Here is a 226363-nt window from a genome sequence, read left to right on the forward strand (position 1 = left end):
AGGAATCCGGAGAAGTCACCATCAACGATCTTGTGAAACACATTTATCACTTTTGTTCATTAGGTGGAGTAAGGCATATTGGATTAGGTTCAGATTTTGATGGTATATCTACCTTTGTCAAAAATTTAGAGGACGCATCGAAAACTCAAAATCTAATCAATGAATTATTACAGCACTTTAAAGAAGATGAAGTGAGAGGATTTGCCTATCAAAACTTCCTCGACCATCGACCAGGAGTGTTACGATGAAAGTCAGAGAAACTGGTTTAACAGTAGGGAAGCTGCCGACAGGAGCAAAAAATTGCATTACCGATGTATTGGGAGTAATGGTAGGGCATGTCACACTGGATTATCCACTTGATGAAGCAGGAATCGATTATGCCTGTACGGGAGTGACCGCGATATTACCTCATAAAGGGAATGTATTTAAACAAAAAGTAACGGCTGCAAGCTACGTTATTAACGGCTTTGGGAAAACAACTGGTCTTGTTCAAGTGAATGAATTAGGGCAGATTGAATCACCTATTATGTTGACGAATACTTTTGCTGTACCGGCTGTCGCTCAAGGTACCTTAGAATACATGCTTGAAGAAAATCCTGAAATTGGTGATACAACCGGTACGATTAATGTTGTAGTTGGGGAATGTAATGATAGTTATTTGAATTCGATTAGGAAATTCCCTGTAAAGCCGGAGCATGCAATTGAAGCGATTAAAAAAGCTTCAGTTCGCCAGGTTGAGGAAGGTGCTGTTGGCGCCGGAAAAGGAATGATTTGCTTTGGTTACAAAGGCGGGATTGGTACCTCTTCGCGTACCATCGGTGATTATACGATTGGCTGCCTGGTCCTTACGAACTTTGGAAAAAAGGAAGAACATCAAAGGTTTCGGTATTCGAATGTGGAGGGGCTGCAAGAAACTGCAGACGGCTCGATTATCATAGTGCTCGCAACAGATGCCCTGTTAAGTGACCGGCAGCTTTTACGTGTATCAAAACGCTGCGGAATCGGACTAGGGAGAACAGGGAGCCATTTTAGCCATGGCAGTGGTGATATCGTCATCGCCTTTTCAACAGCACATAAAATCGAACATTTTTCTGAAGAAACTACGGAACAGAGAATCCAGTTGCGTGAAGATCATCCTCTGATGAATCAGTTATTTACCGGGGCGGCAGAAGCAGCTGAGGAAGCCATTTTAAACTCACTTTCTCAGGCAAAGACAACAAAAGGAAGAGCGGGAAGAGTAGTAAATACTATCACCTTTACGGACGGGGAATGAAAAATATGTATCTAACCATTAAAGAAACAGCAGATTATTTATCAATGTCAGAGTCACGCATCGAAGCCCTAATCAAACAAAAGAAAATCCGTGCCATCCATGACGGCGAAACCTGGATCATCAACAAAGAACAATTCAACACCCACCTAAAACAAATCGAAAAATACAAACACCTAATCGAAGAAATCCTAAACGAACCCGTCCCCGAGGATCTCGATATAAAGGACGAAGACTAAATGATATGGTGCCTGTCACCAAGGTGACCTAAAAGGTGTTCACCGCCCGTGGACAGTGTCCACGTGGAATGGACACGTTCAAAAAAAATGGAGGGCAACAAATGAGTAATCTGTTCCTGAAAAGGATTTATGAACCGTATGATGAGTTGGATGGTTATCGGATTTTGGTTGATCGTCTCTGGCCACGGGGAATTTCGAAGGATGCAGCAAAGTTGACGGCTTGGCAAAAGGAAATCGCTCCTAGTCCTGAGCTTCGTAAGTGGTTTTGTCATAAGCCTGAGTTATTTGAGGAGTTTCGAACTAAATACATAGAAGAATTGCGTACAGATGAACAAAAGCAAAAGATTATTGACGAAATTAATACTATGACAACCAAGGGGCGGGTCACACTCCTTTATGGGGCAAAGGATCCCGTTTATAATCACGCAATCGTCTTACTAGAAGAACTCAGCAGAATAAAATAAAGACTAGTACGTATTGACAAACGGTACATGAGTGAGGGAGTCACTGGGAAAACTCCAATTAAGTAACCAGTAGGGGTTTTTTATGAAAAATTATTTCTTTTTATTCTGCATTATTTTCATTCTGTTTGGAACTTATACTAGTATCCAAGGTTCCTCGGCTAGGACAGAGGTGATTAATTTAGTAGCACTTGGTGATTCCATCACACATGGAACCGGGGACCCAGCAAAAAAGGGATATATTGAAGGAGTTAAAGTTAATTTGGAAAAGGTAATGAATACTCCTATCCAGGTGAGTAACTTTGCTGTTCCGAGGTATACAACCGAAAAAATTTTAGAACAGCAACTAGATAAAAAAATAAATAAACAATTAAAAAAAGCAGATTATATTATTCTTTATGTAGGAACGAATGATTTTAGAAAGAGCGCAGATTATCAATTTTCTCCGCTTAATCGTAATAAAATAAATAGAGGAAAAGTAAGCTTCACAACAAATCTCTATAAAATTCTAGAAAACGTGAGAAAAGAAAATTCAGCTGCTCCAATTTTTGTATTAGGTTTATATCAACCTTATGTAGAATATAAAAATCACCCAGAAGTTCAAAAGATAATTGAGGAGTGGAATGTGGAGATTGTCAAAGTAACTGGTGAATTTAGTCAGACTACCTTTGTTCCCACTCTAGACCTATTTCAAAACAAACCAAAAGAAATGTATTTTAGTGATTCCTTACATCCCAATCCTGCCGGTTATCAACTGATTGCCGATCGTTTATATGAAAAAGTATTAAAAGAAAGCAGTACTAAATAATTAGATAAATAGAAATCATAGTGAGGTCTCATAAAAAAAAGGAGAATGAATATGGCAACTCTTAATCAAATACCGGTTGTTAAAGCAGAAATGCTAATCCGCAGACCGGTGGAAGAAGTATTCGAAGCATTTATCGACCCATCAATAACGACAAAATTTTGGTTTACCAAAAGCAGCGGGAGATTAGAAGAGGGAAAGAAAATCAGATGGGATTGGGAGATGTACGGTGTGGGGGATGAATTATCTGTTAAGGAGATAGACCAAAACCGCCTTATTCGGATTGAATGGTCCGACGGCACCAAAGTTGAGTGGAACTTTACTTCCCGAAAAGATAATCAAACGTTTGTGTCCATTACGAACACTGGTTTTTCAGGAAGTGGGGATGAAATGACAGCTCAAGCTATTGATTCAATGGGAGGATATACAATGGTACTCTGCGGATTAAAGGCGCTCCTTGAGCATAACGTCATTTTGAATCTTGTATTCGACAAAGCTCCGGATGCGATTGTTCAAAAATAAAAGTTTAGTTTATTTCAGGGTACTACGATAAGAAGCCTCCATGGATTGGAGGCTTCTTATCGTAGTACCTTTTGTTTAACCATTATCTCGTTGTCTCTTTATATGTGATGTTAATGACTTTTTCAGTTTTATTGTTAAATTCAATATTTACAAAAACACCGAATTCCTTTTGGCTTCCTTTTAACCATAATTTGAATTTTTCCGTTGATGTAACGTTGCCGCTTACCTTTCCAATATGTAGATAATCCACTACTTGAGCATTCGGATACTTTTTTTGCGTTTCTTTGACTGCAAGCTGCCCCCACTTAGCATATGAAGGAATGGGCTTTTGCTGTGCATATGCGGTATTGAGTAAATTGCTTGTATATAAAGGACTTGAGAAGTAAGTAAATGTTGCGCATATAAAAATGAATAAGATTCTCATGGACTCAAACTCCTTTGTTTTTTTATTATTATGCTAATACAAGTAATTGCTTATGTAATTTAAAGTGAATCTCGGAAGGATTACTTGAAAGTTCATTTAGTTCTTTAAAGAAATAAAGTGGAAATAGGTATATTTTTCTAGTTAATTATGCAGTATAAAGATGTTGCAACAACAATACATAGCAGGAGGAAACAAATTGACAAACCGTAATAATAATCGTAACCAACCTCATACTGGTGGAAGCAAAGCAAGCGATACGGAATTTGGTGTAGAACAAGGACTAAGTAAAAAAGCTAGGAAACAAGCCGCAAGAGATAATAAAAAGAACTCATAATAAAATGAAAAATGCCTCTGTATTCACAGTAGGCATTTTTCATTTTATATAACAAATAAAAACACACATAAAAAGTGAGACAAGCTGCCGAGCATGATAAAAATGTGGAAAATCTCATGAAAGCCCATGTATTTGGATTGAAGGAATTTTGGCTTAGCTCCGTAAATGACACCGCCAATTGTATAAAAAACTCCCCCAAGTATTAATAAGAATAAGCCGATTGGGTCTAAACTACCTGCTAAAGGAGAAAATACAAACACAATCATCCAGCCCATAACAAGATACAATGCCGTTGAAATCCACCGTGGGCAATTAAACCAGACCATCTTGAAAACAACGCCGCTTAAAGCCACCGCGGCAATAATTGAAAATAGAATATTACCGGTTGTTCCATTCAAACTTATAAAGCAAAAAGGAGTGTAAGTGCCTGCGATTAATACAAATATCATCGAATGGTCTAGTCGTCTTAGAAACGCAATTACATGGTCTCGTGCTATTACCATATGATACGTGGCAGAGGCAGAATACAGGAGGATCATGCTGACACCAAAAATAATCACAGCAGCAATCGCCATTGTTGACGTGGTTGTGCTCGACACTTTAACCAACATCGCGAGAAGTCCCACGAACGATAGCAGCGCTCCTGTTAAGTGAGTGAGTCCATTTATTGGTTCCCGAATATAATTGCTCAAAATAAAACCCTCCTAATGCAACATGTAGTTTTAATAACTACTTATAATGATAATGGTAATTCAACATCTAGTCAATATATATTTATTGGGATATAATAGGAAGTAGATAATGCTAGGAACGGGGTTTTATGATGGAAAAAGTCCATGAGATTATTGAAGAACTTGGTCTAGAAGCAAACCTATTGTTAGATGAAATACCGAATATTGATTTATATATGGATCAGGTCATTCAGTTATTTGAAAATAAATTTAGAGATTCAAAGCGAAATGACGAGGAAAAAGTTCTAACGAAAACGATGATTAATAACTATGCGAAAGGGAAGCTTATTTTTCCGATAAAAAATAAGAAGTATTCCAAGGAGCATTTAATTTTGATGAGCTTAATTTATCAGCTCAAAGGAGCACTATCGATTAACGATATTCAAGTAACACTTGATGGTGTTAACAAAAAGATTATCAAAGAGGATATCGAGTTAGATTCTTTTTATACAAGCTATTTAACTCTCTCTCAAAAGAATGTGGTGGATTTCAATGAGGATATCGATGAGCGGGTTAAGAATGTAAAAGAAGAGCTTACCAAAAAGGGGGGTAAGCATTCTCCATACTTAGAGCAGGTGCTAATGATCTCTTCACTTGTCCATATGAGTAATTTATATCGAAAAGTCGCTGAAAAGCTGGTAGACGAAATTGTTGTGGAAAAAGAAGAAAAGCGTCATAGATAATTAAATTTTTGACGCTTTTTATAGTTCTTTTACCTTTTCAACGATTATATCTTGTACACCGGGACCTATATCAATTGCTTTTGCACCAGAATTACGAACCGCAACGTTGCTTATTTTGACAGAATCAGCAAGGTTTTTTCCTCCGTAAATTTTAATAGCTACACTAGCACTTTTAAAATCCTTGATGGAAATGTTATTTAAAAACACGTTCCTGGCACGATACTGAATCGCAATGACGGGGTTGCCATTATAGTTGTATTCCGGGTCACCAATTAATGTAAAGTAATTAATAACAACATTTTTATAAGCAGAAACAACCAAGCCGCGTGGAGTGGAATATTTATATAAATCTGTAAAAATTGGTGCAATCGCTGCGAGATTCATAGCCATAATATTGTAGGCAGATTTCGATTCGGTGTCCGTGCTTTTGTGGTGTCCGATATGGCGGAAATTGTAACAACGGTTATCATTTACAGAAATATGCCCAACAATTTGCACATTAGATGCTGCAGATGAATTTTGGTGAGCCTTAATTTCAACTCCTCCAAAACACCTTGCAGATGAATTATTAACTAATAGAATATTCCTGGAACCATCATCAATTTCAATCCCATTTGAATTTGAAGAACCTCTCTGGTGGGCGCGACCGCTTGGGTCACACATATGAGAGCGAGAAATAAAAATGTAATCGCTATGATGGGTGGTAATCCCGTCATCTCCAAAACCATATCCATTTAGATTGTCGAGCCAAACGTACTTACTACCTCCACATGCTCTATAGCCATCTCCAGCATAATTGTACAAGGTAGAGGAAATATCAAAACAATGGAGTCCTGGATTAATGCCTTCTACATCTTTTACCCAACCATAGGTGACATGTGCATAGGTTAAACAGCTTGAATAATTACCCCAGGTACTTGTCTTTGGTACAATTCCGAGCCTTTCGACATTCCAGTTTAAACTCATTCCCTGGACCGATAAATGATGATTTCCTTTCCAGTGATTCATATTGGTAATCAGCCTGGTTCCCTTTGCTGCATGGTCATGAAGCTTGATTGTTGTTTTCCCTTTTCCAGCACCAACGAGAATGGTCCAAGAAGGCAGGCGAATACCTTTTGTAATAAAAACACCCTCAGGAACGATTACTTTTACTCGTCCATTTCCAATCGCTCTTTTAAAAGCTTCCGTATTATCTGTTTTTCCATCACCTATACCGCCAACATCTAGAATGTTTACTTCTTTGTTAATGGCATTTAGCAAGTGAGCATACTCTTCATCCAGCTTTGTTTTCCACTCAGGGTACACATTACCGACAGAATCAACGAGAGTCTGGGTTGGTTCTAACAGGATAAAGGGTTTTGCAAAAAGGCGATACAACCACTCAAAGCTCTTCTTATAAAAAGGAACTGGCGTGAATTTATTGTTTATCTGTGGACGAGGCTCATGCTGACTACATTGCTGGAAAAGCTGTTCCGTTTCCTTGATGGCAGCTTCCATATCAAGTTGTTTTTTAGTAATTTTCAATAACAGTTCTCCATTTTTTCGAGGATCATGATATTTATCCAAATACAGCATACTATCTCACTCCAATTATTCAAGCTTGGTAGAACTATTATCACCTAAATAAGGTAAAAGCTCTAGTGATGAAGAGTTTTATGAAACAAAATGATTTCAACTCCGTCTATACCAATAAAGGGGGAATGAAGTTTGAGGATTAAACAAATATGTATCCTTTTCATTCTATTACTAGTACTTGCGGCTTGTACAAGTAAAGAAAAATCAAAAGAACACTTAGGTGAGATTTATAGTATCGCTTTGGATGCTATGATGGAAAAAGATCAGGCTTTAAATAGTGATATGGAATTTATCGCGATCAATATGAGCAACATGACGGAATTAAGTAGCCAGGATAAGGAAGAAATAATAGACTATTTCAAAGAAAAGTATAAGGTGGAGGTAATGGATGCTGACCTGGAAGAGCTTAAAGAGCAAGGTTTATACGATTCAGAGAAGATGGCGATAAGAGGTGTTCTGCTTAGTTTTGAAAAAGTGATTTATAAATATAATAATAGCGTAGTCTTTGAAGGTTCCAAATATCATTCCGCATTAGGCGCTATTGGAATAGAAATTACCGTTCATTTTAAGGATGGAAAATGGCAAATAAAAGAGGCAAATGAAACTTGGATAAGTTAATATAGGGGGGCGAAAACACTAATATAAAAAGGGAGCTGCTGGTAGTTGTTAAGGCAACCAATGCAGATCCCTTTTTCGTATCTTCAAATATAAAACCCTGCTGCCAACATCCCGATGGGAAGGATGCTAGCAATACAAAATCTTGACAAACTAATATTTCCATATAAAATAACAATTCCGATTTTATGATCCCAAGTAGACATTCCACTGCTCTTTAAGTCACGATAGGAAAAAAAGAAGCAGATAATGTTAAGAATAGGAATCCCAAAACCCATACCTAAAAAACTGACAAAAAAGCTTCTTTTTAAGGCAGTTATAAAGTTGAGCTTCTCGCCAGTTACACTTTTAATCTTTGTATTTAAGAAAGCCCTTCCAAAAGTATTGCCGAAAATAGCAAGGAAGACAGGTTCAATGAAAATCCATAGAAATAAACTGAGTATAAAAACATATAGATTGGAAGTTTCTGCAATGAAAGTTGGTGAAAAAATCGATACCAACGCGATCATAAAAATTGAAAATAAGGAAAGGTCGAAAAATCTGGCTAGGTAGCGTACATAGGGTCTTCCATTTGGATAAGTAGCTTCCTCATACTCTACTATTGTTTTGAATTTATCTGGGAGGAGAAGGATTCTATTCGATTCGAAGATACAATCAGAGAATAGATCAAGACTTTTGGCCATTTGCCAGCAGTCCATGGATTTATTCCAGACATAGGTATCACTGGATAGTACTCTTTGTTCGATTAACTTTTTTAATTCAAACAAGCAGACTGGTCCTTGTTGCTGAGAATCTTTAATAAAAAACCAAGCATTTCCCTCATTTGATTTCATTGTAATCGCCCCCAATTAGGTAAATTATACCACGATAGAGATTAGGCATTTTTTGTAGGTTTTGTGTATTTTTGAATATTTTTAAGCAGTTAACCTCAAAATACTAACATACGTTCGGAGGTGGATGGATGGAAGAGAAAAATTTTGAGAAAATTTATGAAGAATACAAGCAGCAAAGTGAGCAGCAGGCACAATTAGAGGCGACTCAAAGCAACCCAGGCGGTAAAGAAGAAATTGTTGCAGTTAGAAAAAATGATGATGGGGACATTATCGCTTTTAAAACAAGCTCAGGACGAGAGTTGGATTACATTACCGCTCTAACAGAGGCAAAATCAGGTCAGATTGCCCATATTGATGTTTTTCATAAATATGGAAGAGATATCATCCGCAGTGAACCAGATGGGATAAAAGAAAACAATCTTGATCAACTGCCGGAATTTTAATTTTGGCAAGGAGAGTGGCAAAAAAAAATGGTAACGTGTTCCGTTACCTATAGCAAACTTTAAAAATGTAAATAAAAATGAGTGCCAAATTGTAGTATTAATTTGACACTCATTTTTTGTTGATGTATAACGATTTGTGAGGAAATTACACTAAAATTATTATAGGAAAATGCATACCAAAATGTAAGGGTACACTGGTTGTTAATCACTCTTTGTTTCTATATGATAAATATTCTAAAAATTTCTTGGACGCAAGGGAAAGTGATTTTTGTTCTCTCATAGCAACACCAATATTTCTAAAAGCAGGAACTTCAAGCTCTTTCGCTATAATTTTGTGAGGAATACGCTTTAATATCAATTCGGGTAATATACTGATTCCTAGCCCATTTTCAACCATGGACATAATGGCATAGTCATCCCATGTTGTAAAATTAACATGTGGTGAAATATTGTGTCTCTCAAAAATTTCAGAGATTTCTGCTTTTGCCCCCTTTTCCAATAGCATAAACGGACTATTCAGTAAGCCGTTGATGGGAAACTTTTTGCAATTAGCAAGATAATGATTTTGTGGAATCACTACCACCAAACGGTCTTGTTCCAAAAAGATTGTTTCAAGTTCTGTTTTTGTCGGTAGCCGTAAAAATCCAAAGTCAACACGCCCATTTAGGATCCAGTTCTCAATTTCTGTATAATCACCAAGCAGAAATTCAAAATCTATCATTGGGTAATCCTTCTTAAAAATTTTAATAATGTTAGGGAGCCAATGAGATGCTACGCTGGAAAATGTTCCAATACGAATCATCCCAGATTCCAAATTATTTAAGTCTTCAATCTGCTTCATTAAGAATTCATACTCATTGCAAATTCGCTTTAATTGGGGCAGTAACTTTAAACCATCCGAGGTTAAATTGATACCGGCATGTCCTCTTTCAAAAAGGAAAATTCCCCATTCCTTTTCTAAATCGTTAATCATACGGCTAATCCCAGACTGTGAATAGTCCAATATTTCGGCAGCTTTTGTAAAACTACCCAATTCTACTGCTTTGACAAATGCCATATATTTTTGGATATTCATTTCTCTTTCCACATCCCATCTGATTTTATCATGCCTGTAATGATAAACATTCGTTTTTGTAATGTATGTGATTATGATATATTTTTACTATTAATTATTCAAGTTGGGAAAGGAAAGGGTTAAGAATCTGCGAAATATTAGTTGTTTCACAGATTCTTGGTAGTAGACTATGAAATCTAAAATTCAGTTTATATTATCAATGATGATTTTCGGTACGATTGGTTTAGTTGTTCGATATATTGATCTATCTTCGAGCGAAAGAGCTTTACTAAGTAGTTTCATAGGATGCTTATTTTTACTGTTAATATTCTTCATGATTAAGAAAAAAATATCATGGAACTTAGTTAAATCTAATGCTATATTTTTGATTCTTTCAGGTATTGCATTGGGAGGAAATTGGATTTTTCTTTTTCAATCGTTTGACCATACGACAATTGCCAATGCAACGCTAGGTTATTACTTTGCACCTGTATTTGTGATGATTCTTTCTCCCTTTGTACTTCGGGAACAATTATCCATCAAGAAAATGGTGTGTATTGGTGTAGCGATCATAGGGATGTTAATGATTTTAGGAGAAGGCGTGAGTGCCTCCGGATCAGAAGATCTACTTGGAATAACCTTTGGATTAATCGCAGCTGCATTTTACGCTACGTTATTGCTTTTAAATAAATTTATTAAAGATATGGGAAAGTTAGAGCTGACCATCATTCAGCTTGGAACAACCACTTTACTTCTAATGCCATATGTTTTCTTGACTTCTGGCTTTGGTATCATTGAAGTTTCAAGCTCTTCCATTCCTTTTATTTTAATTTTAGGGATTATAAATACAGGGATTGGGTTTTGGTTATTTTTCTCTGGTATGGAAGGATTAAGAGGACATAGTATAGCTATGCTAAGTTATGTTGATCCATTTGTTGCTATCTTGATTTCTGCAATTATCCTGCAAGAACATATGACAATTGTTCAAATACTTGGTGGTGTACTGTTATTAGGCTCTTCATTTGTTAGTGAAATTAGATCAGTCAACAGTTCAAATCAATTAATGAAAACTCCAGCTGAATAAATTTAAAACTGTTAAGGCAATAAAAGAAAGGGCTCAGTCTTGTGAAATGTTTTTATTTTATTACAAAAACCGTTAAAGAACACGGTACAAAATGGGTTACATTTTCGGCTGATTTTCAGGTTTTCCGATAGGAAACGGAACCCGTTAAAAAAATAGTCACTCCCTTTTCTTTTTAATAGAAAAAGTGTATTTGCCTAAAAAATGGAATATAATTAAAAAAGTACTTCTTAGGGGGATAAGCAGTGAGGTTTTTGAGGTTAATTGGGGCAGTTGTGTCGATTGGAAGCTTTCTATTTTGTAGTTTCATTTTACTCCAAAACCCATATACCCATTCGAGTGTGGAGCAAGATGTAATGATTTCCTTTGCTATAATGTACTTAGTGCCTGTTATGGCAGGACTTTACGCTAGTATTTCTGGAAAGCCAAAACTGCTATTGGTATGTTCTATCTGGGCATTGCCACTTAGTTTGTATTGTTTAGCCACACCCGGTGTATTTAAATTACTTGTTATCGCACCTATTCTTCAACTGATTGTAGGAATACGAATGTTTAAGAATACGAGGATTAAAGAATGAAAAGGTGGAATCTATGTTTTTTATCTTGCTCACAGGAATGCTTATTCTATTTGTAGTTGGAACTACATTGTTATTGAATGGTGAACCAGTTTTTGGTTCGATTGCAGCCGGCGCAGGTATTCTTTTGCTGCTGTTTGTATTGATTTATTATGGAAAGAAGAAGTATCGAAAAAAGAAATATGACTGTACGCCAGACTGTGATTGTGGGCCGGATTGTGATGGAGGACCAGATTGTGATTGTGGACCAAATTGTAATTAATATAAAGCGGATAACCGACATTGTTCCTTGTCATCGGATGAAGTCTAGGAGTCTAACGATTAAAGGATATACACTGCCATTATGTGCAAGATGCACAGGTATCTTAGCTGGCTATTTATTTTTCCCATTTTTTTTGATCCTGGATTTGAATTTTCCTTTGTGGCTGGGGATAGTATTAAACCTGCCAATGGTGATTGATGGCTGGACACAAAAAAGGAAATACAGAATGAGTAATAACTTATTAAGATTATCAACAGGAATCTTCAGCGGCTTGGGTCAAAGCATCATAATCGTTAGTATCAGCCAAATGATTATTTTTATTTTATTGTAACAAAAGTAAACAACTATCCGTTTCATGCTCGTCCTAGAAAGCATAGTATAACTAAGGACGAAGGAAAAAGTAAAAACGCTTTTTCCTATATGGAAGGAAGTATGTTCAATGTTGGATTCTTTGTTTGAGTTCTTGTCTCAGCTATTCACATTGATTTACCAATTTATTTTATATATTTTAGAAACAATTCAAAATATTTTATAAAGGTCGAGAGTGCCGGCCTTTTTTTTTGTTAAAGTGGAATTATTAGAATGTAAAGGTAGTGTACAAATGGAATGCCTAGTATGTAAGTTAGCTAATAAAATTCTTCCTGTTCATGTTGTTTTTGAAGATGAATATGTTAGTTGTTTTCTAGACCATGAGCCATATAATGAAGGGCATATTATGATATTGCCGAAAAAACATATTTATGATGTTGAAGAACTTGATGAAAATACTGCTGGTTCAATTATGAAGGCATCTATTCTCTTATCGAAAGCAATAAAAAAATTGTTTCATCCAGATGGGATCACCATCTGCCAAAATGGCGGGATTTTTAATGAATTAACCCATTATCATATGCATGTGGTGCCTAGGTATAAGAATCAATCATTTGCCGATTTTTATTCAGATGGTGAGATTAGGATAGAAGATGAAATGAAGTTACAAGAGACAACTAGAAAACTACTTAAGGCAATTGAGGAATTAATCAAATAAGGAGATAATGCTTATGATCACTCTATACATAACAAGGCACGGTGAAACAGAGTGGAATCGTGAAAAACGAATGCAAGGCTGGCTGGATTCAAATCTAACCGAAAACGGAATAAAAAATGCAGTATGTTTAGGTGAAAGATTGAAAGAAACAGAGTTAACAGCTATTTTCTCAAGTCCAAGCGGGAGGACGAAAGCCACTACCAGCTTGATACGGAGTGAAAGAGATATTCCTGTCATTTACGATGAGAATTTGAGGGAGATTAAACTGGGTCAATGGGAAGGTAAGACTCATTCATCCATTAAAGAAATGTATCAAACAGAGTTTGAGTCATTCTGGAATGCCCCACATCTATTTACGACTGTTGGAGGAGAAACCTTTGAAGAAACACGAGCAAGAGCGATTCAGGTTTTAAATCGAATAAAAAGAGAATATAAATCTGGAAATATATTAATTGTTACTCATTCTGTAGTAATCAAATGTTTGTATTCATTTTTTAAGAATTCACCAATAGAAGCCTTATGGGACCCGCCTTATATACATGATACGAGTCTTACCATTGTAGAAATGGATGAGAATGGTTTTAAACTTGTGCTAGAAGGAGATACAGCTCATCTAGAATCTGTGAATTTTATATAGAAGAGGGTGTGGAAGATTTGGAGGTTCGATTAGAAAAAGCAACCAATCTAGATGCAAAAGCGATATTTGATATTCAGGTTAAAGCCTTTATGCCCTTATTGGAAAAATATAAGGATTACCAGACAAATCCAGCAAATGAAACCATTGAACGTGTAATCACACGTATAAATAATCCAGACGGTGGATTTTATAAGATTATAGCCGATAACTTCCTTGTGGGTGCCATATGTGTTTTCTCGAAAGAAGAAAAACAATTTTGGATAAGCCCTATGTTTATTCTTCCTGCGTATCAAAGGAAAGGAATTGCCCAAAAAGCGATTACGTTAGTGGAGGAAATGTTTCCACAAGCCATCAGTTGGGAATTGGCAACTATTTTAGAGGAAGAACGCAACTGCTACTTATATGAAAAAATGGGATACATAAAAACAGGCGCTAAAAAGGATATAAATGATCATACAACACTTATTTATTATAAAAAAGAAATAGGCTGTGGGCAGAGTGAAAGAATGGAAGCTTACAAAGCTGCTGAATTATTTACCTTAAACCATTTTACAGAATGTCATGGAGCTTTATTAGCCGGAAGTGTTGTTCGAGGTGAGGCCACAGAAACATCTGACCTTGATATCGTTATATTTGATAAAAATCTTAAATCGGCATATAGAGAATCTGTCATTGAGTTTGGCTGGAATATAGAGGTTTTTGTACATAACTTAACTTCTTATAAGGATTTTTTTAAAAGTGATTGTGACAGAGCGAGACCTTCGTTGCCTAAAATGGTTTCAGAAGGAATCGTGTTAAAAGATAGTGGAATCATGGAGACCATTAAACAAGAGGCAATAGATTTATTAGAAAAGGGTCCCGAAGAATGGTCAGATGAAACTATAAGAATCAAGCGTTATTTTATAACAGATGCTTTAGATGATTTTATAGGTTGTACAAATAGGGCGGAGGAAATATTTATAGCGAATACACTTGCTGAATTAGTAAGCGAATTTGTTTTGAGAACAAATCGACAATGGATTGGTGCTTCTAAATGGATTGTACGTTCATTAAGAAACTACGATGAAAATTTAACAGATCGATTTATCGAGGCGTTTGATACTTTTTATAAAACTGGGGATAAAAATAAGGTTATTGGAATGGTTGACGATATCCTGCAGTCAAATGGTGGGCGGCTGTTTCAGGGATTTTCATTAGGAAAATACTAAAAAAGAGCTTAGACTAAGCTCTTTGCATTTCTTTATACTTCAATTTCTTTAATGATTCTTGCCGGATTCCCACCAACGACAACATTATTTGGTATATCTTTCGTTACGATCGCACCGGAAGCAATAACGACATTATTACCAATTTTTACTCCAGGATTTATAACTGCTCTCCCGCCAATCCAGACATTGTGACCAATATGAACCGGAATTCCATATTCGGCACCAGAAATTCTCTCAGTTGGATTTAGCGGATGGGTCGCTGTATAGATATGTACACCTGGAGCAATAAAGCAGTTATCACCAATATGAATTTCACAAACATCCAAAAATACACAATCAAAATTGGCATAGAAATTCTCGCCAATATGGATGTTGTATCCATAATCGCAGCGGAAGGTTGGTTCTATGTAAAGATTTTTTCCAGTTGACCCGAATAATTCTTTTAATAGTGTTGTTCTAGTTTCTTCATCGGTTTCGATGGTTTGATTGTATATTCTTGTTTGTCTTCGTGCGTTTAATCGGCCTTGCAATAATTCTGGATCTGCTGGATTATAAAGTTCACCAGCCAGCATTTTTTCTTTTTCAGTTCTCAATTATAAACACTCCTAATTCAATTAGCTGATAATATAATTGTATCATATAGTGCTAAATGTATTAAAAATGTTGAATACATATATTGGGTAATTTTACACATACTTTCCTCATTAAGACTTAATACAGAGGAGTAATGTAATGCATTGGTACGAGAAATTAAATCAGTATTTTCCAGTTGAAGAAATGAAATCGAGAGAGCATATGGAAACGTTGCTGAGAGAGCGTTCTGAAATTTATCATAAAGATGAGGGACAAAATCATGTGTTGATGTATGCTGAATCTGATGACTTTGTATTTATTGATTATCTTTTTGTTTCAAAAAATGCCCGCGGTCAGGGACTTGGACATAAGCTCTTGGAAAAAATGAAGCAAAAAGGAAAACCAATTATTCTCGAAGTTGAACCAGTAAACTATGAGGACAGTGATACTGAAAAAAGGCTTCATTTTTATAAGCGCGAAAGCTTTGAACACGCTACTTCAGTTGGGTATGAAAGAAAATCGCTAGCTACAAATGAGCTTAATAAAATGGAAATTCTCTATTGGGCACCAAATAATGAGTCGGAAGAGCTAATTTTTGAAGCTATGAGAAAAACGTATGATAAGATACATACCTATAAGGATCGACATTTTTATGGGGAATCCTACGAACATGTTGATGAGGTATTAACCTTTAATGAAGAACCACAAAGTCAAAATATATTAGACAACCTATGAGAAATGCTATACTCCTTAATGGAGTAGAGCATTTTTAAAATTTAATTAAATACTACCTTCCTAATAGAAACCGGGGTATCTTTGTATGCTTGTAAGACGCCGTTTGTCTCAATGTGTTCTTTACTTACGGCTCTATAGGGCAATTTCACCTCCATTTCACCCTTCAGAGGGGAGAAGGAAAGCGAAACAGTTTCTTGGTTTTCCCAATGAGCGACAATTGGCTTGTCCGTAACAAAAGCAAATAACTGTGGAAATCCATTGCGAAAAAAAGGGTGGATCCCTTTATTATCGCCAGGTTCATTGAGACTAATATACAGGGACAGATAATCACAAAATTTTAATAGATCTAAGTGGTACATGAGAGTTTCTTGTTTAGTCTCATTACCCTCTAATTGCAATTCCTTTGAAAGTTGTTCTTGTCTTTGCTTTTCTTCTTTCCAAAATTCCCTGACAGCCGGCACGCTTGAATCCTGAATAAACGAGGAATAGTGCAAACTGCATAATAATCCCGCGTACTTGCTCATTTTTTCTACTTCATCTAAGCCCTTTTTATAAAAAGTAATTTTGAGTGCAAGCGGATAATCGATAAAAGAGTATGGTTTCTCCGTTTTATCGTTCCATACGGGAGACGAATCCAACTCAATCCAACCTCGATCATGTTCTTGGATTGCCAGCAGTACTTCTTGTGTTCGGTTATCTTTAAAAAAATAATCCTCTGTGCAATTCCGGGCGATTACTCCTGCAATTTGGGCGTGGTCATTCTGAGTTACCATAAGATAGCTTTGTTCCCGTTCCAGTATAATCATTCTCGTAAATCCCTTTCCTTTGTAAAAACTGAACTTGTTCGGATTTCTCATGTTTCCTTTTATATTTCCTTTATCCAGTAGATTTAAACCAAATAACTTCCTGCAATCTAGATCACAAAAGAAGGAAAAAAACTATCTTATAAAGAATTAACTATTTCGGCTAAATAATTTTAAGGTTAGAGGATTTTTACATAAAAAGTTCGTGTGCGTGGTCCGTCAAACTCGCAAAAATAGATGCCCTGCCACGTACCTAACAGCAATTGTCCGTTTGTAATAATAACATGTTGTGAAGACCCGACATTACTTGCTTTCATATGGGCTGCGGTATTGCCCTCCATATGTCGATCCAGTTCATGGTGCCATGGATAAATTTCGTCAAAGCGCCGAATCATGTCTCGTTTCACATCGGGGTCTGCGTTCTCATTAATGGTAATGCCAGCAGTCGTGTGTGGACAATACACAATAGCAGATCCTTCCCGCAGGTTATTTTCTGTAATGAATTCCTGAACCTGATGTGTAACTTCTATCATTTGATCACGGGTGTTTGTTTTTAACGTAAATTTTTTTAGCATAGTATACTTCCTTTCGAATCTATTACAAATTATTATAGTCGATATTTTGAGTTTTTCATCCAAAGTATTATCAGTATTATGATAGGGAGGGCTAATCAATGAATCACATACATATCCGACAGTATCAAGAGAGTGATTTTAATAGAATTCAAGAGTTAAATCAGGAAGAGGGCTGGAATAACTTAGTAGAAAAGAATGAGGATACAAAAGAGGCATGGAAAAATTCAAATGTATCGTTGGTTGTTGAAGCAGAAGGCGACGGAATAGTGGGATATATAAGAGGTTTTACCGACAAGCGTATCACTCTATATATTTGTGAATTATTAATTGACCAAAAGTATCGTGGTGCAGGTATCGGGAGAGAGTTACTTCGGTACATCCATGCTAAATATCCAAGTACGAGAATGGAACTGCTTGCTTCAAGTACCTCTCATACTTTTTATGAAAGTCAGGGATATCGTCCATTTTACGGATTCAGAAAGACCTTTCAAGAATGGGAGTGGAAGTGAATGAAGAAAATTTATCTTATTAGGCATTGTGAAGCTGAAGGGCAGCCGGCTGAAGCATCACTAACAAACGATGGCTTTCAACAAGCTAACCAATTATCGAAATTCTTTAAAGATATTCCTGTGGACAGCATTATCTCTAGTCCTTATAAGCGTGCAGTTCAAACGGTAGAACCACTTGCAAAAAAAAGGAATCTTAAAATTGGAAAAAATGAGCTGTTAACAGAACGTGTATTAAGTAACCAAAATCTTCCCGATTGGCTTGAAAAACTAAAAGCCACCTTTGATGATCTAGAATTGAAATATGAAGGTGGAGAGTCTAGTAATGAAGCAATGAAACGAATCGTTGGGGTGGTTGAGGAAGTTCTAGACAGTTCGGTTCAAAATACCATCATTGTTACACATGGTAATTTATTGTCATTACTTTTAAAACATTATTTTCATCAATTTGGCTTCGAAGATTGGAGAAGTTTACAAAATCCTGATGTGTTTATTTTGAAAATAGAGAAAGAAACAGTAACATATGAAAGATTGTTAATAGAATCAGATCAACAACTATCCTTAATTAAGCCAACGGTGGAGTTGAAAGAAGAATACCTCTCATTCTATAAAGAATGGTTAGAAAGCAAAGAGAATATGGTACCTTGGGTTATTCAAAAAGACCCTTCAAACTTTGAGGCAATGGTCCAATTTTTAAAGGATAACGAGCAAGGAATTAATCTGCCAGAAGTGTGGGTGCCTGACTCAACATTTTGGTTAATAGACCAAGACAAAAGAATACTTGGTGCAGTGAATATTAGACATCAATTAACAACTTTTTTATTAAATAGTGGCGGACATATTGGTTATGGTATTCGTCCTTCAGAGAGAAGGAAAGGTTTTGCGACCAAATTATTGTCATTGTCACTTGTAAAAGCTAAAGAGTTAGGTATACGAAAAGCCCTTGTTGTTTGTGATGAACAAAATACAGGTTCCTTCAAGACGATTTTCAAAAATGGAGGCGTTCCAGATACCGATTTTATCGAAGAAGATGGAAACATTATTAAGAGATTCTGGATTGAGCTATAATATTTTTAATGGGTCAATTTGAATAAGAAAGGAGAAATCATGGAAGGAAACAAAACAATTAATTCAATCGATGAATACATAGTACAATTTCCAGGTGAAGTTCAAGAAACACTAAAGAAGATAAGGAATGTAATAAAGGAGTCGGCACCAGATTCAGTAGAAAAGATAAGTTATCAAATGCCTACTTTTTATTTACATGGAAATCTAGTTCATTTCGCGGCCAATAAAAATCACATTGGTTTTTATCCAGCTCCAAGTGGAATTGAGGCTTTTAAACATGAATTATCTGAATTTAAAAGTTCCAAAGGAGCAGTCCAGTTTCCGAAAGACAAGCCGATACCATATGGAGTAATTAGTGAAATTGTTAAATTTCGGGTTGCTGAAAATAAGAAGAAAGCAGAAGCAAAAATTTTAAAAAAGAAGAAGCCGTTGGAAAAATGATAACAGGGAAGTGGAGGAGCTAGTATGAAGCGAATGCCTTTTGAACGGCCAACTGACCATTATGATGAACGTATACTTTCAATTGATGAGCAAATCTGTGCATTACTGAAGGAGAGAAAGGATGTATCAAACAATAACCCAGGATTTCCTCCTCCAAATCAAATCGCGGAATGGGCAAAAAAGTATGATCAGTATGAGGATTTATTAAATTCGATATTTTCGACATTAAGAATGGAAGCGGAATTTAAACCTCGAGTTGAGCCTGAGAATTTTATTAAGCATTTATCGGTTCTAAAATCGGTTGAAAAAAATGATAGGTTGTACACGATAACATTTATTCGTCAATTCGAGAATGCCAGCGTAGTCCAATTAAATATTGATTGGGAAGACAAGACTGAAGGTATCGATGATCATCGCCACCTGCGGCACATGAGTCATCACCCATTCCTCGAGCTAAGTTTAGGAGAAAACTACGAATGTCGAACAGATAGTGGAAGCGGTTCTGATGGACACTTCCGACAAAATTATATAGTTTCTCCGCCCATTCCAGATGATCCTTCTGGACTTAATCTAATTTTTAAAGAATATCACGACTATTTCAAGGGCAAACCAACTGGTCTTGAAATAGTATTCGATTTGGATTAGGGTAGTGTGGAGTATAAAAATCTATGAAATATTATAAATTTTTGTCCTTCAATAGCGTTATGAAAACAAAAATAAAAGCGTGAATTCTATTGTGAATTCACGCTTAAAACTTATAGTGATTTACCTTTTTACACCCCATATCCGAATAGGTAAGGTGAACCCCTGTCCTTAACCTTCTATCTGTTGTTGATTTAGCTTTTCTTTCCTTGATATTTCATCTTATTTTCAGCTTCGCTCATATTTGGATTCTTCCTAGGTGTAGTTTTATTTAGTGCCTTCTTTAACTCCACACTTGCATCATCGTTCGTATTATATTTTCCGTCCATATAAATCCCTCCTTTTCGTAACTTATTATTTGTTCATACTTTATTATTATTAATAAGGAGTGCATTATTCTTTATGGATTGTGACTATTCTCCCCCGTCATCGCCTCCCCCGTCCCCGTCTATATCCCCATCCCCATCATTTGTCTCATCAGTATTATCCCCAAAAAACTCATTAACTTTTTCGATTAACGATTGTTTTGATTCCTGCATATCATCTTCAGAACTTGCCCCTAAAAAAGCAGATAATGAGTAAGTTTGAATAATTTGCTGCCTCTTATTTGTTAATATTAAGAAGAGTAATGTAACGGATAGAAGTACGAAAAAAACAAAAATAATTAATTTAAGCAAAAATATCACTCCTAATCTTGTCCCTTGTATAAAACTATGTTACGTGATTATTTTTATACCAACTTGATAGATGGGAGAATTAATTTAAAGGATGGGGATCTAGATGATTCAAGCAACTGTACTATTTATATTAGCAGGCATAGCAGAGATAGGCGGAGGATACCTAATCTGGCAATGGCTGCGGGAAGGGAAGCCATCCTACTGGGGATTAATTGGCGGAGTTGTGTTGGCCCTGTACGGCGTGATTGCTACCTTTCAGGCCTTTCCATCATTTGGACGAGTTTATGCAGCATATGGGGGAGTCTTCATCGTGCTTTCACTACTGTGGGGATGGGGCATCGATAAAAAAACTCCTGACTTATATGATTGGGTCGGCGGCGGAATATGTATAATAGGTGTTTTGGTGATGTTATTAGCACCAAGACAATAAAAAGTGAGCTTGGCTGTCCAAGCTTATTTTTAGAATGTCGTAAAAGGGTATTTGTCTCAGAGTTTACCTACAATTTTTCATTTTAATTTGTACATGCCATTTGAGGACAATCAGAAGAATTGGTTTAGTCAAGGGTCTTGTATTCTTCATCGAGCTGATGATGACCAAAACTATTAGGAAAAATCATAAAAATGGTCATCATAACATTGATGATAACCAAAACCATGGGAACTATCATAAAATAGGTCATCATAACATCGATGATGACCAAAATCCATGGGAAAAATCATGAAAATGGTCATCATTACTTCGCTAGGAAAAAAAAACATAAAAATGAGCTTGGACATCCAAGCTCATTCTCTTATTTATGTGCTAACTCATACTGTGAAATTTTATCTTCATAGTTCAAAGTAACACCAATTTCATCCCAGCCGTTAAGAAGCATTTCTTTAGGGTAAGGAGCAATATCAAACGTAAACTCTAACCCCTGATTGTCAGTAACAATTTGATTTTCCAGATTGACTGTAAGAGAGTACTCCTCAGATTCAGCTTTACGCATAATACTTTGAACCTGTTCTTCACTAGCTTGAATCGTAAGAATACCATTTTTCACGCAGTTATTTTTAAAAATATCTGCATAGCTTTGTGCAATAACCACTTTAAAGCCAAAGTCCTGAATCGCCCATGGTGCATGTTCACGGGAGGAGCCGCAGCCAAAGTTTTCACCAGCAACTAAAATAGATGCTCCCTGATATTTTGGATGATTCATTGAAAAATCCTTTCGAAGATTACCATCATCATCAAAGCGCCAGTGATAAAATAAAAATTGCCCAAAACCGCTTCGTTCAATTCTTTTAAGGAATTGTTTCGGAATAATTTGGTCTGTATCAACGTTGCTCCGATCTAACGGGCAAACGACTCCTGTATGAATGCGTAGTGGTTCCATTATAATACCTCCTGAGCAGTAAACTGACGAACATCAACGAAACGTCCTGAAACTGCAGCAGCAGCTGCCATTTCAGGGCTGACAAGGTGGGTACGTGAACCGTTTCCTTGACGGCCTTCAAAATTCCGGTTAGAAGTGGAAGCACAGCGTCCACCTGGAGGAACAATGTCATCATTCATTGCCAGGCACATACTACAGCCAGCTTCACGCCATTCAAAGCCTGCTTCTTTAAAAATTTGGTCAATGCCTTCTTTTTCCGCAGCCAGTTTAACACTAAACGAGCCTGGAACAACAATGGCCTTCACCTTAGGATTAACCTTGTGTCCGCGAACGACATCAGCTGCTTTACGTAAATCACTTAACCGTGAATTTGTGCAAGAACCGATAAACACATGATCAATCTCTACACTTGAAATCGGTTGACCGGCTTCAAGTCCCATATATTGAAGGGCCCTAGAAATTTCATCTTTTTTATTGGATTTTTCTTCATTGTCTGGATTTGGAACAGAAGCCGTAATTGGGATACACATACCTGGGTTAGTTCCCCAAGTGACTTGTGGTTCCACTTCAGAAGCTTCAATTTCAACCACCGCGTCATAGTCGGCACCTTCATCAGTAGCTAGGGAACGCCATTTTGCCACTGCTTCTTCGAAAGCCTCACCTTTAGGAACGTGACGGCGGCCTTTCATATATTCAAAAGTTGTTTCATCTGGAGATATCAAGCCTGCTCTTGCACCAGCCTCAATGGACATATTACAAACAGTCATACGCTCTTCCATTGAAAGGGAGCGAATTGCTTCACCTGTATATTCCATCACATATCCGGTTCCAAATTGAACACCGAATTTACCGATAATCGCTAAGATTAAGTCCTTTGCAGTTACGCCTGTTCCAAGCTTGCCATTAACCTTTACGTTCATTGTTTTTGGAGGTGCTTGCCAAATTGTTTGTGTTGCCAGGACATGTTCCACTTCACTTGTCCCTATTCCGAACGCTAGTGCACCAAACGCACCATGTGTAGAAGTATGACTATCGCCACAAACAATTGTCTTACCAGGTTGTGTCAGTCCAAGCTCAGGACCAATTACGTGAACAATCCCATTGTCTGGATGCTGCCGATCGGAAAGCTCCACACCAAATTCCTGACAATTTTCTTTTAATGTATCAATTTGTTTTTTTGAAACAGGATCGTTGATGACATTTCTATCACGTGTGGAAACATTGTGATCCATTGTTGCATAAGTCAGATCCGGGCGGCGTACTTTACGACCATTCATTCGTAAGCCTTCAAATGCTTGAGGAGAGGTCACTTCATGAACAAGGTGTAAATCAATATAGAGTAAATCTGGTTTTTCTTCTTCTTGATATACCACATGCTGCTCCCAAACTTTTTGTATGATATTTTTTGGTTTTTGCATAATGCCCTTCCTCACATTTATAGATTTAGTAAAAAAGAGGGAAGAGAAGCCGCCGGACCTATGTGCCCAGCGGCTTCTTAATCCGCCCCATTAAATTATACGTAACAGTTCATAATACATTTTGACGCATTTTGTGACTTAATATAATCCACGATTAAGCGAGTCATTTCAGCTGTACCAACTAGTCTTCCTTCAGAAATCTTAAGGTCTGCTGTATGGAAACCAGCGTCTAACACGGACTGAACTGCATCTTCAATCAATTTTGCTTCGTTATCTAATTGAAAAGAGTAACGCAGCATTAACGCCGCTGATAAAATCATGGCAGTCGGATTGGCAACACCTTTGCCTGCGATGTCTGGTGCAGACCCATGGACAGGTTCATATAAACCAACGCCATCTTCACTAAGGCTAGCTGAAGCAAGCATTCCCAGTGAACCTGTTAGAACAGAGGCTTCATCACTAAGAATGTCACCGAACATGTTCTCTGTAACAATAACATCGAACTTAGAAGGATTTGTAATCAATTTCATTGCAGCCGCATCAACCAATACATGCTCAACAACCACATCTGGATACTGAGCTTTTTTCTCTTCGACAATTTCGCGCCACATCTTACTTGATTCCAAGACATTTGCTTTATCGACAGAAGTTAGGTGTCCGCGCCGTCCTTGTGCCGCTTGAAAACCTTTATCCACAATTCTTTCAATCTCAGAGCGAGTATAGGCAAGTGTATCTACGACCACATTTCCGCCATCGCGCCTTTCACTAGGTGTTCCAAAGTAAATCCCACCTGTTAGCTCGCGGACTATCAATAAATCACTGCCTGCAACAACTTCCTCTTTAAGAGGTGAAGCATGCAGCAAATTTTTAAACCCTTTAATGGGTCTTAAATTTGCATATAAATCAAGTGCCTTCCGAATACCAAGTAATCCTCTTTCAGGGCGTAAATGGGAGGGGTTGTTATCCCATTTCGGGCCGCCAACCGCACCTAATAATACAGCATCTGCCTGCTTACAGGCGTCAATGGTTGTTTCTGGCAGCGGATTGCCGTATTGATCAATGGCTGCCCCTCCGATTTCATGGGTTTCGAAGGTAAAACTATGGTTAAACTCTTCAGCAATTGCATTCAAAACGTCTTTTGCAGAATTAATAACTTCCTTGCCAATCCCATCACCAGGTAGTAATACAATACGTTTTTTCATTCGAAGCAACCTCCTCATCATTTTTTACATCGCCTCGAGAAAGGACTTTTAAACTTGAGCTGGTTCTGGTTGAACCACAGCTTTTTGGTTAAAAAATACTCGATTTACAGTATTGAGGAACGCTTTAGCAGAAGCTTCTAATACATCCTGAGCTGATCCACGGCCACTTACCTGCACACCATCAACCGTCATTTTTACATGTACTTCAGCCAATGCGTCTCGCCCTTGACCAACTGAATTTAATTTATAATCTGTAAGATGAATTTCTTCTTTAATGAGAGCTTCCAATGTATTCATTAGAGCTTCAACGCTGCCTGAACCCGTACGGGCAGTTTCTGCTCGAACGCCTTCTGGCGTGTTGAGTGCAACTGTTGCAGTAGGGAGGTTGGCAGAACCATAATGAACTTGGAAAGCCAAAAGCTCATATTTCTTAACATCAGCAACTGCTGTTTGGATGTCTGTTAATATCGTAAATAAATCTTCGTCGGTGACTTCTTTTTTACGGTCGGTGAGCTGTTTAAAAGCTGTAAACGCTTCTTGAAGCTTTTCAGCTGATAATGTGAAGCCCATATTTTCAATTTTATCCTTAAAGGCATGACGTCCTGAATGTTTACCAAGGACCAAATCATTGGATTGAATACCAACCATTTCAGGAGTAATAATTTCATAGGTTAAGGCATTTTTTAACACACCATCTTGATGAATTCCCGACTCATGGGCGAAGGCATTTTTTCCAACAACTGCTTTATTTCCAGGAACCATCATTCCTGTAAAGCGGCTGACTAAGTCGCTTGTACGTTTGATTTCTTTTAATACTAGATTCGTAGTAAAAGGGTATTTATCTTTTCTTATATTAAAAGCAACGGCAATTTCCTCAAGTGAGGCATTTCCAGCACGTTCACCAATTCCGTTGATCGTACCTTCAACCTGGGTAACACCGTTTTCGATTGCCGCGAGGGAATTGGCTACAGCCATTCCTAGATCATCATGACAATGGCAGGATAGGGCAGCTTTATGGATATTTGGAACGTTTTCTCTGATATAACGGAACATGTAACCATATTCTGCTGGAGTTGCATAACCTACAGTGTCTGGAAGGTTAATGACAGTTGCTCCAGCATCGATGACCTTCGTAATGATTTTGACAAGAAAATCAAGATCAGAACGGGAAGCATCTTCTGCAGACCATTCGATATGAGGGAATCTTTGTTTTGCATAACTCACCATATCGACAGATGTTTGAATGACTTCCTCAGGTGTTTTAAACAATTTATATTTCATATGAATAGGGGAGGTTGCAAGAAAAACATGCAACCTTGGTTCTGCAGCATCTTTTAAAGCGTCCCACGCAATGTCAATGTCCGATTTGGTTGCTCTTGCCAGGCCTGTGACGGAACTGTTTTTAATCGTCCGGGCAATTGCTCTAACTGCTTCGAAATCCCCTTGGGAGGAAGCCGGGAAACCGGCCTCCATAATATCCACGCCAAACCTTTCTAGTTGTCTAGCGATTTCTAGTTTTTCGAGCTGGTTTAAATTCACACCTGGAGATTGTTCACCATCGCGCAGTGTCGTATCAAAGATGTTAACGTGAACCATTTACCACCACTTCTTTCTTATTATTCACAGGCTTTTTAATAAATGGCATTAAGGCACGAAGCTCACGACCAACTACCTCAATTTGATGGTTATTTTCAGTACGGTTAATTGCGTTAAATTGCGGACGGTTTGCTTGGTTTTCCAAGATCCAGCCTTTCGCAAATGCACCTGTCTGAATGTCTGTTAATACATCTTTCATGCGTGCTTTAGTATCTTCGTTAACAACACGTGGTCCAGAAACGAAATCTCCCCATTGAGCTGTATCAGAGATAGAATAACGCATGTTTTCTAATCCTCCTTCATATAGAAGGTCAACGATCAATTTTAATTCGTGTAAACACTCAAAGTAAGCAACTTCAGGCTGATAACCAGCTTCAACAAGAGTTTCGAAACCAGCTTTGATAAGGGCAGTAGTACCGCCGCAAAGAACTGCCTGTTCTCCGAATAAATCTGTTTCTGTTTCTTCTTGGAAAGTAGTTTCCAATACACCTGCACGAGCAGAACCGATCCCTTTAGCATAAGCTAGAGCTAGGTCACGTGCTTGACCAGTGTAGTCTTGGTAAACTGCGTATAATGCTGGAACACCAGCGCCTTCTGTATAGGTGCGTCGAACTAAATGTCCTGGTCCTTTAGGAGCAACTAGGAATACGTCTACCTCAGCAGGAGGAACGATTTGTGTAAAATGAACGTTGAAACCATGTGCGAATACTAGAGAGTTACCAGCTTCAAGGTTTGGTTTGATGCTTTCTTCGTATACTTTTGGCTGCATTTCATCTGGAAGTAAAACCATTACAACTTCTGCTTGACGAGTTGCTTCTGCAACTGAAGTTACTTCAACACCATCTTCAACTGCTTTATCCCAAGATTTTCCTTCTCTTAAACCTACAACAACGTCAAAACCGCTTTCCTTTAGGTTTAATGCATGAGCATGACCTTGTGAGCCGTATCCAATTACTGCGATCTTCTTTCCTTGTAAAACTGCCTCTTGAATATCTCCGTTATATAATACTTTAGCCATTATAATCATCCCTTCGAAAATGTTTATTTTATTTGAGAGTAGGTAGTTAACTCGTTAACCTGTGGTTGATGCCCGCGTAAGAAGGCGGTTAGTCCTGTTCTAGCAATTTCTTTAATTCCATATGGGCGAAGTAAGTCAATCAACGCGTCAATTTTGTCTGGCCGCCCAGTGATCTGAATCGTTAAACTGTCTTTACTAACGTCAATAATCAAGGCACGGAATGGGTCAATGATTCCGTTAATTTCACTGCGAAGCTGTGAGCTGCCAGCAACTTTAATTAAGGCAAGTTCACGTGCGACAATGGCCTTATCCGTAATATCGGAAACTTTTAATACATCAATTTGTTTGTTTAGTTGTTTTGTAACTTGCTCAAGTCGCTGCTCATCCTCGACTTCAACCACTAGGGTCATCTTTGAAATCCCTTCAGTTTCAGTGGGGCCAACAGAGATACTTGAAATATTAAACTGCCGTCTTTGTAAGAGACCAGTGACTCGGTTTAATACACCACTGCGGTCCTGAACGGTTAAGGATATAATCCGTTTCATGATGGTTTCACCCCAATCATTTCATGTATTCCTTTTCCAGGAGCGATCATCGGGAAGACTTTTTCCTCCTGGAGCACTCGGCAATCCATTAATACAGGACCATCATAAGCAAATACTTCAGGAAGCTTTGTAATCAATTCTTCTTGGCTTTCAATCTTTAATCCTCTGATATGATAAGCCTCAGCAAGTTTCACAAAATCTGGCTGCGTATTAAGGATAGATTCAGAAATACGGTTTCCATGTAACAATTCCTGCCATTGTCGAACCATACCTAGGGCACCGTTATTGACAATGATGATCTTGACTGGAAGGTTCTGTTCATAGATTACGGATAACTCTTGTAAGGTCATCTGGAAGCCAGCGTCACCGACAATTGCTACAACTGTGCTGCCTGGAGAAGCCATTTGTGCACCGATAGCAGCAGGGAAGCCGAAGCCCATCGTTCCAAGTCCACCGGAAGTAACCCAGCGATGTGGTTTTTCAAAATTGTAATACTGAGCTGCCCACATTTGGTGCTGACCAACGTCCGTCGTGACAATAGCATCTCCATTTGTTACTTTATGAATGGCTTCAATCAGCCACTGTGGAGACATTCCATTTTGATCATGCTTATACCATAATGGGAATTCTTCTTTTAACTTATTTAATGTTGCTAACCAATCTTCAGCCTCTGGAGACTCTGATGTCTGATTCATTAATTCAACTAAAGCTTCCTTTGAATCAGAAACAATTGGTATTTGAGTTGGAACATTTTTTCCAATTTCAGCAGGATCGATATCAATATGGGCAACCTTAGCGTTTGGAGCAAAATGCTTTAAACTCCCTGTGAGTCGGTCATCAAAGCGGGCACCGATATTAATAAGTAAATCTGATTCGTATATTGCCATGTTTGCTGTATACGTTCCATGCATGCCGCCCATTCCAAGAGAGAGAGGACTATTAGCTGGAAAAGTACCAAGACCAAGAAGAGTGGTTACAACTGGAATCTTGTGCTTTTCAGCAAAAGATGTTAACTCCTTAGAAGCTTTACCGTGCAGGATACCAGCCCCTGAAAGAATAACCGGTTTTACTGACTTTGTAATGGCGTCAGCAAGTTTTTTGATCTGCAGCGGATTAGGCTTAGTTGTCGGCTGGTAGCCAGGAAGGTGGATCGTTCCTTCTGCAGGTACTTCGGTTAATTCTCCAGCAGAGATATCTTTTGGAATATCGATTAAAACTGGACCTGGACGGCCTGTCGAAGCAATATGAAATGCTTCTTTTACAATCCTTGGTAAATCGGAAATGGCTTGCACCTGGTAATTATGTTTGGTAATGGGTGTCGTGATAGCCATTACGTCTGCTTCCTGGAATGCATCTGTTCCGATAACTCCGCGTGCTACCTGACCAGTGAAAATCACTAGAGGTAAAGAATCCATCATTGCATCTGTAATTCCAGTAACTAGGTTGGTTGCTCCAGGTCCTGAAGTTGCAATAACGACCCCGGGTTTCCCAGTTATGCGTGCATAACCTTCAGCAGCATGAATGCTTCCTTGCTCGTGACGGAAGAGGACGTGTTTAATGGTGCCTCTTGCACGATAAATCGCGTCATATATTGGCAGGACAGCACCGCCCGGATACCCGAAAAGCGTATCCACTCCTTCAGTTATTAATAAGTCAATGAGCAGGTCTGCACCAGTTTTGGGTGCCGCACTGGTTTGGAAGTCCGGCTTTTCTTCTACTTTCACCTCGTAATCCCTCCTTGTGGATATTCGAAACTTTAAAACAATTAAACTAAATATCTCCAAAAAATAGTAAAAAGACCCTATCCTCTCCGAATAAACTGCAATTACAAATAAAAGCAGAATAAATCGGGGAGAAAAGGCCTTCCAATTCTCGGTACCACCCGGTTTTACAGCATCCTCACGAATACTGCCTCTTGAAGCGATTAAAAAATCTCAAGCCGCTTCTTTTTGTAACAGGTGCCAAAGATGGACACCCGATTGAGCCTAATAAGTTAGGACTGTTCAGCTCAATACTCAGGGATGATGTCGGAATAAGGTGTATTACTGGGCTTCCAGCAACCCCAGCTCTCTGAAAATACATTTTCTTATTCCTTTATTCCCGTCATCGATTTTTTTTATAAATTTTTCTAGTCTATTGCAATGTCTTTAACCTCGGCAATTAAAAGGGAGCCTAAACCCTGAGTAGGTTAAAGTGACAGCAACTAAAACTAATAATTATATTTTCATAACTCCGCCAGTGTTGGCGGATGTAACTAACTTTGCGTATTTGGCTAGGTAGCCGGTTTTGATTTTTGGCTCTGGCTTTTTCCATAAACTGCGTCTTTCAGCCAATACCTCGTCATCAACAAGTAATTCAATGGTTCGTGCCTGAAGATCAATTAGTATCTTGTCACCATTTTCAACGAGTCCGATAGGACCACCTTCAGCAGCTTCTGGTGAAATATGCCCAATTGAGATTCCTCTGCTGGCGCCTGAGAAACGACCGTCAGTAATGAGTGCAACTTCTTTGTCTAACCCACGACCAGCAATTGCTGATGTTGGTGCAAGCATTTCTGGCATTCCTGGTCCGCCTTTAGGTCCTTCATAACGAATGACGACAACGTGACCGGACTTAACTGTTCCATTATTAATATTTTCTTGAGCTTCCTCTTGGGACTCAAAAACAATTGCTTCACCAAGAAAGGTTTTAATGGATGGATCCACAGCACCAACTTTGATAACACCACCATCTGGAGCAATGTTTCCATATAGGATGGATAGTCCACCAACAGGGCTATATGGATTATCTTTGGTCCGAATGACATTTTCATTTGTTATTGTTGCTTCCACCACATTCTCAGCAAGAGTTTTACCTGTAATACTTAAGCAATCTTGATGCAGCGCACCTTCTACTTTACATAGCTCATTAAGAATGGCACTAACTCCTCCAGCGCGATGTACATCATCCATAGAGTAATCAGATGCAGGCATAATCTTTGCTAAGTATGGAACTCTTTCAGCAATCTTATTAATTTCTCGTAAATCATAGTCAATACCAGCTTCATGAGCGATGGCGAGGGTATGTAGAACGGTGTTCGTCGATCCCCCCATAGCCATATCTAAAGCAAATGCATTGTCAATTGCTTCTCTTGTGATAATATCACGTGGTTTAATATCCTTTTTCACTAATTCAACTAAGTGTTTCGCTGCTTGTCGTATTAACTCATGTCTTTCATCAGAAGTTGCTACAATGGTTCCGTTACCCGGAACCGTCATTCCTAACACTTCCATCAGACAGTTCATCGAGTTTGCAGTAAACATTCCAGAACAAGATCCGCAAGTAGGGCAGGCTGCGGTTTCAATATCAAGAAGCTCCTGTTGAGTCATTTTACCACTATGGTAGGCTCCAACTCCCTCGAAAACAGAAGTGAGAGAAAGATTTTTTCCGGTAGAGGAAACACCGGCTTCCATTGGTCCGCCTGATACAAAAACAGAAGGGACGTTGGTTCTGACTGCTGCCATTAACATGCCTGGTGTGATTTTGTCACAGTTCGGAATGTAAAATACACCATCAAACCAATGAGCATTAATTACGGTTTCAGCACTATCAGCAATAATTTCACGGCTTGGAAGGGAGTATCGCATTCCAACATGCCCCATTGCAATTCCATCATCGACACCGATCGTGTTAAATTCAAATGGTATTCCACCAGCTTCTCGTATCGCTTCTTTAACAATCTCACCAAAACGATTAAGGTGTTTGTGTCCAGGAATAATTTCAATAAATGAGTTACAGACACCGATAAACGGTTTTTCTAAGTCCTTTACTGTAACCCCTGTTGCGTATAATAGGCTGCGGTGGGGAGCACGATCAATCCCCTTTTTAATCATATCGCTTCTCATTTGTTTATCTCCTAACTGACAACTGCGTGGTTTGTAGATTCAGGATAACAAGCCACTCCGTCCGTTGTTACGATTTTTCTGAATTCATCTAGTAGGTCATTTGTAACATTTCCAGGTTTTCCATCACTAATTTTGCGGCCATCGACACTTATCGCGGCAATAACTTCTACAGCTGTTCCAGTTAGGAACACCTCATCAGCAACATATACATCGTGCCGAGTGAAAGGAGATTCTCTAACCTCATAGCCCTTAGCTCTTGCCACATCAATGATGGCGTTTCGGGTAATACCTTCTAATGCTCCAAGGTAGACAGGTGGTGTATAGATGACTCCATTCTTTACGATAAAGATATTATCCGCGGAACCTTCTGTTACATAACCCTGATCATTGAGCATTAAAGCTTCTTGTACACCAGCTTGATTGGCTTCTAATTTAACTAGAATATTATTTAAATAATTCAGTGATTTAATTTGTGGACTTAGAACATCTGGGCGATTTCTTCTGCTAGGCACTGAGGCAATTTTAATTCCATTTTCATAAAATTCCTTAGGATACATGGTTAGTACCTCAGCGATAATAATAACGCTTGGCTTTGAGCAGGAGGAAGGGTCCAGTCCTAGGTTTCCTTTACCTCGTGAAATAACAACACGAATATAGGCGCTGTCCAGTTCATTTTTTCTAATCGTATCGACAATTAATTGTGTCAATTCTTCCTTTGTATAAGGAATATTGAGCATAATGGATTGTGCTGATTCGAACAGTCTTTTTAGATGGGCATCGAGTCTAAAGACATTTCCGCTATAAACGCGAATGCCTTCAAATACTCCATCTCCATATAAAAATCCATGGTCAAAAACTGAAACTACAGCATCCTCTTTCTTGACGAATTTTTCGTCAAGGAAAATCCATTGACTTCCCAACCTAACCACTCCTTTTAGTGATAAAACGCTTTAGATAGTTAAAATCCATTGTAAAAGAATATCCATGCCTAATCTCCTATGTAAGAGATGACCGATGGCATGTTTATTTGTAAGAATCTTTAATACAAATTATATTTTCAGTAATCTTACACCCAATCTAAATCTTGGTCAACATAAAAATCTGACAATTCAAATAAATCGGATTAACTGATAGCGTTTACATTGTTGATAAATTAAGGTTGGGGAGAAATTAAAATAGTAAAAAAATTTTTTTTGAGGTTTTCAAAGACAAGAGAATTGAAGTAATATTACGAGGTGATTCTACTATAATCAACTTATAAAACAGCTTGGTTTACTCAGTAAATAAATAATAAAGAAATGAACATTAGTTTTTTACTATACTTATTTTTCAATTTTGCTACTATCTAATTTTTGCAAGGTATTCATATACTTCACGTAAATTCTTATAACCCAGCGACTGAGCAAGTTCTAAATAATGGCCCCAAACATAGGCAGTCATTTTTGCATCCCCAAGGGCATGGTGCCGATTAATTATTTCTATTTTACATTCATGGCAAATGTCTTCGAGTGCCATAGATTTAATCATAGGATCTGATAATCGTAGTAAGAAGGAGGTATCAATAATCCGGTGTTCAAATCTAGTTTTTAACAAGTCCCATGTCAACTTTTGCAAAAAAGATTGTTCATGCTTTGCGTGATGAGCAACAAGGGCATCATTCTTTACAAATTTAAAGAATTCCATTAATACATCAGACGCCATTGGTGCGGATCGCAATTCATCTTCTGTAATCTTGGTCAGGGCGGAAATCTTTTCAGAAAGGGGGTGTGTGAAATTCACTAGGGAATAGAAGGTTTCTGTTTTGATAATTTGATTCCCTGTCATCTTGATTGCACCAATGGAGAGAACCTGATCTCCTTTTTCAGGATAGAAACCCGTTGTTTCAAAATCAAACACCACAACCTTTAATTCGTGAAGAGGTGTTTCAAGGCAGTTATTTTCTTTCATTTCTTTTTGAATTTGCCGAATAAATGAGATATTTTGCTTGTTGGTTTGCCCCTGTACACCTGCATAAATATTGGAACCTAACTTCCCGGACATCTGTCTAAAAAACTGAATCATGTCATTCATTCCCATTAGTTACCCTCCTTTTCTACTAAATTTCTTATATATCGATAAAGTGCAGCTCCGTTCTTGAGTATTTCTTTTACTTCTTCTTTTTGCCTTTTTGAAAGGGAAGCGATAGCCAGATAATGGCTATTCTCGTAATTGTCAGGTTTTGAAAGTGATAGACGCAAGTTTAGTAATTTTAAAAAATGGTTTTTGTATAATTCCTTCTTTATTAAAGGAAGTTCATTTTCCGGCAGCCGCTCTAGCCGGGAAAGAGTAGAGGTTTCGTGTATATTCCCTTTAATAGCCAATAGACGTACCGCATTCACATAAGGAAATAGAGCTTTTTCCTTTATATTTATCGAACCTGTATGTGGCCCATGTGTTTCAACTAGTAGTTGACCGAGGACCCCGATTGCCTTTTTTAGGTGGAGGGTATTATTGAGTACCTTTTTTAGAAGATTTTCATTATGGATTGTTTGATAAACTCCTTTTTTTAGATTTTCCAGATATCCTACTTCACCGTAAAGAGTTCGCCCATCGATAAATATCAATAACTGACGAATAGATTCCCAAGTGGAATCGATAGCCCAATGTACTAATTGCTTCTCCCATTCAGATTGTGATTTACACCATAAAGGATTGCTAGCCATTACTCCGCCATCACAATAATCATAACCGGCTAGCTGGAGGCCTTGTGAAATTTCTTTCCCAAGTACTAGAAAGTAAGTTTGTATTCTGGTTCCTTGTTGTTGAAAAATAATGCCATGATCCTGATCGCTCCAAACGGATTGTTCAAAGCGTCCCGCGCTGCCCATCATGAAAAAAGTAAAGGGACAGGGGAGGGGACCATATCTTTCTTCCATTTGTTTAACCGATACATGAATGACACGGGTGATGATTTCATCATGCAGCTGGTTTAACTGTAAATGATTACGAGAAACCCAAATAATCTGATCATCACGGAATCTTCTAATCTCTAAATAACTGTTCATTCATTAATTTCACCCCTTTAAAAAATATAATTCCATCCCCTTTACTTGAAAGGGGATGGAAAGTTGAAATTAAGCGTTTAGCTTTGGCTCTGAACTAATGACAGTTTTTTCCGTTTTCATCATTTCAGGGTAACCATAGCTTCCATGCTCGCTCATGTCAAGTCCAATAATTTCTTCTTCTTCTGTAACGCGTAAGCCATTCATGACTCTCTTCATAATGGTTAAAAGGATGAAGGATACAATAAAAGCAAACGCTCCACTGCTTACTACACCTAATGCTTGAACTCCAAGCTGATGGAGGCCGCCGCCATAGAATAATCCAGGCTGACCAACTGTTGCTAATTCAGGTGTTGCAAAAAATCCAGTTGATAAGGTTCCCCATATTCCAGCAGTTCCGTGTACAGACAATGCAGCGATTGGATCATCAATTCCTTTGCTTTCAAAGAAACGAATGCTATAAAATACAAGGAATCCTGAGATGAAGCCGATTAGAACTGCTGCCCATGTATCAACAAAGGCACAGGAAGCGGTAATAGCAACCAGACCAGCTAACGCACCGTTTAACATCGTCGGAACATCCGCTTTACCCATTACAATCCAAGAAATAATCATTGCAGCGATAACGCCGGCACCTGCTGCTAGGTTGGTATTAAGTGCTACGAAACCGAAGAATGCACCGTCAACCGAAACAGTACTGCCTGCGTTAAATCCAAACCAGCCAACCCATAAAATTAATACACTAAGTGCGGTAAATACTTGGTTATGTCCTGCTAAATTGTTTGCTGAACCATCTTTATTATATTTTCCAATCCGAGGCTTAAGGATTAGTGTAGCTGCTAATGCAGCCATCGCTCCTGTTAAGTGAACAACCGTTGAACCTGCAAAGTCTTGCTTACCGTGTTCTGCTAACCAGCCGCCGCCCCAAATCCAGTGGGCAATGGGAGGATAAACAATCAATGAGAATAATACCGCGAATACGAGGTATGCTCCAAGTTTTGCTCTTTCTGCAAAACCGCCAAATGCAATCGTTAATGATATACCAGCAAAGGCTAATTGGAATAAAAAGAATACGGAACCGGAAAGTGCTAAACCTTCCACGTCATATCCGGAGTAGAAGAAGTCTGAAAGACCGATTAGTGGATTTCCTTCACCGAAGATTAAACCATAACCTACTGCCCAAAATACGATAGAAGAGATACCAAACGTAAGTATCGTTTTCCCTGCGATATGGCCAGCATTTTTCATTCGAGTTGATCCAGTTTCAAGAAGGATAAATCCTCCAATCATTAGAATGACAAGTACTGCGCTAACCATTACCCATAAACTGTTCATCAAGAATAAAGTATCCATCATTTTTCCCCCTTTGAATTCATGTTAATTTTCTTAACATTCGGTGTATTTGTATTTTTACATGAATTTAGTATAGGAATCTACAATTGTGTGAGGTTTTCTAACGCGGTTTTTAAACGTTAGCAAAAAAAAACCATCCTCCTTATTTGGAAGATGGACCTTTTCGTAAACCAAATTGCGCATTTAATTGTCCCTGAATCATCTTTCTTCTTACATCATCTTGATTTTGCTTCTTCTGAGCGCGAAGCATTTCTTTTCTAATCTCATGTGTTTGCACGCCATCTTCAATCTTATTGGCAATCTCCACCAATAACTCAACATCCGAAAAGGAGTATTTCCGGCTTCCCCCTGAGGACCGTTCAGGGAAGATCAGTTTTCTTTCCTCATAATAGCGTATTTGTCTCTCGGAAAGACCGGTAAGATCCCTAACTACCCCAATCGTAATTACTTTTTTATCTTTATAGGAAAAGTCATTTGTCATTTTTAACTTTCACTCCTCCTTTTGTTTATTTTATTAAAATTTTGAATTATTACAATACTATATGTAAGATAATCTAACATTGTTTTAGTTTTAAGCCTTTTTATAAAGAAAGAACCGAGCGTTGGCCCGGTTCTTTGGCTTTCTTAATATTCACCATCAAATGGAGTGAATGGGAAGTTAAATCTTCTTTCGACTTGACGCAGGCGTTGGTTGACACGTTGTAGACGACGTTGAAGTTGGTTAACGTCACGTTGGAGCTGACTGATTTCTCTTTCCTGACGCTCATTTTGTCTTTCAAGTTGATTGACTCTACGCTCCAGTTGTTGTGGCTGTCTATCTGGATCATACGGGTCATATTGGTTTTGTTGTGCATACGGATCTAACTGATCATATTGATTGTAATCATTCTGCACTTGAGGGGCTTGATAATAACCATAAGGATACATTGAGCAACTCTCCCTTTTTGTTTTAATACCCTATAGATTATGTAGGTATGTGTGGAGAGTGTGGGCAAAAGCCTAGTAAGCTAGTAATTCTGTAAAAAAAGAGCCCCATCTCCGAAAATAGGACCGTTATTCAACGACCCTGTGAGTCACCTTCGTTATTTGTTCCATCTTTCAAGTTTATGGGTATTTCTTGTTAAGAATCCGGCCACAAACCTAGGCATTCCGAAATCAACAATTTTTTGTTTTACTCTATCTTTCATTTCATTCATGGTAAGATTTGGCTCCGTGAATTTTCCACGCTTGTAGCAATGGCTGCAAAATTTTAAGCTGATTGAACCATTTTTTTCAGTTCCGCCGCCTAGTTCATCTTTTGCTAATGGCATTCCACAGCTTTGGCAGTGTTTATAGGATTTCATGTTCCGTTGCTCCTTCTAATTAATTATTAAAATCAAATATGTCAACTATCTTATCTGCCTTCATACGGTTCTGGCAGAGTCTAAATAATTGGTCAAAGAATCCTTCCGCTTCTATAGTAGACAAAGGAATTTTGATTTGTAGGGTTGTCGAGCCGAACATTTGCTTGAAATAGGCTTTTCTTTGGTCGTTTTTTCCATCACGTTTCAACGGCTTGTACATCCAAACGATATGCGGAATTCCATCTATTTCTTCGATGACCCTGAGCTCTGCTGCTGTGGTTGATTTATTATGCAGGTAAATAACTAAATAATAGTTATCATTACGGTGCCAATCAATGAATAGAAAGTAATAGCTAGTATCGCTATCGACTCGCGTAACTTCAAAACCTGCCAAAGTTTGCTTACCGTTTGTCCATTGATGGAACCGTGGCAATGTTCCGTTAACTGTTTCCATTTTTTTAATCGCATAAGAGGCAGTTCTTGATATATCTATCAAATCTGCCAAATGAGTAGCTTCGTCTTTTTTCAACGTGAATTCTCCTTTTTACAGCTTGAATTCATTATACTTTCAATTCTGATAAAAGTAGAAGCGCTAAATGAAGCCTTTGTATTCAAATTGAAATATAATTGAAATGGGAATAAAAAATTCGAGTGGTAGAATCGATATAATTAGGACTAAAAATGCGTACATCGTTCGAATTGTATAGAGGAATAAATCTGCCTCTTTTCCATATGAATGCATAGAAGTGGTGGTACCAGGGGGGTAACAGACATGACGTTGGAAAGTCAATTAATAAAAAAGTCATATTATCAAATGTATATAAATGAACATGAAAATGAACAGCCCATACGTGTGTTAGGTGACGCGTACCAGGAAGAGCTTCAGAAAGATTTGCCCGATTTAACTTCTATCCGCTTTGCACAGGGTGAAATTTATTTTCACAATCGAGATTTTGAAGCAGCGATATTCAAATGGGAAAACATTGCAGGGGACCTTGAACTTTGGGCACGGAAAAATATAGCTGATGCCTACTATGAATCAGGTCTTCTTTCCAATGCCGAGGACCTATATCTCTCCATAGATACAAATAATCTTACATTAAAGACAGAAGTGGCACTCCAGCTGTTTTCGCTTTACATTGAACGAGGAAAGCTGGAAGCAGCAGTGGAGATTATAAAAAGAACAATTGATTCGAACCCAGATTACCCAAATGTGACTACGATTGCCCGTGCCTATTTTGAGGAACAACAGGACTGGGGAAATGCCATTGAGCTGGCGGTAAATGAAGCAAAACGAACAGATTCTCTTGAATGGTACGATACAGTTAATTCTTATGTCCAAAAAGGTGTAACAAAAAATTTACATCCAAACTATTTCTTGCAAGCACTATTTGAGTTATATAGTTTAGACAAGGAAATGTTTGAACAGTTGACAATGTCCCTTTGGAACAGCTACAAAAATGAAGATTCCTACTTTACGTGGTTAAAAGAGGTCAATCAGCTTCTATTCAATCTTGATATTAGCCGAAATAGCCATTTGCAATTGCTTTCAAATCTCCATCATGATACCTATTTTGGTTTAATAAATGGAAACTTCGTTATTAAAACACTAGAAGATTTGGTACCTGATTTATTAACAAATTGGCTGCGCTTAGCTGTCCCGAAGCATACGGTCTTAGTTTCAGCGGCTGTATTATCCTGGAATGAGTTATTTCCTACAAGCATTAATATGTCAATTGTCAATGAGGCAGAAAATCTTATTAGCGAAACAGAATGCCACATTAATGAATTAGAAGAGTGTTTAACTTTATTTGAGGCAATAACCAATTGGGCACAAATGCATGATATGGGTGAAAATAACCGCTTAAATTGGGTGGTACAGCATTTGAATGATTTTGATACCCATCACTTATTAATTACCGGATTTAGCGGCAGCGGTAAGTCTGCTTTTGTTAATAACATACTTGGAGAAGAGATTCAGGATAGTCCTACCACTTCGCTTGTGATGTTTAAGGATAACGAGGATCTAAATATAGTTGAAATTACAGATCAAGAAACGGTTTCACTCGAAGATTTTACTCAATTCCAAGAGCGAATGGATCGACGCCGAAATGCACTAGAATCAATTATTGAATTTCAACAGCCTTTTCCATTTTTATATGAGCAGAAACTGGCACTAATTGAAACACCGGGCTTAAATGGAAGCCATCAAGATCGTTATGAAGTGCTTCAGTATCTACAAATGGCAGATACATTATTATTTGCCTTAGATGCGAATACACCGTTTGCGGACAAAGAGAAAGCTGCTCTTTCACAAATTCAGGAACTTGCTCCCGATTTGCCTATCCATTTTCTTTTGAATAAGATGGATACGATTGTGAATGAACAGGAGGCAATTAGAATTTTTGATGAAACTACTTCAAAGATACAGTCTTATTTACCTGAGGCTCAAGTATTTGCCTTTTCCTCACAGTATGAAAGGGGACAGCAATTAGTTGATTTAAAAGGTTTTATTCAATCGATAAAAGATACTAGAAACCTAGCAGACAAACGTTTAGCGAAGTTGTTATTCTTCATCAGGACAACAATTTCCAGACTGCTGCAAAAGAGAATTGATGTTGAGAATCAATTGATTGAATCGGTCCGCTGGAATGAAGAAGTGGTAATGAAGTTAAATGGTGCACTTAATCAATTTAAGGATGTCCAGTCGCAAAATATAAAAGCCATTACAAGGTCCTATCGTGCCATTAAAGAATCTATTCAAAATGAAATTTCAATCTCTGTGCCGAAACTGCTTCAAGAATGTTCCGAGTTAATCAAGGAAGACAGCAATTTCAGTACGATTCATATCGAGCTTAATGATGTGATGAATAGTAGAATACAAGAGTACTTGGAACGGGAAGTAATGCCAAAATACTATGCATCACTTCAAGATTGGATTAACAATGGTAAAGAAGAATTTGAGCAGGGTCAGAAGTTTTTAAATGAGATAGCTGAAGGTTTGAATAGCTTGTATGGGGAAGAGAGAATTAAGATAGAATGTGACTTTAAAGTCCTAGATGATTGGCACCGCGATACTGATAGAATGACGAGCAGGTTCCAATTAGAAAAGGTAAATATCTTACTTCGCAACACTCCATCACAATTTTTATTTAAAAGTGCTGGGAAACTATTTGGAGCCTTATCTCAAAATAAGGCTATGCTTTATAACAAATACAAAGCGTTTGTAAAAAATGAAAGTTATTCTGAATCAACTGAGATTGTTATTGAACGCTTCTTCCAACAGTTTGAGCTTTTTGAAAAATCATTGGAACGCGACATAACTATGTTTTTCAAACAACCATTGAAAATTCTTAATGAAGCAATCGAAGAATCATTGGCCCAAATAACGACCAATCAAGATGTATTAAAGAAAATGAATACGAACCCAGAAATGTTCCGCGACCCGCTAACATTATTCGAAGTAAGACTTCGCCAATTTGAATGGACAACAGTTGCAGGCAAGGGTGTACAAACGATTTATTAATAAATAAAGGGTGCCTCATAATTTGAGGCACCCTTTTTCTATCATTTCTGCCAAGAGTACCCCTTCTTCAAAAACGGAAAGTTTTAAGGAGGGGGTGAATTGGTGCTTTTTTGCTTTTTATAATATTTGAATAATTTTAAAATTAAGGTGATGTTACGAGACATTTGAAGTAGTTTTTGGTAGAATATAACTACAAACACATGTTCAGGGGGTGGGAAATATGACAATGGAAAAGCACTATAAAACTTATCAAATTTGGATAAAAAATGAGCATCGTATGCATTCCTATTTTAAAACTTCATGTGAGCTTGCGAAGAATATTTACAACACGACAAATTTTTACTACAGACAAGTTTATACAGCTTTAACTCAAATCAAAGAACTTCAACCTCTTCAAAAAGAAGTGTTATCAACCATTCAAGATAATATTGGCAAAATGAATGATGTCCAATTGCATGCTTATCAAAAGAAAAGGGAAATAGAAAAGTTGAAACCGGTAGAAACAAGAAAAGATGTAAAGTGCAATCTGTTTAAGACACCTACGAAAGAAAATCCATATGTAGATTACAACTTTTTAGATGCTCTTTTTAAGGTGATTGTTCAAAATGATTACCGGTCACTCCCTGTTCAATCAAGCCAAGGTGTTATGAAATCAGTGTTTCAAAATTGGAAATCGTTTTTTGAAAGTTTAAAAGAGTATAAGATAAATCCGACTAAGTTCAATGGAAGACCAAGAATTCCTGGATACAGCCGGTCCCAAGAAAAAGAAGTGTTATTTACCAACCAAGATTGTGTTGTAAAAAACAATAAGTATTTGAAAATTCCAAAGACAAGGGAACAACTAAACATTGGTAAACTAGGCGTTGTGAATGGAAAACTAAAGCAGGTTCGAGTGATTCCTAAATATGGTCAATATGTTGTGGAATTAGTTGTTGATGTCCCTAAATCAATAGAAGAAATGATGTTAAACGAAAGATATATGTCGATTGATATTGGAATTGATAACCTTGCAACCATTGTTACCAACACTGGTCGAAGACCTATTTTGGTAAAGGGCAAAAACGTTAAATCCATTAATCAATACTACAACAAAATGAAAGCTCATTATCTTGGCATTTTACGTCAAGGTAAGAAAAGAAAGGAAGGACCTTTTACTTCCAATAGATTGGAGAAATTACATCAAAATAGAAGTTTGAAACTTAAAGACATATTCCATAAAGCTAGTTACCATATTGTAAAAACCGCGGTAGAAGAATATGTTTCTGTTATCATCATTGGACAAAATAAAGATTGGAAGCAAGAAGTGAACATTGGCAAGAAAAACAACCAATCGTTTGTTCATATTCCTCACAGTATGCTTATTAGCATGATCACATATAAAGCTAAGGAATACGGAATTAGAGTCATGGTGACAGAAGAATCCTACACATCAAAAGCTAGCTTCCTTGATGGAGATAACGTTCCTGTTTACGAAAAAGGAAAGAAGCACTCCTTTTCTGGAAAACGAATGAAACGCGGATTATATCGATCCAAGGAAGGCGTTCTTCTTAATGCAGATGTAAATGGAGCTTCGAACATAATGAAAAAGGCAATTTTGCAAATGCTTGAAAAGGAAATCACATTACATTCCGTTCAGTTGTTTCATCCACAAACATTGACCGTTTAATTAAAAAAGAAGTCTCAAAGGAAAGACCAATGGGATAGAGGGGTTGGGCGTAAATAGATCGCCGATGTGTCAACTCCGCTAGTGTTAATCGTTCCGTTTTTTTAGGTTCGATACATTAGAAACCCCCTCCTCAAAGCTTGCTGAGGTGGGGGAGTGTTCATTAGACGAAAGCTGCAATAATGATTCCCATGATGGTTAGGGCTACGATGTGATAGCCTGCACTGATGAAGAATAGAGTATAGTTTCGGCTTTCAAAAAAGGTAGGAGATAATTCTCTAAAAGCTGCAATTAGACCAATTAAAAACCCAAATAATGCTCCATCTAAAATGGTAACAGTATCTAGTAAATTTATGAACAAAGATAGAACAACTGCTGTGAAAATCCCGCCAAGTGTGGTTAATCCATAGCCCACGTATGCACCTTTCGGATCAATATCCTCCATTTTTTTTCCTAAGGCTTTTACCCAAATGTTAGAAAAAAGGAGAGGTGAGTACCAGAGGGCACCAATTACCATGTTTGCGACAACTGCTAAAATAATGGCGAAAATACTTATATTTGTGAAATCCATTCCATATACCCCTTTAAAATATTCTGTGTATTCGGTAAATTATAACATGAGAAGTACTCAAAACAAAGCGTTCATAGTAAATATTCGGTGAATAAAGGCAATTGTAATTTTGCACTTAAAGTAACGAGCAGTTAGAGTTAGAAGGAGCAGTAATAGGTGTTTAAGATAAACGAACCCCTAATCAATATTTTTTAAAAGTAAAATAATAAAGCTCTCCTAAATAGTAAGGAGAGCTTGTATTATTTCAGTAATCGCATCTTGATTATTTAGTTAAAGCGTTCCTATCCTGCATTTGAGGTGGTTCTTCAAGCCAACCATTTTTCGCCATAAGTTTTCCACCCTCCCGCCCATAAGTTAATATGTCTTTTGCTTCATTAACCATTTTTAATGGGAGGTCACTTCGTAAACTAAATGCTGTTCCTAATGCACTGCTTCCTAAACCAAAGCTACAAAACATACTGGTACAGTACATCATCAGTTTATCTGAAAAAGGAGCTACTTTTGAGTCTGTTGCATTTGCCCCCCATGTTGAAGGTGGTTGAATATCACTTTGAAGAAATAATTGCGTATTATCAGTCACAATTTTTTTAGCTAATTCTTTTCCTTTTATGAAGTATTTTTTTACTTCGGGTTCATTTGCCACTTGTGCGAACCCCGTTATCAACTGCATGCCAATAATATTTGATTCAATTGCGTGATATAAATGTGATACTTCAACTGTATTCAATGCACGTTTTTCAGAAAATAAGTTAAAACCACTCATATAATTCGTTCCCTCTACAAACTCCACAGACTTTGGCATAGTTACAGCAGGAGGACGAAGCAAAACATCGTTCTCTTGCAAATAGTCCACACATTCATCGTAACCACTTTGGGTAAACTCAGTTAATTCTTTATAAAGAAGAACGATATCTTTGCGATATGACATATTTAGATGAAGTGTATGTAACCCCATGCTTATTGCTTGAAGAAGACGAAGAAACATAATATCAAACATGTTGTCATACAGCTTGGGTACGCCAGTATTAACATCTTGCTCTGTGAATCCGACAGGAATAACAGCACCTTCATTTTTAAAGATAGTTTTTATATCTTCAATATAGTTAATAATTTTCATATGAGTATTTTGCATAATTTCTTTAGCTTGATTGTCATCTGCTTGTTCTATAAAATATTCAAGCATTCTTTGTATCATTGTTTTTTCTTGATAGGTCATCCACAATGTTCCTAATTCACTTGAACTTAAAGCCTGTTTTTGCTTCATCATATAATCCTCCATTTTTCATATTTACTACAAATAATAAGCATTTTCATTAAACTTTAAATCGCATTAACAGACACTTTATAAAATTCCCAACCAATAATCCTGGGATTAAAGACAAAATTGGAAGCCACACAGGTCCAATTAAAATTTGTCCTAATTTAAATGAATGAGAGTAAATAAGCCCAATTGTTACAAAATAGGCTCCAAATACAAAAGGAAGATATGAATAAGGGGGAGTTTCTCCTCCGGCATCTTTATAAGCATCCCACATAGCAAACATATATAGACAGGGGTAGAACATTAGCCATTGGTAATTTGTTGCTTCGATTGCTTCTCTAATATTTCCTTGAAAGCTATACAAAATCACAATATTAAAATGACTATTAATATTAACGAGGACCTCCAAAAAAATAAAAGTGATTCCTTTAATGATTTTCCCATTTAATAACTGAGCAAAGCCTGGGAGAGCTATACTCCATAGAATAGCTTCTAACTTATCAGTCATAATCATATTGTCCTTATTATTTGTAATAGTTTTAGTATTTCCCATGGAAGATAATACTATGTAGTAGAGGAAGTTATGTTTCTTTCCTTATTCAATTATCGAGGCCAGGTTAGGATAAGAAGAAATAGTGGTGAAATATTGATTCTTTTTTATTAAGATCTTCCGCAATCAGGCGCTATCCTGTAACAAGGATAGCGCTTATTTTTGGTTTAGACTTTCTTGTCTCAAAAAGTTGTAAAAGAGGGAGTTTAGACTTTCATGTCTTTGAACAGATATCCAATTAATAGAGGAACTTCTTACATTCCTTTTTCTTCAAGTAGCTTTAGTAATAAATCAGGTCGATTCGTTAAAATTCCATCCGCTCCCGCATCAATAAGCTGTTCCATTGTTCGTGGATCATCAATCGTCCAGTAATGGATTTCCATTCCGAGCCGATGGGCCCCATTGATTAATCTTTTGTCCGTTAAGTCAAAGCCGCTGTCTTCCACAGGTAATTGAAAAGCATCCACTTTCGGTACATAAAGATTTCGTAAAAAGAATTTATGAAAGACAACAAAGCTTTTAACCTCTTGTCTTCCAGCAGATATGGCAACACGACCTTTGGCATACTTTTCAAACGTTGTAAGGATATCTTGGTCAAAAGCAGCTATAAGTATTTTATCTTCCATTTGATATTTCTCAATCAGGTTCCATAAACTTGAGGAAATTTCGTCTATTCTTTCGGGAGGATTGTCGTCTTTGATTTCAATTTCAATTTTCATATTTCCGAATGCTTGAAACATCTCATCGACCGTTGGAATATAGACACCTTTACCACGATAACTGTATTTACCTTCTAAATCTTTAAAATGATAACCGGCATCAAGCTCTTGAATTTCTGCTAAGGTCAGGTCTGCCACCGCACCTTTTCCATTCGTTGTCCGGTCAACCGTTGGATCATGGATAGCAACTAAGTGACCATCTTTTGTTATATGGATATCCGTTTCGAGGACATCAACCCCCAATTTAGCGGCATTCTCAAATGCTGTCATTGTATTAGATGGTGCTAATAGCTCCCCACCTTGATGGGCAATGACTAATGGACGATTATGATTAAAAAAGGCCTTTTGTTTGATTTGTTTGACTGGGAATAAATTAATTACTAATAGGAAAATAAATATGGCGGCAACGATCATTTTTAAAGATAGTAACACTTTATTCTCTCTTTTCACCTTTTCAACTGTGACATGTTGCATAGTTGCTGCTCCTCTTCTAATAGCCCTTTGAAAAATCAACAAGATTAACAGAAGGCTGAACACCAGAAATATAGTCTTTTAAATTGGGTATTAAGATATTTTTAATAACTCTTTGATTATAATGCTCAGTTGAACCAGAGGTGTGAGGAGTGATGATTACATTTTCCATATCCCATAAAGGACTATCAACGCTAAGTGGTTCTCTTTCAAACACATCTAAACCGGCACCAGCAATAATTCCCTCTCGTAACGCGTGTATCAAAGCTTCCTCATTAACAATTTCGCCACGTCCGATATTAATAAAGAAAGCTGAAGATTTCATAAGGTCGAATTGTTTGGAGCCGAATAAACGATGGGTTTCTTTGGTGAGAGGCAGTGTGACTACAACATAATCGCAGCTAGGAAGAATTTCATTTAATTGATTAGTGGTATACATTTCATCGACGAATTGCTGTTGTTTACCAGAATGGCGAACGCCGAGCACCTTCATTCCAAATGCCTTTGAAATTTTTGCAACTTCTTTGCCGATAGTTCCAACACCTATTATACCAACTGTCTTTTCATGCATTTCCAGCTTCATTCCCGAATGGTGCCATTTTCTTGCTTGTTGGTTATTGACATATGTATGAATCTTCCTCGTTAAACCTAGCATAAAAGCAAATATAGTTTCAGATATAGGATACGCATGTACTCCATTAGCACTGGTTACAATAATATTTCTTGATTCTAAGGATTCTAGCGGCAAGTTATTGACACCTGCACTCCAGGTTTGCAGCCATTTAAGCTTTGAATTGGGAGAGAGAAGAACTTCCTCAATACCCTTTTTCCAGCCCGCTATGATTTCGGCATCATGTAAATGCTCTTGCCAAATATCCTCGTCTTTTCCTATTATGATATTCCAATCGGGAATGACTTCTTTTATTTGATTAATAAGATTTTGATCTAAATCATGAGTAATAACTATTTTTCTCTTATCCATAGGTTTCCTCCAAATTGATGACTTCTCCTAAATTCATGATACCTGAATTTACTAAAAAATGATAACGATTATCATAGAAAATTAGAAGTAAAGGAAGAAAGACAGAGAGTTAAAAAAGAAAGGTCAGGTCCTCTGACTAAGGAGGGCTATCCTTTCATCATTCAATTAAAACTCTTGTCTGCGTCTTTTTTGTACCTGTAAAGTAACAAATCCAGCTAAAAGAACGATTGAACCAATTGCAACAAAGTTGTAAGCAGGAGAGGCTGTATTTGGAATAGAATGTCCGGTTGCTTTTACTTGAGGTGCAGGTGTAGGTGTAGTATTTGTTACTGGTGTCGGCGTTGTAGTTGGTTTTTCAACTGGCGTTGGAACTGTTTCTTTTTTGATATTTTCGATAGTAATTGTTTGTACTACTTCTTGTTCGAATCCATCTAGTACATAAACGGTATATGTACCGTTTTCAGTAACATGGCTAATAATTTGATTTCCAATCGCAAAAAGACCTATGACTTTATTAACATAGAATAAAAAAGAATTAAATAATTCCTACAGTAATATTCTAAATTTTCTTTACATTTGGTACAATAGGTTGAGAATGTAAAGTCCGAAAGGTGATTACCATTGGAGGATCAAAAACGTTAAGCAACCGTTATTATGAAAGCGCTTTATTAAAAGTGGGAAGTGGGGCGTTAATCATGAAACATCCATATTTAACTGACGACCATGAAATATTTCGAAAGTCTTTAAGGAAATTTTTAGAGAAAGAGGCTGTACCTTTTTATGATCAATGGGAAGAGGAGAGAATGATTCCCCGTTCCTTTTGGAGAAAAATGGGGGAGCAGGGCTTCCTATGTCCAGATTTAGTGGAAAAATATGGTGGCAGCGGGGTTGATTGGGGTTTTTCTGTTGTAATAAATGAAGAGTTAGAAAGAGTAGGTTCAGGTCTAGTGGGAATTGGACTGCATAATGATATTGTTGTCCCTTATATTAATACGTTTGGTTCAGAGGAGCAAAAGCAGCGCTGGCTGCCTCGTTGTGTGACCGGGGAATTGATTACGGCCATTGCGATGACGGAACCCGGTACAGGGTCAGACCTTGCCAATATCAAAACAACCGCCAAGCTTGATGGGGACCACTATGTACTAAATGGGCAAAAGACCTTTATTACAAATGGGATTCAATCTGATCTTATCCTTGTCGCCTGTAAAACAGACCCGAACGCAGTTCCAAAGCATAAAGGTGTCAGCTTGCTTTTAGTTGAACGAGATACTCCTGGTTTTTCACGAGGAAGAAAGCTGAACAAGGTTGGTCTTCATTGTCAGGATACTGCTGAGTTAATTTTTGAGGATTGCAAAGTTTCAAAGGAGAATCTACTTGGCGAAGAAGGTAAAGGCTTTTTCTATATGATGGATAAACTCCAGCAGGAACGGCTTGTTGTTGCAATCGCGGCTCAGACAGCAGCTGAGGTTATGCTTCGGGTGACGATTGAATATGTGAGAAGCCGTGAAGCCTTTGGAAAACCAGTCAGCCAATTCCAAAATACACAGTTTAAAATTGCCGAAATGGCCACAGAGGTTGAGATGGGGAGAGCCTTCTTAGACCAATTAATAGTAGAACATATGGATGGTCAAAATGTGGTGACTAAAGTTTCCATGGCGAAATGGAGGCTGACAGATACAGCTAAGAAAATTGCAGGTGAATGTCTCCAGCTTCATGGCGGCTATGGATACATGGAAGAATACGAGATTGCGAGAAGGTTCCGTGATATTCAAGTTTCTAGTATTTACGCGGGTACGAACGAAATCATGAAAACGATTATTGCAAAAAATCTAGGTTTATAAATAGGAGGAGATTTGGTTGACAACTACTATTGGACAAATTTTTGATTTAACAGTGAAAAGATTTCCGAATAAGGAAGCTATTTATGATGTTAGGAAAAATGTCCGTTATACGTATAAAGAATGGAGTGAGCAGGTCAACCGTTTGGCGAATGCGTTAGTGAAGGAAGGTGTAAAAAAGGGTGATCGAGTTTCTACCTTTATGTTTAATACGGAAGAATTAGGAACAGCCTTTTTTGCTTGTGCGAAACTTGGTGCCATTTTTAATCCAATTAATTTCCGGTTAATGCCTGAAGAAGTGGCCTTTATACTATCTGATGCAACGCCTAAGGTGGTTCTTTTTGAAAAAGCATTGGAACCAGTGATTTCAGCTATCGAAAATCGTTTTGAAGCTACTTCCTTCTGGTTTATCGATGAAGAAAAGCCAGCGTATGCTTCTAGCTATCAGGAAAAAATAGCAGCTGCTTCAAGCAAAGATATTCAGGCAGAAGTAAATGAAAATGACATTTATGCATTTATTTATACAAGCGGGACGACTGGAAGACCAAAAGGGGTTATGCATAGCCATCGCAATATGGTAGACCAAAGTGTACTCTGTATTGCAGCTCAAAAGCTAGAGGCGGAAGATGTAGGCCTTGTAACTGCTCCAATGTTCCACTGTGCAGAGCTTCATTGTGCTTTTTTGCCTAGAATTCATGTTGGTGGACGGAACGTGATACTTCATCAATTTAATCCTAAAGTAATTCTCCAATTGATTCAGCAAGAAAAAATTACGAAATTTTTTGCAGCGCCGACCATGTGGAATATGCTGCTGCAGGAAGATTTAAGCCAATATAATACAGAAAGTCTAAGACTTGGCTTGTATGGTGCAGCGCCGATGGCACCGTCACTCGTTCATGCTCTTCATGACCACTTTTTTATTGGGTTAGTTCAAGCCTATGGTATGACAGAAATGGGACCAGCAATTACCTTCCTATCACAGGATGACCAACTTAGAAAAGCAGGGTCAGCTGGGCAGGCTGCTTTGAATCACGATATTCGTGTGGTTCGAACACGAGAAGATGGACCATCAGATCCAGATGATGTCGTTCCAGTTGGAGAAACAGGTGAAATTATTGTCAAAGGTCCTTGCATGATGCTAGGATACTTTAATCGAGACGAGGCAACGGAAAAATCGATGTATAAAGGCTGGTATCATTCAGGAGATATTGGTTATTTAGATGCAGAGGGTTTTCTTTATGTCAATGACCGTGTAGACGATATGATTATCAGTGGCGGGGAGAATATTTATCCACGTGAAGTAGAGGATGTTTTGCATGCACATGACGGTGTCCTAGATGTAGCAATAGTGGGTCAGCCGGATGACCGCTGGGGTGAGACGGTTACAGCTTTTGTCGTGAAAAAAAATCCCCTGCTAACTGAACAGGAGTTGGATGAATACTGCAAAAACAGTGATAGTCTTGCCAATTATAAGCGTCCGCGTAAATATGTTTTCTGTGAGGCATTGCCTAGGAATGCAAGTGGAAAAATCCAAAAGTTTGTACTGCGGAAACAGTTAGAAGAGCTGTTTACACAGGGAAGATGAGTTAGGTGGCTGCCGGGGAGTTTTCCCGGCAGCTTTTCTAAATTAGTTGCGGATAGCCGGAAATACTGGCGGATAGCGGAAAATACTGGCGGATAGCGGAAAATACTGGCGGATAGCGGAAAATACTGGCGGATGGCGAGAAATACTGGCGGATAGCGGAAAATACTGGCGGATGGCAGAAAATACTGGCGGATGGCGAGAAATACTGGCGGATGGCGAGAAATACTAGCGGGTGGCAAGAAATATTCTCGGATGGCGGAAAATATTCTCGCATAACAAGAATTACTCTCGCATACCCAAAACCTACGATGAAAATTTCCTTCCAACGAATCCACATACCTAAAATCTAAGGTATAATGATAAAAGATTATTTACTAGAAGGGGGAGACGTATTTGTTGTTCGAGAAAGCTCAACAGTTATTAGAATCTCATTTTGGTTATTCATCCTTTCGAAATGGGCAGGAGCTTGCTATCCAATCCGTTTTAGCTGGAGAAAATACGATTTGTGTCATGCCGACTGGCGGCGGGAAATCTATTTGTTATCAAATTCCTGCACTTGTTCTACCAGGTACCACGATTGTCATATCCCCGTTAATCTCACTTATGAAGGATCAAGTCGATGCCCTCGTACAGGTAGGAATTCCTGCAACTTTTATTAACAGTTCATTAAATTTTAAGGAAGCTAATGAACGAATTTGGGAAGCAAAGCAGGGCGTGTACAAGCTCCTATACATAGCCCCCGAGCGATTAGAATCACGAGAATTTATTGAGGATTTGAAACAAATGGATATTCCATTAGTTGCGGTCGATGAAGCTCACTGTATCTCACAATGGGGACATGATTTTCGCCCAAGCTACCGCCATATCCAGAAAATGGTCTACAATCTTCCACAGAAACCCAATGTATTAGCACTTACTGCAACAGCAACACCAAGGGTTCGAGAAGATATCTGCGAAACACTAGATATTGACGAAGAGAATTCGATTATTACAGGCTTTGAACGAGAGAATCTTACTTTTTCTGTTATTAAAGGTCAAGACAGGCTTCTTTTTTTAAGAGATTATTTAAAAAAGAATGAAAAAGAGGCGGGCATAATCTATGCAGCCACAAGGAAGAATGTTGACCAGCTTTACGAAAGACTGAAGAAACAAAATATCAATGTAGCCAGGTATCATGCAGGGATGGGGGATGCCGAGCGCATACGTGAGCAGGATCGATTTTTAAAAGATGAAGCCTCCGTAATGGTTGCGACTTCCGCCTTTGGGATGGGAATTGATAAGTCCAACATCCGCTACGTTCTCCATTTTCAGCTTCCAAAAAATATGGAAAGCTATTATCAGGAGGCAGGTCGTGCAGGGCGAGACGGACTCGAGAGTGAATGTATTCTTCTTTATTCCTCCCAGGATGTGCAAGTTCAGCGTTTTTTAATTGATCAATCCAGCGACCGAACAAGAATGACTCAAGAACTCGAAAAGTTACAGCAGATGGTGGATTATTGTCATACAGAAAACTGTCTTCAAGAATTTATATTAAAATATTTTGGAGAAACAGAGACTGAGCAGTGCAGACATTGCGGTAATTGCCTTGATTCACGAACTAGCATCGATGTAACAAAAGAAGCACAAATGGTGATGTCTTGTATGATTCGGATGGGCCAGCGATTCGGTAAAACACTAACGGCTCAAGTCTTAACAGGTTCGAAAAATAAAAAAGTAACGGAACTGGGTTTTGACAAGCTTACTACTTATGGAATTCTGAAGGAGAAAGGGTTGAAAGAAGTCACCGGCTTTATTGAATTCTTAATCTCACAGGATTTAATCGCGATTGAACAAGGACAATTTCCAACCATGTATGTATCTCCAAAAGGAAAAGACGTTTTGCTTGGAAAGGAACAAGTGCAGCGAAGAGAAACAGTTAAAGTAAAAGAAATTTCAAAAGATGACCCGCTATTTGAAATTCTAAGAGAAGTAAGAAGAGCGATTGCAGAAACAGAGAATGTACCGCCATTTGTCATTTTTTCTGATGCAGCGCTAAAGGACATGTGTGCCAAATTGCCAAAGTCGAGTGAAGAATTTTTAAATGTGAGTGGTGTAGGGGAACTTAAGCTTAAGAAATATGGTCTTGATTTTATTCAAGCGATACGTCAGTTTTGCGAAGCTCATCCAGACCGCCAGCCAGAGCTAATCAAAGCAGCTGCTCCGAAAAAGGCAGCCAAAAAGGCTGTTGGAGACTCTCATTTGGAGACCTTTCAGTTACACCAGCAAAACTTAACCATAGAGGAGATTTCAGAAAAACGTGAGTTAGCCATAAGCACCGTTGAAAGTCATTTAATACAGTGTGCTCAACAAGGAATGGAAGTAGATTTCAACAGACTCATTCCTGAAGAATTTATCCGATTGATGGAAAAAGCAGTTGAAGAGGTTGGTAGAGATCGACTAAAGCCAATTAAAGAGCAGCTGCCAGAAGAAGTAAGCTATTTTATGATTAAGGGATATCTTTACTTTCTTAGCAAAAAAAATAAAGATAAATAAGAGTTATATTAATTTACACTTATTTTTGGAATATTCTTACTATGACTGTCGTCTGCCGACTTATTTCCCGGGAATTTGTCGATAAACAAGAGCCGTATCAGAAATACGGCTCTTGTTTATTCTTTATATTCGTCCAGAAACGGTTTGTTAACAAAGTAATACATCCACGCCATTAGTAGACTACCACCAAATAAATTGCCAATGGTAACAGGGATTAGATTATGAATAACTCCTGCCCACGAAATGGTTCCAGGATGATTTAATACTAAAGCAATAGCGAAGGTACACATGTTGGCGATACTGTGTTCATAGCCGGAAATGAAAAAGCAGAATACAAACAGAATCATTGAAAACATTTTCGGTCCGTCGCCTTGCAGTCCCAACGGAATAAAAAAAGCTAAGCAAACAAGCCAATTACAAAGAATCGCTCTAAAAAACAACTCTACCGTTGGAACCTGCATTTTCTTTTCTACGACACTCAATAAAAAACCATTTACGGATGATTCTTCGTATAGGCCAGTTGTATAAATAATAAAGGCAAAGAGAACGGCGCCTAAAATATTTCCTACATAGCTGCTAATCCATAACTTGGTTACTTCGCTCCAGGCCATCTTTCTACGCAGTGCTGTGTAGGTATAATAAAAGGTATTACCAGTAAACAAGTCCCCTCCAGCATAAGCAATTAATATTATGGCAGAACCAAAAGTTAGAGCAGCCATTGGATAAGCAAAAGGTGAATGTTCTAAATAAAAATAGTTCCCTGTCTTAAAAGCTACAATTACTCCAAAACCGATAAACATACTGGCAAGCATGGCTCTTAGAATGTATCGTAACAGGCTTTGCCTAAAGATTTTAACTTTCTTTAATGCTAATTTTTCCACTTCACTTAACGGCTGCATTTCCATTATGTATTCCCACCATTCACCATTAACATTTTCTTAGTGTTAATCGGGTTACATTAAAATATGCATGGAGAATAATAGATACATTCATTACATAAGATTTTTAAAAGCTTTAAAATAGCCATAAAAACTATATTTCAGCTATAATGAAGTGGTTTTTCTAATATTGATTTTAAGGAGTTTACTATGTCCGAATTTAAAAAAATAACCCCTGATTATGACCCGTGGGAAGCATATAATGATATACAGCAATACGGAAAGCCCCAACTAACTAATATTGAATTTACGACAACAACCTTATGTAATATGCGCTGTGAACATTGCGCAGTAGGATACACCCTTCAAACAAAAGATCCAGAGGCACTTCCGCTTGAATTGCTTTTGCATAGGTTAGATGAGATTCCTACCTTACGTTCCCTTAGTATTACTGGGGGAGAACCAATGCTGTCTCTTTCCTCTATCAGAAACTATGTGGTACCTATTTTACAATATGCTCATGAACGAGGTGTTCGGACGCAAATCAATTCGAATTTGACCCTTGATTTAGCACGTTATGAATTAATCATTCCTTATTTGGATATTTTACATATTTCACATAACTGGGGCACAGTCGATGATTTCGTCGAGGGCGGGTTTGCAAGGATGGCAAACAAACCGGATTACAAACAGCGGGAAAAATATTTTACCAGAATGATAGAAAATAGCAGGGAACTAGTGAAGGCAGGTGTGATGGTATCTGCGGAAACGATGCTTAACAAACGTACACTTCCTCATCTTGAAAAAATACATCGCCAAATTGTTGACGAGATGCTCTGTCAACGACATGAGGTTCACCCGATGTACCCAAGTGATTTTGCTAGTAATCTCGAATCATTATCACTTGATGAAATTAGGGAAGCCATTCATCATTTACTAGATATTCGTGATGAAAAAGTATGGATGCTTTTTGGTACGCTTCCTTTTTATGCTTGCAGTGATAATCCCGAGGATTTAAAACTTTTAACTAGACTCTATCAAAGTCAAAATGTAACCCTCAGAAATGATCCTGATGGTCGTTCCCGATTGAATGTCAATATTTTTAATGGAGACATTATCGTCACTGACTTTGGTGATACCCCAGCACTGGGAAATGTCGTTGATACCAAGCTAGTGGATGCATATGAAAACTGGCAATCCACCACAACCGCTAAGGAATTGAGTTGTCATTGTCCGGCTGTGTCTTGCCTTGGTCCAAATATTTTAGTCAAAAACAGTTATTATCAAAATATAGACTTTTCCAACCACCAAAATAAAATAAGCAAATAAAAAAGCAGGAGATACCTGCTTTTTTCTATGTTGTATGATGTTTGACGAGCTTTGGATGACGGTGCATCGAGATAAACAGAATGATTCCACTAACGATTAATAATGCACTTGTGCTAATAAATACAGCGGAGAATCCTAAATAACCTGAAATGAATCCGCCTAACAATGGACCAATAATATTTCCAAGGAACCGTAAACTAGTATTGTAGCCAAGAACTTCACCTTGCATTGCAATTGGAGCCTCTTGTCGAATATAAGCAATACGGACTGGAATAATCCCGCCAATAGCAATTCCAAGTGCAAAGCGAATAATAACCAACTGCCAGAAGTCCGTAACCGCAGCACCAGGAAGGTAAATGATGCCTGATACAAACAGGAGGATGACAAGAATTTTTATATAACCGTGCTTATCCGCAATCTTACCCCAACTTCTTGACATCAGCAGGTTACCTAATCCCGCAGCTGAAAAAGCAATCCCTGAATAAAAAGCAATGTTGGTAGATCCATGCAATTCGGTGACAAATAAAGATAAAATGGGTTGAATGCTAAAGTGGGCTATTTGTACAAGAGCTGAAATGAATAGAACAGTTAGTAGCACCGGATTCTTAAGTATATGTGCTAATACTTCTTTACTGGAATAATGTGATTTGGTTCCCTTTTTCGCTTCAATTACATATTCCTTTGTTGCAAAAACAAGCAGACCGGAAACAAAAATAGCAATGGAAGTCCACTTGAAGGTCAAGGAGTATCCTAGTGAATCCGCTAAAACCCCACCAAGCATCGGGCCAAGCAGTGAACCCGTTATACTGCCTGTTTGTAATGTCCCAAGTACACGTCCAGCTATTTCTTTTGGAGTTTGGGTGGAAATAAAGGCTTGTGACATTGGAATAAAGCCTGTGAAAAATCCCATCAAAAGCCGAAGCAGGAAAAGCTGCCAAACGGATTGGACATACCCCATTAGAAATATTGAAAATCCCATTCCAATCCCAGTAAAAATGAGAATTTTTTTTCTTCCATAACGATCGCCAATTTTCCCCCAAATGGGTGAAAAGATAAAAGCGGATACAAATGTTACCGCAAACGTTATGCCTGACCAATGCTGCACGTATTTTTCTGAAAAATCTCCAAAGGTCTTTATGTATAACGAAATAAATGGCAGAACCATCGTCATACTGCCGGCAACAAAGAAGTTAGAAAACCACATGATGACGATATTACGTTTAGCCATCTCCGATTTAGTCATGCCATTCCACTTCTTTCTGTAAGTATTTCGCTTTCCTAAATACTACAATAAGGTATAAATGTTTGAAAGTAATATTACCTGTTGATTAGCTTCTAGCAATTGAAAAGTAATTATGTGAATATTGCCAAAAAGTAACTTTAATTAAAATATTAGGATATGGGAAAGGCCCTATTTTTATTGATAAAAAAAGGGTTTTTGATTAAACTTAGGAAATCATAGGAAGAAAGAATAAATGTGGTGATAGTAAGATGGAAAATCAAAAGTCAGAAACATACGATATTATCGAGGTTTGCTTACTAGCTGGGAAAATCATGCTGCAAAGCGGCGGGGAGACCTATCGTGTTGAAGATACAATGATGAGGATTGCTGCAGCTTTTGGAATTGATAAAACACATAGCTATGTAACTCCAACGGGAATTATCTTTTCTGCAGAGGGTTCTGAACCGACTAAAACGAAGTTGATTCGAATATTATCACGGTCAACTGATTTAAAAAAGGTGGCCATGGTAAACAGCATTTCGCGAAAAATCACCTCAGGTGAGACCAACCTGGAAGAAGCATTAATTCTATTAAAGGAATTAGACGCTTTGGATGTAACTTTCCCATTCATGGTTCAGGTTGCAGCTGCTTCTATTGCCAGCGGCTGTTTTATGATCATGTTTAGGGGGGAGTGGAATGACTTTATCCCAGCCATGATAACGGGAGGTTTGGGATATCTGGGTTTTCTATACTTCCACCGTTTTGTCCCTATCAAGTTTTTCTCGGAGTTTTTAGCATCTTTCATTATTGGGTTACTCGCATTAATTTTTATTGAACTAGGAATTGGGCACCAGTTGGACAAAATTATCATTGGTTCGGTCATGACCTTGGTACCTGGACTATTAGTTACGAATGCAGTGAGGGATTTAATGGCTGGTCATTTAGTCTCGGGATTATCAAAGGGTGCGGAGGCCGTTCTAACGGCATTTGCCATCGGATCAGGAATTGCGGTTGTTTTATCATTTATATAAACGGAGGCAAAAAGTGGACATAATTGGACAACTACTCACAAGCTTTTTTGCAACAGCTGCCTTTGGAGTGATATTTAATGCACCGAAGAATACATTAGTTAAATGCGGCTTAGTTGGAATGGGTGGCTGGATTATTTACTATTTATCGGAAAGCTATACGGGAGAGGCGGTTTTCGCAACTTTCGGAGCGACGCTTTTTATTGGTATCGTTAGTCAACAGCTCGCTAAATTTTATAAAACGCCAGTTATTATTTTTAGTGTCGCTGGAATCATTCCCTTAGTTCCAGGTGGACTGGCTTATGACACGATGAGGAAATTTGTAGAGGACGATTATTTTACTGCGTTAACATTAGGTGCAAAAGTAATCATGCTGTCTGGCTCCATTGCATTTGGTCTCGTATTTTCAGAAGTAATTAACCAAGTAGTCCGTAAAATAAAAGGTGCTAGTAGGACGATGAGGGTGTAATCAACTCAAAAATTAGACGAAGGCAGAGGATTTAATTCCTCTGTCTTCTTTTGCTTTTGGTTCGAGTGGTGACTATCGTAACTTGAGAATGGTTTCTAACAACCTTTTGAGTCAGCTTCTTTCTCCTAAAACCTCTATTGACCCCTAAATTAGTTAAAAATGGATTATATTGAATATCCCTCCATATAAAGATACAAACTAACCTATCTTATTCCATAATAGGTGGGTTTTCTCTATGGCTTTTTTTCGAAAATATCGTAATAAAAAGAAGCAACAAACACCATTCCAAATACAGAACAATGACATCACTAAAAACCTCATAAGTCCACTGTTATTGGAGAATATGGCAGAAATACAGAAGATTTTTAGCGAGACTCCTGATTTGGTTGTGAAGAACTTTGTCATAAAACAAACAAAGTGCCCTGCAGCTCTTGTTTATTTAAGCGGTATTACAGATACAAAGACCATTCATAATCATGTTTTGAGCCCGCTCTTATTCGAAGCGAATAAGGAGGAGAAAGACTTTGAAGTACAGGTATCACTTGGTCATGTAAAAGAAAAAAATGCTTGGCAGGAAATTGAAAGTGCGATTTTACAAGGAAATAGTGTCTTATTTATTGATAAGCGGATTAAGGCATTCATCTTTGATACACAGGGATGGCCACAAAGAGGAATTGAGGATACTACCATTGAGTCTTCCTTAAGAGGTGAACATATAGGGTTCACAGAAACTGGAAGTAACAACATCGCTATGATTCGCCGCCATATTCCAAACCGCGAGTTGAAAATGAAGGAAATGACCGTTGGTGCAAGAGGGAATTTGAAGCTTACAATTATGTATTTAGCTGATGTTGCAAATCCAGAGGTATTGAAGGAGCTTGTAGACCGAATAAACAAACTCGAAGTTGATAGTATTATAAATGCCGCTTCCTTATCAGAATATATTGAGGATAATCCCTACTCTCCGTTTCCGCAACTATTTTTAACGGAGCGTCCTGATTTTGCTGCTGCAGAAATATTACAGGGGAGAATTGTGACAGTAGTGGATCGATCTCCAAATGTCCTAATTGGACCAGCAACGTTTGAAATTTTTTTCAAGAGTATGGATGATTATGGGGCACGGTGGATAGTGGCATCCTTTATTCGCCTCATGAGATATTTGGGATTTATTGTTGCCATATTTTTACCGGCAACCTATATTGCCGTGATTTCCTTTCACTTTGAAATCATTCCTTTAAAGTTGCTATTATCCGTCGCTGCATCCAGGGAGCGAGTTCCGTTTCCGCCATTTATAGAAGCAATCATAATGGAAATAACATTAGAAATGCTGCGTGAAGCAGGTATACGTCTTCCTGCAAAAATTGGTCAAACAGTTGGTATCGTCGGCGGTATTGTCATTGGCCAAGCGGCTGTAGCGGCAGGGATTGTAAGTAATATCATGGTGATTGTCGTAGCATTGACTGCAATCGCTTCGTTTATTATTCCGAATTACGATATGGGCGCAGCCATTCGGATGCTCCGATTTCCAATGATGATCGCAGCATCATTATTCGGATTTGTGGGACTCACAGTTGGATTAATGACATTAATTGCCCATTTTATTGCACTCGAATCATTAGGTACACCTTATGGCAGTCCAATCGCTCCATTACGCTTTCCAGATTGGAAGGATCTATTTATTCGGTTTCCAGAGTGGGCTATAATAAAGCGCCCTGAAAGTACAAGAGCTATTCAAAAGAAAAAAGCGAATTCAAATCGTCCAAAGGGTGACGAACAGTAATGAAATATACAAAAAATCAAATTACGTTCATGCAATATATATTTTTAATTCATGGTGTCCAGGTTGGGGTCGGTCTTTTAACATTGCCACGTGAATTAGCTGAAAAAGCTGGGACAGATGGCTGGATTTCGCTCATTATTGGCTGGGTATTTTCTACACTAGCTAGTTTAATCATTATACAGGTGATGAAGAATTACCCTAATGGAACGATTATTGATCTTTTAACTCATTATTTTGGAAAATGGTTAGGGAAAATCGCTGCATTTATTTTCGTTTTGTATTTCGCTTTTTTAGGCGCTATCGTTTTTATTCGGGAAGGACTGTTTATCCAATTTTGGATTTTGCCCCAAACAGACTTGTTTATCTTACTGTTTCTCTTATCCATTCCCAGCTACCTGATTGTTCGAAATAATATAACGATATTAGGCAGGTATGCTGAATTGGTGTTCTTTATGACGACATGGATGCTCTTCTTTTATTTCACTCCTTTAAAAGAAGCTCACTGGCTTCACCTGCTTCCCATTATTAAGGAAGGATGGAAACCAATACTTACAGCGGTAAGAACAACGATTTTTTCCTTTTTAGGATTTGAAATCGCCTTTTTCCTTTATCCTTTTTTGCAAAATAAACAAAAAGCGTCCATCGGAATATTCATTGCCAATACCCTTACGTTAGTCTTATTTTTAATTGTTACGATCGTTGCTTTTACTTTTTATAGTCCAGATGAAATTACCCAATATAAAGAGCCGACCATTAATCTGTTAAAAATAGTTGAATTTAAATTTTTGGAACGGTTGGAAATAGTCTTTCTTTCTTTGTATATATTTGTCATATCTACAACGGTCCTGCCTCTTTTTTTTGCGACTGTATTTTCTACCAGTCAATTATTTGGTAAACAAGATCACAGTAAATATGTAGGTTGGTTATTACTTCTTAACATTGTCTATGTTTTTTTCTTACCCCAAACTTTTGACCAAAATACACAGTTTCAAAAAGGAATCGAGCCTATTAGTCTAATACTTGTGTATGCTTTTCCTCTATGTTTATGGGTATATCTCGGGCTTTATTCTCGCCTTAAAAGGAGGGCCCTTAAATGAAACGTTGGTGTCATGCGACTCTATTCATTTTCCTTATCGTCATCCTTTCTAGCTGTGGCAGTAAAGCTCCTTTAGAGGATTTGACACTTGCCTTAGTCATTGGTATTGATCTAGATGATGAAAATAACCTTGTCTTTTATGAAATAAATCCAGTTTTTGGTGGTGGAGCAAAGAAAGGAATTCAAGCATATGAAGTAAAGGCGAAAACAATACGAGATTCAAGAAGACTTTTTGACGCTTTGACAACAGGAGAAGTAACGGCTGGAAAAATTCAAGTATTATTAGTGGGAAAACGTGTCCTCCAACATGAAGATTGGTTTCCGATATTGGATACTGTATATCGAAATCCTACATTTTCTATGAGTACAAGAGTAGTAACGGTTAATGGTCCTGTTACAGAAGTGATTTCTCATCAACCAAAAGAGATACCTCAATTATCGTTACATTTAAAAGCAGTGATTGATAAGAATTATGATCGAACGAGAGCAGTAAAAGGTACTCTTCAAGAACTGCACAGGGAGATGCGTGATAAGGCGATGACTCCTTTTATTTGGGAGGTGAAAAAAGGAAAAAAACTGGAGCTAACAGGAATATCTCTTCTTGATAAAAAAGGGAAATATGCTCAATTTCTAAATATGCGTGAATCATCGCTGTTATTGATGTTACAGAATAAAAAGAGGAAGGAAGTTACCTTTACAATTCCAGTCCTTCCAACCGGAGATGAGAAAAATATCTTCCATAAAAATATGATAAGTTTTTCTGAAAGTAGAGTAAAAACGAAGATAAAATCTGGATATAAGCAGAACAAATTTCATTTTGATATTAAAGTTAAAATGTCCATCAATATAGTAGAACGATTATTTCCAGAGGATAAGTTAGATAAAGAACAGCTAAAAAAGCAAATTGAAAAAGAGTTGAAAAAACAAATAATGGACCTCATTACAAAAATCCAAAAAAAAGAGATTGATCCTATCGGACTTGGACTTTATGCCCGTGCTTACCAATATGACCATTATAAAAAGGTAGAAAATAATTGGGGAAAGGAATTGGCTGAAGCTGATGTCAATGTATCTGTAAAAATAGACATTATCGCTAATGGGGCTGTCATCCAATAACGCTTTGAAAATATAAAAAAGCACTTCAAAATTGGACGAAGGCAGAGGATTATAATCCTCTGCCTTCTTTTGCTTTTGATCCAAATGGGATCACTATAGTAACTTGTGAATGGTTGTTTCGATGATTAGCCATCGCAAGGTAAAAATTTATATATAATAAATGGTATTAAAAGACCAATTTGCCGCGGTTACTGTTCCACCTGATGGTTTTAGACCTAAACGACGTAAGCCCTACCTCTCTTACATCCTTACGGCTCCGAAGCCGATCCAGTGTGAATAGTTTTACTTTTAAAACATAAGCAGAATGCCAGAATAAAATTCTTACATTGCGTTATCTCGTCTATTACAAGTTACATAAATGTTAAGCACAATTAATAATATTACTATAAATTTTTATCCATGTCAATCATTTGTTATGAGAGTCCTTTAAAGGAATAAAAGAATAATTAGTAGAAATATAATTAATGAACAGTTAGGAAGTGGAGGTGTAAGTAATGGAAGGTTTTATCTACCAAAACTATGATGGACTCGGCCTGGCAGAATTGATAAAAAAGAAAGAATTACAGCCAACAGAAGTGGTTGCAGAAGCAATCAAAGCAATCGAAATGCATAATCCCAAACTCAATGCAGTCATAAATAAATTATATGAAAAAGCCGAAACCATGACTGAAAACGTCGACTTTAACGGGAGTTTTGCTGGCGTACCTATGCTTTTAAAAGACTTAGCACAGGAAATGGAGGGTGAGAGAATTACCTTTGGGTCCAAAGTCTATCGAGACCACTATGCAAAAGTCGATTCTAACTATGTAAAACAGGTAAGAAAAACAGGAGCTGTTTTCTTAGGACAAACCAACATACCAGAGTTTGGATTAATGGGGGTCACAGAACCTGTAATCTATGGTCCAGCAAAAAATCCTTGGAATACGGAGCATACTCCAGGAGGCTCTAGTGGAGGGTCTGCGGCTGCAGTGGCAAGTGGGATGGTCCCGATTGCAGGAGCAAATGATGGCGGAGGGTCTATTAGAATTCCTGCAGCTTATTGTGGACTTTTTGGCCTGAAACCTACAAGAGGGAGAACTCCTGTTGGTCCTTTATTTGGAAGGAGCTGGCAAGGTGCAGCAGTGGATCTAATCTTATCTAGATCCGTTCGCGACAGCGCAGCCATGCTAGATGCGTTAAGTATTTATGAAAAAGGAGCTGCATTTCACACCCTGCCTTTTGATGGAAACTATCTTTCACAAGTTCAAACGACTTTCGATAAAAAGTTAAAGATTGCATTTACAGTTAAGTCACCGTTAGGAAATGAAATACATCCTGATTGTAAAGAAGCTGTTATGAAAGCAGCGAAATACTTGGAAACGCTAGGACATCATGTCATTGAAAAGGAAGCACCAGTAGATGGAAGGGAAATTGTCTATAGCTTTTTAACGATGTATTTTGGTGAAGTTGCAGCCCATCTGGCTTCCCTAGAGGAAATTCTTGGGCGTAAGGTGAAAATGAATGATGTGGAAACGACCACTTGGATTATAGGGTTAATTGGAAAGGCAACATCAGCGGAGGAGTTTGTATTAAGCTTAAGGGAATGGGATAAAGCTGCACTTGAGATGGAATTTTTCCATGAAACGTATGATTTTTATTTGACGCCAACAACCGCCATGCTCCCAGCTAAAATTGGCGAGCTCGACCCAACCCCTTATGAAAAACTTGCCATGCAGTTTAGCCGAGGATTGGGTTTAGGGAGAGTGTTGAAAAAGGCTGGTATTGTTGAACAAGTAGCTGAAAATAACCTAAAAAGAACCCCTTTTACACAGCTGGCAAACCTTACAGGACAGCCTGCAATGACCATTCCTCTCCATATCTCTCAAGAGGGACTGCCTGTTGGTGTTCAATTTATGTCTGCAAGAGGAAGGGAAGACCTATTGTATACATTAGCTGGGCAGTTAGAAAATTCCGACCTCTGGGTGCCAGTACAAAACAATCCATTTTTTAAAATTGAATAAGAAAGGAGGGGAAATCGTGCTTTTTTTTCCGTAAACTGTTCCTAACAGCCTCACGATACCGTTATCGAGATTCATAGAGCCGAGGGAAGATTTGTCTTCAAGAGGCTGGCTTGAGGCCAAATCTCAAAGAGCCAAAGGAAGATTTGTCTTTAAGGGGCTGGCTTGAGGACAAATCTCAAAGAACCGCGGGAAGATTTGTCTTCAAGAGGCTGGCTTGAGGACAAATCGCAAAGAGCCGAAGGAAGATTTGTCTTTAAGAGTGTGGCTTGAGGACAAATCTCAAAGAGCCGAAGGAAGATTTGTCTTCAAGAGGCTGGCTTGAGGACAAATCTCAAAGAGCCGCGGGAAGATTTGTCTTCAAGAGGCTGGCTTGAGGACAAATCTCAAAGAGCCGCGGGAAGATTTGTCTTCAAGAGGCTGGCTTAAGGACAAATCTCAAAGAGCCGAAGGAAGATTTGTCCTTAAGAGGCTGGCTTGAGGACAAATCTCAAAGAGCCGAAGGAAGATTTGTCTTTAAGGGGCTGACTTGAGGACAAATCTAAAATAGCCGAAGGAAGATTTGTCCTTCACAGCGTTAAATAGATAAAAACGCATCATATTCAGATGCGTTTTTCAATACGTTAAACAACCTGCAATAACAATCCCGATAGATACAGAAAGTAAAAGGAGAAAAAGACCAACTGCACGGTTATCTTCTTCAATGCTCTGGGATACGTTAAAACGACGGGGTGTGAGCCACTCAGTAAGATAAAAGACAATAATCTGTGCTGCGATTCCAACTGCTCCCCAAATGATCATATCTACTAGCGAGATGGAGTTAGCAAGTGCGGAATATAAAACAATGGCAAGTCCAAGAAGTCTTCCTCCAAGCACATAGCTAGCAGCTTTATTTCCTTGTGCCATTAAAGAAAATTCCTTTACCTTTGTGGTAATTTCCATTAAAAAGAGTCCAACGATTAATAATGCTATAGAAACACCTAAATATATCAAGAAATCTAACAATTAAATCCCTCCTTTTTTATTCCCACCGGTAAGAAATATGACTCATTCCCAGTGATTTTACCTCCTGCTCGAATTCCAATGCTGCTTGGTTTTCCTGCTATAAGGAACGAACCGAATACATATGACAGTTCTTCCATTCCTTTTTCCGTTTCAAGCGAAACGACAGGAAGAGGTACATAGGATTGATAAACTGGCAGCTCATTTTTGTAGGTTTGGAAGGGATTTTGGGCTGCTACATTTGTTTGTTGATCCCAAATGGTTATGGTATCACCTTCTCTGCCAAAAGATGGTTTTTGAACATAAGCGGTTCTACCTACAAATGTATCCGCTTCAAGATAAGTTGGCAGCATATATGTTTTTATCCATTCTTGCTCTTCCTGTGTATAAAATCCATCTTTTTCAGCTAATCCCCATATCAGGCATTGAATCGATTTGGGCTGCAAAAGAAAGGCAGAAACAGGGTTAATAATCGAAAGTTTTCCTTCTTTAGCAAGCTGTAGCATTTCTATTCCAACTAGGTCACCTGTACGGGGATCCCTATCTTCAAGTAGATGTTCGAGAGGGTAGGTTTGACGATATAAAACATCGATCGGTACTCCATCCGCATCTAAAAGTGCTTCATCGGTAATTCTTAGCTCTGACATTGGAAGTGTTTGATGTTTAACCTTACATAATTGGCTTAAATAAATCGTTGTATTCCAATCTTCAATATGGTCGCTATGGGCTGTGAACACAACGTTTGGAGAGACAAGACCTTTTACGGATTCAAGGACAGCCTTTGTGATGCCAGAGGATAGCAGGCGTTCTTGGTTTTCATTGGGATTAAGATAGCCGAATTTTGAGCAAACTTTACCGTTAATTTGGAAGCACTCAACAATAAACGTAGGAGTATCAGAATTAAACTCAAGCATTTTTATCCCATCAGTGGTCAAGGCAAAATCGAATCGAGAAATTACGGTTTCAGGAAAAAGGTTTTTCATTCGAAGAAAGGGAAGACTTGCAGCAGGCAAACCAAGTTCAAGCAGCTGTTCATCTTGTAGACTTCGAAGGAGACCGGCCGTTTTAAAAAATACTAATCCCATTCGTTCCGTGGCTTCTTTTATAAGGGTATATGTTTCTTCTGTTATCGAAAATACTTGATAAAGACTGTATTCACCACCATATAAATTCGCCCAAAAGGTTGGAAAGTTTGAATAAAATTGATTTCGGTCTTTTGAGTATGTGGACATGTAATTAACCTCCAAAACCACCCTTAGAGCCACTGCCGAATCCGCTCTTAAAACTAGAGGAGGATTTATAAGATTTATAAGCAGATGAATTTCTCAAAGCTGATCTGTTGCTAAAAAACAATCCACCATAAAAGAAGTGTCCATAGTAACTTGATCTAGTGTCATCACATTGCCAAACACCTTCATCGTCATCCCATTCCCAATCTCTACAGTTTGTGTCATCCGGTTCAGGGGGTAAATCCTGTGCCTGGGAACACCCACTTAAAGTGGTTCCAGCCATAAGAGTAGTAAGAACACCAGTAATTAACCATTGGGTTTTCTTCACCTTCTCACACTCCTTTTTAAAGTATAATTCCATTATAAAAGTAAATTTTAGGAAAACAATGATAAACTAAAAGTAAAAAGGAAAGAGGGATGGAAAATTGCGTTTGGAATATCGACTAGACGATGAGTTTGCACACTATCCTGCCTTATGGAACTACCAGAATATTACTCCCGTTGAAGCTGTTGCGAGGATGACCTGTGAATATTTTGTAAAAGATGGAGAGACCTATGCTGTGACGGCGACAGCGTTAGATCCAGATGGTACATCAGTATTGTATGTAAAAAAAGAAAGCTATTCAAATGATTCCTCAGAAAGAGCATATTCTCATATCGGTTTTGAAGTCAGGGAGCTCAGCGGAATGAGCTATACGCTCGTAGAAAATAGGGAAGTTTGGAGTCATGAGGAGATTCTGACAACACTGCATTCAGATTTTATTTACCTTCAAAGGGATGGTGAATTTTTGGAATTTGAACTTGATTCAAGAGAAATTGATGAAGATCGAAAATGCTATGTTTATTACGGAAAGTTTACTGGTAAAAATAGATAAGGTAAATAGGAAATGATAAATATGTGAATATATCAGCTAACCATCTTAACATGTGGTTAGTTTTTTTATGTACATTTGATAAGGTGGAGGAATTTTGTCGAATATCATCGAATTTACAAAAAAATATCAAAAATTTTATTGATATGATGGTAGAATAGGAGGAGGTAATAGGAATCAAATTTAGATAGGAATACAAAGGGAGTACCAAAATGAAAGAAACGAACCTAAGCCCAAGACTAATTTACGAAGAAAAAAAAGCATTAAAACTATTTTTGTGGTTATTTTACATTTTTTATATTTCATATGAATTGGCCTATTATTATATTTTTCCTTTTAGTAACAGTGGTGTTGTATTTACTATTAAACCTAGAGAAGGATTGGGCATTTGGATTTATTTGATTCTCTTTAGTTTGCTGCCTATATCTATTTATTTAAATAATAAAGGAAATATTTATATTATTAAATATTTGTATATTTATAGCTTTTTATTTTTAGATACAATTCATAATTTAATAATTTATTTAGGAACAAACAAACCATTTGGATCAGGACATATTGTTGAAGTGTTATTTATTCTTTTCTCACCTATTTTTGTGAACAAAAGGTATTTTTGGACAGTGTCTTTAGGGATGATTATAAAATATAGCATATTCTTCCTAGTATTAATGGATACCCGAGTGATTTTTCCAACTATCGTATATATCATTCTATGTGTGATAGCTTTCATCATCTTAATCCGTTTTGATTCATATATTAACTCATTAAACTCTGCCCATCTAGAGCTTCGCCAAAAAGAGAAGTTAGCAGTGATTGGACAAATGGCTGCTGGTATTGGTCATGAGATACGTAATCCACTTTCATCTTTAAAAGGGTTTACTCAGCTTCAAAAAGAGAGATTTCCAAATACAAATGATTTCTATCCAATTATGATTGCAGAAATAGACAGAATTAATACTATTGTTAATGATTTGATGTATCTTGGGAAGCCAAAAGATATTACATTTGTTAAAGCAAATATAGAAGAAATTATTGCTTATACATTGTCAATCACACAGCAGCAAACAGAAAAACAAGCTGTGACCATTACAACGTTCATGTTTGGCCCAATCCCACCATTAGATTGTGACCCACATCAGCTGAAGCAGGTATTTATTAATCTTATTAAAAATGCTATTGAATCAATGCCTGAAGGTGGAGAAATAAAGATAAGCGTAAAGGTTTTAGATGGTAAGAAGATGTATATTTCTATCCAGGATGAAGGGTGCGGAATTGAAGAGGATAGCCTTCCTAATCTGGGTGAACCTTTCTTTACGACCAAAATAGATGGGACAGGTCTTGGATTAATGGTCACAAATCAAATAATTAAAGATCATAAAGGCAAGATTAATATTGAAAGCAGCCCTTCAAAAGGAACAAAGGTTTATGTGACTTTGCCTGTATATCAAAATTGATGGTAAAAAATAATACTATAATTTTACATAATTCATCAATATAATATATTACAAGGGTATTATCTGTGTTATATAATGATGGGGAATGCTGATAGTATAAATATACTATTGTAAAATAATGGATATTCGATAAAGGAAAGTCGACAAGTGTTAAGACGCGGAGGGTTTTATGATACCAAGAGAAGAAAAACATACAGTAAAATGGTTTCTATTAATATCATATATTATTTTGATCGGATATGACTATTTTTACTATTATGTAGCTCCTGCCAATATAGTGGAAAGCGAAAGGGGTTTACCTAGCAGCTATTGGTGGTTAAACTACCTAGTATTAATTATTTTCATTCCAATTGCAATTTATTTAAGTAAAGTTAATAAACAAAATTTGATTAAATATGTATTTATTATTAGTTATTTTTGCGTCTCTTTCCCAGTGGCTATTTTTTCCTACCTAGGGAAAGGGGATGCATACACCAGTGGGAATGTAGTTGAGATATTTTTTATTTTCTCCTTACCTCTTTTCTTAAATAAAAGATATTTTTGGTTAGTAAGTCTAGGAATTTTAATAAAATATATACTTACTGCAATCATCTTAAAGACTACCTTTCTAATATTACCAATAATTCTAGTTGCAATTTTATCTGTTATGTCATTCTTTTTATTAGTCCGTTTTCAAGGATATGTTAAAGCGATTAGTAATTCCTATGATAACCAACTGCAGGGAATTGTTAAAGGCGTAATCGCCACACTAGAGTTGAAAGACCCATATACAAGGGGGCATAGTGAAAGAGTTGCGAGCTATGCTCTTATGTTGGTTAAAGAAATTGGTAACTTGTCAAAAGAGGAACAAAAATCTTTTTATTATGCTTGTTTACTCCATGATATTGGCAAAGTGAATATTCCTGATCAAATTCTTATGAAACCTGGTAAACTCACAAAAGAGGAATTTGAGGTTATTAAATCTCATCCTGTTGTCGGTGCTGAAGCAGTAAAGAATGTTGAGGGAATAAAGGACAGTATTTGTGTCATCAGTTCCCATCATGAACGCTGGGATGGAAAAGGATATCCAGACCAATTGAAAGGTGAACAAATTCCTTTACTTGCTAGAGTATCCGCAATAGCCGATGCTTTTGATGCAATGACATCTTCAAGGTCCTATCGAGAAGCTATGCCGGTAGAAGAAGCTTATCAACGTATTATCGAAGGACAGGGTTCCCAATTTGATCCTATATTAGTAGAAGAATTCAAAAAGGTCTACCCATCATGGGTCAAATTTCATGATAACTATTCCTGGTCAAAAAAGTTTGAATTTTAAGGGAGGTGGGAACATGAAAATCCGCAAGCTTAAAAAGATTAAAACAACTTGTTGGTGGTGCCCTTTTGTAGGAATAAAAGGATAAGAGTGTGGGATGCTAGCGTAAGCTATGCATCCTTCTTTTATATTAAATTTTAGTTAGGAACGGTGTTTAGATGAGTTTGACATTAAATTCGACTCTTTCGATGGTCCCTATTGAAATTCGCAAGGATAATAAACGATATATTATAGAAGATCAGACTTCTGGTGAGTTCTTTGAAATGCCTGAGGTTTGTATTGATGCGATTTCTATGATTTGCAAAGGTGAGCAACTAGGGGATATTGAACGAGTATTAAAGAGAAATTACCCTGATGAAGATGTTGACCTGCTTGATTTTGCTCAACAGCTGATAGAATTAGACTTGATTGATAAAATTGATGGTAATAAGGTTGAAATTCAGCATAAAGCGAAGGCGAAGTTAGGCTTCATATGGATTTCCCCAAGAATTGGTAAATTCTTTTTTAATCATTTTACATATCTATTATATGGTGCAGTATTTATTATAAATATTATCCTTTTCCTTCTCCATCCTTCTTTATTTCCTCGCCATGATGACATATTTGTATTTGACATTATGGTCATTAATTTAATATTTTGGATGGTGTTTACTTTCCTTTTTGTACTAATTCATGAGTTAGGTCATGTTTTGGCAATGAGGGCACACAATCTCCCTACGAAACTGGAGATTGGACATCGTATGTTTTTTGTCGTTCTCTTAACAGATATGTCATCTGTATGGAAACTAACTCCTAAAGACCGAAATGTTCTTTTTCTAGCAGGGCTTTGTTTTGATTCTGTACTTCTCTTTATTTCCCTTATTGTTCAGTTGATGTTTCCAAACGGCCATTGGTTTATCATTGGACTTATGAACTTAGCAGTTTTTGATGCTGTTCTAAGGGTAATTTATCAATGCTGTTTCTATATGAAGACTGATTTATATTTTGTCTTTGAAAATATAACAGGATGCTATAATCTCATGGAAATGGCTAAACAGACAATTAGTAAGAAGTTTTCCTTTTTTAAATCAAAATCATCAGAAGAGGTTGTCTTTTCAGAAGAGATTAAAACGGTGTTCCTTTATTCCATCTTCTATTTTCTTGGCGTTATCATAACCATTGTTTTATATATCATTTATTTTATTCCGGAAATAATATATGCTGGAAAACAGCTTCTGCCAGGATTTGCACAACCGCCAACCAGTCTGCAGTTTTGGGATGCACTCATTTTTTCATTACAGGTCAGCATATTTATTATCTTGCTTTTATATTCTTGGTGGAAAAAGTACCGTCTTAACAAAATGTGACAAAGATTTGTCTAAAATAAAGATTCTAAGGGTTTTTTCCCCCGTAGATGGGGGAGTTCCCCGATATTTATAACACTAACGAATTTCTTACAATTAGAGTAAGAAAAATCGTTAGTGTTATTTTTTTAGGAGGAAATCAAATGCAGACTAACACGTCAACAAATAAAAAGACTGAACGCTCTATCAATGATGCGTTTGCATCAAAATTTGCTAAATCAATGTTTTTAACCGTATCTGCTATCGTTATTCTATCTTTTATTGCAACGAGAATGTTCACTCATGTTGATCTAAATCTCTATGGATATATGGTCGGAACGGTTGTTTTTATCGGAGGATTTTTCTACCGCTTTATTGCATGGGGCGAAAGACCGCCAACAAAAATTTTAATTAAAAAAGGATTAAAGCTTCTGGCAAAAAAAAGTACTCCTAAAACGGCAGTTAATCATTTGGCTATTTATGATTTCATTAAAAACCGTGGATTGTACCGCTGGGTGCAGCATATTTTAATCGGATGGGGCTGTGTCCTTGCTTGTTTAGTCACATTTCCACTCGTGTTTGGCTGGATGTACTTCACAATGGATGACAACGGGCACTATACCATCGTCTTAATGGGAATGAATTTGATGGTGGTCAAAGCAGATGGACTCATTGCTTGGTTCTCTTATAATGCCTTAAATATTTCAGCGACTATGGTCATTGCAGGGGTATGTATGGCGTTATACCGCCGCTTAAAGAATATGCAGGCAAGAGCGGAGCAAAAGTTTATTTACGACTTCCTGCCACTTTATTTATTGTTATTTATATCAATTACAGGGCTTTTATTAACCTTTCAAAACGTATTTTTACACGGTTGGATGCAGCCGCAGATGTCATTGATTCACCAATTCTCCGTTATCTTAACATTAATCTATTTACCTTTTGGTAAGTTGGCTCATATTCCTTTCCGTCCGGTAAGCGTATTTGCGAGGAATTACCGCGAGCATTATGGTGAGCAGGCCATGAAAGAGTGTAAAGTATGTGGAGACCATTTTGTATCAGTTGAACAGTCGAGTGATGTTATTGAGGTATTGGGAGTAAATGCGATCGAATTTAATATGGAAGATGGCTTTAATCTTGCTGAATTGTGCCTGCCATGCCGTAGAAAATATCGGATTTCAAGATTTTCAGGATTCGCAACCCATCAAGTGAAGGTCAAGGAGGCAAATCAGAATGCAAGAGGTTAATTTTAAGAACGAAAGAGATAAGTATTTTAGAGAAATAGATAACTTAAACCATCCAAATGAAACATTAGTCAAGACACACTGCAGTTATTGTGCCATGCAATGTGGGATGAACTTAAGAGTAAATACCAAAACAAACAAAATTATCGGGGTTGAACCGCGTTATGATTGGCCAGTTACTCTTGGTAAGATGTGCCCTAAAGGTGTTACTGCTTACCAGCAGGTAAATCATAAAGATCGTTTATTAAAACCGTTAATTCGTGATGATAAATCATTAAAGGGTACGAATAAAGGCTTTCGTGAAGCTAGCTGGGATGAGGCATATGAACTCATTGTGAAAAAGTTTACTGAGCTTCAAGAAACATATGGAAAAGATTCACTTTCCGTGTATAGCGGCGTTTCAATGACGAATGAAAAATGTTATTTAACAGGTAAATTTGCTCGTGTAGGTCTGCAAACACGCTACATTGATTATAATGGACGATTCTGTATGGCGAGTGCAGCCGGTGGATTAAATCGTTCTCTGGGGATTGATAGAGGTTCAACTGTTCCTTGGACAGATGTACATGAAACAGATTGTATCTTTCTTGCAGGAAGCAATACAGCAGAATGTCATCCAACATCCATGTTTCGTATCTGGGCAGTTCAAGAAAGAGGCGGCTATGTGATTGTTGTAGACCCAAGGGAAACACCAGTTGCAAGAAGAGCAGATGTCCATTTAGATTTAAGACCTGGTACAGATCTTGCACTTGCAAATGGAATACTAAATTTACTTATCCAAAATGGCTATGCTGATGAGGAATTTGTTAAAAATCACACAAATGGATTTGAAGAAACAAAGCAGCTTGTAAAAGAATTCACACCAGAGTACACAAGTGCAATAACAGGTGTGGCACCAGAGAAAATTATCCGTGCGGCTGAACTATATGGAAAGGCACCAAATGCTATTGTTATGTTCGCAAGAGGTATTGAGCAGCAAATTAAAGGGGTAGATAACGTTTCTGCCTATACGAATATGGCACTTGTAACTGGGAAAATTGGTCGTCCAAAAGCAGGTGTTGCGACGATTACAGGACAAGGAAACGGTCAAGGCGGCCGTGAGCACGGACAAAAGGCAGATGCTCTTCCAGGCTATCGAAAAATAGCTTATCCGGAGCACGTGGAATATATATCTAAGGTTTGGGGCATCGAGCCTGAAGAAATGCCAAAAGAGGGTGTTTCTGCATTTGAAATGTTTGGATTAATGGAACAAAAGACGATTCGTGCCTTATACCTTTTATGTTCCAATCCTGCTGTTTCTGCACCAGATTTAAATTATGTGCGTGAACAGATGAAAAACTTGGACTTTATGGTATGCGTTGACTTTTACCTTTCAGAGTCTGCTGAATTTGCAGATGTAGTGCTCCCTACTACAACATGGGCGGAAGATGAAGGGACAACAACGAATGTAGAAGGCCGAATTATCAAGATAAATCGAGCACAAATGCCGCTAGGAGAATCTAAGCCAGACTGGCAGATTCAAGTGGAAATCGCAGAGCGCATGGGCCGTGGTAAATACTTTTCACACTTGAGAACCTCTAAAGATGTATTTAATGAACTTCGTGTAGCTTCAAAAGGTGGAATAGCTGATTATTATGGAGTAACTTGGGAAAAAATCGACAAGCAAGATGGGGTATTCTGGCCATGTAAAGACGAAAGTGATCCGGGCACACCTCATTTGTTCCTAGATAAAAAATTCTATCATCCAGATGGAAAAGCAAAAATCTTTGCATTACCATACAGACCATCAGCAGAAGAACCGGATCAAGAGTATCCACTTCGTTTAACAACCGGTCGAGTAGTGTATCACTATCTATCAGGTAATCAAACTAGAAGAATACAATTCTTGCGTGATATGAGTCCAGAGCCTTTTGTAGAAGTACATCCAGAAACAGCACAAAAATATGGTATTAACCACGAAGAAACAGTCCGCCTTTTCACAAGAAGGGGAGAGGCTTTTTATCAAGTAAAAATAACCGAGGCCATTCGTAAGGATACCGTGTTTGTTCCTTATCACTGGGGCCATGAAAAATCTATCAATCTTTTAACAATTGGCGCACTTGATCCTATTTCAAAAATGCCGGAATTTAAAGCATGTGCAGCACAGATTGAAAAACTAGAACTAAAGAAGGTGCAGTAAATGAAAAAGAGGCTATATCTAGAACTTGAAAATTGTATAGGTTGCCGTTCTTGTTTAGCTGCTTGTACGCAGTGTGGTGGCCATGAGGAGCGTAATCGTAACTATGTATACGATGTTAACCCGCTTGTTAACAGACAAACCATGCCTTTAATGTGCCTTCACTGTGTGAATCCAGCATGTGCTAGAAGCTGCCCGGCGCAAGCCATCCAAATCCATGAAACAGGAGCCGTTCTTTCGGCTCTTGTTGAGAAGTGCATTGGCTGCCAAAACTGTACGATTGCCTGTCCATATGGAATTCCAAAGTTCGATACCGAGCAAAATCTCATGTATAAGTGCGACCTTTGTATTGACCGTACAAAGGACGGAATTCCTCCAATGTGTGCAAGTGTATGTCCGTCAAATACCTTGCAGTGGCTAACAGATGAAGAAATTGAGGCGAAGCAAAAGCAATTTAATTTAGATAATGGTAAATGGGTTACAAGTATGCCCTACTTAGAAGGCGAAACAAATGTTAGAGTGAATCTCCCTGGAATCCTTCAGGGTGTCACAAAACTGTTTTAGGAGGGATTAACGAATGACAGCTAAAAATAATAAAATCCCGTACAATGAAGATAACTATACACATAACATAAACCGAAATAATGAACGCAAATTAGACCGTCGCGGATTTATGAAAACATTAGTTGGGGCAGCAGGAGTATTCGCAGTATCCTCACTTCCATGGGGAGTATTGGCTGCGAAAGAGCTCAACGGTCTGGGAGATAAAAAATATCCAAAACAGAAAATTACCGATGTAAAGTCTTTACCTATTGGCGATGCAGTAGATTTCCATTTTCCAGGAGAGCATGATAGCGCGATTTTAATCAGGTTATCCGAAGAGAAATATGTCGCCTATCAAAATGCATGCACCCATCTTCGCTGCCCTGTATTTTGGAAGAAAGATGAGGGAGAAATGCTTTGCCCTTGTCATCATGGGAAATTTGATGTTGAAACCGGCGCACCGACTGCAGGACCACCAAGACGTCCATTGCCAGAAATTTATGTGAAAGTTGAAAACGGCACAGTTTATGCCGTGGGGGTGAAACGATATGAAGCGTAGTTACCTTCCCGTTGCCCTCCTTCTTGCTGTGTTAATGCTGAATATTATTGTTACACAATATATGGTCCATCAATATTTTTATCAAAATTATGTAAATACCATTGTGGCTGGCATCATGAATCTCGTATTATTTCCACTTGCGTTTCTCATCTATAAAAAAGGTGTGAATGTTCATGACTAGTGAAACTTATCTGGATTTTTGTTTTATGCGAGGAAAATCAGGCGGATTTTCCATTGAAATTGAAGAAATATTAAAAGAGACATTTGGGAAGAAACGTTTAAATTGGTACCTAGAGGAAAAGACGATTGATGGTGCTGAAATGGTCATCGCTGAGGTAAAAGGGATGAGTAATTGGGGCTCAGAAGAAGAAACAATCCTGTTCCTTGAGGACCATGCAGACCCAAAGTTTTGGGAGTATCTGCAAGGGTACAAGATGTTCATCTATCCAGCAAAGAAGGGATGTAACAGCTGTGGAACCCATTAACATAGATGAATTGCAGAGATTCGTTGGAGCAACAGTGGAAATAGCGATAGAAGATAAAGAGGGTGGGGACCAAGCCCCTGTGGTTAAAAAAACAATAAAAAAAATACAATTCTGCCCTGATCATACGCATGTGCGCTTTTACTTTGATGCCATATATTTTTTAGCTGTGCCGCTTAGCAGTAATGTTATCGAAACAGATGCTATGTTTTCAGCAGCTGATCCAGAAAGAGGCTTAACCTATAAATTTAAAAATAATTAAAAAAGGGAAGGGGGGGAAGTATGGAGCAATCTTCCTCAAAGCACCAAATACGTTCTTATATTATTCAATCCCAAGAAGAGGAAATAAAACGGATTTCTTTGGAGCTGCATGAAGGTGTCGGCCAAAATCTTTACAGTATTTATACGGGATTGCAATTTGTTGAATCGGGCCTAAATCAGCCACATTTGAAAAACTATTTACATGAAATGACCCAGTTGATTGAAAAGACGATACAAGAGATACGATTGCTTTCAGTGGAGCTGCACCCCCCTGCTCTTACAACACTTGGATTACTGCCAGCGATTAAAAGTTATATAAAACTATATACCTCAACATTTGGGGTCCTCGTTGATTTAGAAGCTAGCGGAGAGGAAAAACCTATCCCAGAGCAAAGTAGTGTTGCTGTTTTTCGCGTTTGCCAGGAGGCCCTTACAAATATAGCTAAACATGCGGATACATCGAATGTAAAATTGAGCTTAATATGGAAAGAAAATGAATTGAAAATTTCAATCGTTGATTTCGGTGGAGGATTTGAATTAGATGAATTGGAGATGAACCCTGTTAGTCTAGGGGTAGCAGCCATGATGGAAAGAATGCTTCTTACTGGCGGGCATTGTGTGATTTCCTCTAAAATAGGAGAAGGTACGTCTGTTGAAATATCTCTTCCTTTATAGGGAGGGAAGGAGAGTTAAAGTTGATTAAAATCCTATTAGTCGATGACCATGCCGTTGTAAGAATGGGTCTTACGATGCTGTTAAATTCTAATCCCGAAATGCAGGTAGTTGGAGAAGCTTCAGAAGGAAATGAAGGTATAAAAAAAGCCATGAAGCTTAAACCTGATGTAGTGGTAATGGATTTAAGTATGCCACATGGTAAAGATGGATTATCTGCGACTTCTGAATTGAAAAAGCTAATGCCTGATGTCAATATCCTAATTTTAACTATGCACGATGATGAGGAATACCTTTTCAGAGCCATTCAAGCTGGGGCTTCAGGCTGTATTCTAAAAAGTGCTCCACATGATGAGCTAATGTCAGCGATTGAATCTGTCTCTTTAGGAAATGCGTATTTGCATCCAGCCGCTACGAAACGGTTAATGGAACAATATCTAGGAAGCATTAAGCATGACAGCCATGATACCTATCATCTTTTATCCGATCGTGAAAGAGAAGTTCTTACACTTGTTGCGAAAGGATATGCAAATAAGGAAATAGCTGAGCAGTTAACCATTAGTGTAAAGACGGTAGAAACCCATAAAGGGAACCTAATGGAAAAGCTGCAAATGAAGACAAGACCAGAATTGGTGGAATATGCTGTGAAAAAGGGGTTACTGGGCTATGGAATATAAGGAGAAAACCAGCGTATGACAGAAATAAGAGAATTACCTCGGGTTATGGAGGTTTGTGATGGATTGTTAAAGGAAGTAGGCTGCGAATTCGCGGCACTTGCTTTTCAGAATGAAGTAGGTCCCGATGTTCAATGGCATTATGCTTCAGGAAACTTAAATGAAAAATATAAAAGAATAACCGTCCGTTTTGGAAAAGGAATCGCTGGAAAAATCATTTCAAGTGGCAGTCCAATGATGGTGAGTGATTTTCCGAATGATATCTATGGAAAAGTAACTGACCATCCGATTATGCTTGCTGAAAAACTTATTTCCTGTTATGCGGTGCCTTTATTTTTTAATAGCTCTCCAAAAGGTGTTTTACTTGTTGGAAAAAGAAGTACATACACTTTTACTGAAATAGAGCAGCAAAAGGTGAAGGAATCTGCTGAAACACTAGAGGAGCAAATAAGAATTCATATCTCAGGTGAAGGAGTTTAGTATGGAAATGGATAGGGAGCAGCCGTTAAACGAACTCACCAGCCTTGAAGTGGAATTAAAAAAGTCGATTCAAGAATTGATGGATATTAAGTTTGCCCTCGATGAATCTTCCATCGTTGCGATTACCGATTCACGTGGGACAATTACATATATAAATGATCAATTTAGTCAAATTTCGAAGTATTCAAAAGAAGAACTTTTGGGGCAGGATCATCGAATATTGAATTCCGGGTATCATCCTGACAGCTTTTTTAAAGAAATGTGGAGAACTATAGGTTTTGGGGAGGTCTGGAAGGGTGAAATTCGGAACCGTGCAAAGGATGGGACCTATTATTGGGTGGATACCACCATTGTTCCATTTTTAAATGATAAAGGGAAACCCTATCAGTATTTAGCGATACGTTATGAAGTTACCGAACGAAAAAAGGTCGAACAGGAACTTCAAAAAATGATGACAACGATTATTGATGTTCAGGAGGAAGAACGTAAGCGATTTTCCCGTAATTTACATGATGGTATTGGTCAAAATTTATACAGTCATCTTATTACCATCAATCGTTTACTTTCAGAAATGGACCATCCCCTGTTACATCAAATGCAAAAAGAAGCCACTCAATTGATTGAAGAAATCCGTAATCTATCGTGGGAGCTGCGTCCATCTGTATTGGATGACCTTGGACTTGTTCCAGCCATCCGTTCCTTCCTTTTCCGTTATTCAGAGAACTATCATATTGATGTTTATTTTGAATGTATGTTAAATCAGCGTCTTGATATTAGTATCGAGTTAACCATTTATCGAATCATTCAGGAAGCATTAACAAATATTCGAAAGTATGCAGACGTATCGGATGCGATTGTTACCGTTAGAGAAGGCGATCAGACAGTAAGAGTGATGGTTGAAGATAAGGGGAAAGGCTTTGAAACAGGAACTGGGTCACGTGGTGTTGGTCTATTTAGTATGGACGAAAGAGCACGGACAGTTGGCGGGGAACTTACGATTAACTCCTCACCTGGTAAGGGAACAAGGGTAATACTAGAGGTCCCAACAATAGTGAAGGTAGAAAAATAGAACCAGGCGCCTGGTTCTATTTTTCTATATTTTAAATGAACTTTTTAAAGATACTACTCGGTTAAAGACAAGCTTATCCACTGTTGTATGCTTTGGATCGACGTTGAAATATCCGTGTCTAAAGAACTGGAATTTCTCGTGAGGCCTGCTTTCCCTCATGTTTGGCTCAACAAATCCCTGTAATATTACTAATGATTCTGGATTAACGTTGTCGAGGAAAGTCTTTTCTACTTCTTCATTTTCCTCTGCGGTTTTATCTAAGATTAGTGGTTCGTATAACCTAAATTCCGCTGGGACAGAGTTTGTTGCCTCCACCCAATGAATCGTTCCTTTTACCTTTCGACCAGTAAAGCCAGTGCCGCTCTTGGTTAATGGATCATAGGTACAGCGCAGTTCAACGACTTCTCCGTTGATATCCTTGATAACTTCTTCACACTTAATGAAATAAGCATGTTTAAGGCGGACTTCGTTACCAGGGAAGAGACGGAAATACTTACTTGGCGGATTTTCCATAAAATCATCTTTCTCAATGTAAATCTCTCGAGAAAACGGAATTTTCCTCATACCCATTTCTGGAACTTCAGGATTAATCTCAGCATCGAGTAATTCTATTTGTCCTTCAGGATAATTCGTAATGACCACTTTTAAAGGATTAAGTATCCCCATTGTACGGGGAGCCTTTAACTTTAAGTCTTCTCTAACAAAGTGTTCAAGCATTTGTTCATCAACTGCTCCTGATCCTTTCGAAACACCTGTCTCGCGAACAAAATTACGGATGGACTCAGGGGTAAATCCTTTACGTCTCATTCCTGAAAGTGTTGGCATCCTAGGATCATCCCAGCCATCAACAAAGCCTTCGTCAACCAACTGTTTCAATTTGCGCTTGCTCATTACCGTGTTGGTAACGTTTAGGCGCCCAAATTCAATTTGCTGCGGTTTACTTTTCATTTCAGTTTGTTCCACTACCCAATTATAAAGTGGGCGTTGGTCTTCAAACTCAACCGTACAAATCGAATGGGTGACATCTTCAATGGCGTCTTCAAGTGGGTGAGCAAAAGCATACATCGGATACATGCACCATTTATCACCCGTGTTGTGGTGTGTGGCATGAGAAATCCGATAAATAACAGGATCACGTAAATTGATATTTGGAGACTTCATATCAATTTTAGCACGAAGTACTTTTTGTCCATTTTCAAATTCACCATTGCGCATCCGTTCGAACAAATCAAGATTTTCTTCAATTGAACGGTCCCGAAATGGGCTTTCTTTTCCAGGAGATGTCAAAGTGCCGCGATATTCACGAATTTCATCTGCTGATAGGTCATCTACATAGGCAAGGCCTTTTTTTATTAAAAGAACTGCGCGTTTGTACATTTCCTCGAAATAATCAGACGCAAAGAATAAATTATCCCATTCAAATCCAAGCCATTTCACATCTTCTTTGATGGAATTTACATACTCGACATCTTCCTTCAACGGATTAGTGTCATCAAAGCGTAAATTGGTTTTTCCGTTAAATTCATCTGCTAATCCAAAGTTAATAATAATTGATTTAGCATGACCAATATGTAAATATCCATTTGGCTCTGGAGGAAAACGAGTGATAATTTTATCGTGCTTACCTGATTCCAAATCCTTTATCATAACATCTTTTATAAAATTAGAACCTAGATTGTCCACTCTATTCAACCTCTCCTTCATTCCTTCTTATATAAATACCATAAATAATGATTATTTTCCATTGTTCCCAACCATTCATTTGAAAAATAAGCCTAAGTATAATTTTATCAAATAACTAGTGATAATGTAAAATTGGTAATGGAAAATGAAGAAGGCTACAATAAAAGCTTGAAGAAATAATGGAAGGGGAATTTATTTGATAAATTTTGGAACAGTCGGTACAGGATGGATTACTTCCTCCTTTATAGAAGCAGCTAAATTCAGCGGCAAATTAAATTTAACCGCAGTCTATTCAAGAACAGAAGAAAAAGCAAAACAACTCGCACATACATATCAGGTCGATCAATATTTTACCGATATCGAAGAAATGGCAAAAAGCTCAGAAATTGAGGTCGTTTATATTGCTTCACCTAATTCCATCCATTTTGAACAGGCAGTTACATTTTTGAAAAATAAAAAACATGTTATCTGTGAAAAACCGATTTTTTCGAACACAGCCGAACTAGATAAAGCTTTTCAAATAGCAGAGGAAAATGGTGTCTACCTATTTGAAGCGATTCGAAATATCCATACTCCTAACTTTCGAATCTTAAAGGATAAAATTCAAATGGCGGGTAATCTACGAAGTGCGATGCTTCCATATATTCAGTATTCTTCTAGATACGATTTGTTTTTACAAGGTGAAGAACCAAATATCTTTTCTAGTACTTTTTCAGGTGGAGCTCTCGTTGATTTAGGTGTTTATCCTATCTTTTTAGCAATAGGGCTATTTGGTGAGCCTGCCAAGGTTACTTACCATCCGGTTATCCTGTCAAGCGGTGTCGATGGCAGTGGTACACTAGTGTTAGAGTATAAAGACTTTGTCTGTACCATTCTTTGTTCAAAGATATCCCATTCGGCTATTCCTTGTGAAATCCATGGAGAGAAGGGCACTTTTGTTCTAGAGGATGCAGCTCCAATATCTGAAATTAAATTCATTGACAGTCACACAAAAGAGAGTGAAATCTTGAGTGTTATTCAAGAAGAAAAGGACATGGTCTATGAATGCATGAATATTGCCGAAATCGTTGCAACAAATGATGATGACCAATATGAGAAATTAAAGAATTTGAGTAAAATAGTTCTAAGAGTGACAGAAGTAGCAAGGAAACAGAACAATATTGTATTTGGAGTAGAAAGATAAAGTAGTTCGTAGAAATATCGCATTAATTTTGTCTGTTTTACGGATAGGGTTGTGAAATCTTTATGAAAACGGCATTCACGATGACTTTTATCACATCCTCAGTTTTACTTCGTTCCTTATATTTAGGGTGAATAAGATTGGAGGAATCGTAATGAAGTCAATGAACTGGTATAAGAAACAGTTGAAAAGGAAGCCGGTTCAACTAACAAGATACGTCGTTCAAGCGTTATTTCTATTGTTTTTACTATATGTTGGTGTTCGTTTTTATCAATTTTATATGCATTTTGAGACGCTCGGAGAAACCCCTTTTGTAGAAAGACCTTCCGCTGTTGAAGGATTTCTGCCAATAAGTGCCTTAATGGCATTAAAGGTATGGCTGGCTACTAGCGATTTTGATCTTATTCATCCTGCCGGTCTTGTATTGTTAAGCTTTTTTGTTGGTGGAGCTATTCTTTTCCGGAGATCGTTTTGCAGCTGGATTTGTCCAATTGGAACAGTAAGTGAATGGATTGCTAGATTAGGAAAGAAACTGTTTAAAAAGAATTTTGAAGTACCAACTTGGCTCGTTTGGCTGCTAACCCCTATAAAATATTTATTATTACTTTTCTTTTTAGGGATGGTTATCGTTATGCCAACATATGCCGCGATTGCTTTCTTGAATGAACCCTATAACAAAATATCTGATGTGAAAATGCTGACTTTTTTCTTAGATATCAGCGGTTTTGGTTTAGGTTTTCTTATTGTGATGTTTGTACTTTCATTATTGTATAGAAATTTCTGGTGCCGTTTCCTTTGCCCATATGGTGCTTTCATCGGGCTCGGATCGATATTTAGAATTACAAAGGTTCGAAGAAATGAAGAGACATGTACCAACTGTGAAATGTGTACAAAGGTTTGCCCTTCCAGAGTAAAGGTACACAAGGTAGAAACAGTAAATAATTTAAATTGTACTGCATGTATGGCTTGCGTCGAAGCCTGCCCAGTGAAGGATACTTTGAATATGACGGTGGCGAATAAAAAGGTAAGTAAATGGTTTATACCTATATCGTTCTTTGTGGTATTTTTCTTAATTATTGGCCTTGCAAAGATTACCGGGCACTGGGATACCATAATCAGCTATGAGGAATGGAAGGTATTAATTCCAGAAGCTAAATTTATAGATTAAAAGAAAAAGTAATCTGTTATGCTGACAGATTACTTTTTATATTTTTATAGTTGGAGTGACCCAAATTCCAATCAGAGATAGGTTTGGTCAAAACTTTTCTGATTATTTTCAAAAATAGGGTTGAAAAACCAAAATTCGTCTAATATAATAAGCTTATACATTTCCAAATAAACAACATGATTTCCTATTTGGAAATACAAGGAGGTGGACATCATAAAAAAGACGAATATTCTTTTGGAAATTGAGAAATGCGGTGTCATCGCAGTTTTACGTTCAGATTCTAAGGAAGAAGCACTCAAAACGATAGACGCACTTTTAAATGGAGGGATGACAGGGATAGAAGTAACGTTCTCCATTCCACAAGCTGAAGAAGTGATTCGTGAAACCGTATCCAAATACAAAGATAACGCCTACATTGTTGTAGGAGCAGGAACGGTTCTTGATGCGATGACAGCTAGAATCGCCATTATGGCGGGTGCTGAATTTGTTGTAAGTCCGATGTTTGATTCAGAGATTGCTGAGATTTGTAATCTTTATCATGTGCCGTATTTGCCTGGTTGTATGACGATTACTGAAATTAAAACAGCTCTGCGTTCAGGGGTAGACATTATTAAACTATTCCCAGCAAGTACATACGAACCTAGTTTTGTAGATGCAGTAAAAGGACCACTTCCACAGGTAAATATCATGCCAACAGGTGGAATTAACCTACACAATATGGAGCAATGGCTTTCAAAAGGCTGTGTAGCGGTTGGTGTTGGTGGAAACCTATTAGCCCCAGCTAAAACAGGAGACTATGACCAAATAACCAAGCTGGCAAAACAATATATGGATAAATACAATGAAATAAAGATGGTGACTGCATGAGCAACATAGTTACTTTTGGTGAAATTATGTTAAGGCTTTCAACTTTGACTGGCACTCATTTTAGCAATGCAGGAAGCTTTCAGGCACATTATGGTGGAGCCGAAGCAAATGTTGCTGTTAATTTAGCGGTCTTTGATCATGATGTTGTTTTTGCTAGTAAAGTACCAGACAACGCTTTAGGACTTGCCGTTAAGAGACAGCTACAAAAATATGGTGTGAGCACCAAACAATTGCTGTTTGGTGGCAATCGTCTAGGAACCTATTATCTTGATAGTGGTGTAGGCGAACGTTCCTCGGCTGTCATTTACGACAGAGCCAATTCAAGCTTTGCTTCTGTGGAAGACATCGAATGGGACTTTGAACAGACTTTTGGAAACGCAGACATTCTACATATATCGGGAATAACACCTGCACTTTCGGGAAAATTAGCAGAAATTACTTTGAACTTGGTGAAAGAAGCAAAAAAGCGCGATATTAAAGTTAGCTTTGATATTAATTTCCGCTCAAAACTCTGGAATCATGAACAGGCATCTAAGGTCATTTCAACTATCCTTCCATATGTAGACTATTGTTCTGCAGGAAAAATGGATGCGCTTTATTTGCTGGGCATTCCAGAAAATCAGTCGAGCCAAGCCGATACAGACTATTATTATCAAAAAATGCATGAGAAATATAGTAATATTCAAGTCTTTTATTCTACGATTCGCGAGGTTCATTCAGCAACCTCTAATACATTACAAGGCACGCTTTGGAAAGACGGTAAAACCTATGTATCCAAAGTTCATAAGTTAGAACCAATCATCGATCGTGTTGGCGGCGGAGATGCGTTCTCAGCAGGAATTCTTCATGGGTTACTGACCAATGCAGACCTAAACTATACAGTCTCATTTGCAACCGCATACTCAAGCTTAAAACATACCGTATATGGTGATTGTAATCCTTTTACTGTAAAAGAAGTAGAAAATTTATTGGAAAATGGTTCAGCAAAAATTAATCGATAACAGGAGTGAATAAAATGGAAACTCGTTATACACATAGCCCAGAAGATATTCGTAACTATTCAACAGAACAATTACGCAAGGAATTTTTAGTAGAAAGTATTTTTGTACCTGGAGAAGTAAGATTAACATATACCCATAATGATCGAATGATCTTTGGCGGTGTTACACCAACAGATAAGCCTTTAACAATTGAGCTTTCTACAGAATTAGGTGTTACTTATTTCTTAGAACGCCGTGAACTTGGTGTGATTAATATTGGCGGACCAGGGTCAATCGTGATTGAGGGTACGGAAGAGCCAATGAAAAAGCAAGATGGCTATTACATTGGAAAAGAAACAAAGGATATCCAGTTTAAATCAGAAGATCCGGCTAATCCAGCTAAATTCTATACCGTTTCTGTACCTGCTCATCATAAATATCCAAATGTAAAAATCAGTATTGATAAAATTGAGCCAATGGTGACAGGTGATTCAGCAACTTTAAATCATCGTTCTATTTATCAATATATTCATCCAAACGTATGTGAAAGCTGTCAGCTTCAATTAGGATACACCATCCTAACTCCAGGAAGCGCTTGGAACACAATGCCAAGTCATACACACGAACGCCGTATGGAAACATATCTTTATTTCGATATGAAAGAAGATACACGTGTATTCCATTTCATGGGCAAACCGGATGAAACAAAACACTTAGTGATTGCCAATGAGCAAGCTGCCATTTCTCCAAGCTGGTCAATCCATACTGGAGTGGGAACAAGTGACTACACGTTCATTTGGGCTATGTGCGGCGAAAACATTACTTATAATGATATGGACATGGTTCCAATGAAGGACTTAAAATAATCCAACTTAGAAGGAGGTTTTAAGAAATGACAAATGACTTACAACAATTTTCATTAGATTATTTTAAATTAGATGGTAAAGTTGCGATTGTAACAGGCGGTAATACAGGGATTGGACAAGGATTTGCGGTTGCATTGGCAAAAGCAGGTGCAGACCTTTTTGTTGTCACACACGGGAATAATTGGGAAGAAACAAAAGAACTCATAGAAAAAGAGGGTCGTCGCGTAGAGTTTTTTCAAGGCGATTTAACAGATAAACAAGTTTCTAAAGATATTGTTTCTAAATGCTTAGAAACCTTTGGAAGAGTAGATATTTTAGTAAATAACGCAGGCACCATCCGTCGTTCACCGTTGTTAGAGTATAAAGAAGAAGACTGGGATGCCGTATTGGATATTAATTTAAACGCTGTTTATTTATTGAGCCAAGAAGCTGCAAAAGTAATGGTAGAACAAGGCAGCGGAAAAATCATTAATGTTGCTTCCATGCTTTCTTTCCAAGGTGGTAAATTTGTACCATCCTATACAGCCAGCAAACATGGTGTAGCTGGGTTAACAAAGGCTTTTGCCAATGAATTAGCGATAAATAACGTACAAATTAATGCGATTGCACCTGGTTATGTTGAAACCAAAAATACGGCACCAATTCGTGCAGATGAAGTGCGTCATGCTGAAATTACATCTCGTATTCCAGCTGGACGTTGGGCAACACCTGCTGACCTGCAAAGTGTAGTCGTCTTCCTTGCAAGCAAAGCATCTGATTATATGAATGGAGCCATTGTTCCAGTTGATGGCGGCTGGTTAGTTCGCTAATTCAAAGGCATATATATAGATTTATTATTCAGAATATAGCTATTCATATATAGCTATATTCTTTTTATTATCTGGAGGGATACATCAATGCAAGATTCTACAATAGCCACCAATATTCGAAGAAAAGAGATTATAAGATTAGCGGCTAATCAGGCTTTAGAACTTCCTATATTACCAAGTGGGTACTGGTTTCATCAAGATTTGCGCGATAATTTTTATTATGCGATTCATTTGTTTGCCTATTGTGTAGATAAGGAATTTGAGTGTAATTGGAAAGATGAGCAATGTGAAAAGGCTAAAGGGATTGCTCTTACTATGATTAATAACGTATTAGCGCTTCAGGACGTTAATCCTGATGATCCTATGTACGGGCATTGGCCATTGAATTTGCGCGACAATCCCCAGGAGGCAAAACCTAATCTCCTCCCGGTAGAATTGATGGGATGTTTACTCATTTTGTTCTACAATAAATATCAAAATGAGTTATCCCCAACGGTAAAAAATAACTGTTATCAAGCGATAACACATATTTACGAAAGTAATGTATACAGACACCCATTGAAAAATATGCATCATCATGAAGCCAAACATACATCACTAAAATTACTGCTTGGCGATTTCTTTAATAATGATGAGTTATTACAACAGGGGCTGCAACTGGCACAAAAACAATTGAACCATATAAGAACATTTGGCTTTAAAGAATACGGTGCACACCCTTGGTTTTGGCATTGGGTCCAATCTCTTACTTGTGTATGGGAGACAGTTGAGAATACAGATGTAAAGAGGACGATGAGTGACCTTCTTGATTATTTATGGAGGTTACGCGCAGATTACTATTTAGAGGGTACATGGGTTGGCCCGCATTCAAGGCAGTTACGACATGATAGCCCAAAGGATAGAAATACTCTTCTCGATTATATTCAATTTGGTGATTTTTCTGTCCCAAAAGAGATTGTAAGATTAGAAGGTACGGCACTGTTTACGTATGAAGTATCTGATGATATTGTACAAAGCGCTATTCATCGAAGTCAGCATGTTGAAGTGAAGAGGAAAATTCAATTCGCATACGCAGATGATATCGTGACAGAAGAGGCGCATACTTATGTATTCATTACTCCCGATTATGCTGTTGGAGGTATTTGGGAGCGGATAAGGGAATTTGATAATGAGCAAAAACGTTGGGATATTACCCTGCCGTTTACTCAAAGCGAAAGTGCAAATCAGGCCTTTTTCTTTCATCCGGGCGAAAAATACCTCCCAGGTGATGACCGTCATGCAAGTTCTTTTGGTGAAGTAATGTTCCACATGGATACTGTCATTCAAATATGGAATGTCCCTACTGGTGATAAAGAAGCTTTCCCAGCTATTATTGGCTGTCTGCCAAAAGGAGAGTGGAAGTTTGAGAAAGATAGTGGATACGGTAAAGTTGGGGACACCTTTATCACTTTTCAACTAATTAATGAATTTAATTGGGAAGAGCAAAAGGACAGAATTTCCATTAGTAGCCCGCTTGCATCCAATTGGAATGGTGTTATCATGGAAATTGTATCTTCCAAGGAAGCAGTTGATTTAGGTATAATTGATTTAGAATCATTTAGTATGGCTATGAAAGAAAAAAATCATTCTTGCTTTACTAGTGAAGGGTCTATTGAAAAAATGACCGCATCCTATGTGACTTGCAGAAATGAATCCGTACAATTTAGTTTAGACCACAAAGGGAACGTAAATCGACTGCTTAATGGTCACATACTTTCATTGGACGATTATCCAATTATCTAAAAGCATCAATATAGAACTAAGTTATGGGGGGAGGTAAAATATGGAGAATGCAAAACAGCCATATGGCACGGTTCTTATAAAAGCGTCAAGTATCCTTGATTTTTTATCAGCAAAGAAAGATCCGCAGCCATTAATTATAATTGCGCAGGAAACTGGCTTAACAAGTTCAACTGCTTCGAAGATATTAGATACACTTCAAATGATTGGTTATGTAAAAAAACATCCAGAAACGAAAAAATTTGAGCTCGGAAGCGCCTTAATAAAATACGCAAACAAGTATCTTGCCAATCTAGACATTTCAAAAATTTCTTATCCCTACTTAAAGGAATTGCAAAATAGTTTAGATGAAACCATTCACTTGGGTATTTTAGAAGGCGATGAAATTCTAACAGTTAACAAGCTGGAAACGAATAAGCCAATTGTTTGTTTGAATTCAAGAATTGGGTTATCTAAACCGCTTTATTGTTCTGCAATGGGGAAAGCGGTACTTGCAGAAATGTCGGAAGATGAAGTAGCCGCTTATTTGAACCGGGTAGAACTAAAGGCCATCACGAAAACTACCATTACCGATCATGATACATTATTAGAGCAGCTACAGGATGTAAAGAGAAATGGTTTTGCAGTCGACGACAGTGAAGGTGAAAATGATGTTTATTGTCTAGGTGTTTCACTGCGATTGAATAACCAAACATATGGTGCTTTTAGTGTGAGTGTCCCATCCTATCGAATAACACCGGCTGTAAAAGATGAAATCGTTCAGGCTATTTTAAAAACAAAACAAAATATCATGCGGGAATTACAACAGAATTATGTGTTTATTTAAATAATCGTTACTAGTCAGAATCTATTTTGGGAAACCAAAATAGATTCTTTTTTGTATACTTCAAAGAAGATAAGGTACATTGAGCCCATTTTTTCATATATTAATTAAAAAATAAAATAATGGGGTAGTACGGATGTCTAGAAGAAACTTCGAACAGGAAAACTGGATTACCTTGCTTCTTTCCTTATCTAGAATGGTTTCCCTTTACCCGGCGAAAGTGAAAGGTATTGGCGGAAGTAAGTGGGGATATATCAACGAGAAAGGAACTTATGTTCTTCCACCAAAATATGAAATGGCACGTGATTTTCAGGAAAATGGCTTAGCCATTGTTCAATTAAATAACCTTACAGGGATTATTAACAGTGACAGCTATTTTATTGTGAACCCAAAATATGATACGATCAGTCCGTTTTCGGAAGGACGGGCAACTGTTATCGACAGTGAGGGTTTCAAAATCATTGATGAAAGTGGAAAAGTGATTACTCCGAAGGCATATTCCATTATCAGCGATTATCAGGAAGGCAGAGCAGTAGCTGCCAATACAAATGAGCAGGGTGAGTATTTATATGGTTATTTGAATCGGAGGGGAAATGAAGTCATAGCATTATCCTATGAATCTGCTAATAACTTTATCAACGGAAAAGCGTTGGTAAAAATGAAAGCGGGCAGCTTTGCTCTAATTGACCTTACCGGAAAGGTATTGAAATCCTACCCTTACGAAATGGTCGACGATTACGGAGAAGGCATGCTGGCATTCCGTAAAAGTAATGAAGGAAAATGGGGTTACATGGACGAATCGGGAAAGGTAATGATTGAGCCAAAGTTTACAGGAACACAGTCGTTTATCGAAGGAAAGGCGATTGTAAATGTGGATAATAATTATGGCTTAATTGATACGCAGGGGAATTATATTATCAAACCAAATTATAATAGTTTGTTATATCTCGGAGAAAATCGTTTTGCACTCGGGAAATCACCTGATTCTGAAAATCCTTACCTTTTTCCCAAATATGCAATCGCCGATTCTAGCGGACAACTATATACTGGGTTTATTTATAATGGTGTTTCAAGTTATAAGGATGGAATTGCCTCTGCCTATAATGATGAAAATACATTTTTCATCGATAAGCATGGGCAGAGAATTGCTCATCTTCCAAACGTTAGCGGCAGTGGTTCACTCACATTTGATAAATCGTTAATTAAAGGTGATATCGATCTCCATATTCTCTATTTTGATAAAAATGGCAAATTAGTTTGGAAACAAAATACAGTCATTCCTTTGAACGACCAATATTCTGTTATTGAAAATAAATTCAAACCGAATAAAGACTATATGGTTTATTATCCACAAGTACAGGGTGTCAAAAATCAGGCGAATGTTAATCAGGCGTTAAAGGACCTTTCTGGAGTGAAGACAATTCCCGAGAACACACAATTGGAATCAAGCTATATCGGTGATTTCAATGTTCATTTTTATAAAAATAACCTACTTGTCCTTGAGCTAAACGGGTATGATTATCCTTTTGGTGCCGCGCATGGGATGCCGATTAGAAAATATGCTCATTTAAACCTCAAATCCGGTGAGTTTTTTAAATTGAAAGATTTGTTTCATCCGAAAGCAGATTATGTAAAAGTAATTAGTGACATCATAGGGGAAAAAATCAAAAACGATGATCAATACTCTTATGTTTTCCCTGATACCTATAAAGGAATAAAAGCGAACCAGCCATTTTTTATTAGCGAAGAGGGCTTGAATCTTTACTTTGAACCGTATGATATTGCCCCATATGCTGCCGGATTTCCAACCTTCACCATACCGTTTGAAGAAATAAACAGCATACTGAATAAGGATGGAGTCTTTTGGTGTTCCTTTCATTGATTGAGACTGTTTTCGTAATAAATGTTGTTAAAATCTTAAAGCCGATTTTAACGTGGCAATAGTTATTTTGCGCTTATAAAATTAGTTTGCAGGCTCTTTTCTTACTAAGTTTTGTTCCAAAAAGCAACAAAGTTAGTTTAAGAAATGAGCCTTAATTGACAACACTGAGACAGCAATATATTTTTAAGTTAAACGAAAGTGTCTTAGGGGTGGAATGAATGAAGATTATTGATATTTCAAGAAGACTTGAAAATGGTATGCCAGTTTGGCCAGGTGATACACCATTTCATTACGAGGTGTCATGGACTAAAGCTGAAAGTGGTTCAGCAAATGTAGGCAGTCTATCCATGAGTACGCATACAGGGACACATGTGGACGCTCCCTTTCATTTTGATGATAATGGAAAAAGAATTATTGAACTGGACCTCGACTTGTACATTGGTCCTGTTAGGGTTCTCGATATGACTGGGAAGGAAGCTATAGGAACTAAGGATTTAGAACATCTAGATTTAGAAGGCTTCAAAAGAGTGTTGTTTCGGACACTCTCATGGCAAAATTCTGCTGAATTTCCTGAGAAGATTCCTCATTTGGAAGCAGCTCTGGGGCCATTTTTAGCGGAGAAGGGGATCCGTCTCATTGGAGTGGATGTTCCATCCGTTGATCCTATCGACAGTAAAGACCTTGATGCCCATCATAGTTTAAATAATAATGGGATTCATATCCTTGAATCGGTCCAATTGGATGAAGTAGAACCGGGTGATTATGAACTAATTGCCCTGCCACTGCCATTGGCTGAAGGAGATGGCAGCCCAGTAAGAGCCATATTACGTTCATACCAAAAATAAAAACAGCGGGACACATTCCCGCTGTTTCATTATGAGATACTTAACATGAAAGCAATATAGCCAGTAAATATAAATAGTAAGCTCATGAGTAATGACAAAACTTTTGGAGCCTTTTTAATAAAAGTGAAAATAATTAATGCTAGAAAAAGGAAAGCAATTACAAAAAGACCTATTGAAACCATCCCTGGAGAAAAATTTAGCGGAAAGTTTACTTCACCAGGATGGAAAACGCTAAATAACTTTGAAGTGCCTTCTGCTAGTATCATCCTGCTAAGTTCATGCGGTGGTGAAACTTGTCCAAGCGCACCTGTAATGGAAAACACAACTAAAACAATGACACTTTCCAGCCTCGCCCATGGAAGCGGATTATAAGTAGGGTCATTTTGAAGTTTTTTCCGAATCAGAAAACTGTTAACAAAGGCAAAAACCAGTAATGGAATTATCGCCAAATGTTTAATTAGTAGGGATTGCCCATATGATATGGCTGTAACATTAACATATTGTGTTAATTCCATGTGAAAGGTCATTAATGAAATTCCTGTAATAGCAGTGATAATCAAACATAAAACTGCTAAAGGAGAAAACCATTTTAAGAAATTCAGCCAATTGTCATGGTTCTTAGCAAACCAACTCACCACCATCAGCACTCCAACCCAGGTAGTAATAGCCAAAAAATGTGCTGTGTGTGTTAGAAATCCTGCCATCTTGGATAAAGAGGCTGCATGGCTTGACCAACCAAGGGAAGCAATCAAGATTATTGTGAATGCTAGTCCTGTTAGTGCAAATAAAGGTTTTTTCTCAAGTTTAATGGGAATCAGATAAATGAATAATATCAGCGAAATAAGCACAGTACTGATCCATGTCTTTCCTACTTCGAAATTGGTTAACACCGACTTAAGTGTATAGGCTAAACCTAAATCCTTATATAAATAGAGAACAATTTTTAATACTGGTAAAAATGAAAATAGTGCAATCCCTAGTGTTGCACCTAAAAGTACACTTTTTGGAATCTTAATATCTGGTCGCGCTGTTTTAGGGATAAGACTCAAAATGAAACTTCCTAATAATATAGAAAAACAACTATAAAGCAATGCCTCACTTACGATTCCTGCAATAAACATCTAGACTTGTTTCCTCCTAAAAATCAACCAGTAACTTCCAAATCCCAAAATGATTATTAAGGCAATAGAGACTGGAAGAACATAATTCATGATTGTGGGTTCTTCAGTAGCTGCAACTTTTGAATCTGTAGCTTGTTCTTTTATTACGGTTTCTGAATCTGTTGCCGATTCTGTTTCAGTGCTCACAGCTTTATCTGCTTCTTCCGGTTCAACTGAATCAGGTGCTGCTGTATTTTCCGGAAGCTCGACGGTAAAAGGAATATCACCTTCAATCGGGTGACCATCCTCACCAATAATTTTCCAATGAATCGTATAGGAACTGTTTATAAGTTCATTTTCTACATCTGCAATTAATTGATTTCCATTAATTGATACCGCGGAAAGTGGTATAGAAGTATTTTTTTCATCAACTAAGGTAAAGGTGCTTGTTGGTTCTACATCCGTTTCAAAAGAAAGAGTGATTGTTTTGAGTGACTCAGTCACAATCTCTCCATTTTTTGGTGTAGAATCTTCCAAATGGGAGTGGGCAAAGACATTTGCACCAAATAGGAAGATGAATAACGAAGATAGTAGAGCAATTCTATTTAACATCATTTTCAACTCCGATATATTGTAATCTTGCTGTTCTTCATTCTACCATCTATCTGTAGGAGATATATCAATTTCAAGATAATGTTCACAATACGTTCAAAATTTATTTTTACCTATACTAACGGTATTTAACAACTAAACCTCTTAAAATTATAGATTTGTGTGATATATATCAATTATTAGTTATGTAAGGGGTGGTACGCTTGATGATAAATATAGTTAAGAGGTGATGAAATGATGAGCAGTTTTCAAATGGAAGGACAAAAAGCCGTCATAGATATTCGGGAAAGAGTCTTAAAGGGTGAACATCCACGACGCGAAATCATAAATTTTGTAAGAGAGGCGTCGGTAGGAACAATCTTTGAAATTCATTTGCCTCATCGAGGGGAGCCGTTAGTTGCTACGTTTCAATCTTTAGGTTTAAATGCAATTGTTAATGAAATTGAACCTGGACACTTTCGACTCATGGCAATAAAACTGAATGAAATCTAATGCAATTCTGATATCTCTTTTAGTTGGTCCAACTCTAGAATCTGTATTTGGCGCTGACCCTCCATATGAATTAATTTTTGAGACATAAATGCCAAAAGCTTCCTGCTGACAGATTCCGGAGTTGTTCCAATCAAGCTCGCTAAATCCTTTTTGGTAATTGGTAAAGTGAAGGCACCAGTTTTTGTTTTCATTTTATCGTGAAAAAGAACAAGCGCCCTCGCAAGCCGTTGCTCCACTTCTAATAAACTCATATTTCCGACTGATTCATCCGCTTCATATAAACGGTCATTCATTGCAAGTAAAAATCGGAAGGACAAGTCAGAGTTTTTTTCCATTGTATTTAGAAAATCCCTTTTTTCTATCAAACAAATAACTGTTTCTTGGACTGGCTCGGCATTCATATAGTGTTTTTCATCTCTTAATAAAGAATATAAACCGAAAAAATCCCCTGGAAACAGAAGCCGAACAATCTGTTCTTTCCCTTCTAAAGAAGTTTTCGTAAGCTTAATCAACCCTTCTTTAACGACAAAAAGGGTTTCAGAGCGATCACCTTCTCTAAAAATATATTCCCCTTTTTTGAACTTCCGGCTTTTAGTAACCTTTCGTAATGCCTGTATATCCTGATCCTTCATACCTTTAAAGACAGGAACTGTCATGAGGCAGGAGGATTCGTGAGAGCAAAGTTCACAACACATTCGCCTGTCACTTCCTTTAATAATAATCTCATATTTAAAGTTTATCCTTTATTAAATTTCCTTGAAGTGATTCAAATCAATTCCTTGATATATGTCAAGGTTAACCCGAGAATAATCCTATAAACTAAAAGAAAATAAGCATTCTAAAAATGGAAAGGGGTATTTTGAATGAGTACGATACAACTAGCATTAAACGAAGTAGCCTGCTCAGGTTGTATTGGCAGTATTAAAAGGAAAGTCAAAAGATACACGGGAGTAGAAAAAGTAAAGATTATTTCTGGAAGCGGAAGAATTGAAATTAGATTTGATGAAAGTATTATTGGATTTGAAGAAATAAACAGGAGTATTCACAAATTGACAATGCGAACATTTGATTAATATTTTGCTCCCCCCTGTTAGATAATAAACGAAAACAGGGGGGATTTATTTGGAACAAAATCAGGACAGTAAGTTTGAAGCATCATTTCTTAGTCGATATACGAATTAATTAATAACTTATTCCGGTGATAGGAATGGGCTATTTATGGACACAGTTACCTAAATAGGTTACTATCAGAGGCATGTTCGGATATAATATGAAGAAATGAGATAAAAAGGAGTAAAATATGTTAAATACCTTAAACCCTTTTTTACAGGAAGCATGGGAAAAGTCCGGGTTTCAACAGGCAACCTCCATTCAGGATGCCGCAATTCCAATGATCCTAGAAGGAAAAGATTTAATCGCAGAATCACCTACTGGTACGGGCAAGACACTTGCTTATTTGCTGCCATTATTAAATAAAATCGAACCTAATTCACAATCCTTGCAAGCTGTAGTTCTTGCCTCATCACAGGAATTGGTCATGCAGGTTTATCAGGAATTTCAAAAGTGGTCAGAAGGCAGTGAAATCAGGGGCACGTCCATTATTGGAGGAGCTAACGTAAAACGGCAGCTAGAAAAATTAAAAAAGCGTCCTCATGTTATTTTTGCAACACCTGGTCGTCTATTTGAATTAATTAAACAGAAAAAGGTAAAAATGCATGAGGTAAAGCTGGTTGTTTTGGATGAAGGTGATCAACTGCTGATACCGGAGCATATCAATACCGTTCAAAATATTGTTAAATCAACAATGTCTGACCGCCAAGTTGTTTTATTCTCAGCAACAATGAAAGCTGGAACAGAGAAATTGGCGAAGGAAATAACAAAAAACCCTGAAATACTCCGAATTGAAAAAGATGAGCTAGCTTCTTCTGGAGAAGTGGAGCATATTTATTTTCTTGCTGAACCAAGAGATAAAATTAAGCTGCTAGAAAAAATAGTCCGTTTAGATAATATCAAAGCGCTTGCATTTATCAATGATATTGGTGAAATTCAAGTTTTTAAAGAAAAGTTCAATTTTAAAGAGTTATCAACAGGCATTTTACATAGTGATATGAAGAAACTAGAACGGCAGGCAGAGCTAAAGGCTTTCCGTGATGGTAAAACGAAAATGCTCATAGCAACAGATGTAGCAGCAAGAGGACTCGATATCCAGGGAGTCACTCATGTTGTCCATGTAGACTTCCCGAGGGATATTGCTCAATATGTTCATCGAGCAGGGAGAACAGGAAGAATGGGTGCGAATGGTATCGTCATTTCATTAGTAACGGAACGAGAAGAAAGAGAATTAAAGAAATACTGCCAGGAATTAAAGGTAACTCCTCAAAGAAGAATATTTTATAAAGGGCAAATCGCTGAACCAGAACAAAAGGCGGGTCGTTAAAAAAGGCAGTGGGAGACCCCGCTGCCTTTTAGAATTGCTGGATATTCATAAAGTTTAAAGGATTGAAGGGGCTTATGCTTTTGAGCAATTAACGAAGTTCCTTGGGGAAGAATAACTTCATTTCATTTCACTCATACTATTTATGAATTTCTCTAAAGGAGATGATAGTGTGGGAAGAACGAAACTCGGTAATGCCAATGCCCAGCGAAATAATAATCGTAAAAAGGGAATGAAAACAGCCGAAGAGCTTGTTGAATTTGAAACTGGCGAGGACTTAAAACGGAACCGTCCGCATGGTAAATAGAGGAAATGCCCCCTGAATCAGGGGGCATTTTTAAATTCTAGGCTTAGTTGTAGCTACCTCTTTAAAATGTGTAGATATCTCTTTAACATGTGTAGATATCCAATTTAATTCATTGATCACCAACGTTTTTCAGTGGCTTTTTAGCCGGACCTTCAATTACATCGCCAGCATAGGAGAACCGAGAACCGTGACATGGGCAATCCCATGATTTTTCAGCATGGTTCCATTCGGTTTCACAGCCTAAATGCGTACAGGTGGTATCCAAAATGTATAGCTTGCCGTTTTCGTCCTTATAGGCACCTGCACGTTTCCCGTTATGCATGACGACAGAGCCTTCACCATTTTTCAAATCCCCAGGATCCTTAGGTACAAACTCAAGCTTGCCTTTAATTAAATGTTTCGCAACATCTGCATTGGTTGTTACGATAGATTTAATATCAGGATCCGCATCAAATCGCGATGGGGAATATAGTTCCTGATATGGATTATCACGTTTTAAAACGTAATCAGTGAGTAAATGGGCTGCGAGAATTCCTGTTGTCATCCCCCATTTTTTATAGCCTGTTGCCACTAAAATGTTCTCTTTATTTGCCGTAAGCGGACCAATATAAGGGACCTTATCTAAGGTAACCAAATCTTGTGCCGACCAACGATAATGATACTCTGATAAATCGAATACTTCTTTTGCAAACGATTCAAGTGCAAGATAATGACTTAGAGTATCCACTCCTTGACCAGTTTTGTGGTTTTCGCCGCCAAGAATAAGGAGGTTACCCCCATCAATTGGTGTGTAGCGAATAGACCGGCTTGGACTGTCAGCACTGATATACATTCCGCCTGGATACGGCTTGTCCGTTTTAATCCCAATTGCGTAGGACCTATCAGCGTACATTCTAGCAAAATAAAGACCTGGTTTATCGTAAAATGGAAAATGGGAGGCAATAATAACATGTTTACATGTAACCTTATGTCCACCCTTAATCTTAACCTTTGGCTGTGTGGATTCTACATCCTCGATTCCAGCTGCTACCGAATTTTCATAAACCGCGCAACCCGCTTTTACTGCTTCGTCTAATAGCCCCTTTAAAAATTTCAATGGATGATATTGGGCCTGATTTCTCATTAATAGTGCAGATTTAATTTGAATATTAAAGGGAATGTTTCCCACTAGGTTACCATCAATTCCCAATTTTTGATAAGCAGAAAATTCAGTCTCAAGTTTTCTATCATATTGATCTGTTGTTGCGTAAACAAAGGCATCCTGCTTGCTGAAATCACAATCTATCCCTTTTTCTTTAGAGGTATTTTCAACGAATTTAATGGCATTTGAGGCTGATTCGAAATATTGCTTAGCCTTTTCCTCACCGAAATGATTGATTAATTCATCGTAAATCAATTCATGCTGTGCAGTCAGCTTTGCAGTGGTATGACCTGTAGTCCCGTTTAATACTCCACCTGCTTCAATCAATGCAACCTTTACTCCATCTTTTGTAAGTAAGTATGCTGCAGTAATACCTGTAATTCCGGCACCAACTATTGCAACATCTACGGTGATATCTTGATTCAATTTATCAAAAGTTGGCAATTCTATTTCACGCCAATAGGTTCGTGGAAAATGATGAGTGTTTTCTGCTGAGCTCATAGGTATACCTCCAATATAGTATTAATAGGTTTATTTTTTCCTAACTTTTCAAAAAAATGTGTTGGGTTCCCTTTATAAAAATATTATTTGGAAATAGATTTAGATTGACGGAAGATTGTGGTATTGATATTTTTTAATATAATAACAATTTTTTTGATAAAAGAGGGTGCTGGTATGGGGAAGAGATTTGAGACAGAAATTTTACATGGTAATAAAAAAAATAATAGTAAAATCGCTAGTAAGGTAACGCCAATTTATCAGACCTCAGCATTTGCCTTTAAGGACCTTGATGAATTAGAAGGCTTTTATCATGGCAATGGTCAATATCTTTATTCACGGGTTGGCAATCCAAATACTGACGAGCTTGGAGAAGCAGTTGCAAGACTCGAAGGGGCTCCAGCAGGTGTTGCATCTTCCTCGGGATTGTCAGCGATTTTAGCGGGAGTTTTAGCTGTAGTGAAAAACGGAGAACATATCATTGCTGCCGATGATTTATATGGCGGCAGCTTCCATCTGTTAAAGGAAGAATTAAATCAATTTGGGATTGAAACAACTTTTGTCTCCTTCAAAAATCTAAATGATGTTGAAAAGGGGATTAAAGAAAATACAAAACTGCTCTACACTGAATCGATTACAAATCCGTTGTTAAGGGTAGAGGATATTAAAGGAGTAGTAGAATTAGCCCATAAGCACCAGCTAAATACATTAGTTGATAATACATTTGCTACTCCATACCATTGTCAGCCCTATACAGTGGGAGTGGATTTAGTCGTTCATAGTGCGACTAAATACATCGGAGGGCATAGCGATGTAACGATTGGTGTCCTCACAGGCAGAGAAGATTTAGTTGCTAGTGCACGCTCAAAAATCGTTAACCTCGGAACCAATGTCAGTCCATTTGAAGCATGGCTGACATGCCGTGGTTTAAAGACATTAGCATTGAGAATGAAAGCACAATCCAGCAATGCCAAGAAATTAGCAGAAGCATTGTCACATAATCCTTTTGTTGAAAAAGTATATTACCCATTTGAACAAGAGGAAGATGGTTTTGGTGCAATGGTAACAATCGAGCTTTCTAAAACGGTTGATATCAATCACTTTTTTCGCTCGCTAGGTTGGGTTAAAATTGCTCCAACTTTAGCAGGAGTTGAAACAACCGTTTCACATCCATTAACGACTTCACACCGGTCACTCCCTCCAGAGGCTTGTGAAGCATTAGGAATCACAAATGAGGTTGTTCGAATTTCAGTAGGAATCGAACATGCTGAGGATATAATTTCACAATTTGAACAGGCCATTGAAAAATCGCATTAAACATACAAAAGAACCCAAGATTATTAGGGTTCTTTTCGTTTTTTTATATTAAATTCACTACTTCGTGATTTTCTTTTTTACCATGACAATGACAACCAGGCGTCCTGTTTAGCATCCAAACCTAATCCAACCACCACTGAACTTCCGATTTCAAATAAAACGATTAAGACAAAAAGTTAAGCAGCCTCCTTTAATCGTTATACATTGAACTTAGCCTGATGACTGATTAGTTGTTTTGGAAGTAGATAGTTTTTTCCTAACTTTATCAACTACTACTAATAATAGCGGCAAAATAAAACATATGGTTAAGGAATACGGAGTGAGTGTTGTAGCATTAAAATTATTAATAGAAACAACATTTGGAAGCAAAAGGATAGAAAAGGGTAAGATTAAAAATGATAATGGGAAAGTAAGGATTTGATAATTTTTCAACCCCAATAATTGAGCTAATCCAAGAGTAAGCCCATAATAGCAAATCGTCACCTTAAAATAAATAGTAAACACCCAAATGATCGCAACAATCACTTCAACCCGTTCAAAAAAATTCCCAATGCTTATCTTTTTCCCTAATATATAAGTAGGATAGGCTTGTCTTGAGGTAAAGTCAGCTCCCAATACTAAAATACTGAATAGGACAATAATGGTTAAGATGAAGCCGCCCATGATAGTAGCTAAATAAAAGGATTTTTTCATTTCCGATTTTTCCGCAACAAAAGGTGTAACCATTAATAATATGATTAACTGTAAATAAGGCAGTCCCAATTGGTGAAGGGATCCACTTATAATGGGTTTTATACCTTCTCCGAAAATAGGTTGAATATTTTCTAATTTGATTTGTGGGATAAGAAATAAGAATAAGATTGATAGTAGTAAGATAATCCATGGGAAAAAGATTAATGCCGTACGGCAAATAACTTCTAAGCCTAATCGGACACCGAAGACGCTTGTCAATACAAACAAGATGATAATTACTTGAATAGGTGTATCAACCATTACTTGGGTTGTAAAAAAGTCGCCGATTGCTCTATACCCGCCAGAAGTAATAATGAGAACATAAGTCAGATATAGAACCGATGCTAGTTTGCCAAACCATTTTCCTAAAATTTTTTCATTCACTTCTACATAAGTCATGGATGGATAAAGGGAAATTAACTGGATATAGACAAATATAAATAGTAAGCTTGGAAAAATCGTTAAGGCAGAAGCAATCCAGGCATTCTGTTTGGCTATAGTTGCAAGTAAAGCGGGTAATGAAATGATGGCGGTTCCAACAGTAAAGGTAAATACGATAATACTAAATTCACCGGCATTCATTTTTCCTTTCTCAAGCATCATTGGTACTACACCTCTCTATGACATAATCCGTTCGAAGTAAGAAGTTATTGGATTAAAAATTTTCGTTATCCAGTCTAACGGAGCTGGAATGGAAACATCTTTGCTTAATAGAATAGCCAGGATCATACCTATTGAAAGCAATAGAAAATAAACAATCATTTCTCGCCACCATTTTTTTTTCACAAGGGACGGAATTTCAAAGAAAGAAATAATCGCCCCAATAAATAAAATTCCGACTATGGCCCACATCTATGATTACTCCTCAATTTCCTTTTGAAAGGATTCTGTAATCGCGCCTAATCGACGAATCTCTGCTTTTACGTTAACAGTTACTTCCAATTTTGCGAATTCTTGGTCCCAATTTTGTTGCAGATGTTTCCAAGCTTTCGGATCAGTCCGGTGAATCACTTCCCCGAAACCAAAGATATCGCTTTGATAATCCTCTTGGACCTTTTTAATTGCTGCTTCTATATTTTCTTTAATCGAATGTTGATATTTTTTATTTAATTCTTTGATTTTTTCAGGTTTAGATAAATCGAATTTGCACGCTACTTCACCGACATTTCCATCTGAAGTGACATTTATAGAAATTTTCGGTTTCCCTTTCTCGATTTTCCCTTTAACGTTAGTTTTTGAATGAGTGGTGGCAATCGTTATTTTTCCATCTTTACAAGGGAAAGTTACAGCTGTTGCTTTTATATTATCTGTAATATAATTAAAGCCTTTACTATCGCTTTCATTTAACCACCCGATAAGTTTATCACTCTTAAATACTCCAATTGTATCGATTTTCAAACCTGTTTTTGGTGAAACATTTTGTACATTTGTAAAAGCACTGCCAGACTCAGGGTTTCCATAAACGTGAACTCCCGTTAGAATAGGTTCTTTCCCTTTACTAACAATACTTGTTATTAATTCATCAATCGTAACGGGCCTTGTCGGTGCCCATACTTTTTCTGAAGTTTCCAAAGTATTGGCAGCATCCGTTGCTGGGTTTTTTTCGAGAGCCGTTTGGACATTAAGAATATCGTAAGCCTTCGCTCCCTTCGCTACAGTAAGAAAAAAATCAGAACGCATTTCATGATGCCGGGAGAGAACATCGAGGACCTTACCGATTCCCCCTTTAGCCAATTCCTCGCCAAAAACAACTTGACGTAGATGGGCTACATAAATTCTTCTTGGTACATCCGTTGATAATCTCCTCATTGCTTCAAAAATGGTGTCTCCGGTTTTCATAAATCTTATCACTTCCGTTCGGCCGGTAGCGTTTTTTCCGGCAATCTCTGATGGATTAACAATTTGTATGGAAACGAGGTATCCATCCTTTGCTTTATCAATCCCAATGGCTGTGACAATGGCAATCTCATTTAGCTCTTTTCTGCTCCAGCATGCGGTTAGAAGACTACTTATTAAGAGGAACATAAGGAATAAGCATATGATTTTTTTCATTTTACTACCTCTCTCATGCTTCCTATAATTAATTCGATGGTTTCGGAGAAGGTGTATCTTCTCTTTTTATGTTTTTCTGACTTATCAAGCGGGGTCGTGAAAATAATGACCAATGTGGCATACGAATGATACTGTCTTTTTGATCCTTTAAAATAAAAGGTGCAAAAGGAGCTAAATAGGGGACCCCAAATGACCGTAAGCTGTTGAGATGAAGAACCATCACGATTAGACCTAAGATAATTCCAAACAATCCAAATGACGCTGCAAGTAACATAAACAAAAAGCGAAGAATCCGAACGGAAATGGACATATTAAAATTCGGTGACACAAAGCTGCTTATGGCTGTTAAGGAAACAATAATGACCATAGAGGCAGAGATAATCCCTGCTTCCACGGCAGCTTGGCCAATAACTAATGCACCCACAATGGAAATGGACGAACCTACTGCCCTTGGTAATCTCACCCCTGCTTCACGTAAAATTTCAAACGTTAATTCCATCATTAACGCCTCGACAAGCGCCGGAAAAGGAACCCCCTCACGCTGTGACGCCAGACTAATAAGCAATTGTGTAGGCAGCATTTCTTGATGAAACGTTGTAACGGCGATAAAGAGTGATGGCGTAAGCAAAGCAAGGAAAAATGAAAAATACCGAAGTAATCGAATTAAAGTTGCAATATCCGCCCGTTGATAATAATCCTCACTTGCTTGAAGAAAATGTACAAAAAGTGCGGGTACAACAAGGACAAAGGGCGTTCCATCAACAAAAATTGCTATTCTTCCTTCTAATATTGCTCCAGCGACAGCATCAGGCCGTTCTGTATTATAAACAGTTGGAAAAGGGGAGTAGGTTTCATCTTGGATGAGCTCTTCAATATAGCCGCTTTCAAGAATCGCATCAATGCTGATTTGATTTAACCGGCTTTGTACCTCCGCAACCGTTTTATCATTGGCAACACCTTTTAAGTACATGATAGCAACGTCAGTTTGTGTCTTCGTCCCGATTTGTTGTGTATCAATCCAAAGATTGGGATCTTTTATTCTTCGTCGTACTAATGCAGTATTTTTTCGAAGCGTTTCAGTAAATCCATCCTTTGGACCTCTAACAACAGTCTGGGAAGAAGGCTCCTCCACACCGCGGTCAGCCCAATATCTTAAACTAATAGAAATTGCTTGCGAACAACCATCAATAAAAAGAATCGAATCCCCTGATAACAAGTTGAGAAATAGCTTCTGAAAATCATTGATATCACTTATCCCTGACACAGGAAGAGAATGAGTTTTTATCAAATTAAAGAGATTTGATCTATCAAAAACCATTGAATCTAGCTCAGCATTTCGTATTTCAAACATTAGGGTGTTAAGAACAAAATCTTGAAGCTCTGCTGAATTCGTTAATCCATCTGTGAAAATGACCGCAATTTTGATTTCGCCATTTTGACCAGCTTGAAATTCCCTTATGACAATGTCCGAACTATTTCCAACTGTTTTTTTTATATAGTCAATATTCTCTTTAAGGTTTAAAGAAATATTGATGCTTTTTTGGGCTTGTGAAGATTGGTTTTGATCCTGCGCCTGTTCTTGAATTTGATCTTGACTCTGTGGTCCACTTTGATTATTTTGTTGTTTTTTTAATTTTTCATCTTGTTTATCTTGTAGTAATTTTTTAATCGGAATAGGAATACGGGTTTTCATTTCTACCCTCCTCGAAGACCAGTGTGAATGTTTTTATACTTTCACTATAAATGGAAAATTATCCATTCCTGCTAAAAGGTGACAGGATTAAACAAAAAAAGACCATCAAGTTCCAAATTGATGGTCTCTTTCATATTAGGTTTTTGCGCGATTTTCTTATGTTAATCTATTTCCTTTTTGACCGGATCAATACGGGTGGCGTCTTCAGAGTGAAGCGTTCCTCTTAAAAAATAAACGAAAGTACCCCCAACAATACCAAGACAAATGATAAACCCAATGGTTGTAACCCACCATCCAGCCATTCAAATCCCCCCTTTTATAAAACATATGCGAGGGGGGAATGTTTTATTTTTCGATTACTCTTTCTTTTCCTTTTCAGCGTAATAATCTACTTTTTTTATATTTACTCCGACAAAGGTTTCGATAATAGATTGCCCGCCAGCAATCGAGAAGATTAAAATAATCACAAAGGTTACCCGAGGAAATAGTAAATAGCCGCCTCCAAGAATGATGGCACTCCAAACACCAGCACACCAGTAACATTTCAATAAATACCCAAACATGGATTTGGGTACTTCCTTCGTTACCATTCCATGATTGGTTTCTACTTGAACCTGCTTCATAAACGGTTTACGGATAAATTCAGTAATTTTATCAAAAACGATTAAATGAGTTAAACGATAACTTGCCAAAATTAACATGACATAGGTCATCCATGAAATGTCTCTCACATTTTCTCCTCCGGAATTTCAGTTAAAAATTTACCATCTGTATATTTTGAGCTTTAAATTAAAAATATATATCGGAGGAGGTGTAAAATGAAAAAATCTTTTTGGATTAGTTTACTGTTACTACTATCACTTATTAGTATCCCAAGTGTTTCATTTGCCCAGCAAATTTATACCGTTCAGCCTGGGGATACACTTTGGAAAATCGCAGTTCGTTACCAAGTGGGGATAACTGAAATCATCTCAGCGAATCCGCAATTTAAAAACCCAAACCTTATTTATCCAGGAAATAAGGTTACAATTCCTAGTTTTGATGCAACTAAAAGCATTGAAAGCCAAGTTATTCAATTAACGAATCAAGAAAGAGCAAAAAATGGCTTAAAAGCTTTGACGCAGGATTGGGAGCTTTCCAGAGTAGCCCGCTATAAATCAATGGACATGCGGGATAAAAACTATTTTAGCCATACAAGCCCGACATATGGAAGTCCTTTTACGATGATGAAGAACTTCGGAATTTCATACCGTTCAGCTGGCGAAAATATTGCAGCAGGACAAACCACTGCACAGGAAGTTGTTCAAGCTTGGATGAACAGCCCAGGTCACCGAGCAAATATATTGAGTGGGAATTATACGCATATCGGTGTTGGTTACGCGAAAGGCGGATCACAAAGACATTATTGGACGCAAATGTTTATTTCAAAATAAGCGAAAAGGGTCAGTTCCTCCAAGAGGGGACTGACCCTTTCTAAGTCTCAAGACCGATAAGAAAATAAAGCGCTGGGTCGTTATGGGGAAATTGTAATAAAGGTAAGATGAAATCAAGATAAAGAAAGGAGGAAACAAAATGAAAAAATTTGGTTTACTAGTAGCTGGTGGGATTGCAGCCATCATTTTACTTTCAACAATAGGTCCAATGATAGGGTTGCTGGTTGGAATTGCGATTCTGTACTTCATTTTTAAGCAGTTCTTAAAGACTGATTCGACTGGAGGCAAGATTCTACTGGGGATTATCGGATTTTTTGTACTAATGGCCTCCATCCATAATGCTCCTGCGATTATTGGTGTTCTAGCTGCCTATATACTATATCTTGTTTATAAAAACTGGAATAGTAGAAAAAAGACTGTTGTAAAAGAGGATTCTAATCCGTTTATAAATTTTGAAAAACAATGGAATGAAATAAACAAACATTAAGGAGAGAAGAAAAATGACAAACTTATTTACAAGAATTAAAGATACAATAATGGCTGATTTACATGAGGCTGTTGATCAAAAGGAAAAGAAAAATCCAATTGCCCTTCTTAACCAATACCTTCGTCAATGTGAGCAAGAAACAGAAAAGGTAAGAAAGCTTTTGGAACGTCAATACGTCCTGAAAGATGAATTCACTAGAGAATATTCCCAAGCAGTGGAATTAGCAGGGAAAAGGAAGTATCAAGCAGAAATCGCTTCTAAAGCAGGAGAAATGGAGCTTTATGGGTTTGCTTCAGCAGAACATCAGCAATACTCAAGTCGTGTTGAGCGCCTAGGTGCTTCTCTAGAGCAAGTGAAAAATCAGCTTTGTGAATTAGAGAGAAAATATGAGGAAATGAAGCACAAGTTAAAAGATATGCAGATTCGCCGATTAGAATTAATGGGACGTGAGAATGTTACACGAGCAAATCATCGAATGAATCAGGTTTTAGATTCAAATACTGATTCTAATCAAGCGTCCTCTCGTTTCCAAGAAATTGATAATTATTTAGATCGTTTAGAACATCAAGTAAATAGTTCTTATTACCGCGATACCATTGACGTAAGAATCGCCCAATTAGAAAAAGATATGAAATTAGAAGAAAGCAAGTCCATTTAATAACCAAAAGATGGTATTCTAAAGAGGTGCAGTAAGCTGCACCTTTTTGGCAATAATGTTAAAATTAATAAAGAAATCTAAAAAGGGAGGGTGGGCCGAATGTTAAAAAAAGCGAAAAATGATTATATGGGATGGCTGGTCGTAATCGGGATTGTCATTCTGCTGCTTGAAATTCTATTTTTCAACCATGGTCTTATTTTCTCCCTTTTCTTTTCTAGTGCAATGATCTATTATGGTCGAAAAAAGACAGGAAAAAAGAGCGGGAAATTTCTCTTTTTTGCCGGAATTATTTTCTTAGTCATTAGTGTGTTTAGTATGATGACCTTAAAATTTCTATTGCTGGCCATTTTACTTCACTTAATTATTCAATATTCTAATTCAAAAAAGAACCCTAATAAAATTGCTATCGATATTAAAGAATCAGAACAAGTACAACAAGAAGAGATGCTTATTAAGAGCCAACCGCTCTTTGAGAATATATTATTTGGACAGCAGAAAACGCCAAGTGGTGTTTATGAATGGAACGACATTAACATTCAATCTGGAATTGGTGACACCATCATTGACCTAAGTTATACGGTTTTACCAAAAGGCGAAACAATCATTTTTATTCGCAATGTTTTTGGTAATATACAAATTCAAGTACCTTATGAAATTGAGGTTAGCGTTCATCATTCATGTGTTGTTGGTGCTACTACTGTTTTTGATCATCATCAGTCTCAGGTTTTTAACCAAGCATTCCATCTTAAGACAGCCGGCTATGAGCATGCAGAGCAGAAGGTGAAAATCTTTACATCCTTGCTGGTGGGGAATTTAGAGGTGAGACGGATATGAGCACTGTCCAAAGGCAGATACTCTCGAATGTTGGCTTTTCGCTCATTCTTGCACTCGGAGTATCTGCGGCCTATATCTTCGTTTTTCCCGTTTCCGATTGGTCGGAATTATGGAATCGACAGTTTATGGATATTCCTTTTGTGATTTTTATTCCGGCATTCAGCATTGCTGTTGGAATATTATTGGGAATTATTTCTGGTTTCTTTTGGAGACGTCAGCTCCAGGATGTTGAACAATCATTGCATCATTTGGAGCAGGGAAGACTGACTGCCTCAGACGGAAAACCAGCCATCTCAGAAATGCAAGGTATTGCTGAGCAGATTGATCGGATAGGCAGGCAAATGGCTGAACAAGCCAAGCTTTCACAACGATTGGCTACAGAAAAAGTGGAGGATCAGGAATCTAGAATTCAAGAAATTATTGAACAAGAACGAAATCGCCTCGCCCGAGAATTACATGACTCCGTCAGTCAGCAATTATTTGCAGCTTCCATGATGATGTCCGCCATTAATACCACAAAACAAGGAACTAGTGAGGTTGATAGGGAAGCCAAGCAGTTAAAAATGGTCGAAGAAATGATTCATCAATCGCAACTTGAAATGCGTGCCCTACTTCTTCATTTGCGTCCAGTTGCGTTAAAAAATAAAACGCTTCAAGAAGGAATTGAAGAGTTATTAGTCGAATTATCACAGAAAGTAACAATGGAAATTAAATGGAAGATTGAAGAATTTCCACTTGATAAAGGAATCGAGGATCATCTTTTCCGTATCCTGCAAGAGTCTGTATCAAATACACTTCGACATTCGAAAGCAAGCAAATTAGAAGTTTTATTGATAAAGAGGGATGACCTTGTTATTTTAAGGATTGTGGATGATGGAATTGGCTTTGAAGCTGAAACAATGAAGGCAGGGTCTTATGGCATGCAGAATATGCATGAACGGGCGGTTGAAGTTGGAGGCACTTTAAAGGTGATTAGCGTGAAAAGTAAAGGTACGCGGCTGGAAGTAAAGGTACCGGTTATGACAAATGGAGATGGTGTAGATGATTAGAGTAGTATTTGTCGATGATCATGAGATGGTGAGAATTGGAGTTTCCGCTTATTTATCAGCACAGCCAGACATTGAAGTGGTTGGTGAGGCCGCAGATGGGATTAGGGGTGTGGAACTGGCACTTGAGCTGAGACCAGATATCATTTTAATGGATTTAGTGATGAAGGAAATGGACGGTATTGAAGCAACAAAGCAAATAATTGAAAACTGGCCTGAAGCAAAGGTAATCATCGTCACCAGCTTTTTAGACGATGAAAAAGTTTACCCTGCACTCGAAGCAGGCGCCACCAGTTATATGCTGAAAACTTCTAAAGCAGATGAAATTGCGAATGCTGTCCGTGCCACCTATCATGGTCAATCCGTTCTTGAGCCTGAAGTAACAGGAAAAATGATGCTTAAAATGCGCCAGAAACAACAGCACTTGCCACATGAAGAACTCACCAGCCGTGAAATGGAGATATTATTGTTGATGGCAGAAGGAAAAGCAAATCAAGAAATTGCAGATGAACTATTTATCGCCCTGAAAACAGTCAAAACACATGTCAGTAATATACTAAGTAAACTAAGCGTCCAAGATCGAACACAGGCTGTCATATATGCATTTAAACACTCGTTAACTAAATAATGCTGAATTGAAATAAAGGGCTGAGCAAGTCCTTTTTCTTTTGAAAAATCCCTACTAATCTTAGAACTTGTCTCATAGGTTAATAAAAGTGAGATTGTTTTGAAGGGGAGTTCGTAATGGCTATCTTTTACAAAGGGATTTTATTTTTGGCGCTTTCTGCTTTTTTAGGAGAAGGTGTGGAGTTCTTAGTTAATTTGATTCTTGCAAAAGAGTTGGGCAAGCATGGGTTAGGTTTATATATGTCCATTCTGCCATCCATTTATTTACTCGTTCTTTTGTCTAGCTTCGAACTGCCGGTTTCGATTTCTAAGTTTGTTGCGGAAAAAGAGGAAAAGTTTCATCGAAATATTCTTTATCATGCAATTACGATTACCATCATTTTCACGAGTATCCTATTAGTGTTGGCGGTAATACTCATGCCTTTTATTTCTGTTTTTGATGGTTTCCATCCTTATACCAGATGGTTAATTATCCTGTTAATTCCCGTCATTTCTTTTACCTCGGTCGCACGGGGATATTTTATGGGAAGGCACCAGATGGGGAAAATAGCGATTGCCAACTTCTTAAGAAAATCAATCCAGCTCGTGATGTTGTTTGTGTTGTTTCGCTTCTTTAAAATTGACGCAGAAACATCCGTACTCATTGCAATTGCATCATTTATTGGCAGTGAAATTGCTGTGTTCCTCTATTTATCCTACACGTTAATCATTCAATTTCAGCAGCTAAGACGTATGCCCTTTTCCAATTTAAATCGAAAGGCTGTCCGTAAAAATTTGGTAGCTGTCTCGGTGCCAACCACGGGGTTGCGGTTATTCTCCGCTTTGACAGGTGCGATCCAACCCTTTTTAATTAAGGCTGCATTGGTTAAATCTGGACTTTCTGATACAATCGCAACCGAGCATTTTGGCATGCTAATGGGGGTTGCTGTATCAATAGGATTTTTCCCTGCATTTATCGCTCATTCCTTAATGACTGTCTTAATACCAGCTGTTTCAAAGACATATTCACTGAGAGATTACTCCACACTGCAAAAAATGCTATCACAAGTAATGCTGCTTACCTTTCTTTATGGAGTTCCTGCGATGGTAGCTTTCTATGTATTTGCCCCGCAGCTTACATCGATATTCTTTGAATCTTCTACAGCTGCAGTTTATTTACAAATGCTATGGCCGTTTTTTCTCTTCCACTTTTTTGTCATGCCAATGCAGGCATTTTTAATTGGGTTAGGTCTTATCAAGGAAACGTTTATACATGGCATTTGGTCAACGATTGTTTCCTTTTCTATTATCATTATCCTTGCTCCACGTCCCGAATGGAGGATGGAAGGTGTGATTATCGCTATGAACACCGGATCTGTTCTATTGGCGTTACTGCATTATTTAACGATTTGTAAAAAAATTGGTGTTTCTATTCTCATGAAAGGCCTCATCCAGAAAAATAATTAAGAAAAATTAATAGATAGTGTAGGGATTAGACATGTTTATTCCGTCTATTTATGTAAGAAGTGTTATAGGGAAAGAAGGTTTCGAAAAAAATGCGGGATAGAATGCTAGATTCGTTTGAAGTAATCGTAAATGAACATGGAAAAACCATTTTTAATTATATTTTTTCTTTAGTAAAACATAAAGAACTTGCCGAGGACCTACACCAAGAAGTTTTAACATCCGCTTATTTGGCGTTTCACACGATTAAGGAACCAGCTAAAATAAAAAACTGGTTATTTACGATAGCAGGAAATAAATGTCGTGATTATTGGCGGAAGGAAAATAAAGCAAAGCAATTTTGGAAGGAAGAAGTGTATTCCTATGCCTCGATAGTTGAAGCCGCTCCTCTTCCGGAAGAAGAAGTTCTTCAAAAATATTCGGTTGAAAAAATGGAGGAAACAGTAATGTCTTTACCAGAAATATATAAGTCTGCTATATTTCTATATTATTTTGAAGACCTTACTCTAAATGAAATTTCTAATAGAAGCAATATCCCAATTTCAACTGTGAAAACAAGAATGAAAAGGGGAAAAGAGCACCTTCGACCAAAGCTCCAGTCTTTAGCATAATAAAAAGCCGGGAAAACAAATCCCGGCTTTTGTTGTTTAATCTTTACTTGAAAGTATACCAAAAATACGCAAAATACTTACAAACAGGTTAATAAAGTCTAAGTATAAGTTTAATGCCATTAACGGAACTTCCTCTGCACTTACACCGTAATGCTTCATCCGATTGAAATCAAATAGAACGTATCCGCTGAATACTACTACACCAATGAATGAGAAGGCCAACATGGCTGTAGAACTTAACGGCATGAAAATATTCCAAATGGAAATTACGACTAAAGCCAGTAGGGCAGCAAGTAGGAATCCGCCTAAAAATGAGAAATTACGTTTTGATTTAGTGGCATAAATAGCTACTCCTGTAAATACTACTGTGGTAGTCGCGAAAGCCATCATTACCACATTTGCTCCAGCAGTTAGTGCATAATAAGAAACAATTGGGTATAAGGTAATCCCTGAAATAAAGGTGAAAATATACAAGAAAGTATAGGAAATGGCTTTTTTACGTCTAAAGAAAAAGGCAATCATCAGCAGTACAAATTCAAGGATGGCTAATGGTAAAAATAATGCCGGCGGTACAAAGGTACCCGCCATAGTCCCGACGAAGGCGATGGCAAGTGAAAGTGCAAACGTCCTAATAACAGAAGGTAAAAATTCAGTAGATGTTTGTGCATACAATTTTCTTCACCTCAAAATATATTTATATCTAGAATATACGAACAAAAGGTCAAGATGTTTCATTTTTTCTAGAAAATTCTTGTTCTGCTTTTAATAAATCTCTTATTTCAGTAAGAAGTTCTTCTTGCTTGTCAATTTTAACCTCTACTTTGACCTCTTCTTCCTTCTTTTTAAAGCGATTGAGAAATTTAATAAATATAAATATTGAAAACGATATGATTACGAAATCGATAATTGATTGTATAAATACTCCATATTTTAATGGGCCATAAGCCAGATCTTTAACATCAACCGCTCCAACGAGTAATGTAATTATAGGCATGATAATATCTGCAACGAGAGAGGAAACAATCTTCCCAAATGCTCCGCCAATGATAACACCGACAGCGAGATCAATGACATTCCCTCTCATTGCAAATTTCTTAAATTCATTTAACATACAAAACCTCCAAATTTTAATAAATGCAGTAAAGAACAGCCGCCGTAACGGAAGCTGTTCCACCAATTATACCATTTAAAAAGCCCAATTGCCTTTTCTAAATACTGGCTCTGATTTTCCATTAGCAGTAATCCCGTCAATGTTCATTTCCTCGGAGCCAATCATGAAATCAACATGCGTAATACTTTCGTTTAGACCATTTTCCTTTAGTTCTTCAGGAGACATTTTCTTTCCTCCTTCGATACAGAAAGCATATGCACTGCCGATTGCTAAGTGGTTCGATGCATTTTCATCAAACAAAGTATTATAGAATAGGACATTAGATTGTGAGATTGGTGAATTATAAGGTACAAGTGCGACTTCACCAAGATAATGCGAACCTTCGTCCGTTTCCACAAGGCGCCTTAGAACTTCTTCTCCTTCTTCCGCTTTAAAATCAACAATTCTTCCATTTTCAAAGGTTATCGAGAAACGATCAATAATATTTCCACCGTAGCTTAATGGTTTTGTACTTGCAACGATTCCATTTACACCTTCCCGATAAGGAACAGTGAAGACTTCCTCCGTTGGCATATTAGCCATGAATTCAAAACCACTTTCATTAACACTGCCAGCACCAACCCAGATATGGTTTTTCGGAAGTTCAATAGTTAAATCCGTTCCAGGGGCTGTATAGTGAAGTTTTTGATAGCGTTTTTCATTTAAGTAACTAACCTTTTCATGCAAGGTTTCATCATGCTTTTTCCAAGCATCCACTGGATTATCAGTGTCTACTCGAACTGCTTTAAAGATGGCATTCCATAGTAATGAAACTTGTTGGTCGCTCGGTGCGTCTGGAAAAACCTTCGCAGCCCATGCAGGGGAAGGCGCGGCAATCACTGTCCAGCTAACCTTGTCTGATTGTACTGCTTGACGATACTTAGCCAATGCAGTACCAGCTGATTTTTGGAAGTTAGCAATCCGTTCTGGATTTACGCCTTTCAATAAGTCAGGGCTGGAGGAAACAATCGCCATAAACGCTGCACCTTGTTCAACCAAATCTTCTTGTTCTTTTGCACGCCAAACAGGGTATGTAGTAAAAGCTTCATCGGGAGCTAATTCGTATTTTGTTCTGGATACCACATCGTCATTCCAGTTAACTATCACGTTCGTTGCACCTGTTTCATAGGCGCTTTTTACAACTAGACGGACAAACTCTGCCGAATCTAATGTTGCATTGACAACCAATGTTTGGCCCTTCTGAATATTAACGCCAACTTTAACGGCAAGCTCTGCATATTTCTCAAGATTCTTTTGAAATTCGCTCATTTTTTAGTCTCCTTTTTTCAAAATCTTCCATCTATATTTTAGCTTTTTTACTGTGAAAAAGATACTGATAGCAGTCATGCTCAAAAAATAGGCAAAAAAATAAGTAGGGATGCTACTCTCTACTGTAATTTGCTGCCGTAAACTTTTATATTAAGATAAATCCCTGCTGAAAATAGTACTAAAAATGTAATAATACCTGACCATGATGTGGGAGACATAAATTGTGAAACTTCCACCAATATCACCACCCTTATAAGTAGGAAATGTTTACAACTTAATTATAATAGTAAAAGGGGCAATTGTGAACAATTTGTTACAATTTATGGGTGCTTTTGAATATAAAAAGGATCCCATTCAGGATCCAACAACTGTCTTTTTTTCATATGTATAAAACATAAGCCAATACAACCCGGCACTTAATAGAGCGAGCAGGCTAAGTACGAAAAATGTCCACTCATATCCTATCCAAACAGTCAAAGGGATAGATAGTGGAGCTATCGTCCTACTAATGGTGAATCTAAGACTCGCAGCAGCAAAATATTGTCCTCGCATATGCTCAGGGGCAAGCTTGGAAACAAAGCTTTGTTGAATTCCTGCGCCCATTAACTCCGCAAAGGTGAAGACAGCCATCGCAATAATAAATCCCCAAATCCAATGGGTTTGACTAAAGAGTACAATGGAAATGGCGTATATGACGGAGGAAAGAACAAAAACATTCCTCTCTTTAAATCCACTCATCCATTTTGTGATTATAACCGTTAATAAGGCAACAAGAAAGCCATTTTCCGCGAGCACAATTCCAAAGGCTTGCTCTCCTTTAATAGTAAATGACCAGTCTCCTATCGAAAAAAGAGTTTGAAGTTCGATTACATCTTTCATATAAACAGGGAATAATAAGTCTAATTGCATAAACGTCTGCCCAGCTAATACACCTGCAATAATAAAAATAAGAAAGGTTCTATCTTTTATAATCAACGTGTAATCCTTTAACTGATTTTGTAAAAAGTAGTACCATTTCCGATCAGCATCGACAGCTTCCACTTTTTGAATCGGTGCTGTTTCTCTAGTCCATTTTGCTAAAATGAATCCAAGTAAAATACAAACGATTCCAGCTACTAGTAAAAGTTCAAATCGGTAATTCACATAAAAAATGGCACCTAAAATAGGTCCAATGACGACCGCGATATTTATCGATGTGTAGAAAATAGCAAATACACTGCTTCGATCCTTCTCGTCAACCACATCAGCCACCATTGCTTGACTGGCTGGCCAATAAAACGATCCGAAAACGCCTGCAATCGCAAAGGCAACAAATCCGATCCAAGGGGACTCGAGCCAAGGTGAGCTTGCAAAGGCAAAAGCTAAAAAAGAAAGCCCTTGTCCAATGGCTGAGAGAACCATCATCCTTTTACGCCCAAAGCGATCGGCACAGTATCCACCCATAAGATTGGCGATAACGGAAAAAATCTGAGAAAATACCAACAGAAAGCCGGCTTTATTTTTACCGAATTCATCTGCGAAATAAATCGTCAAAAACGGGAAGAACATCCAAAACGTAATGTTCATCATAGCTTCGCTAAATAAGCGAACCTTTAAATTAGGATCCCAATCTCTAATCCTCATGTATTACCTCACTCCCAATATGTATAACAGCTAATCCATCATACTATTCTGAAATAGGAAAATACAAGAAAAAAGATGGTGATTCGTTTTTCTCCAATTCTGCAATTAAACTTATTATATGCTATATTTATCATTCAATGGTTTTACAGAAAGGGTGTTTATGAAGTGAAAAAAAGTGTTGTAATAGCTGAAAAACCATCTGTTGCACGAGACATTGCGCGCGTACTGAATTGTAATAAAAAAGGTAATGGTTTTTTAGAGGGAGATAAATATATTGTTACATGGGCATTAGGTCATTTAGTTACACTTGCTGACCCGGAAGTGTATGACGATAAATATAAAACGTGGAAATTAGAAGATTTACCAATGATGCCGAATGAGTTAAAGCTCGTAGTTATTAAGCAAACGAGTAAGCAGTTCCATGCAGTGAAGAGCCAGCTACAGCGTTCAGATGTAGGAGAGATTGTTATCGCAACGGATAGTGCTCGTGAGGGGGAACTCGTTGCACGGTGGATTCTGAATAAAGCAAAGGTAAATAAACCCACGAAGCGGTTATGGATTTCATCCGTTACGGATAAGGCGATTAAAGAAGGATTTCAGAAGTTAAGAAACGGTAAGGAGTATGAAAATCTATATCTTTCTGCAGTAGCGAGATCTGAAGCGGACTGGTATATCGGTCTTAATGCAACTCGGGCACTAACGACAAAGTTTAATGCGCAATTAAATTGCGGACGTGTGCAAACTCCGGTTGTAGCGATGGTTGCAGCACGCGAAGATGAGATTAAAAATTTCAAATCTCTAAACTACTATGGAATTGAAGCACAAACCGATGATAAGTTAAAACTAACCTGGCAGAATGCTAAAGGTGATGGTCGCAGCTTTGATAAGGAAAAAATCGATGAGATTGTCAAAAAACTTGGCAGGAAAAATGCTGTTGTAACGGAGATTGAGAAAAAGCCGAAGAAGTCATTCTCTCCGGGTCTTTATGATTTAACAGAATTACAGCGTGATGCCAACAAAATATTTGGTTATTCTGCTAAAGAGACGCTAAATATTATGCAAAAGCTGTATGAACAACATAAAGTGTTAACATATCCTCGTACAGATTCACGCTTTATCTCATCAGATATAGTTCCAACGCTTCCAGAACGTCTTAAAGCATGTTCAATAGGAGATTATCGTCCGATAGTAAACAAAGTGTTAAAGAAACCAATAAAGGCTTCTAAATCATTTGTAGATGATAGCAAAGTAAGTGATCACCACGCCATTATTCCAACGGAAGGGTATGTGAACTTCTCTGCTTTTACAGATAAAGAACGTAAAATATATGATTTGGTTATTAAACGCTTTCTAGCAGTATTATTCCCGGCATTTGAGTACGAACAATTAACGCTGCGTGCAAAAATAGGTGATGAGAATTTCGTTGCGCGTGGAAAAACTATTCTGAACCCCGGCTGGAAAGAAGTTTACGAAAACCGCTATGAAGAAGATGATGATGCAGACGATCTAAAAGAACAGATTTTACCCCGAATCGAAAAAGGTGATTCATTAAATGTTAACTTAATCGCTCAAACGTCGGGCCAAACCAAACCGCCTGCACGCTTTACAGAAGCGAGCATTTTATCAGCAATGGAAAATCCAGTGAAGTTTATGGAAAATCGGAATAAACAGCTTGCAGACACATTAAAATCGACCGGTGGTCTCGGTACTGTTGCAACACGTGCAGACATTATTGAGAAACTGTTTAATTCGTTCTTAATTGAAAAACGCGGAAAAGATATTCATATTACATCTAAAGGGCGTCAACTGCTGGATTTAGTTCCAGATGAACTAAAATCACCTGCAACAACTGCTGAGTGGGAACAAAAGTTGGAGTTAATTGCACAAGGTAAACTGAAAAAGGAAACATTCATCAATGAGATGAAGCAGCATACAAAAGAAATCGTTAGCGAAATTAAAGCAAGCAATAAAAAGTATAAGCACGACAATATTTCAACAAAATCATGTCCAGACTGCGGGAAACCAATGCTTGAAGTAAACGGCAAAAAAGGGAAAATGCTCGTATGCCAGGATCGTGAATGTGGTCATCGTAAAAACGTCTCACGTACTACAAATGCTCGCTGCCCACAATGCCGTAAAAAGCTTGAACTACGTGGTGAGGGTGAAGGGCAAATCTTTGCATGTCAATGTGGATATCGTGAAAAGCTATCTGCTTTTGAAGCACGACGCAAAAAGGAATCTCGTGGAAAAGTATCTAAAGGCGATGTGCAAAAGTATTTAAAACAGCAGCAAAAACAAGAAGAGCCAATCAATTCAGCTTTGGCTGATGCTTTAAAAAAGTTAAACCTAAAGTAGTCATATAAAAATATGCACATTAATAATCATGAAAGGTTATTGTATGTGCGTATTTTTTTTAATTTACATAGTACCTTTTCTTTGCTATTCTGCTAAAGTGTTATTGTACTAAAATTCTGACAATTACATTGACAATCAGGCTTTTTATCACATACAATAATTATTAAACCAATAGAATTTGTGAATGGGATGATTACCAATGAGGCATCAAAAAATGAACCAAATATTTATAAAAGAGGCTGGACTCCAAATCTAATCTGAATTGGAATCCAGCCTCTTTCTTTATTCTATTAAAGTGGTAGAGGTGAGAAATATGATTATGCTAACAGGTCAAAGTTTAAATTTGAAACAAATGAAGGATGTCTTATATCGAAAAGAACAGGTTTTTGCTTCTGAGCAAAGCATGGATTTTGTAAAAAAAAGCCGTGAAGCAGTTGAGAAAATTGTTACAGAACAAAGAGTAGTCTACGGAATCAATACAGGGTTTGGAAAGTTCAGTGATGTATTAATTGATAAAGAACACGTCAGGGATTTACAGCTAAATTTAATACGCTCCCATGCTTGCGGCATCGGAGAACCTTTTCCGGAGATTGTTTCAAAAGCAATGCTTCTTTTACGTGCAAATGCCCTATTAAAAGGATATTCAGGAGTTAGACCCATACTTGTTGAAAAACTAGTAGAGCTAGTTAATAAGGAAATCATACCGGTTATTCCACAGCAAGGTTCACTTGGTGCCAGCGGTGATTTGGCTCCTCTTTCTCATTTAGCTTTAGTGCTGATTGGAGAAGGAGAAGTTTTTTACAAAGGGAAGCGGATGGAATCCGTTCATGCCCTGCAAATGGAAGGGATTCTTCCACTTACATTAGAGGCAAAAGAGGGTCTAGCACTGATTAATGGTACACAAGCAATGACGGCAATGGGCGTTGTCGGCTATCTAGAAGCAGAGCAGCTTGCATTTGAAAGTGAGCTAATCGCAGCGATGACGATGGAAGGATTGAATGGTATTATTGATGCATTTGATGAAGCGGTTCATGTAGCTAGAGGCTACCAGCAGCAGATTGACACTGCCGCAAGAATTCGTCGATACCTAAGTGATAGTTTATTAACAACAGTACAAGGAGAATATCGTGTGCAGGATGCCTATTCATTAAGGTGTATTCCTCAAGTCCATGGTGCTTCCTGGCAGGCACTAGATTATGTAAAGGAAAAACTAGAAATTGAAATGAATGCAGCAACTGACAACCCGTTAATCTTTGACGATGGTGCAAAAGTTATCTCTGGAGGGAATTTTCATGGCCAGCCGATTGCGTTTGCGATGGATTTCATGAAGATTGCTGTAGCAGAGCTTGCGAATATTTCGGAAAGACGTATTGAAAGATTAGTAAATCCACAATTAAATGATTTACCCCCTTTCTTAAGTCCTGAACCAGGTTTGCAGTCAGGAGCGATGATTATGCAATATGCGGCGGCATCGCTAGTTTCAGAAAACAAAACGCTTGCCCACCCAGCAAGTGTCGATTCCATTCCCTCTTCTGCGAATCAGGAGGATCATGTAAGTATGGGAACCATTGCATCTAGGCATGCTTATCAAATTATCCAAAATGCAAGAAGAGTACTAGCTATTGAACTGATATGTGCCATGCAAGCAGTTGAAATTCGCGGGGTAGAAAAAATGGCCAGCCAAACCAAGAAGATGTATGAGAAGGGAAGAGAACTTGTTCCTTCCATAAAGAAGGATCGAATCTTTTCTAAAGATATTGAAAGGGCTGCAACAGGTCTAAAAGAAATGGACTTAAGGAAGCTCATTATAGAATTTGATAATGTTAAATAAGCAAAAAGGCGTGAATTTCACGCCTTTTATTCTACATCTTTCGTTTCAACTCTATTCTTAAATGCTTCTTGTACTACAATTAACTCTTCGTCCCCAATGGCATCCTTTGAATGTCTTTCAACTAAGTTATCCTTTGGTAAATCTCCAGGATGACCTTTCTTTTTATGATTAAAATGTTCTCCACGTGCCAAATCAAACACTCCTTTCGTCTACGAATGTATCATTCCCAAACCAAGGGAATTTATTATTCTTCGTTGATTTTATCTTCTGATTTTGATGGGCTGCACATTCGGTCAAGTAGAAAACCGAAGAACACCATAAAGGCAATCGGAATAACGTAATTCAACACGTGAATGGATGTCATATACGTCCACCTCCATTTTTGGAATATTATTAATATTTAGTATATTTTAATGTTGTTTATTGTATATGTCAATTGTCACAAAATAGACAAATTTTATTGATTTTTCATAGGTTTTTACTAAAGCTCACCAATGGTAAAATAATGCATTTTCGACCTAATACCCCTTTATTATCCAATAAACTTCCAGTTGTCAGTTTATAATGGAAGGTACTGGAAGGTTATTTGTAGAAATTTGGGATAATTTGTGTGAAAAAAAGGTTCAAAAGGTAATTTTAACTGACAAAATCCAACACGCTACTGAAAAAGTACTAGATATAATAAGGCGTAGGAAATATAAATTTAGGAATACAAAGAGTTGTCCATAAATATACTGAATAATCGATGATTTGTGAGTGGTTTGAAGCAGAAAAGGGCAAACCTATTGAAAAATAGGGACGCAAAGCCGAGGATCTAAGGTTTGACATACTTACTATGATGGCCGGGCTACCTGGAATACACTATGTATTTTAGGAGTGAATGAGTGTGGTAATAATTGATAGTATGATGAATGGTATGGACGCAGAATGGTTGGCACTAATTGTAGAGGCAAAAGAGCTAGGTCTTTCGAAGGAAACAATCCTTGATTTTCTTCATCAGAATGAAGTCACAGAGATACTAGTAAAGAACCGCTAAGATACATAAAAGAACAAAGCATACTACCCAAACAGCGGTGTATGCTTTGTTCTTTTATTCTTCGTTATTATTTTGATTGACCCGCCATTTATTGAATTCAAGAAAATCACGAAATTGTTCTTTCGAGACACCAGAATCCATGGCTTCTTTTACAATACCCATCCAATCACTATCTAATTCCTCTTTATTTATCTGTTCATTTATTAAATGTTCCACGGGGACGTTTAACACAGATGAAATTTTTTCAAGAAACTGAATAGAGGGATTTCTTTGCAGGTTTCTTTCAAGAGAACTTAAATAAGATTTAGCAACTCCTGCTTGCTCTGCAAGTTCTGATAATGACATTTTTTTCTCTAAACGTAGTTTTTTAACACGATCACCTATCATTGAGCTCACACACCTACTATTTATTATCACTACAATAATTTTATCAAAAAAGTTGGTAAAGTTCCATATTAAGAACGACCTATTTTACACAAAATATTTGTCAATTTCAAATATTTTTTGAAAAAAGGGTGATATAACGATAATATTAAAATGTGTTTCCAATTCTCTAAGAATACATAAAAATAATAATAAAGGGTGGGGAAGAGCCATGATTGTTCTTAAATCACAGCGGGAAATAGAAGCAATGAAAAAAGCAGGAGTAATCCTTGCATCTTGCCATAAAGAAATTGCAAAAATGATAAAACCGGGTATTACAACTTGGGAGATTGATGAGTTTGTGGACGAATACTTAAGTAAACACAAGGCAACACCTAAGCAAAAGGGCTATAAAGGCTATAAATATGCTACTTGTGCAAGTATCAATGACGAAGTGTGTCACGGTTTTCCAAGAAAGGAACCATTAAAGGAAGGCGATATTGTTACCATAGATATGGTTGTCGACTATAATGGAGGGTTGGCTGATTCAGCTTGGTCCTATGCAGTTGGAGACGTTTCTAAGGAAACAAAGCATTTATTAAACGTAACAAAAGAAGCACTTTATAAAGGTATTGATCAGGCTGTTCTAGGCAATAGAATCGGGGATATAGGTCATGCCATTCAAACGTATGTAGAAGGCGAAGGTTTTTCGGTTGTTCGTGATTTCATAGGTCACGGCATTGGCGCGGTTATTCATGAAAAACCAGATGTACCACATTACGGGCTGCCTGGAAAAGGTCCAAGAATTAAAGAAGGTATGGTTTTTACCATTGAGCCTATGGTTAATATTGGCAGGTACCAAACGAAGATGGATAACAATGGCTGGACAGCTCGGACTATTGATGGTAAGTATTCTGCTCAATATGAACATACCATTGCTGTCACCAAAGATGGCCCAATTATATTAACCAATCAAGAAAAATAAAAAAACAGATCCTTAGAGATCTGTTTTACTTATTTTTACGAAGATTTCCCAGCTCTTCTACCAAAGCCTGCATTTCATTAGGGCTAAAAGAAGGCTTTCTCATGACCATATCATAAATTTCTTTTAATTCCTCGTACATTTCTTCATCAAAGTGTGATGGTTTAATGGCTCCAAGATTTAATACCTTTAATTTCTCTTTTATTTGTTCAATCATATACTCTACATTTTCAGTGGTTTTCTCAGACAAATTCATCCCGTCACCCTTTCAAGATTGATAACTTTATCTTTTCATTTTCATTGGTAGATGTCAATCTAAACTTGCATTTACCAGCAAGCTTAAAGCAAAATATAAAGTAATGAATGTTGGTGTTTTTTTCATAGTAGTCAAATGAATGATAAAAATAAATTGAAAGGGGAGGTTAAAAAATGGTTAGAAATCTATTTTTAAAGGGTATAGTATATGGAGCAATTGCGGGTGGAGCGCTAAGCTTATTGGATAAACAAACTCGTCAGGCAATGAAGGTGAATGTGAAAAAAGCGTATTGTCAAGTTTCTTATGTCGTTCGTCATCCTGGAGAAATCACGGAAAATGTAAAAGAAACGGCAGATAAAATTAGAAACACGATTGAGCAGGTGAGTGAGGATATTTCCTATATTACTGGGAAAGTGGACGAACTTCGTGAGTTAACCCCTCAGGTAAAAGAAAGAGTCATGGAAACGAAAAGTGCTTTTTTTGATGATACAGAATCAGACCTTATGGATGATTTGTTGAAAGAGGTCAAAGTGGAAGAAGACTCAAGCAAGAAGTAAGAGGTTTAAAGGGAGAGGTGAGAAATGATGAAGTCAGTGAATGTTCGAAAATCGTTGTTTAGGCTTCTTTGGCACCGGATAGAAGAAGATGATATTCCAGGTTTATCCGCCCAACTAGCCTATTTTTTTCTTCTTTCACTATTTCCACTCCTTATTTTCATTTTTACATTACTGCCATATTTGCCGATTCCATACCCTGATATTCTCGGAAGTATTCGGGAGTTTGCCCCGCCTGACACAATGGACTTCATCGAGAAGAATGTGAATTATGTTATGAATAATCGAAGTGGAGGATTGCTTTCTATTGGGGTTATTGGCACCATGTGGTCTGCCTCTAATGGAATTCATTCCTTAGTTAGAGCCTTTAACAAAGCATATAATGTTAAAGAAAGTCGTTCATTTATCGTTTCGAGAGGTATGGCAATTCTGCTGACCTTTGGTATGATCTTAGTTTTTATTGTTGCTGTTTTACTCCCGATATTTGGAAGAGAAATCGGTGTATTTCTTTTTTCTTATTTAGGCCTTAAAGGGGAATTTCTCCGAATCTGGGATATGTTAAGATTGTTGGTAAGCGCCCTTATTTTATTTGTCGTTTTCACGGGTTTATATTGGATTGCTCCAAATGTTAAATTAAAATGCAGAAGTGCTTTTCCAGGTGCAGCATTTGCTACAATTGGCTGGATTGTTTCGTCGTATGCTTTATCCTACTACGTAGGGAATTTCAGCAACTTTTCATTAACATATGGAAGTATTGGAGCCATTATTGTTTTACTGATTTGGTTATACATATCTGGTTTTATTATCATAATTGGCGGGGAAATTAACGCATTCTATAGTGAAAAACACAAATCAAATTGTTAAAATCTTACTCAACTTTTCTTATGAAGTTTGCAAATAATATATGTGGGGAACAAAACAATTACTAGGGGGCTCATCATGACAAAACACACAAAAAAAGATGGTGGAACAAAACAAAAAGGTAAAGGCAGTAAAGGAAATAAAACATCAGGATCTGCAAACGGCAGCAATGGTTACCACTAAATAAAACCGGGCTAAAAGCCCGGTTCTTTACTTTTTAAGAAGTCTTAAACTGTTGAGAATGACAAGGATGGTACTGCCTTCATGCCCAATTACACCAAATGGTAAATCAAGTAATTGAAAAAAGTTAGATGAAATTAAAACCATAATCACCGTAATGGAGAAGATAACATTTTGTTTAATAATTGTATTCATTCGTTTAGAAAGTTCAATAGCTTCGGAAATCCTTACTAGGTCACTTTTCATTAACACTACATCCGCTGTTTCAAGGGCAACATCCGTGCCTTCCCCCATGGCAATTCCAACATTTGCGATAGCTAATGCAGGTGCATCGTTTATCCCATCCCCAACCATCGCGATGGTTCCGTATTTTTCTTTCAACTTTTTAAGCTGCTCCACTTTTTGTTCAGGCAGGCATTCAGCAAAGAACTGATCTACATGGCTTTCATCTGCTATGGCCTTAGCCGTTTTCTCACTATCACCAGTCAGCATGACCGTGTAAATACCTTGTTTCCTTAAATGGTCGATAGCGAGCTTTGTTTCTTGTCTAACAACATCTTTTAAAGCGATCATGGCTGCTATACAATCATTAATTTGCACAAAAACCAGTGTATCCCCTTGGCTGGCTAAATCTGCAGCTCTACCCCCAGCAAAGGACAAAGCAGCTTCTTTACCAACAAAATCCATTTTCCCGATTTTCCACTGTTCCCCATTTATTTCTGCTTTTACACCCCATCCAGAAACATCTTCAACATTTTCTGGATGAATAAGGACTCGGTTAAGATTTTCTTTTGTATATTTTACTATCGACTGTGCTAAAGGATGATTTGATTGATTCTCAATCGAAGCAACTTTCCATAAAAGCTCCTCTTTATTAAATTTTTCATCTACAATAATATCGGTAACTTCAGGTTTTCCTTTAGTAAGTGTCCCAGTTTTATCGAAGGCAATAGCCTGTAAATGACTGAGGTTCTCTAAATGGACACCTCCTTTAACTAAAATACCTCTTTTGGCTCCATTGGAAATGGCAGATAACGTTGCTGGCATGATGGAAGCAACAAGGGCACAAGGGGAAGCGACAACAAGCAAAATCATGGCACGATAAAATGACTCATTCCAGGTCCAATCAAGTAAGAAATATGGAAGGAACATCATCAGTAAAACGACAGCTAATACCGTTTTTACATAGGTTCCTTCAAAGCGTTCTATAAATTGCTGCGATGGAGATTTTTCGCTTTGAGCCGATTGAACTAATTCAATAATTTTATGAAAGAGTGTTTCATTGCTTGTTTTTGTTGCTTGCACGGTAATGGCTCCTGTTAAATTAACCGTTCCCGCAAACACTTCTCTATCCAACCCTTTCGACACGGGCATGGATTCTCCAGTAATTGCAGCTTCATCAATGTTTGTATGTCCCGTCTTGATTACTCCATCCGAAGGAATTCTTTCTCCCGGCTTTACAAGGATTTGATCTCCCACCTTTAATTCTGAAACAGGGACACGTCGTTCCACTCCATTATTAATAAGAAGGGCTTCTTCTGGCTGCAGCTTCATTAATGAAGAAATTTCTTTATGACTTTTGTTCATTGTATAGGTCTCTAAAGCACCACTTACAGCAAAAATAAAAATCAACATCGCGCCTTCCGTCCAATAGCCGATAATGGCAGAACCAATAGCAGCAAATATCATTAGCATTTCAACGTTTAGCTCTTTGTTCTCATAGGTAGCTTCAATACCTTCCTTGGCTTTAGCAAAACCGCCAATCACAAAAGCCAATAAATAAAAAATAATAGAAGCAACTTGATCTCCCATTTTGTCCGTTATCCATCCTGCTGCAATGAATACACCACTTAAACCAGCAGCAATAAGTTCTGCATGAAGTTTAACTTTTTCAATAAAACCTACTTTTGGAAGCACTTTGGATAATCTCTTAGCATCCGTACTCATTTCAGTTCCCTCCTCCTATTTATATCTAAATCTAATTGAGAAAAATAATCATCTTCACTACCCTTAAAAAACACGAAAGCTGTCATCAAGAGATGACAGCACAGATTGTAGAACAGTCATCGTAAAGATGACTGCAGACTTCAAAGGTTTATTTTATTAAATTAATTTTATCATACATTTTATGTTAATAATATAAATTTGCTCCTTTAAAGCCTAGGAATTATGTTGCTCTACCATTGGAAACGCCTTTTTACCAAAAGCGTAAATGACGATGGATAAGATTAGCAACATGGTACTGATAATATAAAAGAAACTGATCCCTTTGAAAAATTGAATAAATAGCCCGCCAATAATGGGACCGCTGAGACTTCCTAAACTATAAAAGATACCGCATAATAAATTTCCAGTTGCTAACAGGTTTCTTGGCACTAAATCCGTCATATAGCTGATTCCAAGTGAAAAGGTTGAGCCAACAACCATCCCAGATAATAGGAAGGAGACAAAAAGGCCGATAAAAGAATGTTCAAAAATACTTGCAGAAGTAAAGGTGAAAAATCCAAGTAAGAGAACAATAATTAATAAATTTCGCCGGCCAAACGAATCACTTAGAACCCCTAATGGCAACTGTGTGATGATACCACCAACGGCAAAGGCTGTTAACATGAGCGAAACACTTGCTATGTCAATATCCATTCGTAAAGCATAAATGGGAAAGCTGCCGTTTAAAGAAGATTCTAAAAAGCCGTAGCAGAAAGGGGGGAGGAAGCCTACCCAGCCGTATTTCATCGTTTTACTAAAACGCTTGATGGTGTTGAAGAATGAATTTATTCCAATTTCTTGCTCAGGAAACTCGTTCTTTATGGTAAATACAAACACCCAGCCGAATAAACATAGAATGGATGAAACAATGAAGGGAAGTGATTCATTTACATTTACAAGCGGTGTCATCAATGGCCCGCTCGCAAAACCAATACCAAAAAATAATCCATACAATGAAATATTCCGCCCTCTTTTTTCGGTTGGAGAGGAGGAGGTAATCCAGGTTTGGGTAGCGAAGTGCAAGGCATGGTCGCCGATACCGATCAGCGCACGCAAACAAAACCAAAACCAAAAGGATTTCCACAGTGGAAACATGGCAAGGGCAAGGACTACAAGCCCGCCTCCAAGAATAATAGTTGGTTTATATCCATATTTTCGAAGAGGGGTTTCCATAAAAGGAGAAACGAGCAGAATCCCAATATAGAGTGCGGTAGCGTTTAATCCGTTAAGGGACGATGAAACTCCACCTTTTTCAAATATAACGGCAATAAGCGGAAGGAGCATTCCTTGTGAAAAACCAGAAATGGCAACAATCGTCACTAAAATCCAGAGTCGAGAATTATTTTTATTCATGATAGTTTCCTCGTTATTTGTTGATGGGTAAAACCATAAAATGGCTACATGGAAGATGGTAACGAGAAAACAAAGCATTTGCAAGTAAAATATTCCTGCTCTCGTTTAACATTGGGAAAAATAGGGTAATCTCATGTTGAAGGAAATCTTATACAGTTTTGTACGTTTTACATTCTTTTTAGGAGGGGAAATAGTGGGTAAAGTATTTATGCTCCTTACTTTTATTGGTGTCCCACTTTCGGTAATCGGGACACTCATGCATTGGCCAACCATGATACTCTTTATCGTTTATTGTGTTTCAATTATAGCCCTTGCCAGTTATATGGGGAGAGCTACCGAAAGTCTGGCCATTGTTACAGGACCGCGGGTCGGTGGTCTGTTAAACGCTACATTTGGGAATGCAGTGGAATTAATCATTTCCATCTTTGCTCTAAGGGAGGGATTGGTAGGGGTTGTTCTAGCCTCTTTAACGGGGTCTGTACTAGGTAACCTCCTCCTTGTTGCAGGTTTATCCTTCTTTATCGGCGGCTTGAAATTTAAAAGGCAGAGATTTAACGTCCACGATGCCCGGCATAATTCTGGTTTGCTAATGTTTGCTGTAATCGTAGCATTTGTTATTCCAGAAGTTTTTTCGATGGAAATGAATGAATCGAAAACATTAACACTTAGTATTGGAATATCTGTTATTCTAATCATGCTTTATCTTGCTGCACTTTTCTTTAAGTTGGTAACCCACCGCGGTGTCTATCAAAGTGAAAATACTGAAAAACATCATGTGGAAGAACCAGAATGGGGAAAGGGTAAGGCTATTGGCGTTCTATTGGTTGCAACATTAGCTGTCGCCTACATATCTGAAAACCTCGTTCACACGTTTGAATATGTAGCTGAATCATTTGGCTGGACTGAATTGTTTATCGGGGTAATTATTGTAGCCATTGTTGGTAATGCTGCTGAGCATGCTTCAGCGGTTCTCATGGCTATGAAAAATAGAATGGATATTGCAGTCGAGATTGCGATTGGATCCACTCTCCAGGTTGCCATGTTTGTTGCGCCAGTACTGGTGTTAATTTCCCTTTTCTTTACAGAAACGATGCCGCTTGTATTTACGATGCCTGAATTAATTGCTATGGTAACCTCAGTCCTGCTTATGGTAGTTATCTCCAATGACGGTGAGTCGAACTGGTTTGAGGGACTGACCTTATTGGCTGCGTATTTCATAATGGGTATAGGGTTCTTCCTGCTATAATAAAAGACTCCGAGCCGATAAGCTCAGAGTCTTCTTTTTTAAAAATTTTCGATGTAAGGGTAAATCAATTAACTGTGCTATAATGTTCAAGCATTAATGCTTTATTCGGGTAAAACCAATCGCGTTTCTTGGGACCATCTATCACCAACCTTCATGTTTATTTATAAATGAAAAACACGAGTGTTGAATATCATATATGAGTGGAATCCCAACCTCCTTAATGGTAATGGTTCGTCGATTGATTACTGCCCTCCTTTTTTTAAAGGTTAAGTACAGTATAACTGATTATTAGAATTTTGTAAATGTTCAGATTACTATTTTTGAAATATTTCGTAAAAATGGATAAAAATTTTCAACTCCGAAAACACTAAAAGCAGACTTATTACTGCTATATTGTGAAAGGAGTTTTTCTTTTGAAAAAATTTATCCCTGTCGTCACCACGCTGCTATTAATGTTAGCTTTTCTGCCTACAGCTTCGGCTGAAAAAGCACCTGCTAAAAAGGAACCTGTAACCTATCAAGTTCCTCCTTCAGTTCGCAATATCACGAAGGAAAATACGTATCCTAATTCAACACAGGATTTACCAACCTTGCAGCCAAGTGAATTAACCAAAAAGCTTATTGACTCTTCAAAGGTTAAAATTGAAAATCCAGATTTAATTCGTATGCTTAATGAGTCAAGCGTCAATAGTACACCGTTTGCACTAGGTTATCGTGCCATCGTCTACCTAGGTCAGTGGCCATTAAATTATGAATCAACTGAAACATCGCCGAACTGGGAATATCAAAAAATAAATACAAATTATTACGATAACCGTGGTGGGAGAGTGCCTTACCAAATTCATTACGTTCAAGAGGCACAAAAAGTTATCCGCGGCGGATTAACAGCTAAAATCGCCAGCGCAGAAGATGTTAAAAAGATGATGCTGTTAAAGGCAATGGAAAAAACACAACTTCCTCTTGCCTTCGATACCATTATTGGTGGAGGAACGAAGAACGATCAGGTCTACAATATCCCTGTGAATCGATTAGGTTACTTATATGCCTACGCACCTGCAGTAAATGAAAAAGGGAAGGTTACTTATGGTGAAGTATATTTAATGCTAAAGGGTAACAAAAAAGTCATTGTAATCAAAAATGTAACGCAGCAAGGAATTGGGGCATGGATTCCGGTGCAGGATTATGTTTCATTTGGGTTTGCTGCCTCAGAAAGACCAAGATAATTATTTTGAATGAGTTGCAGAACTGGTACTCTTTCGATAGGATAATGTCATGGAAGGGAGAGATACAATTGGGTAGTCCAACTCATGATAAAAATTCACAAGTTAGTTTTTTAAAGCAGCGTTTAAACATGTTTCTAGATGTATTGGATGCTATTGATCCAGAGGATACGGATCTTGATGATATTGACAATTTAATTAAAATGATTGATGAATTAGAATCGAAATGTAAGGAATTCAATCATCGTGAAGCACCAGAGTCTGTGTAATTACAGGCTCTTTTTTTTTTGAATACCTTTACCTTTAAATCGGGGGTTTATAGGAGTATAATAATAATCGTCAAATAGTTGTAATTTTTAAATAGATTACGAATCGGACATGGGGAAAGGGGTACTTTTGGTGAATATCGAGAAATTTCAGGAGAGTATGTACAAGTTAGTAGTTGAAACATCTACAAAGCTTCCAAAGGATGTCCGCCGTGCAGTTAGTGCGGCAAAGGAGAAGGAAAACGCAGGAACAAGTGCAGCAATGAGCCTCGCTACCATAACAAATAATATTAAAATGGCAGACGACCAAGTTTCTCCTATTTGCCAGGATACGGGATTACCAACATTTAAGATCAAGACTCCTGTTGGTGTCAATCAATTGGAAATAAAACAAGCGATTAAAAATGCAATTGTAATCGCAACCAAAGAAGGTAAACTACGTCCTAACTCTGTAGATTCTCTTACAGGGGAGAACAGTGGAGATAATCTTGGAGCAGGATTACCGGTTTTTAAATTTGATCAATGGGAAAATGATTATATCGATGTTCGTTTGATTTTAAAAGGCGGCGGCTGCGAAAATAAAAACATCCAGTACAGCTTGCCATGTGAGTTAGAGGGACTTGGACGAGCAGGTCGTGACCTTGACGGCATTCGTAAATGCGTTATGCATTCCGTTTACCAGGCACAAGGGCAAGGCTGCAGCGCTGGTTTCATCGGCGTAGGTATTGGCGGTGACCGTTCATCTGGCTATGATTTAGCAAAAGAACAATTATTCCGTTCATTAGATGATGTGAATCCAAATGAAGATTTGCGCAAATTAGAAGAGTACGTTTTGGAAAATGCGAATAAATTGGGAATCGGCACGATGGGCTTTGGCGGAGAAGCTACTTTGTTAGGTTGTAAAGTTGGAGTAATGAATCGAATTCCAGCCAGCTTCTATGTATCGGTGGCTTATAATTGTTGGGCTTTCCGTCGCTTAGGCGTAAGTGTCGACCCTGTGTCAGGGGAAATTAATGAGTGGATGTACCAAGATGGTGAATTCATTGATTTTGCTGAAACGGAAGCGGAAAAAGAAATAGCTGCAGCACGTGCAAATGACGTTATTACCCTTCAAGCTCCAATTACCGAAGAACAAATTCGTGAGCTAAAGGTCGGCGATGTTGTTCAAATTAACGGTATGATGTATACCGGTCGTGACGCAATTCATAAATACTTGTCCGACAATGACTCACCTGTAGATTTGAATGGACAAGTTATTTACCACTGTGGTCCTGTAATGTTAAAAGATAAAGAGGGTATCTGGCATGTTAAAGCAGCCGGACCAACTACAAGTATTCGTGAGGAGCCTTACCAAGGCGATATTATGAAGAGATTTGGTATTCGTGCCGTAATTGGAAAAGGTGGAATGGGACCTCGTACATTGGCTGCTCTTAAGGAGCACGGCGGTGTGTATCTGAATGCCATCGGCGGTGCTGCACAATATTATGCTGATTGTATCAAGGGGGTTGAAGGTGTTGACCTTATGCAATTTGGTATCCCTGAAGCGATGTGGCACCTTCGAGTAGAGGGCTTCACAGCCGTTGTAACGATGGATTCACATGGAAACAGTTTGCATGCAGATGTAGACAAGTCTTCGTTGGAAAAATTGGCACAATTTAAGGATAAGGTGTTTAATTAAGGGTTTTTAAGCAGGCTCCGCTCATATGAGGAGTCTGCTTTTTTTGTGATTGGGGGGGATGTTTTGTAAAAGCTGTACGGTTAATTGTAAAAGCTGTATGGTTTTGTGGAAACTGTACGGTTTTTGTAAAAGCTGTATGGTTCACAGAAAACCGAACACCAAAGAAATCAGATAAAACTGTAAATTGTCACTAAAGATTCATAATAAAACAGAAATTTAGGAAGGTTATTGTAAAACAAAAAAGAAAAGTTACATCAAACCATTTAGGAGGGACTTTTTTGTTTGATAAAAATTTAACGAAACCCATTCCATTACTACAGGCAGAGGCTCTAGAAGAAAGGCTAAAAATAGATCATGAAAAAATGCAAGAAATTAAAAATAACATAAAAATATTAAAGTCAGGTTATAATGGCGAAAAAGAAATAAATTACCAATTAGGGCAAATTCCTCAGCATAAATACCACATTTTCCACGATCTCCGACTCCCTATAGGTGAAACGTTTTTTCAAATTGATGTGCTTCTCCTTTCACCAAATATTCTCGTTAATCTTGATGGGAAGAATCATTCAGGGAAAATAACCATCGAAAAAAATCAAATGATTCAAGAAGCCTTTGATACGAGAGAGATTTATGAGAATCCGGTTTCCCAGACTAATCGACATAAAATATTGTTGAGAAATTGGATGCAGGCCAATAATTTACCTCCGGTTTTTATGGATAATTTAGTTGTCTTCACTAGATCGTCAAGTGAAATTATTATAACTCCAGGTTACAAAGAAGCAGAAAATAAGGTTTGTAAGTCACATGATTTAATAAAAAAGATTGAGGAATTAGAAAGATATAATAAAAAACTCTGGATGAACGAACAAGATATTTTAAAATTAAGCGACCTCATTTTAAAGAAACACATACCTAAAAGGATAGACATTTTAAAATCCTTCAATATACCTGAATTCGACATTATTACTGGTGTTCAATGCCCCTTATGTTTATTTGTACCGATGATATATAACAGGCATAAATGGATATGTCCTACTTGTCAATGTATTTCAAAAGATGCACATAATAGAGCTATAGACGACTACTGCTTAATTTATAAAACGTGGTTTACGAATTCAGAAATACGAAATTTCCTCCACCTTCCATCCCCAAGAATTGTTTCCTATTTTTTATCTTTTTTAAATTTTACTCGTGTGGGTCACACAAGTGACAGTGTTTACCACCAACCAATCCTATTTCCTTAAACTGCTAATCATGTTTCCCTAAATCCAACAAACACTATAAAAAACAAAATAGGGGGAACATGGATGAAAAAATTAGTATGCATCCTTAGTTTGTTGCTGTTAATGGTGCCGCAGGTTACATATGGCTCTGCACCAAATACGCCAATCAATTGGGGATTCAAAAAGGCGGTTAATGAAGAGCAGCCTGATGCTGGAGAAGCATATGAAAAAGCACTTGAAAAATACGGTGCCTTTTATAAGGGAGATCCAGGATCAAAGACTTTATATCTTACCTTTGATAATGGTTATGAAGCTGGATATACAGGTAAAGTGTTGGATGTATTAAAAAAGGAGAAAGTGCCTGCAACATTTTTTGTAACAGGACATTATTTATTATCGCAACCTGAATTGTCGAAGCGAATGGTGGATGAAGGACATATCATCGGAAATCATTCTTGGCACCATCCCAATATGACACAAATCAGTGATGAGCGAATTCGTGAAGAACTTCAAAAAGTGAAGGATAAAACAAAAGAGATTACGGGTCAAAAGAAAATGACATTTTTACGTCCGCCAAGAGGCGTTTTTAGTGAGAGGACTATGCAGATTGCGAAGGAAGAAGGCTATACACATGTCTTCTGGTCACTGGCATTTGTCGACTGGAATACCAATGCACAAAGAGGCTGGCAATATTCTTACGATAATATCATGAGACAAATCCACCCTGGCTGTGTCATACTCCTGCATACTGTTTCGAAGGATAATGCCGACGCGCTTGAAAAAGTAATCAAAGATTTGAAAAAGAAGGGCTATAAATTTAAAAGCCTTGATGAATTCAAACCTGAAAAGAAAGGTATTTCAAAAATTATACCGAGTTTCTGGAGAAAATAATTTGCAAAAATGCTGGATTCGCGAAGAATTCAGCTTTTCTCTGTTAATAATGCTATAATACGGAGATATCAAACAGGAACCGGAGTTTGGAGTGAACAAAATGAAAACAGATCAATCAATAAAAATACAAGAAAAACAGACTTTTCCCTTAACCATCAAACGGCTTGGCATTAATGGGGAAGGGGTAGGATATTTTAAAAAGCAGGTGGTTTTTGTGCCTGGCGCACTACCAGGAGAAGAGGTAGTGGTTGAGGCAACAAAGATTAACCCCAAATTTGCCGAGGCAAAAATTAAAAAGATTCGCATTAAATCACCGCACCGTGTACAGCCCCCTTGCCCGGTTTATGAGCAATGCGGCGGCTGCCAGTTGCAGCATTTAAAATATAGCCAGCAATTAAAGGAAAAGCGGGATATTGTCATTCAATCGCTTGAACGTCATACCAGGCTTGCAGTCGACAGCCTCGATATCCGTGAAACGATTGGAATGGAAGACCCATGGGGCTACCGGAATAAGAGTAGTTTTCAACTAGCAGGAAGAGACGGGAAGGTTTTGGCAGGCTTGTATGGTCTAAACTCCCACCAGCTAATCGATATTGAACATTGTGCCGTTCAGCATTCACAAACGAATGAAGCGGTTAATGCTGTTAAAAATATTCTCGAAGAGCTAAAAATAACGATTTATAACGAAAAAACACGTAAAGGAATCGTTAGGACCATTGTTACCCGGGTAGGAGTGCAAAGTGGCGAGCTTCAGATTGTGCTGATTACAAATCAAAAAGAATTACCAAAGAAAGATCAGATTATAGAGAAAATCCAAAAACGCCTACCTAATGTGAAATCAATCGTTCAGAACATCAATGAACAAAAAACGTCGTTGATTTTTGGAGAGGAAACTGTGCCATTGGCTGGTGAAGAGTTTATCCAAGAAACATTGGGTGACCTGCAGTTTGAGCTTTCAGCTAGGACATTCTTCCAATTAAATCCTGTTCAAACGATTAAGCTTTATAATGAAGTAAAAACTGCTGCCGCTCTGACAGGTAAGGAAAAAATAGTCGATGCCTATTGTGGCGTTGGAACAATTGGCTTGTGGCTGGCAGATCAAGCGGCAGAAGTACGTGGTATGGACGTAATCCCAGAATCCATTGAGGACGCAAAGAAAAATGCCAAGCGCCATGGATTCACCAATACGAAATATGTACCTGGCAAAGCAGAAGAAGTCCTGCCTAAATGGGTAAAAAAGGGCTGGAAGCCAGATGTTATCATCGTCGATCCACCACGAACGGGTCTTGATGGACGGCTAATTGAAACTATTTTACAGACAGCATCAGAAAAACTAATCTATATTTCGTGTAACCCGTCAACATTGGCGAAAGATATTCAAATGTTAAGTACCAAATACGAAGTGAAATATATTCAGCCGGTTGATATGTTCCCGCAGACGGCACATGTGGAGACAGTATGTTCACTAGAGAGGAAATAGTCAGTTAAATCAAGGGTTTCAGGGGTTATGAAACAGACTGTTATGTGTGTTTTTAGTTTGTCGTCACAGAAACGCCCCAATTTAATATCTAATAATGGCTGAGTTTAACGGATAAATTGAACAATTAACAATAGATCATAAAATAGTATGAAAGCTGACTTGAACTTCTGAATCTGAGTCAGCTTTTTCATTTAGGATATACTTCTTCCAAAAGACACCTGCAGTTAACAAAAGATAGGTTATTGATTTAATAAATTTTCATAGCAAACTATTTTCTATGAGGTTTATGTCAACTATATGCCAGTTGAACCGACCGATGGTCACATCATGTTGTTTGCTTCTATTAATAAAAAGCTGCAAATTAAATGCAATACTGTCTTTTCATCTTCAAACGATAAGTCAAAAAGATCTCTTATGTAGTTTAAACGGTAGGATAAAGTATTGCGATGAATCGATAGTTGTGTAGCAGTAGTATTTCTATTACAAATACTCATTATATAGGTCCGAAGTGTATTATAGTATTCGGCATTATTCTCTAGATCATATTTACGAATTTGATCCAAAATAGGATGAATATAAATCTTAGGTATATCCTTGCCGGTAAATTGCAGAAACATTTGCATAGGGGCATAATCCATGAAGGTTCCCAATGATGTATCTTTCTTAGCAATGGCAATCTTTGCGGTCAGCAGTGCTTGGCGATATCTCAAATGAATTTCATCCAATTGACTAAAACAATCGCACCTTCCACTTATTAAATCATGCTTTTCAAGAATATTTATGATTTCAGTTGTTAAACTGCTATTTTGTAATTTCCCCTTGTTTACGTAAACCCCGCCTATTAGAGTAACCATGCAATCTTCATATAAAACTGAAACAACATTCCGGTACCTCTGAGCAAACTCTATAACTAAATAACTCGCAAACGCCTTATGCGAAGCCTTGTTTTCATTAGGTGTTGTAATAAGAATATAATTTCCAGCTATTTTATGCTGTAACCGTTCCCTAGCAATATGTTTTTCAGAAAAGGAAACGGAAGGATCAAGTAAATCTAATAGATAGGTTGAAAAGGAAGAAGACCAATTGCCGTATAAGCTTTGCCGCTTGGTAATTTCAATTCTTAGTGTATCAATAAATATTTGTGCAATTTCAAGATCATCATCTTCCAAGGGCTGATCCATCAGGAAAATGGCTATATGTCCTAGAATCTGCTTATGATTTGTGATCTCTCCAAAGATACGAGGACAATCTTCTACAATTCCCCAGTCTGCATAAAAGGGTTTATACATATCAACATGATCATTTAAGTACTTGACTTGGTATTCCCAAATTGTTTCTGCCGGAAGTATTTTATTCTCAAACATATGGTCCCATATCGCGTTTCCAATAGATGCTTTAGGAAATTGACAAATAAGATGATAATTGGCATCCGTCACGAGTACAGGTCTGTTAAAAACCTGATTGGCTGCCACAACTATCCTCTCAATCCCTCCTTCCATAAGAGCATTATAAAAAAGTCGATATGCCATATTTAAACGGCCAAAATTTTTCTGATTCTCCATCTTGTTTGCACTCTCCTTGGTCATTTTGCACAAATCCATGACTCAATTTGTGACAAACAGAACTATACAAATATAATGGCGAAGACTTAGAATGTGAATATATTAACAAACTTTTTAAGCGTTTTCTATAACTTCTGGGTAAAGTCATTATTTCGTCATTAATAACCGTAAGGAGGAAAAAAAGATGAATTTTGAAGCTACTTTTAAACCTATGTATGTTGGAAGTATGTTAGTGAAAAACAGACTTGTTGTCCCTGCAATGGATTCTCACATGCCTGATGAAAATGGGATGATTGGCGAAGATGCCCTCAATTATTATGGTGCCAGAGCTCGCGGCGGTTTTGGAATGATCATCGTAGAAATTGCTGCAGTACAAAAATCAGGGATTGGTATGCCCCATGAAATTAACATTTACGATGATACTAGTATTCCAGGTTTAACAGCCCTTGCAAGCAGAATCAAACACTATGGTTCTCGTGCCGTTATACAACTTCATCATGCGGGACGTGAAACGGTTGCGGCAATGGCAGGACAACAGCCTGTCGCTCCTTCAAGTGTTCCTTGTCCAACAAATCGTGAAACTCCTCATGAAATGACGACTCTAGAGGTTTATGAACTGATACAAGACTATATAGATGCAAGTGTACGTGCTCAAAAGGCAGGTTTTGATGCTGTTGAGATCCATGCGGCCCACGGGTATATGGGAGGGCAGTTCCTAAGTCCCCGATCCAATCGCCGTATTGATGAATTTGGCGGCAGTATTGAAGGACGAGCCTATTTCTTAAAATTAATTGTCGAGGGAATAAAGGCTGCCTGTGGTAAGGATTATCCAGTCATTGTTCGTATAAGTACAGATGAATCTAGAATTGGCGGTATTCAGCTAAACGAATCTATTATTCATGCACAATTGCTGGAAGCATATGGATATGACGCTATCCATTTATCCGCTGGTACATACGGTGCATGGGATACGATTGTTCCACCGCCTGATGCACAACAAGGATGGAACCTGTCTGCCACTAAAGTCATAAAATCTGCCGTTACCATTCCAGTCATTGCAGTTGGCCGTTATACGGATCCTTATTTCATTAATTTAGCGATTACACGCGGTGATACGGATTTTATTTCTTTAGGAAGACAATCCATTGCTGATCCTGATTTTCCAAATAAAATGTTTTCTGGCGAATTAATGGACATTGTGCCATGTTTAAGCTGTACTCAACGCTGTATGAGTTTTAACGACCCATCCACACTACAAGAAGGAGACTATGGCGTGTCCTGCTTGTTGAACCCAATGAGCAATGACCGTCCAGATGTCAGATTGAATACAGCCGCTCAACCCAAAAAGGTCATGGTAATCGGTGCTGGCCCGGCGGGACTGGAAGCTGCTTGGGTAGCTGCTAAAAGAGGGCACACCGTTACTTTATACGAAAAAGGTCCGAAATCTAGAGCAGGCGGCCAGTTCCTAATTGCGGCTTATCCTCCATTTAAACAGGATTTAACGCGAGCCATCCGTTATTATTTAAATATGTGTGAAAAATATGGTGTTGAAATGGTGTTTGAAAAAGAAGTCGATGCAGCTTTTATCGCTGAGAAGAAACCGGATGTAGTGATTGTTGCCACTGGTGCCACCCCATTAAAACCTGCTATTCCTGGCATTTCGGGTGAAAATGTAAAACAGGCAATAAATGTTCTTCTTGGTGAACCAGTAAAGGGAAATGTACTAGTCATAGGCGGTGGTCTTGTTGGTGTCGAAACGGCAGAGTATTGTACAGATTACTGTAATAAGGTTACTATTGTCGAAATGAAACCTGAGATTGCATCTGAACTGTATTTGACAGTTCGAGACAGTTTGCTTCGCCGTTTTAAACACGAGGAGATTGAAGTTCATACCAATACAAGGGTTATTGAAATTGCAGAAAATGGGATTGTTTGTGAAGAAAACGGAGTGCAAAAAGTATTAGATGGATATGACTCCATTATCCTAGCATTGGGAGCTAAAGCTTATAACCCATTTGAGCAATTGAACGACCTTGCTCCAGAGGTCTATACCATCGGAGATGCAAAACAAGCACGCTCGGCATTAGAAGCTATTTATGAAGGCTTCAGAATTGCACAAGCTATATAACATTTAACAAGTGTCTGGTCACTCCATCAAATTGTCATAAACATCGACAATTCTGGTGGTGCCAGCCACTTATTTGTCGTTTGGAGATGATTGGGATATGTTAGATACTTGGTAAATCTTCATAAAAGGGTTTGAATTTCATAGCCTTCAAAAACCTTCCTTGGATAGAAACCTGCTTCAATGCAGAGATTTTCTATTAAATCATGTAAAGCTGTTTGAGGTTTGAAATGGATAAATGGATCGTCAGCTACTTGAATCATCGACAAAATTCGAGTACTTTCATTATTTTTACAATTATGGCTAAAATTATTTGACATTATGTATCAAAATACACATCTGATATTCCAATATTGTGGTATCCTATCAATATATTAACTTTTGGAGGTTAAGAGCTATGCAACTCACTTTAGAAAACCCAAAAAATACCAAAAGTGACAGTCTACCATTCTCAAGAAATAATCCATTTCAGGCGAAGGTTCTAAAAAATATTAATTTAAATGGAACAGGCTCTAGTAAGGAAACAAGACATATTGAATTATCATTAAAAGGTTCTGGTCTTACTTATGCACCTGGTGATGCACTTGGCATTGTCCCTGCAAATGATCCGGAGCTTGTGGCAGCCCTTCTAGAGGAAATGGTATGGGATAAAGATACGGCTGTAATTATTAATAAGCAAGGTGAGACACTTCCACTTAAGGAAGCGTTATCAGCTTACTTTGAAATTACACTGCTGACGAAGAAAATTTTACAACAGGCAGTAGTATTCACAGATAACGAAGAGTTACACAAACTTGTGTTGGTTGAAAATGTAAACCAATTAAAGGAATATTGCTATGGGCGCGATTTGCTTGATATGTTACGAGATTTTGGACCATGGAAGGCTTCTGCCCAGGAAATCGTCTCTTTATTAAGAAAAATGACACCCCGTCTTTATTCTATTGCAAGCAGCATGACAGCTAATCCTGATGAGGTTCATCTAACTATTGGTGCTGTTCGTTACACCGCGTACGAACGAGGCCGAAAAGGTGTTTGTTCTGTCTTATGTGCAGAACGTGTTCAAGAAGGGGATACTCTTCCAATCTTTGTGCAGCCGAATAAACATTTCTATTTGCCGGAATCACAAGATAAAGATATTATTATGGTTGGTCCAGGAACAGGCATTGCACCATTCCGTTCATTTATCCAGGAACGTGCAGTAACTAAAGCAACTGGACGGTCATGGCTATTTTTTGGAGATCAGCATGCAGCGTCAGATTTCCTCTATCAAAATGAATTGGAAAAATATCAACAGGATGGGGTCTTGACAAGACTTGATTCTGCCTTCTCCCGTGATTCGGCTCAAAAAGTTTACGTTCAACATAAAATGCTTGAAAACAGCAAGGAATTATTTGAGTGGTTTGAAAATGGGGCTTATTTCTACGTTTGTGGGGATAAAGAACGGATGGCGAAAGACGTTAATGAAGCACTTATTAGCGTGATTGAAAAAGAAGGTTCTTTTGACCGCGTGGCAGCCGAGGCGTATCTAAAAGATATGCAGAAGCAAGGGCGTTATCAACGTGATGTGTATTAAGCAGTTATGTATAGAAATCTAAAGCCTTTTAGAAAGAAATCCTTCGTTCCGTGGTTGGTTCGGAGGGTTTCTTTTTTACATTTACATGAGGATGCAATATTACAACCTAATGCTTATTTTCCTTTTTACAAAGCCATGGGGATTTGTCGTCAATCAAGGCATTGAGGACAAAACGTGAGAGAGCGCCTGGAGGATTAGTCCTCAATCGGGGGTATTGAGGACAAAACTTACGAGAGCGCCTGTAGGATTAGTCCTCAATCAAGGGTATTGAGGACAAAACTTACGAGAGCGCCCGTAGGATTAGTCCTCAATCAAGGGTATTGAGGACAAAACTTACGAGAGCGCCCGTAGGATTAGTCCTCAATCAGGGGTATTGAGGACAAAACGTGAGAGAGCGCCTGGAGGATTAGTCCTCAATCGGGGGTATTGAGGACAAAACTTACGAGAGCGCCCGTAGGATTAGTCCTCAATCAAGGGTATTGAGGACAAAACTTACGAGACGCCCGTAGGATTAGTCCTCAATCAAGGGTATTGAGGACTAAACATACGAGAGTGCGCGTAGGATTAGTCCTCAATCAGGGGTATTGAGGACAAAACGTGAGAGAGCGCCTGGAGGATTAGTCCTCAATCGGGGGTATTGAGGACAAAACGTGAGAGAGCGCCTGGAGGATTAGTCCTCAATCGGGGGTATTGAAGACAAAACTTACGAGAGCGCCCAGAGGATTAGTCCTCAATCATGTTTATTGAGAAAAGTTTTAACTATTAATCAGATAATTCATACGTGAAAAGCAGGCTAATCAATTAACCTACGATACTTTTCGATGACGGCTTCTGTCAAAATTCCTTTTTTATAAAAATGACTTACATAAATGCTAACCATCATTTCATTTTCTTCCGTAATCTTCATTTTTGATAATACCCGATTGATAATGTCCTCTAGTTGTGTCGGATTAGCATACATTGTATTCCATGCACGCACTTGTAATTCTAACTCATCACTTAAGGCTGCTTCTTCGATATCTACAGTTGGGACAGGTTCGTTAAATTGCTCATACGGATCTTCGTATACATCTGTGTATATGAACTTAATTGGATTATTCTCTCCTAAATCATAGGTAAAACGTTCATTCCCTACTGTAATAACCATTTCATTTTGTCCAAATTCAATATTTCCGTTTTCTAGTGTCATAGTTTCCGATAATGACTTAATATCACACTTCACATCCGGTGTAATCAACCAATAGCATTAATCTGGATTTAACTGTGCAACGTATTCAGCAAGTGATGTCTCGTCAATCTTTCCTTCATCACTCAATGTCGCATATGCAACCGGACGATAATAATACTGGGCGTCCATATTTTTCATTGTAATTGTCCACTCAGCATCAGGACATTCAAACAACACACGGAACGCAAATCCAACATCCGTTTTCTGTAACTCGTAGTAAATGAACCATTGCCCAAACTGGATTGGTTCATCGGTTTCTTCAGTTGTAACATTTTGAAAAGTGAAATGAATAAGAGATTTTGATGAAAACCCACCATCTGTATTGATGTAAAGATGAAGCGAATCTCCTTCTCGTTCAATTCGCTCGATGGTTGAATCATGCAAACTTTCCGCAAAGACATCCTGAACCGTAGTTGGTAAATATGTAACGCTCTGCTGTGTCTGTTCATATGCAGCATCTAAAATTTGTTCGAATTCCTTGCATGCTTCTTGAGCCCATTGTAAGTAATCTTCGCGAACTGATATTGGTAATGTCGGTTGATTTAATGTTCCATTTTCCACGTAAAAAACAAATTGGTTTGGCAAGACTTCTAGCAATTCCTTTTTTACTTCTTCAAGCTCCTGTTTTAAACGCGCACTGAGATCTTCTCCTTCTTCCTTTGCTTCAATTAATGCATTTTCCCAGTCTTCATCTGATTCAGGAATGGGTAGAGTATTACATTTTAAAAATTTTTCTTTTACTTCTTTCGATAGATTCCACATCATATCACCTCAGGAGGAGTTGGTATCATAACTTTATTGATTGACCTTAACAAAACGTAATTATTGGTATCATAGCAGAGTTTTTGTAAATGTAGAAACAAGTATTTCAATATTCAATTTCCTAGAATAATAGAAGCGGTATAGTAGAAAGTTCAGTAATAAGAAAACTATTCTGTGAATTGGCACTTTTTGGGTTATTCATAAATCGACAATTCTTTACATTAAATTTACAATATTTTAATAGTGGAAATATATAATTCTATAGGGAAGTGTTTGTTGCGTATTTGGAAATAGAAATAGAAGAGTTCGGCATACATAATCGACACTGATGATGTTCAGTCCGATAAAAACATTACAAACGCAACAATTCAACACATGCACTTATTGCTACAAACTAAAAGGAGGAGGAGAAACATGAAAAGAAAACTTAATTTCATGAGTAAGAAAAAATGGCAAAAGCCTTTTAACGTATTATTATCGGCAAGCTTATTAACAAGCATAGTCGGTCCTACATTTGCATCTCCGGTAGAGGCTGCAACAAATAATACAACGGATCTGATTATTTCGGAGTATATTGAAGGAACAAGTTTTAACAAAGCTATTGAGCTATACAATGGAACAGGTCAAGAGATTGATCTAAGTAATTATACTCTAGAACACTATAATAATAGTGGAAGTGCAACTACTGGAGCTACCACGACGGAAAAGGTTTTAAAATTAGCAGGGAAACTTGCAGATGGTGATACATATGTGATATCACGCGAGGATGCTGATCCAGCTATTACAGCAGTAACAGATTTGGTGGATACAAGCAAAGATATAATAAATTTCAATGGTAATGATCAAATTGTCCTTAAGAAAAATGGAAATGTCGTTGATTCAATTGGACAAGTTGGATCAGTGGCAAATTCCCTTGCGGATGTATCTCTAGTTAGAAATAGTGATATCTTAATAGGCGATACAATTATTGACGATGCTTTTGATCCAACAAAAGAATGGACCAACTTAGGTAAAAATATTTTTACCAATATTGGTCAGCATACACTAGGAGATTCTAGCCCAGAAGTACCTGAAGCACCACTAGAAACTATAACAGTCGCAAAAGCTCGTGAAGCCGAAGTTGGTGCAACAGTAACCATTGAAGGTATTGCTACAACTAAAAATGGACTTTGGGGTTATGATACTTTCTATATGCAAGATGATACAGCTGGTATGCTCATTTACGGTAGCCCAAAAGATGTTCAACCTGGGGATAAAGTAAAAATCACTGGAAAGTTATTAACATATAAGAACGAATTAGAGCTTCAACCGACTAGCATGGAAATTATCTCCTCTGGTAACAATCTACCAGAAGCTCAAGTTACAGCTCCAACAGCAATTAACGATGCTACTCAAGGTGAATTAATTAAATTAGAGAATAGTACAATTACTGATCTCCAAAGTGACAGCTATGGAACTGCTACTTTCCAAGCAAAGACGGAAAATGGTGAAATGGTACGAGTAATTCATGATAATCGTACAGGTTCTGATTATAATGAACTCATTAAATTCTATAATGAAGGCGATAAAGTTCATTTAACAGGCATTGGATCGATTGATAATACTGGGTATCTTGTAAAAACTTTCGGTCTAGAAAGCTATGATTTAGTAAACAAACCTGCAGTTTATGTAGCCCAAGCACAAGGAACAGTACCAGCAGGTACAAAAATTGAATTGAAATCTGGTATTGAAGGTGCTGAGATTTATTACACAACTGATGGTTCAGTGCCAACAAAACAAAGTGCTAAATATGTTGAACCTATTGAATTAAAGTCTGGAGACACCACCATTAAAGCAATTGCTGTTAATGGTCAAAATACAAGTGAAGTGTTTAGCTTTATTTATACTATTCTAAATACTGATAATGTAACCATTCGTGATGTTCAAGGAAAAGGACATGTTTCAAAATATGACGGATCCTCAGTTACGGATATTACGGGTGTTATTACTCATGTTGTTAGTGGAACAACTTTTATCATTCAAGATGTTGATAACGCAGACGATGACAATACAACATCAGAAGCTATTCAAATATATAAGTCATCTCATGGTATGTCTGTAGGTGATAAAGTAACAGTTGATGGAATAGTGGAAGAAAATGGTGGCGGTGCTAACCTATCTAAAACACAGATAAAAGCAAGTGCAGTAACGAAAACAGGAACAGCTGAGTTACCAGCACCACTGGTAGTTGGTAAAGACATCATGCCTCCAAACAAGATCATTGATAATGATAAAATGACATCATTTGATCCAAACGAAGATGGTATTGATTTCTGGGAATCTGTAGAATTTATGCGAGTTTCATTCCCAAATGCGAAAGTAGTCGGACCTCCATACTCTGGCGATGTTCCGATTGTAGTAGAAAGCACAACAAATAATGTATTTAATGTTAACGGTGGTCTTAATATCGCAGCTGATGATTATAACCCTGAAAGAGTTTTCCTAGATAATGTTGGTAGCAAAAATTACCAATCAGGTGATCAATTTAAGGGCGATGTTATTGGTGTCATTTCTTATTCAAGTACTGGCTACCAACTATTAACAGACAAAGATAAATTACCTGAAGTGAACAAATTTGATTTAAAACCAGAAGTTTCTAATATTGAATTTGCAGAAGATAAATTAACAGTTGCTGCTTACAATATTGAAAACTTCTCAAATAACAAATCAAACACACCAGATGATAAAGTAGCTAGAATTGCTAAATCATTTGTAGAAAATATGAAATCTCCAGACATTATTACTCTTGTAGAAGTACAAGATAATGACGGGGAAACTGATTCAGGTAGTACAGATGCATCAGAAAGTTACAAACGTTTAATTGAAGCAATCAAAGTTGCTGGTGGTCCTACTTACAAATGGACAGATGTTGCTCCTGTAAACAATGACAACGGTGGAGCACCTGGTGGTAATATCCGTGTAGGTTATCTTTATAATCCTGAACGCGTTTCATTAGTTGAAGGAACAGAAGGTATGGGCACCCAAGCTAATGGATGGACTGAAAATGGTAATTTAACGCTTAACCCAGGAGTAATTAATCCTGCTAAATTCCCTGATACACGTAAACCAATCGCTGCAGAATTTGAGTTCCAAGGCGAGCGAGTAGTTGTGATTGGTACTCATTTAAATTCTAAAGGTGGAGACCAATCCTTATGGGGATCTAACCAGCCGCCTAAATTAAGTTCAGAAGCGGAACGTCTTGGTTTAGCACAAGCTATTAATGACTTTATTGACAAAGGACTTGCAAAAAATCCTAATTTAAATATTGTTGTTGCTGGAGACATGAACGATTTCGAATTCACACCAGCTCTTGAAACACTTAAAGGTAATGTTTTAACAAATATGGTTGAGCAAGTACCTGCTGAAGATCGTTTCTCTTACTTCTTCCAAGGAAACAACCAAACGTTAGACCATATTTTAGTTTCAAATAACTTATTAAATGCAACCACAGCTGACATGATTCATATCAATGCGAACTTTACTGAACAAGCATCTGACCATGATCCAGTATTGGTTCAAATTGATCTAGCAAATGCAGAGAAAAAATTAAGCATTATGCACACCAATGATACCCATGCTGCTTTAGACAAAATGGCTAAAACAGTAACGGCAGTGAAAGAAGTAAGAAAAGAAAACCCAGCTGCATTACTTTTAAATGCGGGAGATGTTTTCACAGGAACTTTGTATTTCAATGAATTCCAAGGACAAGCTGACTTGGCTCTAATGAATCTTATGGGCTATGATGCCATGACATTTGGTAACCATGAGTTTGATCTAGGTTCTTCAGCTGATGGACATCAAGGTTTAGTTGACTTTATTAAGGGAGCAGAATTCCCATTTGTGAGTGCAAACGTTGGTTTCTCACAAGATAATAAATTTACAGGAATATTCAATGATTCTATTACAGCTGAAGCATTGAATGGTCAAATTTATAATGGCATTATTAAAGAAATAAATGGTGAAAAAGTGGGTATCTTTGGTTTAACAACTGCGGAAACTAAAGATCTTTCCAGCCCAGGAGCCATAACTTTTGAAGATTATAAAGTAGAAGCAGAAAAAGCAGTCGCTGCTTTTAAAGCACAAGGTGTCAACAAGATTATTGCATTAACACATATCGGATTTGACGATAATGCAGCCATTGATAACGACTTATTATTAGCTGAACAAGTTGAAGGTATTGACGTTATTGTTGGTGCACATAGTCATACTCAATTAACTAAACCAGAAGTTGTTGCAAAAGATGCAACACCAACCGTAATTGTTCAAACTGGTAATGCAAACAGCCACCTAGGTGTGCTTGATGTTGAATTTGATGGAAATGGTGTTGTAGTTGGACAAGCTGGGAAATTAATCGCTATTGATAAACAAGCTGATGATCAAGAGGCAGCAGATTTATTAGCTCCATACAAAGCTAAAGTTAATGAAGTAGCGCAAAAAGAAATCGGAGTAACAACTAAGGTAGCATTAGAAAACCCACGTACAAATGGTGATAATACAGCACCAAGTGTACGTAAAAACGAAACCATTCTAGGTAACCTTATTACGGATGGTATGCTTACAAAAGCAAAAGAATTTACAGGTAAAAATGTCATTATGGCATTGCAAAACGGCGGTGGTATCCGCTCAGCAATTGATGCTGGCCCAATCACTGTTGGTGAAGTAATTACAGTTCTTCCATTTGCTAATACTCTAGCAACCATGGATGTAACTGGTGCTGAGTTAAAAGCAGCATTTGAAATCAGCGTTGGTAAATATCCACTAGAAAATGGCGGATTCTTACATGTAGCTGGAGGCAGGGTTAAATTTGATTCATCTAAACCGGCTGGCGAACGTGTTGTATCTTTATCTTATGAAGATGCTGAAGGAAAATATGTTCAAGTAGAAGATGGCGTAACATACACAATCGCAACAAACGCCTTTACTGCTAAAGGCGGAGACGGATTTGATGTCTTTGCGAAAGCTTATGCAGAAGGACGCGTAACGGACTTAGGTTTATCTGACTGGGAAAACTTCCGTGATAATCTAGTAAGCTTAGAAACTATGCCTACAGAAATTGAAGGCAGAATTGTTGATGTAAAAGATTACTCAGAAATAACTATCATGCATACAAATGATACCCATGCAGCTTTAGACAAAATGGCTAAAACTGTAACAGCAGTAAAAAATATTAGAGCAGAAAAGCCAGATTCCTTACTTTTAAATGCAGGGGATGTTTTCACCGGAACCTTGTATTTCAATGAATTCCAAGGACAAGCTGACTTGGCTCTAATGAATCTAATGGGCTATGATGCCATGACATTCGGTAACCATGAGTTCGATCTAGGTTCTTCAGCTGATGGACATAAAGGTTTAGTTGACTTTATTAAGGGAGCAGAATTCCCATTTGTGAGTGCAAACGTTGGTTTCTCACAAGATAATAAATTTACAGGAATATTCAATGATTCTATTACAGCTGAAGCAGTGAATGGTCAAATTTATAATGGCATTATTAAAGAAATAAATGGTGAAAAAGTGGGTATCTTTGGTTTAACAACTGCGGAAACTAAAGATCTTTCCAGCCCCGGAGCCATAACTTTTGAAGATTATAAAGTAGAAGCAGAAAAAGCAGTCGCTGCTTTTAAAGCACAAGGTGTCAACAAGATTATTGCATTAACACATATCGGATTTGACGATAATGCAGCCATTGATAACGACTTATTATTAGCTGAACAAGTTGAAGGTATTGACGTTATTGTTGGTGGACATAGTCATACTCAATTAACTAAACCAGAAGTTGTTGCAAAAGATGCAACACCAACCGTAATTGTTCAAACTGGTAATGCAAACAGCCACCTAGGTGTGCTTGATGTTGAATTTGATGGAAATGGTGTTGTAGTTGGACAAGCTGGGAAATTAATCGCTATTGATAAACAAGCTGATGATCAAGAGGCAGCAGATTTATTAGCTCCATACAAAGCTAAAGTTAATGAAGTAGCGCAAAAAGAAATCGGAGTAACAACTAAGGTAGCATTAGAAAACCCACGTACAAATGGTGATAATACAGCACCAAGTGTACGTAAAAACGAAACCATTCTAGGTAACCTTATTACGGATGGTATGCTTACAAAAGCAAAAGAATTTACAGGTAAAAATGTCATTATGGCATTGCAAAACGGCGGTGGTATTCGCTCAGCAATTGATGCTGGTCCAATCACTGTTGGTGAAGTAATTACAGTTCTTCCATTTGCTAATACTCTAGCAACCATGGATGTGACTGGTGCTGAGTTAAAAGCAGCATTTGAAATCAGCGTTGGTAAATATCCTCTAGAAAATGGCGGTTTCTTACACGTAGCCGGTGGGAAAGTGGAATTTGATTCTACAAAACCAGCAGGAGAACGTGTAGTATCTGTAAAGTATTTAGACCAAAATGGTAACTATATTGAAGTTCAAGACGGAGAAACTTACACAGTAGCAACTAATGCCTTCACAGCTAAAGGCGGAGATGGTTTTAATGTCTTTGCGAAAGCATATGAAGAAGGACGTGTAACAGACTTAGGTCTATCTGATTGGGAAAACTTCAGAGATCATCTAGTAAGCTTAGAAACTATACCAACAAAAGTTGAAGGTCGAGTTGTAGATGTAAATGATAAACCAGGTGAAGAACCAGGTGAAGAACCAGGTGAAGAACCAGGTGAAAACCCAGGCGAAGAACCAGGTAATAAACCGGGAGAAAACCCAGGTAATAAACCGGGAGAAAACCCAGGTAATAAACCAGGCGAAAACCCAGGTAATAAACCGGGAGAAAACCCAGGCAATAAACCGGGAGAAAACCCAGGTAATAAACCAGGCGAAAACCCAGGTAATAAACCAGGCGAAAACCCAGGTAATAAACCAGGTGAAAACCCAGGCAATAAACCAGATAAGACAAAAGAAATAAAAGCGTCAGTGGCTAAAAAAGATAACAAGTATACAATTAGTAAAGATGCACTTAAAAATCTTGAAAACGAAGCAATCGTTGTTGTTGATGTTGATAACAAATTGAATGCAACATTAACACTTACAAAAGAACAAATTAAAGCTTTAAAAGATGCTAGTGCAGCAATTCAAGTAAGCAATGGAAATGTAGATGTACAAATTCCTGCTTCTATCCTGCCATTAGCAGAAAATCTTGATATTAAAGTGAAGAAAATGAATGCCACTGGTTCACTAGGTGTTTATGACTTTACAATTGAAGCTGATGGCATAGTGTATCATAAGTTTAATGAAAAGGTTAAACTTACATTCAAAGTGGATCCAAAACAAATTAAAAATCCTAAAAATGTAAAAGTTTACTATTGGAATGAAGAAGCAAAAAAATGGGAATCAATCGGTGGAGAATACAAAAATGGTGAAGTTACAGCTTATACTGATCACTTCAGCACGTATGGTGTATTCGATGGCGAACCAGATACTAATAAGATTCCAACTCAAGCTGATCATGAACTTCCGAATACAGCTACTAACAACTTTAACATTTTACTAGCAGGATTAATGCTAGTTCTATCTGGTGGGATTTTATACTTCGTTAAAAGAAGAAAAACTATTTCAAAGCAATAGCTAATAATTATTAGTTGTTTATAAGTAAATGAAAAAAGGTGGGCGTGCTAATTTGATGCACGCCACGCCTTTTTCTTCGTCATTTTGAATGTTTTTCCATATTTTTCGCTATAATAGAGAAGGAATAGGATTAAGCAACTAGAAATTCATAGAATAACTTTTATTTAATAGGAGGAAATCATGGGAAGATTAGTTCATTTCGAAATTCATGTGGATGACATGGATCGGGCAAAGAAGTTTTATGGAGAGGTATTTGGATGGTCATTTCAGGATTGGAGTGAGTATGCAGGAATGCCATATTTCGGAGCAGTTACTGGCAATCAAGATGAACCTGGGATCGATGGTGCTTTAATGCAGCGACAAAGTCCTCCACCACAAGCAAACCAACCTTTAAATGGATTCGCTTGTACAATGGGCGTGGAAAATTACGATGCAACGGAAGCTAAAATTATGGAGCTTGGCGGAAAGGTCGCAATGCCTAAATATGCTTTGCCAGGTATGGCATGGCAAGGATACTATATTGATACTGAAGGCAATATTTTCGGAATTCATCAACCCGATAAGAATGCAAAATAGGTTGATAGTAATATGAAATTACAAGACACGGCAGGCATGCTGGATAATGTGCGCACTATCTGTCTTGCACTGCCTGAAGCTGTTGAAGTTATTGATGGTTTCGGGCACAATACCTTTAAAATCAATAGAAAGTCCTTCGTGATCTCAGGTGAAAGCGAGAAAGGATTCAGCTTGTCTTTTAAGTCAGATCGGGAAACTCAAGAATTATTGCTGCAAAAAGAGCATTTTTACAAAACCCCACACATAGGACATCACGGCTGGGTTTCTATCCAAAATCCAGATCAGGAGGTTTGGGAAGAATTAACGGATCTAATTCAAGAAGCCTATTTACGTGCGGCGCCAAAGCGATTGGTTAAGAAATGGAATCAAAAGCCATAATGTGGCCAACAATAAACCACCGTCCATATGATCAAAGGACGGTGGTTTAATGTTTTTAAGCTTGTAAGGTAAAAAATTGAGACCAAAACAGTAGATGATTCGTACATAAATAGTGAGCCTTTATTTGGTTTGGAGCAATGCCCGGTTTGGTATTGATTGATATCGGTATTCTTTACCTTATTTTAGGAGTTTAGCATTCTTATATTGTTAGCTAGAGGAGAGAAGGGTGATAAATTGAAGATTTTTTTAGATACATTGTTTTTTATTGTCATCGGTTACTACAGCTATAAGTTTATTTTAATCTTAATAAAGATGAATCAAAATGTGATCGTACCAATGAAAATTGAGGAGCTTGCATTATTAAGAAGACATCCACAGAAAACAGTAGATCTCCCACTATACTCTAAGCAAAAATTAGGAATCGTTATGTATGGTGCCATGCTGCTATTTGTCATCGTCATGTTCATCGTAGGTATTATCATCAATAATCTCGATTGGCAGTTCTATTTATTGTTGTTTCTACCTCTGACTTATTCACATGATCTTTTTAATTTGTTCGCTTTTTCTAAGGATGGTGTTCTAAGCGGCAGCCGATTTGTTCCTTGGAAAAGAGTAAAGTCATTTCAATTCATTCCTATTGATGTAAAACATAAACTCTATGGTTATTCAACTGAAGTTAACAATAGTTATGAATTAATCATTAAGACAAAAGGCTTTTCTGTTAGAGGCATTGTTACTACTAATGAAATGAAAGAGAAGTTGACCAATATACTTAACGAACATGTTTGAAGCGTGAAAAAATTTAACAAAACTAGAAATCGCAAGGCCAAAAAAACCTTGCGTTTCTAATGATAATTCCTTATATAACTTTTGATAAAACCACTGTTTGAGTAGGAGCTAAAAGCAGTGTGTTTTTTATACTAAGTTCATATTTTATTCCATCAATAAGTAGAATTGATATTCGATTACTGGTCACTTTATCAGTAACAGAGATGGTTTCTACCTTTTTTCCTTCTTTTTCAAGGTGTGAGATAACAGCATTATGAAACTTTTGAGGCTCTTTGTACCACTTGTACCAATCATCTAACTCAAATTCAATAACATTTCCACTTTCAAATAATGATTTTTTGAGCTTTTCAAGCATAGTTAAATCACCTTTCAGATTTTTTAAAACGACCTTCTTTAACTTTATCATATTTTGGTAAAAATAATATCAACCTAATTTACATGGAAAGTAACGTAAATAGAAAAAGAGGTAAGCATTTTTCAGTGCTTACCTCTCTAATACTTCACCCAGAGAAATGATCCTATGCTTTAACTCATTATTTGAATCTAAAAAACCGATAACAATTTGATTCGCTTCTGTTATTGTGGCATATCTTAAGTGATCGTCTTCATTTATGAGGAAAGCTGCTCCTTGTTTTACTTCCAATTTCGCAAAGACACACTCTGTGTACTCAAGTGGCAGAAAATCATCTAATCCCTCTGCCGGTTCTCCAACCCATCTGAACAGAAAATCTTTCAGTGAAAATTGTTCAATCATCGATAATTTTTTCTTGAATGTTAATTTATCTACTGTTACTGTATTCAGCTTAATCACTCCTTAGATAGTAAGTAAAGCTTATACTTTCAGATTTCTAACATCAACTGTATTACCGTGACAGAGTATTTACATTTTGATTACGAGTAAATGTATAAATGATACTAGAAGTATTTCTGTAGTAATGTGCGTCCTTAATGTATACAATGGGTATAAAAAATTGGCTGATGCAGACCTTAAAAAAGACTGCCATGCTATGATTTAATCAGCAGATAATAAAAGTATTAGTTAATAAGCAAACTAGTAGAAAGCCAAAAGCAGAAAAGAGGATACGATGACAAAGGATCTTAATGAAACAGGATGGAACTTTGATAATAGTTATTCCCGTTTACCAAAAACACTTTTTACGAGTCAGAAGCCAATCCCTGTTCATTCACCAAAGATAGTCATTTTTAACGAACCATTGGCAACCTTTCTAGGGCTGAACGGGGAGACTTTACAAAGTGAAGAGGGCGCGGCAATGTTTGCGGGAAACAAAATACCTGAAGGAGCATCACCACTTGCTCAGGCTTATGCGGGGCATCAATTTGGTCATTTTACGATGTTAGGCGATGGCCGGGCTGTATTACTAGGCGAGCAGATTACACCTCAAGGTGAGAGGTATGATATCCAGCTTAAGGGTTCAGGAAGGACACCGTATTCTCGAGGTGGTGATGGTCGAGCGGCGCTTGGACCGATGCTGCGTGAATATATCATTAGTGAAGCCATGTATGCACTTGGAATTCCTACCACCCGTAGTTTAGCAGTAGTGACTGCTGGAGAATCCATCATTCGTGAAACTGAACTGCCTGGGGCGATTCTGACTCGGGTGGCTGCCAGCCATTTGCGTGTAGGCACCTTTCAATATGCTGCAAGGTGGGGGACCGAAGAGGAACTTCGGGAGCTAGCGGACTATGCAATCAAACGCCATTATCCCGAAATTGGAGATAATGAAAACCGATATCTTTCACTGCTTGAGGAAGTGATTAAGCGTCAAGCGATGCTGATTGCCAAATGGCAGCTGGTAGGCTTTATTCACGGTGTTATGAATACAGATAATATGACGATTAGTGGAGAAACGATCGATTATGGTCCATGTGCATTTATGGATACTTATGATCCGGGTACGGTCTTCAGTTCCATTGACAGGCAAGGTCGATATGCTTATGGGAATCAGCCAAATATTGGCGTATGGAATCTCGCACGGTTAGCAGAATCACTGTTGCCGCTCCTCCATGAGGATCAGGATAAGGCTGTTACAATTGCACAAGATAAGCTTTCAGAATTTGCTGGTTTATTTAAATCAAACTTCCTTGAGGGAATGAGAGCCAAACTAGGATTATTTAACGAAGAGGAAGAGGATGTAACCCTTGTTGAAAACCTCCTCAGTATGATGCAGAAGCATGATGCCGACTATACCAATTCGTTTAGAGCATTAACGACTGATTCTATAGTAACAGTTCTTCATGGAACACCAGAATTCACTCAGTGGCATGAACAGTGGGAAGCGAGACGAGATAGACAGAAGGAATCGAAGGACTCCTCAACTCAGTTAATGCGGAACAGTAATCCTGCGGTAATCCCTCGAAACCATCGGGTAGAAGAAGCCTTAGAAGCTGCTGTAAACGGGGATTACAGCGTGATGGAGCGTTTGCTGAATGTTCTCTCAAATCCTTACACGTACTCTCCTGAACAGGCTGAATACTGCTCATTGCCAGCACCCTCTGCACATCCTTATCAGACCTTTTGTGGTACTTGATCCGGAAAAATAATAACGTACAACATAGACCTTTCAGTAGAGGGGTCTATTTTTGTGGGTAGAAACTAGAAATATATAACTGTATTTGTTGAAAAAATTTCCAATATTGTTATAGTAAAAGAAATGGAAAATAATAGAGTGACGGAGGTATATTGTGAAGAAAAAGATATGGATTTGGGTTTCAGTGATTGTTGGAATACTTATTATTGCCAGCACGGGGAGTTATTATTATTTATACGCAAAAACAGATGCAAAAACTGTAGGAAATGAAATCGTTGAAATGGGGATAACTGTTCAAAAGGTGAGTGAGCAGGAATTAGTAGAATCGATTCTTGTAACGGGTAAAATAGTACCGGAAAGTGAGCAAAAGGTTTTTTTAGAGATTGAAAAAGGGGAAATTAGTGAATTTAAGGTGGCAGAAAACCAAGCAGTCAAAACTGGTGATCCTCTATTAGTCTATGATTCTTCAAAAATAGATAATGAACTTAGTAAGGCAGTTCGACAAAAAGACTTGTTACAAAGTAGGGGTAAAACAGAACAAAGCCAAATTGCCGATTTAACGAAACGATTGGCTGAAGCGAAAAAGAAATTAGACACTCAGAGTGCTCCAACTGAAGGTGTCACTGAAGGACTTGTTACACAAGAAGACGTAAACCTACTATCGAATGAAAAGGTACAACTAGAGATGCAATATGAAGGTACTAAATCTGATATTGCTTCGGCTGATGACCTTATAAAAGAACTAAATTCACAGAAAAAAGAAATGACGATTGTCAGCAAAATGGATGGAATTATCGTTAAAATAAATCAGAACGTAGCTAAAACAGAAGCCGGAGCAGCTGAACCTGTCATCCATATTATTTCCAGTCAACCATATAAAGTAATTGGGACCATGAGTGAATTCGACACGGTGAAAATTCAACAGGGGCAGCAGGTAATTATCAGACCAAAAGTTTATAAAGATCGTGAATGGAATGGAACAGTTGAATCTATCTCACAATTCCCGAGCGAAGGTGGCGGTGGAGGTGAAGAATTCGGAGGCGGTGCAGGAGGTGGCAATGTAACCATGTATCCCTTTAAGGTTGCCATTACCGATGACACTTCTGAGTTACGACAAGGCTTCCATGTTTCATTAGAAATAAAAGCAGGTAGTTCTGACAAAAAAATTGCTATACCACATCCAGCATTAGTAGACGAATCAGGAATCAAATTTGTCTACGTATTAATAGATGGTAAGCTTGAAAGACGAGAAGTTCAAACTGGAGTTATGAACGATGAGTACATAGAAGTAACGGATGGGGTAAAGCCTGAGGAACTTGTTGTTATTACACCAACAGTAGAAATGCATGATGGAATGGAAGTGACTTCATTTGATGAAGTTGAGTAATATTACTAAGGTTTACGGGAAAGGCGCATTAGAAGTGCCTGTCCTTCATGGGATCGATTTAACGATAGAAGATGGAGAGTTTGTAGCCATAATGGGCCCATCCGGATCTGGAAAATCCACATTGATGAATATTATTGGTTTTTTAGATTACCCTACCTCGGGTACATTTGAATTAAACGGGCAACAAATTGACTCTGCAAAAGAGAGTGCCCTTGCCCGACTAAGAAATGAGCACATTGGCTTTGTTTTTCAACAATTCTTCATGTTTCCAAGAGACAATGCCATTAAAAATGTTGCCTCACCACTTGTTTATGCTGGTGTTTCCAAACGGGAAAGAACTGCAAGGGCCAAAGATATGTTGACAAAGGTCGGATTAGGAGACCGGATGAAGCATTTGCCTAATCAATTATCGGGAGGGCAGAAGCAGCGTGTGGCCATCGCTAGGGCAATGGTGAATAATCCAACCATTCTGTTAGCAGATGAACCAACGGGAGCCCTTGATTCACAAACAAGCGGGCAAATCATGAAACTATTTTCACAGCTCAATGAAGAAGGAAAAACCGTTATTATTATTACCCACGAAGAAGAAATTGCGGCATATGCTAAAAGGATCATAACTATTAAAGATGGCATGATAACGGATGATCGGAAGGTGACGAAATGAATATTTGGGAGAGTTTTAAAATCGCCCTTTCGTCCATCTGGAATCATAAGATAAGGTCGATTTTAACCATGCTAGGGATCATTATCGGTGTCGCAGCTGTCATCATTATTGTTGCGATTGGACAAGGTACGAAGAAACAAATGACCGATGAATTGTTTGCAACCGATAAGAATGCCATCCAAATTTTTTATGAATACATACCACCTGAAGGTGAGGAAGGAATGTTTTGGCAGGAGCCTGAATTAACCACAGATGATGTTCAAGTGCTAGCAGATGTTCCCGGTGTTAAAGCTGTGCTTGCAACGAATCAAGGTTGGGGAATGATGAGGCATGAAGAAGTACAAGGAGATATGCAAATTACAGGTGTGGGTGCGGAATTCTTTCCTGCAAGAGACATTCAAGTAGTAGAAGGAAGGGCATTATACGCCGCAGATAATGATGGTTTGAATCGGGTAGTCCTTATTGATACCATCGCCAGGGAAAAATTCTTTAAGGAAACCGAAAATCCAATTGGTGAGATTATTGATTTAAATGATAATCCTTACAAGATTGTGGGCGTGTACGAATCACCGCTCCCTGAACAATTCCGAAATAAGGAAACAGGTGAAATGCTGATGCCGCGTTCTGTTATTTCGATGATGTTTGGTAATCGAGAAATCGAACAATTATCGGTAATTGCTAGTGATTCTGAAAACATTTCTGAGACAGGAAGACTAGCTGCTGAAACATTGACGGAGACTAAAAAGCTAGAGGATGGGCAGTATAGAACCAACAGTTTTGAGGATTATGAAAAAGAATTAAATACGGTTATTTCTTTACTCACGTTACTCATCGGGAGTATTGCCGGTATTTCTCTCTTAGTCGGCGGGATTGGTGTTATGAATATTATGCTAGTTTCGGTTACGGAAAGAACAAGAGAAATTGGACTACGTAAAGCCATTGGTGCTACAAGGAGGAAAATTCTTTTGCAATTTCTGATTGAGTCCATTACCTTAACTTCAATAGGTGGTTTAATAGGAATGGGCTTAGCGACAATTGGAAGTATCATTGTTTCAGAATTCTCACCCATTACCGCGACAATTAGTCCATTAATTGTCCTAATTGGTGTTAGCTTTTCTGCGTTAATTGGTATTATATTTGGTTTACTTCCAGCAAACAAAGCCTCTAAACTTAGTCCAATTGATGCACTTAGATACGAATAGTAAAAGATGAATAGTTACTGTATCTTCATTCCCTCAGATAAAAAATCTGGGGGATTTTTAAATTTCAATCTAATAATTATTGTTTTATAGTTATAAAGACATTGTTACAGTGTATTATTATTAATAAAGTCTGTTTTCGTAAAGATTGTTGTTAAAATCCTAAAGCCGATTTTAACGTGGAAATTGTTATTTTGCACTTTAGAATTTAGTTTGCAGGCACTTTTCTTATTAAATTTATTCTATTTTTCTGCGAAAACTAAGCACAATCATTAAATTTTTTTGTAAATGCAACAAGGTTTAAGAAAAGAGCCTTAATAAATACATAAAAAGAGAAAATGAAGTAGAGGTAATGTATAAATGAGTGTGGAGTTATTAATAAACGCAGATAGATGTTATCAGATGGCTGAGGAAAGAGCTGCTAATTATTTTAAATCGCTTCAGGTCCAACTCATCGAAAAGACGTATGTCCATAACTTAACTAAAGATATTCAATCCTGGAAACACAATCATATTCATCATTCACTTTTCTCTTTTTTTTCACGTAGCAAAGGAAAATCTGATTTCCGTGGATATCACAATTATATTCAATATCTAGATTACACCGGGAAACTAGATAATTATCTTGATAGAAGCATTTCTTATATTTATATGCGTGACTTGGGGAAAGCACTGGATTCAAAAGAGACACAGTCAAGGATTCAGGATGTTGTGGATAGTTTAAAAAAGCAGCTGACTGATTCCAGCTCATCAGATACGGATATATTTAGCGTCGCAGGGATGTACAAGTGGGCCCAAAAAGAGGGCATTGAATCGACAATGATTTGGCTGATTAATAAACTAAAGACTGTATCTTCTTATATTCCCCAGGGGATGGACGCGGACCATGCACAACGAAAACTTATTAAAATTATTGCTGGGGTAGTGATGCAAGAAATTGAAGAAATGGGCAATGAGATTTCCTCTCAAGAACGTTCGACTAAACTTGCTAAAGCTATTAGGCTGGGCTATTGCTATGGTCTGACTTATCCATTCATTGACGATCTTCTCGACGCTAATGTCCTATCCGATTACGAGAAGAAACGCTATTCTGATTTGATTCGCACCACACTTATTACAGGGACTGTTCCGGCATTAGATGATTGGGCTGAAAATAACCTGGAATTGCTTACAAATATTCATTCGGAGCTCCGTGAAGCCTTTGAGTTTATAAGGGCCAATCAGCGGCCTGATACATTGAAATCATTTTTTGAGCAATCGTATGTATTTTTTCAATCTCAGGAAGTCGATCGTGCAAAGGAATTAACCAAAGACACATACACTAATGAAGATCTTTATATCCCGATTATCTTAAAATCCTCCTCTTCACGGTTAATTGTGCGAACCGTACTCAATGCTGCTGAGGATGAAGGCTTTAACAACCGCACCTTCTTTTATGGGATATATAACCAGCTTGCTGATGATTTTGCAGATATGTTTGAAGATTTGGAGAATGGGGCGGTTACACCCTATACCTACTACCTAAACTATCATCAAAAACGTGACGATCTTATAAACCCTTTTGAATTATATTGGAGTGTTATCAGTAATTTGATTCATAATGTTTATCATTCAGACCCCAAGGCATGTGAGGTAATTTTGGATCGTGCAATCAATGGTCTGAGACGATTTAAAGAAAGAATGGGAACGAAAAAATACAACGAAGTGATGAAATTATTTGCGTCTGGAAATCCCAAATTCAATTCTCTTATACAAAAAATGGTAGGTAAAGCAGATGATATAGATTTCTTTGATAAACTGCTTCGTGATCATATGATTACGAATCTGAAAAATGAACGGAAGGAACGGGATGAATTTTTAGATACAGTCGAAACGGTACGATCGGAGATCAACCACCTTTTACCTATTCCTAACAATGATCATGTTTCCTTTGAGAAAGAACCGATTGTTGAGGCGGCAAACTATAGTCTCGAGGGGGATGGTAAAAGGTTAAGGCCAATCATAACGTGGATGATGGGAATAAACGAATACGGATTAGCGAAGTCGGCCATTGTACCACTGCTACGTTCATTGGAATATATGCATACAGCTTCATTAATCTTCGATGACCTTCCTTCACAGGATAATGCCTCGATACGCAGGGGGCGATCTACCCTGCACATGGTGTACAACGATGCAATAGCTGAGTTAACTGGCCTGTTTCTTACCCAAAAAGCGTTTGAAGAACAAGCATCCATTGATCAGTTTGACTCGAAAACGGTGCTTAGCCTGATTCACTATTCTGCTAAAATGACAGGGGAAATGTGTAAGGGGCAGGCAATGGACTTGGATTCCAGAGGAAAACAACTAACACTGGAACAATTGAATCGATTGTGCTTTTATAAAACGGGAATTGCCTTCGAAGCTTCCCTTATAATGCCGGCCATTCTCGCAAATGCAAAAGAAATAGAAATGTTAGCTTTGAAAAAATACGCCTATCATGCCGGAATTGCCTTTCAAATCAAGGATGACCTGCTTGATGTGGAGGGCAGCTTGAACACATTGGGAAAAAACATTGGTAAAGACGCAGAAAACAATAATTCCACTTTTGTATCTATCTTAGGTTCTGATGGTGCCAAGAGAGCAATGTGGGATCATTATTGTCTAGCAATTGAAACACTAAAAGAGGTACCGCGGAATACCACTTTTCTTAAGTATTTATTGAATTACTTTGTGAATAGGGACCATTAAGCAGGATATATTAATAGAATATTAACGCAAAAATCAAAAGTATAATGGAAGGGTGATCGAATAAATTTCGTTCACCTTTTTTAATCCACTTGTACGATGAACAAAAAGAACATTTTAGATAGTCTTATGTAAATTTTAAAAATAATTAAAATTATCGTTGACATTAGACATAGGGGTAAGTAAAATAAAAATATACCAATTGATAACAATTATCATTATCATTTATAAAATTCTCAGAAGAGGCGGGTACATATCATGAATTTATCAAATTTATTTAAACCTTTATTGGCTAGTGCGATGCTTACGATTGGCTTAGCAGGTTGCGGAACAAATCAAACTGACACAGAAGGAGATAAAGCGGCATCCAAGCCTAAAACGACTGAAAACCAGGAAGTAAATATTTACACGGCAAGACATTATGAAGTTGATGATGAGATTTATAACAAATTTACAGAAGAAACCGGCATTAAAGTTAATGTTGTAAAAGGGGAAGCGGAAGAACTTATTGAGAGATTAAAGCGTGAAGGTAAAAGTACACAAGCAGATTTATTTGTTACAGTAGATGGTGGGGTCCTTACTAACGCTAAGCAAAATGATATCCTCCAGCCAGTTACTTCAGATATTATTGATAAAAATGTACCTGAAAACCTTCGTGATGTTGATAATAATTGGATTGGGCTGGCAACAAGAGCACGTATAATCGCCTATTCAAAAGACAGAGTTTCACCTGAAGAATTGTCTACTTATGAGGATTTAACAAGTGAAAAATGGAATGGAAAATTGTTAGTTCGTTCTTCAACAAGTTTATATAACCAATCATTACTTGCTTCCTTTATTGAATTAAACGGTGAAGAGCAAGCAGAAAAATGGGCGAAAGGAATTGTAAACAATTTTGCCCGCCAGCCAGATGGCGGTGACCGTGACCAAGCTAAAGCAATTGCAGCAGGCACTGGTGATGTTGCCATTATGAACACCTACTATGTTGGGTTGCTTGCAAATTCGGAAGACCCTGAAGAAGTAAAAGTTGCTGAAAGTATCGGAGTCTTTTTCCCTAATCAAGAAACAAATGGAACTCATGTGAATATCAGCGGAATTGGTTTGACGAAGCACAGCAAAAATCAAGAAAATGCGATTAAACTAATTGAGTATATGACTGATGTTGAAGCTCAAGAGATTTTATCAGCAAATAATTATGAATTTCCAGTAAACCCTAAGGCTTCAAAACCAGAATTGCTGGAAAGCTGGGGCGACTTTAAAATGCAAGAACTAAATTTTGATACTTTAGGAGAGCATAATAAAAAGGCAATCGAAATCTTTAATAAAACAGGCTGGAAGTAATATGAATGCAAAATTAATAAAGCGTAATCTCAAAAAGGAAATAAACGGTTGGTGGATAATTAGTTTAGTTGGGGCAGTAGTTATTCTACTGCCTATCCTTTTTATTTTCTCTTCTATATTTCTAGAACCTAATGAAAACTGGCTTCATATTCGTCAGTATTTGCTAACTAATTATGTTGCAAACACTATCATCCTTGTAGTCCTAACTGGCCTTTTTACGGCCTTTTTAGGCGTAACTTTGGCGTGGCTGATTGCAGCCTATGATTTTCCACTAAAACGGTTTTTTCGTTGGGGGTTAATTTTGCCACTGTCAATCCCCACTTTTATCGCGGCTTATACGTACAGAACGATGTTAGGCTATACCGGAGTGGTTCAAACAACGTTAAGGAATCATTTTGATTATCAGATGAATCCAGAATGGTTAACCGTTTCAGGAATACATGGAGCTGTTTTTATTTTTACCTTATTTCTATTTCCGTACGTGTACATGATAACCAGGGCATTTCTTGAAAGTCAAAGTACATCTTATATAGAGAGTGCAAGGTTGTTAGGAAGAAAACCATTAGCTGTATTTTATAAAGTAGTCCTTCCTCTTTCAAGACCTGCAATTGTTGGAGGTTCCGTTTTAGTCATCTATGAAGTGCTAGGTGACTATGGAGTTACCAGCTATTTAGGCATTCACACCATTTCAACCGCTATTTTTCAAACATGGTTCGGGATGTATGATGTGAATTCTGCTATGAAACTCGCTGCGTGGCTGATGGTGATTATCGTGGGCATCTTCTTTTTAGAAAGACTGCTTAGACAGCGGCGGCGTTATCACTTAAGTAATAAATCGAGACCGCTTGTACCTGTGAAACTAAAAGGAATGGCGGGAGTGGCCGCCTTTATGTATTGCGGAGTCGTATTTTTATTAGGATTTCTCATCCCATTCATACAGTTGATTGCTTGGGCTAAGATGACGTTCCATAAAGTTTGGGATTCTACCTTTTTTACCTTGTTGTATCAAACCGTCTATGTTGCCGTAATATCTACTTTGATTATTCTGATTCTTTCTGTTATTGTCGCAAACGTTTGCCGATCTCATTCTTCGTTTTCTTTTATCATATCTAAATGCGTAACCTCAGGTTATTCCATTCCAGGTCCAATTATTGCAATTGGTGTACTGGCTATTTTTATCTCACTTGATGAATGGCTCGCACCCATGTATTTTTCTATGGGACTTGGTGAAGCACCTCTCATCTTAAGTTTATCTTTAGTCATGTTAATCGTTGGCTATTTCATTCGTTTTATGGCTACTGGGTTTAATGCGACTGAAGTGGGATTTGAGAAAGTGGGAACGAAATATATGGAAGCTTCAAGAATGCTCGGAATGGGAGTGACAAAAACCTTCTTTAAAGTAGACCTCCCTTTAATAAAAGGATCTTTAATTAGTGGATTTATTTTAACGTTTGTTGAAATTTGCAAGGAATTACCATTGTCCTTGTTGCTAAGACCTTTTAATTTTGAAACGTTAGCAACAAAGACATATCAATATGCAAACGATGAACAAATCCATGAGGCTTCTATTTCATCGCTTCTAATCATTTTAATAAGTATTTTATCTGTAATCATTTTTCAGATATTAGGTAAGAGGGTGAAACAATGAGTATTGTTAAAATTAAAGGTCTCACTTTTTCATTTTCTCGAAAAGAGGAACCTGTTATTAACGATTTTTCGTTTTCAATGCAAAAAGGGGAAATCGTCGGTATTTTAGGACAAAGTGGAAGTGGAAAAAGTACATTACTTCGCTTGATATCAGGATTAGAAATGCCGATGAAAGGAACCATAATAATTGCCGGTACTACCGTTGTAAGTGAAAGTGTATTTATTCACCCAGAAGAAAGAGGGGTAGGAATGGTTTTTCAAGACTATGCTCTATTTCCTCATATGACGGTAAAGGATAACATTCTTTTTGGTTTAACACGTCTACCTAGAAAAGAGCGGAAATCGCGTGTAGATGAGATGTTGGAACTTGTTCAAATGGAGGAGTTCTACAAAAGGTATCCCCATGAATTAAGTGGTGGACAGCAGCAACGGATTGCTCTTGCTAGAGCGCTTGCCCCAAAGCCCAATGTGTTATTAATGGATGAACCATTTAGCAACTTAGACGCTGATTTAAAAGAGTCGATTCGAGACGACCTAGGGGTGATTTTGAAAAAAGCCAACATGACATGTATTATGGTCACACATGATCGACATGATGTTGAAGCAATTTGTGATTATAGTATCACTCTCGGTCAATCGAATGTCTCTAATGGCTTAAATAGAGTAAAACTTAAGACCATCAACTAGTAATATTCTAATCGCAAAATATAGATTGGAACAAAGCCTCAATTCCTTTATGGAGTTGAGGCATTTCTATTTTATAAAGAGAAATACTGTGTAAAAGAACGATGTGATAGCATTAAAATCAAGGAGAAAGATTTTAGATTTCGAAAAATAGGAACTTTTTTTAAAATAGTAATGAATATTTCCATGATTTGTAATAGAATGATATTTTGCGAGGGGGATAGATTATGAACTTATTAAATATTACATTGGCTCATTTTAAACCTTATTGGAGAAAACTAGTTCTTGCATTAGTTTTTTCATTACTAGGAGGAGCATTTACAATCCTGCCGCCATTACTGGCAGGGAAATTAGTTGATGAAGTAATAGGGGCAAGAGAGACAGACTTTTTGTTATGGCTTGTCGGCGGTGTACTTGTCGCTTTTTTAGGTAAGTCACTGTTTGAAACTCTACAAGAATATGTGCAGGTAAAAATCGGTCTGGATGTTATAACAGATATGCAGATTCGAGCTTTTAAAAAGCTGCACCGGACACCGATGTCCTTTTTTACAACGGCACCAAGAGGGGATATGTTATACCGGTTAACCCATGACGTGGAGTCTGTTCAAAACCTAAATAACACGGTCGTTCCACGTATATTACAGCAAGTAATTGGTGCGGTTGCCGCTTTTACAGCAGTATTTGCTTTATATTGGCCAGCGGCCATTGTGATGTTTGTCGTATTCGCTATTTATATATTTCCTTCATTTAAACTGGGTAAAACGATGCGTAAAATGAGCGCAGTCCAAAGAGATATGAGTGCAGACATGTATCAACATCTACAGGAAAGCATAGAAAGTACTAGGCTCGTTAGGACGTTTCAGACACAAGAGAAGGAAATTGAAACACAGATGAAAAAACAGACAGAATGGAAAAATTACTCGATTCGTGCAGCGCTAATTGGTAAAGTCAATTGGCGCCTGGGGAATTTATTTAATATTGCCACTCCTGGTGTTGTTATGTTGATTGGGGGCTTTTCTATCTGGCAAGGTACCATTACAGTTGGTACCTTGGTTGCTTGCCTTAGTTTTATTCCCATCATGTTTCTGCCTGTTCGATCACTGGCTGAAAATGCTCTAACCATTCAACAGGCCATTCCGGCTTTGCAGAGAATCTATGAATATTTTGATTTACCGGAAGAACACGAAGAAAATCTGCCTTCCTTCGGAGAGGTAAAGGGAAACATAGACTTAGAGAATATCTGGTTTACCTATCCTTCTAGCGATAAAAAAATACTAAAAGGTGTTTCCCTATCATTGGAACAAGGGAACCACATTGGCATTGTTGGTACCAGTGGAGGTGGGAAAAGTACACTTATCCAAATACTCCTAGGATTATATGAACCTGAGAAAGGCTCGGTCCTTATCGATGGTAAGAACCTTTTTTCCTACAATCGAAATAGTTTTAGACGGCAGGTCGGGGTTGTTTCACAGGAAACCTTTCTATTAAATAGTACACTTCGCAATAATCTATTATATGGAAAACCTAATGCTACTGATGAAGAGTTAGAACAAGCAGTGGAAGCAGCAGGTTTAAAAGAACTCATCGAATCACTCGAAGATAAATACGAAACCGTGGTCGGTGAACGAGGCTTAAAGCTCTCCGGTGGACAGAGACAACGTGTGGCACTAGCAAGGGCAATTTTACGCCAGCCGCCAGTTTTGATTTTTGATGAAGCGACTTCCTCTTTGGATGGAGAAACAGAAGAGAAAGTTCAGGAATCCCTGGAACAACTAATTCCAGGAAGAACAACTATCACGATTGCCCATCGTCTTATTACGGTTAGGAACGCGGATAAAATTCTCCTCTTAGACCAGGGGATGGTGGCGGAACAAGGAACACATGAAGAACTGCTTGCATTAAGAGGCCAGTATTATGAGCTATACAAGGCCCAATATAGCGAGTTGGAAAAGGAGATGATCGGATGAGTGTAAACACTGTCTCCCAGCAAAATAAGAATCGTGATGGCCGCAGGGTACTTGCTTTTTTAAGGCCGTATAAAAAATGGGTAATTGCTGATTCCATTGTCATTGCTATCAGCCAGGTCTTTTCTGCATTAATCCCAACATTAGCACTTAGCTGGCTTATTGATACGATTATTCCGAATGAAAATCACTCGTGGCTATGGGGGTTAATGTGGCTGTTGGTCTTTTCTGCAGTCTTTGATTTAGTCATGATGGTCATTGATGAATATTTTTGCCATCAAACAGCAAAGACCGTAACCAATTGGCAAAAGCTGCGCCTTTTTAGCCATTTGCAGGTGCTCCCCTTTTCCTTTTACCATAACAATTCATCTGGAGAACTATTAGCAAGAGTCTCGGATGACCCTGATACGTTACATAATTTCCTTGCATGGGAAGGGTCAACTTTTATGGCTAGTGTCCAGGGAGTTATTATTTATAGTTTGGTCCTTCTTTGGATTCATCCTTATTTGATGATTACGAGTGTTATTTTGGGCGTTATTTTTTATGGGACTTCCAATTATGTTGGAGCCAGGACTAGAGCTGCATCCGCGGATGCGAGGCAAGAGGCTTCACGCTATCTCGAAAGACTAAGAGAATCGGTGACGGGTATCCATTTGTCACGTGTTATGGGAGTTTCTGAAAATGAGGTGGAAAGTGTTATTGCCATCCGAAACTCCTTTGTAAAGCATTCAATTAAGGAACTAAAGGCAAGAATGCAGTCCGTTGTCGTCATTGCCAGCTATAATGGATTTGCCTTAGGGATCGTTTACTTGATTAGTACATTATTAATTTGGAACGATAGCCTGACAAGCGGACAAATGCTTACTGCAGGTGGTTTAGTTACAATTGCAGCCAATGAAATGCAAAGATTGCTGCGTAACTGGCTCTCTGTTAGAAGAACAGGACCGGCACTTGATCGTTCTGACATTCTTCTCGCACATCAGCCTTCTAATGCAGAAACACAAGAGGGTATTCGTGGCGGCAGAGCTAACGGTGAAATCAGACTAAAGGATGTTACGTTTGCTTATCCGGAAAAAGAAGAGAATGTGCTGTCAGGGGTTTCGTTTACGGTTAACGCTGGTGAGAAGGTGGCCTTAGTTGGACCGAGTGGTTCTGGTAAATCGACGATTGTGGATCTGTTGTTTAAACTTTATGATACGAAGAATGGCTTGATTGAAGTAGATGGAAGAGATATAACAGAATGGGATACAGGATGGCTACGGTCACAAATGGCAATCGTGACTCAGGATGTTCAAATGCGAAATGGTTCTCTAGCAGACAATTTAAGGATAGGAAAACCAGATGCCACGGTGGAAGAGCTGCTTAAGGCATTACATGACAGCGGGCTGGAAGAATTGGTGGAAAGCCTTCCCGAAGGTTTGGATACAAAGGTGGGAGAAAGAGGAAGCCTGCTTTCTGGAGGACAAAAGCAGCGATTGTCACTGGCAAGAGCTATTTTAAAAGACGCTCCGATCCTTATTCTTGATGAAGCGAGTTCTGCACTTGATCCAATCACGGAAACACAAATCAATGAAGCAGTTTTAAAAACAGGAAAAAAACAAACGATTTTAATTATATCCCACCGTCTTTCAACGGTTCTATCAGCAGATAAGATCATTGTTCTTGAAAATGGAAACATAGTAGAGGAAGGAAAACACACTAATCTGCTTGAAAATAACAATGGTGTCTATGCAAGATTATTTGGCAGAGAAGCAGAAATCGGCGGGGAAACCATCAGCTATTCAGGGGTTCAGGTGAGATAGTTAAAAGTAAGGCAGCTTTCCTTCAAATACGGAAGCTGCCTTTTTTATGATTGGTAATGATGTGATGGGAGCGGCAGGGAGCTCGACTGGGCACATCCTGGTTTTATTGTTACCGTAATTGACGGGAGACCAGGTTTACGGGCACAATTTGCTCATATTTTTCCAGTATTTGTAGATACTATCTTTGATATTAACAAGGGGGTGCTAAATAATGCCGAACGCAAAAGATTACGTAGATCAAAGTATGTCTTCCGTACAAAATACAGTTAACACCCTGCAGCAAGCCCTAAGCAATGCTGAAAAACAAGAGAACAAAAACAAAATCCAACAAGCCATTAATTCACTTAATTCCGCCCAAGACCAACTATCTGGATATCAGGATTAATTTTATAAAATGGCAAGAGAGCCTGACCGTCAAAGCCAGGCTTCTATTTTGGCTTCATTTGGGTAAATCAATATAACCATATTTCTGGAAATTGGACATTACTTTATTATTTCGTCTAGTTTAATATAATAGTATGAAAGGTGTTGATAAATATGGCGTGGAAGGACTATCCCCAAAATATTAAGGTTCGACTAATAACCTCGTTTTTTAATCGAGCGATTGCCAGCTCTGTAATGCCGTTTATGGCACTCTTTTTTGCACAGCACAAAGGTGCGATTTGGGCAGGTATTTTCTTAGCGATTACAGTCATCATAGGCTTTTTTATAAATTTTATTGGCGGCTATATTTCAGACCGCTTCCCTCGGAAAAAAATTATTTTTCTATCATCAGCGTCTAGTGCGCTAATGTTTGCGCTTATGACCGTAAGTTTATTGCCAGAGCAAACATGGATTGTATTATTTGCAATCAGTTATGTGATTTTCACGATAACAAGCAGTCTTGGTCGTCCTGCTATTCATGCTGTTATTATAGACTCAACCACACCGGAAAATCGCAAAAGTGTTTATGCACTAGAATATTGGCTAACTAATCTATCGATGGCAATCGGTGCCGCGTTGGGCGGTCTTTTATATGTGAATCACCAATTAGAGCTATTCATCACTTTAACGTTAGTTTCTATTAGCTTGCCGATTGCCTATGGGATATGGCTGCAAGATACACGCGTTAAGCTCTTGGAAAAAAAGCATGATAATATTTTTATGGATCTCTTTCATAACTACAAAGTCGCATTTCAGGATAAACCATTTGTCATGGCGGTTGCTGGGTCAATGTTTATTTTTGCGGCAGAATTTTCACTAAACAGTTATATTGGCGTACGATTAGCAGAGGAATTCAAATCTGTATTTGTCGGGAACTTTGAAGTCGCAGGGGTTAGGATGCTGAGTTTTCTAAATATCGAAAACATGCTGATGGTAGTGGCACTTACCTTTTTTATTACAAAAATAACAGATAAATATTCAAAACGGAAAATGCTCCTGCTAGGATTATTGTTATATAGTGCAGGATATACGATTGTCACTTCAGCGAATATCTGGTATGTTCTTATTTTATTCAATGCTTTGGCCACAATTGGTGAGCTTATTTACTCTCCAATTATGAATGCAGAAAAAGCAAATATGATGCCGGAGGACAAGCGTGGTTCTTACTCGGCTTTTTCTAACCTAAGCTTTAGCGGGGCAGATTTAATCGCACGTGCATCGATCATTTTGGGAGCTTTTTTAGTACCAACCATGATGTCTGTGTACGTAGGAATTATTTTAATGGCCGGGACCTTCCTGCTGTATAGTGGCCTTTTTGTGGTAAATAAAATTCGTGTTCAAAAAAATATGTCAACATAATTTAGGAGGCTTTTGGTGCGAAAAGTCGAAATTAGAAGACCTAGAATCGAAGACACAGAGGAATTGAAACAATTTTTTAGGATTGTCATTGAAGATACTTTTGCTAGAGAGGGTTTAGTAGAGTTGATTGATGATATCGAGGCTGAAATTGCTTGTAAGATAAAATATCTGCAAATGGATTTTGACAGCAATGGCGAGAAAAGGTATTTTTTAATAGCTTTAACGGACAACAAAATTATTGGATCAATAGAATTCGGTCCTGCTAGTAAAATGATTATTGACTGTACCAATGGAAACCTGGGGAACCTTGTTGAAGTAGGAACGGTTTTTGTACTTCCTGAGTATCAAAGACAGGGTATTGGGAATAGGCTGCTGGCTGTAATGCTGAAAAGCTTAAAGAATCAGGGAATCCGAGAATTTTGTCTCGATAGCGGCTATAGGAATGCCCAAACCATTTGGAAAAAGAAATTCGGAGAACCTGATTATCTTTTAAAGGAATATTGGGGTCATGGGCAAGATCATATGATATGGAAACTAACATCGCGGGGAGTCTATTAAATAGGCTCCTTTTATTATTATTATTCCTGCTATTGAATTTAATAATGTTATAGTGTTATAATGTGGTATCGTGATAATATGGTAACGTACTAAAGTGAATTTAAATTTAATTAAAGGTGGTATATAAAATGAAAAAACGATTAGCTATTATGATTCTTATTTTAACTTCTGTGTTTGCGATAGTAACTGGATGCTCAAAGTCATCTGGAAAAGAAGAAAACACCCTAGTTATCGGGATCGATGATAAATTTGCTCCAATGGGGTTCCGTGATGAAGATAATAATATTGTTGGATTTGATATTGATTATGCTAAAGCGGCTGCTAAAAAGATGGGAACTGAACCTAAATTTCAGCCAATTGACTGGAAAACAAAAGAAGCAGAGCTAAGCAGCGGACGAATTGATCTGATTTGGAACGGATACACAATCACGGATGAACGGAAAGAGAAAGTTCTTTTCACAAAACCATATCTCAAAAATGCACAGGTACTTGTTACCCTTGCTGATTCAAAAGTTACAAAACTAGATGATTTAGAAGGGAAAGTAGTTGGGCTTCAGTCACTTTCTTCAGCTTCTGATGCCCTGGATGCTTCTCCAGTAAAAGAAAAACTTAAGACCGTTACTGAATTTGCCGATAATGTACAAGCCTTAACAGACTTGAAGAGTGGCCGTTTGGATGCTGTAGTCATTGATGAAGTTGTTATCAATTATTATATGACAAAAGAAGATGGTACATTTAAGGTGCTTGATGAATCGCTAGCTCCAGAGGAATATGGAATTGGTGTTAAAAAAGGAAATAAAGAATTACTTGAAAAACTCCAAAAGGCACTTGATGAGATGAATGAGGACGGAACAGCTACTAGTATTTCTGAACAGTGGTTTGGAGAAGATAAAGTACTAAAGTAATATGAAATAAGGTAAAACAGGATTTCCTTGGGGAACCCTGTTTTGTTTTTGGAGGAGTTTTCAATGACATTAGATTATTTCAAGTCCATTCTGGTCCCAATGCTTGAAGGTGCCCAGATGACCGTTCTGTTGTTTGTTATTGCCATAATCGTCTCAATTCCACTTGGTTTCCTGCTAACTCTTGCTGTTAAAAGTAGTTTGAAGCCTTTATCATTACTTGCTCAGGGCTATATTTATATAATGAGAGGAACCCCTCTGTTACTGCAATTACTATTAATATGCTTCGGCCTTCCAATGCTGCCTGTAGTCGGAGAATATTTAGTTTTGGATAGATTTGTTGCTGCTTGTTTAGGGTTTATTTTAAATTACGCAGCTTACTTTGCTGAAATATTCCGCGGTGGTCTCCTGGCAATCGATAAGGGACAATATGAGGCCTCACAGGTTCTTGGTTTAAGTAAGTGGCAGACAACTACGAGGATCATTTTACCGCAAATGTTTCGGGTCACTCTTCCCGCTATTGCGAATGAATCTGTGACACTTGTTAAGGATACGGCCTTGCTCTATGCAGTTGCAGTACCGGAATTACTGCACTTCGCTCAAACAGCTGTAAACCGAGACTTTACGATTGTGCCGTTTTTCGTTGCTGGTTTGATTTATCTGATTATGACTCTCTTTTTAACATTTATTTTTAAAGGAATTGAAAGAAGATACAAATTTGAATAAAAAGGATTGGTAAATGTGGCTATCATTGAGGTTTCCAACCTGAAGAAATCGTTTGGCAAGCTAGAGGTACTAAAACAGATAACGCTTGATGTTAATAAAAATGATGTTATTGCCGTAATTGGTCCATCTGGATCGGGGAAAAGTACAATGCTTCGCAGTTTAGTCCACTTGGAGGAAATAAATGCGGGGAGCATTACGATTTCTGGTGAACCGTTTGTTAAGGAAGGAATCTATGCGAAACCTCAGGAAATCAAACAGATTACTTCAAAAATGGGTATGGTCTTCCAACATTTTAATCTATTCCCGCACCTGACGGTTAGAGAAAATCTAGAACTACCTCCTAGATTGGTAAAGAAAGAGCCGATTACCTCGATTCAGCAAAGAAGTACGGAACTATTGAGAAAAGTTGGTCTTACAGAGAAGTCGGATGCCTATCCTGCGAATTTATCAGGCGGTCAAAAACAACGGGTGGCTATCGCTAGAGCATTAATGATGAATCCTGAAATCCTTTTGTTTGATGAACCAACTTCTGCACTGGACCCTGAATTGACTGGGGAAGTTCTAGAGGTAATAAAGGCACTTGCAGAAGAACAAATGACGATGATGGTTGTGACCCATGAAATGGGCTTTGCAAGGGAAGTGGCAAACCGGGTTATTTTCATGGATAACGGAGAAATTATTGAATCCGGACACCCTTCAGAGTTGTTTACAAATCCACAGAACGAACGGACAAAAGCCTTTCTAAGCAGAAGCCTGAAATAATTTGAAAGCAGAAAGGATACAGTCTTTATTAGGCTGTATCCCTTTTATGTGTAAATTAATTGCCGTATTCTCCGCTATCATGGCTGATTTGCCAGTGGATTCCGAATTTATCCGTTACTTGTCCATAGAGCTTAGCCCAGAAGGTTTCTTGGAGCTCCATCGTAACATTTCCGCCTTCTTTTAATTGATCATACCAATATTGAATATCATCCAAATTTTTACTGACTAAGGCAAGTGTTACATTGTTGCCTTCTACAAATGGCGACCCAGGGAAGTTATCAGAAAACATTACATTGCTTCCATCGATGTTAAGGCGTGTATGCATTACTAAATCTTTTACTTCCTCTGGCATCTCGTAATCAGGGTGTTTCGGTCCTTCACCAAAGGTCATAATATTCGGTGCTTCTGTCTTAAAAACATTTGCATAAAATTCTACTGCTTCACGGGTGTTACCATTAAAAACAAGATAAACATTTACTGGCATTTTTCTCCACTCCTCTTAATATGACTATGTACAAATTCCATTCTAACCGATTCATTCGATATTAATCTAATTTTTTCTTTTTTTATATCAATGGATTTAAACTAAAATAGTCCAAAGCCTGATTGATATGGTAAAAATCATATATTTTTTTCTCAAGACAGAACTGGATGATTAAATCAAAGGTATCGCTGTCCGATAAAGAGTAACCAGCAGAACTCAATAATTTATCTGTTTCTTTTTTTGTGAGTTCAAGGGCTAGAGCCAGAGCGATAACGGTATTTTTCTTTGGTTTGTAATCGGGGTTCGAGCGTATTTTTGAAAAATGCCTGCGGTCGATTCCAGCCCGTTTGTAAATATCAGAGTCAGTGGTGCCTTTTTTATCAATAAAACGAAACAATGTCTGATTGAAGGTTGGCTGTCGTTTAATCTTAATGAAGTCTTCTATTTCAATATTTTGGAGCTCTTCTGATTTTTGAAAGCTTACTGATTCAAGAATCTGAAAGCTCAAATGATTTTCTATATATGTCTGTAATTCTAGCAATAGCTCCTGATCAAACATAATCTACCCCCGAAAGTGTCGCTTACAAGGCGACCAAAAAATGGATGAACTCACCTATTATTATAATATAAACAGATTGAAAGGATGATAGATATGAACAGTAGCCTAACAGAAATTATTTTTCTCCTCGACCGGAGCGGCTCAATGGGAGGGCTTGAAAGTGACACAATCGGCGGGTTTAATGCTTTTATTGATAAACAAAGGAAGTTAGAAGGTAAAACGTTGGTGACAACAGTACTATTTGATGATGATTATGAAGTCGTTTGGAATGGCGTCGGGGCAGAAAAAATTAAGCTAACCGAGAAAGAGTATTATGTGAGAGGATGTACAGCTCTGTTAGACGCGGTGGGAAAAACGATATTGGATGTAGGGTGTAGATTATCAAAAACATGCGAAGAGGACAGACCCGAAAAGGTTATTTTTGTGATCACAACAGACGGCTTTGAAAATTCCAGCCGCGAATTTACCTATGAAAAGGTAAAAGAGTTAATTAAGCATCAGCAGGAGAAATATAGCTGGGAGTTCATCTTTCTCGGAGCAAACATTGATGTAGAAAAAGAAGCGGACAGTCTTGGCATCGATAGTGTAAACGCCTTTAACTTTGAAGCATCTAAGGATGGTGTTGAATGTATGTATAATAGGATAAGTGAAGAAGTATCAGAAAGGAGAAAGTCTGGTAAAATTAAGAGAAAATGTTGAAAGACAAAACTAGTAAGATGTCGGAGGATTTGTCCTTCATAATGAATGGGTATAGTCCAAATAGAAAATTAGTTTCAAGACGGTATAAATCGGGAATATTAATGTTGCCGAGTTCAGATTATTTAGAAGGAAGGTATGTTTCTTGCCCTATCGAGTAAAAGATACAATGATTTCTGAAAATGAAATCAAAAGTAGAGTGAAGCAATTAGCGGAGGAAATTGAAAGAGATTTTAACAATGAGCCAATCATGTTAATTGTTGTGCTTAAAGGATCGTTTATTTTTGCGGCTGATTTGATTCGTGAGATGAAAGGCGACATAAACGTAGATTTCATTTCTGTTTCAAGCTATAGCGACCAAACGGAAACAACCGGAAAGGTTAAGCTGTTAAAGGATCTTGATGAGGATATTACGAATAAAAATGTTTTAGTAGTTGAAGATATCATAGACAGTGGACTCACATTGTATTTTTTGAGAGACCATTTGAATATGCATAAACCGAAAAAGATTAAAATTTGCACACTATTAGACAAGCCAGAAAGAAGAAGAGTTGAATTACCGGTGGATTATGTTGGTTTTGTCATCCCAGATGAATTCATTGTTGGCTATGGTATTGACTATGCTCAAAAGTATAGAAACTTACCATATATTGCAACAGTGGAGGAGTATTAGCACCTGATTTTAAAGGAGGCGATATGTTTTGACTACAAATATTTTTAAAGGAAAAAGTGAAGAAGAAAAAAATAATCTTGAAGAAATTCTCGAACATTCAATTGAAGTAGAAGAAGATTTAATGCGGACTTATTTAATAACAGCGGAGCGGATTCATGATGATGATGCACTTAAGGAACGACTTGAAAATTTTGCCGAAGGAAATGCGAAAAGAACAAAACAACTAATCGATGAATTAAATGAGCATAAAGAGAAATAAAAAAAAGCTGTGCGGATTCAATTAATCCAAGCAGCTTTTCATATTTGGAATATAAAGTGATACATACTATAGGAAAGGAGTGTGTGAGTAAAATGAAAAAAGGGTATATGGTCATTGGGATTATAGTTGCAGTGATTGTTTTACTTGGTGTTATGTTAATGTCCAGCTATAACAACTTTGTTAACCTAGAAGAAAATGTGGACCAATCCTATGCACAAATAGAAAATCAGCTTCAAAGAAGGCTCGATTTAATACCAAACCTAGTGAATACCGTTAAAGGTTATGCGTCTCATGAAAAAGAAGTGATTGCTTCAATATCTGACGCACGCGCAAGATTAGCAGGAGCGAATACGGTGGAAGAAGAAGCAACAGCTAATGCGGAATTAACGGGTGCATTAAGTCGGTTGCTCGTCGTAGTTGAAAACTATCCGAATTTAAAAGCGGATCAGCAGTTTACGCAATTAATGGATGAATTGTCTGGAACAGAAAATCGAATTTCAGTAGCGCGAAAAGATTACAATGACCAGGTTGCCGTTTATAACAAAAAAGTAAAACAATTCCCTGGTGCTATTATAGCGGGAGTAACCGGTTTTGATGAAAAGGAATATTTTACAGCGGATCCTAAAGCGGCTGAGGCCCCAGAGGTTGACTTTGGAGGCAATGGGGAATGAAACCGAAAGTGGTCTTCAGCCTTCTATTGTTATTTTTATTCCTTTTACAAGGTGTAGCATTTGCTGAGGATATCAAAATGCCGGCTCCGATTGGAGATATTTATGTACAAGATTTTGCAAAGGTATTAACACAAGAAGAAGTAGCGGAAATAAGGAGTTTAGGCAGAACAATTGAAGGTCAAACGACTGCGCAAATTTCTGTTTTAACAGTGGATACCATTGGAGAAAACACGATTGAGGAATATGCAAATGCAGCCTTTAGACAATATGGAATTGGAAATGAAAAAGAAAACAATGGAGTATTGCTGGTTATTGCCGTTACGGATCGTTTAATTAGAATAGAAGTGGGCTATGGGCTGGAGGGAAGAATCCCAGATGGAAAAGCAGGGCGGATTCTCGATGAATATGCTATTCCATTTCTTCAGAGTGAGCAGCCAAACAAAGCGATAATAGAAACATATAAGGTGCTTGCAAATGAAGTGTTAACCGAATATGGTCAAGAAGGTGGACTATCGGCCCCTGAAAAGCAAGTCCAACAGAATACTGGTAATGAAGGATTGGGAATTCCTCCATGGTTGCTTATTCTTATTGTCATTGTGGTGGTATTTCTTGATTTTAAATTTTTTGGAGGGACCCTCACGTATCTTCTTCTTTCTATAATTACACGTGGCAGAGGAGGCGGAGGAGGCGGCTCTAGAGGTGGAGGGGGAGGATCTTCGGGCGGTGGTGGAGCTGGTCGGGGATGGTAATAATCATCAAGTGATACAAATCAATGTAATAAGCTTTAGATATATGTTTAAATGGTCTAAAAGGATTCAACTTGGGGGTATTTATTAATGAATAAAGATGAGGCATCTTCTATTCAGAAGGCTTTAGTAGGTGAACAGAATACCTCTACCTTAATGGCTGATTTAAAAGCACTTTTTAAAGCTGGAGTTTTACTTGCAAATGTACTGCCTGTATTTACAGGATTCTGGTTAGCGCTTCATTTTACTGAGACATCCTTTAGAACACACTGGGGAGTTTTTTTGCTTACGATAGTAGGCAGTACAATGGTTATGGCCGGAGCACTTATCCTTAATAATTGGTATGATGTTGATATAGATGCAATAATGGAGAGAACCAAAAAACGACCAACCGTAACAGGAAATATTCCATTAAAAGTTGTTTTAACGATGGGGATTGTTTTTACGATAATTGGTTTTCTTCTTCTCATGTTTACCACCGTCGAAGCAGCCATTTATGGATTCATTGGTTGGTTTACCTATGTCTTTTTGTATACGATGTGGTCCAAAAGAAGATACACTTTTAATACGATTATCGGCAGTGTTTCAGGTGCGGTTACGCCGTTAATCGGGTGGACTGCAATTGAACCTGGTTTTCATAAAATCCCCATTATGTTATTTCTAATCTTGTTTATTTTTCAAATGCCGCATACCTTTGCGATTGCGATGAAGAAATATAAAGAATATACAGCCGCAGGTGTGGCAATGCTTCCAGTTGTCCGTGGATTTAAAATAACTAAACGACAAATTGTTGTATATGTAGCATGCCTGCTGCCATTACCATTTTTCTTATCACCGCTGGGTACACCGTTTATTGTCATTGCGACATTACTAAACATTGGATGGTTGGTTGCCAGTATATCTGGTTTTTTTACGAAAGACGATCTAAAATGGGCTAATGTGATTTTTCTTTACTCTGTGAATTATGTAACCATTTTGTTCGTCTTGATGATTATCGTAACATTGCCCATATAATTAAACTTAAAGTATAACTAAGTGAGCTGTTCCCGTGTAGTGGGGGCGGTTCTTTTTTTTGCAACAATTTAGACACTGTTTGCCATCGTTCATTAATTTGTCACTTTTTCTAATGTGAATAATTTCTATATTAGGATATAAATTATTGATTCTAAAAAGATTAGAAAAGTTGATATTATTGCATTTGTGTCTTTTTAGACACAAAACTGATATAAAAATTTCGGTTGATTATTTGGTTTTTTTGTTTTCGTTTATGTGATTCAGTTCACTTCAGTGAGAACCCTTCGCAATTATTATATAAGTAAGAACAAATTAAGGGGGTTGATTTTTCAATGGGAGCTACTAAAGCTAATCACAATAAAAAGCAAAGCAAAGTAACTGAAGCACCATTAAAGGGAACATGGGTTTCCGTAACAGTGGTTGGAGTCGTTATTGTTGCAACTTATGCAGTACTATATGGGCTATATATGGCCAGATTTTAAGGGGGGATAAATATGAAAATGCATCTTGATGAAAAAATATGGCTTACGATAAGTTTTGGAATCATCATGGGATTCATGCTCATTACAGGATATCAAGCGTTTGCCTTAGAAATGGGACCGCCAAGTAATATGGAAACGATTGACCCTCAGAAGGTAGATCAAACAGCACCATTTGATAACCCGGGGGTTAAAGAAATAGGCGATAACGAATATGAGGTTGTTATGACTTTGCAAGCGTTTGGCTTTACTCCAAACAACATTGAAATACCTGCTGGAGCAAAGGTTACTTTCATTTTAACATCAAAGGATGTTGTTCACGGATTTGAGGTCGCTGGAACAAATATCAATGCAATGGTTATGCCAGGGCATATACAGAAAATTACACAAACATTTGATAAGGCGGGTAATTATTTAGTTATCTGTAATGAATATTGTGGTGCGGGTCACCAAGTTATGAGTACAACGATTACGGTTAAATAAGGGGGGATATTAGATGAAAATGGAAGCAGATTTAAAAGTAGGTTTTAAAGATAAAGCAAATAAAATGCTGGGATATTACCCAGCGGATGCAAAATTATCGAAATCATATATAGCTGTAGCATTTATCGCATTACTAGTTGGTGGATTTTTAGGATTATTACAAGGATTAAATAGAGCAGGATTGTTAGAATTACCAACTTGGTTTAATTATTACCAAGTACTAACTGCACATGGATTAATATTAATCCTCGTGTTAACAGCCTTCTTTACCATTGGATACTTTTATGCAACACTTTCACATAATTTAGGAGGGCTTCTTCCAAAAGTAAGAAAGCTCGCTTGGGTTGGTTTCTTCGTTAAGCTTGTAGGATTTGTATTAGCCGTCATTCCAATCTTAATGAATGAAGCATCGGTGATGTACACATTCTATCCTCCGATGGCTGCACATCCTATATTTTATATTGGTTTAGCTTTAATCGTAGTTGGTGTTTGGATGTGCTGTATTGGAGCATTTATCCAAGTAGCGAATTGGAGAAAAAATCATAAAGGACAACATGTTCCAATCCTATCTTACTTTGCAACGGGTGTATTCGTTCTCCTATTTTTCGCTCTAATGTTCGTAGCAGTAGAAGTATTATTTATGATTCTTCCATGGGTTTTTGGCTGGGTCGATACGATCAATGTAATGGTCGCTCGTACACTGTTCTGGGCTTTTGGACACACATTGGTTAATATCTGGTATTTAACAGCTGTTTCTGCCTGGTATGTAGTGGTACCAAAAATTATCGGTGGAAAGCGCTGGAGTGATTTATTAACACGTGTAGTTATTATCGCTTTAGTCATCATGAACATCACTGGTGGATTCCATCACCAAATTATTGACCCTGGTATTAATGAGTTAGTTAAATTTATGCACGTATTTATGAGTTTGGCGATTGGATTCCCATCTCTAATGACAGCATTTGCACTATTTGCAGTATTTGAGCGTACATCAAGAAGAAAAGGTGGAAAAGGCTTAATCGGCTGGTGGAAGAAAATGCCTTGGGGCGATGTTCGTTTCCTAGCACCATTTATTGCAATGCTTGCTTTTATTCCTGCTGGAGCAGGTGGTATTGTTCAAAGTACCAATCAACTAAACCAAGTTGTTCATAATACGATGTGGGTTGTTGGACATTTCCACTTAACATTAGGTATGTCAGTCGTTATGACATTCTTTGGAATTAGTTATTGGTTGGTTCCTTATATCTCAAATCGGGTATTAACACCGCAAATCAATCGATTAGGTGTTATCCAAACATGGATTTGGACAGTTGGTATGATCTGTATGTCTGGTGCTATGCACTATGTTGGGTTACTTGGTTCACCAAGAAGAACTTCTTACACAACCTATGGCGATCATGCAACAGCATTAGGCTGGGATCCATATTTGTTGCTCTTGGCAGTTGGCGGTACGTTACTAATTATCGGTGTAATTCTTCAAGTGTACGCCGTGTTCAATATGATGTTCTTTGCACCAAAAGGTGAAACAGAATTCCCAATTGCTGAGGAAGAAGACAACGCAACAAAAACGCCTTATTGGACAGAGCGCTGGGGCCTATGGATTGTTATCATGTTAATCGTAGTAGCAATGGCATATGTAATCCCGTTAACAGAATTTATCGTAAATGCACCTCCAGGATCACCACCTTTTAAAACATGGTAATTTGAAAGATGAAGAGAGATAGCTCCAAGCTTGGGCTGTCTCTTTCTTCTTAAAAAAAGAAAACAGAGTTGGAAGTGATCACTATGATCAATAATAAGTATACAAAAATCTCATTTTATCTTGTTATTTTATTTGGCCTTGGATTGTTTTATTTCGGTACCGATGGATTCACTGCATTTACTGCAGAAACTGCCAGAGTGCAGCAGCTAAAAGATGATAAACCGAAATTCCCGGATGTTACGCTTGAGGACAGTATGGGACGAAAATATTCAATATCCGAATTTGAAGATAAATATGTATTTATTACATTTCTCTATACATCATGTACCACTGTTTGTCCTGAATTAGAATATAACATGAAGCAAGTTTACGATAAACTGCCGGTTGGCGTTAAAGGAGAAGAAATAGTCTTTTTGAGCATTAGCTTCGATCCCGAAAGAGATACTCCGGCTGTTTTAAACAAATACAAAGACTATTTTAAAAGTGACGGGGAAACCTGGCGGATGGCAAGAATCCCGGACCAGGCTGAGTTAGATTCTTTATTAAAGGCATTTGGTGTCATTGTGATTCCAGATGATAATGGGAATTTTGCTCATAATTCTGCATTTTATTTAGTGGATAAAAAAGGCAGTCTGATTGATGTATTGGACTATAAAAAAATCGACGATGCTGCTCAAAAGGTTGTTACCATCCTAGAAAACAGAGGGGAGGAGTAAGCTGTGAATCAGTCATTTTATGGCATGCTTTTATTTATCTTCTTAGCCGCTCCTCCTGTTGCAAATTTTATGGAATCTCTCATGGTTATTCATATGCATATGCAAATGCCGATGCTGGTAATTTCGGGAATGTTAATGGCACGTTTTTTGCAAAAACGATTTCCGCATCTTTTCGAAAAGTGGAACAGCAATGGGGTTCCGGGAATTACGTTATTTGTTCTAATCATGGTATACTGGATGTTGCCGCGGTCAATGGATGAAACATTAACTTCTCCTATTATAGAAGGATTTAAATTTATCAGTTTACCTTTTTTAGCCGGAATTTCATTAAGAGACAGCTGGAAAAAACTCAATCCTTTCGGAAAAAATTCGATTATTATTAGTTTTACCATTCTATTTATAGGCTTGGGATGGTTATATATTTGGTCACCTGTACAATTATGTAATAACTATCTAGTTATAGAACAAGTTACACTTGGATGGGCATTTTTACTGACTGCAATCGGTATGATAATCTATTTGGGATATAACTTTTTTATTGACCCTTCGGCATATGAATGAGAGGGCAGGCAGGAGCTTATAAATGAAAGAACTTAATTACGATGAATTGTTGAACATAAAAACTGGTGGAGACCATAGGGGATACAATAAGTCTTTCCATTATCACAGGTATGAAGCTACTCCTTATAGTGCCCTTGAGCTACTATTTGCTCATTATCAATTGACTAGGACCGACCAAATTGTTGATTTTGGCTGTGGAAAGGGAAGATTAAACTTCTTTATTCATCACTTATTCCAAGCATCTGTTGTTGGAATAGAAATGAACGAGACTCTCTATCAAGCTGCGATTGAAAATCAGACTAGTTATTTAAAGAAAAATAAAAATGGCAAAGACAAAATTCAATTCCACTGCTGCTTAGCAGAAAAATATGAAATTACTCCCTTAGATAATCGTTTTTATTTTTTCAACCCATTTACAATACCGATCTTTTGGAAAATCATTAATCATATTTTAGTTTCGGTAGAAAATTATAAACGGGAAATAGACGTGATATTATATTATCCATCTGAAGATTACATTTACTACTTAGAAAACCACACCTCATTTGAATTATTGACAGAAGTCCAGCTTCCTGGTTTATTCGAACATAATCCCAACGAGCGATTTTTAATTTATCGGTTAGCCTATTAGTAATAAAAGCCCTCGATGTCTATTGTGACAATTGAGGGCTTTTACGATTAAGTAATTTAATAAGTGCTTTTTCAAGGTTGGCATTCGTCTTTTTCTGAAGCCCTTTATCTGAAATCGTAAAATAGCTGCAATGACTGCCTTTTAAGTAACTATAGATAATTTGTGCTTCATCGATTTCATCTTTGCTCACTTCAAGTGTTAGAGAGATAATATCTTGCTTAAAATAATTCTTAATTCGAGTAGCAAGTTCTTCGACTGCTATACTATTAGTGATAAATTTTTCACTATAAAGGATTTGGTTTCTTTTTATGAGAAAAAGCTTGTACGTTTTCTCAGTCAGATTTTCAAGAACAACGATGTTCTTATTCTCGACAGTAAAAGTAATGACTTTTCCTTTCTTAATCAAAAAGGAAATGGCCTCAATCCTATCTCGATACTTTGCAGCAGCTTCGAAATCAAAATTTTCAGAAGCCACTTCCATTCTCCGCTTCATTTCTTCAAGAATACCCATATCCGTGCCTGACAGTAATGCGATGATGTTATCTAGTATTTTATTGTACTCCTGAAGAGCAGAACCCCCGCGACACATGCCTATACACAAACCCAAAGTATAGTTTAAGCATGGCGTATTGCTCTTATTGGTGCTGCTGCATAGGATTTTAAAGGATTCTTTAATTCCAATAATAGCTTGTTCTACTCTATTCTTACTTGGATAAGGCCCAAAATAAAGCCTACTGTCCTGTTCATTTCTGTTGTTTGTTATTTCAATCGAACGAAACTCTTTATCCCTATCAATAACAATGTAGGAATAGGATTGTGGGCTTTTCATCATTTTATTAAATAGAGGTTTTATCTCCCTTATTAACTTACATTCCAACATAAATGCTTCAAATTCTGTATCTGTCAAAATGAAATCAAAATCCTTAATATTACTAACAAGCTTTACGATCTTTTGAGGATGAGCTTTTGAATGTTGAAAGTAGGATTGAACTCGTCGTTTCAGATTTTTTGCTTTTCCCACGTAAATAATCATACCTTGGGAATCTTTCATTAAATAAACTCCAGGGGTAGAGGGAAGATTTTTTACCTTCTCTTTTAGAAAAATAATAATCTCTCCCTTCCTACTCTTTTTTTCTATTTTATCATAAAAAAATGACCAGATTGACAAAACAATCTGGTAAAAAGCTGCTATGATGATGATTTTGAATATAAAACAAATAAAAGAACTAACATGACAATATCTAATCTGGCCTTGAAGGCAAAAAGTAATATTCCACTGTTAAGCATAGGGAGCTTTGTTAGCAGAATGGCCGCAAACATGATTCCAATTAAGGGGATAACCGCCTTTTTTACACTGCGGTTTATTAAAATGAGGATGCCGCAAATAATTTCCAGAAGGGCGGTAACATACAACAGTATATCTGGAAAAGGCAGCCCTAAGCCGATAAACACTTCTGCTAGTTCTGTACTAAATAATTTCATCACGCCTGATGTAATAAAGACATATGCCACCGCAAATCGGATTAAACTAGCTGTTGTCAACGAATGATTCATGTCCATTCCCCCTTTTAAAGGCTGATCATTCTTTACAAAAACAGCCTATATAAAAATGTATTCAAAAGGTGGGACATACCATGAGTAAAATAGTAAAATTTCTAAAATTAGGGTTAATAATGACAAGAAAAGCAGAAAATAAAATTGCCCAAAAGGGGAGGAGAGGCTCAAATGTGAGCTTCTCCTCTCTTCGCGTAATAGGGGAATATGACATTTATCATGTATTGGCATATGACAGATATGGACTAAAATGAAAGAAGGGAATGAAGAAATGATGGAACAGAACAAAAAGAATTTACGGAAGCAAGTCGCAGTCTATGAGAAATCAAGTTTACCTGCTAGTATTTGGCAGCTGCTAAATACCCTGATACCTTTCTTTGGATTATGGGTGCTTGCCTATAATAGTCTTTCGATTTCTTACATACTTACCATAGGGATATCAGTAATTGCTGCGGGATTCTTGGTGAGGACATTTATTATTTTCCACGACTGCTGCCATCACTCCTTTTTTAGGAATCGGAAAGCGAATGCTATTCTCGGGACCATCACCGGAATTTTGACGGTTTTCCCCTACAACCAATGGCAGCATGATCATTCTGTTCATCACGCAACGAGTAGTAATTTGGATAAACGGGGAACAGGCGATATCTGGGTACTCACGGTGGATGAATACTTAGCGTCAACACCATGGGAAAGATTAAAATACCGAATGTATCGAAATCCACTTGTTATGTTTGGATTAGGTCCGATTTACGTTTTCCTGCTTAAAAATCGCTTTAATCGAAACGGTGCACGTTTAAATGAACGTATTAACACGTATGTAACAAATGTTGGGATATTGACTATTTCGGCTGTTTTTTGTTTGACATTAGGGTGGAAGCAATTCCTATTGGTGCAAGGTCCAATCTTTTTAATTTCAGGGTCATTGGGAATTTGGCTCTTTTATGTGCAGCATACTTTTGAGGATTCGTATTTTGAGGAAGATAAGCATTGGGAATACGTAAAAGCAGCTGTTGAAGGCAGTTCCTTCTATAAGCTTCCAAAGATTTTTCAGTGGCTGACTGGGAATATTGGCTACCATCATGTTCACCATTTAAGTCCCAGGGTACCAAATTATAAGCTGGAACAGGCACATAATAATACACTTCCGTTACAAAATGTTCCAACGATCACTTTGGCAACAAGTTTAAGCTCACTTAAATTCCGGCTTTGGGATGAGCAGAATAAGAAGTTTGTTGGATTTAAGGAAATAAAGGTCCTTGTAAAAAAACAAAAAGATTATCTAAGACCAGAGAAAGCCTAAAACGACAAGTCCCTTTAATAGGGGCTTGTCGTTATTTCTGTTCTAAATTAAGGTATTAATCGAATACATACTATAAATGAAGTTAAAGGTTAATTGTGGTAAAATTAATATGATTAACTATTTTAAGCTGAAAATGAGGTTCTTTTATGTTCAAAGAGTATATGACATTCCAGAAAAATAGTGGTATATCACCTTATATTTGGACAATACTTGGCATATTACCATTCTATTTTATTTTCCAAACATCCTCGCCTATTAAAATTGTCGTTGGAATTATCCTTACGATTCTCTTTTTTATCTTCTATCGAATTGCATTTTTTGCAAAAGGTTGGCCAGTATACCTCTGGACTTTCATCTTAATCGGTATTTCTATCACATCAACCAGTCTTTTCAGCTATGTTTATTTTGCCTTTTTCCTCTCTTATTTTATCGGTAATATTAAGGAACGGAAAACGTTCTTAACCCTATATTTTATTCATTTGATTAGTACTTCTGCCTCTATAAACTTCAGCATAGTACAAATGGATGAACTTTTTCTTAAGCAATTGCCCTTTGTTATCATCATTTGGATAAGTGTCATTTTGCTTCCATTTAATATTCATAACAAAAAAGAAATGGGTCAGCTTGAGGAGAAACTTGAGGATGCTAATAAGCGGATTTCTGAACTGGGAAAGTTAGAAGAGCGGCAGCGAATTGCCCGTGACCTTCATGACACATTAGGTCAAAAGCTTTCTCTCATTGGTTTAAAAAGTGATTTAGCAAGGCGATTAATTACAAAAGATCCGGATCAGGCGCGTAATGAATTAAAGGATGTACAGCAAACAGCAAGGACCGCGTTAAGTGAGGTAAGAAAAATGGTGTCTTCCATGCGTGGGATTCGTTTAAAGGATGAGATTGTCCGGGTGAAACAAATATTGAAGGCCGCAGAAATCACCTTTGAGGGAAACCAAGATATTTCAATAAAAAATGTTCCCTTATTGACAGAGAACATTCTTAGCATGTGCTTGAAAGAGGCCGTAAACAATGTGGTTAAACATAGTGGTGCCAGCTCCTGTTCGATTTCCATTGAGCAATCGTGGAAGGAAATGGTCATGACTATCCATGATAATGGTGTATTTAAAAGTGAAGGGGATAAAGAAACGAGAGGGAGCGGTCTTTTAGGAATGAAAGAACGCCTTGAGTTTATTAATGGCAGCTTAGAGATTCTAACAAAAGAAGGTACAACCTTAGTCATCAGAGTGCCCAATGACGTAAAGCCATCAAATAAAGAGGAGGCGTAAAAAATGATTAAAATTGTAATAGCAGAAGACCAGCAAATGCTGTTGGGCGCCTTCGGTTCTCTTCTAAATTTGGAAGATGACATGGAGGTAGTAGGGAAGGCTTCTAATGGGGAAGAAGCAGTTTCATTGGTCCGGAAGCATCAGCCGGATATTTGTATCATGGACATTGAAATGCCAGGAAAGACAGGCCTTGAAGCGGCAGAAGAGTTAAAAGGGTTAAATTGCAAAGTAATTATATTAACAACATTTGCCCGAACTGGTTATTTTCAGCGTGCCCTAAAAGCAGGAGTACGAGGCTATTTGTTAAAGGACAGTCCAAGTGAAGAGCTGGCAAGCTCCATCCGTCGTGTAATGGAAGGAAAACGCATTTACGCACCTGAACTTATGGACGATGTCTACAGCGAAGAAAATCCACTTACAGACCGCGAAAAAGAAGTACTTGAACTAGTTGCAGATGGCAAAAACACACAAGAAATCGCAGAACAACTCAGCATCAAAACAGGAACCGTCCGTAACTACATCTCAACCATACTAGATAAACTCGACGTAAAAAATCGAATCGAAGCCATCAAACAATCCAAAGAAAAGGGATGGTTCAAATAATTGCGGTGCCTGTCACCGCTCGTGGACACTATCCACCCCATGTGGACAGTTTAGACTGAATATTAAGATTGATTTATTGAGGCATCACCTTCGTGTAATTAAACACTTGGGGATGTCTTTTATTTGTATAAAATTAGGCAAACTAGTTATTGACCTTAACGTTACGAAAAGGTGTATTGTTTACTTATGAGGAGGTGAACGCATGGAATATACCATACAAAAACTAGCTAGTCTCGCAGGTGTTAGTACCCGAACACTCAGATACTATGATGAAATTGGAATTCTTAAGCCGGCAAGAATCAATTCATCTGGATATCGGATTTATGGTCAGGAGGAAGTCAATCTCCTGCAGCAAATCCTATTCTATAGAGAGTTAGGGGTAGGCTTAGACATCATCAAGGACATCGTAAGTGCGCCATCCTTTGATGGTGCAAAAGCACTGCTGGAGCATCGTGAAAAACTCCTCGAAAAAAGAGAACAACTGAATTTATTAATCGCCAATGTCGATAAAACAATAGCAGTAACAGAAGGGAGAATGACCATGTCAAATAAGGAAAAATTTGAAGGCTTTAAGAAAAAGCTGGTTGAGGATAACGAGAAAAAGTATGGCAAAGAAATCCGTGAAAAATATGGTAAGGATACAGTTGAAGCGTCTAATGCCAAAGTGATGAACATGACGCAAGAACAATATGAAGAGGTTACAGCGTTAGCAGACCAATTGCACGTTACCCTTGCGGAAGCCTTTAATACAGGAGACCCCGCTGGTGAATTAGCCCAAAAGGCTGCTGATTTACACAAGCAATGGTTAACTTATTATTGGAAAGAATACAGCAAGGAAGCCCATGCAGGTCTAGCACAAATGTATGTAGATGATGAAAGGTTTACAGCTTATTATGACAAAGAACAACCAGGTACAGCAGAATTTTTAAGAGAAGCCATTCATATTTACACTGGGCAAAAAAAATAAGTGTAAAAACTCACCCTTAGTATGGTTAGGGTGAGTTTTTTCTTTGCTCTACAAAAGTGTAGAAGAAGTCAGCATTTTATGGACAGATAAACGGGAGATACAGTGTACAATATGTTGAAAGGCGATATATAAATGGAGGAAATATCCAATTTAGGAATTAAAGGAAGAAATAACTATTAAATTTATAAAGAAAAAGAAACCGGCTAATGATTAAATCAGCCGGTTTTACTTTTTGAATAAGTTAACTAGATAATATTTGGTGATTGCGAGATATTCCCGGCCATATGATTTTGGAATGGCTATAGTTGGCGTTTTAGCGGGAAGACCTTCTAAATTCAGTCCTTGATCTCGGGCAATAGACTTTGCTCGATAAAGGTGATAATCATTTGAAACGAGTAATCCAGTTTGCAGATTATCAGGAATTAGTTTTTTGGAAAATCTGATATTCTCCACTGTGTCTGTTGATCTATCCTCTAATAAAATTCTGGCACTATTAATTCCGTGCGAAAGTAATCCTCTTTTTATCGCTTCCGCCTCGGTAATATCTTCTCCTGGTCCTTGGCCCCCAGATGCTATTGCAATCGTTTCTTTATTTTTCTTCATATAGTTAGCAGCAGCGTCAATCCGATATTGAAGAGCTAACGAAGGTACTTCACCTTTTACCCGGGCCCCAAGAATAATGATATAGTCAGCATGATAAGGTACTTCTAGATTCGTATGTTCCCTAATCTTGATATGTAAGGAAGCAAAGTATAAAAGTATAATAAGAACAAACATGCTAATACCGATAAAAAAAGTCTTCCGTGAATTCATAGCTTTCAATCCAATCCTCTATGATTAATCTAAACTTCTATTTATCTTACCATAGTTTTCCAAATGAATAGTCAAAAAAATTTATGCATACCTAAATTATTTACATGAATTAACGCGATAAAGCTGGATACAGGGATTTCAACTGATATTGTTGTTTAATGAACTAATGTGGTATGCAGAATAATGCATGATATTTGTACTTTCATGCATGATTTTATGTAAGCGTTTCCGAAAATAATGGTAAAAAAAATCTATGAAAAACTGAAAATTGAGCTATTTTCTTATTGAATAATTATTACATCGTATGTATAATGATTCATTATAAAGGAAACGCAGGAGATGAATTAAATGAAAGCAGCAATAATTGGAGGAACTGGTTACGGAGCAATCGAATTGATTCGTTTGATTCAAAATCATCCACATTTAGAGATTGGTACAGTTGTTTCTAACTCGCAATCAGGTACAAATTTTAGTGATAGTTATCCACATCTTTCAAACATTGTTAATATATCTCTTGAAAAATTTGATGCTGAAGAAATAAGTAAGCAAAACGATATTGTATTTCTTGCAACTCCCTCTGGCGTAAGCAGCAAATTGGTGCCAGAGCTTATTGATAAAGGAATAAAGGTTATCGACCTTTCAGGTGATTTCCGACTAAGGTCACAAAATGAATATGAAACTTGGTATAAGCATACTGCTCCAGCAGAGGAATATTTGAGTAAAGCAGTTTATGGATTGAGTGAGATTTACCCAGAAAAAATTAAAGAGGCAGACCTAATTGCCAATCCGGGATGTTACCCGACTGCTACTACCCTAGGTCTATTGCCAATCTTGAAAGCAAATTTAGCAGACAAAAAAAGCATTATTATTGATGCAAAGTCAGGAGTATCCGGTGCAGGTAGAGGTCTTTCCTTAACATCCCATTTCGCGGAGATTAATGAAAATATCAAGGCATATAAACTAGGCGCACACCAGCATATACCGGAAATTGAGCAAGTACTTAAAGATGAGACTGGAAGTTTGATTACCGTCTCATTTTCAACTCACTTAGTTCCGATGAACAGAGGAATTATGATTACAGCCTACGTAAATTTAACGGGGAATATTTCAACGAGTGAGGTAAATGAGTTATATAGAGAATTTTACGAAAATCAACCTTTTGTACGGGTTAGGCCGATTGGGATTTATCCCGCAACAAAAGAAGTACAAGGAAGCAACTACTGTGATATTGGTTTACATGTTGATCCTCGGACCAATCGTCTTACAATCGTATCGGTAATCGACAATTTAGTCAAAGGTGCTGCAGGGCAAGCAATACAGAATGTAAACATAATGAACAATTGGGATGTCACGACGGGACTTGATAGTATCCCAATGTATCCATAATGATAAATTTCTAGATAACAAGATTAGTAACTAGGGGGAAATTAAATTGATGCCAGCTATTTCAAATAAAGAGATTGTTAAATTAGAAGAAGGAAGTGTCACTTTGCCGCAGGGGTTTGTAGCTGGTGGCATGCATTGCGGAATTAAAAAGAAGCGTCTTGATTTAGGGTATATAGTGTCCGAGGTTCCGGCAACAGTTGCTGGCGTATATACAACAAACATTTTTCAAGCAGCACCCCTTTTAGTTACCCAAGAGAGCATTGCGAAAGAAAATAAAATTCAGGCTGTCATTGTCAATTCTGGTAATGCCAATGCCTGTACAGGGGAACAGGGATTGTTAGACGCATTTGAAATGCAAAAAGAATTTGCTAACGAGCTAGGTATCCAGGAGCACCTCGTTGCCGTTACATCAACTGGTGTTATCGGTGAACTAATGCCAATGGATAAAGTAACAACTGGGATTAAACAAATCCTCAACGCAGAATATGAAAACGAACAAAACTTCAAACAAGCGATCTTAACAACTGACACTTGCATCAAGCAAGTTGCGGTTCAAATGAAAATAGATGGAAAGACAGTAAGCATTGGCGGTGCGGCTAAAGGATCTGGGATGATTCATCCGAACATGGCAACCATGCTTGGATTTGTCACTACAGACGCCAATATTGCGTATGAAGACTTGCATACTGCCCTAAAAGATATTACAAATCAAACCTTTAATATGATTACAGTTGATGGAGATACAAGTACAAATGATATGGTCTTAGTTTTAGCAAACGGTTTAGCAGGTAATGATCAGTTAACAAAAGACCATCCTGATTGGGAACTTTTTAAATCAGGCTTAAAACTAGTGAGTGAAGAGCTTGCGAAAAAAATTGCCAGAGATGGTGAAGGAGCTACCAAGCTCGTTGAAGTTCAAGTTAATGGAGCTTACAGTCATGAAGCAGCAAGAGCAGTTGGAAAATCCATTATTTCCTCAAATCTTGTGAAAACAGCAATCTATGGAACTGACCCGAACTGGGGAAGAATCGTTACAGCAATAGGTTATTCAGGAATACCAGTTGAGCCTAATGCATTAGTAGTAGCGATTGGTCCTTACAAAGTATTCGAAAATGGCTTGCCATGTTCGTTTGTGGAAGAAGAAGTAAAAGAGTACCTAGAAATGGAAACAGTTAAAATTCTTGTTGAACTCAACCAAGGGGAAGAAAGTGCAACGGCATGGGGCTGCGATTTAACCTATGATTACGTGAAAATCAACGCTTCCTACCGCACATAAGGAGTGGGACTAAAATGAAATATATAGTCATTAAGTGTGGCGGAAGTGTGTTAGAAAATCTGCCAAAGACTTTCTATGAAGATGTGATATCCCTCCATCAAAAAGGAGAATGGACACCGATTATTGTCCATGGCGGCGGTCCACTTATTAATAAATTGTTAAAAAACTTAAATGTAGAAACTACCTTTGTAAACGGGTTAAGAGTAACCAATCACGAGGTATTAAATATAGTGGAAATGGTTTTGAGCGGGTCAGTGAATAAACAGGTTGTCCGTAATATTATTGAGGCTGAAGGCAGTGCTCTTGGGGTTAGTGGTGTTGATGGAAGTTTGTTAAAAGCCATTCCGACTTCAGATGAAAGTTTAGGTTTTGTTGGAGAAGTCGTTGAAGTGAATACCGCTGTCATTGAAAGTATTGTATCCCAAGGACATATACCTGTCATTTCACCTATAGGGATTGGTACAGATGGTCAGCGCTACAATATAAACGGAGATGTTGCAGCAAGTGCTGTTGCCAAGGCATTAGGAGCAAACCTTTGTTTTATCAGTGATATACCTGGAATCTTAGTAGAAACTGATGGCCAAAAATCTAAATTAGATAAGGTTAGCAAAGCAAAAGTGGAAGAACTAATTGAAAATAAAACCATCTATGGCGGAATGATTCCAAAGGTCAAAGCAGCAATTGACGGATTAGTTCATAAAATACCGATGGTTGGTATCATTGACGGATTTGAAAAAAATAGCTTGATAGATTACGTGAACGGTGAAAATATCGGTACAAAAATTGTTTTAAAAGAGGAGATAGCATAATGACCATTAATACTTCCGTCTCCCCAATTTCGCCAGTAATGGCTACGTATAGCCGCTTTCCTGTTACATTGGTTAAGGGGAAAGGAAGCTATGTATGGGATGATAAGGGGAATAAATTCTTAGATTTTACTTCAGGTATTGCAACCTGTAACCTGGGCCATGTCCCAGATGTCGTAAAAGAAAAAGTAGAGGAACAATTGCAGAATTTATGGCATTGTTCAAACCTATATAACATTCCAAATCAGCAGGAACTAGCGGCTCTTCTTACCGCTAATAGCTGTGGGGATCAAGTATTCTTCTGCAATAGCGGAGCGGAAGCAAATGAGGCAGCCATTAAGCTGGCAAGAAGATACGCACAGAAAGTGAAAGGAACAGATTCCTTCGAAGTTATAACCTTTCAGCAATCCTTCCATGGCAGAACATTGGCAACATTATCTGCAACAGGGCAGGAAAAAATCCAACAGGGGTTTGCTCCATTGGTCCAAGGATTTAGTTATCTGCCATTTAATGATATCAAAGCACTTGATCAACTAAAAACACTCCAGCCTGCAGCTATTTTACTGGAACTCGTCCAGGGCGAAGGTGGAGTCATCCCTGCAAATCCGGACTGGGTAAAGAAAATTGCCGAAATCTGCGAAGAGAAAGACATCCTTTTAATGGTAGACGAAATTCAAACAGGAATCGGCCGGACCGGTACACTGTTTGCATACGAACAATACGGTATTGAGCCAGATGTTATTAGTGTAGCAAAAGGTCTTGGTTCAGGGTTCCCAATTGGTGCCATCATTGCAAAAGAAAAGGCAGCTAAAGCATTCGAGCCTGGTTCACATGGAAGTACCTTTGGCGGCAATCCATTAGCAACTGCAGCTGGAGTCGCAACTATATCCCATATCATTGAAAGTAAACTATTGCAACATGTTAATGAAATTTCAGTGTACTTTGATGAACTGTTAACTAAATTAAAAGAAAAGTACACTTTTATAGAAGATATTAGAGGAAAAGGTCTCCTAAAAGGGATCGTTGTCGGAAATAATGCTCCTCAAATTGTTCAAAAAGCAATTGAAAATCAACTGTTGATTTTAACTGCGGGGCCAAATGTTGTTCGACTGCTTCCGCCATTAACGGCATCTAAAGAAGAAATGAACGAATTCACCAATGCATTGGAAAAAACATTCCAAAGTATAGAGAAAGGCGAGTGAGTGTTTTGGAACTAGGATATCTTACTTTGGAGACCGGAGAAGTTTTTGAAGGAGTACTAATAGGTGCAAACAAGGATTCAATCGGAGAAGTTGTATTTAATACAAGCATGACTGGCTATCAGGAGATCATTACAGATCCTTCTTATGCAGGGCAACTCATTACTTTCTGCTATCCGATTATTGGAAACTATGGAATCAATGCGATGGATGATGAATGCATTTCCCCCTCCTTAGCTGGGGTGGTTATTGGAGATTTATGTGAAACTCCAAGTCATTTTCAATCCATTAATAAATTCTCTGAAAAGCTAATGCAGGCAGGTGTTCCAGGGATTGCAGGTGTAGACACAAGATTACTTGTAAAAACAATCCGCAGCCGAGGAACAGTAAAGGGTTATTTAAGTAAGGCTAAGCAAGAGACTTTTGATGAAAACAAAACAATTCCATTTTGGGTAGAAAAAGTTTCTACTAAAAAAATGCAATATTTTAATAATGAGGGACCACATGTTGTCCTTATCGATTTTGGATTTAAAAAGTCAATACTAAACGCATTGCTAGATCAAAATTGTTCGGTTACCATCGTCCCATTTAATACACCTTTTGAAAAGATCAAAGCCCTAAAGCCAGATGGTGTGTTATTAAGCAACGGCCCTGGGGACCCAATGGCGCTAAAACAATGGTTTCCAGAAATCAAAAAAATTACCCAGAACTTTCCTACTTTAGGTATTTGTCTAGGTCATCAGTTAATTGCCCTTGCATATGGAGCGAAAACGGAAAAACTTGCCTACGGACACCGTGGCGGCAATCATCCCGTTAAAGAATTAGCAACAGGTAAAGTAAAAATTACTGCTCAAAACCATGGATATGTTGTGGTCGATGAAAGTATTGATACCCAGGTTTTTCAAATCACGTACAGAAACGTTAATGATAAATCCATTGAAGGGTTAAAGCACCGCCGCTTTCCGATACAGACCGTGCAATTTCACCCGGAAGCACACCCAGGACCAAGTGACACCCAATACATTCTTGAAAATTTTGTATATCAGATAAATTCCGTGGGAGATAAACGTTATGCCATTAAATAAAAACCTTAAAAAAGTATTAGTAATTGGATCAGGCCCCATCGTAATCGGGCAGGCAGCTGAATTTGATTATGCGGGAACACAAGCCTGTATCGCTCTTAAAGAAGAGGGAATACAGGTGGTTTTAATCAATAGCAACCCAGCAACGATTATGACGGACGAAAGTGTTGCCGATAAAGTATATATCGAACCATTAAACGTTGAAACCATTGAAAAAATTATCCAAAAAGAACAGCCTGATGGAGTTATTGGTACTTTAGGTGGTCAAACTGGTTTAAATCTAACAGTTGAACTCTATGAAAAAGGTATTCTTCAAAAATACAATGTAGAGCTGTTAGGAACCTCTGTAGAATCGATAAAAAATGGCGAGGACCGTGATCGGTTCCGCAGTTTAATGATAGAAATTGATGAACCAATCCCGGAATCAGCGATTATTCATACCTATGAAGAAGGTGTATCGTTCGTAAACGAAATAGGTTTTCCCGTTATCATCCGACCTGCCTATACACTAGGCGGCCATGGCGGAGGCTTTGCACATACAGCTGAAGAACTTGAAAATGTTCTGAAGAAGGGTTTAGCAGCAAGCCCGATACATCAGGTCCTGGTTGAGAGAAGCATTAAAGGCTGGAAGGAAATTGAATATGAAGTTATAAGGGACGCCAATGATACGTGTATCATTGTTTGCAATATGGAAAATATGGACCCTGTTGGCGTTCATACAGGTGATTCCATTGTTGTCGCTCCATCGCAAACATTGACAGATGTTCAATACCAAATGCTGCGAAATTCTTCTTTAAAAGTCATTAGAGAATTAGAGATTATTGGCGGTTGTAACATCCAGTTTGCTCTTAATCCAGAATCCAACCAATATTGCATTATTGAAGTAAATCCAAGGGTAAGTCGTTCATCCGCATTAGCGTCAAAGGCTACCGGTTATCCGATTGCTAGAACGGCAGCTAAATGTGCGGTTGGTTATCATTTAGATGAGATTGTGAACCCAATAACAGGTAACACCTTTGCATCCTTTGAACCAGCGATTGATTATATAGTGGTTAAGCTTCCACGCTTTCCATTTGACAAATTTCCTGAAGCAGACCGTACATTAGGAACACAAATGAAAGCAACCGGGGAAGTAATGGCGATAGACCGGACCTTTGAAGGGGCACTAAATAAGGCAATCCGTTCGATGGAATCAAATACATTTGGACTTTGTCTGGAATCAAATAAAAATGTAGATAATGAGGTCTTATTTGAAAAACTTGAAAGACCAAATGACCAAAGACTATTTATGATTGCAGAAGCATTTAGAAGAGGCATTTCTCTTGAAAAAATTAAGCAATTGACGGAAATTGATTCATGGTTTTTATACAAGATTAGCTCCATCGTTTCTTTAGAAGTAGAATTGGCTTCTTATGGATGGACTGATGTACCACTTTCTTTGTTAAAGACAGCAAAGCGCCACAATATTTCCGATAAACTGCTATCGCAAATTTTTAGAAAAAATGAAAAGCAAATAAGAAGTAAATGGAAAGAACTCAACTGGAAACCAGGCTATAAGATGGTCGATACCTGTTCTGCAGAATTTGACGCGGTTACCCCTTATTACTATTCAACTTGGCTTGGAGCTGATGAGGTGGAGGTAACAAACACGAAGAAGATTCTAGTGCTAGGGTCAGGACCCATCCGTATTGGTCAAGGAATTGAATTCGATTACTGCTCTGTACACGCTGCAAAGGCGATTAAGAAAATGGGCTATGAAGCAGTAGTAATCAATAATAATCCAGAAACAGTTAGCACGGATTATTCTGTGGCTGACCGCCTTTATTTTGAACCGTTAACAGCTGAAGACGTTCTTACCGTTATTGAAAAAGAGAATATTGAAGGTGTGTTAATTCAGTTTGGTGGTCAAACAGCGATTAATTTAGCACATGATTTAGAAGAAGAGGGAGTAAAGATTCTAGGCACAACAGTTGAAAATGTTGACCGATTCGAGGATCGGGAAGAATTTTATCAGTTGCTAGAAGACTTAAACATCCCGCATATCGTTGGCAAAATCGTGCACCATAAGGATGAATTACTAGAAGCAGCAGCAAATCTAGGCTATCCAGTGTTAGTTCGTCCATCCTACGTTATTGGCGGTCAATCGATGTTTACTATTTTTTCTGTGGAAGAACTGGACTATTACATTAAGCAGCTCGAGGAAAACAACTCACAGGAAAAAATGTGGCCTTTATTAGTGGATCGCTATATGCCAGGACTTGAATGTGAAGTCGATGTGATTAGTGATGGAACAAATGTAGTTGTCCCAGGTATCTTTGAACATATCGAAAGAGCAGGAGTCCATTCTGGAGACAGTATAAGCATTTTTCCACCTATTTCAATAGCAAAAGAGATAAAAGAAACATTAATTGATTATGCTGAAAAAATTGCTAAAACTGCACCAATTGTAGGCATTATGAACATCCAATTTGTTATTTATCAGGACGAGGTTCTTGTTTTAGAAGTAAATCCACGTTCTTCTAGAACAGTTCCAATCATGAGTAAGGTTACAGGAATTCCGATGATTGAGTGGGCCGTAATGGTTCAGTTGGGAGTATCCTTGGATTCACTATCAAGTGTAAATGGTTTATTAGCGGAGCCGAATTATTATTCCGTAAAAGCACCTGTATTTTCAAGAAGCAAGTTAAAGGGAGTCGACCACGTACTAGGGCCGGAAATGAAATCAACAGGTGAAGTGTTAGGTTTAGGAGCAACCTTCCATGAAGCACTCGAAAAGGCTTCCCCTACAACAAGTGGTGACACAGAGAACTATTTATTCTGTTCGATATCCGATCGGGAAAAAACAGCCAGCCTTCCAATTCTGCAACAATTTGTGAATGAGAATTACAAGCTATCTGCAACAGAAGGGACAGCAAAATTCCTTCAAGAAAAAGGCTTTACAATTGAAAAGGTTATTAAGGATAATGAAGATGTAAATGAACTTTTCAAAAATAATACCATTCAAGCGGTCATTAATATACCGAACCAAGGAAGAAATAAAATTAAATTTGGTTTTTACATTCGTGAACAAGCAACCCGCTACAATGTACCGGTATTTACTCATCTAGATACAGTTGAAGCGATGATTAATCTCCAAACTCAATCGATTACTCATACAGAGGTACGCACAGTAACGGAATATTACAATATCAAAGAGAGCGGTGTGGAGCATGTCAAATGTGATTAAATGGGACACAAAGGGTGTGTCAAAGCAGCCACAATTAAAAGGCAAGGATTTCTTATCCTTGTCCGATTTTCATCCTGACGAGATTCTTTACCTTTTAGAGGAAGCAAAGGAACTGAAAAGCCTTCAAAAACAGGGGAAACCACATCCTTATTTGAGCGGAAAGGTTCTAGGGATGATATTTGAGAAATCTTCAACTCGTACTAGGGTTTCCTTTGAGGTAGGGATGCTCCAACTAGGGGGGCATGCGTTATTCTTAAGTTCGAGGGATATCCAGATTGGCAGAGGAGAAAGTATTTCGGATACTGCCAAGGTTCTATCAAGATATATTGATTGTATGATGATTAGAACATTTTCACACGAAACTGTGGAAGAACTTGCAGAGCATGCAACCGTTCCTGTAATCAACGGCCTAACTGATCTGCATCATCCGACTCAAGTAATGGCGGACTTATTAACCATTCAAGAGCATAAAGGCAAATTGGCAGGACTAAAAATGTGTTATTTAGGAGACGGAAACAACAATATGGCCCATTCATTAATGGAAGGGGCAGCAAAAGTTGGAATGCATATCAGCATTGCAGGCCCAACTGGATATTTACCTGACGGGAAGATAACCGAAAAGGCAATTGAATTTGGCGAATTAACAGGAAGCAAAATTACAATTACAAATAATCCGGTAGAGGCGATCAAAGATGCGGATGTTGTTGTGACAGATGTTTGGACCAGTATGGGTCAAGAAGCAGAAACGGAAAAAAGACTAAAAGATTTAGGAGCATACCAGGTTAATGCTGAATTATGTCAGCACGCTAAAAAAGATTATATCTTTTTACATTGCTTACCAGCGCACCGTGGAGAAGAAGTAACCGCTGAAATCATTGATGGACCGCATTCTGTGGTGTTTGATGAAGCAGAAAACCGACTCCATGCTCAAAAAGCAATTTTAAAACTTTTACTAGAATAGTAGATTTTATTTGGATTGTTATGTATAATAATTCTATTGATTGAATATTAATTCATATAGATACGAGGAGATAACAAAATGGCAAAGGAAAAAATCGTTTTAGCTTATTCAGGTGGATTAGATACTTCAGTTTCTGTTAAATGGATTCAAGAGAAATATGGCTATGATGTCATTGCACTAGGTCTTGATGTAGGTGAAGGTAAAGATCTAGAAGCAATTAAACAAAAGGCATTGGATGTAGGAGCTATTAAAGCTTATATGATTGATGCAAAAGAATTGTTAGCACAAGAATATATTTTGCCAGCTTTAAAGGCAAATTGTTTATATGAAGGAAAATATCCATTATCTTCTGCACTATCTCGACCGCTAATTTCAAAATTATTGGTAGAAGTGGCTGAAAAAGAAGGGGCAAAAGCTGTTGCTCATGGCTGTACAGGAAAAGGGAATGACCAAGTTCGTTTTGAAGTTTCAATTCAGGCGTTAAATCCAAGTTTAAAGGTTGTTGCACCAGTTCGTGAATGGGGCATGACGCGTGATGAAGAAATTGAATATGCACAGGAAAATGGAATTCCAATACCTGTTAATTTAGACAATCCTTTCTCAATTGATGCGAATATCTGGGGACGTGCCTGTGAAGCAGGTGTCCTAGAAGATCCATGGGCAGAGGCACCTGAAGCTGCTTTTGACTGGACAGCACCAATTGAATTAACTCCAGACCAAGCTGAATATCTTGAAATTGAATTTGAGCAAGGTGTTCCTGTTGCATTAAATGGTGAGAAACTGCCATTGGTGAAATTAATTGAAACCTTAAACGAACTTGGCGGCAAGCATGGCGTTGGTCGTATCGATCATATTGAAAATCGACTAGTCGGAATTAAATCTAGAGAAGTTTATGAAAATCCTGCAGCGTTAATTTTAATTAATGCTCACAAGGAATTAGAATTCTTAACACTAACGCGTGAAGTAACACAATTCAAAACCCAAGTAGAACAGCAAATGGCAAAAATCATCTACGAAGGACTTTGGTATTCACCAATAAAACCAGCTCTCGATGCCTTTATTAATGAAACGCAAAAGGTAGTTACTGGTACTATACGAGTGAAACTCCATAAAGGAAACCATACAGTTGTCGGTCGTAAGTCACCAAACAGTCTTTATAATGAGGAATTAGCAACTTACTCCAAAGGTGATGCCTTTGATCACAATGCTGCTGTTGGATTCATCAAAATTTGGGGACTGCCTACAAAGGTTTATTCTGAGGTAAATAATAAAGGAACGATAATGAAATAATAATCGGGTGCCCTCGAAACCTTTTCGAGGGCAAACTTGTTAGTTTTTAAGGAGGAGCAAGAATGTCCAAATTATGGGGCGGACGCTTTACAAAAGAAACGAATAAGCTTGTTGAGGAATTTACAGCTTCCATTTCCTTTGACCAAAAGCTTGCAAAAGAGGATATTGCCGGCAGTATGGCACATGTTCAAATGCTGGGTGAATGCGGCATTATTCCGACTGAGGATGCTGAAAAAATAAAAGCAGGACTGCTTGAAATTAAAAAGATGGTTGACCAAAATGAGGTTGAGTTTTTAGTAGAAGATGAAGATATTCATATGAATATTGAAAAGTTATTGATTGAAAAAATTGGACCCGTTGGCGGAAAGCTACATACAGGTCGCAGTCGAAATGACCAGGTTGCAACCGATATGCACCTTTACCTGAGAACAAAGACAACTGAAATCATTAAATTACTTGAGGACGTTCAAGCTTCTCTGCTTGTACAGGCAAAAGAGAATGTTAATACATTAATCCCAGGTTATACTCATTTGCAGCGTGCCCAACCAGTGTCGTTCGCCCACCATGTAATGGCCTATTTCTGGATGTTTGAACGTGATAAAGAGAGACTGATTGATAGCTTAAAGCGTGTTAATTGGCTTCCACTTGGTGCCGGTGCGTTAGCTGGGACAACTTTCCCTATCAACCGTGAACGTGTTGCTGAGATACTTGGTTTTGAAACCATTTATCCAAATAGTATGGACGCGGTTAGCGACCGGGATTTTATTTTAGAATTCCTCTCAATTGGTTCCATCATTATGACCCATATTTCGAGATTATCTGAGGAGCTTGTGATATGGTCAAGCCAAGAGTTTCAATTTGTCGAGCTTGATGATTCTTTCTGCACCGGGTCTAGCATTATGCCGCAAAAGAAGAACCCTGATGTCCCTGAACTTTTAAGAGGAAAGACTGGTCGTACTTATGGGAACTTAATTGGCTTACTGACTGTTCTTAAGGGCTTACCGCTTGCTTACAATAAGGATCTCCAAGAGGACAAAGAGGGAATGTTCGATACAGTGGAAACACTTGAGGGATCGCTTATGCTATTAGCACCGATGATTGAAACGATGACGGTTAATAAAGATATTATGAGAAAAGCGATTAACAATGACTTCTCAAATGCAACGGATATTGCTGACTATTTGGTAAGAAAAGGTCTGCCATTTAGGGATGCACACGAAGTTATTGGGAAAATTGTTTTATATGCTATTCAGCATGGAAAATTCCTACTTGATTTAAGCTTTGAAGAATACCAAGAGTTCAGTTCGTTGTTTCAAGAGGATATTTATAAGGTTCTAGCACCAGAGCACGTTGTTGCCGTTCGAAACAGCTTCGGAGGAACATCACCGGAACAAGTGATAAAACAAATCGAGCTTGGCGAAGGAAAACTAGGGAAATAATCGAAAACCACCTTAAGGGTGGTTTTTATTTGTATTAATATCAAAAATATTAGATAATTTCCTCATTAGATTAAATCTAGGAGGAAACCAATGAAACTACGTGTCTCAGTTGTACAGTACCACTTACATACGATTCATTCCTTTGAAGAATTTGCCGCTCAATGCGAGCATTATATAAAAACGGCAGAGGAATTTGGAGCAGAGTTTGTCCTTTTCCCTGAGTTCTTCACTACACAGCTACTATCGATTGGAAATGGGCAGGGGCAAAGTCTGACAATCAATGACTTACCAAATTTCACCGAACAATACCAAGATTTGTTCTCGAATTTTGCCAAACAAACCAACATGCACATCATTGCTGGTACACATGTAATTGAAAAGGGCGGTAAGCTTTATAATACGGCTCATTTATTTTATCCAGATGGAAGGATAGGCGAGCAGGCAAAGCTGCATATAACTCCTACAGAAGTGAACGAGTGGAACATGGCTAAAGGTGACAGCTTTCAAATTTTTGAAACGGACAAAGGAAAAATTGCCTTGCTCACTTGCTATGACATTGAGTTTCCAGAAATTGTCCGCATGGCAAAAGCAAAGGGTGCTGATGTCATATTCTGCCCTTCCTGTACCGATGACCGCCATGGCTTCCATCGTGTCCGCTACACAAGCCATGCACGTGCAGTTGAAAATCAGGTTTATGTTGTTTTAACTGGTACCGTTGGTTCACTTCCAACAGTTGATTTTATGCGAGCTAACTTTGGTCAGGCCGTTATTATTACTCCAAATGATATTCCATTTCCGCCAAAAGGAATCCTTGTGGAAGGGGAATTGAATAATGATATGATTGTTACAGCCGACCTAGATTTAGACCTATTATACGAAGTAAGAGAACGAGGATCTGTCACAACCTGGCGTGACCGTAGAACAGATTTATATCCAGATTGGAAATAAGGGTGATCTGCCATGTATCATAGTCAATTTTACGTTTTTGACGGAGATAAGCCAATTCCGGTGACCATTCGCAATTACACGCAAGAAGATTTTGATCAGCTGATTCAAATTCAATCAGAATGTTTCCCACCACCATTTCCATCAGAGCTATGGTGGAATAAGGAGCAATTATCCAATCATGTCACGTTTTTTCCAGAAGGGGCTCTATGTATTGAGGTAGATGGTGCATTAGCTGGTTCCCTTACAGGTCTGTGTGTGAATTTTGATCCAAACCATATGGAACATACATGGGAGGAAATAACCGACCAAGGGTACATTAAAAATCATAATCCAAATGGGGACACACTCTATATTGTGGATATCAGTGTACGACCAAAGTATCGAAAACTGGGCTTAGGAAAACTGTTGATGCAGGCAATGTATCATGTCGTGATTCAGAAAAAACTAGTACGGCTGCTTGGCGGAGGCAGAATGCCTGGTTACAAAAAGAAAGCGGATACGATGAAACCGGATCAATATTTACAAGAAGTGATGGCAGGGAATTTGAAGGACCCTGTGATTACCTTTTTACTCCGCTGTGGAAGACGGCCAATTGGAATCGTAAAAGATTACCTGGAAGATGAAGAATCTTGCAATTATGCAGCTTTAATGGAATGGAAAAACCCATTTTTTATAAAATAAAGGAGGCTTATAAAATGGAATATAAACGCATTACAAGTATTACGGATCCGAATTTTAAAAAACTACATGATTTAATGAAAGAAATTTTCCCTCCTGAAGAAGTTCTAGAGTATGAGTTGTGGAAGGAGCCTTTAGAGGATCCGGGTATCCGTGTTTTTGTTGCAATTAATGGTGACGAAGTTGTAGGTGCAACAGAGTACAGATATTATCCAGATTGGAATATTGCGATGACTGATTTCACAATTATTAGTAAACCAGGTCTTAGCCTAGGAAGATTTTTAGCACAGAACCGCTTAAAGGACTTGCAAAAGCTGGCTAATAATAATGGAAAAGAACTTTTTGGTATGTTTGCAGAAATTTATGATCCTTATCGAGTAGGTCATGAATTTGGCGGTGTGAGGGTAATGGATCCTTATGTTAGGCGAGAAGTCCTTTCACATTTAGGTTATAAACGTATTGATCTAGACTATGTACACCCGTCTTGGGAGAATAATGGTGAAGCCGTTAAGGGACTGGATTTCTGCTTCATGCCAATGAACGATGAGCTAGAATCAATTCCAGCATCCCTTGTTGCTGATTTTCTAACCACTTATTACTCGATTCTTTCAAACAAGCCGAAGGAATGGATTGATATGATTGAACAATTGAGGAGTAAAGAGATCATTTCCTTATTACCACTATAAATATCAAAAAGAAGCAGGAATCCTGCTTCTTTTTTGCAGCTATTCAAACTGCTTTTTAAAAAGGGTTATTTTCTTTTTTTGTTTGTAACGCGCTGGTTGGCTGCATTTGCTCGTGCCATTGCCTCTAAATCTGCATGATCAGCAAATTCAGCAGAATACTCCACATCTTGTCCATCCGATTTCATGTTCTTCGGTACCTGCGGGAGTGATGCTTTGTTTTTATCACGAGAATTACTTCCACGAGAACGGCCCATTACAAAAACCCCTTTCAATGTCAGCTAAAAGGAACTGTAAAGGTTCCCTTTACTAGCTTTTACAAATAATAAGAGTTCATGAATGGAAAAAACTCCAACTTATAAACGAGTCTTTTTGTCGTGAAAGCCGCCTGCACGATCTGCCATTTTAAACTCACGCTGATAGGATACTTCCTGCATACTTGTTAGTGAATATTTACCTCTATCCTTATCTTTTTTCTTTTTTTCTGCCATATTGCTCATTCCTTTCAACATTTTTTTGTTAATCGTTAAAAAGCTTATGGTAAAAATTAAGCACATTTTCCATTTTTGCCTTTTCGATCAGGAATGATACTAACTGTTTTGAAAAAATATGTTAAAGTAAGGGTGAGGTGAATTCGATGGCTGTAATTACAAAAATCACCACTCAGCAGAAAAATCAGGATCGTTATAATATTTTTATGGATTATGGTAAAGGTGAAGAATATGCCTTTAGTGTCGATAGTAATGTGTTCATTAGATTTCAATTAAAAAAGGGTATGGAGATAGATGATTTTTCCATAGTTGAAATTCAATTTCAAGATGATATTCGCAAAGCCTATAATTTGGCCGTCAATTACTTAGCAAGAAGAATGAGATCTGAAAAAGAAATCAAAGAGTATCTTTTAAAAAAGGAAGTAGAGGAACCTATTGTAAATGAGGTTCTTCATAAATTGGCTACTCAAAAATATATAAATGATGAGGAATTTGCCATTGCTTTTGTACGAACGCAAAAAAATACGACTGATAAAGGCCCTGATTTAATTCGGTTAGAATTAAAAGAAAAAGGTATTAACGAGAGAACGATTAAACTTGCTATAGCAGAATATCCTATAGAGGAGCAAGTTGAAAAGGCAATTAAGATTTCTGAAAAGTTAATGAGAAAGAGTTCAAAGGAATCCCAGCGACTCGTTAAGGAAAAGGCAGAGCAATTGTTAGTAAGAAAAGGCTATACTTTTGATATCATTCAGCTTTCTTTAAAAGAAGCGGAAATGGATAAAGAAGATGATGAAGAATTGGAAGCTATTAAGTATCAGGGTGATAAAGCTCATCGGAAGTATAGTAAATACAGTAGTTTTGAATACCGGCAAAAAATGAAACAAGCATTGTTTCGAAAGGGATTTTCAATGGACCTTATTGAAAAATATCTAAAAGAAATCGAAGAAAATCATGACGCATAGTGTCATGATTTTTTACTTTCGATAATAATCGAATCGTGTTCGATTTGCTCCATTATTATTTCGGCCACTTCTTTAGGTGAACGGAAGCGGGAAGAATCTGCTACATGACTGCTGCCTTCCCAAAATGGAGTATCCATACCGCCCATATAAACGGCTTTAATTTTAATTGAGCTGTTTGCGTACTCTTTTTGCAGGCTTTCTGTAAAACCTCTAACAGCAAATTTACTTGCCGCATAAACAGCTTCATTTACTTTCCCTCTTAATCCTGCTGTTGATATGATATTCATTAACAGACCTTCACCTTGTTTTTCTAGCAATGGCAATACAGTCTTTGTCATTAAAATGGTTCCAAGCACATTTGTATGAAGCATTTCAATGATTTCCTTTTCAGTTATATGAACAAAAGGTCCGAAATGACCGACACCTGCATTGTTAACTACGCCAACGATTGTGTGCGTTTTGTTTATTTCTTCAATTTTTTTTACAATATCTGATTCCTTTTGAACATCCAGTTGGACAAAATCAGCCATCCCGCCAGTATCTTCAATTTCCCTTTTTACGGTTAAAAGTTTGTCAATGGATCTCCCAGTCAATAAAACATGATAACGCTGCTGTGAGAATAATAAAGCTAGTTCCTTCCCCAAACCAGAACCTGCTCCTGTAATAATGATAGTTTTCACTGAAATCTCCCCTTCAACCTTTATTAATTTCATAAAAATAACTATACTAAAATTAAAGGAAAAACGAAACTGGGAGTGGAAAGAATGCAGCAGGAGAAACGCTATAGTACGATGACAGAACATGAATTAAAGCAGGAAATTGCTCAGCTGTTGGAGAAGGCTAGAAAAGCAGAACAAATGGGAATGGTTAGTGAATATGCGGTGCTGGAGAGAAAGGCGGCGATGGCGAAAGCATATTTATTAGATCCTTCTGCTTTTAAACCAGGTGAGATTTATGAGCTTGAAGGAGATCCTGGTGAGTATTTCAAAATTGACTATATGAATGGTGTTTTTGCTTGGGGTTATCGCTTGAAAGGTGATGGGAAAGAAGAAGCACTGCCGATATCCATGCTGAAATGATTAAAGTAAAATAAAAGACAAACCAGATAGGACTCTGGTTTGTCACTGTTCAAGGCTAGAAATACTCAGGTGTATCCTTATCACGCTGACCAGAAGCACGCATCCGCTCTTGGGGGTGTGTATTGATCGTCCCATCGGCTCTTTTTGAAGCATATTCTGCTTTTGCTCGCGGCTCTCCCTCAAGCTTGTTGTTATTTTGGTTCGGGAAATTAGTTGCATTATTTCTCACCATGTTGGTACCTCCATCAAAAGGGAATGAGAAACCGTGAAAAGCAAAGTGTCGTCACACCAGTGCTTACCACGTGGTTATAGTATTGGATATTTAGGTTGATGTTATGTTATAAGAAATTGGCAATCGAGGTGAATGTATGAACGACTATCATGAAAGATTAGCAAGGTTATTATTAGAAAAAAATGAACAACTCTCGTACAATCAGGCACGAACCTGGGTGGAGTTAATGTGGGAGGATTTTGAAACCAACGCTGCGAAGGCAGGAAGGGATTATCTTGGTAGTGAAATGACGGAAAGAATTGTTAGACAATGGATTGAAAATTACGGTAATAGACTCCATGAGTTTGTAGCCAGAAATCCAAAATATAAACACTTCCTAAATCCAGATGACAAAACGATAAATTAAAAGCGATGACAAAAGTCATCGCTAATTTTATTCAACTGGTAAGATATTTAGCTTTTTACGCAATTTCTTTTCACTAAATACCCAACCGGTATAAGAGCTAAGTGGATTTAACTCAAGGTCTAACTGTACGACCGCCACAAATGGATAATGCCCGTTGCTGCGATACCTCAAATCGATAAATCGAACTTCGTAATAGTCATTGTACTCATCTAATTCCCAACGATAAACAGGAGAAAAAGATAGAAAAGCAGCTAAGTTTTTATCCTCTTTTGCCGCTTCAAGAACGGGTGTTTTTGGTACTGGTACTCGTTTGAAACGATCTAATATATCGACATGGGTTCCTAAAGCCTTGCCGACAAAAAATTCACTTTCGTTCATGGCGGCTATTCTCCATTGATGAAACTTCATGGTCGAAGCAATAATAATATCTGTTGCATCAGGAATTATTTTTATAACTTCAGCCCTTACTTTTCGCTGGGCATGAAAGCGAAGGAAATAATATCCGATTAAAACTACAAACATTGATAAAAAGGTATAGCCAGGATCTGCGCCGAAGACCCAAATTAGAATCGCTACAATGTGTATTCCAAAGATAATGGGGTCAAAGGTATTGATTATCCCTAATGCAACCCATTTTGATGTAAATGGTCTAAGTGCTTGTGTACCATATGCGTTAAAAATGTCCACAAATACATGGATGAAAACCGCCGCAAACGTCCATCCCCACAAGTGGAGAAGATTCGCTTCAGGAAAAAAGGGATAAATCACCGCTAAAAGAATAAGTGGCCATAAAAGTATTGCTGGAATGGAGTGGGTAACACCCCGATGATTTCGAATATAGATGGCATTATTTCGTAACTTTAAAACAGTGTCAATATCAGGTATTTGTGACCCAACTATCGTAGCAATCAACACACTAGTTGCTGTTACAGAGCTGCCAGCCACCACCGGGTCAAGAGTTGCAAGACCGCCAAGCGCAATTCCCATTACAACGTGAGTTCCAGTATCCAAAAGGAAAAATCCTCCTTCAATAATATGTCTAGCTTAGCACCTGTCTAAGGCGTTTCCGCTGTTCTTTTTTCTTGTCAAAATGGACAAAGTGGCTTATCGTTAAAAAATGCTTATTATTATATTCCCTTATTTCGTTTAGTTTAACAGGCTGGAGGCACTTTTTAAATGGTAAATGAGTTGAAAAATATAGAAAAAATCTCAATAAGTAAATTTCAAGATGATTTAATCTCCTGGTTTAAAGCAGAACAACGCGAGTTACCCTGGAGAAAAGACCAGGACCCATATAAAGTTTGGGTTTCAGAAATTATGCTGCAACAAACAAGAGTAGATACGGTTATACCTTATTTTAATCGTTTTATTGAATGGTTTCCAACGATAAATCACCTTGCGAACGCAAATGATGATAAAGTACTTAAAGCGTGGGAAGGACTAGGTTATTATTCTCGAGTAAGAAATTTACATTCAGCAGTAAAGGAAGTAAATGAAAAATACAATGGTCAGGTACCAAATACACCAAAAGAGATTTCAAGCCTTAAGGGTGTTGGTCCTTACACGGCCGGTGCCATTTTGAGTATTGCCTATGGCATTCCTGAACCGGCAGTGGATGGCAACGTGATGAGAGTTTTATCAAGAATTCTTTCGATTTGGGAGGATATTGCAAAGCCATCTACTAGGAAGGTGTTTGAAAACGCTGTTAGGCAGCTTATCTCCCATGATGAGCCTTCAGAATTTAATCAGGCATTAATGGAACTAGGTGCGTTAATCTGTACACCAACATCTCCTTCTTGTTTACTCTGTCCAGTCAGAGACCATTGCCAAGGCTTTCATGAGGGAGTAGAGACTGAACTTCCGATTAAATCAAAAAAGAATTCCCAAAGAACAGTCGAACTTGTTGCAGCTATTATAAAGGATGACCATGGAAAAATTTTAATTCACAAACGATCTGAAAATGGTCTTCTAGCAAATTTATGGGAATTTCCAAATGTTGAGATTCATCAACCTACTGTGTTGGAACGTGCCCAAATTTCTGACCTTTTCCGTGAATCTTTTGAAATGAATATAAAGCTAGAAAAAGGTATTGGTCAAATAGAACACATTTTTTCCCATCTAATTTGGAATATTCGTGTATACACTGGATTAATCAGTTCAACTTTTCAGGAGAGTAACGAATGGAAATGGGTTTCATTTGATGACATGGAGGACTATGCCTTCCCTGTTTCCCATCATAAAATAGTAAAGCTTTATAATGATAACAAAAAAAAGTGAACGCCATACTTTGGCGTTCGTTTTGCATCAGTCATATTCAATATGTGTGCCATGTGTATAATCAGCTTCTTGACGCTTCAATCCGCCTCTATTTTCAATCTCTTCAATTATTTCTCGATGTATAGTAACTCCTTCACTATTTAAATAAGGTGCTATTTGTTGTAAGGAATGATGGAAAAATGCCAGTTCGCTGTTGTCCCAATCTGATTTAGCAACCATTGATAGTTCTGTCATATCACGTCCTACGTACATTTGCTTCTTCCTCTCTGTTTTAATAGCTATAGGTTTTGTAATCAATTGTCTTCTATTCATGAAAAGGCTAAAATGATAAAAGTACATATTTGAGAAGGAGATACAATCTATGACACAAAAGGTAGCATTAATCACAGGAAGCAGCAGGGGAATAGGAAAGGCAACAGCCTTAAGGCTTGCCCAATCTGGGTATGATATTGTAATCAATTATGCAAGAAGTAAAAAATCAGCTCTTCAAGTAGCAGAAGAAATAGAAGCTTTGGGAAGAAAAGTGTTAGTGGTGAAGGCGAATGTAGGAGATGTAAGTAAAATAAAGGATATGTTCAGTCAGATTGAGCAAGAATTCGGAAGGTTAGACATTTTTGTTAATAATGCAGCCTCTGGAGTTCAGCGCCCTATTATGGAATTAGAAGAAAACCATTGGGATTGGACATTAAATATTAATAGTAAGGCTTTGTTATTCTGTGCACAAGAGGCAGCGAAGTTAATGGAGAAAAATGGCGGCGGGAAGATTGTCAGCATTAGTTCTTTAGGATCTATTCGTTATTTAGAAAATTACACAGTCGTGGGAGTTTCAAAAGCGGCACTTGAGGCGTTAACAAGGTATTTAGCAGTAGAATTAGCATCAAAAAATATTGTCGTCAATGCGGTCTCTGGAGGAGCTGTTGATACAGAGGCGTTAACTCATTTTCCAAACCGTGAAGAGCTTCTTCAAGAAGCAAAAGAGAAGACTCCAGCAGGACGAATGGTTGAAATTGACGACATTGTAAATTGTGTTATGTTCCTTTTATCAGAAGAATCGAGCATGATCAGAGGACAAACAATTATTGTTGATGGTGGTATTTCATTGCTGGTGTAAGCGATTTTTATAAAATTTTTTGGATAGTCTCCACATCACCTGGGTATCTTAATTTTTGTGGAGGTGATTACAATGGCAAACTTCAATCAACAACCAAACAAAACTCAAGCTGGAACTAACATCCAAGAAGTTAGACAGCAAAATGCTCAATCTCAAGGCGGTGCAGGTGCAGCTGGCCAATTCGGAACTGAATTTGCAAGCGAAACAAACGCTGCTGAAGTGAAAAAGCAAAATCAACAATCCCAAGCTAACAAGGGCCAAGGTGCTTCTGGGCAATTTGGAACTGAATTTGCAAGCGAAACAAACGCTGCAGAAGTTAGAAGTCAAAACCAACAATCCCAAGCTAATAAAGGCCAAGGCAATTCTGGTCAATATGGTCAAAGCTAAGAAAAATTCGTAAGCAGAAGGTACTCTCATTCGTAGAGTGCCTTCTTTATGTTGCCTAGCCCAAGTATCCTAGGGTTTCGGTGTTCGACAAAACTTCTCTTTAGTCTACATAACTAGTCAAAGGAAAAATCTCTTTGTTAAAGAATACATATTTAGAAAGAAAAAATAAGGCGGTGTGGTAAATGGATCATTTTAACCGTTTAGTATCTGAGCAGATGATGACAATGGAAAAGTTACTATACCTTCAAGGAGAGCTTGAACGTTGTCAAGAAATCGAAGAAGAACTACAGACCTTGCAAAATGAAACTGAGTTAGAAAGTGTCCAATTTGATATCAATCAAATGAAAAAAGAGTTAAAAGAGATTCAGGAAATTTTTGAAAAACAAACGGAAGAGGTCATTCAATCTTATCGTGAAACCGACTTAGAGCCTTCTATTTAGGCCAAAAATCGAAAAATGATTGAAAAATAAGCAATTTTTTTCAAAGAGTCATTGAAATCAATGGCTCTTTTGTTTTAAATTCTGTATTCAACCGTTATAATAATAAGAAATAGTAAATGAACTTTGTTTCCTTTTGTCGTTTAATTGTAGGAGGAACGGTTACAAAGCGTTTAGGAAGGAAGAAGGGGAGAATCATGGGCGTACCCATCGAAGGTGAACCAATACAAATACATAGCTATAAACACAATGGGCACATCCATCGCGTCTGGGAGGAAACGACCGTATTAAAGGGATCTCAAAATTTAGTGATTGGTGGGAATGATCGCACCATTGTAACGGAATCAGATGGAAGAACATGGATTACAAGGGAACCTGCGATTTGTTATTTTCATTCACAATATTGGTTCAATATTATTGGAATGATTCGGGAAGATGGGATTTATTACTATTGTAATCTAAGCTCTCCATTTATTTTTGATGGAGAAGCAGTTAAATATATTGACTATGACCTTGATATCAAGGTATTCCCTGATATGACGTTTAATTTGTTAGATGAAGATGAGTATGAACGCCACCGTCGTGAGATGAATTATCCCGAAGTGATTGATCAAATTCTGAAAAGAAACGTGGATAAACTCATTCATTGGATACGTCAGCGCAAAGGACCTTTTGCGCCAGATTTTATTGATATTTGGTATGAGCGGTATTTAACTTACAGACGGTAATGGAAAATTGTTATAGCGCCTAGGAAAGATGATGAAGGCATCTACTACCGCGATAGTGGTTGCCTTCATCATCTTTCCCTGTTAATGGACTCAGGCAGGTTTTCAATTTATTAAGAAGTAAAACTAGGAAGGGGGGCTAATTTGAGCAGTATACGCAGGTATCTTGAATTCGTTAAACCATATCGAATTCAAATAATAGGAACAATTATTATCGGTGTAATAAAATTTGCTATACCACTTATGATACCAATGCTCATTAAGTATGTTGTGGATGATATTATTGGGAAAAGCGGCTTAACGAGTGATGAGAAAATAAATAAATTACTCATCATTATGGGAATCATGATTGTTGTTTTTGTAGTAGTAAGACCGCCGGTTGAGTATTATCGTCAATATTTTGCGCAATGGACTTCAAGCAAAATTCTGTATGACATACGGGACCGTATGTATACACATATCCAGAAACTCAGCTTTAAATATTATGCCAATACTCGAAGTGGAGAAATCATTTCTCGTGTCATTAATGATGTTGAACAAACGAAAACATTCGTTATAACCGGTTTAATGAACCTTTGGCTTGATATGGCAACGATTGTTATTGCGATTATCATTATGTTTTACATGAATGTTAGTCTTACTTTGGTTTCCGTCTTGTTATTTCCACTCTATGCTATTTCGATAAAGTACTTCTTTGGTAATCTTCGAAAACTCACTCGGTCACGTTCACAAGCACTTTCTGAGGTTCAAAGCTATTTACACGAACGTGTGCAAGGAATGCCGGTGATTAAAAGCTTTGCTATTGAAGAGTTTGAACAAACCCAGTTTGACAAACAGAATAAAAATTTTTTAGAAAAGGCTTTAGAGCACACGAGCTGGAATGCTAAAGCATTTGCTGCAGTTAATACCATTACTGATATTGCACCGCTGCTTGTTATAGGCTACTCGGCTTACCTAGTTATTCAAGGAAGTTTAACGCTAGGAACGATGATTGCGTTTTTTGCTTATATTGATAAATTGTACAATCCATTAAGAAGACTAGTGAATTCCTCCACAACTCTCACTCAATCATTTGCTTCAATGGATCGGGTGTTTGAATTCTTGGATGAAAAATATGATATTGTCGATTCCCCAAATGCAATAGAATGCAAGGATGTGAAAGGGGACATTATCTTTGACAATGTTCAATTTACATACAATGAATCAGAAGAAATGATTTTGAAGAATATCAACCTTAATGTGAAAAAAGGAGAAACGATTGCCCTTGTAGGGATGAGCGGAGGCGGCAAGTCAACTCTCACTAGTCTGATACCGCGTTTTTACGATGTCACAGAAGGGAAAATATTATTAGATGGAGTAGATATTCGCGATTTTAATGTACAATCCTTGAGAGACAAAATAGGTGTGGTTTTTCAGGACAATATCTTATTTAGTGAATCTGTGAAGAACAACATTTTATTAGGAAAACCAGGAGCATCTGATGAAGAAGTTTATCAGGCTGCAAAAGCAGCAAATGCTCATGATTTTATTATCAATCTTGCAAATGGCTATGATACAAGGGTTGGTGAAAGAGGGGTAAAGCTTTCAGGAGGTCAGAAGCAAAGAGTTGCAATCGCTCGAGTATTTTTACGAAACCCTCCTATTTTAATACTAGATGAAGCTACTTCAGCCCTGGATTTAGAAAGTGAACACCTTATTCAGGAAGCACTTGATACGTTAGCAAGGGACCGGACAACGTTTATTGTAGCCCATCGCTTATCAACTATCACCCATGCTGATCGGATTATCTTAATTGAACATGGACAAATTGTTGAAGTAGGCACACATGATGAATTAATGGCTAAACAAGGCAATTATTTTAAATTATTTCAAGTGCAGCAGCTGGAGCATCATAAAGATGAGATTGTAGCAAAAGCATAGGAAAAAGCAGCAAGAAATGACGTATGAAATTGGCATACGTCATTTTTTTTTTGGAGCATGTATATGGAATCGAAATACAAATTAAATTCAACTTCCAGGAGGTAACTTCCTTTAGTATAATTCAGTGATTAAAACATAGCTGATGTTGGAGTAACGTGAGAATTAATCAAAAAAGGATTAACACTCTTTATATAAACTTATCCCAACTATTGAGAGTTACTTTAAGTTATTGTTAACAATGATATTTATGTATGTTAACATTTATATAGGAAAATTTTTACTGTTAGGAGGTTTTTAAAATAAAGAGTAAAACTCGAACTTTAATTACACTTGTATGTAGTTTACTTATTTTTGCTGTTGGTATGTTTAGAATACTAACTGAAGCACTTTACTCAACACCATTGTTTGTAGCATATATATTCGCCATTACAGGATTAATTGGAGTTGTTGCAAACGGTGTAAGACTAAGAAGGTTACAAGCTAAATAAACTAACGAGTTTGGAATCAATTTTCCAGTTCAACCACTATGAAAATAAAAAAAAACTTACCAAGCCGGTAAGTTTTTTTTATTCTATTTCCTTTTGTTCAATGGATACTTCATTATGATGAAAGGAGTGAAAGCTGGTTATAAGTGTATCAAGATGTTCAACCTGTTCCCCATAATCAATAATGGAAGAAATAATTTGCATGGTATGATATAAATGTGGATCGTCTTGATCGATGTAGAGATTCTGATGGGCCAAGAATAACTCGAATAATTCTTTTTTATTAATACAAGTATTTGCTTCACTTTCCAAGGGTGTTGGAACCTTGCCGATAAACCGAAGCATTAATTGCTCATGATGGTATATGACACGATCAAGCTGTTCTTGGATTGACAGTTGAAACCTATCAGATAAGTGCAGCATTTCATTTTCAAACCTATGAAGTTTTTTTAATGTATCAAGTGCTCGCTTTGCAGTTGATGTCATTTGTCTAAAGATTACGAGTTTTCTCGACTTTTCTAGGCTAATTTTTTTAAAATAACTTCTTTCTTCCTTATACATTAAGTAAAACTGCCCGATTTTGATTAAGTTATCTTTTAATTTTTCAATATCTGCTTTGAGGAGATTATGATCGAAGTCATGGCGAGTACTTAACCGTATCCAGCGAATAATCTCTTCAGTGGTTCCAGATATTTTAAAATAAAGCTTCTTTTCATATTTTGGCGGTAGGAAGACGAGGTTGACGACAAAGGCCGAAAATACCCCAATCATAATCGTTGAGAACCGAATTCCTGCAAACGGAATAAAATCAGTGCCAGGGGTTTCCATAATGGAAAGCAGCGTAACAAGTGAAAGACCGATCGTATTTTCAATTTTTAACTTTAGGTTGATTGTAATGACGATAATAGCTGCCAATCCAATGATGATAATATGATTTCCGATTAGAAGGACAAAAATGACTGCAAGTATTGCACCAATTAAATTCCCTTGAATTTGTTCGACAATCGTTAAATAAGAACGATAAATCGTTGGCTGGATGGCAAAAATGGCAGCAATGCCTGCCAATACAGGAGAGGGCGAGTGCAGCAGCTGTGCTAAGTAAAGGGACAAGACAATGGCAATTCCCGTTTTAAAGATGCGGGCACCTAACTTCATTGCAAAATGTTTCCTTTCAAATTTAAGTGATGTTGTACTTAGTTTACTCTATATCAAACAATTAGGTACTATACAGTGATTAAACCATTTTATCAAGAGATATTATATTTCAGTTATATTTATAGATATTTTTTTTAACAAATTAAAAGAACGTCCGTAAAAAATTTACGGACGTTCTTTTTAATCACTCAGTTGATACAGCTGGGTCAGCTTGTTCTTTGACTGGAACAATTTGAATAAAGTGATCTTCTGGGTTAGAGAGAAGTGCTCGAAGTTGATTGGCTTCTTCTGTCTGACCGTCACTTGCTAGTAAATCTGTATATTTACCGAGCAGCTCTTTGACATCATTTTTGCCATTTTCGGTCAAACTCATAACCGAAACTTTAGCACCTTTAGCAATCCTTCTCATAATGGCTTCTGCTGTTAAACCGACTTCAGGCTGCTGGCGAACATAAACGACTCCACCAGTCATTCCGGCGCAAATCCATGGACCTGGGTCACCTAAGACTAATCCACGACCGTTGGTCATATATTCAAAAGCAAATCCTTTAATGTTTGCATTGGCTCCAATATTTCCAGCCTCTTTTTCAGAAATTGGCTTCTTCACAAAACCGCCGATGATGATATCAGCACCAGATAAGCGGATCCCTGCACGGGCATCGGCATTACCCTGAGCTACTAAAAGCCCTTTTTGTGCTCCATAGCCGAATCCTTTTCCAACGGAACCATTATAATAGTTACCATCTTTTCCTTTAGACTTAAGGATATAGATATTTCCACCAAATGAAGTTTTACCAACTCCATCTTGACCGCCGCCGTTAACCGTGATTTCAATTCCTCCACTATTATAGGCACCTAAGCCATTACCAGGAATTGAACCATTCTTATACTTAAGCTGTACAGGAGGGAGCTGTAGGTAAGACCCATCAAGGCGTCCACGAACACGGTGACAAGAAACCCTGCTTCCTAACACGCGCTGTTCAGAGGTGACACTTTCAAACTCACGAGAAGAATGTAATTGGTCCACGCTGGCATCTAAATATTCAGCACCTACAGCAACTTGCATTTGGACCTCTTGCAAAGCTTTTGATTCCTCTGTTTTAGTGAATTGGCTAATTTCTAGCGGCTTTAATAAATATGATAGGCTAAGCTGATTTTTTCCTTTAACCTGCTCTAATAAATCAGAACGTCCAACTGCATCTTGCAAATTTGTAATACCAACAGAAGCAGCCAATGCCTTTAATTCACTTCCAAAGGAAGAAAAAAGATTCATGATTCCATTAACCGCTAAATCAAGCTGACGTGGTACAAAGCGGCGGAGTCCATGTTCCTTAGCTTGAACTTCTGACTCTATTTGGGTAGCAATTCCAACGTGACATGTGTCTAAATGACATCCACGACAAGTAGTACAGCCAATTGCCAGCATGGATAGTGTTCCAAATCCCACACGGTTGGCACCTAGGAGCATGACTTTCATAACATCCATAGCACTCTTCATGCCGCCATCTGCCCAAATTTCTACTTTATTACGCAGTCCGCTTTCGAGTAGTGCGTTATGTGCTGCTTTTACGCCAATTTCTACTGGGAGTCCAACGTGCTGAAGGGCATGAATTCTAGCAGCACCCGTACCGCCATCAAATCCGCTTAATGTAATAATATCTGCGCCAGCTTTAGCAATACCAACAGCAATGGTTCCGATATTAGGTACGACAGGTACTTTTACTGCAATTTTCGCTTGGTCATTACCCGTTTTTAATTCTAGGATCATTTGCGCTAAATCTTCTATTGAATAAATATCATGGTTGTTGGATGGCGAAATTAAATCCGAACCCAGTGTTGCATTACGTGCAGCCGCAACCTTGGCTGTAACCTTCGAACCAGGTAAGTGTCCACCTTCACCAGGCTTTGCGCCTTGACCGATTTTTATTTCTAATAGATTAGAAGAGTTTAAAAGCTCAGCGTTTACTCCAAAACGGCCAGAGGCAATTTGTTGTCCTCTCGTTTTTGGATATTTTCCGAGCATATCCTTGATTTCGCCGCCTTCGCCATTTAGACTAATCATGTTTAGGCGGTGAGCACCTTCAGCGTAAGCTCTAAATGCGGTCTCATTTTGTGACCCAAACGACATGGAAGAAATAATAAATGGTAAATCATGCTCACCAACAGTAATATCAACGTTTGCTGGAGAAATTGACTGACTGCTCTTCCTTAATTGAACTAAATGTCGAATGGTCGTAGGATTCTGCTCTTCTTGTTCACTGATTTTATCCCGATAGGCACTGTAGTCACCAGTTGCCGCAACTTCACCAATAGCCTTCCAAATACGAGGGAAGAGGTGGAAGGTTTTTCCGACTCTTTCTTTTTCATTATGGTAATCCTCAGCCCTTTGGAATGCATCATTCTTCATTGCTTCATAGTTATTCTCGATATCAGCAGAGCCAAAAAAGTTAACAATATTTAATACTTTTGCAATATCTTCGTGTAGACCAATGCTTGAGAACAGTCTGCCATAACCGCGTAATTCATGAATACCAATGGTTGAAATTACTTTTTCAAGCCCTTTAGTTAGAGCACTATATAGGTTAATTAGTGGTTTATTAGATTCATCGAGAACGGTCATGAACATGTAATAGGGGCTAATTAAATCTGCTCCTAGTCCAAATACAGTCACGATATCATGCAAAGAACGAATCGCTGCAGAGCGTAATAGTAATGAACACTCTCTTCGTAATCCGGCCTTGACTAATGCCTGGTCAATGGCAGATGTAACTATATGTGGATCAATCCAATATAAATCTTCCTGATGTGCATTCGCGTCATCTAGGACGATTAGGCTTTTTCCAGAAAGGACTGCTTGAACGGCTTCATTAGAAATTCTTGTTAGGGCAGTATCAATGTTCTCATCTTTACTAAAGGTTGCAGAAATAAACGCGACAAGTCGTTCTTTTTGGAAATGCTGAACAACTTGATCGAAGCTAGGCTGACCTAGCGTTTCTGAACAGTTATAACCTGCTTTGCCTTCTAACAGCAGGGGCGTCGTTAGCTCAAGAACCGTTTCAGTTTTTTCATTCGTGAATAGGGTAGGTCGCTTCCCAATGATAACCCGCGTAGAAAAATGCTCTGTTTCACGGTCTCGGTCAATAGCAGGATTCGTAACAACTGCTACGCTTTCTTTAAAATAATCCGCAATGTTTTTCCGTTCAGGATTTAAGGCAGCAAGTGGAGCGTCATGTCCAAGGGAACGAATAGGTTCAACACCCTTTTCAGCCATTTGTTCCATTAATTGGATGTGATCTCTTTCCCATCCAAAAGCTTTGTATTGTCCATTATGAATTTTATCAGGATAATTCATAGTAATGGTTTTTTCTAAAGCTGGTCCTTGTAAACAGACTCTCGAATCTTGAAGGTTTAAACGGTTTGAGAAACGGTTAAAAACCTCTTGTTGGAAGCGGCTTTGCTCGTAAACTTCTAATTTACCATCGCTCCATTTAAAGCCGACTTTTTCTCCAGGTGCTAATGGCTTAGGATCGTTTACATACTCACTGGAAGGTATGATCCCTGGTTCAGATGAGAATAGAAATGAAGTCTCTGTTTCAAGCATCCAGAGTGGTCGCAATCCTAAAGCATCGACACTAAAAACTGCTTCGTCACCAAATCTGGAAATGATGCCAGCTGGACCTTGTGCAAAATGGCCCCATGCCTCGCGAATATAAGTATATAAGTCTTGTAGATTTTCAGAGTAGGATTTTATTTCATTGATAATTGGTGGGAATAACAGGTCAATCGCTTCGAATAAAGTATAACCTTCACGGCAAATTAATGTTTCCATTGTCCGGCTTAAATCTTGTGAATCACTGCCATCCTTTACTAGTGGAACACCAATCATTCTTGCTTCATCACGAAGCTTTGCAATTGTATTTATTTCTCCGTTATGTCCAAGTACACTAAAAGGCTGGACTCGGAAAAAACTTGAAAGTGTATTTGTAGAATATCGATTATGGCCGAGCGTTACAGAGGAGGCAACGACTGGGTTGGCTAAATCTTTGTAGAAACGTGGGAGGATATCCCCTGCACCCATGACTTTATATACAGCATGATATTGGCTTAGAGACGCTACGTGAACATGTTCATTCACTTCTAAATCAATGATCACCTCAAATAAAACCTTAGTTAATTCTTGCCCCTCTTTGTCAGACAGACAGGCGAATTGCCAGAAAACGGGGTTCTCTTGAATCGCAATTGGACCAAGCGCACTTGAATCGGTAACTTGATTCGTTTCAAAAATGATTTCTAAATCATAGTTTTTTAGTTTCTGAAGTAATTCTCTTTTAGTAGAATTCCAGTTAGCTTTTTTGCTAACAAATACATGACCAACAGTAAAGCTCTTTTTGTCTACATGAGATGGATCAATACCAGCATTTTGTAATTTTCCCTTCCATAAATCAGTGGGAATATCTACATGAACACCAACTCCATCCCCCTCGCCGTTTATAAAACCTGCACGATGATTCATCGTTACAAGAGCGTCTATACAATCAAAAATGTTCTTTCTAGTAGGCTGCTTATTTTTTTCAAGACAAGCTACAATTCCGCAGGCATCGTGTTCGTGTTTATGGAAATCTTTAAAAAGGGAAGGGTTCCATCTTTCTGTCATATAAATTGGCTTTTAGCGGAATATCCTCTAAAGCCGCTTCACCTCCTATTAGCTTATTAAAGTGAGATTTGTTGCCACAAAAACAGAGGACAAATGAAATAAGGGTAAAAGACTAATTTTATAGTATCATATGAATATTCAGAAATCAAATAAATATACAGTAAAGTGGATAGTAAATCAGAGAAATTTTAGGTTAGGAAGTTGTGAAAAGATTGTAATGTAAACGTTTTCAAATAGAGTAAACAAAGAACAGAGAGTGTTAACCACCCTCTGTAACTGCATAAAAAATGTATATTTATTCGCCCTTAAGAAGAGAAAATGCATTATTAACCGCATGAAGTGTTGCTTCAATGTCCTCTTCTGTATGCGCAATGGTTAAGAACCATGCTTCGTATTTAGAAGGTGCCAGGTTTATTCCTTGTTGCAGCATAAGCTTGAAGAATCTCCCAAACATCTCTCCATCGGTATTTTCTGCCTGCTCATAGTTTTCAATTTTTTCATTTGTAAAATAAACGGTAAAGGCTCCCTTTAAACGATTTATGGTAATTTGAATATCGTGTTCTTTCGCTGCTTTTAATATCCCTTCTTCAAGCAGTGCGCCTAAGCGGTCTAAATAATCATAAATACCTTCCTGCTTTAAAACTTCCAAACAGGCAATTCCGGATAGCATAGATGCTGGATTTCCCGCCATTGTTCCTGCCTGGTAGGCAGGTCCTAGTGGGGCAACTTTTTCCATAATTTCTTTACGTCCGCCATAGGCACCTATTGGCAGACCACCGCCAATAATTTTCCCCAGAGCTGTTAAATCTGGCTGGATCCCTAATAAATCTTGTGCTCCCCCATACATAAAACGAAAAGCTGTTATGACTTCATCATAGATGACAAGTGCTCCTGCCTCATGGGTAAGGTCATTTACCTGCTGTAAGAAACCAGGTTTTGGTTCAACAATTCCAAAGTTCCCTACAATTGGTTCCACTAGGACAGCAGCTATTTGGTCACCCCATTTTTCTAATGCTTCTTTAAAAGGCTCAATATCATTAAATGGAACGGTAATGACTTCTTGGGCAATACTCTTTGGAACTCCAGCAGAATCAGGTGTTCCGAGCGTAGATGGTCCTGACCCGGCAGCAACAAGAACAAGGTCAGAGTGTCCGTGGTAGCATCCGGCAAACTTAATAATTTTGTCTCTTCCAGTATAGGCGCGGGCAACCCGAATGGTCGTCATGACTGCTTCCGTTCCTGAGTTTACAAAACGAACTTTTTCTAAAAAAGGCATAGCTTCCTTTAGCATTTTCGCAAACTTTACCTCATGTGGTGTTGGAGTTCCAAAAAGAACCCCACTTTCAGCTGCCTTTTTAATAGCCTCAGTGATATGAGGGTGAGCATGACCTGTGATAATCGGACCATATGCAGCAAGATAGTCGATGTATTGATTTCCATCGACATCGTAAAAATAGGCACCTTGTGCGCGTTCCATTACTACTGGGGCACCGCCGCCTACGGCTTTATAAGACCGTGATGGGCTGTTTACCCCGCCGACAATATGCTCTAAAGCTTCATTATGTATTCGTTCTGAATTGGTAAATTGCATTATTTTTCCTCCTCGCAATAACTTCTTTCCCATTTTATCACTTTTCTTATCGACTTCTATTTGTTTAACTTTTTAAAAATTTTCACTCTCTACATATTATATCGTCCAAGCCTGCATAGAATGAGAATAACTGACTCAATTGAGGTGGCTGCTAGTGTTCTATTTCTTACTTCCAATCGTTATTTTCTGTGTTTTTATGAGTATAAGAACTTTGTTTATTCCAAACACCGTAAAAGGAAAGTTTGTTTCAATTGAAAATGCTCTGTTTTTAGGGTCTATCTACCTGACAGTTATTCTTGGATTTGGACTTATCTATTTGTTGTTTGAATTGAAGGGAATATCATTACTTGTAGAAACAAATGATGAAAACAACTATAACATGTTTGAAACTAGTTTTTATTTCAGTGCCATGACATTGTTTTCTGTTGGTAATGGCGATGTAATTCCTCATGGTGTTGGGCGAATGGTGGCTGTTATCGAAGCGTTAATTGGCTATACACTCCCTGCAGCTTTCGTTGCACGTGCATTAATGGATCGAGAGAAGTAAGATTGCTGGCAACTAAATAGTTGTGTTGAAGGTAAAGATTGGTTAGGCTATGGATGAGAAATATTTTCCATGGAGGGATTTATATCATGACAGTTGAGTTAGGGAAGCAAGCTCCTGATTTTGAATTGCTGGCTAATAATGGTGAAACGGTAAGGTTATCAAGCTTGAGAGGTTCAAATGTCGTATTATACTTTTATCCTAAGGACATGACCCCTGGTTGTACGACTGAAGCTTGTGATTTTCGGGATCAAAGTGCACTCTTTAAAGAGTTAAATGCAGTCATTCTAGGGATTAGTCCTGATCCTGTTGAACGTCATCAGAAATTTGTAGAGAAATACGGATTGCCATTCCTGCTGCTTGCTGATACTGAACATCGTGTGGCAGAAGAATTTGATGTATGGAAATTAAAGAAAAACTTCGGTAAAGAATATATGGGAATTGAAAGGTCAACTTTTATCATTGATAAAAATGGATCTTTAGTAAAGGAATGGAGAAAGGTTCAAGTAAAAGGGCATGTGGAGAATGCATTAGCATACATAAAAGAAAACCTAAACTAACCGAATTTCTAGCCTATTTTCTTTAGAAAAGGCTTTTGTCCAATGCAAATGAGTCCGGTTTGAATATCATTTTATTAGGGCATACCTCCTCAGATAAACTTGTTGGGTCGATTATCGACCCTTTTTTTATGTTTATCACTATATCTCCTATTTTAATGCTAGTCCATTAGATGATATGATGAAGAAAATACAATCAATTATAGATACATATATTATTGAAAATAATGTTTCAATGGGGGATTGAATATGAAGATTTATACGAAAACAGGTGACAAAGGAACAACATCTTTAATTTATGGGCAAAGGGTTGCCAAAAACGACCTGCGTGTTGAGGCATATGGAACCTGTGATGAAACAAATTCGGTGATTGGACTTGCATTGAGTTATTTACAGGGTGAATCTTTTCAAAAGAAAGAATTAATCGAGAATATGTATCATAAAATACAAACAAATCTTTTTCATGTTGGTGCAGAACTGGCTACTCCAAAAGGTAAGGAAGTAAAGTGGTCTCTTAAAGCCAGTGATATTGAGGAAATGGAAAAGCAAATAGATGAGCTGAACGAATCACTTCCGGAACTAACAAATTTTATTTTGCCTGGAGGACATTCTGCTGGTGCTGCATTCCATGTCGCTCGTACGACAACTAGGAGAGCAGAAAGGTGTGCAGTTTCTTTAGGAGATGAAGTAAATCCTCTAGTATTGGCTTATTTAAATAGACTTTCTGATCTTTTATTTGTAACAGCTCGATATGTTAATCATGCAGTGGGGATGAAAGAACGGACATTACACCAAGAAAAATAATAACAATTACCTAATAATGATATTACAATATTGACAAAAGTATTAATTCCTTAGTAAACTATTTATAACAATTATAATTTAAGAATCTTTTTGGAAAAGAGGTGCATGGCGATGAACCAATTGAAAGAAGCGTTGGAAACCTTAAAGGATACGGGAGTAAGGATCACTCCGCAACGTCATGCGATACTTGAATATTTAATAAACTCAATGTCACATCCTACTGCAGATGAAATTTATAAAGCCTTAGAGGGGAAATTCCCTAATATGAGTGTGGCAACAGTTTACAATAATTTACGAGTATTTCGTGAAGTAGGCTTAGTTAAAGAATTAACCTATGGTGATGCTTCAGCTCGATTTGATTTTGTAACAACACACCATTATCATGTTATTTGTGAGAGTTGCGGAAAAATAGTTGATTTTCATTACCCGGGATTAGATGAAGTCGAACATCTTGCTTCCCATGTTACAGGCTTTAAAGTAAATAATCACCGTTTGGAAATTTATGGAACGTGTCCTGAATGTACAAGTAATGAGGTACATTAACATTAATGAAGTGAAAATAAAAAGCCGATAAAATTTCGGCTTTTTATTTTTGGCGTTTTTTATTATATGATTCATCAAATTCTTTGCCTACGAGGTTTGGATCAAGTGTCAAAGGTTCTCGACAATACATACACATATCCACTTTTCCAAGCATTTTCGTGTGTTTTCCACAGTTAGGGCATTTTACTTGTATCGTTTTAGTTGAAAGCATCCCAATCCAAAAATAAACCACTGTGCTGGCAATAATAAATAAAAGTCCAATTAGCATGAAAATGGTCATAATAAGTGGAGAGTTACGAAAATATATTCCACCATACATAACAATAAAGCCGATAAATATTAAGGATAATGCAAAACTACGGATTTTATTTATTTTACTTGAATATTTAGCCATAAATTCTCCTCCTAGACAAACTATACCATATTTACATCTCGTGAAAAAATGTTATGTTAAAGAATGTCGAAATTTGTCTTCTGGATAAGAAGGAGATTTTTTATTACTGTCGAACATATATGTTATCGAAAATAATGGAGGAATGATAATGAAAGACATTCTTCGGCCCATTTATCAGGAACGGGCTAGTCAATCTAATACTCTAGGAGTATTAATGGTAGAAAAAAGACATAAATCAAGTCATACTACAGATACTTTTGATGTAATTCTTTTAATTATTGTAAAAGACGGAGAGCAGCCTTTGTTAATTAAGCATTATACTTATAATGATAACAAGGCAGCTATGCATATTATTACTGAGGGCCTATTAAAAGAATGGCTTCTATTAGGAACGAATCGAAAAATTTTCGAATGGCTTTATCATGCAAAGATATTATTCGATCGAAATGAATATATTGCAAATTTGAAAACAGAACTCCGTGAATTTCCCTTTAATGGAAGGAAAATTAAAATGGGGCTAGAATTTGCGAAGTTGATACGAAGATATGTTGATGGCAAGGCGCTCTTTGAGAATAAACAATTCCTAGATGCTTATAATTATGTTGTTCATTCGTTGCACCACTTAGCGAGATTAGCGGTAATCGAAAATGGCCTTCATCCAGAATTAACTGTTTGGCAGCAGGTAAAACAGATAGAACCTGAGATTGTAAAATTATATGAAGAACTTGTTAATAGTGAAGAGCCTATTGAGAAGAGATTAGAATTATTATTTTTAGCCAGTGAATTTATGATTCATTCTAGAACGAAGGTGGGATGTGCTCATCTTTTAGATGTTCTGGGTACAAAAGAATACTGGACTTTCAATGAGATTCAGAATGAAGAAGAATTAATCCCTTATTCTGTTGATCTGGCTGTACTAATTGAGTATCTGAATGAAAAAGGTTTAATAGATGTTGTTAGTCTTGATACAAAGGGGCATGGTATATTTCATCGGTGTTATCAGGTGAGTAAAAAATTATCGTAAAAAAATAATAAAACCTATTGACCTTTCGTAAAATACTTGATATATTAATAACCGTCGCTGCGAACGAAATATTTAAAGCTTTTCGCAGGTGACGGTTTTCTTATTAAAAAGTATTGACATAACAAATTGCGTTGTGTTATATTAATAAAGTCGCTTATGGGCGATAAATAAGATTGCTGAGTAGCTTTGTTCTTTGAAAACTAAACAAACAAGAACGTCAACAAACAATTTTTTAGCTTTTTTAAAAAAGCTAAGCCAACGTAACAAATTGAGCTATATCAACTTTCTTGGAGAGTTTGATCCTGGCTCAGGACGAACGCTGGCGGCGTGCCTAATACATGCAAGTCGAGCGAATCTTGAGGTGCTTGCACC

The 226363-nt window shown here is 37.7% G+C and carries 231 protein-coding genes, 1 rRNA gene, 2 pseudogenes and 1 riboswitch (1 of these 235 only partly in view); of the genes and pseudogenes, 156 read left to right on the plus strand and 78 right to left on the minus strand.

Annotated features, from left to right (window positions below):
- The 6 genes from J2Y03_RS10090 to J2Y03_RS10115 form a co-directional block, all read left to right on the plus strand.
- On the plus strand, positions 1 to 248 hold the 3' end of the coding sequence (locus J2Y03_RS10090; RefSeq protein WP_310193506.1) for a dipeptidase. Its footprint begins 688 nt before the window's first position; 248 of the gene's 936 nt are visible here — the last part of the coding sequence; the start codon falls outside the window, past its left edge; it ends in the stop codon at positions 246 to 248.
- Positions 245 to 1273 carry a DmpA family aminopeptidase gene (locus J2Y03_RS10095; RefSeq protein ID WP_310193507.1) on the plus strand — a complete coding sequence of 343 codons (1029 nt, stop codon included), beginning with the start codon at positions 245 to 247 and terminating at the stop codon, positions 1271 to 1273. The genes J2Y03_RS10090 and J2Y03_RS10095 overlap by 4 nt, the downstream gene beginning before the upstream one ends.
- 5 nt (positions 1274 to 1278) lie before the next feature.
- Positions 1279 to 1509, plus strand: a complete 231-nt coding sequence (locus J2Y03_RS10100; protein ID WP_310193995.1) for an excisionase family DNA-binding protein — start codon at positions 1279 to 1281, stop codon at positions 1507 to 1509.
- 101 nt (positions 1510 to 1610) lie between these two features.
- The gene (locus J2Y03_RS10105; RefSeq protein WP_310193508.1) at positions 1611 to 1973 is read left to right on the plus strand and encodes a DUF488 domain-containing protein; all 363 of its coding nucleotides are present in this window, start codon (positions 1611 to 1613) and stop codon (positions 1971 to 1973) included.
- Between the two features lie 82 nt (positions 1974 to 2055).
- The gene (locus J2Y03_RS10110) at positions 2056 to 2778 is read left to right on the plus strand and encodes a GDSL-type esterase/lipase family protein (RefSeq protein WP_310193509.1); all 723 of its coding nucleotides are present in this window, start codon (positions 2056 to 2058) and stop codon (positions 2776 to 2778) included.
- 51 nt (positions 2779 to 2829) lie between these two features.
- A complete protein-coding gene (locus tag J2Y03_RS10115) occupies positions 2830 to 3297 on the plus strand; it encodes an SRPBCC family protein (protein WP_132095944.1) in 468 nt (155 codons plus the stop codon).
- 82 nt (positions 3298 to 3379) lie between these two features.
- Here J2Y03_RS10115 and J2Y03_RS10120 read toward each other — a convergent pair whose 3' ends face one another.
- Complete coding sequence (locus J2Y03_RS10120; RefSeq protein WP_310193511.1) at positions 3380 to 3721, minus strand: YqzG/YhdC family protein; 342 nt, start codon at positions 3719 to 3721, stop codon at positions 3380 to 3382.
- 196 nt (positions 3722 to 3917) lie between these two features.
- Between J2Y03_RS10120 and J2Y03_RS10125 the strand changes: the two genes are divergently transcribed.
- Positions 3918 to 4055 carry a hypothetical protein gene (locus J2Y03_RS10125; protein ID WP_310193514.1) on the plus strand — a complete coding sequence of 46 codons (138 nt, stop codon included), beginning with the start codon at positions 3918 to 3920 and terminating at the stop codon, positions 4053 to 4055.
- 44 nt (positions 4056 to 4099) lie between these two features.
- Here the strand turns inward: J2Y03_RS10125 and trhA are convergent, their stop codons facing one another.
- Entirely contained in the window at positions 4100 to 4747 is a 648-nt protein-coding gene (trhA, locus tag J2Y03_RS10130; RefSeq protein ID WP_132095949.1) for a PAQR family membrane homeostasis protein TrhA, read from the minus strand.
- Positions 4748 to 4878: 131 nt separating this feature from the next.
- Here trhA and J2Y03_RS10135 point away from each other — a divergent pair, with 131 nt between their 5' ends.
- On the plus strand, positions 4879 to 5469 hold the full coding sequence (locus J2Y03_RS10135) for a DUF1836 domain-containing protein (RefSeq protein ID WP_310193522.1): 591 nt from the start codon (positions 4879 to 4881) through the stop codon (positions 5467 to 5469).
- Positions 5470 to 5487: 18 nt separating this feature from the next.
- Here the strand turns inward: J2Y03_RS10135 and J2Y03_RS10140 are convergent, their stop codons facing one another.
- Positions 5488 to 7044, minus strand: a complete 1557-nt coding sequence (locus tag J2Y03_RS10140) for a glycosyl hydrolase family 28-related protein (RefSeq protein WP_310193525.1) — start codon at positions 7042 to 7044, stop codon at positions 5488 to 5490.
- A gap of 132 nt (positions 7045 to 7176) precedes the next feature.
- Here J2Y03_RS10140 and J2Y03_RS10145 point away from each other — a divergent pair, with 132 nt between their 5' ends.
- Entirely contained in the window at positions 7177 to 7662 is a 486-nt protein-coding gene (locus tag J2Y03_RS10145) for a peptide ABC transporter substrate-binding protein (RefSeq protein ID WP_310193527.1), read from the plus strand.
- Positions 7663 to 7745: 83 nt separating this feature from the next.
- Here the strand turns inward: J2Y03_RS10145 and J2Y03_RS10150 are convergent, their stop codons facing one another.
- Positions 7746 to 8492, minus strand: coding sequence for an RDD family protein (locus J2Y03_RS10150; protein ID WP_310193530.1), 747 nt, complete (start codon positions 8490 to 8492; stop codon positions 7746 to 7748).
- Positions 8493 to 8620: 128 nt separating this feature from the next.
- Between J2Y03_RS10150 and J2Y03_RS10155 the strand changes: the two genes are divergently transcribed.
- The gene (locus tag J2Y03_RS10155; protein ID WP_310193533.1) at positions 8621 to 8935 is read left to right on the plus strand and encodes a DUF3892 domain-containing protein; all 315 of its coding nucleotides are present in this window, start codon (positions 8621 to 8623) and stop codon (positions 8933 to 8935) included.
- A 205-nt stretch (positions 8936 to 9140) separates the two neighbouring features.
- On the opposite strand, the gene J2Y03_RS10160 is transcribed toward J2Y03_RS10155, so the two are convergent.
- On the minus strand, positions 9141 to 10010 hold the full coding sequence (locus J2Y03_RS10160) for a LysR family transcriptional regulator (RefSeq protein WP_310193536.1): 870 nt from the start codon (positions 10008 to 10010) through the stop codon (positions 9141 to 9143).
- A gap of 169 nt (positions 10011 to 10179) precedes the next feature.
- On the opposite strand from J2Y03_RS10160, the gene J2Y03_RS10165 reads away from it, so the two are divergent.
- The 8 genes and pseudogenes from J2Y03_RS10165 to J2Y03_RS10200 all read left to right on the plus strand — a co-directional run bounded on the left by J2Y03_RS10165 (position 10180) and on the right by J2Y03_RS10200 (position 14779).
- Positions 10180 to 11073, plus strand: coding sequence for a DMT family transporter (locus J2Y03_RS10165; protein ID WP_310193539.1), 894 nt, complete (start codon positions 10180 to 10182; stop codon positions 11071 to 11073).
- Between the two features lie 242 nt (positions 11074 to 11315).
- Positions 11316 to 11648 carry a hypothetical protein gene (locus J2Y03_RS10170; RefSeq protein WP_310193541.1) on the plus strand — a complete coding sequence of 111 codons (333 nt, stop codon included), beginning with the start codon at positions 11316 to 11318 and terminating at the stop codon, positions 11646 to 11648.
- Between the two features lie 37 nt (positions 11649 to 11685).
- Complete coding sequence (locus tag J2Y03_RS10175) at positions 11686 to 11907, plus strand: hypothetical protein (RefSeq protein WP_310193545.1); 222 nt, start codon at positions 11686 to 11688, stop codon at positions 11905 to 11907.
- On the plus strand, positions 11882 to 12238 hold the full coding sequence (locus tag J2Y03_RS10180) for a DUF2085 domain-containing protein (RefSeq protein WP_310193547.1): 357 nt from the start codon (positions 11882 to 11884) through the stop codon (positions 12236 to 12238). Before J2Y03_RS10175 ends, J2Y03_RS10180 begins: the two co-directional genes overlap by 26 nt.
- Positions 12239 to 12508: 270 nt before the next feature.
- Complete coding sequence (locus J2Y03_RS10185) at positions 12509 to 12934, plus strand: HIT family protein (protein ID WP_310193548.1); 426 nt, start codon at positions 12509 to 12511, stop codon at positions 12932 to 12934.
- Positions 12935 to 12947: 13 nt separating this feature from the next.
- Positions 12948 to 13571 carry a histidine phosphatase family protein gene (locus tag J2Y03_RS10190; protein ID WP_310193551.1) on the plus strand — a complete coding sequence of 208 codons (624 nt, stop codon included), beginning with the start codon at positions 12948 to 12950 and terminating at the stop codon, positions 13569 to 13571.
- A gap of 17 nt (positions 13572 to 13588) precedes the next feature.
- Positions 13589 to 14050: pseudogene (locus J2Y03_RS10195) on the plus strand (GNAT family N-acetyltransferase); the annotation flags it as partial.
- Positions 14051 to 14077: 27 nt separating this feature from the next.
- Positions 14078 to 14779 (plus strand): nucleotidyltransferase domain-containing protein, encoded by a 702-nt coding sequence (locus J2Y03_RS10200; protein WP_310193997.1) that lies wholly within the window; start codon positions 14078 to 14080, stop codon positions 14777 to 14779.
- A gap of 32 nt (positions 14780 to 14811) precedes the next feature.
- Here J2Y03_RS10200 and J2Y03_RS10205 read toward each other — a convergent pair whose 3' ends face one another.
- On the minus strand, positions 14812 to 15372 hold the full coding sequence (locus tag J2Y03_RS10205) for a maltose acetyltransferase domain-containing protein (protein WP_310193552.1): 561 nt from the start codon (positions 15370 to 15372) through the stop codon (positions 14812 to 14814).
- Between the two features lie 139 nt (positions 15373 to 15511).
- Between J2Y03_RS10205 and J2Y03_RS10210 the strand changes: the two genes are divergently transcribed.
- Positions 15512 to 16087 carry a GNAT family N-acetyltransferase gene (locus tag J2Y03_RS10210; RefSeq protein ID WP_310193554.1) on the plus strand — a complete coding sequence of 192 codons (576 nt, stop codon included), beginning with the start codon at positions 15512 to 15514 and terminating at the stop codon, positions 16085 to 16087.
- A gap of 41 nt (positions 16088 to 16128) precedes the next feature.
- Here J2Y03_RS10210 and J2Y03_RS10215 read toward each other — a convergent pair whose 3' ends face one another.
- Together J2Y03_RS10215 and J2Y03_RS10220 are read right to left on the minus strand one after the other, a co-directional pair.
- Positions 16129 to 16893: a DUF3891 family protein gene (locus tag J2Y03_RS10215; protein WP_310193556.1), complete on the minus strand. Its 765-nt coding sequence runs from the start codon at positions 16891 to 16893 to the stop codon at positions 16129 to 16131.
- Between the two features lie 176 nt (positions 16894 to 17069).
- A complete protein-coding gene (locus tag J2Y03_RS10220; RefSeq protein WP_310193558.1) occupies positions 17070 to 17465 on the minus strand; it encodes a secondary thiamine-phosphate synthase enzyme YjbQ in 396 nt (131 codons plus the stop codon).
- Positions 17466 to 17563: 98 nt separating this feature from the next.
- On the opposite strand from J2Y03_RS10220, the gene J2Y03_RS10225 reads away from it, so the two are divergent.
- The 5 genes and pseudogenes from J2Y03_RS10225 to J2Y03_RS10245 all read left to right on the plus strand — a co-directional run bounded on the left by J2Y03_RS10225 (position 17564) and on the right by J2Y03_RS10245 (position 20125).
- On the plus strand, positions 17564 to 17974 hold the full coding sequence (locus J2Y03_RS10225; protein ID WP_132097118.1) for a GNAT family N-acetyltransferase: 411 nt from the start codon (positions 17564 to 17566) through the stop codon (positions 17972 to 17974).
- Positions 17975 to 18490, plus strand: a pseudogene (locus tag J2Y03_RS10230) (histidine phosphatase family protein); the annotation flags it as partial.
- Positions 18491 to 18508: 18 nt separating this feature from the next.
- Positions 18509 to 19039, plus strand: coding sequence for a GNAT family N-acetyltransferase (locus J2Y03_RS10235; protein WP_310194000.1), 531 nt, complete (start codon positions 18509 to 18511; stop codon positions 19037 to 19039).
- A gap of 39 nt (positions 19040 to 19078) precedes the next feature.
- Positions 19079 to 19480, plus strand: a complete 402-nt coding sequence (locus tag J2Y03_RS10240) for an iron chaperone (protein ID WP_310193561.1) — start codon at positions 19079 to 19081, stop codon at positions 19478 to 19480.
- A gap of 24 nt (positions 19481 to 19504) precedes the next feature.
- Positions 19505 to 20125, plus strand: a complete 621-nt coding sequence (locus tag J2Y03_RS10245) for a hypothetical protein (RefSeq protein WP_310193563.1) — start codon at positions 19505 to 19507, stop codon at positions 20123 to 20125.
- Positions 20126 to 20316: 191 nt separating this feature from the next.
- Here the strand turns inward: J2Y03_RS10245 and J2Y03_RS10250 are convergent, their stop codons facing one another.
- Positions 20317 to 20451, minus strand: coding sequence for a hypothetical protein (locus tag J2Y03_RS10250; RefSeq protein ID WP_310193566.1), 135 nt, complete (start codon positions 20449 to 20451; stop codon positions 20317 to 20319).
- Between the two features lie 84 nt (positions 20452 to 20535).
- Entirely contained in the window at positions 20536 to 20799 is a 264-nt protein-coding gene (locus J2Y03_RS10255; RefSeq protein ID WP_310193569.1) for a hypothetical protein, read from the minus strand.
- 103 nt (positions 20800 to 20902) lie between these two features.
- On the opposite strand from J2Y03_RS10255, the gene J2Y03_RS10260 reads away from it, so the two are divergent.
- Both J2Y03_RS10260 and J2Y03_RS10265 read left to right on the plus strand, forming a co-directional pair.
- Positions 20903 to 21229 carry a YnfA family protein gene (locus J2Y03_RS10260; RefSeq protein ID WP_310193572.1) on the plus strand — a complete coding sequence of 109 codons (327 nt, stop codon included), beginning with the start codon at positions 20903 to 20905 and terminating at the stop codon, positions 21227 to 21229.
- A gap of 160 nt (positions 21230 to 21389) precedes the next feature.
- Entirely contained in the window at positions 21390 to 21521 is a 132-nt protein-coding gene (locus J2Y03_RS10265) for a hypothetical protein (RefSeq protein ID WP_310193574.1), read from the plus strand.
- Between the two features lie 69 nt (positions 21522 to 21590).
- Here J2Y03_RS10265 and leuD read toward each other — a convergent pair whose 3' ends face one another.
- The 16 genes from leuD to J2Y03_RS10345 all read right to left on the minus strand — a co-directional run bounded on the left by leuD (position 21591) and on the right by J2Y03_RS10345 (position 38104).
- Positions 21591 to 22175: a 3-isopropylmalate dehydratase small subunit gene (gene leuD / locus J2Y03_RS10270; RefSeq protein WP_310193576.1), complete on the minus strand. Its 585-nt coding sequence runs from the start codon at positions 22173 to 22175 to the stop codon at positions 21591 to 21593.
- Positions 22175 to 23593 carry a 3-isopropylmalate dehydratase large subunit gene (gene leuC, locus J2Y03_RS10275; RefSeq protein ID WP_310193577.1) on the minus strand — a complete coding sequence of 473 codons (1419 nt, stop codon included), beginning with the start codon at positions 23591 to 23593 and terminating at the stop codon, positions 22175 to 22177. The genes leuD and leuC overlap by 1 nt, the downstream gene beginning before the upstream one ends.
- A gap of 95 nt (positions 23594 to 23688) precedes the next feature.
- The gene (gene leuB, locus J2Y03_RS10280) at positions 23689 to 24795 is read right to left on the minus strand and encodes a 3-isopropylmalate dehydrogenase (protein ID WP_310193578.1); all 1107 of its coding nucleotides are present in this window, start codon (positions 24793 to 24795) and stop codon (positions 23689 to 23691) included.
- Positions 24796 to 24843: 48 nt separating this feature from the next.
- The gene (locus tag J2Y03_RS10285) at positions 24844 to 26391 is read right to left on the minus strand and encodes a 2-isopropylmalate synthase (protein ID WP_310193581.1); all 1548 of its coding nucleotides are present in this window, start codon (positions 26389 to 26391) and stop codon (positions 24844 to 24846) included.
- Positions 26378 to 27409 carry a ketol-acid reductoisomerase gene (ilvC, locus tag J2Y03_RS10290; protein ID WP_132097127.1) on the minus strand — a complete coding sequence of 344 codons (1032 nt, stop codon included), beginning with the start codon at positions 27407 to 27409 and terminating at the stop codon, positions 26378 to 26380. Before ilvC ends, J2Y03_RS10285 begins: the two co-directional genes overlap by 14 nt.
- Before the next feature lie 23 nt (positions 27410 to 27432).
- Positions 27433 to 27954, minus strand: a complete 522-nt coding sequence (gene ilvN / locus J2Y03_RS10295; protein WP_034677413.1) for an acetolactate synthase small subunit — start codon at positions 27952 to 27954, stop codon at positions 27433 to 27435.
- Positions 27951 to 29678, minus strand: a complete 1728-nt coding sequence (ilvB, locus tag J2Y03_RS10300; RefSeq protein WP_310193584.1) for an acetolactate synthase large subunit — start codon at positions 29676 to 29678, stop codon at positions 27951 to 27953. Before ilvB ends, ilvN begins: the two co-directional genes overlap by 4 nt.
- 492 nt (positions 29679 to 30170) lie before the next feature.
- Positions 30171 to 31838 (minus strand): dihydroxy-acid dehydratase, encoded by a 1668-nt coding sequence (gene ilvD, locus J2Y03_RS10305; protein WP_310193587.1) that lies wholly within the window; start codon positions 31836 to 31838, stop codon positions 30171 to 30173.
- An 11-nt stretch (positions 31839 to 31849) separates the two neighbouring features.
- Positions 31850 to 32758 (minus strand): branched-chain-amino-acid transaminase, encoded by a 909-nt coding sequence (ilvE, locus tag J2Y03_RS10310; protein WP_132097130.1) that lies wholly within the window; start codon positions 32756 to 32758, stop codon positions 31850 to 31852.
- Positions 32759 to 33179: 421 nt separating this feature from the next.
- On the minus strand, positions 33180 to 33914 hold the full coding sequence (locus J2Y03_RS10315) for an exonuclease domain-containing protein (RefSeq protein ID WP_310193589.1): 735 nt from the start codon (positions 33912 to 33914) through the stop codon (positions 33180 to 33182).
- Positions 33914 to 34882, minus strand: a complete 969-nt coding sequence (locus tag J2Y03_RS10320; RefSeq protein WP_310193592.1) for a DUF294 nucleotidyltransferase-like domain-containing protein — start codon at positions 34880 to 34882, stop codon at positions 33914 to 33916. The genes J2Y03_RS10315 and J2Y03_RS10320 overlap by 1 nt, the downstream gene beginning before the upstream one ends.
- 69 nt (positions 34883 to 34951) lie before the next feature.
- Positions 34952 to 36232: an ammonium transporter gene (locus tag J2Y03_RS10325; protein WP_310193594.1), complete on the minus strand. Its 1281-nt coding sequence runs from the start codon at positions 36230 to 36232 to the stop codon at positions 34952 to 34954.
- 142 nt (positions 36233 to 36374) lie between these two features.
- Positions 36375 to 36713, minus strand: a complete 339-nt coding sequence (locus tag J2Y03_RS10330; protein ID WP_132097134.1) for a MerR family transcriptional regulator — start codon at positions 36711 to 36713, stop codon at positions 36375 to 36377.
- Between the two features lie 143 nt (positions 36714 to 36856).
- A complete protein-coding gene (locus tag J2Y03_RS10335; protein WP_132097135.1) occupies positions 36857 to 37159 on the minus strand; it encodes a hypothetical protein in 303 nt (100 codons plus the stop codon).
- A gap of 155 nt (positions 37160 to 37314) precedes the next feature.
- On the minus strand, positions 37315 to 37575 hold the full coding sequence (locus tag J2Y03_RS10340) for a zinc ribbon domain-containing protein (RefSeq protein ID WP_310193597.1): 261 nt from the start codon (positions 37573 to 37575) through the stop codon (positions 37315 to 37317).
- 19 nt (positions 37576 to 37594) lie between these two features.
- Positions 37595 to 38104, minus strand: a complete 510-nt coding sequence (locus J2Y03_RS10345; protein ID WP_310193599.1) for a hypothetical protein — start codon at positions 38102 to 38104, stop codon at positions 37595 to 37597.
- A gap of 243 nt (positions 38105 to 38347) precedes the next feature.
- On the opposite strand from J2Y03_RS10345, the gene J2Y03_RS10350 reads away from it, so the two are divergent.
- Both J2Y03_RS10350 and J2Y03_RS10355 read left to right on the plus strand, forming a co-directional pair.
- On the plus strand, positions 38348 to 41101 hold the full coding sequence (locus J2Y03_RS10350) for a dynamin family protein (RefSeq protein WP_310193602.1): 2754 nt from the start codon (positions 38348 to 38350) through the stop codon (positions 41099 to 41101).
- A gap of 220 nt (positions 41102 to 41321) precedes the next feature.
- Entirely contained in the window at positions 41322 to 42767 is a 1446-nt protein-coding gene (locus J2Y03_RS10355) for an RNA-guided endonuclease InsQ/TnpB family protein (protein WP_310193605.1), read from the plus strand.
- 160 nt (positions 42768 to 42927) lie between these two features.
- Here J2Y03_RS10355 and J2Y03_RS10360 read toward each other — a convergent pair whose 3' ends face one another.
- The 5 genes from J2Y03_RS10360 to J2Y03_RS10380 form a co-directional block, all read right to left on the minus strand.
- The gene (locus tag J2Y03_RS10360) at positions 42928 to 43335 is read right to left on the minus strand and encodes a DUF1761 domain-containing protein (RefSeq protein ID WP_310193607.1); all 408 of its coding nucleotides are present in this window, start codon (positions 43333 to 43335) and stop codon (positions 42928 to 42930) included.
- Positions 43336 to 43597: 262 nt separating this feature from the next.
- On the minus strand, positions 43598 to 44599 hold the full coding sequence (locus J2Y03_RS10365) for a DUF3231 family protein (protein WP_310193609.1): 1002 nt from the start codon (positions 44597 to 44599) through the stop codon (positions 43598 to 43600).
- 49 nt (positions 44600 to 44648) lie between these two features.
- Positions 44649 to 45149: a hypothetical protein gene (locus J2Y03_RS10370; RefSeq protein WP_310193610.1), complete on the minus strand. Its 501-nt coding sequence runs from the start codon at positions 45147 to 45149 to the stop codon at positions 44649 to 44651.
- Between the two features lie 251 nt (positions 45150 to 45400).
- Positions 45401 to 46339 carry a glycerophosphodiester phosphodiesterase gene (locus J2Y03_RS10375; RefSeq protein WP_310193612.1) on the minus strand — a complete coding sequence of 313 codons (939 nt, stop codon included), beginning with the start codon at positions 46337 to 46339 and terminating at the stop codon, positions 45401 to 45403.
- A gap of 16 nt (positions 46340 to 46355) precedes the next feature.
- Complete coding sequence (locus tag J2Y03_RS10380; protein ID WP_310193614.1) at positions 46356 to 47318, minus strand: D-2-hydroxyacid dehydrogenase; 963 nt, start codon at positions 47316 to 47318, stop codon at positions 46356 to 46358.
- Positions 47319 to 48013: 695 nt separating this feature from the next.
- Between J2Y03_RS10380 and J2Y03_RS10385 the strand changes: the two genes are divergently transcribed.
- Together J2Y03_RS10385 and J2Y03_RS10390 are read left to right on the plus strand one after the other, a co-directional pair.
- A complete protein-coding gene (locus J2Y03_RS10385) occupies positions 48014 to 49159 on the plus strand; it encodes an acyl-CoA dehydrogenase family protein (protein WP_310194003.1) in 1146 nt (381 codons plus the stop codon).
- A gap of 16 nt (positions 49160 to 49175) precedes the next feature.
- A complete protein-coding gene (locus tag J2Y03_RS10390; protein WP_310193615.1) occupies positions 49176 to 50741 on the plus strand; it encodes a fatty acid--CoA ligase in 1566 nt (521 codons plus the stop codon).
- Positions 50742 to 50778: 37 nt separating this feature from the next.
- Here J2Y03_RS10390 and J2Y03_RS10395 read toward each other — a convergent pair whose 3' ends face one another.
- A complete protein-coding gene (locus J2Y03_RS10395; RefSeq protein WP_310193618.1) occupies positions 50779 to 51078 on the minus strand; it encodes a hypothetical protein in 300 nt (99 codons plus the stop codon).
- A 59-nt stretch (positions 51079 to 51137) separates the two neighbouring features.
- On the opposite strand from J2Y03_RS10395, the gene recQ reads away from it, so the two are divergent.
- A complete protein-coding gene (gene recQ / locus J2Y03_RS10400; protein WP_310194006.1) occupies positions 51138 to 53273 on the plus strand; it encodes a DNA helicase RecQ in 2136 nt (711 codons plus the stop codon).
- A 116-nt stretch (positions 53274 to 53389) separates the two neighbouring features.
- Here the strand turns inward: recQ and J2Y03_RS10405 are convergent, their stop codons facing one another.
- The gene (locus J2Y03_RS10405) at positions 53390 to 54178 is read right to left on the minus strand and encodes a formate/nitrite transporter family protein (protein WP_310193619.1); all 789 of its coding nucleotides are present in this window, start codon (positions 54176 to 54178) and stop codon (positions 53390 to 53392) included.
- A 183-nt stretch (positions 54179 to 54361) separates the two neighbouring features.
- Between J2Y03_RS10405 and yfkAB the strand changes: the two genes are divergently transcribed.
- Positions 54362 to 55480: a radical SAM/CxCxxxxC motif protein YfkAB gene (yfkAB, locus tag J2Y03_RS10410; protein WP_310193620.1), complete on the plus strand. Its 1119-nt coding sequence runs from the start codon at positions 54362 to 54364 to the stop codon at positions 55478 to 55480.
- 25 nt (positions 55481 to 55505) lie between these two features.
- On the opposite strand, the gene J2Y03_RS10415 is transcribed toward yfkAB, so the two are convergent.
- The gene (locus tag J2Y03_RS10415) at positions 55506 to 56708 is read right to left on the minus strand and encodes an MFS transporter (RefSeq protein WP_396954189.1); all 1203 of its coding nucleotides are present in this window, start codon (positions 56706 to 56708) and stop codon (positions 55506 to 55508) included.
- 263 nt (positions 56709 to 56971) lie between these two features.
- Here J2Y03_RS10415 and J2Y03_RS10420 point away from each other — a divergent pair, with 263 nt between their 5' ends.
- From J2Y03_RS10420 to J2Y03_RS10445, 6 genes are all read left to right on the plus strand, one after another.
- Positions 56972 to 57733 (plus strand): threonine/serine exporter family protein, encoded by a 762-nt coding sequence (locus J2Y03_RS10420; protein WP_310193626.1) that lies wholly within the window; start codon positions 56972 to 56974, stop codon positions 57731 to 57733.
- Between the two features lie 13 nt (positions 57734 to 57746).
- Positions 57747 to 58199, plus strand: coding sequence for a threonine/serine exporter family protein (locus tag J2Y03_RS10425; protein ID WP_310193629.1), 453 nt, complete (start codon positions 57747 to 57749; stop codon positions 58197 to 58199).
- 235 nt (positions 58200 to 58434) lie between these two features.
- Positions 58435 to 59979, plus strand: a complete 1545-nt coding sequence (locus tag J2Y03_RS10430) for a spore germination protein (RefSeq protein ID WP_310193632.1) — start codon at positions 58435 to 58437, stop codon at positions 59977 to 59979.
- A complete protein-coding gene (locus J2Y03_RS10435; protein ID WP_310193634.1) occupies positions 59979 to 61076 on the plus strand; it encodes a GerAB/ArcD/ProY family transporter in 1098 nt (365 codons plus the stop codon). Before J2Y03_RS10430 ends, J2Y03_RS10435 begins: the two co-directional genes overlap by 1 nt.
- Positions 61073 to 62191: a Ger(x)C family spore germination protein gene (locus J2Y03_RS10440; RefSeq protein WP_310193636.1), complete on the plus strand. Its 1119-nt coding sequence runs from the start codon at positions 61073 to 61075 to the stop codon at positions 62189 to 62191. The genes J2Y03_RS10435 and J2Y03_RS10440 overlap by 4 nt, the downstream gene beginning before the upstream one ends.
- Before the next feature lie 494 nt (positions 62192 to 62685).
- Entirely contained in the window at positions 62686 to 64191 is a 1506-nt protein-coding gene (locus J2Y03_RS10445) for an amidase family protein (protein ID WP_310193639.1), read from the plus strand.
- 612 nt (positions 64192 to 64803) lie between these two features.
- Here the strand turns inward: J2Y03_RS10445 and J2Y03_RS10450 are convergent.
- Genes J2Y03_RS10450 through J2Y03_RS10460 form a run of 3 tightly spaced genes read right to left on the minus strand, consistent with a single transcriptional unit; the run spans position 64804 to position 66702 of the window.
- Positions 64804 to 65193, minus strand: a complete 390-nt coding sequence (locus J2Y03_RS10450; RefSeq protein WP_310193642.1) for a DUF350 domain-containing protein — start codon at positions 65191 to 65193, stop codon at positions 64804 to 64806.
- Positions 65187 to 66422, minus strand: a complete 1236-nt coding sequence (locus J2Y03_RS10455) for a glutathionylspermidine synthase family protein (RefSeq protein ID WP_310193644.1) — start codon at positions 66420 to 66422, stop codon at positions 65187 to 65189. Before J2Y03_RS10455 ends, J2Y03_RS10450 begins: the two co-directional genes overlap by 7 nt.
- A gap of 4 nt (positions 66423 to 66426) precedes the next feature.
- A complete protein-coding gene (locus tag J2Y03_RS10460) occupies positions 66427 to 66702 on the minus strand; it encodes a hypothetical protein (protein WP_396954196.1) in 276 nt (91 codons plus the stop codon).
- Between the two features lie 142 nt (positions 66703 to 66844).
- Between J2Y03_RS10460 and J2Y03_RS10465 the strand changes: the two genes are divergently transcribed.
- The 15 genes from J2Y03_RS10465 to J2Y03_RS10535 all read left to right on the plus strand — a co-directional run bounded on the left by J2Y03_RS10465 (position 66845) and on the right by J2Y03_RS10535 (position 79539).
- Entirely contained in the window at positions 66845 to 67294 is a 450-nt protein-coding gene (locus tag J2Y03_RS10465) for a hypothetical protein (protein WP_310193648.1), read from the plus strand.
- A 209-nt stretch (positions 67295 to 67503) separates the two neighbouring features.
- On the plus strand, positions 67504 to 68745 hold the full coding sequence (locus J2Y03_RS10470; RefSeq protein ID WP_310193651.1) for an ATP-binding protein: 1242 nt from the start codon (positions 67504 to 67506) through the stop codon (positions 68743 to 68745).
- 169 nt (positions 68746 to 68914) lie between these two features.
- A complete protein-coding gene (locus J2Y03_RS10475) occupies positions 68915 to 70060 on the plus strand; it encodes an HD-GYP domain-containing protein (protein WP_132093987.1) in 1146 nt (381 codons plus the stop codon).
- A gap of 155 nt (positions 70061 to 70215) precedes the next feature.
- The gene (locus J2Y03_RS10480; protein WP_310193652.1) at positions 70216 to 71403 is read left to right on the plus strand and encodes a hypothetical protein; all 1188 of its coding nucleotides are present in this window, start codon (positions 70216 to 70218) and stop codon (positions 71401 to 71403) included.
- A 140-nt stretch (positions 71404 to 71543) separates the two neighbouring features.
- Positions 71544 to 72626, plus strand: a complete 1083-nt coding sequence (locus J2Y03_RS10485; protein WP_310193654.1) for a hypothetical protein — start codon at positions 71544 to 71546, stop codon at positions 72624 to 72626.
- On the plus strand, positions 72613 to 74802 hold the full coding sequence (locus J2Y03_RS10490) for a molybdopterin oxidoreductase family protein (RefSeq protein WP_310193656.1): 2190 nt from the start codon (positions 72613 to 72615) through the stop codon (positions 74800 to 74802). Before J2Y03_RS10485 ends, J2Y03_RS10490 begins: the two co-directional genes overlap by 14 nt.
- Positions 74803 to 75363 carry a 4Fe-4S dicluster domain-containing protein gene (locus J2Y03_RS10495; protein ID WP_063253156.1) on the plus strand — a complete coding sequence of 187 codons (561 nt, stop codon included), beginning with the start codon at positions 74803 to 74805 and terminating at the stop codon, positions 75361 to 75363. It abuts the gene before it with no gap.
- Between the two features lie 13 nt (positions 75364 to 75376).
- Entirely contained in the window at positions 75377 to 75901 is a 525-nt protein-coding gene (locus tag J2Y03_RS10500; RefSeq protein WP_132093999.1) for a QcrA and Rieske domain-containing protein, read from the plus strand.
- The gene (locus J2Y03_RS10505) at positions 75891 to 76082 is read left to right on the plus strand and encodes a hypothetical protein (protein ID WP_132094002.1); all 192 of its coding nucleotides are present in this window, start codon (positions 75891 to 75893) and stop codon (positions 76080 to 76082) included. Before J2Y03_RS10500 ends, J2Y03_RS10505 begins: the two co-directional genes overlap by 11 nt.
- Positions 76075 to 76386: a hypothetical protein gene (locus J2Y03_RS10510; protein WP_132094005.1), complete on the plus strand. Its 312-nt coding sequence runs from the start codon at positions 76075 to 76077 to the stop codon at positions 76384 to 76386. The genes J2Y03_RS10505 and J2Y03_RS10510 overlap by 8 nt, the downstream gene beginning before the upstream one ends.
- Complete coding sequence (locus tag J2Y03_RS10515; RefSeq protein WP_310193660.1) at positions 76373 to 76645, plus strand: hypothetical protein; 273 nt, start codon at positions 76373 to 76375, stop codon at positions 76643 to 76645. The genes J2Y03_RS10510 and J2Y03_RS10515 overlap by 14 nt, the downstream gene beginning before the upstream one ends.
- Before the next feature lie 20 nt (positions 76646 to 76665).
- Positions 76666 to 77319 (plus strand): sensor histidine kinase, encoded by a 654-nt coding sequence (locus J2Y03_RS10520; protein ID WP_310193662.1) that lies wholly within the window; start codon positions 76666 to 76668, stop codon positions 77317 to 77319.
- A 20-nt stretch (positions 77320 to 77339) separates the two neighbouring features.
- Entirely contained in the window at positions 77340 to 77993 is a 654-nt protein-coding gene (locus J2Y03_RS10525) for a response regulator (RefSeq protein ID WP_132094015.1), read from the plus strand.
- Positions 77994 to 78008: 15 nt separating this feature from the next.
- The gene (locus tag J2Y03_RS10530; protein WP_310193666.1) at positions 78009 to 78470 is read left to right on the plus strand and encodes a GAF domain-containing protein; all 462 of its coding nucleotides are present in this window, start codon (positions 78009 to 78011) and stop codon (positions 78468 to 78470) included.
- Between the two features lies 1 nt (position 78471).
- Positions 78472 to 79539 carry a PAS domain-containing sensor histidine kinase gene (locus J2Y03_RS10535; protein ID WP_310193668.1) on the plus strand — a complete coding sequence of 356 codons (1068 nt, stop codon included), beginning with the start codon at positions 78472 to 78474 and terminating at the stop codon, positions 79537 to 79539.
- Between the two features lie 24 nt (positions 79540 to 79563).
- On the opposite strand, the gene J2Y03_RS10540 is transcribed toward J2Y03_RS10535, so the two are convergent.
- On the minus strand, positions 79564 to 81243 hold the full coding sequence (locus tag J2Y03_RS10540) for a glutamine--tRNA ligase/YqeY domain fusion protein (RefSeq protein WP_396954190.1): 1680 nt from the start codon (positions 81241 to 81243) through the stop codon (positions 79564 to 79566).
- A 178-nt stretch (positions 81244 to 81421) separates the two neighbouring features.
- Between J2Y03_RS10540 and J2Y03_RS10545 the strand changes: the two genes are divergently transcribed.
- From J2Y03_RS10545 to kynB, 10 genes are all read left to right on the plus strand, one after another.
- Entirely contained in the window at positions 81422 to 82405 is a 984-nt protein-coding gene (locus J2Y03_RS10545) for a Gfo/Idh/MocA family protein (protein ID WP_310194008.1), read from the plus strand.
- Between the two features lie 151 nt (positions 82406 to 82556).
- Positions 82557 to 83570, plus strand: a complete 1014-nt coding sequence (locus J2Y03_RS10550; protein ID WP_310193673.1) for a 4Fe-4S binding protein — start codon at positions 82557 to 82559, stop codon at positions 83568 to 83570.
- 213 nt (positions 83571 to 83783) lie between these two features.
- Positions 83784 to 84437, plus strand: coding sequence for a bifunctional 4-hydroxy-2-oxoglutarate aldolase/2-dehydro-3-deoxy-phosphogluconate aldolase (locus J2Y03_RS10555; protein ID WP_310194011.1), 654 nt, complete (start codon positions 83784 to 83786; stop codon positions 84435 to 84437).
- Positions 84434 to 85438, plus strand: coding sequence for a sugar kinase (locus J2Y03_RS10560; RefSeq protein ID WP_310193674.1), 1005 nt, complete (start codon positions 84434 to 84436; stop codon positions 85436 to 85438). The genes J2Y03_RS10555 and J2Y03_RS10560 overlap by 4 nt, the downstream gene beginning before the upstream one ends.
- 14 nt (positions 85439 to 85452) lie before the next feature.
- Positions 85453 to 86283: a 5-dehydro-4-deoxy-D-glucuronate isomerase gene (gene kduI, locus J2Y03_RS10565; protein WP_310193677.1), complete on the plus strand. Its 831-nt coding sequence runs from the start codon at positions 85453 to 85455 to the stop codon at positions 86281 to 86283.
- 26 nt (positions 86284 to 86309) lie between these two features.
- Entirely contained in the window at positions 86310 to 87092 is a 783-nt protein-coding gene (gene kduD, locus J2Y03_RS10570; protein ID WP_132094038.1) for a 2-dehydro-3-deoxy-D-gluconate 5-dehydrogenase KduD, read from the plus strand.
- 87 nt (positions 87093 to 87179) lie between these two features.
- Positions 87180 to 88874, plus strand: coding sequence for a hypothetical protein (locus tag J2Y03_RS10575; RefSeq protein WP_310193679.1), 1695 nt, complete (start codon positions 87180 to 87182; stop codon positions 88872 to 88874).
- A 40-nt stretch (positions 88875 to 88914) separates the two neighbouring features.
- Complete coding sequence (locus J2Y03_RS10580) at positions 88915 to 89697, plus strand: IclR family transcriptional regulator (protein ID WP_310193680.1); 783 nt, start codon at positions 88915 to 88917, stop codon at positions 89695 to 89697.
- 133 nt (positions 89698 to 89830) lie between these two features.
- Entirely contained in the window at positions 89831 to 91576 is a 1746-nt protein-coding gene (locus J2Y03_RS10585; RefSeq protein ID WP_310193682.1) for a WG repeat-containing protein, read from the plus strand.
- Positions 91577 to 91794: 218 nt separating this feature from the next.
- Entirely contained in the window at positions 91795 to 92421 is a 627-nt protein-coding gene (kynB, locus tag J2Y03_RS10590; RefSeq protein WP_310193684.1) for an arylformamidase, read from the plus strand.
- A gap of 29 nt (positions 92422 to 92450) precedes the next feature.
- On the opposite strand, the gene J2Y03_RS10595 is transcribed toward kynB, so the two are convergent.
- Both J2Y03_RS10595 and J2Y03_RS10600 read right to left on the minus strand, forming a co-directional pair.
- Positions 92451 to 93542 (minus strand): copper resistance D family protein, encoded by a 1092-nt coding sequence (locus J2Y03_RS10595; RefSeq protein ID WP_310193685.1) that lies wholly within the window; start codon positions 93540 to 93542, stop codon positions 92451 to 92453.
- Positions 93543 to 94133 (minus strand): copper resistance CopC family protein, encoded by a 591-nt coding sequence (locus J2Y03_RS10600; RefSeq protein ID WP_310193688.1) that lies wholly within the window; start codon positions 94131 to 94133, stop codon positions 93543 to 93545.
- Between the two features lie 237 nt (positions 94134 to 94370).
- Here J2Y03_RS10600 and J2Y03_RS10605 point away from each other — a divergent pair, with 237 nt between their 5' ends.
- A complete protein-coding gene (locus J2Y03_RS10605) occupies positions 94371 to 94625 on the plus strand; it encodes an amino acid decarboxylase (RefSeq protein WP_310193692.1) in 255 nt (84 codons plus the stop codon).
- On the opposite strand, the gene J2Y03_RS10610 is transcribed toward J2Y03_RS10605, so the two are convergent.
- A complete protein-coding gene (locus J2Y03_RS10610) occupies positions 94622 to 95281 on the minus strand; it encodes a Crp/Fnr family transcriptional regulator (protein ID WP_310193695.1) in 660 nt (219 codons plus the stop codon). The genes J2Y03_RS10605 and J2Y03_RS10610 overlap by 4 nt on opposite strands.
- Positions 95282 to 95488: 207 nt before the next feature.
- Between J2Y03_RS10610 and J2Y03_RS10615 the strand changes: the two genes are divergently transcribed.
- The 3 genes from J2Y03_RS10615 to J2Y03_RS10625 all read left to right on the plus strand — a co-directional run bounded on the left by J2Y03_RS10615 (position 95489) and on the right by J2Y03_RS10625 (position 97366).
- The gene (locus tag J2Y03_RS10615; protein WP_132094065.1) at positions 95489 to 95698 is read left to right on the plus strand and encodes a heavy-metal-associated domain-containing protein; all 210 of its coding nucleotides are present in this window, start codon (positions 95489 to 95491) and stop codon (positions 95696 to 95698) included.
- Positions 95699 to 95925: 227 nt separating this feature from the next.
- Positions 95926 to 97062, plus strand: coding sequence for a DEAD/DEAH box helicase (locus tag J2Y03_RS10620; RefSeq protein WP_310193697.1), 1137 nt, complete (start codon positions 95926 to 95928; stop codon positions 97060 to 97062).
- A gap of 169 nt (positions 97063 to 97231) precedes the next feature.
- On the plus strand, positions 97232 to 97366 hold the full coding sequence (locus tag J2Y03_RS10625) for a hypothetical protein (protein WP_310193699.1): 135 nt from the start codon (positions 97232 to 97234) through the stop codon (positions 97364 to 97366).
- Between the two features lie 109 nt (positions 97367 to 97475).
- On the opposite strand, the gene J2Y03_RS10630 is transcribed toward J2Y03_RS10625, so the two are convergent.
- The gene (locus J2Y03_RS10630; RefSeq protein ID WP_310193700.1) at positions 97476 to 99008 is read right to left on the minus strand and encodes an FAD-dependent oxidoreductase; all 1533 of its coding nucleotides are present in this window, start codon (positions 99006 to 99008) and stop codon (positions 97476 to 97478) included.
- A gap of 174 nt (positions 99009 to 99182) precedes the next feature.
- Here J2Y03_RS10630 and J2Y03_RS10635 point away from each other — a divergent pair, with 174 nt between their 5' ends.
- Entirely contained in the window at positions 99183 to 100322 is a 1140-nt protein-coding gene (locus tag J2Y03_RS10635; protein WP_310193703.1) for a trans-sulfuration enzyme family protein, read from the plus strand.
- 210 nt (positions 100323 to 100532) lie between these two features.
- Here J2Y03_RS10635 and J2Y03_RS10640 read toward each other — a convergent pair whose 3' ends face one another.
- The 6 genes from J2Y03_RS10640 to J2Y03_RS10665 form a co-directional block, all read right to left on the minus strand.
- Positions 100533 to 101657: a GerAB/ArcD/ProY family transporter gene (locus J2Y03_RS10640; protein ID WP_310193705.1), complete on the minus strand. Its 1125-nt coding sequence runs from the start codon at positions 101655 to 101657 to the stop codon at positions 100533 to 100535.
- A gap of 15 nt (positions 101658 to 101672) precedes the next feature.
- Positions 101673 to 101906, minus strand: coding sequence for a hypothetical protein (locus J2Y03_RS10645; protein ID WP_310193707.1), 234 nt, complete (start codon positions 101904 to 101906; stop codon positions 101673 to 101675).
- Positions 101907 to 101912: 6 nt separating this feature from the next.
- Positions 101913 to 103106 carry a Ger(x)C family spore germination protein gene (locus tag J2Y03_RS10650; RefSeq protein ID WP_310193710.1) on the minus strand — a complete coding sequence of 398 codons (1194 nt, stop codon included), beginning with the start codon at positions 103104 to 103106 and terminating at the stop codon, positions 101913 to 101915.
- A gap of 28 nt (positions 103107 to 103134) precedes the next feature.
- Entirely contained in the window at positions 103135 to 104799 is a 1665-nt protein-coding gene (locus J2Y03_RS10655; protein ID WP_310193712.1) for a spore germination protein, read from the minus strand.
- Between the two features lie 161 nt (positions 104800 to 104960).
- Positions 104961 to 105101: a hypothetical protein gene (locus J2Y03_RS10660; RefSeq protein WP_310193714.1), complete on the minus strand. Its 141-nt coding sequence runs from the start codon at positions 105099 to 105101 to the stop codon at positions 104961 to 104963.
- Between the two features lie 54 nt (positions 105102 to 105155).
- On the minus strand, positions 105156 to 105530 hold the full coding sequence (locus tag J2Y03_RS10665) for a DUF1360 domain-containing protein (protein ID WP_310193717.1): 375 nt from the start codon (positions 105528 to 105530) through the stop codon (positions 105156 to 105158).
- Positions 105531 to 105617: 87 nt separating this feature from the next.
- Here J2Y03_RS10665 and safA point away from each other — a divergent pair, with 87 nt between their 5' ends.
- From safA to J2Y03_RS10705, 8 genes are all read left to right on the plus strand, one after another.
- Positions 105618 to 106232, plus strand: a complete 615-nt coding sequence (gene safA / locus J2Y03_RS10670) for a SafA/ExsA family spore coat assembly protein (RefSeq protein WP_310193720.1) — start codon at positions 105618 to 105620, stop codon at positions 106230 to 106232.
- A 139-nt stretch (positions 106233 to 106371) separates the two neighbouring features.
- Positions 106372 to 106719 (plus strand): lmo0954 family membrane protein, encoded by a 348-nt coding sequence (locus J2Y03_RS10675; protein WP_310193723.1) that lies wholly within the window; start codon positions 106372 to 106374, stop codon positions 106717 to 106719.
- Positions 106720 to 106732: 13 nt separating this feature from the next.
- On the plus strand, positions 106733 to 107377 hold the full coding sequence (locus J2Y03_RS10680; protein WP_310193726.1) for a PspA/IM30 family protein: 645 nt from the start codon (positions 106733 to 106735) through the stop codon (positions 107375 to 107377).
- A gap of 99 nt (positions 107378 to 107476) precedes the next feature.
- Positions 107477 to 108211, plus strand: coding sequence for a cell wall-active antibiotics response protein LiaF (gene liaF, locus J2Y03_RS10685; protein ID WP_310193728.1), 735 nt, complete (start codon positions 107477 to 107479; stop codon positions 108209 to 108211).
- Positions 108208 to 109260, plus strand: a complete 1053-nt coding sequence (locus J2Y03_RS10690; protein WP_310193731.1) for a sensor histidine kinase — start codon at positions 108208 to 108210, stop codon at positions 109258 to 109260. The genes liaF and J2Y03_RS10690 overlap by 4 nt, the downstream gene beginning before the upstream one ends.
- A complete protein-coding gene (locus tag J2Y03_RS10695) occupies positions 109253 to 109885 on the plus strand; it encodes a response regulator transcription factor (protein ID WP_310193734.1) in 633 nt (210 codons plus the stop codon). The genes J2Y03_RS10690 and J2Y03_RS10695 overlap by 8 nt, the downstream gene beginning before the upstream one ends.
- A gap of 116 nt (positions 109886 to 110001) precedes the next feature.
- Positions 110002 to 111330, plus strand: a complete 1329-nt coding sequence (locus tag J2Y03_RS10700) for an oligosaccharide flippase family protein (protein ID WP_310193737.1) — start codon at positions 110002 to 110004, stop codon at positions 111328 to 111330.
- 101 nt (positions 111331 to 111431) lie between these two features.
- Positions 111432 to 111938, plus strand: a complete 507-nt coding sequence (locus J2Y03_RS10705) for an RNA polymerase sigma factor (RefSeq protein WP_310193739.1) — start codon at positions 111432 to 111434, stop codon at positions 111936 to 111938.
- 36 nt (positions 111939 to 111974) lie between these two features.
- Here the strand turns inward: J2Y03_RS10705 and J2Y03_RS10710 are convergent, their stop codons facing one another.
- From J2Y03_RS10710 to J2Y03_RS10725, 4 genes are all read right to left on the minus strand, one after another.
- Entirely contained in the window at positions 111975 to 112610 is a 636-nt protein-coding gene (locus J2Y03_RS10710; protein WP_310193741.1) for a Bax inhibitor-1/YccA family protein, read from the minus strand.
- 49 nt (positions 112611 to 112659) lie between these two features.
- A complete protein-coding gene (gene mscL / locus J2Y03_RS10715) occupies positions 112660 to 113049 on the minus strand; it encodes a large conductance mechanosensitive channel protein MscL (RefSeq protein WP_310193744.1) in 390 nt (129 codons plus the stop codon).
- A 75-nt stretch (positions 113050 to 113124) separates the two neighbouring features.
- Positions 113125 to 114357, minus strand: coding sequence for an aminopeptidase (locus J2Y03_RS10720; RefSeq protein ID WP_310193746.1), 1233 nt, complete (start codon positions 114355 to 114357; stop codon positions 113125 to 113127).
- A 354-nt stretch (positions 114358 to 114711) separates the two neighbouring features.
- On the minus strand, positions 114712 to 115980 hold the full coding sequence (locus J2Y03_RS10725) for an MDR family MFS transporter (RefSeq protein ID WP_310193748.1): 1269 nt from the start codon (positions 115978 to 115980) through the stop codon (positions 114712 to 114714).
- Positions 115981 to 116145: 165 nt separating this feature from the next.
- On the opposite strand from J2Y03_RS10725, the gene J2Y03_RS10730 reads away from it, so the two are divergent.
- Positions 116146 to 118335, plus strand: coding sequence for a DNA topoisomerase III (locus J2Y03_RS10730; protein ID WP_310193751.1), 2190 nt, complete (start codon positions 116146 to 116148; stop codon positions 118333 to 118335).
- A gap of 313 nt (positions 118336 to 118648) precedes the next feature.
- Positions 118649 to 120166 carry a histidine ammonia-lyase gene (hutH, locus tag J2Y03_RS10735; RefSeq protein ID WP_310193753.1) on the plus strand — a complete coding sequence of 506 codons (1518 nt, stop codon included), beginning with the start codon at positions 118649 to 118651 and terminating at the stop codon, positions 120164 to 120166.
- A gap of 26 nt (positions 120167 to 120192) precedes the next feature.
- Here hutH and J2Y03_RS10740 read toward each other — a convergent pair whose 3' ends face one another.
- The gene (locus J2Y03_RS10740) at positions 120193 to 120357 is read right to left on the minus strand and encodes a hypothetical protein (protein WP_310193754.1); all 165 of its coding nucleotides are present in this window, start codon (positions 120355 to 120357) and stop codon (positions 120193 to 120195) included.
- A gap of 574 nt (positions 120358 to 120931) precedes the next feature.
- Positions 120932 to 121021, plus strand: a riboswitch (cyclic di-GMP riboswitch).
- Positions 121022 to 121052: 31 nt separating this feature from the next.
- Between J2Y03_RS10740 and J2Y03_RS10745 the strand changes: the two genes are divergently transcribed.
- A complete protein-coding gene (locus J2Y03_RS10745; RefSeq protein WP_310193755.1) occupies positions 121053 to 121202 on the plus strand; it encodes an anti-repressor SinI family protein in 150 nt (49 codons plus the stop codon).
- A 54-nt stretch (positions 121203 to 121256) separates the two neighbouring features.
- Here J2Y03_RS10745 and J2Y03_RS10750 read toward each other — a convergent pair whose 3' ends face one another.
- Positions 121257 to 121589 (minus strand): helix-turn-helix domain-containing protein, encoded by a 333-nt coding sequence (locus J2Y03_RS10750; protein WP_310193757.1) that lies wholly within the window; start codon positions 121587 to 121589, stop codon positions 121257 to 121259.
- Between the two features lie 208 nt (positions 121590 to 121797).
- Between J2Y03_RS10750 and map the strand changes: the two genes are divergently transcribed.
- On the plus strand, positions 121798 to 122550 hold the full coding sequence (map, locus tag J2Y03_RS10755) for a type I methionyl aminopeptidase (RefSeq protein ID WP_310193759.1): 753 nt from the start codon (positions 121798 to 121800) through the stop codon (positions 122548 to 122550).
- Between the two features lie 25 nt (positions 122551 to 122575).
- Here the strand turns inward: map and J2Y03_RS10760 are convergent, their stop codons facing one another.
- Positions 122576 to 122803: a DUF1128 domain-containing protein gene (locus J2Y03_RS10760; protein ID WP_132094139.1), complete on the minus strand. Its 228-nt coding sequence runs from the start codon at positions 122801 to 122803 to the stop codon at positions 122576 to 122578.
- Positions 122804 to 122976: 173 nt separating this feature from the next.
- Here J2Y03_RS10760 and J2Y03_RS10765 point away from each other — a divergent pair, with 173 nt between their 5' ends.
- Positions 122977 to 123360 (plus strand): YtxH domain-containing protein, encoded by a 384-nt coding sequence (locus J2Y03_RS10765; protein ID WP_310193762.1) that lies wholly within the window; start codon positions 122977 to 122979, stop codon positions 123358 to 123360.
- Positions 123361 to 123384: 24 nt separating this feature from the next.
- On the plus strand, positions 123385 to 124221 hold the full coding sequence (locus J2Y03_RS10770; RefSeq protein WP_310193764.1) for a YihY/virulence factor BrkB family protein: 837 nt from the start codon (positions 123385 to 123387) through the stop codon (positions 124219 to 124221).
- A gap of 207 nt (positions 124222 to 124428) precedes the next feature.
- On the opposite strand, the gene J2Y03_RS10775 is transcribed toward J2Y03_RS10770, so the two are convergent.
- Together J2Y03_RS10775 and J2Y03_RS10780 are read right to left on the minus strand one after the other, a co-directional pair.
- Positions 124429 to 126345, minus strand: a complete 1917-nt coding sequence (locus J2Y03_RS10775; protein ID WP_310193766.1) for a heavy metal translocating P-type ATPase — start codon at positions 126343 to 126345, stop codon at positions 124429 to 124431.
- A 213-nt stretch (positions 126346 to 126558) separates the two neighbouring features.
- A complete protein-coding gene (locus tag J2Y03_RS10780; RefSeq protein WP_310193769.1) occupies positions 126559 to 127737 on the minus strand; it encodes an MFS transporter in 1179 nt (392 codons plus the stop codon).
- 190 nt (positions 127738 to 127927) lie between these two features.
- Here J2Y03_RS10780 and cax point away from each other — a divergent pair, with 190 nt between their 5' ends.
- The 7 genes from cax to rlmD all read left to right on the plus strand — a co-directional run bounded on the left by cax (position 127928) and on the right by rlmD (position 135741).
- Complete coding sequence (cax, locus tag J2Y03_RS10785; protein WP_396954197.1) at positions 127928 to 128983, plus strand: calcium/proton exchanger; 1056 nt, start codon at positions 127928 to 127930, stop codon at positions 128981 to 128983.
- A 452-nt stretch (positions 128984 to 129435) separates the two neighbouring features.
- Positions 129436 to 130206, plus strand: coding sequence for a YfkD family protein (locus J2Y03_RS10790; protein WP_396954198.1), 771 nt, complete (start codon positions 129436 to 129438; stop codon positions 130204 to 130206).
- Positions 130207 to 130274: 68 nt separating this feature from the next.
- The gene (locus J2Y03_RS10795) at positions 130275 to 130472 is read left to right on the plus strand and encodes an SE1561 family protein (protein ID WP_310193775.1); all 198 of its coding nucleotides are present in this window, start codon (positions 130275 to 130277) and stop codon (positions 130470 to 130472) included.
- Between the two features lie 130 nt (positions 130473 to 130602).
- Positions 130603 to 132147, plus strand: a complete 1545-nt coding sequence (locus J2Y03_RS10800; protein WP_310193777.1) for a fumarate hydratase — start codon at positions 130603 to 130605, stop codon at positions 132145 to 132147.
- Positions 132148 to 132425: 278 nt separating this feature from the next.
- Complete coding sequence (locus tag J2Y03_RS10805; protein WP_310193780.1) at positions 132426 to 133391, plus strand: nuclease-related domain-containing protein; 966 nt, start codon at positions 132426 to 132428, stop codon at positions 133389 to 133391.
- Between the two features lie 63 nt (positions 133392 to 133454).
- The gene (pdaA, locus tag J2Y03_RS10810; RefSeq protein WP_396954191.1) at positions 133455 to 134261 is read left to right on the plus strand and encodes a delta-lactam-biosynthetic de-N-acetylase; all 807 of its coding nucleotides are present in this window, start codon (positions 133455 to 133457) and stop codon (positions 134259 to 134261) included.
- 100 nt (positions 134262 to 134361) lie between these two features.
- Positions 134362 to 135741, plus strand: coding sequence for a 23S rRNA (uracil(1939)-C(5))-methyltransferase RlmD (gene rlmD, locus J2Y03_RS10815; protein ID WP_310193782.1), 1380 nt, complete (start codon positions 134362 to 134364; stop codon positions 135739 to 135741).
- Between the two features lie 320 nt (positions 135742 to 136061).
- Here the strand turns inward: rlmD and J2Y03_RS10820 are convergent, their stop codons facing one another.
- Positions 136062 to 137303, minus strand: coding sequence for a PucR family transcriptional regulator (locus J2Y03_RS10820; RefSeq protein WP_310193785.1), 1242 nt, complete (start codon positions 137301 to 137303; stop codon positions 136062 to 136064).
- A gap of 184 nt (positions 137304 to 137487) precedes the next feature.
- Here J2Y03_RS10820 and J2Y03_RS10825 point away from each other — a divergent pair, with 184 nt between their 5' ends.
- Positions 137488 to 139431 (plus strand): NAD(P)/FAD-dependent oxidoreductase, encoded by a 1944-nt coding sequence (locus J2Y03_RS10825; protein ID WP_310193788.1) that lies wholly within the window; start codon positions 137488 to 137490, stop codon positions 139429 to 139431.
- A 119-nt stretch (positions 139432 to 139550) separates the two neighbouring features.
- Here J2Y03_RS10825 and J2Y03_RS10830 read toward each other — a convergent pair whose 3' ends face one another.
- Positions 139551 to 139691: a type 2 periplasmic-binding domain-containing protein gene (locus J2Y03_RS10830; RefSeq protein WP_310193791.1), complete on the minus strand. Its 141-nt coding sequence runs from the start codon at positions 139689 to 139691 to the stop codon at positions 139551 to 139553.
- Positions 139692 to 139825: 134 nt separating this feature from the next.
- On the opposite strand from J2Y03_RS10830, the gene J2Y03_RS10835 reads away from it, so the two are divergent.
- Complete coding sequence (locus tag J2Y03_RS10835; protein ID WP_310193795.1) at positions 139826 to 141001, plus strand: sulfite reductase subunit alpha; 1176 nt, start codon at positions 139826 to 139828, stop codon at positions 140999 to 141001.
- A 793-nt stretch (positions 141002 to 141794) separates the two neighbouring features.
- Here J2Y03_RS10835 and J2Y03_RS10840 read toward each other — a convergent pair.
- Together J2Y03_RS10840 and J2Y03_RS10845 are read right to left on the minus strand one after the other, a co-directional pair.
- Positions 141795 to 142238, minus strand: a complete 444-nt coding sequence (locus tag J2Y03_RS10840; protein ID WP_310193798.1) for a hypothetical protein — start codon at positions 142236 to 142238, stop codon at positions 141795 to 141797.
- 9 nt (positions 142239 to 142247) lie between these two features.
- Complete coding sequence (locus J2Y03_RS10845) at positions 142248 to 142991, minus strand: DUF4085 family protein (RefSeq protein ID WP_310193800.1); 744 nt, start codon at positions 142989 to 142991, stop codon at positions 142248 to 142250.
- Between the two features lie 414 nt (positions 142992 to 143405).
- Between J2Y03_RS10845 and J2Y03_RS10850 the strand changes: the two genes are divergently transcribed.
- The 4 genes from J2Y03_RS10850 to J2Y03_RS10865 all read left to right on the plus strand — a co-directional run bounded on the left by J2Y03_RS10850 (position 143406) and on the right by J2Y03_RS10865 (position 152348).
- A complete protein-coding gene (locus J2Y03_RS10850) occupies positions 143406 to 150605 on the plus strand; it encodes a 5'-nucleotidase C-terminal domain-containing protein (RefSeq protein ID WP_310193802.1) in 7200 nt (2399 codons plus the stop codon).
- Between the two features lie 180 nt (positions 150606 to 150785).
- Positions 150786 to 151181, plus strand: a complete 396-nt coding sequence (locus tag J2Y03_RS10855) for a VOC family protein (protein ID WP_310193805.1) — start codon at positions 150786 to 150788, stop codon at positions 151179 to 151181.
- A gap of 12 nt (positions 151182 to 151193) precedes the next feature.
- Positions 151194 to 151559: an MmcQ/YjbR family DNA-binding protein gene (locus J2Y03_RS10860; RefSeq protein WP_310193807.1), complete on the plus strand. Its 366-nt coding sequence runs from the start codon at positions 151194 to 151196 to the stop codon at positions 151557 to 151559.
- A 234-nt stretch (positions 151560 to 151793) separates the two neighbouring features.
- Positions 151794 to 152348 carry a hypothetical protein gene (locus tag J2Y03_RS10865; protein ID WP_310193809.1) on the plus strand — a complete coding sequence of 185 codons (555 nt, stop codon included), beginning with the start codon at positions 151794 to 151796 and terminating at the stop codon, positions 152346 to 152348.
- Between the two features lie 70 nt (positions 152349 to 152418).
- Here the strand turns inward: J2Y03_RS10865 and J2Y03_RS10870 are convergent, their stop codons facing one another.
- Both J2Y03_RS10870 and J2Y03_RS10875 read right to left on the minus strand, forming a co-directional pair.
- Complete coding sequence (locus J2Y03_RS10870) at positions 152419 to 152754, minus strand: hypothetical protein (RefSeq protein ID WP_310193812.1); 336 nt, start codon at positions 152752 to 152754, stop codon at positions 152419 to 152421.
- A gap of 78 nt (positions 152755 to 152832) precedes the next feature.
- Positions 152833 to 153159 carry a hypothetical protein gene (locus tag J2Y03_RS10875; protein WP_310193814.1) on the minus strand — a complete coding sequence of 109 codons (327 nt, stop codon included), beginning with the start codon at positions 153157 to 153159 and terminating at the stop codon, positions 152833 to 152835.
- 274 nt (positions 153160 to 153433) lie between these two features.
- Between J2Y03_RS10875 and J2Y03_RS10880 the strand changes: the two genes are divergently transcribed.
- The 16 genes from J2Y03_RS10880 (at position 153434) to J2Y03_RS10955 (ending at position 173042) form a co-directional block, all read left to right on the plus strand.
- The gene (locus tag J2Y03_RS10880; protein WP_310193815.1) at positions 153434 to 154897 is read left to right on the plus strand and encodes a protein adenylyltransferase SelO; all 1464 of its coding nucleotides are present in this window, start codon (positions 153434 to 153436) and stop codon (positions 154895 to 154897) included.
- 154 nt (positions 154898 to 155051) lie between these two features.
- A complete protein-coding gene (locus J2Y03_RS10885) occupies positions 155052 to 156284 on the plus strand; it encodes an efflux RND transporter periplasmic adaptor subunit (protein ID WP_310193818.1) in 1233 nt (410 codons plus the stop codon).
- Positions 156268 to 156948, plus strand: coding sequence for an ABC transporter ATP-binding protein (locus J2Y03_RS10890; RefSeq protein ID WP_310193820.1), 681 nt, complete (start codon positions 156268 to 156270; stop codon positions 156946 to 156948). The genes J2Y03_RS10885 and J2Y03_RS10890 overlap by 17 nt, the downstream gene beginning before the upstream one ends.
- Entirely contained in the window at positions 156945 to 158150 is a 1206-nt protein-coding gene (locus J2Y03_RS10895; protein WP_310193822.1) for an ABC transporter permease, read from the plus strand. Before J2Y03_RS10890 ends, J2Y03_RS10895 begins: the two co-directional genes overlap by 4 nt.
- Before the next feature lie 357 nt (positions 158151 to 158507).
- Complete coding sequence (locus J2Y03_RS10900; RefSeq protein ID WP_310193823.1) at positions 158508 to 160877, plus strand: polyprenyl synthetase family protein; 2370 nt, start codon at positions 158508 to 158510, stop codon at positions 160875 to 160877.
- Between the two features lie 255 nt (positions 160878 to 161132).
- Positions 161133 to 162215, plus strand: coding sequence for a Fe(3+) ABC transporter substrate-binding protein (locus tag J2Y03_RS10905; protein WP_310193825.1), 1083 nt, complete (start codon positions 161133 to 161135; stop codon positions 162213 to 162215).
- 1 nt (position 162216) lies between these two features.
- A complete protein-coding gene (locus tag J2Y03_RS10910; RefSeq protein WP_310193828.1) occupies positions 162217 to 163863 on the plus strand; it encodes an ABC transporter permease in 1647 nt (548 codons plus the stop codon).
- A complete protein-coding gene (locus J2Y03_RS10915; protein WP_310193830.1) occupies positions 163860 to 164549 on the plus strand; it encodes an ABC transporter ATP-binding protein in 690 nt (229 codons plus the stop codon). The genes J2Y03_RS10910 and J2Y03_RS10915 overlap by 4 nt, the downstream gene beginning before the upstream one ends.
- A 224-nt stretch (positions 164550 to 164773) precedes the next feature.
- Positions 164774 to 166513 carry an ABC transporter ATP-binding protein gene (locus J2Y03_RS10920; RefSeq protein WP_310193832.1) on the plus strand — a complete coding sequence of 580 codons (1740 nt, stop codon included), beginning with the start codon at positions 164774 to 164776 and terminating at the stop codon, positions 166511 to 166513.
- Positions 166510 to 168312, plus strand: a complete 1803-nt coding sequence (locus tag J2Y03_RS10925) for an ABC transporter ATP-binding protein (RefSeq protein ID WP_310193834.1) — start codon at positions 166510 to 166512, stop codon at positions 168310 to 168312. The genes J2Y03_RS10920 and J2Y03_RS10925 overlap by 4 nt, the downstream gene beginning before the upstream one ends.
- Positions 168313 to 168523: 211 nt before the next feature.
- Positions 168524 to 168697: an FIMAH domain-containing protein gene (locus J2Y03_RS10930; protein WP_165903167.1), complete on the plus strand. Its 174-nt coding sequence runs from the start codon at positions 168524 to 168526 to the stop codon at positions 168695 to 168697.
- 152 nt (positions 168698 to 168849) lie between these two features.
- Positions 168850 to 170094, plus strand: coding sequence for an MDR family MFS transporter (locus tag J2Y03_RS10935; protein ID WP_310193838.1), 1245 nt, complete (start codon positions 168850 to 168852; stop codon positions 170092 to 170094).
- Between the two features lie 15 nt (positions 170095 to 170109).
- Entirely contained in the window at positions 170110 to 170652 is a 543-nt protein-coding gene (locus J2Y03_RS10940) for a GNAT family N-acetyltransferase (protein WP_310193841.1), read from the plus strand.
- A gap of 128 nt (positions 170653 to 170780) precedes the next feature.
- Positions 170781 to 171557, plus strand: coding sequence for an amino acid ABC transporter substrate-binding protein (locus J2Y03_RS10945; protein ID WP_310193843.1), 777 nt, complete (start codon positions 170781 to 170783; stop codon positions 171555 to 171557).
- A 63-nt stretch (positions 171558 to 171620) separates the two neighbouring features.
- Positions 171621 to 172280, plus strand: a complete 660-nt coding sequence (locus tag J2Y03_RS10950; protein WP_310193846.1) for an amino acid ABC transporter permease — start codon at positions 171621 to 171623, stop codon at positions 172278 to 172280.
- 15 nt (positions 172281 to 172295) lie between these two features.
- Positions 172296 to 173042 carry an amino acid ABC transporter ATP-binding protein gene (locus J2Y03_RS10955; protein WP_310193849.1) on the plus strand — a complete coding sequence of 249 codons (747 nt, stop codon included), beginning with the start codon at positions 172296 to 172298 and terminating at the stop codon, positions 173040 to 173042.
- Positions 173043 to 173097: 55 nt separating this feature from the next.
- Here J2Y03_RS10955 and J2Y03_RS10960 read toward each other — a convergent pair whose 3' ends face one another.
- Together J2Y03_RS10960 and J2Y03_RS10965 are read right to left on the minus strand one after the other, a co-directional pair.
- A complete protein-coding gene (locus tag J2Y03_RS10960; protein WP_132094293.1) occupies positions 173098 to 173526 on the minus strand; it encodes a VOC family protein in 429 nt (142 codons plus the stop codon).
- A gap of 82 nt (positions 173527 to 173608) precedes the next feature.
- A complete protein-coding gene (locus tag J2Y03_RS10965) occupies positions 173609 to 174085 on the minus strand; it encodes a hypothetical protein (protein WP_310193853.1) in 477 nt (158 codons plus the stop codon).
- A 93-nt stretch (positions 174086 to 174178) separates the two neighbouring features.
- Here J2Y03_RS10965 and J2Y03_RS10970 point away from each other — a divergent pair, with 93 nt between their 5' ends.
- The 12 genes from J2Y03_RS10970 to J2Y03_RS11025 all read left to right on the plus strand — a co-directional run bounded on the left by J2Y03_RS10970 (position 174179) and on the right by J2Y03_RS11025 (position 182716).
- Complete coding sequence (locus J2Y03_RS10970; RefSeq protein ID WP_310193856.1) at positions 174179 to 174784, plus strand: vWA domain-containing protein; 606 nt, start codon at positions 174179 to 174181, stop codon at positions 174782 to 174784.
- 166 nt (positions 174785 to 174950) lie between these two features.
- Positions 174951 to 175454: a hypoxanthine phosphoribosyltransferase gene (gene hpt, locus J2Y03_RS10975; protein ID WP_396954192.1), complete on the plus strand. Its 504-nt coding sequence runs from the start codon at positions 174951 to 174953 to the stop codon at positions 175452 to 175454.
- A gap of 28 nt (positions 175455 to 175482) precedes the next feature.
- The gene (locus J2Y03_RS10980; RefSeq protein ID WP_310193862.1) at positions 175483 to 175713 is read left to right on the plus strand and encodes a hypothetical protein; all 231 of its coding nucleotides are present in this window, start codon (positions 175483 to 175485) and stop codon (positions 175711 to 175713) included.
- 92 nt (positions 175714 to 175805) lie between these two features.
- Positions 175806 to 176384, plus strand: a complete 579-nt coding sequence (locus tag J2Y03_RS10985; protein ID WP_310193865.1) for a LemA family protein — start codon at positions 175806 to 175808, stop codon at positions 176382 to 176384.
- Positions 176381 to 177133 carry a TPM domain-containing protein gene (locus J2Y03_RS10990; protein WP_310193868.1) on the plus strand — a complete coding sequence of 251 codons (753 nt, stop codon included), beginning with the start codon at positions 176381 to 176383 and terminating at the stop codon, positions 177131 to 177133. The genes J2Y03_RS10985 and J2Y03_RS10990 overlap by 4 nt, the downstream gene beginning before the upstream one ends.
- An 87-nt stretch (positions 177134 to 177220) precedes the next feature.
- On the plus strand, positions 177221 to 178144 hold the full coding sequence (gene cyoE / locus J2Y03_RS10995; protein WP_310193871.1) for a heme o synthase: 924 nt from the start codon (positions 177221 to 177223) through the stop codon (positions 178142 to 178144).
- Between the two features lie 332 nt (positions 178145 to 178476).
- Positions 178477 to 178626: a hypothetical protein gene (locus tag J2Y03_RS11000; protein ID WP_310193874.1), complete on the plus strand. Its 150-nt coding sequence runs from the start codon at positions 178477 to 178479 to the stop codon at positions 178624 to 178626.
- A gap of 12 nt (positions 178627 to 178638) precedes the next feature.
- Positions 178639 to 179106 (plus strand): cytochrome c oxidase subunit II, encoded by a 468-nt coding sequence (locus J2Y03_RS11005; protein ID WP_310193877.1) that lies wholly within the window; start codon positions 178639 to 178641, stop codon positions 179104 to 179106.
- A 19-nt stretch (positions 179107 to 179125) separates the two neighbouring features.
- Complete coding sequence (locus J2Y03_RS11010; protein WP_310194018.1) at positions 179126 to 180808, plus strand: cbb3-type cytochrome c oxidase subunit I; 1683 nt, start codon at positions 179126 to 179128, stop codon at positions 180806 to 180808.
- Positions 180809 to 180891: 83 nt separating this feature from the next.
- Positions 180892 to 181524: an SCO family protein gene (locus J2Y03_RS11015; protein WP_310193880.1), complete on the plus strand. Its 633-nt coding sequence runs from the start codon at positions 180892 to 180894 to the stop codon at positions 181522 to 181524.
- Between the two features lie 3 nt (positions 181525 to 181527).
- Complete coding sequence (locus J2Y03_RS11020) at positions 181528 to 182085, plus strand: hypothetical protein (protein WP_310193883.1); 558 nt, start codon at positions 181528 to 181530, stop codon at positions 182083 to 182085.
- Between the two features lie 22 nt (positions 182086 to 182107).
- The gene (locus J2Y03_RS11025; RefSeq protein ID WP_310193886.1) at positions 182108 to 182716 is read left to right on the plus strand and encodes a methyltransferase; all 609 of its coding nucleotides are present in this window, start codon (positions 182108 to 182110) and stop codon (positions 182714 to 182716) included.
- Positions 182717 to 182735: 19 nt separating this feature from the next.
- On the opposite strand, the gene J2Y03_RS11030 is transcribed toward J2Y03_RS11025, so the two are convergent.
- Positions 182736 to 183767, minus strand: coding sequence for a UvrB/UvrC motif-containing protein (locus J2Y03_RS11030; protein WP_310193889.1), 1032 nt, complete (start codon positions 183765 to 183767; stop codon positions 182736 to 182738).
- Positions 183768 to 183904: 137 nt separating this feature from the next.
- A complete protein-coding gene (locus J2Y03_RS11035; RefSeq protein ID WP_310193891.1) occupies positions 183905 to 184270 on the minus strand; it encodes a DoxX family protein in 366 nt (121 codons plus the stop codon).
- Between the two features lie 80 nt (positions 184271 to 184350).
- Between J2Y03_RS11035 and J2Y03_RS11040 the strand changes: the two genes are divergently transcribed.
- The 5 genes from J2Y03_RS11040 to J2Y03_RS11060 all read left to right on the plus strand — a co-directional run bounded on the left by J2Y03_RS11040 (position 184351) and on the right by J2Y03_RS11060 (position 188423).
- The gene (locus J2Y03_RS11040) at positions 184351 to 184524 is read left to right on the plus strand and encodes a hypothetical protein (RefSeq protein ID WP_310193894.1); all 174 of its coding nucleotides are present in this window, start codon (positions 184351 to 184353) and stop codon (positions 184522 to 184524) included.
- 17 nt (positions 184525 to 184541) lie between these two features.
- A complete protein-coding gene (desA, locus tag J2Y03_RS11045; RefSeq protein ID WP_310194021.1) occupies positions 184542 to 185573 on the plus strand; it encodes a Delta(5) desaturase DesA in 1032 nt (343 codons plus the stop codon).
- A gap of 146 nt (positions 185574 to 185719) precedes the next feature.
- The gene (locus tag J2Y03_RS11050) at positions 185720 to 186853 is read left to right on the plus strand and encodes a sensor histidine kinase (protein WP_132096761.1); all 1134 of its coding nucleotides are present in this window, start codon (positions 185720 to 185722) and stop codon (positions 186851 to 186853) included.
- 3 nt (positions 186854 to 186856) lie between these two features.
- On the plus strand, positions 186857 to 187456 hold the full coding sequence (locus J2Y03_RS11055) for a response regulator transcription factor (RefSeq protein WP_132096760.1): 600 nt from the start codon (positions 186857 to 186859) through the stop codon (positions 187454 to 187456).
- A gap of 202 nt (positions 187457 to 187658) precedes the next feature.
- Positions 187659 to 188423 (plus strand): MerR family transcriptional regulator, encoded by a 765-nt coding sequence (locus J2Y03_RS11060; protein ID WP_310193898.1) that lies wholly within the window; start codon positions 187659 to 187661, stop codon positions 188421 to 188423.
- 225 nt (positions 188424 to 188648) lie between these two features.
- Here the strand turns inward: J2Y03_RS11060 and J2Y03_RS11065 are convergent, their stop codons facing one another.
- Positions 188649 to 189236, minus strand: a complete 588-nt coding sequence (locus tag J2Y03_RS11065) for a YdcF family protein (RefSeq protein WP_310193901.1) — start codon at positions 189234 to 189236, stop codon at positions 188649 to 188651.
- Between the two features lie 348 nt (positions 189237 to 189584).
- On the opposite strand from J2Y03_RS11065, the gene argC reads away from it, so the two are divergent.
- The 12 genes from argC (at position 189585) to J2Y03_RS11125 (ending at position 204213) form a co-directional block, all read left to right on the plus strand.
- A complete protein-coding gene (gene argC / locus J2Y03_RS11070; protein WP_310193903.1) occupies positions 189585 to 190622 on the plus strand; it encodes an N-acetyl-gamma-glutamyl-phosphate reductase in 1038 nt (345 codons plus the stop codon).
- Between the two features lie 49 nt (positions 190623 to 190671).
- The gene (argJ, locus tag J2Y03_RS11075) at positions 190672 to 191898 is read left to right on the plus strand and encodes a bifunctional ornithine acetyltransferase/N-acetylglutamate synthase (RefSeq protein WP_310194024.1); all 1227 of its coding nucleotides are present in this window, start codon (positions 190672 to 190674) and stop codon (positions 191896 to 191898) included.
- Positions 191899 to 191912: 14 nt separating this feature from the next.
- Positions 191913 to 192707 (plus strand): acetylglutamate kinase, encoded by a 795-nt coding sequence (gene argB, locus J2Y03_RS11080; protein WP_310193905.1) that lies wholly within the window; start codon positions 191913 to 191915, stop codon positions 192705 to 192707.
- A complete protein-coding gene (locus J2Y03_RS11085) occupies positions 192707 to 193906 on the plus strand; it encodes an acetylornithine transaminase (protein ID WP_310193908.1) in 1200 nt (399 codons plus the stop codon). The genes argB and J2Y03_RS11085 overlap by 1 nt, the downstream gene beginning before the upstream one ends.
- 5 nt (positions 193907 to 193911) lie before the next feature.
- The gene (locus J2Y03_RS11090) at positions 193912 to 194988 is read left to right on the plus strand and encodes a carbamoyl phosphate synthase small subunit (RefSeq protein ID WP_132096771.1); all 1077 of its coding nucleotides are present in this window, start codon (positions 193912 to 193914) and stop codon (positions 194986 to 194988) included.
- Complete coding sequence (gene carB / locus J2Y03_RS11095) at positions 194975 to 198211, plus strand: carbamoyl-phosphate synthase (glutamine-hydrolyzing) large subunit (RefSeq protein WP_310193911.1); 3237 nt, start codon at positions 194975 to 194977, stop codon at positions 198209 to 198211. Before J2Y03_RS11090 ends, carB begins: the two co-directional genes overlap by 14 nt.
- On the plus strand, positions 198195 to 199172 hold the full coding sequence (gene argF / locus J2Y03_RS11100; RefSeq protein ID WP_310193914.1) for an ornithine carbamoyltransferase: 978 nt from the start codon (positions 198195 to 198197) through the stop codon (positions 199170 to 199172). Before carB ends, argF begins: the two co-directional genes overlap by 17 nt.
- Before the next feature lie 78 nt (positions 199173 to 199250).
- Positions 199251 to 200462, plus strand: a complete 1212-nt coding sequence (locus J2Y03_RS11105; protein ID WP_132096752.1) for an argininosuccinate synthase — start codon at positions 199251 to 199253, stop codon at positions 200460 to 200462.
- Positions 200463 to 200524: 62 nt separating this feature from the next.
- Positions 200525 to 201901, plus strand: coding sequence for an argininosuccinate lyase (gene argH / locus J2Y03_RS11110; RefSeq protein WP_310193919.1), 1377 nt, complete (start codon positions 200525 to 200527; stop codon positions 201899 to 201901).
- Positions 201902 to 201991: 90 nt separating this feature from the next.
- Entirely contained in the window at positions 201992 to 202849 is an 858-nt protein-coding gene (locus J2Y03_RS11115; RefSeq protein WP_310193922.1) for a carbon-nitrogen hydrolase family protein, read from the plus strand.
- A 12-nt stretch (positions 202850 to 202861) separates the two neighbouring features.
- Positions 202862 to 203530, plus strand: coding sequence for a GNAT family N-acetyltransferase (locus tag J2Y03_RS11120; protein ID WP_310193924.1), 669 nt, complete (start codon positions 202862 to 202864; stop codon positions 203528 to 203530).
- A gap of 14 nt (positions 203531 to 203544) precedes the next feature.
- On the plus strand, positions 203545 to 204213 hold the full coding sequence (locus J2Y03_RS11125; protein ID WP_310193927.1) for a GNAT family N-acetyltransferase: 669 nt from the start codon (positions 203545 to 203547) through the stop codon (positions 204211 to 204213).
- A 65-nt stretch (positions 204214 to 204278) separates the two neighbouring features.
- Here the strand turns inward: J2Y03_RS11125 and J2Y03_RS11130 are convergent, their stop codons facing one another.
- Positions 204279 to 204467 carry a YfhD family protein gene (locus J2Y03_RS11130; RefSeq protein ID WP_132096747.1) on the minus strand — a complete coding sequence of 63 codons (189 nt, stop codon included), beginning with the start codon at positions 204465 to 204467 and terminating at the stop codon, positions 204279 to 204281.
- Between the two features lie 99 nt (positions 204468 to 204566).
- The gene (locus J2Y03_RS11135) at positions 204567 to 204701 is read right to left on the minus strand and encodes a YfhE family protein (protein ID WP_081825373.1); all 135 of its coding nucleotides are present in this window, start codon (positions 204699 to 204701) and stop codon (positions 204567 to 204569) included.
- Between the two features lie 146 nt (positions 204702 to 204847).
- Here J2Y03_RS11135 and recX point away from each other — a divergent pair, with 146 nt between their 5' ends.
- Positions 204848 to 205666, plus strand: coding sequence for a recombination regulator RecX (gene recX, locus J2Y03_RS11140; RefSeq protein WP_310193936.1), 819 nt, complete (start codon positions 204848 to 204850; stop codon positions 205664 to 205666).
- Between the two features lie 2 nt (positions 205667 to 205668).
- Here the strand turns inward: recX and J2Y03_RS11145 are convergent, their stop codons facing one another.
- On the minus strand, positions 205669 to 206346 hold the full coding sequence (locus J2Y03_RS11145) for an SDR family NAD(P)-dependent oxidoreductase (RefSeq protein WP_310193938.1): 678 nt from the start codon (positions 206344 to 206346) through the stop codon (positions 205669 to 205671).
- Between the two features lie 84 nt (positions 206347 to 206430).
- Here J2Y03_RS11145 and J2Y03_RS11150 point away from each other — a divergent pair, with 84 nt between their 5' ends.
- Entirely contained in the window at positions 206431 to 206745 is a 315-nt protein-coding gene (locus tag J2Y03_RS11150; RefSeq protein WP_310193941.1) for a YfhH family protein, read from the plus strand.
- Between the two features lie 55 nt (positions 206746 to 206800).
- Here the strand turns inward: J2Y03_RS11150 and J2Y03_RS11155 are convergent, their stop codons facing one another.
- On the minus strand, positions 206801 to 206974 hold the full coding sequence (locus J2Y03_RS11155; RefSeq protein ID WP_132096770.1) for a small, acid-soluble spore protein K: 174 nt from the start codon (positions 206972 to 206974) through the stop codon (positions 206801 to 206803).
- Positions 206975 to 207113: 139 nt separating this feature from the next.
- Between J2Y03_RS11155 and J2Y03_RS11160 the strand changes: the two genes are divergently transcribed.
- The gene (locus J2Y03_RS11160; protein ID WP_310193943.1) at positions 207114 to 207383 is read left to right on the plus strand and encodes a YfhJ family protein; all 270 of its coding nucleotides are present in this window, start codon (positions 207114 to 207116) and stop codon (positions 207381 to 207383) included.
- 27 nt (positions 207384 to 207410) lie between these two features.
- Here the strand turns inward: J2Y03_RS11160 and J2Y03_RS11165 are convergent, their stop codons facing one another.
- Complete coding sequence (locus J2Y03_RS11165) at positions 207411 to 208394, minus strand: metal-dependent hydrolase (protein ID WP_310193946.1); 984 nt, start codon at positions 208392 to 208394, stop codon at positions 207411 to 207413.
- Positions 208395 to 208559: 165 nt separating this feature from the next.
- On the opposite strand from J2Y03_RS11165, the gene mutY reads away from it, so the two are divergent.
- On the plus strand, positions 208560 to 209660 hold the full coding sequence (gene mutY, locus J2Y03_RS11170; protein ID WP_310193948.1) for an A/G-specific adenine glycosylase: 1101 nt from the start codon (positions 208560 to 208562) through the stop codon (positions 209658 to 209660).
- Positions 209661 to 209687: 27 nt separating this feature from the next.
- Here mutY and J2Y03_RS11175 read toward each other — a convergent pair whose 3' ends face one another.
- A complete protein-coding gene (locus J2Y03_RS11175; RefSeq protein ID WP_310193950.1) occupies positions 209688 to 209912 on the minus strand; it encodes a hypothetical protein in 225 nt (74 codons plus the stop codon).
- Positions 209913 to 210021: 109 nt separating this feature from the next.
- Here J2Y03_RS11175 and fabL point away from each other — a divergent pair, with 109 nt between their 5' ends.
- The 6 genes from fabL to J2Y03_RS11205 all read left to right on the plus strand — a co-directional run bounded on the left by fabL (position 210022) and on the right by J2Y03_RS11205 (position 214728).
- Positions 210022 to 210771, plus strand: a complete 750-nt coding sequence (fabL, locus tag J2Y03_RS11180) for an enoyl-[acyl-carrier-protein] reductase FabL (RefSeq protein WP_310193953.1) — start codon at positions 210022 to 210024, stop codon at positions 210769 to 210771.
- A gap of 72 nt (positions 210772 to 210843) precedes the next feature.
- The gene (locus tag J2Y03_RS11185; protein ID WP_310193955.1) at positions 210844 to 211158 is read left to right on the plus strand and encodes a gamma-type small acid-soluble spore protein; all 315 of its coding nucleotides are present in this window, start codon (positions 210844 to 210846) and stop codon (positions 211156 to 211158) included.
- 182 nt (positions 211159 to 211340) lie between these two features.
- A complete protein-coding gene (locus J2Y03_RS11190; RefSeq protein WP_132096736.1) occupies positions 211341 to 211598 on the plus strand; it encodes a YgaB family protein in 258 nt (85 codons plus the stop codon).
- 194 nt (positions 211599 to 211792) lie between these two features.
- Positions 211793 to 212323, plus strand: coding sequence for a nucleoside tri-diphosphate phosphatase (ntdP, locus tag J2Y03_RS11195; protein WP_132096734.1), 531 nt, complete (start codon positions 211793 to 211795; stop codon positions 212321 to 212323).
- Between the two features lie 141 nt (positions 212324 to 212464).
- Positions 212465 to 214240 carry an ABC transporter ATP-binding protein gene (locus J2Y03_RS11200; protein WP_310193958.1) on the plus strand — a complete coding sequence of 592 codons (1776 nt, stop codon included), beginning with the start codon at positions 212465 to 212467 and terminating at the stop codon, positions 214238 to 214240.
- Between the two features lie 362 nt (positions 214241 to 214602).
- The gene (locus J2Y03_RS11205; protein WP_310193960.1) at positions 214603 to 214728 is read left to right on the plus strand and encodes a hypothetical protein; all 126 of its coding nucleotides are present in this window, start codon (positions 214603 to 214605) and stop codon (positions 214726 to 214728) included.
- 78 nt (positions 214729 to 214806) lie between these two features.
- Here the strand turns inward: J2Y03_RS11205 and J2Y03_RS11210 are convergent, their stop codons facing one another.
- The 3 genes from J2Y03_RS11210 to J2Y03_RS11220 all read right to left on the minus strand — a co-directional run bounded on the left by J2Y03_RS11210 (position 214807) and on the right by J2Y03_RS11220 (position 222125).
- Positions 214807 to 215880, minus strand: coding sequence for an FUSC family protein (locus tag J2Y03_RS11210; RefSeq protein WP_310193963.1), 1074 nt, complete (start codon positions 215878 to 215880; stop codon positions 214807 to 214809).
- Between the two features lie 184 nt (positions 215881 to 216064).
- Positions 216065 to 220534, minus strand: coding sequence for a glutamate synthase-related protein (locus J2Y03_RS11215; RefSeq protein WP_310193967.1), 4470 nt, complete (start codon positions 220532 to 220534; stop codon positions 216065 to 216067).
- Between the two features lie 295 nt (positions 220535 to 220829).
- Positions 220830 to 222125, minus strand: coding sequence for a glutamate-1-semialdehyde 2,1-aminomutase (locus tag J2Y03_RS11220; protein WP_310193969.1), 1296 nt, complete (start codon positions 222123 to 222125; stop codon positions 220830 to 220832).
- A gap of 196 nt (positions 222126 to 222321) precedes the next feature.
- Here J2Y03_RS11220 and J2Y03_RS11225 point away from each other — a divergent pair, with 196 nt between their 5' ends.
- From J2Y03_RS11225 to perR, 4 genes are all read left to right on the plus strand, one after another.
- Positions 222322 to 222672, plus strand: coding sequence for a potassium channel family protein (locus J2Y03_RS11225; RefSeq protein ID WP_310193972.1), 351 nt, complete (start codon positions 222322 to 222324; stop codon positions 222670 to 222672).
- Between the two features lie 86 nt (positions 222673 to 222758).
- Positions 222759 to 223229 carry a thioredoxin-dependent thiol peroxidase gene (bcp, locus tag J2Y03_RS11230; protein WP_310193975.1) on the plus strand — a complete coding sequence of 157 codons (471 nt, stop codon included), beginning with the start codon at positions 222759 to 222761 and terminating at the stop codon, positions 223227 to 223229.
- 246 nt (positions 223230 to 223475) lie between these two features.
- The gene (locus tag J2Y03_RS11235; protein WP_310193977.1) at positions 223476 to 224030 is read left to right on the plus strand and encodes a cob(I)yrinic acid a,c-diamide adenosyltransferase; all 555 of its coding nucleotides are present in this window, start codon (positions 223476 to 223478) and stop codon (positions 224028 to 224030) included.
- A 105-nt stretch (positions 224031 to 224135) separates the two neighbouring features.
- Positions 224136 to 224573: a peroxide-responsive transcriptional repressor PerR gene (perR, locus tag J2Y03_RS11240; protein ID WP_132097497.1), complete on the plus strand. Its 438-nt coding sequence runs from the start codon at positions 224136 to 224138 to the stop codon at positions 224571 to 224573.
- Positions 224574 to 224616: 43 nt separating this feature from the next.
- Here the strand turns inward: perR and J2Y03_RS11245 are convergent, their stop codons facing one another.
- Positions 224617 to 224967: a YgzB family protein gene (locus J2Y03_RS11245; RefSeq protein WP_132097496.1), complete on the minus strand. Its 351-nt coding sequence runs from the start codon at positions 224965 to 224967 to the stop codon at positions 224617 to 224619.
- A 148-nt stretch (positions 224968 to 225115) separates the two neighbouring features.
- On the opposite strand from J2Y03_RS11245, the gene J2Y03_RS11250 reads away from it, so the two are divergent.
- Entirely contained in the window at positions 225116 to 225991 is an 876-nt protein-coding gene (locus J2Y03_RS11250) for a nucleotidyltransferase-like protein (protein ID WP_310193979.1), read from the plus strand.
- A gap of 284 nt (positions 225992 to 226275) precedes the next feature.
- A 16S ribosomal RNA gene (locus J2Y03_RS11255) occupies positions 226276 to 226363 on the plus strand; the annotation flags it as partial.

Origin of the sequence: Neobacillus niacini (assembly GCF_031457145.1) — a bacterium.
Classification (GTDB): Bacteria; Bacillota; Bacilli; order Bacillales; family Cytobacillaceae; genus Neobacillus; species Neobacillus niacini_J.

What these genes read in the sequence shown, in the direction of transcription:
- J2Y03_RS10095 (WP_310193507.1), top strand. Translation starts at nt 245, where the DNA reads ATGAAAGTCAGAGAAACTGGTTTAACAGTAGGGAAGCTGCCGACAGGA.
- J2Y03_RS10100 (WP_310193995.1), top strand. Translation starts at nt 1,279, where the DNA reads ATGTATCTAACCATTAAAGAAACAGCAGATTATTTATCAATGTCAGAG.
- J2Y03_RS10105 (WP_310193508.1), top strand. Translation starts at nt 1,611, where the DNA reads ATGAGTAATCTGTTCCTGAAAAGGATTTATGAACCGTATGATGAGTTG.
- J2Y03_RS10110 (WP_310193509.1), top strand. Translation starts at nt 2,056, where the DNA reads ATGAAAAATTATTTCTTTTTATTCTGCATTATTTTCATTCTGTTTGGA.
- J2Y03_RS10115 (WP_132095944.1), top strand. Translation starts at nt 2,830, where the DNA reads ATGGCAACTCTTAATCAAATACCGGTTGTTAAAGCAGAAATGCTAATC.
- J2Y03_RS10120 (WP_310193511.1), bottom strand. Translation starts at nt 3,721, where the DNA reads ATGAGAATCTTATTCATTTTTATATGCGCAACATTTACTTACTTCTCA.
- J2Y03_RS10135 (WP_310193522.1), top strand. Translation starts at nt 4,879, where the DNA reads ATGGAAAAAGTCCATGAGATTATTGAAGAACTTGGTCTAGAAGCAAAC.
- J2Y03_RS10140 (WP_310193525.1), bottom strand. Translation starts at nt 7,044, where the DNA reads ATGCTGTATTTGGATAAATATCATGATCCTCGAAAAAATGGAGAACTG.
- J2Y03_RS10150 (WP_310193530.1), bottom strand. Translation starts at nt 8,492, where the DNA reads ATGAAATCAAATGAGGGAAATGCTTGGTTTTTTATTAAAGATTCTCAG.
- J2Y03_RS10155 (WP_310193533.1), top strand. Translation starts at nt 8,621, where the DNA reads ATGGAAGAGAAAAATTTTGAGAAAATTTATGAAGAATACAAGCAGCAA.
- J2Y03_RS10160 (WP_310193536.1), bottom strand. Translation starts at nt 10,010, where the DNA reads ATGAATATCCAAAAATATATGGCATTTGTCAAAGCAGTAGAATTGGGT.
- J2Y03_RS10165 (WP_310193539.1), top strand. Translation starts at nt 10,180, where the DNA reads ATGAAATCTAAAATTCAGTTTATATTATCAATGATGATTTTCGGTACG.
- J2Y03_RS10175 (WP_310193545.1), top strand. Translation starts at nt 11,686, where the DNA reads ATGCTTATTCTATTTGTAGTTGGAACTACATTGTTATTGAATGGTGAA.
- J2Y03_RS10185 (WP_310193548.1), top strand. Translation starts at nt 12,509, where the DNA reads ATGGAATGCCTAGTATGTAAGTTAGCTAATAAAATTCTTCCTGTTCAT.
- J2Y03_RS10190 (WP_310193551.1), top strand. Translation starts at nt 12,948, where the DNA reads ATGATCACTCTATACATAACAAGGCACGGTGAAACAGAGTGGAATCGT.
- J2Y03_RS10200 (WP_310193997.1), top strand. Translation starts at nt 14,078, where the DNA reads ATGGAAGCTTACAAAGCTGCTGAATTATTTACCTTAAACCATTTTACA.
- J2Y03_RS10210 (WP_310193554.1), top strand. Translation starts at nt 15,512, where the DNA reads ATGCATTGGTACGAGAAATTAAATCAGTATTTTCCAGTTGAAGAAATG.
- J2Y03_RS10215 (WP_310193556.1), bottom strand. Translation starts at nt 16,893, where the DNA reads ATGATTATACTGGAACGGGAACAAAGCTATCTTATGGTAACTCAGAAT.
- J2Y03_RS10220 (WP_310193558.1), bottom strand. Translation starts at nt 17,465, where the DNA reads ATGCTAAAAAAATTTACGTTAAAAACAAACACCCGTGATCAAATGATA.
- J2Y03_RS10225 (WP_132097118.1), top strand. Translation starts at nt 17,564, where the DNA reads ATGAATCACATACATATCCGACAGTATCAAGAGAGTGATTTTAATAGA.
- J2Y03_RS10240 (WP_310193561.1), top strand. Translation starts at nt 19,079, where the DNA reads ATGGAAGGAAACAAAACAATTAATTCAATCGATGAATACATAGTACAA.
- J2Y03_RS10245 (WP_310193563.1), top strand. Translation starts at nt 19,505, where the DNA reads ATGAAGCGAATGCCTTTTGAACGGCCAACTGACCATTATGATGAACGT.
- J2Y03_RS10250 (WP_310193566.1), bottom strand. Translation starts at nt 20,451, where the DNA reads ATGGACGGAAAATATAATACGAACGATGATGCAAGTGTGGAGTTAAAG.
- J2Y03_RS10260 (WP_310193572.1), top strand. Translation starts at nt 20,903, where the DNA reads ATGATTCAAGCAACTGTACTATTTATATTAGCAGGCATAGCAGAGATA.
- J2Y03_RS10265 (WP_310193574.1), top strand. Translation starts at nt 21,390, where the DNA reads ATGACCAAAACTATTAGGAAAAATCATAAAAATGGTCATCATAACATT.
- leuD (WP_310193576.1), bottom strand. Translation starts at nt 22,175, where the DNA reads ATGGAACCACTACGCATTCATACAGGAGTCGTTTGCCCGTTAGATCGG.
- leuC (WP_310193577.1), bottom strand. Translation starts at nt 23,593, where the DNA reads ATGCAAAAACCAAAAAATATCATACAAAAAGTTTGGGAGCAGCATGTG.
- leuB (WP_310193578.1), bottom strand. Translation starts at nt 24,795, where the DNA reads ATGAAAAAACGTATTGTATTACTACCTGGTGATGGGATTGGCAAGGAA.
- J2Y03_RS10285 (WP_310193581.1), bottom strand. Translation starts at nt 26,391, where the DNA reads ATGGTTCACGTTAACATCTTTGATACGACACTGCGCGATGGTGAACAA.
- ilvC (WP_132097127.1), bottom strand. Translation starts at nt 27,409, where the DNA reads ATGGCTAAAGTATTATATAACGGAGATATTCAAGAGGCAGTTTTACAA.
- ilvN (WP_034677413.1), bottom strand. Translation starts at nt 27,954, where the DNA reads ATGAAACGGATTATATCCTTAACCGTTCAGGACCGCAGTGGTGTATTA.
- ilvD (WP_310193587.1), bottom strand. Translation starts at nt 31,838, where the DNA reads ATGAGAAGCGATATGATTAAAAAGGGGATTGATCGTGCTCCCCACCGC.
- J2Y03_RS10315 (WP_310193589.1), bottom strand. Translation starts at nt 33,914, where the DNA reads ATGGGAATGAATGACATGATTCAGTTTTTTAGACAGATGTCCGGGAAG.
- J2Y03_RS10320 (WP_310193592.1), bottom strand. Translation starts at nt 34,882, where the DNA reads ATGAACAGTTATTTAGAGATTAGAAGATTCCGTGATGATCAGATTATT.
- J2Y03_RS10325 (WP_310193594.1), bottom strand. Translation starts at nt 36,232, where the DNA reads ATGGATACTTTATTCTTGATGAACAGTTTATGGGTAATGGTTAGCGCA.
- J2Y03_RS10330 (WP_132097134.1), bottom strand. Translation starts at nt 36,713, where the DNA reads ATGACAAATGACTTTTCCTATAAAGATAAAAAAGTAATTACGATTGGG.
- J2Y03_RS10335 (WP_132097135.1), bottom strand. Translation starts at nt 37,159, where the DNA reads ATGTATCCTTATGGTTATTATCAAGCCCCTCAAGTGCAGAATGATTAC.
- J2Y03_RS10340 (WP_310193597.1), bottom strand. Translation starts at nt 37,575, where the DNA reads ATGAAATCCTATAAACACTGCCAAAGCTGTGGAATGCCATTAGCAAAA.
- J2Y03_RS10350 (WP_310193602.1), top strand. Translation starts at nt 38,348, where the DNA reads ATGACGTTGGAAAGTCAATTAATAAAAAAGTCATATTATCAAATGTAT.
- J2Y03_RS10355 (WP_310193605.1), top strand. Translation starts at nt 41,322, where the DNA reads ATGACAATGGAAAAGCACTATAAAACTTATCAAATTTGGATAAAAAAT.
- J2Y03_RS10360 (WP_310193607.1), bottom strand. Translation starts at nt 43,335, where the DNA reads ATGGATTTCACAAATATAAGTATTTTCGCCATTATTTTAGCAGTTGTC.
- J2Y03_RS10365 (WP_310193609.1), bottom strand. Translation starts at nt 44,599, where the DNA reads ATGAAGCAAAAACAGGCTTTAAGTTCAAGTGAATTAGGAACATTGTGG.
- J2Y03_RS10370 (WP_310193610.1), bottom strand. Translation starts at nt 45,149, where the DNA reads ATGGGAAATACTAAAACTATTACAAATAATAAGGACAATATGATTATG.
- J2Y03_RS10375 (WP_310193612.1), bottom strand. Translation starts at nt 46,339, where the DNA reads ATGCAACATGTCACAGTTGAAAAGGTGAAAAGAGAGAATAAAGTGTTA.
- J2Y03_RS10380 (WP_310193614.1), bottom strand. Translation starts at nt 47,318, where the DNA reads ATGGATAAGAGAAAAATAGTTATTACTCATGATTTAGATCAAAATCTT.
- J2Y03_RS10385 (WP_310194003.1), top strand. Translation starts at nt 48,014, where the DNA reads ATGAAACATCCATATTTAACTGACGACCATGAAATATTTCGAAAGTCT.
- J2Y03_RS10395 (WP_310193618.1), bottom strand. Translation starts at nt 51,078, where the DNA reads ATGTGGATTCGTTGGAAGGAAATTTTCATCGTAGGTTTTGGGTATGCG.
- J2Y03_RS10405 (WP_310193619.1), bottom strand. Translation starts at nt 54,178, where the DNA reads ATGGAAATGCAGCCGTTAAGTGAAGTGGAAAAATTAGCATTAAAGAAA.
- yfkAB (WP_310193620.1), top strand. Translation starts at nt 54,362, where the DNA reads ATGTCCGAATTTAAAAAAATAACCCCTGATTATGACCCGTGGGAAGCA.
- J2Y03_RS10415 (WP_396954189.1), bottom strand. Translation starts at nt 56,708, where the DNA reads ATGGCTAAACGTAATATCGTCATCATGTGGTTTTCTAACTTCTTTGTT.
- J2Y03_RS10420 (WP_310193626.1), top strand. Translation starts at nt 56,972, where the DNA reads ATGGAAAATCAAAAGTCAGAAACATACGATATTATCGAGGTTTGCTTA.
- J2Y03_RS10430 (WP_310193632.1), top strand. Translation starts at nt 58,435, where the DNA reads ATGGCTTTTTTTCGAAAATATCGTAATAAAAAGAAGCAACAAACACCA.
- J2Y03_RS10435 (WP_310193634.1), top strand. Translation starts at nt 59,979, where the DNA reads ATGAAATATACAAAAAATCAAATTACGTTCATGCAATATATATTTTTA.
- J2Y03_RS10440 (WP_310193636.1), top strand. Translation starts at nt 61,073, where the DNA reads ATGAAACGTTGGTGTCATGCGACTCTATTCATTTTCCTTATCGTCATC.
- J2Y03_RS10445 (WP_310193639.1), top strand. Translation starts at nt 62,686, where the DNA reads ATGGAAGGTTTTATCTACCAAAACTATGATGGACTCGGCCTGGCAGAA.
- J2Y03_RS10455 (WP_310193644.1), bottom strand. Translation starts at nt 66,422, where the DNA reads ATGTCCACATACTCAAAAGACCGAAATCAATTTTATTCAAACTTTCCA.
- J2Y03_RS10460 (WP_396954196.1), bottom strand. Translation starts at nt 66,702, where the DNA reads ATGGCTGGAACCACTTTAAGTGGGTGTTCCCAGGCACAGGATTTACCC.
- J2Y03_RS10470 (WP_310193651.1), top strand. Translation starts at nt 67,504, where the DNA reads ATGAAAGAAACGAACCTAAGCCCAAGACTAATTTACGAAGAAAAAAAA.
- J2Y03_RS10475 (WP_132093987.1), top strand. Translation starts at nt 68,915, where the DNA reads ATGATACCAAGAGAAGAAAAACATACAGTAAAATGGTTTCTATTAATA.
- J2Y03_RS10480 (WP_310193652.1), top strand. Translation starts at nt 70,216, where the DNA reads ATGAGTTTGACATTAAATTCGACTCTTTCGATGGTCCCTATTGAAATT.
- J2Y03_RS10485 (WP_310193654.1), top strand. Translation starts at nt 71,544, where the DNA reads ATGCAGACTAACACGTCAACAAATAAAAAGACTGAACGCTCTATCAAT.
- J2Y03_RS10490 (WP_310193656.1), top strand. Translation starts at nt 72,613, where the DNA reads ATGCAAGAGGTTAATTTTAAGAACGAAAGAGATAAGTATTTTAGAGAA.
- J2Y03_RS10495 (WP_063253156.1), top strand. Translation starts at nt 74,803, where the DNA reads ATGAAAAAGAGGCTATATCTAGAACTTGAAAATTGTATAGGTTGCCGT.
- J2Y03_RS10500 (WP_132093999.1), top strand. Translation starts at nt 75,377, where the DNA reads ATGACAGCTAAAAATAATAAAATCCCGTACAATGAAGATAACTATACA.
- J2Y03_RS10505 (WP_132094002.1), top strand. Translation starts at nt 75,891, where the DNA reads ATGAAGCGTAGTTACCTTCCCGTTGCCCTCCTTCTTGCTGTGTTAATG.
- J2Y03_RS10510 (WP_132094005.1), top strand. Translation starts at nt 76,075, where the DNA reads ATGACTAGTGAAACTTATCTGGATTTTTGTTTTATGCGAGGAAAATCA.
- J2Y03_RS10520 (WP_310193662.1), top strand. Translation starts at nt 76,666, where the DNA reads ATGGAGCAATCTTCCTCAAAGCACCAAATACGTTCTTATATTATTCAA.
- J2Y03_RS10530 (WP_310193666.1), top strand. Translation starts at nt 78,009, where the DNA reads ATGACAGAAATAAGAGAATTACCTCGGGTTATGGAGGTTTGTGATGGA.
- J2Y03_RS10535 (WP_310193668.1), top strand. Translation starts at nt 78,472, where the DNA reads ATGGAAATGGATAGGGAGCAGCCGTTAAACGAACTCACCAGCCTTGAA.
- J2Y03_RS10540 (WP_396954190.1), bottom strand. Translation starts at nt 81,243, where the DNA reads ATGAAGGAGAGGTTGAATAGAGTGGACAATCTAGGTTCTAATTTTATA.
- J2Y03_RS10550 (WP_310193673.1), top strand. Translation starts at nt 82,557, where the DNA reads ATGAAGTCAATGAACTGGTATAAGAAACAGTTGAAAAGGAAGCCGGTT.
- J2Y03_RS10560 (WP_310193674.1), top strand. Translation starts at nt 84,434, where the DNA reads ATGAGCAACATAGTTACTTTTGGTGAAATTATGTTAAGGCTTTCAACT.
- kduI (WP_310193677.1), top strand. Translation starts at nt 85,453, where the DNA reads ATGGAAACTCGTTATACACATAGCCCAGAAGATATTCGTAACTATTCA.
- kduD (WP_132094038.1), top strand. Translation starts at nt 86,310, where the DNA reads ATGACAAATGACTTACAACAATTTTCATTAGATTATTTTAAATTAGAT.
- J2Y03_RS10575 (WP_310193679.1), top strand. Translation starts at nt 87,180, where the DNA reads ATGCAAGATTCTACAATAGCCACCAATATTCGAAGAAAAGAGATTATA.
- J2Y03_RS10580 (WP_310193680.1), top strand. Translation starts at nt 88,915, where the DNA reads ATGGAGAATGCAAAACAGCCATATGGCACGGTTCTTATAAAAGCGTCA.
- J2Y03_RS10585 (WP_310193682.1), top strand. Translation starts at nt 89,831, where the DNA reads ATGTCTAGAAGAAACTTCGAACAGGAAAACTGGATTACCTTGCTTCTT.
- kynB (WP_310193684.1), top strand. Translation starts at nt 91,795, where the DNA reads ATGAAGATTATTGATATTTCAAGAAGACTTGAAAATGGTATGCCAGTT.
- J2Y03_RS10595 (WP_310193685.1), bottom strand. Translation starts at nt 93,542, where the DNA reads ATGTTTATTGCAGGAATCGTAAGTGAGGCATTGCTTTATAGTTGTTTT.
- J2Y03_RS10600 (WP_310193688.1), bottom strand. Translation starts at nt 94,133, where the DNA reads ATGTTAAATAGAATTGCTCTACTATCTTCGTTATTCATCTTCCTATTT.
- J2Y03_RS10605 (WP_310193692.1), top strand. Translation starts at nt 94,371, where the DNA reads ATGAGCAGTTTTCAAATGGAAGGACAAAAAGCCGTCATAGATATTCGG.
- J2Y03_RS10610 (WP_310193695.1), bottom strand. Translation starts at nt 95,281, where the DNA reads ATGACAGTTCCTGTCTTTAAAGGTATGAAGGATCAGGATATACAGGCA.
- J2Y03_RS10615 (WP_132094065.1), top strand. Translation starts at nt 95,489, where the DNA reads ATGAGTACGATACAACTAGCATTAAACGAAGTAGCCTGCTCAGGTTGT.
- J2Y03_RS10620 (WP_310193697.1), top strand. Translation starts at nt 95,926, where the DNA reads ATGTTAAATACCTTAAACCCTTTTTTACAGGAAGCATGGGAAAAGTCC.
- J2Y03_RS10630 (WP_310193700.1), bottom strand. Translation starts at nt 99,008, where the DNA reads ATGAGCTCAGCAGAAAACACTCATCATTTTCCACGAACCTATTGGCGT.
- J2Y03_RS10635 (WP_310193703.1), top strand. Translation starts at nt 99,183, where the DNA reads ATGGGGAAGAGATTTGAGACAGAAATTTTACATGGTAATAAAAAAAAT.
- J2Y03_RS10640 (WP_310193705.1), bottom strand. Translation starts at nt 101,657, where the DNA reads ATGATGCTTGAGAAAGGAAAAATGAATGCCGGTGAATTTAGTATTATC.
- J2Y03_RS10645 (WP_310193707.1), bottom strand. Translation starts at nt 101,906, where the DNA reads ATGTGGGCCATAGTCGGAATTTTATTTATTGGGGCGATTATTTCTTTC.
- J2Y03_RS10650 (WP_310193710.1), bottom strand. Translation starts at nt 103,106, where the DNA reads ATGAAAAAAATCATATGCTTATTCCTTATGTTCCTCTTAATAAGTAGT.
- J2Y03_RS10655 (WP_310193712.1), bottom strand. Translation starts at nt 104,799, where the DNA reads ATGAAAACCCGTATTCCTATTCCGATTAAAAAATTACTACAAGATAAA.
- J2Y03_RS10660 (WP_310193714.1), bottom strand. Translation starts at nt 105,101, where the DNA reads ATGGCTGGATGGTGGGTTACAACCATTGGGTTTATCATTTGTCTTGGT.
- safA (WP_310193720.1), top strand. Translation starts at nt 105,618, where the DNA reads ATGAAAAAATCTTTTTGGATTAGTTTACTGTTACTACTATCACTTATT.
- J2Y03_RS10675 (WP_310193723.1), top strand. Translation starts at nt 106,372, where the DNA reads ATGAAAAAATTTGGTTTACTAGTAGCTGGTGGGATTGCAGCCATCATT.
- J2Y03_RS10680 (WP_310193726.1), top strand. Translation starts at nt 106,733, where the DNA reads ATGACAAACTTATTTACAAGAATTAAAGATACAATAATGGCTGATTTA.
- liaF (WP_310193728.1), top strand. Translation starts at nt 107,477, where the DNA reads ATGTTAAAAAAAGCGAAAAATGATTATATGGGATGGCTGGTCGTAATC.
- J2Y03_RS10690 (WP_310193731.1), top strand. Translation starts at nt 108,208, where the DNA reads ATGAGCACTGTCCAAAGGCAGATACTCTCGAATGTTGGCTTTTCGCTC.
- J2Y03_RS10695 (WP_310193734.1), top strand. Translation starts at nt 109,253, where the DNA reads ATGATTAGAGTAGTATTTGTCGATGATCATGAGATGGTGAGAATTGGA.
- J2Y03_RS10700 (WP_310193737.1), top strand. Translation starts at nt 110,002, where the DNA reads ATGGCTATCTTTTACAAAGGGATTTTATTTTTGGCGCTTTCTGCTTTT.
- J2Y03_RS10705 (WP_310193739.1), top strand. Translation starts at nt 111,432, where the DNA reads ATGCTAGATTCGTTTGAAGTAATCGTAAATGAACATGGAAAAACCATT.
- mscL (WP_310193744.1), bottom strand. Translation starts at nt 113,049, where the DNA reads ATGTTAAATGAATTTAAGAAATTTGCAATGAGAGGGAATGTCATTGAT.
- J2Y03_RS10720 (WP_310193746.1), bottom strand. Translation starts at nt 114,357, where the DNA reads ATGAGCGAATTTCAAAAGAATCTTGAGAAATATGCAGAGCTTGCCGTT.
- J2Y03_RS10725 (WP_310193748.1), bottom strand. Translation starts at nt 115,980, where the DNA reads ATGAGGATTAGAGATTGGGATCCTAATTTAAAGGTTCGCTTATTTAGC.
- hutH (WP_310193753.1), top strand. Translation starts at nt 118,649, where the DNA reads ATGATTATGCTAACAGGTCAAAGTTTAAATTTGAAACAAATGAAGGAT.
- J2Y03_RS10750 (WP_310193757.1), bottom strand. Translation starts at nt 121,589, where the DNA reads ATGATAGGTGATCGTGTTAAAAAACTACGTTTAGAGAAAAAAATGTCA.
- map (WP_310193759.1), top strand. Translation starts at nt 121,798, where the DNA reads ATGATTGTTCTTAAATCACAGCGGGAAATAGAAGCAATGAAAAAAGCA.
- J2Y03_RS10760 (WP_132094139.1), bottom strand. Translation starts at nt 122,803, where the DNA reads ATGAATTTGTCTGAGAAAACCACTGAAAATGTAGAGTATATGATTGAA.
- J2Y03_RS10765 (WP_310193762.1), top strand. Translation starts at nt 122,977, where the DNA reads ATGGTTAGAAATCTATTTTTAAAGGGTATAGTATATGGAGCAATTGCG.
- J2Y03_RS10770 (WP_310193764.1), top strand. Translation starts at nt 123,385, where the DNA reads ATGATGAAGTCAGTGAATGTTCGAAAATCGTTGTTTAGGCTTCTTTGG.
- J2Y03_RS10775 (WP_310193766.1), bottom strand. Translation starts at nt 126,345, where the DNA reads ATGAGTACGGATGCTAAGAGATTATCCAAAGTGCTTCCAAAAGTAGGT.
- J2Y03_RS10780 (WP_310193769.1), bottom strand. Translation starts at nt 127,737, where the DNA reads ATGAATAAAAATAATTCTCGACTCTGGATTTTAGTGACGATTGTTGCC.
- J2Y03_RS10790 (WP_396954198.1), top strand. Translation starts at nt 129,436, where the DNA reads ATGTTAGCTTTTCTGCCTACAGCTTCGGCTGAAAAAGCACCTGCTAAA.
- pdaA (WP_396954191.1), top strand. Translation starts at nt 133,455, where the DNA reads ATGAAAAAATTAGTATGCATCCTTAGTTTGTTGCTGTTAATGGTGCCG.
- rlmD (WP_310193782.1), top strand. Translation starts at nt 134,362, where the DNA reads ATGAAAACAGATCAATCAATAAAAATACAAGAAAAACAGACTTTTCCC.
- J2Y03_RS10820 (WP_310193785.1), bottom strand. Translation starts at nt 137,303, where the DNA reads ATGGAGAATCAGAAAAATTTTGGCCGTTTAAATATGGCATATCGACTT.
- J2Y03_RS10825 (WP_310193788.1), top strand. Translation starts at nt 137,488, where the DNA reads ATGAATTTTGAAGCTACTTTTAAACCTATGTATGTTGGAAGTATGTTA.
- J2Y03_RS10830 (WP_310193791.1), bottom strand. Translation starts at nt 139,691, where the DNA reads ATGATTCAAGTAGCTGACGATCCATTTATCCATTTCAAACCTCAAACA.
- J2Y03_RS10835 (WP_310193795.1), top strand. Translation starts at nt 139,826, where the DNA reads ATGCAACTCACTTTAGAAAACCCAAAAAATACCAAAAGTGACAGTCTA.
- J2Y03_RS10845 (WP_310193800.1), bottom strand. Translation starts at nt 142,991, where the DNA reads ATGTGGAATCTATCGAAAGAAGTAAAAGAAAAATTTTTAAAATGTAAT.
- J2Y03_RS10850 (WP_310193802.1), top strand. Translation starts at nt 143,406, where the DNA reads ATGAAAAGAAAACTTAATTTCATGAGTAAGAAAAAATGGCAAAAGCCT.
- J2Y03_RS10855 (WP_310193805.1), top strand. Translation starts at nt 150,786, where the DNA reads ATGGGAAGATTAGTTCATTTCGAAATTCATGTGGATGACATGGATCGG.
- J2Y03_RS10860 (WP_310193807.1), top strand. Translation starts at nt 151,194, where the DNA reads ATGAAATTACAAGACACGGCAGGCATGCTGGATAATGTGCGCACTATC.
- J2Y03_RS10870 (WP_310193812.1), bottom strand. Translation starts at nt 152,754, where the DNA reads ATGATAAAGTTAAAGAAGGTCGTTTTAAAAAATCTGAAAGGTGATTTA.
- J2Y03_RS10880 (WP_310193815.1), top strand. Translation starts at nt 153,434, where the DNA reads ATGACAAAGGATCTTAATGAAACAGGATGGAACTTTGATAATAGTTAT.
- J2Y03_RS10895 (WP_310193822.1), top strand. Translation starts at nt 156,945, where the DNA reads ATGAATATTTGGGAGAGTTTTAAAATCGCCCTTTCGTCCATCTGGAAT.
- J2Y03_RS10900 (WP_310193823.1), top strand. Translation starts at nt 158,508, where the DNA reads ATGAGTGTGGAGTTATTAATAAACGCAGATAGATGTTATCAGATGGCT.
- J2Y03_RS10905 (WP_310193825.1), top strand. Translation starts at nt 161,133, where the DNA reads ATGAATTTATCAAATTTATTTAAACCTTTATTGGCTAGTGCGATGCTT.
- J2Y03_RS10910 (WP_310193828.1), top strand. Translation starts at nt 162,217, where the DNA reads ATGAATGCAAAATTAATAAAGCGTAATCTCAAAAAGGAAATAAACGGT.
- J2Y03_RS10915 (WP_310193830.1), top strand. Translation starts at nt 163,860, where the DNA reads ATGAGTATTGTTAAAATTAAAGGTCTCACTTTTTCATTTTCTCGAAAA.
- J2Y03_RS10920 (WP_310193832.1), top strand. Translation starts at nt 164,774, where the DNA reads ATGAACTTATTAAATATTACATTGGCTCATTTTAAACCTTATTGGAGA.
- J2Y03_RS10925 (WP_310193834.1), top strand. Translation starts at nt 166,510, where the DNA reads ATGAGTGTAAACACTGTCTCCCAGCAAAATAAGAATCGTGATGGCCGC.
- J2Y03_RS10930 (WP_165903167.1), top strand. Translation starts at nt 168,524, where the DNA reads ATGCCGAACGCAAAAGATTACGTAGATCAAAGTATGTCTTCCGTACAA.
- J2Y03_RS10935 (WP_310193838.1), top strand. Translation starts at nt 168,850, where the DNA reads ATGGCGTGGAAGGACTATCCCCAAAATATTAAGGTTCGACTAATAACC.
- J2Y03_RS10945 (WP_310193843.1), top strand. Translation starts at nt 170,781, where the DNA reads ATGAAAAAACGATTAGCTATTATGATTCTTATTTTAACTTCTGTGTTT.
- J2Y03_RS10950 (WP_310193846.1), top strand. Translation starts at nt 171,621, where the DNA reads ATGACATTAGATTATTTCAAGTCCATTCTGGTCCCAATGCTTGAAGGT.
- J2Y03_RS10960 (WP_132094293.1), bottom strand. Translation starts at nt 173,526, where the DNA reads ATGCCAGTAAATGTTTATCTTGTTTTTAATGGTAACACCCGTGAAGCA.
- J2Y03_RS10965 (WP_310193853.1), bottom strand. Translation starts at nt 174,085, where the DNA reads ATGTTTGATCAGGAGCTATTGCTAGAATTACAGACATATATAGAAAAT.
- J2Y03_RS10970 (WP_310193856.1), top strand. Translation starts at nt 174,179, where the DNA reads ATGAACAGTAGCCTAACAGAAATTATTTTTCTCCTCGACCGGAGCGGC.
- hpt (WP_396954192.1), top strand. Translation starts at nt 174,951, where the DNA reads ATGATTTCTGAAAATGAAATCAAAAGTAGAGTGAAGCAATTAGCGGAG.
- J2Y03_RS10985 (WP_310193865.1), top strand. Translation starts at nt 175,806, where the DNA reads ATGAAAAAAGGGTATATGGTCATTGGGATTATAGTTGCAGTGATTGTT.
- J2Y03_RS10990 (WP_310193868.1), top strand. Translation starts at nt 176,381, where the DNA reads ATGAAACCGAAAGTGGTCTTCAGCCTTCTATTGTTATTTTTATTCCTT.
- cyoE (WP_310193871.1), top strand. Translation starts at nt 177,221, where the DNA reads ATGAATAAAGATGAGGCATCTTCTATTCAGAAGGCTTTAGTAGGTGAA.
- J2Y03_RS11000 (WP_310193874.1), top strand. Translation starts at nt 178,477, where the DNA reads ATGGGAGCTACTAAAGCTAATCACAATAAAAAGCAAAGCAAAGTAACT.
- J2Y03_RS11005 (WP_310193877.1), top strand. Translation starts at nt 178,639, where the DNA reads ATGAAAATGCATCTTGATGAAAAAATATGGCTTACGATAAGTTTTGGA.
- J2Y03_RS11010 (WP_310194018.1), top strand. Translation starts at nt 179,126, where the DNA reads ATGGAAGCAGATTTAAAAGTAGGTTTTAAAGATAAAGCAAATAAAATG.
- J2Y03_RS11015 (WP_310193880.1), top strand. Translation starts at nt 180,892, where the DNA reads ATGATCAATAATAAGTATACAAAAATCTCATTTTATCTTGTTATTTTA.
- J2Y03_RS11025 (WP_310193886.1), top strand. Translation starts at nt 182,108, where the DNA reads ATGAAAGAACTTAATTACGATGAATTGTTGAACATAAAAACTGGTGGA.
- J2Y03_RS11030 (WP_310193889.1), bottom strand. Translation starts at nt 183,767, where the DNA reads ATGAAAGATTCCCAAGGTATGATTATTTACGTGGGAAAAGCAAAAAAT.
- J2Y03_RS11035 (WP_310193891.1), bottom strand. Translation starts at nt 184,270, where the DNA reads ATGAATCATTCGTTGACAACAGCTAGTTTAATCCGATTTGCGGTGGCA.
- J2Y03_RS11040 (WP_310193894.1), top strand. Translation starts at nt 184,351, where the DNA reads ATGAGTAAAATAGTAAAATTTCTAAAATTAGGGTTAATAATGACAAGA.
- desA (WP_310194021.1), top strand. Translation starts at nt 184,542, where the DNA reads ATGATGGAACAGAACAAAAAGAATTTACGGAAGCAAGTCGCAGTCTAT.
- J2Y03_RS11050 (WP_132096761.1), top strand. Translation starts at nt 185,720, where the DNA reads ATGTTCAAAGAGTATATGACATTCCAGAAAAATAGTGGTATATCACCT.
- J2Y03_RS11055 (WP_132096760.1), top strand. Translation starts at nt 186,857, where the DNA reads ATGATTAAAATTGTAATAGCAGAAGACCAGCAAATGCTGTTGGGCGCC.
- J2Y03_RS11060 (WP_310193898.1), top strand. Translation starts at nt 187,659, where the DNA reads ATGGAATATACCATACAAAAACTAGCTAGTCTCGCAGGTGTTAGTACC.
- J2Y03_RS11065 (WP_310193901.1), bottom strand. Translation starts at nt 189,236, where the DNA reads ATGAATTCACGGAAGACTTTTTTTATCGGTATTAGCATGTTTGTTCTT.
- argC (WP_310193903.1), top strand. Translation starts at nt 189,585, where the DNA reads ATGAAAGCAGCAATAATTGGAGGAACTGGTTACGGAGCAATCGAATTG.
- argJ (WP_310194024.1), top strand. Translation starts at nt 190,672, where the DNA reads ATGCCAGCTATTTCAAATAAAGAGATTGTTAAATTAGAAGAAGGAAGT.
- argB (WP_310193905.1), top strand. Translation starts at nt 191,913, where the DNA reads ATGAAATATATAGTCATTAAGTGTGGCGGAAGTGTGTTAGAAAATCTG.
- J2Y03_RS11085 (WP_310193908.1), top strand. Translation starts at nt 192,707, where the DNA reads ATGACCATTAATACTTCCGTCTCCCCAATTTCGCCAGTAATGGCTACG.
- carB (WP_310193911.1), top strand. Translation starts at nt 194,975, where the DNA reads ATGCCATTAAATAAAAACCTTAAAAAAGTATTAGTAATTGGATCAGGC.
- argF (WP_310193914.1), top strand. Translation starts at nt 198,195, where the DNA reads ATGTCAAATGTGATTAAATGGGACACAAAGGGTGTGTCAAAGCAGCCA.
- J2Y03_RS11105 (WP_132096752.1), top strand. Translation starts at nt 199,251, where the DNA reads ATGGCAAAGGAAAAAATCGTTTTAGCTTATTCAGGTGGATTAGATACT.
- argH (WP_310193919.1), top strand. Translation starts at nt 200,525, where the DNA reads ATGTCCAAATTATGGGGCGGACGCTTTACAAAAGAAACGAATAAGCTT.
- J2Y03_RS11115 (WP_310193922.1), top strand. Translation starts at nt 201,992, where the DNA reads ATGAAACTACGTGTCTCAGTTGTACAGTACCACTTACATACGATTCAT.
- J2Y03_RS11120 (WP_310193924.1), top strand. Translation starts at nt 202,862, where the DNA reads ATGTATCATAGTCAATTTTACGTTTTTGACGGAGATAAGCCAATTCCG.
- J2Y03_RS11125 (WP_310193927.1), top strand. Translation starts at nt 203,545, where the DNA reads ATGGAATATAAACGCATTACAAGTATTACGGATCCGAATTTTAAAAAA.
- J2Y03_RS11130 (WP_132096747.1), bottom strand. Translation starts at nt 204,467, where the DNA reads ATGGGCCGTTCTCGTGGAAGTAATTCTCGTGATAAAAACAAAGCATCA.
- J2Y03_RS11135 (WP_081825373.1), bottom strand. Translation starts at nt 204,701, where the DNA reads ATGGCAGAAAAAAAGAAAAAAGATAAGGATAGAGGTAAATATTCACTA.
- recX (WP_310193936.1), top strand. Translation starts at nt 204,848, where the DNA reads ATGGCTGTAATTACAAAAATCACCACTCAGCAGAAAAATCAGGATCGT.
- J2Y03_RS11150 (WP_310193941.1), top strand. Translation starts at nt 206,431, where the DNA reads ATGCAGCAGGAGAAACGCTATAGTACGATGACAGAACATGAATTAAAG.
- J2Y03_RS11160 (WP_310193943.1), top strand. Translation starts at nt 207,114, where the DNA reads ATGAACGACTATCATGAAAGATTAGCAAGGTTATTATTAGAAAAAAAT.
- mutY (WP_310193948.1), top strand. Translation starts at nt 208,560, where the DNA reads ATGGTAAATGAGTTGAAAAATATAGAAAAAATCTCAATAAGTAAATTT.
- J2Y03_RS11175 (WP_310193950.1), bottom strand. Translation starts at nt 209,912, where the DNA reads ATGTACGTAGGACGTGATATGACAGAACTATCAATGGTTGCTAAATCA.
- fabL (WP_310193953.1), top strand. Translation starts at nt 210,022, where the DNA reads ATGACACAAAAGGTAGCATTAATCACAGGAAGCAGCAGGGGAATAGGA.
- J2Y03_RS11185 (WP_310193955.1), top strand. Translation starts at nt 210,844, where the DNA reads ATGGCAAACTTCAATCAACAACCAAACAAAACTCAAGCTGGAACTAAC.
- J2Y03_RS11190 (WP_132096736.1), top strand. Translation starts at nt 211,341, where the DNA reads ATGGATCATTTTAACCGTTTAGTATCTGAGCAGATGATGACAATGGAA.
- ntdP (WP_132096734.1), top strand. Translation starts at nt 211,793, where the DNA reads ATGGGCGTACCCATCGAAGGTGAACCAATACAAATACATAGCTATAAA.
- J2Y03_RS11205 (WP_310193960.1), top strand. Translation starts at nt 214,603, where the DNA reads ATGTTTAGAATACTAACTGAAGCACTTTACTCAACACCATTGTTTGTA.
- J2Y03_RS11210 (WP_310193963.1), bottom strand. Translation starts at nt 215,880, where the DNA reads ATGAAGTTAGGTGCCCGCATCTTTAAAACGGGAATTGCCATTGTCTTG.
- J2Y03_RS11215 (WP_310193967.1), bottom strand. Translation starts at nt 220,534, where the DNA reads ATGACAGAAAGATGGAACCCTTCCCTTTTTAAAGATTTCCATAAACAC.
- J2Y03_RS11220 (WP_310193969.1), bottom strand. Translation starts at nt 222,125, where the DNA reads ATGCAATTTACCAATTCAGAACGAATACATAATGAAGCTTTAGAGCAT.
- J2Y03_RS11225 (WP_310193972.1), top strand. Translation starts at nt 222,322, where the DNA reads ATGAGTATAAGAACTTTGTTTATTCCAAACACCGTAAAAGGAAAGTTT.
- bcp (WP_310193975.1), top strand. Translation starts at nt 222,759, where the DNA reads ATGACAGTTGAGTTAGGGAAGCAAGCTCCTGATTTTGAATTGCTGGCT.
- J2Y03_RS11235 (WP_310193977.1), top strand. Translation starts at nt 223,476, where the DNA reads ATGAAGATTTATACGAAAACAGGTGACAAAGGAACAACATCTTTAATT.
- perR (WP_132097497.1), top strand. Translation starts at nt 224,136, where the DNA reads ATGGCGATGAACCAATTGAAAGAAGCGTTGGAAACCTTAAAGGATACG.
- J2Y03_RS11245 (WP_132097496.1), bottom strand. Translation starts at nt 224,967, where the DNA reads ATGGCTAAATATTCAAGTAAAATAAATAAAATCCGTAGTTTTGCATTA.
- J2Y03_RS11250 (WP_310193979.1), top strand. Translation starts at nt 225,116, where the DNA reads ATGAAAGACATTCTTCGGCCCATTTATCAGGAACGGGCTAGTCAATCT.